Below are 228,151 nucleotides of genomic sequence, written 5' to 3'. Positions count from 1 at the left end.
GATCCTGCTGGACGAGCCGACGAACGACCTGGACGTCGAGACACTGGGCTCGCTGGAGAACGCTCTGGAGCAGTTCCCCGGCTGCGCCGTGGTCATCTCGCACGACCGGTGGTTCCTCGACCGCGTCGCCACGCACATCCTGGCGTGGGAGGGCACGGACGAGAACCCGTCGCAGTGGTACTGGTTCGAGGGCAACTTCGAGGGCTACGAGAAGAACAAGATCGAGCGTCTCGGTGCGGAGGCGGCGAGGCCGCACCGCGTCACCTACCGCAAGCTCACACGGGACTGAGAGCCGGGTACCTACATCGTGGCGGCGAGGGGCGAGGCGCAGCAGGCGGACGTCGAGGTGAGCACGCTGGTCGTGCCCGCCTGGCGGCTGCGTTGGCGGGCACCGGAGCTTGCTCTGGTGCTGGGCGAACGCGCCGTCGCGCTCGCCTCCACCCGCCGTGACGAGGTCGACCGGTTGCGCGCGGAGGCCCTGGTGGTCTTCGCGAGCAACCGGATGGGCCGGGGCGTCCGCATCGCGGACCGGGCGTTGGACGCCCTCAAGGCGGCCGAGGCCGCGTCCGAGCGGGAAACGGCCTGGCGGCTGCGGGTCGAGTTGGCCGACAGCGCCAGGTCGGTCGGCGCGCCCCTCACGGGGTTCGCCGCCGTCCGCCCGGTCCTGGAAGCCGACGACGTTCCGCCGGGTCTGCGGGCCACGGCCCTCGTCCAGGCCAGCGAGTGCCTGGTCTCGGTGGGCCGCGGCGCGGCACTGGCCCAGGCGTTGGACGAAGCGGACCGCCTCTACCAGGCGGATCCGCTGCTGGACCACGACACGACGCTGCTGCACCGCGGTCTGCTCCGCGCGTCCGCCGCGGGCCAGCACCGCCGGTGGGGCGACCTGCCTGCGGCGGTCGCGGCGGCACGCGACGGCCTGGCCGTGCTGGACCGGCTCAAGGAGGCCGAGTCCGACAACGGCCAGGTCCGGGGCCGGCTCACGGTCGAGCTGGTGTGCGCCCTGATGGACCTGAACAAGCCGGGCGAGGCCTCCGAGATCGGCACCCCGCTCCTGGAACGCCCGGTGCGCGCGCCGTCCGCTTCCACCACCGGCTGGCTCCGGCTGGCGCTGGCCACCAGGGTCCACCTGCCCGCCGGCCGCGTGGACCAGGCCCGCGACCTGCTCCGCGACGCCGCCGACAGCGCCGAGCGACACCAGTTGGACACCCTGCTGGCGGAAAGCCTCCTGGCGCTGGCACACGTCCACGAGGTCGCCGGCGACCTGGCCGAGGCACTGGCCAACCTCCGCTCCGCGCACGCCGCCGAACGCCGGCGTGCCAGAGCGGTCTACGCCGTGCGCGCCAGACTCGCCGCCGAGTTCTCCGGCGTCCACCGCAAGCCGGCAGGCGGCCTGCACGACGAACTGGCCGCCCTGCTCCGCACCGGAACGCCGGCCGCGATGCCACCCACCGACCCCGACCTCGCCACCGAGGCCAAGCAACAACTGCGCCAGTGGCGTCCGGTCCAGATGCACCGCAACGAGGGCGTCCGGGTCAAGCGCTCCCGCCGTGCTGCCGAAGACATGACGGTGGAAGGCATCTCAGCCGCAAGGGCCCACGCCGCCGACCGCTGGCGCCTGGTCCAACCGTTCGGTGAGGCGGAAGGCGACGACCCCCAACCGGGAGGCCGCCGCCGTGCGCCGGAACCGGAAACCCAACCACCTCCCACCCAGGGCCGCCCGGAACACGCGAGAAGCGGCCAAGCCAAGCCGACCCACACCCCTCCCACGGGCATCCCGACCCCGACCCTCCCCCCAAGCCATCCGGCCGGCGCACCCCTCTCACCCACCGCACCGCCCGGTGCCTCCGCAGGCAACGCAGGTGGGACGGGTCGTGCGGGCCTCGGCGACGCCTCGGTCAGCACACCGACCAGCACCGGCACGGCGGGAACCGGCTGGCCTGTGTCCAGCGGTGCCGGACAGGGCAGCACCTCGGGCAGTGCACCGGCGGGAACTCATGCGGGCGGTGCACGCGCGAGTGACGCCGTGCGCACCGGCGGGAGTGGCGACGCACCGGCGGGCAGCCATGCGTACGGCACGGGGACCGGTGAACCGAGGGGCGCCAGCGCCGCGCACGGCACCACGCCCGCTGCCGCGTCGGCCGCAAGCCACGCGGGCGGCATGGGGACTGGCCAGGCGATGTCCGGTGGTGCCGGGTTTGGTGGCGCCTCGGCCGCGAGCCGTGTGGGTGGCATGGGGTCTGGGCAGGCGATGTCCGGCGGCGTCGGAGTTGGCGGCGCGTCGGCGGGAAGTCACGCAAGTGGTGTTGGCGCGGGTGCGGCCGCGGCTGCGGGTGCTGAGGCGGCGGGCATTCATGCGCGCGGTGCAGGGGTCGGCGAGGCGAGGACAGGCGATGCCGCGGCTTCGGCCGGTAGCGGGGTTGGTGGTGCTGGGGTTGCTGGTGCTGGGGTTGGTGGCGCGTCGGATGGTTCTGGCGAAGGCCGTGTTGGCGGTGCGGGTGTCGCAGGGCTCCCCGGTCGGTCGGGTGGGGTTGGGGCATCGGCGGGAAGTGGTGTGGCCGGGGCGCGGCAGGGTGTTGGTGAGACCGGTGTTCGGCGGCCGGTCGGTGGTGCTGGGCTCGGTGGGGGTGGGTTCGGCATCGTGCAGCCCGAAGTTGGTGACGGCGGTAGTGCCGCGGCTGCGGTCGGCGATAGCAGTGGTGCTGGGGCTGCGGTTGGTGAGAGCGGTAGCGCCGGGGCTGTAGTCGGTGAGAGCAGTGGTGCCAGGGCGGTGGTTGGTGAGGGCGGTAGTGCCGAGGCTTCCTCTGGCGCTGGGCACGAGGGTGGCGAGCGGAGTGTGTCGGCGGCTGGGTTGATCGCCGCCGCGGGCGCGGTGCGCAGTGGTCGGCGGCGGGCTGCTCGTGAGGCCGCTGAGGAAGAGGGGGAGCGGGCTTCTGGTGACGCCGACCCGAGTGTGTTGGACACGCTGAAGGCCGCCGGGTTGCTCGACCCGCAGCGTGCCGGTGGTCGGCGGCGTGCTCCCGACGCTGACGAGGAGGCCACCGTGTCCGAGCCCGAGCCCACGCGACAGGCCGAACCCGAGCAGGTGCAGTGGCGGGTCGAACCGCCGCCGCGGCTGCGTGGTGAAGCACCGCCGCCGCCCGTGGACATGTTCGACTCACCGACGATGGTGCAGCCGGCCGTGCGCGACGACGTGCCGCCGGTCGGGCTCGGCGCGGCCTTCGTGAAGGGGCCGCTCATCCCCACCGCCCGGGTGCCCGACCCGCCCGACTACCCGCTGCCGCCCGTGCCCGACTTCGCGATGTCGGCGTCGCCCTCGGTGCCGGAGCAGGTCGTGAAGGCGGAGGAGCCGACGGTCGACGAGCTGAAGGCGGAGGAGTCGAAGGCGGACAAGTCGGAGGCGGAGGGGGCGAAGGTCGAGGTGCGGCCGGTCTTTCCGCCGATGGACGTGGTTTCGGTCGCGGAGGACTTGGCGACGCCGGTGTCGCGGCCCGAGCCGTGGCCCGTGTCGCAGCCTGGGGCGACGCCTGTGCGTCAGCAGCCTGAGTCGTTGCGCGCGCCCCAGCCCGAACCGACGCAACCGCCCGCCCAACCGCCCGCCCAACCGCCCGCGGCGCAGCCCGAGGCGACCCGACTGCCCGCGCCGCAGCCTGAGGTGACCCGGCTGCCCGTGCGAGAGCCCGAGCCGACGCCGGTGCCGCAGGTCGCGCCGCAACCTGCGCCGCGACCCGAACCGACGCCTGCACAGCAGCACGCGCCGCAGCCCGAGCCGGACCAGGTGCCCGGTGTGCCCGAACCAGACCAGGTGCCGCCGGCCCCGGTTCCCGAGCCGGTGCCGTCCGACCCGTTCCCCGACACGACGCCGCCGCCGGCGCAGTTCAGCCCGAGCGGGTTCCTCGGCGCGGCCGACGTCGAGCACGACGACACGCCCGCGACCAGCGAGAACCACGAGACAGTCGGCAAGACAGGCGACGCAACCGGCGTCGGAACAGGCGGGGAAGAGACCAAGGAGCCCTTCGTCACGGCCGTCGTGGTCGGCGGCAGGACGATCGACCTCCCGGCGATCGTCGTCGAACCGACGCCGCCCGCCCCCGACTCGCCCAGCGCCACCCGCGCCTCACGCCGCCACAAGAGCGACCTGAGCCTGGCCGAACTCCTCGCCGAGGCCCTCGTCGCGTACGAGGACGCCCGGCGCGAGGACGAAGCCGCCGGTCGCGTCGAGGTCGACGAGGACACCGTGCCGATCTCACCTGTCGGGACGCCGCCGCCCGAATCCGAGAACGAGACCACCGCTCCGATCCAGCGCGTCGACCCGCCGCGCCGCTTCGACACGTGGACGCTTCCCGAATCGTGAAATGATTTGAGCTTCTAATAAGGTTTCCCGCCGGTAACAAAGCGGGAAATAGGCCACGTCACAAGTGAATTCCCGGCTTTCCGGCAAGTTGTTCGATTCAGTGCGAGGGTTGCGGCGAACGGGTTCGCGCTCGTCTGGTTAAGTGGTGCGCACACCCGGTACACAGAGGTACCGGATACCTGGAGCCGCCTGAACATGACCTCGACTGGAGCCCCGTCCCGATCCGAGCACACCGCGCGCGACGTCGGCGCGGCTCGCCCGGCCAGTCCCGAACAGGCCCGTGACGAAGTGATCGAACGTGCCGCGGCCAACGCCCCCGAGCTGGCCGACCTGATCCGCCTCTACTACCGCCACGTCCCGGCCGAGGAAGTCAACGACGACGACCCGGTCGACCTGGTCGGCGCGGTGCGCTCGAACTACCAGCTCGCCGAGACCCGCGTGCCCGGCCGCCCGGTGGTGCGGATCCTCAACCCGACCCGCGCGCACGACGGCTGGACGTGTCCGGCCACGGTGGTGCAGGTGGTCACCGACGACATGCCGTACCTGGTCGACTCGGTGGCCTCCGAGCTGACCCGCGGCGGCGTGCAGGTGCAACGGGTGGTGCACCCGATCGTCGTGGTGCGCCGGGACCTGGTGACGGGCGCGCTCCAGGAGGTCCTGCCGACCGCGGACCCGGCCAACCCGCCGGGTGACGCGCTGGCCGAGTCGTGGATGTACGTCGAGGTGGACCTGCTCACCGACCCGGACCGGGCGCGTGAGCTGGAGACCAAGCTGCACACCGTGCTCAACGACGTCCGCGAGGTCGTCGAGGACACCGACAAGATGGCCGGCATGGCGGGGCACCTGGCCGAGCTGCTGGAGTCCGAACCGCCGCCGCTGCCCAGCCACGAGGTGCAGGACGGCGCGAACCTGCTGCGCTGGCTGGCCGACGACCACTTCACGTTCCTCGGCTACCGCCAGTACGAGCTGGTCCACGACGACCCGGCCACGGACGGCGAACCCGCGCTCAGGGCCGTGCTGGCGAGTGGTCTGGGTGTGCTCAGACAGGACAGCCTCGCGGCGCGCAGCCTGACCGCGGGCCCGGACGCGGGCGCCCAGGCACTGTCACCCGAACTGCTGGTCCTGACGCAGGCCAGCGCGCAGTCGAGCGTGCACCGGTCGGTGTACCCCTATTACGTCGGCGTGAAGACCTTCGACGCCGAGGGGAACGTGTCCGGCGAGCACCGGTTCCTGGGTGTCTTCTCGACCACGGCGCTGCACGAGGACGTGCTGGACATCCCGGCCATCGAGCGCCGGGTCCGCGACGTCATCCACCGCGCCGGTTTCCCGCTGCACTCGTACTCGGGCCAGCGGATGCTCGAAGTGATCCAGAACTACCCGCGCACCGAGCTGTTCTCGGTCGACACGGACACGCTCTACCAGACCGTGACGGGCGTGATCGCGCTCGCCGAACGCCGCCGGCTGCGCCTGTTCCTGCGCCGCGACCCGTACGGCCGCTTCTACTCCTGCCTGGTCTACCTGCCGCGCGACCGCTACACGACGACGTCGCGGCTGGCCATGCAGGAGGTGCTGATCGACCAGCTCGGCGGCGTGAACCTGGAGTACAGCGCCCGCGTCGGCGAGTCGGCGCTGGCCCGCGTGCACTTCACCGTGCACACCGACCCGAGCCGCCACGTCGAGCCGGACACGGGCTACATCCAGCAGTTGCTGGCCGAGGCCGTGCGCTCCTGGGACGACCGGATGGTCGAGGCGGTCCTGGAGGACCGCGGCACGACCCTGGGCACGGAGTCGTCGTCCGAGCAGGGCCAGCGGTTCGCGGCGGCGTTCCCCGAGGCCTACAAGGAGGACTTCACCGCGGCCGAGGGCCTCGCGGACTTCCGGCGCATCGAGGCGCTCCGACGCGGCGACCTGGACCTGGTGTTCTACACGCCGCGTGACGCGGAGCCGGGTGAACGGCGGTTCAAGCTGTTCCTGGTCGGCGCCCGGCTGACGCTGTCCGACGTGCTGCCGATGTTGCAGCGCATGGGCGTGGTCGTGGTGGACGAGCGGCCGTACGAGCTGTCCCGCGACGACGGCGTGGAGTGCTGGATCTACGACTTCGGCCTGCGCATCGACCAGGTCACGCTGGACAAGCTGTCCGGCGAGGACATCGAGTCGGTCCGCACCCGCTTCCAGGACGCGTTCGCCGCCGCCTGGCGCGGTGAGGCCGAGGTGGACGGCTTCAACACGCTCGTGCTCAAGGCGGGCGTCACGTGGCAGCAGGCCGCGATGCTGCGCGCCTACGCCAAGTACCTGCGCCAGGCGGGCACGCCGTACAGCCAGGACTACATCGAGGACGCCGTCCTGGCGCACACCGAGGTCGCCACGGCCCTGGTGGGGCTGTTCGAGGCGCGGTTCGACCCGGCCCTGTCCGACGAGCAGCGCGCCGGCCGCACCGAGCACCTGGTCGACGAGATCACCGCGATGATCGACGACGTGACCAGCCTGGACGCGGACCGCATCCTGCGCAGCCTGCTCACGCTGGTGCAGGCGACGCTGCGCACGAACTACTTCGTCCGCGACGTCGACGGCAACCCGCGCCCGTACCTGGCGGTCAAGCTGAACCCGCGCGCGATCCCGGACCTGCCGCAGCCGCGGCCGCGGTTCGAGATCTTCGTGTACTCGCCGCGGCTGGAGGGCGTGCACCTGCGGTTCGGCCCGGTGGCCCGCGGCGGGTTGCGCTGGTCCGACCGGCGTGAGGACTTCCGCACCGAGATCCTGGGCCTGGTGAAGGCGCAGGCGGTGAAGAACGCGGTGATCGTGCCGGTCGGCGCGAAGGGCGGCTTCGTGCTGAAGCGCCCGCCCGCGCCGACGGGCGACCCCGGTCACGACCGCGAGTCGCTGCTGGCCGAGGGCATCGCCTGCTACCGGCAGTTCATCTCCGGCCTGCTCGACCTGACCGACAACCTCAACTCCGGCACGGTGCTGCCCGCGCCGCAGGTCGTCCGGCACGACGGCGACGACTCGTACCTGGTGGTCGCGGCAGACAAGGGCACGGCGTCGTTCTCCGACATCGCCAACGAGGTGTCGAAGTCCTACGGCTTCTGGCTGGGTGACGCGTTCGCGTCCGGCGGTTCCGTCGGCTACGACCACAAGGCCATGGGCATCACGGCCAAGGGCGCGTGGGAGAGCGTGAAGCGGCACTTCCGCGAGCTGGGCACGGACACGCAGTCCGAGGAGTTCTCGGTCGTCGGCGTCGGCGACATGTCCGGTGACGTGTTCGGCAACGGCATGCTGCTGTCGGAGCACATCCGGCTGGTGGCCGCGTTCGACCACCGGCACATCTTCATCGACCCGGACCCGACCGCCGCGGCGAGCTTCGCCGAGCGCAAGCGGCTGTTCGAGCTGCCCCGCTCGTCGTGGGACGACTACGACCGCTCGCTGATCAGCGAGGGCGGCGGCGTGTGGCCGCGCACGGCCAAGTCGATCCCGGTCAGCGCGCAGGCACGGGAAGCCCTGGGGCTGCCCGAAGGCGTGGTGAAGCTGTCGCCGCAGGAGCTGATGAAGGCGATCCTGCTGGCGCCGGTCGACCTGCTGTGGAACGGCGGCATCGGCACGTACGTCAAGGCGGGCGCCGAGTCGCACGCCGAGGTCGGCGACAAGGCCAACGACGCGATCCGGGTCAACGGCGCGGACCTGCGGGTGAAGGTCGTCGGCGAGGGCGGCAACCTGGGCCTGACCCAGCGCGGCCGGATCGAGTTCGCCCGCAACGGCGGCAAGGTCAACACCGACGCGCTGGACAACTCGGCCGGTGTGGACTGCTCCGACCACGAGGTCAACATCAAGATCCTGCTGGACGAGCTGGTCCGCGACGGCAAGCTCGACCAGGGGCAGCGCAACGAGCTGCTGGGCCAGATGACCGACGAGGTCGGCGAGCTGGTGCTGGCCGACAACTACTCGCAGAACGCCGTCCTCGGCGTCTCCCGCGCCCACGCCGCGCCGATGCTGTCGGTGCACGCGCGCCTGGTCGCCGACCTCGAACAGCGCGGCGTGCTCGACCGCTCGCTCGAGGCACTGCCGAGCACGGCGGAGTTCAAGGCGCTGGAGAAGGCGGGCGACGGCCTCACCTCGCCGGAGCTGGCCACGCTGCTCGCGCACGTGAAGCTGGCGCTGAAGGAGGAGGTGCTGGCCAGCGACCTGCCGACGATCGACGTGCTGGCCCGCCGGCTGCCCGACTACTTCCCGAGCGAGCTGCGGGAACGGTTCGCCGACGCCATCGGCAGCCACCCGCTGTCCCGCGAGATCATCACGACCGTGCTGGTCAACGAGGTCGTGGACGGCGGCGGCGTGTCGTACGCGTTCCGGCTGGCCGAGGAGATCAGCGCGTCGGCGACGGACGCGGTGCGCGCGTACACCGTGGTGACCGCGATCTACGACCTGCCGTCGGTGTGGCGGGAGATCCGGGCGCTGGACAACGTCGTGCCGACCGACGTGCAGGACGACATGGTGCTGGAGACGCGCCGCCTGCTGGACCGCGCGTCGCGCTGGCTGCTCACCAACCGGCCGCAGCCGTTGGCGGTCGGGTCCACGATCAGCCGGTTCGCCCCCGTGGTCGCCGCGCTGGCGCCGCGCGCGCTCGACCTGCTCCAGGGCCACGAGAAGGAGTCCGTGATCGAGCACGTCGAGCGGCTGGTCGGCCACGGCGTGCCGGTCGGGTTGGCGCGGCGGATCGCCGGGCTGCTGTTCACCTACGGGCTGCTGGACGTCACCGAGGTCGCCGAACTCGCCGAGCGCGAGGAGGGCGAGGGCGCGACCGGCCAGGAGCGCACGCACGAGGAGACGGCGGAGGTGTACTTCGCGCTGTCGGAGCACTTGGACGTCGACCGGATGCTCAGCTCGGTGTCGAGCCTGGAACGCCTGAACCGCTGGCACTCGCTGGCGCGCCTGGCGTTGCGCGACGACTTCTACTCGTCGTTGCGGTCGATCACGATCGACGTGCTGCGGTCGGCGGACCCGGGCGACACCCCGGAGGAGAAGATCGAGAAGTGGGAGCAGGCCAACTCCTCGCGCCTGGGCAGGGCGCGGGCCGCGTTGGCGGAGATCAACCGGGTCAGCAAGCTGGATCTGGCCACGCTGTCCGTGGCCGCCCGCCAGGTGCGCAGCATGATCCGCTGACGTTCCGCCGCACAGGGCGCCGCAATCCCCGCGGCGCCCTTGCGGCGGTTCGCGTTCAGCCCAGGAGCCACGGCCCGGTGTAGTCCAGGTCGTACGGGGTGTCGACGGGCGCGCCCGCGGCGTTGAAGCAGCGGACGTTGATCCCGCTGCTCGGGTTCCAGTGGGCGACCTTGCAGAACTCGGCGGTCCACCCGGCGGCCACCACGTGCACGCTGCCCGTGCCGAGGTCGGCGTGGGCGAACCGCAGCGAGTAGTTGCCCGTGCCGGCGCGGGTCGCGGTCGCGCCGCCCGTCGGGACTTCGTGCTGGTACGAAGCGCTCGGCGAGTACGACGCGGCTGTGGGGTCGTTGGCCAGCGCGTAGCCGGACTGGTGGCCGTTCGGGTTGCAGCAGCCGTCGAGGCCGAGCGTGTTGGTGCGGTCGGTGAACGTCAGCACGAACCGGGAGTCGGCCCGTGTGCCCGCGGCCGTGAAGCACCGGACGTTGACCTTGATCGTCGTGGACGGCGACGTCCAGCCGAAGTTGACCACCTTGCACCGCTCGGCGGCCGAGCCGTAGGCGGTCACCAGGGCGTGCCCGCCGGTCACCGCGTGCCCGATGGCGGGCAGGAACGCGGAGTAGGCGCCGACGCCGACGCGGGAGACGGTGTTGACGCCGCCCATCGAGTTGTACTGGTAGTACGACGAGGGCGTGGAGTTCGGGCTGGTCGGGTCGCCGTGGTACAGGTAGGCGCCGGGGTACGTGCGGCCGTACTCCCAGCCGTTCCAGTACTTGTTGCTGGTGAAGCTCGCGGTGAACCGGGTGTCGACCGGCGCGCCGGCGAGGGTGTGGCAGCGGACGACGACGTTCTGGTCGTCGCCGGACGGCGACCAGCCCTCGATCTTGCACTGGTGGGTGTCGGCGCCGTACGCGGTGGCGTGGGCGACGCCGCCGCGGACACCGAGCCGCGTGAAGCGCACCGAGTACCGCCCGGTGGCCAGCCTGGTGATCGTGTTCCTCGTCGTGATGCCGACGCTGTTCATCTGGTAGGCGGGCGCCGGTGTGTACGACGCGGCGGTCGGGTTGTCCGCCCACACGTAGCCCGCGCCGCGCACCGGCCCGGTGTCGGCGCTCGCGGAGCCCGGCGTCACGACGCCCGCCGCCACCACTGCGATCACTAACGAGGTCCAGAGTCTTCGCACGTCGTCTCCCTTGCCCGGTGTTGCTGAACGGGACCTGAGAGTGCGGGCGGGCCGGGTCGGTGGCGAGTCGGCGGTCCGGCCGTCACCGGGTGTCCGCCGTTCGACCGGCACCTCGTCGGCAACCGTGGGCGTTCCCGCGCGTCGAACAGGGTGACAGCGACGGTATTGGGGGCGAGCATGCCGGACGGCTTCGTGCCGATCGAGGTGGGGCTGGTCGACGACCACTCCATGTACCGCGACGGTGCGGCGCTCTGGCTGGAGCACCAGCCGGGCAGGCGCATCAGCGTCGTCGCGGCGGTGCGGTCGGTGGCGGACCTGCCGGCCCCACCGCCCGCGGTGGTCCTGCTCGACCCGGCGCCCACCTCGGCGGCGGAGGACATCGCCGGCCTCCGCGCCGCCGGTGTCCGCGTCATCGTGCACAGCGCCGACGAGTCGCCGGACGTCGTGCGGGCCGCCTTGGAGGCGGGCGCGAAGGGCTACGTGTCCAAGCGCGCTCCGCTCTCCGACCTGGTGGAAGGCGTCGTGTCGGTGGCCGCCGGCGAGCACTACCTCACCCGGCGCCTGGCCCAGGACACCCTGCTCGCGGTTCCCGCCCGGCGACCGCTCCTGTCGCACCGCGAGGTCGAGGTGCTGCTCGGCATCGCGAAGGGTCGGACCCGGCGCGCGGTCGCCCGGTCGCCCGGTCGCTCGGCCTGTCGGAGGGCACGGTGAAGACCTACCTCGAACGCATCCGCGGCAAGTACCGGGCGGCGGGACGTGCCGCGGGGTCGGCGGTGGAGCTGTACCAACGCGCGCTGGAGGACGGCCTGGTCGGCACGCCCCTACCAGCGCAGGTCGCCGGTTTCGTCCTGGAACGTGCCCGTCGGACCGTCCGCGTCGAGAGTCGCCAGGCGCACGACGGTCCTCGCGCTCTCCTCGGGTGACCTCCCGCCGTCGAACGCCGCGGTCATGTCGGTGGCGGTGAAGCCGGGCTCGAGCGCGTTGAACTTGATGCCCGGCTCGGACTTGGCGTACTGGACCGTCAGCATGGTGGCCGCCGCCTTGGACGCCGAGTAGAGCGCGGCCCTCAGGTGGAACTCCGGCCGGTCGGGGTTGTTCACCGCCCAGAACGACCCGGCGCTGCTCGACACGGTGACCACCCTGGGGTTCGGGGAGTTGCGCAGCAGCGGGATCGCGGCCTCCGTGACGCGCACGATCCCCACCGCGTTGGTGTCGAAGACCCGCAGGGCCGTGGGACCGTCGACCACTCCGGTGTCGAGGATGCCCGCGTTGTGCACCAGGACGTCGAGCTTGCCCTCGTCCGAACCGATCGTCGCCAACGCGCTCTTCACCGATTCGTCGTCGGTGACGTCGAGTTGCACGAATCGTGCGCCCAACGCCGCCGCGGCCTTACCGCCCCGCTCGACGTCACGGGCGCCGATGTAGACGACGTGCCCCAGTTCCACCAGCTGTCGGGCCGTTTCGAAACCGATGCCCTTGTTGGCGCCGGTGACCAGTGCGACAGTCACGTTCGTCTCCCTCGAAATACCTGGTCCGAGTTGACCGTTGACCACGCTATGCACGGCTGCGAGCGTCACCCAGAGCCCTCTCGAGCCGGGGGTGTGACAGGACCCCCTCTGTCCGCCTCACCGAGTCCCGGGCCGGTCTCGTGAGCGGGACGAACGCCCTCGGCGCGTACCTGCGTGCTCGGCGGGAGCTCGTGACGCCCAAGCAGGCGGGCATCCCCGAGGTCGGCGTCCGGCGGGTGCCGGGGCTGCGGCGCGAGGAAGTCGCGCTGCTCGCCGGCATCAGCGCCGACTACTACCTGCGGTTGGAGCGGGGCCGCGACCGCAACCCGTCCGTGCAGGTGCTCGAGTCGATCGCGCGCGTGCTCCACCTGGACGACGACCACGTGGCCCACCTGATGACGTTGGTGTCGGAGGCGCCGCGGCAGCGCAGGCGCCGACGCGAGGAGGTCCCGCCGCCCGGCGCGCTCAAGCTGTTGGACTCCCTGGTCCAGCCCGCTTTCATCGAAGGCAGGTATTTCGACGTCCTGGCCTCGAACTCGCTCGCCCGAGCGCTTTCCCCCGGTCTCGTGGTGGGCGGGAATCAGCTGAGGGACATGTTCCTGGACCCGGCCGAGCAGGCGTTGTACCCGGATTGGGAAGCCGTCACGGAATGCTTCGTCGCGAACCTGCGGCAGTCCGTGGGAAACGACGTCGACGATCCCCGCTTCGTCGAGCTGACCGGGGAACTGTCCCGGGCGAGCCCCCGGTTCCGCCGGCTCTGGGCCCGCCACGAAGTGCGCGGGCAGCGCGGCACGCCGATCCGGATCAACCACCCGCAGGTCGGGGAGTTGACCCTCAACCGGGAACGGCTGGGCATCGGCGGCACGGAGGGCCTGATGCTCGTGGTGTACCACCCGGACGCCGGGTCCGGCGACGCGGACAAGTTGGCCCTGCTGGCTTCCGCCGACCTGCCGACCAAGCGCCCCGCCGAACAGCGCCGCATCCGGGTGAACTGATCGGGTCGGGCGGGGACGCCCATGCGGCACGCCCCCGCTCCGGCCGACCGTCGACCTAGTTGCGCCAGGTGTCCGAGAGCGTCACCGGTGACGTGGCGGACCGGTTGGTCCCGCTCTCCCACGTCACCGCGCCGTTGGACTCCTTGCGGATGTACTTGTACTGGAACGACGTCCCCGAGGGCAGCGTCACCGAGCCCCGCCACGTCGGGTAGGTGGCCGACGACAGCGCGATCGCCGAGGCCGGGTTCCACGCGCCGAGCGACGGGTGGTCGCCGACCACGAAGATGTTCTGCCCCAACGACGTCGTGGCGTTCACCGCGAACGACGCCGTCCCGGCCGGCGGGTTGCCGATCCCGGTCGCGCCGACGTGCAGCGCCAACGCCTCGCCCGCGCCCAACGTCGCGGTGAACTGGCCGTTCGACCCCACGGCGACCGCCACGCACCCGTCCTGCTGCACGTTGCAGTACGACCCGGCGGGCAGCGACGTCTGGAACGTCCGCGTCAGCGACGACGACTCGCGGTTGATCGCGACGAAGCCCTTGTTGCCCCGCCCGAACGCGATGGCGTCGCCGCCGTTGTCCCACCAGTTCACGACCGCCGTCCCGGCCACGGCGTTCCGGAACTGGACCATCGACGCGATCTGCGTCCACCGGTGCTGGCACTTCCACCCGGACGTGTAGCACTCCGAGCCGGACGGCGGCCCGGCGTCGTGGTTCGAGAACTCGTAGCCCGAGTACACGTTCGGCGAACCGTAGGGCCACGCCAGCATGAACACGTTCGCCAACGTGTAGGTAGACCCGTCCTTGTACGTCAGCGTCGACCCGTTGCGCTCGGTGTCCCAGTTGTCCACGAACGACCGCGCCTGGCCGCTCGGCAGGTAGCCCCACGACTGCCCGAACGTGCTCAGGTACGCCAGGTTCTCGTTGGTGAAGATCCGCTTGATGTCGTAGGCGTACCGGAACTCGTCGACGTCGCCCGACCCGGTGTACTCGCCGGGCTGCACGGCCTCACCGGCGCCGTAGATCACCTCGTGCACCCAGAACACGTTCGGGTTGCTCAACCGCGACTTGATCGCCGACAGGTCGGCCGCCGGCATGTGCTTGGCCGCGTCGATCCGGAACCCGTCGACACCCATCGCGATCAGCGAGTTCAGGTACGACGCGATCCGCCCGCGCACGTAGTCGCTGCCGGTGTTCAGGTCCGACAGCCCGACGAGTTCGCAGTTCTGCACGTTGTCGCGGTTGCGGTAGTCGCTGATGTGCGACCGGCACGAGTGGAAGTCCGGGTCGCTGTAGATGCCGGGGTAGTCGTACTTCGAGTACGACGAACCGCCGGTGCCCGTGCCCGACCCGGCGCTCATGTGGTTGATCACCGCGTCCGCGATGACCTTGACGCCCGCCGCGTGGCAGGTGTTCACCATGTTCCGGAACGCGGCCTCGTCACCGAGGCGTCCGGCGATGCGGTAGCTGACCGGCTGGTACGAGGTCCACCACTGGCCGCCCTGGATGTGCTCGGTGGCCGGTGACACCTCGACGAACCCGTAGCCGCGAGGCCCGAGCACGCTCGTGCACTCGGCGGCGACCCGCGCGAACGGCCACTGGAACAGGGTCGCGGTCACGTCCTTCGCGGACGGCGGCGCCGCAAAACTTTGCGGAACCGCCAAAAGGCTGAACAGGAGTACGACTATCGCGCCCAAGGCGCGTCGACTTGCGGAAACCACGTTGTCTCCTAGCTGGCAGGGATGTGCTCTAGGTCATACCAGCTGCCAGACTTGCTGAAAACACTTGCAAAGTATTTCATTGCCCTCCGGCGGAACCGATCCGGAAGGACACCCCATGACGCAGGACTGGTGGCGCGAGGCCGTCATCTACCAGGTCTACGTGCGCAGCTTCGCCGACTCGGACGGCGACGGCGTCGGTGACCTGCCCGGCATCCGCTCCCGGCTGCCCTACCTGGCCGACCTCGGGGTGGACGCGGTGTGGATCACGCCGTTCTACCGGTCGCCGATGGCCGACGGCGGCTACGACGTCGCCGACTACCGGACCGTCGACCCGCTGTTCGGCACGAACGACGACGCCGCGGCGCTCGTCCGGGACGCGCACGAGTTGGGCATCCGGGTGATCGTGGACCTGGTCCCGAACCACACCAGCGACCAGCACGCGTGGTTCCGGCAGGCACTGGAGTCCGCGCCGGGCTCCCCGGAACGCGCCCGCTACCACTTCCGCGACGGCCGCGACAGCGAGGACGGCCGCGGCGACCTGCCGCCCAACGACTGGGAGTCCGTCTTCGGCGGCCCCGCGTGGACCCGGGTCCCCGACGGCCAGTGGTACCTGCACCTGTTCGCGCCCGAGCAGCCGGACCTGAACTGGGACCAGCCGGAGGTGCGCGACGAGTTCCTCGACGTGCTGCGCTTCTGGCTCGACCTCGGCGTGGACGGCTTCCGCATCGACGTCGCGCACGGCATGGTCAAGGCCGACGGCCTGCCCGACGTCGGCACGCCCGGCCACCTCAAGCTGCTGGGCACGGAGGCGCTGCCGTTCTTCGACCAGGACGGCGTGCACGAGATCTACCGCGACTGGCGCAAGGTGCTCGACTCCTACCCGGGCAGCCGGATCGGCGTGGCCGAGGCGTGGACGCCGAGCCCCGAGCGCACCGCCCGCTACCTGCGCGCCGACGAGCTGCACCAGGCGTTCAACTTCCACTACCTGACCGCCGAGTGGACCGCGGCCGACGTCAAGCAGGTCATCGACGACTCGCTGGCCGCGATGAGGCCGGTCGACGCGCCGACGACGTGGGTGCTGTCCAACCACGACGTGCAGCGGCACGTGACGCGGTACGGCGGCGTGGCGCGGGCGCGTGCCGCCGCGCTGCTGATGCTGGCGCTGCCCGGCAGCGCGTACGTCTACCAGGGCGAGGAGCTGGGCCTGCCGGAGGTGCTGGACCTGCCCGAGGACGTGCTCCAGGACCCCGTGTGGGAGCGGTCGGGCCACACCGACCGCGGCCGTGACGGCTGCCGCGTGCCGATCCCGTGGACGGCGGACGGCCCGTCGTTCGGCTTCGGCGACGGCGGCTCGTGGCTGCCGCAGCCCTCCGACTGGGGCGGGCTCAGCGTGGCGAGCCAGCTCGGTGACCCGAACTCGGTGCTGGAGCTGTACCGCGGCGCGCTGCGCGTGCGACGGGAGCACCCGGACCTCGGCGCGGGCTCCGACGTGGAGTGGCTGGACGTGCCGGAAGGCGTGTTGTCGTTCCGCCGCGGCGGGTTCACGTGCGTGGTGAACTTCGGCCCGGACGTGGCACGGCTGCCCGCCGACGGCGAGGTGCTGCTCGCCTCCGGTGGCTGCGCGACCGAAGACGCGGACGTCCTCGTGCCGCCGGACACGACCGTGTGGCTCTCGCGCCCGTAGAGTCACCCGGTGTGACAGCGCGGCTCAGTGACATCGCGACCCAGGCAGGCGTGAGCGAGGCGACGGTCAGCCGAGTGGTCAACGGCAAGCCAGGCGTCTCGGCCGCGACCCGCCAGGCCGTGGTCGCCGCGATGGACGTGCTCGGCTACGAGCGCCCGCCCAGGCTCCGCCAGCGCAGCGCCGGGTTGATCGGGTTGATCACCCCCGAGTTGAACAACCCGATCTTCCCGGCGTTCGCACAGGTCATAGAGCAGGTGCTGACCCGCGACGGCTACACGCCGGTGCTGTGCACGCAGACGCCGGGCGGCTCCACCGAGGACCAGCTGACCGAGATGCTGGTCGACCGGGGCGTCACCGGGATCGTGTTCGTCTCCGGCCTGCACGCCGACACGACCGCCGACAAGGACCGGTACGTGAAGCTGGCCGGGCGCGGCGTGCCGTTCGTGATGATCAACGGCTACACCGACCAGGTGTCCGCGCCGTTCGTCTCGGTGGACAACCGGGCGGCCGTCCGGCTGGCGGTCACCCACCTGGTCGAACTCGGGCACGAGCTGATCGGCCTGGCCGTTGGCCCGCCGCGGTTCGTGCCCGCGCAGCGGATGGTGGAGGGCTTCACGCTCGTCCGCCCGCAGGCCTCCGACCTGGTCGAGCACTCCCTGTTCACGGTCGAGGGCGGCCAGGCGGCGGCGAACGCCCTGCTGGACCGCGGCTGCACGGCGATCGTGTGCGGCAGCGACCTGATGGCGTTCGGCGCGATCCGCGCGGCCCGCCAGCGGGGCCTGCACGTGCCGCGGGACGTCTCCGTCGTCGGCTTCGACGACTCGCCGCTCATCGTGTTCGCCGACCCGCCGTTGACGACGATCCGCCAGCCGGTCGAGGCGATGGGGCAGGCCGCCGTGCACGCGTTGCTGGAGGAGATCGGCGGCACGCCCGCGCCGCACGCGGAGTTCGTGTTCCAGCCGGAGTTGGTGGTGCGCGGCTCGACGGGCGCCCGTCCCAGATGACCGTGCTCGCCCAACGGATGCGAGCCCAGCGGCTCTCGCACCCGGCCGCCGACGTGGCCGACCTGTTCGCCTCCGTCTTCGCGTTGCAAGCCCAGGACGTCCCCGCGGCACGGCTCGCAGCGCGCGCCCGGGGCGTGAGGTCCCTCGACGGCCCTCTGGTGCGCACGTGGGCCATGCGCGGCACCCTCCACCTGCTCCACCGGGACGACCTGTGGGTCGTGCCCCTCCTCGGCCCGACGTTCATCGCCGCCGGACGACGTCGCCGCGCACAACTCGGCCTCACCGACGAACTGTGCGCGCGCACGCTCCCGGCGCTCCGCGAAGTCCTGACCGAGCCGCTGGAACGCGCCGAGCTGGTGCGCCGCCTGGCCGACGTCGGCATCGTCCTCGACCCGAAGTCCCAGGCGCCCGCGCACCTGCTGGCGTTCGCCGCGAACTCCGGCGTGCTGTGCCGGGGCATGGACGACACCTACCGGCTCTTGCGGATCGAGGCCGAACCCCGTGGCGTCGACGAGCTGTGGCGGCGCTACCGGCGTGCCTACGGACCGGCCACGCCCGACGACTTCGCGGCCTGGAGCGGCCTGCCCAAGCGGCAGCTCAAGGACCTGCCCGAGGTGACCGACGAACCGGCCGAGCCGACCGGCGCGGTCCGCCTGCTCGGCCACTTCGACCCGTACCTGCTCGGCTACCGCGACCGCTCCTTGGCGTTGGACCCCGACTACGCGCCGCTCGTGCAGACCGGCGGCGGTTTCCTCACCCCGCACGTCGTCGTGGACGGCCGGGTCGTCGCGGTCTGGCGGCGGGACGGCGGGCTGGTCACCGTGCGGCCGTTCGACGACTCGGCGGAGCGCCCGGACGTCGCGGCGGAGGTCGCCGACCTGGGGCGATTCCTCGACGTGGACGTGCGCTTAACCTGGGGATAGCACGTGGATAAGGTCACTGCCACGCATCGACCGCGGGAGGCGCGTTCAACTTGGGTGTGTTCGTCACGGGTGTGCGCCCGCGCTGGTCGGACATGGACGCGTTCGGCCACGTCAACCACGCCAACACGGTGACCCTGCTGGAAGAGGCGCGCATCGACCTGCTGTTCACCGAGGCCGCCAGGCACGGTGTGCCGGAGATGTCGCACGGCATGGTCGTCGCCCGGCTGGTGGTGGACTACCTCGCGCCGGTGGTGTTCACCGGTGGCGAGATCGTGGTGGAGCTGTCCGTGCGGGAACTGAAGTCCGCGTCGTTCACGTTGGACTACACGGTCCGCGGCGGTCGCCAGGAGGGCAGCGCCGTCGTCACGACGGCGGAAACCCTCATGGTGCCGTACAACCTGACGGCCGGACGCCCGCGCCGTCTTCTCGAAGCCGAGCGCGATTTCCTCGCGGGCTGGCGTGCCGGAGGTAATGGTGCCTGAGTTGGTCCTCGCCGACCCCGCCGAGCGGGACGACCTCGGCGCGTTCGTCGCGCGCGCCGTCCGGTTGGACGGCCAAGCCGTGGTGCGGCTGCGCAACCGCCCGTCCGGCGGCCTGGTCGACGCGTGGGTGGCGACCCCGTTCGACACGCTGGCCACCCGGACCGTGGCCGGGCAGATCGCGCCGGGCGACGTGACGGTGTCCGGCACCGACCTGCTCACCGGTCTGGCCGTGGTGCGCAGCGAGACCGTCGACCCCGGTCCGGCGCGGGACATGATGTGGCGCTCGGCGCTGCCGCCGGTGGCGGGCTGGCTGCCGGTGGACCGGCTGCCCGGCAGCGTGGTGTCGGAGCTGGCGGAGAAGGGCGTGGAGGTGGCGCGGGAGAACGCGGGCCCGCGCGGCACGCCGCCCGCCTCGCTGCTGGACCAGACCGTGATCACGGTGAGCGGTTCCGGGCTGGACGTGAAGGTGCCGATGCGGTGCCTGTTCGCGTTGTCCGGCATGGGTTTCCTGGGCGGTGACGACGTGCGCATCACGGCCACGGACTCGTGGCTGCGCATCGACGCACGGTTCGGCGCGGTGGTCCGCCGCCGCCACTCCATGCTGCCGCTGCTCGTCTGAGGCGGGGCCCGGCCCGTTCGGGCTGAACGAGGTCCGGTGTCGGACCCGCCGGCTACCCTGGTCGGGGGAGCAGGGGGTCCGGCGATGGAGTTCAGGGTGCTGGGGCCGGTGCGGGTCCGCGCCGGGGGCGGTCCGGTGGAGGTCGGGGGGCCGAAGCCGAGGACGCTGCTGGCGTTGCTCGCGGTCAACGCCGGCCGCGTGGTGTCCCTGGAGAAGCTGGTCGACGCGCTGTGGGGCGAGCGGCCACCCGGCGACTCCCGTTCGGCGATCTACACCTACGTCTCGACGCTGCGCCGCGCGTTGGGCGACGTGCTGGTCCGGTCCGGTGGCGGCTACCTGCTGTCGGTCCGGCCCGACCAGGTCGACCTGCACGTGTTCACCGCGGAGGTGGGCGAGGGCCGCCGCGCGCTGGCCGAGGGCGACCTCGAAGCCGCCGCCGCGTGGTTCGCCGCCGCTCTGGGCCACTGGCACGGCACCCCGTTGGGCGGCGCGCAGGGCTCGTGGGCGGAAGGTGAGCGGTCCCGGCTCGAGGAGCTGCGCGTCGGCGCGCTGGAGGACCGCTTCGACGCCGACCTGGCGCTGGGCCGGGGCGAGTCGCTGATCGCCGAGCTGAGCGTGGCCGTGGCGGAGAACCCGCTCCGGGAACGGTTGCGCAGCCAGCTCATGCTCGCGCTGGGCCAGGCGGGTCGGCGTGCCGAGGCGTTGGCCTGCTACCAGCAGGGCAGGCGCATCCTGCTGGACGAACTCGGCCTCGAACCGGGCTTGGCCCTGCGCGCGACGCACGAACGCGTCCTGCGCGGCGAGCCGGACCCACCGACCACCGCCGACCAACCACCGCGCCCGTCCGCCCCACCGCCCACTGCAGACCGACCGCCACACAGCTCCGGCCGACCACCCACATCCGGTCCGCCGACGCCGAGCCAGCTGCCGTGCGACATCGCCGACTTCACCGGCCGCGTGGCCGAGCAGGACCGCCTGGTGGCCTACCTGACCGGGCCGACGGGCGCGGTGCGGGTGTGCGCGATCTCCGGCCAGCCGGGCGCGGGCAAGTCGACGCTCGCCGCCCACGTGGCGCACGCCGTGCGCGACCACTTCACCGACGGCCAGCTGTACGCGACCCTGCGCGGCGACGGCGCCGTGCCCGCCGAGCCGGCCGAGGTGCTGGCCGGGTTCCTGCGCGCGCTCGGCACACCGGAGGAAGCCATCCCGGCCGATCCGGCCGAACGCGCCCAGCTCTACCGCACCCTGCTGGCCGACCGACGGGTGCTGATCGTGCTGGACGACGCCCGCGACGAGCGCCAGGTCCGGCCGCTGCTGCCCGGTGGCGCGACGTGCGCCGTGCTCACCACCAGCCGCGAACGGCTCGGCGCGCTCGGCGGCGCGGCCCAGCTCGACCTGAGCGTGCTGCCCGACCCCGAGGCGCTGGAACTGCTCGACCGCGTGGTCGGCGACGGCCGGGTGGCGGCCGAACCGGAGGCCGCCGAGGCCATCGTCCGGCTCTGCGGCCGGTTGCCGCTGGCCCTGCGCATCGCGGGCGCACGCCTGGCCGCCCGTCCGCAGTGGCGGCTCGCCCGCCTCGCCGAACGCCTCGGCGTGCAGCGGCGCGTGCTCCGCGAACTCACCCTCGGCGACCTGGAGGTGCGCGGCAGCCTCGCGTTGAGCTACGACGGCCTGGCCGAACGCGAACGCGCCGCGCTGCGAAGACTCGGGCTGCTCGGCGTCACGACGTTCGGCGGCTGGCTCGTCGCGCCGCTGCTCGACTGCGACCCCCGTGAGGCCGAGGAAGTGGTGGAACGCCTGGTCGACTCACGGCTGCTCGACCTCGCCACCACCGACGGCGGCACCGCCCTCCGCTACCGGATGCACGACCTGACCAGGGCGTTCGCCCACGAACGCGGTGAGGCCGAAGAACCGGAGGCCACCGTCAAGGCCGCGTGCGCACGTGCCGCCCGAGCCTGGCTGGCCCTGGTCGACCTCGCCGGCAGCCACATGCCGCACACGGCGTTCGACCGGGAGCGCACCGCGCCCGACCCGAGGTACCTGGACCGGGACACGGCGGCCGAGGTCGCCGCCGACCCCGAGGCGTGGTTCGACGCCGAGCAGGCGGGCCTGGTCGAGGTGGTGGAACGGGTCAGCGAACTCGACCTGACCGACGTGGCGACCAGGCTCGCCGCAGCCCTGTGCTCCTCGCGGTTCTCCGTCCGGAACCTGTTCGGCCAGTGGTGGCGCACGCACTCTGCGGCGTTGGACGCGGCCCGACGAGCACACGACCGGGCGGGCGAGGCGCGGCTGTTGTCGGGCCTCGGCTGGCTGCGGTACGAGCAGGACCGGTTCGAGGAGGCCGCGTCGTACTACGGGCAGGCGCTGGACGCCTACCGGCAGGGCGGCGACGCCAAGGGCGAGGCGTCGACCCGGCTGGCGCTGAGCACGGTGCTGCGCGAGCACGGCGAGCTGGCCCGGGCGCGGGAACTGCTCGACCTGGCCCTGCCCGTGCTGCGGGAGCTGGACGAGGAGCACCTGGTCGCGCAGGCGTCACACGGGCTGGGCCGGGTGCTCACCGAGCAGGGCGACCTGGACCTCGCGCTGGAGGTGTGCGAGCAGACCGTCCGGGCCTACCGCGCCGCCGGTGACCGCCGGGGTGAGGCGATCGCGCTGCGGTCGGTGAGCATGGTGCACCGCGCCGCCGGCCGCTGGGACGTGGCGGCCGAGCACGCCGCCCGTGCCGTCGAGCTGCTGCGGCCCCTCGGCGACCGGTTGATGTCCGCCTACGCGACCCAGGCGCTGGCCAAGGTCCGCCTCCGCCAGGGTCGCGGCGACGCCGTGCGCAGCGACCTGCTCGAATGCCTCGGCACGTGCAACGAGATGCAGGACGGCTTCGGCCAGGCCCTCGTGCTGCGCACGCTCGGCGAACTGGAGCTGGCCTGCCTGCGCCCCGAGGTGGCGCGCCGCTACCTGGAACGTTCACTGCACTGGTGGGAGGCGTTGTCCCTGCCGGTGTGGCGGGCCAGGACCCTGCGGGACCTGGCCGCCGCGCTGTCCGCGTCGGGCGATCCGGCCGCCGCCGAAGCGGCCCGCCGCGAAGCCGAGTCGATCTTCCGCGCCCACGGCTGCCGTGAAGCGGGCGAGCCGTCCCGGCCCCTGCCCCCGAACTCGCACGCCATCGCCTGACCGGCACTTTTGGTTTTCTTTGAGGCCCGGCCCCGAGGATGCCGCCCACGCGACAGCGGTGGTCGGAGGCGCGGTCGAGGGGTCCGCGCCTCCCCACATCAGCCGGGGATCAGACCAGCCAGACGGCCGTGTCGGGCGGCAGCTGGTTGCCGTCCATCGGACCGCTGGCGAGCAGGATCTCGCCGGGCGGCAGCGGCACCGGGCCGCCGGACGTGTTCAGCGCGCAGATCAGCCCGCCGCCCTTGCGCCGGAACGCGAAGCACCCGGGCGGGGCGCCGTACCACTCCAGCTCGTCGCCGTTGAACGCCGGCTGCGACTTCCGCAGTTCGAGCGCGTGCCGGTAGAACGACAGCATCGACTCGGGGTCTTCCAGCTGCGACTCGGCGGTCAGGCCGGCCCACTCGTTCGGCTGCGGCAGCCACGTGGTGACGCCCTGGGTGAAGCCGAACGGCGGGGTGTCGCCCTCCCACGGCACGGGCACCCGGCACCCGTCGCGACCGCGCAGGGTGTGCCCGGACCGCAGCCAGATCGGGTCCTGCAACGCCCACTCCGGCAGCTCCACGTCCGGCAGGCCCAGCTCTTCGCCGTTGTAGAGGTAGACCACACCCGGCAGGGCCAGCTCGACCAGCGTCATCGCCCGCGCCCGCCGCGCACCGAGGTCGCCGCCGCCGTACCGGGTCACGTGCCGCGGCACGTCGTGGTTGGACAGCGTCCAGGTCGCGGGCGCGCCCACGCTCCGGACGGCGCCCAACCCGTGCTCGACGGCCGAGCGGACGGCGTCCGCGTCGAACGGCGCCTGCAGCAGCCCGAAGCTGAAGCCGAGGTGCAGCTCGTCGGGCCGCAGGTACCGGGCGTACCGCTCGTCGTCCTTGACCCAGATCTCGCCGACGGCCATCCGGCCCGGGTACTCGTCGATGACCTTGCGGATCATCCGGTGGATCTCGTGCACCCCGTCGTTGTCGAACCGCGGGTCCAGCGCGTTGTCGTGCAGGATGCCCGAGCCCAGCTCGACCCGCGGATCGATGTTCGGCAACCCGTAGGGCTTGGCCATGCCGTGCGCCACGTCGATGCGGAACCCGTCGACCCCGCGGTCGAGCCAGAACCGCAGCGTGCGCGCCAGGTCGGCGGCGACCTCCGGGTTGTCCCAGTTCAGGTCGGGCTGCTCGGGCGCGAACAGGTGCAGGTACCACTGCCCGTCGGCCACCCGGGTCCACGCCGGCCCGCCGAACTGGCTCGACCAGTTGTTCGGCGGCACGGACCCGTCGAACCCGCCGCCGTCGCGGAAGACGAACCGGTCCCGCTCGACCGAGCCCGGCCCGGCCCGCAGCGCGGCCTGGAACCAGGCGTGCCGGTCGCTGGTGTGGTTCGGGACCAGGTCGATCGTGATCTTCAGGTTGTGCGCGTGCGCCTCGGTGACCAGCCGGTCGAACGCGGCCAGGTCGCCGAACAGCGGGTCGACGTCACGGGGGTCGGCCACGTCGTAGCCGTGGTCGGCCATGGGCGAGGTGAAGAACGGCGTGAGCCAGAGGGCGTCCACGCCGAGCAGTTCGAGGTAGCCGAGCCGGGAGCGGATACCGTCGAGGTCGCCCACGCCGTCACCGTTCGCGTCGGCGAAGGATCGGACGTAGACCTGGTAGAAGACGGCGTCACGCCACCAGGCGGACTCGTCGGCGATCTCTGGTTGTAGATCGGAGGATCGTCGCACGAGGAGTCATCCTGCCATTCGCGACCGACACCACGACCCCGTTCGAGTGATCAAGAATCACACCCAGGCGTTCATCATGCTGTTGGCGGCCATCTCCAGGTACGCCCAGAGCTGCTTGCGGTGTTCGGGGGAGAGGTCGACCGAGTCGACGCCGACCTTGATGCAGCGCAACCACGCGTCCCGCTCAACGGGACCGATCACGAACGGAGCGTGACGCATCCGCAACCGAGGATGACCCCGGTTGTCCGAATACGTGTGCGGACCGCCCCAGTACTGCATCAGGAACAGCCGGAACCGCTCTTCGGCGGGACCGAGGTCTTCTTCGGGGTACAGCGGACGCAGGACGGGATCGTCGGCCACTTCCTCGTAGAAGCGCGCGACGATCTTGTGGAACGTCTCGTACCCGCCCACTGCTTCGTAGAAGTTCTCCGGAGGAGTGGTCACCCCTCCATCCTGCCTCAGCCACCCGGGTGCGGCCGACGCCGACCCCGCCCAGCGCGGCGGCCGGCCGGGTTGGCGAACAGCTGGCGCATCGCGGCGGTTCGTGGTCACCGCGTCACGCGGCACCGCATCCTGGGCCCGACATCTCCTGTCACGAGGGAGAACACGACATGGGCGACGCCAACGAGGCGCTCTTGCACTGGTTCCGGCAGGGAGGGTGGACGCAGCTCGAACTGGCGCGGGCCGTCGGGCGGCTGGGCCGGGCACGTGGCTACAACGTCGCGCCGGACAGCTCGCGGGTGCGGCGGTGGCTGGAGGGCGAGCGGCCGCGGCACCCGGTCCCGGACCTGCTGGCGGCGCTGTTCGCCGAACGGACGGGTCGGCCGTGCACGCCGGCGGACCTCGGGCTGGCCACGGCGTCGCCGACCCGCGATGAGGTGTCGTGGGACCACCGGGCGCTGGTCGCCACGTTGCAGGACTTCACCAGGAGCGATCTGATGATCAAACGCAGGGATGTGCTCGGCGCGACCGCCGCCCTGGCCACGGGCGCGGTCCTGGAGGGCAGGCTGGCCGGGTGGCTCGACCCGGACGGCGACGCGCCACCGTCACCGGCCTTGGGACCGGGCCGCATCGGCACCGCGGAGATCGCCGAGATCGAGGCCGCGACCAGGACGTTCTGGGCCTGGGACGCCAAGCGCGGCGGCGGCCTCTACCGCGAGGCCGTGGTGGGGCAGCTCAAGGCGATGACCGACCTGCTCGACCACACCTACCCCGACGCGATCTCCCGCCGCCTGTTCCGCTCGACCGCGGACCTCGCCAGGCTGGCCGGCTGGATGTCGCACGACGTGGGCCTCCAGGCGACCGCGCAGCAGTACTTCACCCTGGCGCTGCACTGCGCCAAACGCGCCCGGGACACCGGGCTGGGCGTCGAGGTGCTGTCCCGGATGGCACGGCAGATGGTGCACGTCGGCAAGCCCCGCGAGGCGTTGTCCCTGGTCGCGCTGGCCAGGCGTGGCTCGGGGAGCAGGCTGGGGCCGATGGCGTCGGCCATGCTCGCGACCTGCGAGTCGTGGGCGCACGCGACCCTGGGCGACGTCCTGGCGGTGGACCGGGCGGTCGGCACGGCGGAGGCGCACTTCGCGCGCGCCGACCCGGACGAGACGCCCCCGTGGCTGTCCTACTTCGACCGGGCCGGGTTGGAGGGCATGGCGGCGCTGGCGTACCGGACCGCGGCCGACCACCGGCCCGGCGTCGAGCGGAAGGCGGAACCGCACCTCGCCGAGGCGCTGCGCCTGCGCCGTGACTCCTACCGGCGGTCGAACCTGTTCGACGTGATCTCCCTGGTGGGCGTCCGCGTGCTGCAGGGCGAGCACGCGGAAGCGAACCGCCTGGCGGCCGACCTGCTGAGCCCGGCCGGGCGCATCAGCTCGACCAGGACGTTCGACCGCATCAAGGTCGTCCGCGACCGGGCCGTGGCGGACTCCGCCAAGGCGAAGGAAGCGCGGCTGCTGGCCGACACGCTCACCACGGTGATCGCGGCCTGAGCGGCTGCCTGGTGGCCGGGCAGGAGCACCACAGGCCCCTGCCCGGTCGCCGTCAGGAGGACTTCAGCGAGATGCCGGCGTCGTCCAGCGCGGGCATCAGCTTGGCTCTCAGAGCGCGCTGGACGGCCCACTGGCGGCCCGGCCGGACCTTCACCGTCACCCGCATGGTGATGCCCTCCGGCGTGACCTTCTCCACGCCGAGCACCTGCGGCTTGTCGATGACGTCCTTGGCGAGCAGCTCCTCGCCCGTGGCGTCCTCCACGGCCTTGGTCAGCACCTCGCTGGCCGACGCCAGGTTCGCGCCGTACCCGAGCGGCAGGTCGACGACGGCCACCGCGAAGCCCTGCGAGGAGTTGCCGACCCGAAGGATCTCGCCGTTGCGGACGTACCAGACGGTGCCGTTGGTGTCGCGGATCGTGGTGATCCGCAACGCCACCGACTCGACCGTGCCGGTCGCGGGACCGAGGTCCACCACGTCGCCGACGCCGTACTGGTCCTCCAGCATCATGAACATGCCGGACAGGAAGTCCTTGACCAGGTTCTGCGCGCCGAAGCCGATGGCCACGCCGAGGATGCCCGCCGAAGTCAGGATCGGCGCGGGGTTCATGCCCAGCTCGGTGAGCACCTGGATGAACGCCACCCCGAACACGATGATCGTGACGAACGACTTGAGCACCGAGCCGATGGTCTTGGCCCGCTGCTCGCGCCGTTCGGAGACCAACGCGCCCAACGCTTGGGGGGCGCGCTCCCGCAGCGGCTTGAGCAACTTGGGCTTCCGGCCGCCGTTGCCCCGGGTCATCCGGTCGATCAGCCGGCGGAGCAGGAACCGGACGATGATGGCGATGATCAGCGTCAACGCGATGCGCAGCGCGCCCTCGGCGATCTTGGGCCCGTTGGTCACCCACCACTCGACGGCGAGGGTCGATTCCACGTTGAACAACGGTGATGGCGTCGGCTCCACGTCCTGCACCTGCTCAGCCCTCCACTCTCACAACTCCAGGCCGGTCGCCCAGGCCACAAAGGTCAACTGGTCCACGGCCAGGCCGACCGATCGGCTCACCGAACGGCCCGCGTGCCCCACCTCGGTCTCACGGCGGAGCAGCACCGGGTGCTTGGTCGGATCACTCGACGTCGCGTGCTGCAGTGCCGCGCACATCTTCCGGGCGTGGTTGGGGTCCACGCGGCTGTCCGACTCGAAGACCGTGAACAGGACCGAAGGGTACTCAACACCCGGCCGCACCCGGTGGTACGGGGAGTAGGCCAGCAGCCAGGCCAGCTCTTCGGGCACGGCCGCGGAGCCGTACTCCTCCGCCCAGAGCCGTCCCAGCAGGAAGTTCTCGTACCGCACCATGTCCAGCAGTGGCGCTGAGCACACCACCGCCGCGTACAGCTCCGGCCGCTGCGTCAACGCCGCGCCGACGAGCAGCCCGCCGTTCGACCCACCCATGATCGACAACTGCTGCGGCGTGGTCCACCCGTCGCGGATCAACCGCTCGGCCGCCGCGTGGAAGTCGTCGAACACGTTCTGCTTGCGCTCGCGCATCCCCGCCCGGTGCCATTCCTCCCCCTCCTCGTCGCCGCCGCGCAACGACGCGTGCGCCCACACGCCGCCCGCCTCGACCCACGCCAACGTGGTCGCGCTGTACCCCGGCCCGCGGCCCACCGCGAACCCGCCGTACCCGGTGAGCAACGTCGGCCGGGGCAGGTCCGGGTGCTGCTTGCCGGACACCACGAACATTCGCACGACCGTGCCGTCGGACGACGTGTACGAGACCTGTTGTGTGGACAACTCCGGCAGCGTCACCGTTCCGGGCGCCGCCGCGTCCAGCTCGGTCCGCCCGCCCGACAGCGAGTACCGGTACACCGACAAGGGCGTGGTGAAGTCCGACCAGCCGAACCACAGCACGTCCCGGTCCGCAAGGGTCAGGTCGTCGACTGTGGACAACCCGTGCAGCGAGCCCGTCCCGGGCAGCGGGATCTCCCGCAGGTGCTCGCCGGTCGCGGGGGAGTGCAGGTGCAGCTCCGACACCGCGTGCCTGGTCCGCAGCAGCACCAGCGACCCGTCCAGCCACGTCAGCGCGTCCAGCACCGAGTCGGGCTGCTCGCCGACCAGCTCGGTCCACTCGGTCGGCGCCGCCGGGTCGGCCACGCACACCCGGAACCGGGGCGCGTCCAGGCTGGTCCGCAGGTAGAGCCGCCCGTCCGGGGCGACCCACGCCGAGCACTGCACCCCGTCGGAGTCCCGCACGACCGGCGTCAGCTCGCCGGAGCCGTGCAGGTCGGCGATCCACACCGAGTCCCGCCGCACGGTGCCGGGCGCGCCGTTCACCACCAGCCACCGACCGTCCTCCGACAGCGACAGCCCGTAGTAGTACGTGTGGTCGAGCCCGTCGCCGTGCACGTTCACGTCGTCGGACGCGGGCGTGCCCACCCGGTGCCGCCACACCCGCCGGTGGAACTGCCGCTCGTCCTCGGGCACCAGCTCGGGGTCGATCCGCCGCACGTAGAAGAACTCCTCGCCACCGGGCAGCCAGCCGACCGGCGAGTACCGGCACCGGTCGATCGGCCCGTCCAGCAACTCGCCCGTGTCGACGTCCACGACGTGCAGCAACGAGTGCTCGTCACCGCCCACGGACACCTGGTAGGCCAGCCGCGTGCCCTCGCGGGACGGCGACCAGCGGTCGAGCGTGGTCCGCCCGGACGGGTCGAGCGCGGACACGTCCAGCAGCACCCGCTCCACGCCGTCCACCCGCACGTACAGCACCGGGTGGTCCTCATCCGGCCCGCGGCGGGTGTAGAACGCCCGCCCGGCCCGCCACACCGGCGTGCCGACGGACCCGGTCCGCATCAGCTCACCCAATCGGGCGGCGAGCGCGTCACGACCGGGCATGGCGTCGAGCCACGACCGCGCCACGCCGTCCTGCTCGGCGGACCACTCGGCGGTTCGGGGGTCCGCAGGGTCTTCGAGCCAGCGGTACGGGTCGGGGACCGCGTGTCCGTGCAGGTCGTCGACCAGGTCGAGCCGCGGCGCGGCGGGGTAGGTGATCGTCGCAGGCAGCGCTGCGCGGGAGGCATCGGTCACCTACCCGAGCGTAGCGCGGGTGATGAAAACCATCTCCGATAGGGGTCGATTCACCCAAGTTTCGCTCACGGCTTCGTGACACGTCACATATCACAGGTGATTTTTGGGGTCGATCTGTGGTCTGCTAGGGCTGAACCGGTGGAGGTGGTCGCGTGCCAGACCGACAACCCACCCCGATCGGCGCCCTGGTGAACGCCGGGATCGCGTCGTCGGTCCCGTCCGGCCAAAAGCAGCTCGCGCTGAACACCGTGCACGCTGTCGCCGACGGGCAGGGGGCCGGTCAGGCGCCCGTGGTGTTGCCTTGGGGAAGACGCAAGGTCCTGCTGCTCAACGCCACGTTCGAACCGCTCACCGCGCTGCCCCTGCGGCGCGCGGTGGTCCTCGTGGTGTGCGGCAAGGCCGAGGTCGTGCACGGTGACCCCGCGGGGGCCGTCGTCCACTCCTCGACGTCCGAGGTGGTCGTCCCGTCGGTGATCCGGCTGGCGAACTACGTGCGGGTGCCTTACCGCGGCCGTGTCCCGCTCACGCGGGCCGGGTTGATGCACCGGGACCGGTACCGCTGCGCGTACTGCGGCGGACGCGCCGAGACGATCGACCACGTGGTGCCGCGCAGCCGCGGCGGCCCCCACTCGTGGACCAACTGCGTCGCCTGTTGCGCGAAGTGCAACCACCGCAAGGCCGACAAGCTCCTCTCGGAGCTCGGCTGGCGCCTGCGCGTGGTGCCCAACGCGCCCCGCGGGCCGCACTGGCGGCTGCTGGCCGGCGTCACCGAGGCCGACCCGCTGTGGCTGCCCTACCTCGGCGAGCCCGCGGCTTAGCGACCGCTCCTCCTCACGCCGCCAGGACGTAGTCCTCGCGGTCGTCCGTGATGCGCACGGAATCCGACGTGATCCGGACCGAGCCGGCCATCGTGATGCGCACCGAATCCGCCGTGATGCGCACGGAGTCGGTGTCCGCTCCGGTGATCCGGACGGAGTCGGTGTCCGCACCGGTGATGCGAACGGAGTCGGACTCCGACGCGGTGATGCGAACGGAGTCGTCGGAGGTGATCCGGACGGAGTCCTCGGAGGTGATGCGCACCGACTCGGCGAGCACTGTCTGAGGCTGAACAGTGGTAACGCTCTGCTCCGATTGGGTGTACGACGAAAGAGTGAGGGCGGCGACCAGAACAAGGTTCATGGTGTACATGTCGTGTCCTCCGAGACTCATCGGGCGGGAATTGGTCTCCGGAATCGGATGCGCAAGACCCGTACAGGTGAAAAGCTAGAAGCCGAGTGGGCCCAGGACAAGACGCCAAACCGGCCGCCATTCGCCTCCGTCCGGGGGAAGGCCATCCGGGTGTACGCACTGCGACGATCGAGCACGAGAGCTAGTGCATCCGGCACCGATGGATACCCAGGGTGACGTCGTCGCAGGTAGGACGTCGGGTAGATCACAAGGGCCTATGCCAAGTGCCGGGGCCCATCCCGGTGACGACCACGTGCCCGCGGCCCGGTCCCGCGTCCCACGACGTGGTCACCGCCGTACGCGTGATCGCGGACGCCGCCGACGGGGCCGCGTTCACAGTTGGACGGGCCGCCGGACGGCCCCGCGCGCACCGCCGAACCCCCATCAGTGCGGAACAGGTGCCCTCACCCCGAGGTGACCAGGACGATCGGTTACCGTAACCGCCGTGACCATCGTGGAGACCGTGCTCGTCTTCGCGCTGATCCCGCTGGCCATCTACGGCGTGATCACGCTACTGACGCTGAGGCCGAAGGCCACCCGCATTCAGCGGTACCGCCCGGGCCAGGAGTGGAACTACGCCCCCGTCTGGTGGACGGCGAACCCCGCGGGCCTGCCCGGCGGCGCGCACCGGGCCGTCACGACGCCGGCCGAGGGCCGTACCGCCAAGGGAGGTGCCCGTGGCAACTGGTGAGCTGCTGAAGGCGGAGGTCGACCCGTCGACGCTGGAGGTCGGCGCGGTCGTGACCAACAGCGGCCGGGTGTCCGCCGCGAAGATGTACGAGCCGCACGCGCCGAGCCTGCCGTTCACGCCGGTGCAGCTGGCGAGCTTGGACGAGGCGTTGACGCTGGCCAGCCGCACCACCGGGCTGGACTTCAGCGTGTACCTCGGCGAGTTGGGCGCGGACGCGCGGGCGAAGGCCGAGGAGCTGCACGCCGCCACCACGCGCCCCACGCACGCCGTGCTGGTCGCGGTGTCGCCCGGTGAACGCCGGGTGGAGGTCGTGACGGGCGAGGAGTCCCACCGCCGCATCGCCGACCGCGGCGCGAAGCTCGCGGTGATGAGCATGGTCGCCTCCTTCAAGGAGGGCGACCTCTCCGGCGGCCTGGTGAGCGGTCTGCGGATGCTGACCGACCAGGCGGGCCCTGCCCCCAAGCACGTCTGACGACCCGCGACGAAGTGAAGGCCCCGGCATACCCCGCCGGGGCCTTCACGTTTCACCGGGACTTGAGCGCGTCCACGAACGCCCTCAGCCGGGCCGGGCTGACACCCAGCACGACGCCGGGGTTCTTGCTGTCCCGCACCGCGCCGAGGTGGTTCGCCACCTCGACGCATGAGCCGCTTTCGACGCTCTTGCTGGACTTCCTCCACCGCAGGGTCATGAGACTCCCGTCGTCCGCACCTCCTTCGCGATCAGCTCGAAGGATCGTTCCGGGCTCATCGCGACCTCCAGCAACCTTGGCACGGACGCCTCGAAGCCGGCTACCACCTCCGACTCCTGCACGAACACCGAGCTGATCGGGTTCTCCAGGTGTACGAACGAGGTCCCGTTGCACTTGAGCAGGTGGAAAGCGCCGTCCATGCCGGGGTGCCAACCAGTGGTCGACGGCACGATCCGGAGTTCGACGTTCTCGTGTGCGCTCATCATCAGCAGATGGTCGAACTGCTCGGCCATGACCTCGCTGCCGCCGATCGTCTGTTTCAGCACCGCCTCGCCGATCAGGGCCGTGAAGCGGACCGGGTTGCGGCGGGTGAGGACGTCACGCCGCCCCATCCGCACCGCGACGCGGGTCGCGACCTCGCCCTCGGGGATCCTGGCCGACTCCATGATCGAGCGGGTGTACGAGCTGACCTGGAGCAGGCCGGGGATGAGCTGCGGCGACCAGCTCACCACCTCGTGGGCCATCTGCTCGACCTCCACCAAGGCGGCGAGTTGTGCCCGGCGTTCGGGGAGTTCGATCACCGCAAGGGGTGATCCGCTGGGATCTTCGGTCATCTTCAGGATTTCTTCGCGATCCCGATCGGTGATGTCGAGCGGCTCGAGGATGCGGATGACCTCTGCCCGGGTCGGGACGCGCTGGCCGCTTTCGTTGCGCGAGAGCAACGAATGCACGACGCCAATCTTCTTCGCGAGTGCGCGTTGACTGAGTTTGTTGGCCACGCGAACGTTGCGCAAACGCGCTCCCAATGCGATGGATTTCGAGGTGTTGCGGTTCATGGAAATGCATCCTAGGGCGGGACCGGTGGTCAAGTCTCTCGCTCGAAAAGGGGATTGACCAGGTGTTGCGGGCCGGACAAAGTGTTGTGCACCAGAGCTTCCGGCCAGCCCGCACACTGGTCGGACATGCGCGGCGGGTGGTGCAGCGCGCGACGGGACTTCGCAGCGCACACCACCCGCCGTGCCCTTTGCATATGTGCGCTATAGGGGGTGTCATGGAGTCCGAAGAAAGGCCGTCCACGAGGTTGAGCACGGCTCGCAGCCGCGAATTGGGCGAGGAATTGCGCCGTGTGCGTCACCGTGCCCGGATGTCGTCGGCATTCGTCGCCGAGGCGTTGGGCTGGTCGTTGGGCAAGCTGTCGAAACTCGAAACCGGCAGTCGCGGCACGAGCCCGTGGGAAATCGGGACGCTGCTCGGCCGCTGCGGCGCCGACAAGCCGACCAGGGACCGGATCCTGGCGATCGCCAGCGAGGTCGACGCGGGCAACTTCCTGCGCCGGCACGAACCGTGGTCGGACACGCTCACCGCGGTGTCCCTGCACGAGCACGCGGCCCGCACCGTGACGACCTACGAGCCGCTGGTGGTGCCGAGCCTGGCGCAGACCGAGGACTACGCGTACGCGTTGACCAACGACCGGGACCTGACGGAGGCGCGCATGACGCGGCAGGACACGATGCGCAGGCCGGGCGGCCCGGAGACGGTGATCTACATCCACGAGGCGGCGCTCAGGGTCGTCGTCGGCGACGCGAAGGTCATGCGCGACCAGATGCTGCGCCTGACGTTGATGTGCGGCTGGTCGCGGATCAGCCCGCGGATCATCCCGATGAGCGCGCCGTCGCACGCCCACCTGCGCCACTCCGCGACCCTGCTGACGTTCTCGTCGCCGGTCAAGCCGCTGGCCTACGCGGAAACCGAATCGGCCACCGTCTTCCACGACGACCCGGCCGCCATCAGCGCCTACGAGGCCAAGATGCGCCAACTGGAACGCGTGGTCCTGAGCCCGGCCCACTCACGTGACGTGTTCGCCCGCTGGGCCGACGCCTACGACCGCGACCACCGCTCCGCGCCGGAAGCGAAACGGGGCAGCGCCTGAGCACTGCCCCGTCCACCTCGAAGCCATGACGCCCGCAGCGCTCCGACTCTGCGGGCACTGCGTGCTTCCACCACGTCTCGGATCACAGGTCGAGCACGGTGCGAAGAGCGGTGTCCACCTCGTTCATCTCGTGCAGTGACAACCTTCCGACCAGGTCGCCCAGGCGTTGCGGGTCGACGGCCGTGGTCTGCTCCACGAGCACTCGCGTGGGCTGCCCGTTCAGCTCGATCTCGGGCCGGAACGACGCCGGTCGGGCCGACGTGGACGTCGGCGCGACGAGCCACGTGCTCAACGGAAGCGCGTTCGACTGGACGACGACCGCGTAGCGACTGCCTTGCTGATCGTGCCCGGTGGCATTGCGCGGAGCACGAAGGCGGTAGACCTCACCACGCACGCAGTGGCTCCAAGTCCGCGAGCACGGCCCGTGCTTCCGCCACGTCGTCGGGGTCGGCCGCCAGTGCCAGCGCTTCCTGGCGCAACGCCTCGGCTTGCTGCACCTTCGCGGCCAGGAGCAGTGCTTCGCGGATCGCGGCTGAAGCGCTGCGGCCATCGGCCGTCAACCTCTCCAGCGCTTGTTCCGTCTCCCGGTCCGGGCGAAAAGTTATGGTGCCCATGTGGCGAGTGTACTACAAACCGTAAGACGTGCGGTGACACGATCGGGGCCACCGCACGTCTCACGTCGAACTCAGGACCGGTCGAACTCCTGGGCCGCCAGGGCGCGCACGATGCCCGCGCGGCCTTCCGACACCAGTCGCCGCAGGGCGGGCGGGCGTTCCTCGGCCAGCCACTCGTCGGCCGCCGTGACCGTCTCCTTCGAGATCGACCACGACGGGAACAGGCCGACGACCATCGACTGCGCCCGCTCGCTCGACCGGCGGTCCCACACGTCGGCCACGTCGGCGAAGTACCGCGCCACGAACGGCTGGAGCAGCGCCTTCTGACCGGGGTGCTGGATGCCCGCGATGATCGCCTCCGACACCGCGTTCGGCAGCTCGTCGTCGTTCACCGCGCGGTCCCACGCCTCGGTCTTCGCGTCGACCGTCGGCCGCAGCGCGCGTGCCGACTCGGCCTTGCGGCGGCCGGTGGCGGTCGGGTCGCGCTCCTCCTCGGCCTGGATCTCGTCCAGCCCGGCGGCGTCGTGCGCGACCAGCGCGTGCAGCAGCCGCCACCGCAGGTCGGTGTCCACGTCGAGGCCTTCGAGCACGTCCGTGCCCTCGAACCAGCCGCGCACGACCGCGAGCGTCTCCTCGTCCAGCACCGAACCGGCCAGCGCGTTCACGAACGCGAGCTGGTGGTCCGAACCGGCCTCGGCGGCACGGGCCAGCTCCAACGTCCGCGAGGTGAACTTGCGCCAGCCCTCGTCACGCCACGACACGTCCGCGTACGAGGAGAGCGCGGTCTGCGCCTGCAGCAGCAGCCGCTGCACCACGCCGACCTCGGTCTCCGCGTGCAGCCCGCCGAGCACCAGGTTCACGAAGTCGCGCGCCTTCAGCTCGGCCTCACGCGTCATCTCCCATGCCGCCGACCAGCACAAAGTGCGTGGCAGCGGCTCGGCGATGTCGGCGATGTGGTCGATCAGCGACGCCAGCGAGTCGGCGTCGAGCCGCATCGTGCAGTAGGTGAGGTCGTCGTCGTTGACCAGCACCAGCTTGCCGCGCGGCACGCCGACCAGCTCCGGCACCTCGGTGCGCTCGCCGGACACGTCCAGCTCCACCCGGTGCGTGCGCACGAGCTTGCCGTCGGCGTCGGAGTCGTACACGCCGATCGCCAACCGGTGCGTGCGCAGCTCGCCCGCGCCCGGTCGCGCACCGCCCTGGAGCACGGCGAACTCGGTGAACCGGCCCTCGGCGTCGATCGAGTACTTGGGTCGCAGCAGGTTCAGGCCGGTGGTCTCCAGCCACTGCGCGCTCCACCACGACAGGTCGCGCCCGGACGCCTCTTCGAGCGCGTTGAGCAGGTCGGCCAGCGTCGCGTTGCCCCAGGCGTGCTTGCTGAAGTACACCCGCAGGCCGGACAGGAAGTTGTCCAGCCCGACGTAGGACACCAGCTGCTTGAGCACCGAGGCGCCCTTGGCGTAGGTGATGCCGTCGAAGTTGACCTCGACCGCCTGCAGGTCGGGGATGTCGGCGGCCACGGGGTGCGTGGACGGCAGCTGGTCCTGCCGGTACGCCCACGACTTCTCGATCTTGGCGAACGTCGTCCACGCCTGCCGGTACTCGGTCGCCTCGGCCTGCGCCAGCACCGACGCCCAGGTGGCGAACGACTCGTTCAGCCACAGGTCGTCCCACCAGCGCATGGTCACCAGGTCGCCGAACCACATGTGCGCCATCTCGTGCAGCACGGTCTCGGCACGGCGTTCGTACAGGTAGCGGGTGACGCGGCTGCGGAAGACGTAGTCCTCCAGGAACGTGACGCAGCCCGCGTTCTCCATCGCGCCCGCGTTGAACTCGGGCACGAAGCACTGGTCGTACTTGCCGAACGGGTACTTCACCCCGAACGCCTTGTGGTAAAAGCCGAAACCCTGCTTGGTCTCGGTGAACAGCCGCTCGTGGTCCATGTGCGGCGCGAGCGACGCGCGGCAGTAGATGCCCAGCGGGATCGTCGTGTCGCCGTCGGTGAACTCGTCGCGCCACTCCGCGTACGGGCCCGCGACCAGCGCGACCAGGTACGTCGACATGGGCTTGGTGGTGGCGAAGACGTGCTTGTCCGCGCCGCCGACACCGTCCACAGTGGACTCGATCGCCGAGTTGGAGACGACCTTCCAGTGGTGCGGCGCGGTCACCGTGAGGTCGTAGACCGACTTCAGGTCGGGCTGGTCGAAGCAGGCGAACATGCGCTTGGCGTCCGCCGTCTCGAACTGCGAGTACAGGTAGACCTCGCCGTCGACCGGGTCGACGAACCGGTGCAGGCCCTCGCCGGTGTTCATGTACCGGCAGTCGGCCTCGATGGTCAGCTCGTTGACCTCGGCCAGGTCGGGCAGGTGGACGCCGTCCTCCTCGCGGTACTCGGAGACGTCCAGCTCGTGTCCGTTGAGCACGGCGCGGTGGACACTGGCGGCCACGATGTCGACCCACGAGGACGCGCCGGGCGTCCGGCTGCGGAAGGCAACCGTCGTGGTCGAGCGGAACGTGTCCGAGCCGGGCTTGCCGCCACCGTCGGTCAGGTCCAGCTCGATCCGGTAGGAGTCGACCTCCAGCAGCGCAGCCCGCTGCTGCGCCTGGTCGCGGGTGAGGTTGGGTGCCGCCACTGGTCACCTCGTCTGCCGCCGCCACGGGACCTCGGCGTCGGCGTCGTCGGAACGGGAAAGGGGTGTCGAGTCGGTGAACACGACAGTCGCATCCAATCACGTGGGACCCCCGGAAGTGGACTGGCGTCCGAGGGAAGACTGCGTACGGTCGGCTGGTTGAGCACGATGGAAGCACCGGACCTGGTGCACCCGCTCACGAACAGCCACGGAGGGAACACCGCATGTCGACAGAGGGACGCACGAAGGTCGACTTCTACTTCGACCCGATCTGCCCGTTCGCGTGGATCTCGTCCCGGTGGATCCTCGAGGTGGAGAAGCAGCGCGACCTCGACCTGAACTTCCGCGTGATGAGCCTCTCCGTGCTGAACGAGGGCCGCGACCTGCCCGCCGACTACCGCGACATGATGGACCGCGGCTGGGGTCCGGTGCGGGTCGCGATCGCGGCGGCCGAGCTCAAGGGCGACGGCGTGCTGCGCGACCTGTACACCGCGCTCGGCACCCGGATCCACAACGAGGGCCTGGGCAGCACGCGTGACTACGACCAGGCCATCAAGCTGGCGTTGGAGGACGTGGACCTGCCCGCGGAGCTGGCCGAGGCCGCGCACACCGACGCGCGTGACGAGGAGCTGCGGGCCAGCCACCACCGCGGCATGGACCCGGTGGGCATGGACGTCGGCACGCCCACGATCCACATCGACGGCGTGGCGTTCTTCGGGCCCGTGCTCACCAAGATCCCGCGTGGCGAGGACGCGGTGAAGGTGTTCGACGGCGCGCGGGCGTTGGCGAGCTTCCCGTACTTCTTCGAGCTCAAGCGCACCCGGACCGGGGGTCTGGACTTCTCCTGACGCGTTCGATGTGACACTCTGGGGCCGGTTTCGTTCTGGAGTGTCACATCGTTCTCGGGAGCCCGCAGTGATCGAGGTCGTCAACCCGACCACCGAAGAGGTCGTCGGCACGGTCCGCGCAGGCACGCCGGGTGACGTGGACGCCGCCGTGACCAGGGCTGTCGCCGCGTTCCCGGCGTGGTCGGCGATGTCGCCGGACTCCCGCCTCGCTCTCGTGCGGGCGATCGCGGACGCCGTCGAGGCGCGGGCCGAGGAGTTCGCCGCGACCATGACGGCGGAGATGGGCACGCCGATCACGTTCGCGTCGCGCGTGCAGGTGCCGAACCCGGTGGGCATCGCGCGCGGCGTGGCGGACGCGCTGGCCGCCGGGTACTTCGACGGCGCGGAGATCGGGAACTCGCTCGTGCTGCGGGAGCCGGTCGGCGTGGTCGCGGCCATCACGCCGTGGAACTTCCCGTTGCAGCAGATGGTGGCCAAGGTCGTGCCCGCGTTTGCGGCGGGCAACGTGGTCGTGCTCAAGCCGAGCGAGCTGGCCCCGCTGACGGCGGACCTGCTCGCTTCGGTGCTCTACGACGTCGGCGTGCCCGAAGGCGTGTTCTCCCTGGTCCACGGCACGGGGCCGGTGGTGGGCGAGGCGTTGGTGAGCCACCCGATGGTCGACATGGTGTCGTTCACGGGGTCGACGCGGGCCGGCCGTCGGGTGTCCGCGCTGGCCGCCGAGACCGTGAAGCGGGTGGCGTTGGAGCTGGGCGGGAAGTCGGCGAACCTCGTGCTGGACGACGCCGACCTGACGCGTGCGGTGAAGATCGGCGTGGGCAACGCGTACATGAACAACGGTCAGGCGTGCAGCGCGTGGACCCGCTTGCTGGTGCCCGCCTCCCGGCACGACGAGGCGTTGGAGATCGCGGTCGCCGCCGCGTCGAAGTACGAGCCCGCCGACCCGGCCCTCCCGTCCACCCGGATGGGTCCGGCGGTGTCGGCCGCGCAACGCGACCGCGTCGTCGGCTACGTCGAGCGCGGCATCTCGGAGGGGGCGAAGCTGGCGCTGGGCGGCCCGTCACGTCCGCTGGACCGCGGTTTCTTCGTCGCGCCGACCGTGTTCGGCGACGTCCGGCCGGACATGGCGATCGCGCAGGAGGAGATCTTCGGCCCGGTCCTGTCCGTGATGCCTTACGCGGACGAGGACGACGCCGTGCGGATCGCGAACTCCACCATCTACGGCCTGGGCGGCGCGGTGTTCTCCGCCGACCCTTCGCGCGCGCTCGCCGTGGCAAAGCGCCTGCGCACCGGCCAGGTGGACATCAACGGCGCCGCCTTCAACACCAGCGCCCCGTTCGGCGGCTACCGCCAGTCGGGCAACGGCCGCGAGTTCGGCCCCCACGGCCTGTCCGAGTTCACCGAACTGAAGTCCATCCAACTCTGACCCCGCGCGTGTCGAACCTCCAGACCGCGCGTGTCCTACGTTCGCGTCGCGCGTGTCCTACGTTCAGAACACCCGAGTTGAACGCTCAGAACAGTCGATCTTGTTCTGAGCGTTGAACTCGGGGTACGGGAACGTAGGACACGCGCGTTCTGAACGTAGGACACGCGGGACCTGAAGGTTCGACACGCGCGGGGTCAGGCGCGGAGGAGGCCGTTGGTCAGGCGGGGGACGGCGGTGCTCACGTTGACCTGAGAGGCGAGGGCCACGTCGCCGGCGTGGCCCGCGGCGATCAGTTCGCGGCCCGAGACGCACCCCGCCACCACGTCCTCCACCGAAGCCCACGCGTACATCTCCGCCGCCAAAGCCGCTTCCACCGAAGCCGATCCGTAGCCCAACAGGGACGACATGATCGCCCCCGCGCCGAGCAGGTCCTCCACCGCCGGCCGCAACGGTCCAGCGTCCGCGTCGTCCACCATGTTCACGCCCCACCGCTCACCACCCGGCACGACGCCGATCGGCCCACCCGCCGCCAACGCCCGAGCCGCCACGGCGACCGCCCGCGCGTTCCGCAGGCACCCCGCCAGCACGATCGCCCCCGTGGCCTCCGCCAACGAGCACAACGTCGCGCCGTTCGCCGAAGCCAACTCCAGCTCCGTCCCCGCCGGCACCGACACCAACGACGACGGCCGCAACGTCCACGACGGGTCCGCCGGACGTGCCGCCGAACCGCGCTCCGCCCACCGCACCGGCCGCACGGCCCCACCACGCGCCACGACGACGTCCACCGCCGTGGAGAACGACAACACGTCCACGATCACGAGCACCGCGCACTGCTCCCCGAGCGCGGCCACCCCCTCCGGACCCCACTCCAACCGCAACCGGCAACCCTCTTGTCCGAACACGCGGCCAAGGATGGCAGACTTGCTGACGTGCGCGTTTACCTGGGATCGGACCACGCGGGCTTCGAGCTGAAGACCCACCTCGTCAAGCACCTGACCGACGCGGGCCACGACGTGATCGACGTCGGACCGGCCGTCTACGACGCGGAGGACGACTACCCGCCGTTCTGCATCGAGGCCGCCCGCCGCGTGGTCGCGGACGAGGGCAGCCTGGGCATCGTCATCGGCGGCTCCGGCAACGGCGAGCAGATCGCCGCGAACAAGGTGCCGGGCGCCCGTGCCGCGCTCGCCTACAGCGTGGAGACGGCGAAGCTCGCCCGCGAGCACAACGACGCCCAGCTGATCGGCGTCGGCGGCCGGATGCACACCACCGAGGAGGCGTTCGCGATCGTCGAGGCGTTCCTCGCCACCCCGTTCTCCGGGCAGGAACGGCACGCGCGCCGCATCGACATCCTCCGCGAGTACGAGCGCACCGGCGAGGCGCCGGCCCTGCCCTGATGCCCGAAGGTCACACGCTCCACCGCCTGGCGAAGCTGCACCAACGCCGGTACGCGGGCTCGACGGTCCGGGTGTCGAGCCCGCAGGGCAAGTTCTCCGCGTCCTCTGTGGACGGTCGGTTGCTCGAACGCGCCGAGGCGCACGGCAAGCACCTGTTCCACGTCTACGGGCCGGACGCGACCGTGCACGTCCACCTCGGCCTCTACGGCACGTTCACCGAGTCGCCGCACCCGGTCACCCAACCGGTCGGCCAGGTGCGGATGCGGCTGTCCGGCCCCACCCACTGGACGGACCTGCGCGGCCCGAACCGGTGCGAGATCCTGACCGACGACGAGGTGGCCGCGCTGCGCGCCCGCCTGGGCCCGGACCCGCTGCGCCGTGACGCGAAACCCGACCTGGCGTTCGCGCGCATAGCCCGGTCCCGCCAGTCCATCGCCGTGCTGCTGATGGACCAGGGCGTGCTCGCGGGCGTCGGCAACGTCTACCGGGCCGAGGTGCTGTTCCGGCACGGCGTGCACCCGCTCGTGCCCGGCAACCAGGTCGACCGGGCGTTGTGGGACGACCTGTGGTTCGACCTGACCGTGCTGATGCGCGCGGGCGTGAAGATCGGGCGCATCGACACCGTGCGGCCGGAGCACCTGCCCGAGGTCACCGGCCGGGCGCCGCGGCAGGACCGGCACGGCGGCGAGGTCTACGTCTACCGCCGCACCGGCCAACCGTGCCTGGTCTGCGGCACGCCCGTCGCCGCCGCCTCGCTGGCCGCCCGCAACCTTTACTGGTGCCCGACCTGCCAGCCCGCCTGACCTCAGGCCTCTGACCTCGTAACGCCGACCTCAGAACCCGCCGAAGTCGCCGCCGCCGAAGTCGCCGCCCCCGTAGTCACCGCCGTAGTCGCCACCGCTGTCACCGCCGCCGTCACCACCGTCGCCGCCGTCCTCGGCGCCGCCGGGGTCCTCCGACGCCACGGCCGCCGGCACGCCGACCATGCCCGTGAACATCGCGCTGAACAGCATCATCGAGGCGAAGCCCCACGCGCCGGCCACCAGCGCGGGCTTCCACCACGGCTCGGAGTACCAGCCCTCCGGCACCGGGCGACCCGCCACCACACCGCCGGGGTAGTAGTGCGGCGTCTGCGAACCCGGCCGCGGCGAGGCGACGTACCGGTGACCCTTCACCGTGACGTCGCGCTCCTCGGACACCTTGCCCGCCCGACTCTGGCCGGTCAGGTCCGGTAGCTCGGGACCGGGGTCGAGGTCCATCGCGACGCGCGCGGCCCGCACGTAGTACAGGCCTTCCATCGCGGTCTGCGTGACCAGGCGGCACTGCTCCACCGTGCGCGCCTGCTCCATCTGCGACCCGGCCGCGGTGAACCGCTCGGACGCGTCGGCCATCGCCTGCTGCGAGGCCACGTCCGTGCCGGACAGGTTCATCACCTGGCCGCCCAACCGTTCCACCCACCGGCGCGCCTCGGCCTGCGCGTCCTCCAGCTCCCGGCGGCGCTTCTCGGCGGCGGAGCGGACGCCGTACCAGACCGCACCCGCCAGGACCAGCAGCACGAGCAACACGATCGTGGTGGTCATCGACCCTCCCGGTGCTTGTTGTCCGGAAAACGCCCCACGCAGGGCGGAGGTTCCCGAAACGGTCAGAACACCTCCGGGCAGTGAGGCTCCCGATCACCCAACAGGGCGTGCGACAAGGCGTTCAGCGCACCCTCCGTGACCTCACTCACCCGCTGGGCCCGCGCCATGGACGTCAACCTCGTCCCACCGAGGTACGCCGCACCCAAAGCCTGCACGTCCAGCAGCACGTCCGGGTCGTCGTCCACGCGCTGCACGGTCGCCGTGCCGTCCTTCACGGTGAACCGCCGGCGGCCCTCGTTCCACGGGCAGAAGTCGTCCGACAGCTCCAGCACCACGTCCACGTCGGAGAGGTAGCGGCGGAGGGTGAGCGCGCGGTCGACGTCCACGAGCCGCACCCACAGCGAGTCGGTCCGGCGGCGCAGCGCGAGTCGTGAGTCCTCCAGCAGGTGGACGCACGGGTCGTCGGAGGCGGTGAAGAACTTCAGCTCGCCGACCATGTCGAGGTCCAGCAGGTACCGGTAGAGCGCCGCGTAGGCCTCGTCGGTGCGCGCCCCGATCTCGCGGACGTGCAGCTCGTTGCGCGGGCCGCGTTCCCGCCAGTCCGGCTTGACCCGGTAGACCGCGTAGCCCTGCGGGTGCAGCACGTAGCGGTACGCGGTCAGCCCGTCGCGGTCGCGTTCCGTGTCGGCGAACTGGTGGTCCCACGCGGCGTCCGTGCGGCTCAGCCACCCCGTCCGGCTCGGCCGCAGGTCTTCGTACACGGCCTTCATGGCCGGCATGGCCTCGTCCCGCGACACCTCGCGCACCCGTTCGTCGCCGGTCGACACGCCGGGGCGGAACCGCGCGCCGCGCGGCACTTCGAGCTGGGCGAACTCGGCCGCGAGCCCGTAGCCGTACCGGGGGTAGATCCCGGCTTCCGACGCCCACAGCGCGGCGATCGCCTCGGTGCCTTCCTCGTGCATGCCGTGCAGCTGGGCGCGCATCACGCGGGTGAGCACGCCGCGGCGGCGATGGCCCGGTTTCACGCCGACCGCCGTGACCGCCGCGACCGGTTTCGGACCGGCGCCGGGCAGGGTGATCTCGCGGCTCTGGATACCGCCGCCGCCGATCAGCTCGTCGCCGTCGAACACGGCGTGGTGCCGTTCGGGCTCGAAGAGGCCACGCCACCGTTCGAGCTGGTCCTCGACGCTGTCGAACAGGAATGCCGAGTTGACGACCCGCTGGAACTCCCGGAGGTCGTCCGCGGTGAGGGTGCGGAGTGTGAGCGCCATGGCACGTTCATACGCCGGTCGTCCGACGTGCGCGATCCAATTGAGGGGTCGCACTGGGGCTGCCCGGTCCGCGATGCTGCGCCGATGGACGCCCACTCGTTGGCCAGTGCGCTTCGCGTCGAAGCGGCGGCGTTGGCGGTCGCGGCCGATCTGGCACCACCCGGTCGTGACGTGCCGGCGTGTCCCGGCATGACCGTCGGTGACCTCCTCGTGCACGTCGGCTCGATCCACCGGATGGTCACGCGCTGGATCACCCGCGGCGCGCGTCCGGTGGCGTGGGAGTGCTCGCCGGGTGACGCCGACCTGGTCGACTGGTACCGGGTCGGCGCGGCGTCCCTGATCGCCGTGCTTGACCCGGCACGCGCGGCTTTACCTGCGGCGACGTGGTGTCCGTGGGACCGGACGGTGGGGTTCTGGGTGCGGCGGATGGCGCACGAGACGGCCGTGCACCGGGTCGACGCGCAGGCCGCGATCGGCTTGGCGGCGCCGTTGGAGCCGGGCTTGGCGGCAGACGGCATCGACGAGGTGCTGCACCTGTGGCTGGGCTGCCACCAACCACCCGGGGTACACACGTCCGGGCTCGCCGTGACGCTGCGCGTCCCCGGCCGCGAGTGGACCGTGGCGCTGCACGAGGGGGTCGTCGACTACTGCCCCCAGGCCGACCCGGCGGCCGTCGTCAGCGGCTCGCCGTCCGCGGTGGACTTGTGGCTGTGGGGGCGGGTGGGGGAGGAGCACGTGTCGGTGGAGGGGGACGTGGCGGTGGTGCGCGCTCTCCGTGCCGCCGTTGCCGCCGCTACGGGCTGAGTCGCGGCCGTTCGGCAGGCACACTGTGCGCGTGACGAAGCTGCGCGTGATCCTGAGATGCCTGGTGACCTTCGCCATCGGTGTCCTCATGGTGGTGCTGGCGATCCGCTTCGGCGAGGCCTTGTGGCGGGCGATCACGTCTTAGGCGTGAGCCTTGACGAAGCAGAACTCGTTGCCCGCCGGGTCCAGCAGCACCTGGAAACTGCCCTGCTCGTCGGTCTGCACCACACCCTGCGGCGTCGCTCCGAGCGCAACGGCCTTCTCCGTCGCCTCGGCGATGTCGTCGACGTCGACATCCAGGTGAAGCCGATTCTTCACCGCCTTCACCTCGGCCACGGGCTGAAACGAGATCCGCGGCCACCCGGGCGGCACGACGTGCGCCCACCCGTGCTCCCGCTCCACCGGCTCCCCACCGAGCAACCCCGCCCAGAACCGCACCAGGCGTGCGGGCTCAAGACAATCCACCACGATCTGGTCCAAACGCATGGCCCTCATCATGCGCCAACCCCGCAAAAGTGTGGGTTGTGGGAAGCCGCCCTAGCCAGTGACCGCTCCCCACAACCACACGACGAGCCCGCACGTGCCTGGGGTTTGACAACAACTCGTCACGAAGAGCGTAAAACCGAACCGAAGCCAACCGCCAAACCAAACCCCACCTCAACAGCGTGAACCTGGCCGGCCACCACCCCACCGGGACCAACCAAACCCCCAAACCCACTGAATCACCGCAGGCCACCACCCGCCCAACCACACCACTTACCGCCCCACCGGTCACATCCCCGCCCCGCTGGCCTGCGCCGAACGCAGCAGCGGCGCAGCGACCACGAGATCGCCTCGGTCAACGGCCGGGGGTGATCCACCACATCGACGTCCACATAGGACGATCAGCAAGGCGACTGCCTGCGAAGAGAGCTGGAGCGGGTGACGGGAATCGAACCCGCATGACCAGCTTGGAAGGTCTGGCAGTGATCAAGCTCCTGACCACCTAACCCTCTGACCAGCACCTTCGCTCGCCATCTGACCGCCCGTGCCCCTGATCGACCGCTGTTGACCCTGAGATGGGGCACGCGAGGGGCACGGGCGGCGATGGCATGTCGCAGTCTTCATCGGGCACCACTCCGACACGCGGCCAACGTCTCGGTTGCCACGAGGTGGTGCCCGTTCGCGTGCCGTACGCCTAGCCCTCGTCGCTGAGTCGCCTACACCGATGGCAAGACGGCGAAGCCGTCGCGGCAGCCGATCGCCGTGCCCAGCCCGCTCAAGCCGCATGACCGCGCGATCGTCCCGACTGTCGAGCCGGTGAATCCGCGGTGACCTGAGCCCCCCAGCTGTAGCGCGCCGCTACCCGGCCACGTGCACCGACTCCGCGCACGGCCGACGGGCGAAGCGAAGCGGGAGCCCGGCGTGCCGGGATGCGGGGAGTCGGTGCCAACGTGAGCCGGTCTCAGCCGCGCGCTGCCGCAGGCGGCGCGCCTTGATCCTGTAGAGCCAAGTTCGGCAGGTAACACATAGCGTGACTTAGGCTATAAGCCCAACACCTACAGGTGTCCCCCGTTCAGGTGAGGAAGCTCCGCTATGGCGTCCGAGGCACAAAGGCGCGAGAAGGCGTTTGAGCAGGAGGTTACGCGTGTCGCTCGCTGGTTGTATCCCGATACAGAGGGTGACGGGGCGGTCATGTTCAATGGCCAAGAGCGTGACGGGGTCTTCATCAACGACGATGTGGCTGTAGCCATCGAGTCCACAGTAAGTCAAGCTAGAGGTAAGGCTCTAAGTGACGCGCGTAAGCTCGACGAGCTAAGTTTGCATTTGAAGGCCAAGTATCCTGGCAAGGAAGTAACAGGCTATCTGGTTACCAAGGGCGAGCCAACAGCTGAGCAGCGAACCGCCGTTCAAAGTATCGGAAACCAGCTTGTAAGTATTATTTCTTTTGAGGTTTTCAGAAACCGTCTGCTGAATGTTTCCGACTATCTGAGCCACAGGCGAGAATCTTCATTTGGTAGCGCTCGCGATTTGGTGAACGGATCATATAGGGACATTGGTGAGTATTTTCCGATGGACTTTGTTGACGTTCGGGATAACGCTCAAACCGTCTCATATCGGCGAGTAGTTGCGCAGGTAAAAGCGACGCAGCGAGTAGTAATCGTGGGCGACTACGGAGCTGGGAAAAGCATGACTTTGCGTCAAGCTTTTTTTGACCTTGCTGACAAGTATGGCATAGATGGCGAAACTCATTTTCCGATTCATATCAGTCTGCGCGATCATCATGGGCAGACCGATCCTATCGAAGCTCTAGAAAGGCACGCTCGTTCCATAGGTTTTAGGCGTGCTGACCACTTGGTGCGCGCGTGGCGCGCTGGATATGCGCATATACTGTTGGACGGATTTGATGAGATTGCGCCAGCGAATATTGGTGGTGGTTATTTCGAAAATGAGCGAAGTGCGCGATACTCAAGTGTCGAGCTAGTTCGCAGATTTGTCAGAGATACGCCTAATGCGGTGGGTGTCTTGATTGCAGGGCGGAAAAACCTGTTTTATAAAACTTCAGACCTGGAAGAAGCCCTGGGGCTCAATGAAACAACCGTGATTCTCAGCGCAACGGATTTCACTGACCAACAGGTTTCCGACTATCTCTCGCGGCAAGGCTGGGTAGCCGATATTCCTGCATGGTTGCCGTCGCGCCCTTTGCTGCTCGGCTATCTTGCGACTCAAAACATCCTAGAAGAGTTTGTCAAGAGAAGTGCGCTGGATGCCCCTGAAGGGTGGGATTTGCTCCTAAAAAGAACCTTCGAACGAGAATCTAACATTGAAGGTGGCGTATCAGGAGATCAGCTCCGATCCGTTTTCGAGAGACTGGCTACTAAAGCACGTGCAACTGGAAGTGGTGTAGGTCCGGTCTTTCTGGAAGATATCCGGCAGTCTTTTCGAGAAGTTGTAGGGTACCCGCCAGATATTCGTCAAGATATTTTGCTGCGGCGGCTGCCATGGCTGGTCATTGAGGATCCAAAGACAGAATCTCGGAAAATTATGGATTCTGTCCTAGCTGATGTCGCCCGTGCGGGCGATGTCGTCAAATATGTATACGATCCGTACAGTACTAATCTTCCTTCTGAAGATTGGCGTCAACTCCTTGAGGAGGTCGGCATAAGCTCGGCCGCTCACCGACTGGGTGTCGAAGAATCCGGCGCTGGTCTAGTCAGTACTGCACTTAGGTATGCGGTCAGTAGTCATGGTGCAGCACCGCCGCTAGCTGCTGACTTGTTGGCCATCGCACTGGAACTCAAGTCTGACATAGCCGGCCCTATCTACCTTCGGGAGCTAACAATAGCCGATTTTATGGTCCCTGCTGGCGTAAATTTGGCATCAGTGCAGTTTCAAGACTGTTTATTCGGTCGGCTCGAAATAGGAGGTGACCATCAAGCGTTGCCTCAATTCTATGCCTGTGCTTTTCTGCAGGTTGAAGGTGTTCGTCAGCAGGAGGACTTGCCATCTGACAAGTTCGTTAACTGTGAATTCGACGATTTTCTGATTTCTAGTGCTACTACGGATTCACTGCTCGAATTGCCGTATTCTCCGTCTGTGCTTGCCGGTTTGGTCATCCTTAAAAAGTTGTATGTGCAAGCTGGTGCCGGAAGAAAAGACAGTGCTCTGCGTCGTGGCATGCCACCGCAGTACTACCAAGTGGTCAATAATGTGATGGATGTTCTAGTGGCGACCGGCCTTGTGGTAAGCACTCGTAGAAATACCAGTAAAATTTGGGTTCCGATCCGTTCGCAATCAGGAAGAGTGGCCAGTGTCCTGGATGCAGCTGTTACGGGTGACTGGCCTAGCGATGAAGACCTGATTGAACGGCTTGCTGCCCTCGACTAAGGTTTACGGGTTCGCCCGCAGGCCATGCAGGCAGCTCGCTGGAACGTCGCTGGCTCGGATAGATTCCAGACGTGCTCGCAGCTCTCAGAGTAGGTCTCGAAGAAGTTGCCTGTGGAGAGGTTGTGTAGGGCTATGGCGCGTGCACTCTAGGAGCAGCAGGGCAGGAGGCCGGCGGTAGTGGACTGTCGCGGTGAGGTCTGGCTGCCTAGGGTGGGGCTGTGGATCTCGTCGCATGGGCCTACTCGGTCGCTGAAGACCGGCTTGCCGACTCGTTGCCACGACGGTGGGTGCACGTGCAGGGTGTTGCGACGCGGGCCGGGGTGGCTCGGCGGCTGTTCGTCGGGCAAGACCATGAGCTACTGACGGCGGCGGCTGTGCTGCACGATGTGGGGTACGCGCCTGATCTGGCGTTGACTGGGTTCCACCCGCTCGACGGTGCTCGTTACCTCGAACAGCAGGGCTTTCCGGAACGGCTGTGTGCGCTTGTGGCGCATCACTCGTGCGCGTGCAGAGAGGCTGAGTTGAGGGGGCTGTCAGCGGAGCTGGCTTCGTGGGAAGACGAGCAGTCCGCGGTGCGTGATGCGCTCTGGTGGGCGGATATGACGACCAGTCCGGACGGTGAAACAATGACCGTGGGTGATCGGCTCGGTGAGATCCACAAGCGCTATGGGCCGAAAGACGTCGTGACGGTCTTCATCAAGCAGGCTGAGCCTGAACTGAGAGCCGCAGTTGAGAGGACTGAGGATCGCCTGCGGGAGTTCGGGCGCGGTCACGTGGCGAAGTAGGGCTTCAGCCGGTTCTCGAAGCCGTGTTCGATCCGTAGTCGGATCGACGGGTGGATGTTGAGGGAGCTCAAGTCGCCGCGCTGGACCCAGTGGACCTCGCTGGACTCGCTGCTGGTGCGCAGCTCGCCGCCGACCAGGCGAGCGCGAAAGCAGATCGAGAATTCCTGGCGAACCTCGCCATCGGTGTACGAGATGACGTGTGCCGGGTCCGAGTAGATGCCGATGACGTCGGTCGGTTCGACATCGAACCCGGTCTCTTCCTTGACTTCGCGGACGACAGTGTGGCCGATGGTCTCGCCTACGTCCTGGGCTCCGCCGGGTATGGAGTACAGGTCGTTGTCGGTGCGGCGGATCATGAGTAGGCGGCCTTGGTCGTCCTGTACGAATGCGGTCACGGCTACGACGATGTTGGTCGCTTCGGGGGCGTTCGGGTCGTTGTAGTGGTCGGTGCGCGCCATGTGTCCCTGCCTACCACTTGGGTTGCTTGGCGTCGTCCCAGACGCTCTGGAAGCTCTCGGCGTAGGTCTCGAAGAGGTCCCCTCCGGAGAGTCGGCGCAGGTGGAGGACCGGGGCGTGGGCTGCCATGAAGCCGTGGACGTGGGTGTTGACGAGCATCTCGTCATCGAAGCGGTAGATCGAGTTGTAGAGCGTGGTGCGGTGGCAGCGGATCTCGGCGTGGCCGCTGTCGGCCAGTGGCTTGAAGAACGCGAGGGCGTTGCGGACCTTGGCGGCGAGGGTGCCCTTGCCGATGCCCTCCTCCTCGCTGCGGCGGGCGACCTCGCGGCTGGCCGGGTCACCCAGGAGTAGGCGGATCTTGACGCCTGCCTCGGCCTTCTGCCGGAAGGTCCTGATCAGGTTCGGGTTGTCGGTGAGGAACATGCCCGAGTAGACCAGGATCGAGATGTTCAGGCGGGCCTGGTCGACCAGGTGGCTCCACTGCTCCTGGGGGACGGAGTGGCGGTGCGGGTAGACCTGCACGACCTCCGATTGAGTGATCTCCTTTTTGGCATCCGGGGCGAGTGCGTTGGGCCAGAGGTAGGTCTCGGCCTCGCGGACCATGGCCGCGATGGTGCGCCGGTGACGGGGGTACGGGGTCCGGTCGAGGTTGATCCAGCGTTCGACCGTCTTGGGGTCCACGCCGGTGGCCTTGGCTACCTGGTTGGTGTCAAAGCCGTTGCGTAGCAATGAGTCTCGTAGGCGTTGGTTCGGCATGGTTCCCCCTGTGGAACGAGTTGGGACGTCTTCAAGCTACCAAGGACGTCTGTAGTTGTCCCGCTGTGCGGTGCTGCCGTCCCGTATTTCTGCCGAAAGTGGTTGGTGTCAAGGTGCTGGACAGAGGGTCCAGCCGACATCGACGTCAGGAGAACGGCTGTGGCGATCTCGGGTGGGAGCAGGCTCCCCACGTCGCACGACTTCGTGTTCCCTCGTGGCGCGCTGGTGATGGGTGTGGAACCGGTGCTCAAGTTCCAGTCGGCTGAGGAGCGGGCGAAGGGGTTGCCGGTTCAGCAGGAGACGGACAAGGAGTCCGGGTTGTTGGTGTGGTCGGTCTTGGTGATCGACCAGGCGGCGGAGCGCAAGGCCGAGGCTGCGGTGACGGTGAAGATCGCGGCTCCTCATCAGCCGGTTCCGCCAGAGGCGATTCCGGGCACCGATGTGCGACCGGTGGTCTTCGAAGGGCTGACGGTGACGCCGTGGATTGACGACAAGGCGTGCCGGGGGAGTCACGGCGGTGAGCGGCACCGGTGTCGGGCGAAGCTCGGGTACAGCCTGCGGGCCTCGGGCATGAAGCCGGTTGTCGTCAAGACCGCGTCCAAGGCGGCGTGACCGGATGCGCGCAGACATGGTTCGGCTTCATGTGACCGATGACCTGCCCATTCGGGCGTACCCGTTGGCGTTCGCGGACCGGGTGGAGATCCGCTTCGGCAACGCGTTCCCGGCGGTTCTGGTGGTTGACAGGGAGTCGATCAACAGGCTGCGTTCGGCCTTGCAGGACGGCGGAGTTGCGCTGGGTGTCGTGGGGGATGAGTGGGAGTGAACCCGTCGGAGGAATTGTGGTCGGCGGTGCGATCGGCGACGACGCTTCGGCATGCCCACGACGCGTTGGCGAAGGTGTTGCCCTCCCTCGAAGCCACCCAGGTGCAGTGGCTCGACTTCCACCAGCGGTCTGCCGAGACGTATCGGCGGATCGCGGAGAGGGATCGAGGCCGGCGGAAGGAGTCGCTGTTCCTCGCTGACTTGCACAGGGAGAAGGCGGAGAAGCTCGCGCACGCTCTCGTGTCGAACACCACTGTTCGTGCCGAGAGCCGGCGGGTCGCCGTGCTGTCCGGTCGGCCGCATGAGATCCGGCTCCGCGATGACATGTTCGCCAAGGCCATGCGTTTGGCGGGGTTTCGCTCGGACTACGCGGTGGCCAAGGCGATGGGGCTGCACCGGTCGACGGTCAAGCGTGCGCGTGCCGGTGAGCTGCGGCCCGGTGCCCGGTTCATCAGTGGGGCGTTGACCGCCCTCGCGCCGTTCGACTTCGAGGATCTGTTCGAGGTCGAGACGCAGGAGTGACGGGCGACCGGGTTAGCCGGTTCCGATCGACTGAGTGATCAGAATTGCTGGTTGGTGGGGTCGCCGGGAACAGGTTCGAGTCTTGGCGGGCTGAAGCTGTTTCCCGGCGACACACCGACCGGAACTTTCGCTTGTATTCGTTACCTCACAAGGGATTCCTGTCATGTCGAGGCTATCGGTACGTGGGGTGCGCGCGTCAAGTCGGCGCGGTGCTCCGACAGTGTGGAAGTTGTCCAACGGTCGCCCCTGTGGGGCGTGCAAGCGGTTCGGTGTCTTTGCCCCGAACCAGCTCGTGTGTTGCGGCTGCCTGGGCTGGCTGCCGCTGATTTTCGCCCCCGTGGGGCGTGCGCGATGAACGGCGGAAAGTGGGTCGACCCGGCTCCGTTCGAGGGTGTCCGGCCTCGGGTGCCGTGGTGGGTGCTCGTTCCCGGCAAGGCCAAGTGGGCTGCTGCACTGGTGGCGTTGGTGTGGTTGGTGGTTGTCGGGGCTGTGCGCCTGGTGCTCGTTGTCGTTCGGTATCCGGTGGTCACGTTGGTGCCGGTGTCGGCGGCCTGGTGCTGGTGGCGGTTCGGGCTCTCGCCGTTGGTGCTGGCGGTGTTGTCGCTGGTCGCGGCTCTGAGCATCTGGGCGGGTCTGGATCGTCGGTCGTTCCTGCGCCATGGCTGGTACCGGCTGGTGACCGAGTGGCGGCGGGCGACGGTCTACGTGCCGAAGTGGCGATCGGTGATGCGGCTGGCTGAGCTGGCCAAGCGGGACCGTGGGCGCGAGTACCGGCCCAGGCTTCGGCGGGTGCGGTCCGAGGGATGGAGGGACCGGGTCCGGGTGCGCATGGTTCCGGCACAGTCGCCTGAGGCGTGGGAGCTACGGCGCGATGGGCTGGCGCACTCGTTCGGTGCTCGCTCGTGTCGGGTGCGGGTCCTGCGGCCGAGCGTGATCGAGCTGGACTTCGTCCACCGTGACCCGCTGCTGCGCCCCCTGATCGTTCCCGCGCTGACGGATGCCGAGGTGGATCTCAAGCGCGTGGTCGTCGGCCGGACCGAGACGGGCAAGCCGTGGCGGCTACGTCTGCTCGGGTCGCAGGTGCTCGTGGTCGGTGTGCCCGGTGCGGGCAAGGGGTCGGTGTTGTGGTCGTTGGTGTGGCAGCTCGCCCCTGCGGTTCGGGCGGGCCTGGTGCGGCTGGTGGGGATCGACCCGAAGGGCGGGATGGAACTCGGGCAATGTCCGGATGCCTTCGACCGGGTCGTGTACGACAACGGGCCAGAAGCCGTTGCGCTGCTTGAAGAAATCGCCGCTGAGGTCAAGGAGCGGGCGACGCGGTACAGGGGTGTGCGGCGGTTGTGGGCGCGGTCAACCGGGGAGCCGTTCACGGTCCTGGTGGTTGATGAGTTGGCCGACCTGATCGCTTACCAGCCGGACAAGCAGCTCCGGGAACGAGCGGCGCGGGCTATCCAGACGATCACCTCGCAGGGACGTGCGCCCGGCTACGCGGTCGTGGGCCTGGTGCAGGACCCGCGTAAGGAGGTCGTGTCGTTCCGGCACCTGTTCAGCACTCGTGTGGCTCTGCGCCTGGACGAGCCACAACAGGTCGACATGGTGCTCGGCGACGGTGTCAGGCAGCGGGGCGCGGCAGCTCACGAGATCAGTGAGAACACGCCCGGTATCGCCTGGGTGAAGCAGGACGGGCAGCGGGAGCCGGAGCGGGCTCGGGCCTTCCACGTCACCGATGCCGACTTGGTCGAGCTGAATGTCTTCCTGGCCGATGCAGACGTGCATGACTTCCCGACTCGGCCGGAGGGCAGTGGGGAGGTCGCGGCGTGAGCGAGTACCTGACCCGTGCGGATCGGATGAAGCAGCCGGCGGCGCTGGACGTAGCTCGGGCGGTTGCTGAGGAGCACGGGGTGTGTGTCCGGCCACTGGCCAAGGAGCGGGTCGACCTGGACACCGGGCGGGTGGACATCGTGCCCGTGCCGTGCGGCTCGACCGTGGCGAGCGTGTGCCCGACGTGCGCGGAGAAGAACCGGCGGTTGCGGATGGCGCAGTGCCGCGAGGGGTGGCACCTGATTGAGGAACCCGACTTCACCCCGAACCCGCCCACCGACGACCAGCGGGCGTTGGCGGCCTTCCGGGCCGACCTGGTCAAGGCGTACCGGGTGGCGGTCGAGGAGGGCGACGAGATCGGCGCGGAGGAGGTGCGGGAGGAGGTCGCCGGGGTTGATGAGGAGCTGCGGCAGCTCGGAGTCCGCGGGAAACTCCCGGCTCTGGAGGTCCGGCCTCGGGCGGTGCGGAAGCGGTCGACCAGGCGGCGGCAGGATGCACCGAACCTGCCTCGGCGGCCGGTCGTCAAGCGCACGGTCGGACGGGTGTTCGGCGGCAAGTACCAGCCCTCGACGTTCCTCACGTTGACGCTGGACAGCTACGGCAAGGTGCGCTCGGACGGCACCCCTGTTGACCCGGCCCGGTACGACTACCGGCGTGCTGCTCGGGACGCGGTGCACTTCGCGGCCCTGCTTGACCGGTTCGTGCAGAACCTCCGGCGGTGCGTCGGCTGGGACGTGCAGTACTTCTCGACCGTCGAGCCTCAGCGGCGGCTGGCGCCGCACTGGCACGCTGCGATCCGGGGTTCGATCTCGCGGGCGGAGCTGCGGGCGGTCGCTGAGGCCACCTACCACCAGGTGTGGTGGCCCAACCACGATGAGATCAAGTACAGCGGCGACAACCGGCCGGTGTGGGACTCGCGGGCGAAAGGGTTCGTTGACCCGATCACCCGTGAACCTCTGCCGACGTGGGAGGAAGCTCTCGACCAGGTGGAGCGTCCAGCGCACGTGGCGCGGTTCGGGGTGCAGGTGCACTCCAAGGGCATCCTCGGCGGCACGGAGGAGGCCGGGCGGCACATCGGCTACCTGACGAAGTACCTGACCAAGAGCATCGGAGAGTGCTTCGACGCCCGGACCAGCCGCCAGGAGGACCACGCCGAACGGCTCTGCGCGGAGCTGGCCGTTACCCCTTGCTCGCCGCAGTGCCCGGTCTGGCTGCTCTACGGCGTCCAGCCTCGTGGGGCTCGGCCGTCGATGGAGCCGGGCAAGTGCAAGGGCAAGGCACACAAGCGCTCAACCCTCGGCGTCGCCGGTCGGCGGGTGCTGGTGTCGCGGAAGTGGTCGGGCAAGTCGCTCGCCGACCACAAGCATGACCGGGTGAAGTTTGTTCGGCAGCTCTTGGCCGACGTCGGGATCAAGCAGGACGACCAGCCGACTCGGGTCGTGTGGAACAACGTCCAGCCCGGTGACCCGAACGTGCCGCCGAGACCTCACCTGCTGCTGCGGGCGGTCGCGGAGCGGCGGCGGTGGAAGGCGGAGTACACGGCGGCGCTGCTTGCGTCAGCCGGTGGGCAAGAGAGTTCGGCAACTGACCAAGCGGCCTGATCTGGGGGGATCACCGATGCACGAGAAAGAGCACTTCAGCGTGCCCGAAGCGGCCGAGTACATGAGCACGACGGAGCGGTTCGTCCGCCGGTTGATCGCGGAGCGGCGCATCCCGTTCCACCGGCTTGGACGGTTGATCAGGTTCAAGCGGGCTGACCTCGATGCCTTCATCGAGGCCGGTCGGGTGGAGGCGTTCGACCCGGCTGCCGTTCGGCAACACCTGCGGAGGGCGTCGTGAGCGACAAGCGGCGGAGGTTCGGGCGGGTTCGCCAACTGCCCTCGGGGCGGTGGCAGGCGCGGTACCAGGGGCCGGACGACAGGCAGCACACCGCGCCGATGACGTTCGAACGCGAGAAGGACGCCGACCGGTGGCTTGCCGCCGTGGAAACGGACATTTCGCGCGACGACTGGACGAACCCGGACGCGGGCAAGATCAAACTTCGGGTCTACGCAGAGGCGTGGATCAAGGAGCGGGACCTGGCGGTGCGGACGGTCGAGCTGTACGACGGCCTGCTCCGCAACCACGTCGGTCCGAGGATCGGTGACGTGATGCTCGCCGATCTCACTCCGTCGCGGGTGCGGCGGTGGCGGAAGGAGATGCAGGACGACGGCGTGGGTGAGGTGACCGTCGCCAAGGCGTACCGGTTCCTGCGGGCGGTGCTCAACACAGCGGCGGCACCCGAGGAACGGCTCCTCAAGCACAACCCGTGCACGATCAAGGGCGGCGGCCAGGAGCGGAGTCCGGAGCGGCCTACGGCAAGCCTCCAGCAAGTGTTCAAGGCTGCTGACGCCATCGAGGAGCGGTATCGCCTGATGGTGTTGCTGGCGACGTTCGGCAGCCTGCGGTTCGCCGAGATGGTGGGTCTCAAGCGGCGCGACTTCTCGGTCGTCCATGACGGTGATCGCACGTTCTGCGTGGTCCAGGTCGAGCGGCAGACCGTGCAACCGGACTCCGGGCCGCTGTTCGAGGACGACCCCAAGGCCAAGAGCAAGCGGCCGGTCACGCTGCCGCCGTTCCTCGGCGAGGAGATCGAGGCACACCTCAGTCAGTTCGTGGACGGCGACGGAGACGCCTGGGTGTTCGTCGGGCCGAAGGGCGGGCGGCCGAAGCGGAACAACTTCTGGCACATCTGGGACCGGGCGAGGAAGGCTGCGGGAATGCCGGACGTCCACCTGCACGACCTCCGGCACACGGGCAACACGCTGGCGGCGGAGACCGGGGCGACGCTCCGCGAACTCATGGATCGGATGGGCCACAGCTCCACCCGTGCCGCCCTGATCTACCTCCACGCGAGGGAGGAGCGGGGCCGGAGCATCGCGGCTGGGATCGACGCGATGGTGAGCGCGACCAAGGGCACGGGAGGAGGGAAGGGGCACGCGAGGGGCACGGAAGATCCGCAGAAAGCAAAAGACCGTCCACGTGGGACGGTCCGTAAGGGCTCTACCAGCGAGAAGAGGCTGGAGCGGGTGACGGGAATCGAACCCGCATGACCAGCTTGGAAGGCTGGGGCTCTACCATTGAGCTACACCCGCGTTGCGCCTACCGGGGTGGGCGCGTGGTCAGCTTAGCTGGTCGCGATAGGCTGGGGTGGACCGGGGCGTGGCGCAGTTTGGTAGCGCACCCGCTTTGGGAGCGGGGGGTCGCAGGTTCAAATCCTGTCGCCCCGACGGTTGCCCTGGCCGGCCTTCTGGTTGGTCAGGGCTCTTCCTTCGGATCACCGGCCCACGGGTCAGGCGCCCAGTTCGTTGACGGCGGTGGAGATCGTGGCCGCTTGGCGTTCCAGGGCGTCGTCCGGTGAAGTCTCGTCGACGCCCCGGGCCAGCAGTTCGGTTCTGGAGAGCAGCAGCAGGGCGCCGCGGAAGCGGTCGGTGTCCAGGTCGTCCACCGGGACGACGGCCAGTCGGCCCTCGACCAGGACCAGGGTGGGGTCCGGCAGGTCGGACGTCAGCAGCTCTCGCAGGTCACTCGCCTTGACGGTCATGTGTCCGTGCTACCCGGCACTCGTCCCGCGAAACGCGGGCCGTTCTTGAGCACACCGCGCCCAGTGCTCAAGAACGGCTCCCCAGTGTCATGCCGGAGTCGCCACCTGCTCGCTGACCACCTGCGCCGCCGCCGACACCAGCGCCGTCACCGACGGGTTGGTGGAGTTGTCCTGGCGCCACGCGAACTGGGTGTACACCCGGAACGGCGGGACCCAGGGCAGTCGGCGGAGCCTGCCGTCGGCCAACTCCGCGGCGACCGTCACCTCGGGGACAAGTGAGATCCCCAGACCCGAGGCGACCGCCCGCTTGGCGGCGTCGATCGAGTCGAGCGCCAGCACCGGCGACTTCGACTCGGCTTCCTGCAGGCCCAACGCCTGCTCGAACTGCTCGTAGTAACTGGCGCCGTTCTCGGCCCGGATGAGCGTGCTCCCGCGCAGCTCGTCCTCGGTGATCACCGAACGCCTGGTCAAGGCGTGGGTGGGACCGGCGACCATGACCAACGGCTCCGGGCACAGCACCGTCGTCTCCAACCCCTCGCGGGGCTCGACGGAGCCGATGAAGAAGGTGCAGTCGAGCCGCCCCTCACGCACCGAGGTCAGGTTGGCCTGGGTGTTCCGCGAGTGGAGTGAGATCTGGACGCTCGGGTAGCGCCAGCACATGTACTCGATCAGTGGTAACAGACGGTAGTCGGTCAGACTCTGTGCGCTGCCGATGACCAGCTTGCCGTGCGGCTCGCCGTTCATCGTGATCGCTTTTCTGGCTTTGTCGGTCAGGGTGATGATGTTCCGAGCGAACGGCAATAGCTCGACACCGGCAGAGGTCATCTGGATGCCGCGCGGAAGCCGTCGGAACAGCGGCACGCCGAGGGTCTCTTCGAGCGCCTTGATCCGAGTGGTTATAGTGGGTTGCGAGCAATTCAGCGTGGCGGCTGCCTTGGTGAAACTGCCCGTTTGAACCACAGTTGTGAACGCCAAAAGCTGACGCGTCTCCATGGAGCTCCCCAACGGTGCGTGTACGTGGTCCACGATGAGGCCGGTGCGGGACGGCATCGTGATCTCTTTGCGTAGCGGCAGTTGACCTGGCTGCGCTTCTGCGTGCGCGTGGCCTGAGGTCGATCAACATCGCCGCGCTACCGCGAGGGGTGGTACGCGGTGGCCGGAAGGCGACCCCGGGGTCCGTCGGACCCCGAAGTGACAGCCGGCGCCCAGCAGCGGGCGTGAGTTAGTGTTCGGCAGCGGCGGAATGGATCTCATCGGGTCATCGGCACCTTGTCTGATAGGTGGTTAAAGAGCTCGATGACATTGTCTCGCTCGTTCCTGTCGGTCCCGGTTGCCGGTTGCGTCCGCTGCTGACCCCCCAGAACGTCCGGCAACGTGAATTATTGCTGGTCCAACGTGCGGATCCGGGCGTCACGCTACCTGAAACCCACACTAATGGACTACGGCGGTTGGAGTCATCTCGACAAGTGAAAGTTTTCTGCCGAGCACTACTCCAAACGGCCTCAATTCACTCGTTCTGGCGAACCTCCCCTCGCAGGCGGTTGCCGACTGTTAGTCGGCCCTACGACATACGTGTTACACGACTCCGTGGTGGCCACGCTCGGTGCTGACGCGCTCAGCCGTGCTCACGGCTCCCAGTGCCACTCGAATGGCCTAACGGATCAGCCTGTCCATCGACCGATGGGCCGCATAGGTGCGGCCGATCCACCTCTGGCGAGACCGCGAAAATGCGGTCTCGCAGTCGTTGTCACGTCCGCACGGCGTGCCGGCGGGGGATCCGGCTGGGACGGTGGCGGGTCGGGCGCGGTCCGGCGCGCGCGAAGGTGGAGTTAAGAACCACCGTTGTGATTTTCACCGCGCCTGGCGGACGGTCCAGTCGGGCGTCGGGGACTGCCCGCACGACGGCACCGAGGGTCGTCCGAACGGGCGGAATTCCACCGATACCCACGAATTCCGAAGGCATCTCCGCAAAGGGATTGCCCGCTAGTAGGTATTGCCTCGACCAATGGCCCGGTGGCCCCGCCGCGGCCGGTCGCGGCCGGTTGCGGCGCCTCGACCCGGGGTGCTAGCGCCACCGGGTCGGCCGACCGCCTAGACTCAGGCGGAATCCCGGCGCGCCCAGACGCGTTCACCGGGGTGTTCCGCACGTCATGCCCGTTACGAGGAGACCACGTTGAAGAGCACCGTCGAGCACCTGAGCCCGACGCGGGTCCGGATCAACGTCGAGGTGCCGTTCGACGAGCTCAAGTCGGACTTCGACCGCGCGTACCGCAAGCTGGCCAAGCAGGTCCGCATCCCCGGCTTCCGCCCCGGCAAGGCCCCCGCCCGAGTCCTGGAGAGCCGCATCGGCCGCGCGCCCGTGCTGGACGAGGTCGTCCAGGAGGCCATCCCGGCCAAGTACCTGGAGGCCGTCAACTCCGGTGAGCTGCGCACCCTCGGCCGCCCCGACTTCGAGGTGACCAAGATCGAGGACGGCGAGTCCCTGGCGTTCACCGCCGAGGTCGACGTCCGCCCCGAGATCACCGTCCCGGCGTTCGGCGAGCTGACCGTCAGCGTCGACGACCAGGAGGTCACCGACGAGGACGTGGACACCCAGCTCGACGAGCTGCGCGCCCGCTTCGCGACCCTGACCGGCGTCAAGCGCCCGGCCCAGACCGGCGACTTCGTCGTGGTCGACCTGTCCGCGACCGTGGACGGCGAGGAGGTCGAGGAGGCCAAGACCGCCGGCCTGTCCTACGAGATCGGCTCCGGCCAGCTCGTGGAGGGCATCGACGACGCCCTGGTCGGCGCCTCCGAGGGCGAGTCCACGAACTTCACCACGACGCTGGTCGCCGGTGACCACGCCGGCCGCGACGCCGAGGTCACCGTGGTGCTGAACTCCGTCAAGGAGCGCCAGCTCCCCGAGCTGGACGACGAGTTCGCCCAGCTGGCCAGCGAGTTCGACACGCTGGAGGAGCTGAAGGCCGACCTGCGCACCCGCCTGGGCCGCGTCAAGAAGATGCAGCAGGGCGTCCAGGCCCGGGACAAGGTGCTGGAGGCGCTGCTGTCCAGCGTCGAGGTGCCGCTGCCCGAGGCCGTCGTCCAGGGCGAGGTCGAGGCGCGGGCGCACGACGCCATCCACGCCCTCGACCACGACGAGGCGCGCTTCGCCGACTGGCTGGCCGAGCAGGGCCAGACCAAGGAGCAGTTCGACGCCGAGGTCCTGGAGGCCTCCCAGCAGGCGGTCAAGACCCAGCTCGTGCTGGACGCCATCGCCGACGCCGAGCAGCTCAACGTCACCGACGCCGAGCTGACCGAGCGGATCATCTACCAGGCGCAGCGGTTCGGCATCAGCCCGGACGAGTACGTCAAGCGGGCCCAGCAGTCGGGCCAGCTGGGCGCGATCTTCGCCGACGTGCGCCGCGGCAAGGCGCTGGCCTCGGTCGTGCGCCAGGCCACCGTCACGGATTCCGCGGGCAACGCCCTCGACCTGGACGAGCTCTTCGGCGAGACCAGGTCCACTGAGGAGCCGGAAACCGCGAACGCGGAGTGAAGCCCTGAGCGAACGCGGGCGGTGTCGGGACGTCGACGCCGCCCGCCTTCGTTAAGGTCGTTGCTACGAGACTCTTTTCGGCACAGCTAGTAGGCAAAGTTAGGCAGGCAGACGTGACGCAGCATTCCTTCCCGACGCCCGAGATGCGAGCGGCCACGGGGATGAACCTCAACGACTCGGTCTACGAGCGCCTGCTCCGCGAGCGGATCATCGTGCTGGGGTCGCAGGTCGAAGAGGGCATCGCCAACCAGATCACCGCCCAGCTCCTCCTCCTCGCCGCGGAGGACCCGGAGAAGGACATCACGCTCTACATCAACTCGCCCGGTGGCTCGGTGACCGCGGGCATGGCGATCTTCGACACGATGCAGCTCATCGAGCCCGATGTGGCGACGTACGCGATGGGCCTGGCCGCCTCGATGGGGCAGTTCCTGCTCTCGGCGGGCACGCCCGGCAAGCGGCACGCCCTCCCGCACGCCCGCATCCTCATGCACCAGCCCTCGGCCGGTGTCGGCGGCACGGCGGCGGACATCGCGATCCAGGCGGACATGCTCACGAAGACCAAGCTCGAGATGGCGGAGCTCATCGCGGAGCACACCGGCCAGCCGGTCGAGCGCATCATCGCCGACTCGGACCGCGACCGCTGGTTCACCGCCAAGGAAGCCGTCGAGTACGGCTTCGTGGACAAGGTGATCACCCGCGCCAGCCAGGCCACGACCAACTGACCGCGACCAGAGCACCAGCCACCAGGAGACCTGAAGTGAGCCAGTTCCACGCGCCGCAGTCCCGGTACGTGCTCCCGTCGTTCGTCGAGCGGACGAGCTACGGCATCAAGGAGTCCAACCCGTACAACAAGCTGTTCGAGGAGCGCATCATCTTCCTCGGCGTGCAGGTGGACGACGCGTCGGCCAACGACGTGATGGCCCAGCTGCTCGTGCTCGAGTCGGAGGACCCCGACCGCGACATCCTGATGTACATCAACTCGCCGGGTGGCTCGTTCACCTCGCTGATGGCCATCTACGACACCATGCAGTTCGTCCGCCCGGACATCCAGACCTACTGCCTGGGCCAGGCGGCCTCGGCGGCGGCCGTGCTGCTCGCGGCGGGCACCCCCGGCAAGCGGCACGCGCTGCCGAACGCCCGGATCCTGATCCACCAGCCGGCCACCGAGGGCGTCTACGGGCAGGTCTCCGACCTGGAGATCCAGTCCAACGAGATCCAGCGGGTGCGCAGGCTGCTGGAGACCACGCTCGCGCGGCACGCCAACCGCTCGCCCGAGCAGGTGCGCGAGGACATCGAGCGCGACAAGATCCTCACCGCCGACGAGGCCAAGGAGTACGGCCTCATCGACAGCGTCCTGCCCTACCGGAAGCTCTCGGCGAAGTAGTCCCGGCGTGGCGCCCGACACGCCGAGCTGACCAGGGGTCCTGCTCAGCCAGGCGTGTCGGGGGCACGCTGGTCCTCCCGCACAGCGGGGTAGGACAGGTACCGTCGAGGGGAACGGGCGGACCCCGCACCCAGCGGGCACTCGCCACATCAGCAGTCAGGCGCACCTCACCAGGTCGTGCGCCGGAGGGGACAGAGGTCAGCGGTCATGGCACGTATCGGTGACGGCGGCGACCTGCTGAAGTGCTCTTTCTGCGGCAAGAGCCAGAAGCAGGTGAAAAAACTCATCGCCGGACCGGGTGTCTACATCTGCGATGAGTGCATCGACCTCTGCAACGAGATCATCGAGGAAGAACTCGCGGAGGCCGGTGACGTCAAGCTCGACGAGCTGCCCAAGCCCGCCGAGATCCACGAGTTCCTCGACCAGTACGTGATCGGCCAGAACGAGGCCAAGCGCACGCTCTCGGTGGCGGTCTACAACCACTACAAGCGCATCCAGGCCGGTGACCGCGGGCGTGAGGGCCGCGACGACGGCGTGGAACTCGCCAAGTCGAACATCCTCATGCTCGGGCCGACCGGGTGCGGCAAGACCTACCTGGCCCAGACCCTCGCGAAGATGCTGAACGTGCCGTTCGCCATCGCGGACGCCACGGCGTTGACCGAGGCCGGCTACGTGGGCGAGGACGTCGAGAACATCCTCCTCAAGCTCATCCAGGCGGCTGATTACGACGTCAAGCGCGCCGAGACCGGCATCATCTACATCGACGAGGTCGACAAGATCGCTCGAAAGAGTGAAAATCCGTCGATCACGCGGGATGTGTCCGGCGAAGGCGTGCAGCAGGCGCTGCTGAAAATACTGGAGGGGACGACGGCGTCGGTGCCACCGCAGGGCGGTCGCAAGCACCCGCACCAGGAGTTCATCCAGATCGACACGACGAACGTGCTGTTCATCGTGGCGGGCGCGTTCGCGGGCCTCGACAAGATCATCCAGGACCGGGTGGGCAAGCGCGGTCTCGGGTTCGGCGCCGAGGTGCGGACCAAGGCCGAGGTCGACGCGGCGGACTACTACGCCGAGTCGATGCCCGAGGACCTGATCAAGTTCGGGCTGATCCCCGAGTTCATCGGCCGGTTGCCGATGGTCGCGAGCGTCACGAACCTGGACAAGGAATCGCTGGTCCGGATCCTCACCGAGCCGAAGAACGCGCTGGTCAAGCAGTACCAGAAGCTGTTCGAGATGGACGGGGTCGAACTGGAGTTCACCCGGACGGCGATGGAGGCGGTCGCGGACCAGGCGATCCTCCGCGGCACGGGCGCGCGCGGCTTGCGGGCGATCATGGAGGAAGTCCTGCTGCCGGTGATGTACGACATCCCGAGCCGCACGGACGTCGCCAAGGTCGTCATCACGGAGCAGACCGTGAAGGAGAACGTCAACCCGACGATCGTGGCCCGGCAGCCCTCGCGCCGGGAGCGTCGCGAGAAGTCGGCTTGAGTTGTCCCTCCCGCACACGCTGATCCTGCACGGCCTGGGTGGTTCCGGGCCGGAGCACTGGCAGAACTGGCTGGCAGGTGAACTGGCCCACCACGGTGGGTCGGTCGACCTGCCCCGGTTCAGCTCCCCGGACGAGCCGGAGCTGGCGGCGTGGCTGGACGAGCTCCGGGCGCACCTCGCCGCCATGCCCGCGGCCGGTTCCGCCGAACGGGTGGTCGTCGCGCACTCGCTGGCGGTGCTGCTGTGGCTGCACCACGCGTCCGGGGAGTTCGACGAGTCGTTGCGGGTCGACCGGGTGCTGCTGGTCGCGCCGCCCGCGCCCGACTTCGCAGGCGAGCCGTTGATCTCCGATTTCCTGCACCCCGTGCTCGATCCGACGGTGGTGCGGCGGGCGGCGGTGTCGACCCGGTTGGTGGTGGGCGAGGGCGACTCCTACTGCACGGTGGCGCAGGCCAAGGAGATGGCCGAGGCGCTGCGGGTCGAGATCGACGTCATCGTGGGTGGCGCGCACCTCAACGTGGACGCCGGCTACGGCGAGTGGGGTGCGGTGCTGAAGTGGGTGCGCAGTGGGCGCACCCCTCTCACGCCGCGCTGACCGTCACCCGGAAGAGGGTGAACGCGGCCAGGAACGGGCCGGTCGCGAGGTCCGCCAGCCAGGTGTCGGCGGCTCGGCGGGTGAGGCGGCCTGCCTCGACGGCCCGGTGCGCGTTGCGGGTGAGGCCCAGCAGCTCGTCGGCCGTGGTGAAGTCGTGCAGCAGTTGCACGTCCGCCTCGATCGAGGTGACGGTCAGGCCGACGTCGGCGGCGATCCTGGCCAGCTGCCTGCCGATGACGGGGTTGGGCACGATCCGGTCGCACACGAAGCGGTTGAACGCGAGGTTCGTGGCCACCGAGCCCGGGTCGACGGCGAGGGTCTCCCAGTCGGGTTGAGCCAGCACGGCACGTCCGGTGGGCCGCAGCACGCGGCGCAGCTCGGCCAGGGCGGCGGTCGGGTCGGCGACCAGGTGGAGCACCCGGTCGATCCTGGCGCGGTCCACGCTGTGGTCCTCCAGCGGCAGGGCGTGCACGTCCCCTTGGCGCACGTCCACCCGAAGGTGGGTGGTGCGCCGTTTCGCTTCTCCGACCAGGTCGGTGGTTGAGTCCGGCTCGATTTGACATGGGCCAAAGCCGGGCAGGCCTGGCGGGAAGAGCGTCCGCCAAGCCTGCCCGGCTTCGACCAGCCTAAGGCACCCGAACCCATGTCAAATCGGGCCTCTGCGGTGCGGTGGCGGGTCCGTTGTGCGGCCATTGGGTTGAGCGGCCTGGGTGGGAGGTTGCGGGTCCGTTGTGCCACGGTGGGAATGGTGTCCGTGGAGGTCGTCGGGTGGTCAGCCGGGGACGCGTTTGCCCAGGAACCGGATCACGTCCGGGACGACCTTGCGGTAGAGGGCGTCGTTGTGGCCGCCCGGGACGATGGAGGCGACGGCGGGCTTGGCGTCGGCGATGAACCGGCGGGTGCCCGTGATGAAGGTGTCCCGGTCACCCGCCCAGACGCCGACGGGGGCGTCGCCGAGCTTGTCGATGTTCTTGAGCGGGTCGAGCGAGGCCCACTGGTCGGGGCCCGTGAACGCGTTGCGCTTGGCCATCTCCGCCCAGTCGGTGAGCAGCGCCGGTGCGATCACGGCGACGGCTTTGGCCTGCTCACGGCGTTCTTGCCGCCTGCGGGCGTAGAGGAGGGCGCCGAAGCCGCCCATCGACACGCCGGTGCACGCGAACGGCGCGCCGTAGCCCCGTTCGGCCAGCCAGCGGGGCACTTCTTCGAGCAGCATGGCCATGGGGTCGTCGCCGGGGACGTTCTCGTGCCAGTAGTGGTCGCCGCCGTCCACGGCCACGAAGCCGAACGGGGGCACCTGGCCTCGGCTCACGGCGGCCACCAGGACCTCCGCCATGCCGCCCGGCGCCGCGGTGCGGGCGGCGCCGTGGCGGCCGTGCAGGAGGATCGACATGGGCAGGTTCCCGGTGGGCACGCCCGCGGGCGCCATCGTGAGCAGGTCGACGTCGCGGCCCCGGTAGCGGGAGTGGACGCGTTCGACGGTGATCACGGCGCGCTTGACGGCGGGCACGGGGCCGGCGACGCCCAGCGCGTGCCGGAGTGCCTCGCCCAGTGGGGCGTTGCCGTGCCACGCGGCCGTGACGCCGACGGTCGCCAGGGCGGTGCCACCCAGTGCGGTGAGCACCGTTCGCCTGCTGACCATGTGTTCTCCCCCAAAGCCCGATCCCCTCACCACATCGTCGTGAACCGCGCTCGCGTTTCCTCAGATCGCCGACTGCGCCCGAAGTTCCGCGACCTGCTCCGCCGAGTAGCCGAGCCCGTGCAGCACGTGGTCGGTGTGCTCGCCGAGGGCGGGCACGGGTGCGGGCGTCCAGTGCCAGGCGGTGGAGTCGACCGGCGGCCGCAGCGCGGTGATCTCCCCGTCGGGGACGGGGATCGTGGTCTGCCGGTCGCGTGCCGTGACCTGGGGGTGGTGGGGCAGGTCGGCGACGCTGCGGGTCAAGGCGGCGGGGACGTCGGCGGCGTCGAGCGCGTCGAGCAGGTCCGCGGTGGTCCAGGAGGTGAAGTCGAGTTCGGCGTGCAGGGCCGGTCGGTTGGCCACGCGGGACGTCACCGTGGTGAAGCGGGGGTCGTCGGCCAGGTCCGGCCGGTCGAGGAGGGCGCAGAGGCGGCGCCACTGGGGGTCGTTCTGGACGGCCAGGTGGACGGTGCCGTCGGCGCACGGGAACGGGCCGTAGGGCGCGATGCTCGGGTGGTGCGCGCCGGTGCGGGGCGCGGCCCGGCCGGTGCCGGCGGCGTAGAGCATCGGCTGGTGCATCCACTCGGCCAAGGCGTCGAAGAGCGAGAGGCTCAGCGTCGCGCCCTCACCGGTCCGGGCGCGGTGGAGGAGGGCGGCCAGGACGGCGGAGTGCAGTTGCGCGCCCGCGGCGATGTCGGCCACCGAGATGCCCGCCCGCGCGGTGACGTCGTCCTGGCCGGTGAGGTCGATGAGGCCGGTCTCGGACTGGATCAGGGCGTCGAAGGCCTTGCGGCCCGCGTACGGGCCCGACTCGCCGTAGCCGGAGAGCTCGCCGATCACCAGGTCGGGTTTCACCTGGCGGAGTGAGGAAGCGTCCACGTCCAGTCGACGCGCGGCGGCCGGGGAGAGGTTGCACAGGACCACGTCGGCGGTCGTGACCAGGTCGTGCAGGACTTGGCGGGCGGCCGGGTGCTTGAGGTCGAGGGTGACGGACTCCTTGCCCACGTTCGTCCAGGCGAAGTACGACGACACGGAGCCGCACGTGGTGTCGTAGTGGCGGGCGAAATCGCCTCCGCCGGGGCGTTCGACCTTGATCACGCGGGCGCCGAGGTCGGCGAGGAGGCGCGTCGCGTACGGGACGGCCACCGCCTGTTCGAGGCTGACGACGGTGACGCCGTCCAGTGGTCTCATGCGGTGATCCGGTCGTGGCCCGTGTAGACGTTCAGCGAGTCGCCGCGCACGAAGCCGACCAGGGTCAGGCCCTGCTCCTCGGCCAGGTCGGCGGCCAGGGAGGACGGCGCGGAGACGGCCGAGAGGACGGGGATGCCCGCCATGGCGGCTTTCTGGACGAGCTCGAACGAGGCCCGGCCGGAGACCATGAGCACGGTTCCCGCCAGCGGGACCTTGTCGTTGAGCACGGCCCAGCCGAGGACCTTGTCGACCGCGTTGTGCCTGCCCACGTCCTCGCGGACGATCAGCGCCTCGCCTGCGGTGGTGAAGAGGCCCGCCGCGTGGAGGCCGCCGGTGGCGGCGAAGACCTTCTGGCGCTTGCGCAGCTCGTCCGGCAGGGCCGAGAGGACGTCCACGTCGACCGTGCAGTCGTCGGCGGCGGGGGAGTGGCTGGTCTTCAGCTTGACCGCGTCCAGGGCCGCCTTGCCGCAGACGCCGCAGGACGACGTCGTGTAGAAGTTGCGCTCCACGCCCGGGTCGGGCGGCGGCACGCCCTCGGCGAGGGTCAGGTCGAGCACGTTGTAGGTGTTGAGGCCGTCGGGTCCGGTGCCTTCGCAGAAGCGGGCGACCGAGATGTCCTCCAGGCCGCGGATGACGCCTTCGCTGAGCAGGAAACCGTGCGCCAGCTCCACGTCGTGCCCCGGTGTGCGCATCGTCACGGTCAGTGCCTTGCCGCCTACCCGCAGCTCCAACGGCTCCTCGGCGGCCAGCGCGTCGACCCGTTTCCGGGACGTTCGTCGCGCATACGTGACCACTGGGCGACGCACGGTGACTCGCCCCATCGTGCAACTCCTTCTCTTGGCTAAGTTTTTTCGCAAGCCACTCACCAGGTTACGGAGGTGTCGGGCAGTGGGTTTCCTGGACCGCTCTCGCACGATCGCCCCACCGGGCTGGAACCGCTGGTTGATCCCGCCCGCCGCGTTGTCGGTGCACCTGGCCATCGGCCAGGCCTACGCGTGGAGCGTGTTCAAGCCGCCGTTGGAGGGCGCGCTGGACCTCACGGGGACGCAGAGTGCGCTGCCGTTCCAGCTGGGGATCGTGATGTTGGGGCTGTCGGCGGCGTTCGGCGGCACGCTGGTCGAGCGCAACGGGCCGCGGTGGGCCATGTTCGTGTCCGCCACCTGCTTCTCGTCGGGGTTCCTGATCTCGGCGGTGGGCGCCTGGACGCAGCAGTACTGGCTGGTGGTGCTGGGGTACGGGTTCGTCGGCGGCATCGGGTTGGGCATCGGGTACATCTCGCCGGTGTCGACGCTGATCAAGTGGTTCCCGGACCGGCCGGGGATGGCGACCGGCATCGCGATCATGGGTTTCGGCGGTGGGGCGTTGATCGCGTCGCCGTGGTCGGCGCAGATGCTGGAGTCGTTCGGGCGCGACAGCGGCGGGATCGCGCAGACGTTCCTGGTGCACGGGGTCGTGTACGCGGTCTTCATGTCGGTGGGCGTGCTGCTCGTGCGGGTGCCCGCGGAGGTCGAGGAGCGGAAGGTGGTGCGTTCGGCGGTCAACGTGTCGGCGCGCAACGCGTTGCGGACGCCGCAGTTCTGGTGCCTGTGGGTGGTGTTGTGCTTCAACGTCACGGCGGGCATCGGGATCCTGGAGAAGGCGTCGCCGATGATCCGCGACTTCTTCGCCGAGACGTCCACGCCGGTGGCGGCGGGCGCGGCGGCGGGGTTCGTGGCGTTGCTGTCGCTGGCGAACATGGTCGGCCGGATCGTGTGGTCGTCCACGTCGGACCTCGTGGGGCGCAAGAACGTCTACCGGCTGTACCTGGGTGTCGGCGCGGTGACGTACCTGGTGCTGGCGTTGGCGGGCAACGCGTCGAAGCCGTTGTTCGTGGTGTGCGCGATGTTGATCCTGTCGTTCTACGGCGGCGGGTTCGCCACGATCCCGGCTTACCTCAAGGACTTGTTCGGCACGTACCAGGTGGGCGCGATCCACGGGCGGTTGCTGACGGCGTGGTCGTTGGCGGGCGTGCTGGGGCCGTTGATCGTGAACGCGATCGCGGACGGGCAGAAGGCGGCGGGCAAGGCGGGGCCGGACCTGTACACGGCGTCGCTGTTCATCATGATGGCGTTGCTGGTGGTCGGGTTCGTGGCGAACGAACTGGTCCGGCCGGTCGCCGCGAAGTACCACGAGCCGACAGTGGAGGTGGTCCGATGAGCAGGCGTGGATTGGTCGTGTTCGCCTGGCTGTGGGTGGGTCTGCCGTTGGCCTACGGGTTGGTCGAGCTGATCCGCAAGGTGACGGCGTTGTTCACTGGTTAGAGTCGGCCGCGTGGATACCTACGACGTGGTGGTGGTCGGCGGCGGGCACAACGCGCTGGTGGCGGCTGCCTACCTGGCACGGGCGGGCCGCACGGTGCTGGTGCTGGAGAAGCTCGACCACGTCGGCGGCGCGGCGGTGAGCGAAGAGGCGTTCCCGGGCGTCCCGGCGCGGCTGTCGCGGTACTCGTACCTGGTCAGCCTGCTGCCGGACAAGGTCGTGGCGGACCTGGGGCTGCGGGTGGCGTTGCGGTCCCGGTCGGCGTCGTCGTACACCCCGGCGGGCGACCTGCTGGTCGAGCGCGAGCCGGGTGAGGCGACCGCGGCGTCGTTCCGGGCGTTGACCGGGTCGGACGCCGAGTGGGCGCGGTGGCGCCGCTGGTACGACGACCTGGAGGTGCTGGCCGAGGCGTTGTCGCCGACGATGCTGGAGCCCTTGCTGTCGCGGGAGCACGCCCGGCTGCGGGTCGACTCGGTGGCGCGGATGCGGCTGTGGGACCAGGTCGTGGAGTCGCCGTTGGGCGAGACGCTGGAGGAGTTGTTCGCGGACGACGTGGTGCGCGGTGTCGTGGCCACGGACGGGCTGATCGGCACGCACACGTCGTTGCACGACCTGAAGGCGAACCGGTGCTTCCTCTACCACGTGATCGGCAACGGCACGGGCGAGTGGAAGGTGCCCGTCGGCGGGATGGGCGCGGTGACCGGCGAACTCCTGCGGGTGGCGCGGGAGGCGGGTGCGGAGATCGTGACCAGGGCCGAGGTGACGCGCGTGGACGCGGACGGCGTGCGGGCCGAGGTCGAGTACGACGGGCGCACGGTGGGCGCCAGGTTCGTGCTGTCCGGCGCTGCTCCGTCCACTTTGGACCGCCTGCGCGGTCGACCGGCCGCGGCGGTGGCCGAGGGCTGCCAGATGAAGGTGAACATGCTGCTGGAACGGCTGCCGCGGTTCCGCGGCGGCGTCGACCCGCGGGTGGCGTTCGCCGGGACGTTGCACGTGGACGAGTCGTACGGGCAGCTGGAGACGGCGTACCGGGAGAGCGCGGCCGGGCAGGTGCCGTCGGTGCTGCCGGCGGAGCTGTACTGCCACACGTTGACCGACCCGTCGATCCTCGCGCCGGAGCTGGTCGAACGGGGCTGGCACACGTTGACGTTGTTCGGGCTGCACACGCCGGCGGCGTTGTTCGAGCAGGACAACGACAAGCTGCGGGACGAGCTGGTCGGCCGGTACCTGGCCGGGCTGAACGCCCACCTCGAAGAACCGATCGAGTCGTGCCTGGCCGAGGACGCCGACGGCCGCCCGTGCCTGGAGGCCCGCACACCGCTGGACCTGGAAGCGGACCTGGGCCTGCCGCGCGGCAACATCTTCCACGACGCACTGGCCTGGCCGTTCGCCGAGACCGAGGCCGAGGTCGGCCGCTGGGGCGTCGAGACCGACGTGGCGAACCTGTTCGTCTGCGGCGCGGGCGCCCGGCGTGGCGGCGGGGTGAGCGGGATCGGCGGCCACAACGCGGCGATGGCGGTGCTGGAGCGGTGACGTCGTGAGCGAGGTCCACAACGAGATCAGCGGCACGGTGTTCGGCCCGGTGCTCCAGGTCGGGCGGGTGGACTCGCTGACCGTGGTGCAGCCGGCCGCGCCGGTGACGCCGGCGAGCCTGCCGGTGGACGAGGGTTTCGTGGGCCGTGCCGCCGAGCTGGGTGTGCTGCGGGACTTCCTGTCACCCGGCGGCGAGCGGACCGCGTTGGCCGTGGTGGGGTTGGCCGGGGTGGGGAAGTCGGCGCTGGTGGTGCGGGCGGCGCACCTGGCGGTCGGCGCGGGGTGGTTCCCCGGTGGCGTGCTGTTCGTGGACGCCCAGGGGTACAACGAGGAGCAGCGGTTGGGCGCGGACGACGCGCTGGCCTCGTTGCTGCGCGCGCTCGGCGTGCCCGGTGAGGCGATCCCGCCCGACCGGGGTGATCGGGAGGCCCTCTACCGGTCCCAGCTCGCGGCGCGTCCGCCGGTGCTGGTCGTCGTGGACAACGCGTCGTCGGCCGATCAGGTGTTGCCGCTGCGGCCTGCGGTGCCGGCGCACCGGTTGGTGCTGACGAGCAGGGACAACCTGCCCGTGCCGAGGGCGCGGCGGGTCGAGCTGGACGTGATGAGCGCGGCGGAGGCCGTGGAGGTGCTGGAGGACGCGGTCCGGTCGGTCGACCCGGACGACGACCGGATCGCCGCTGATCCGGTGGCGGCGGGTGCGTTGGCCGAGACGTGCGGTTTCCTGCCGTTGGCGTTGCGCATCGTCGCCGAGGTGGTGGCGGATCGGCGGGGTGAGGACCTGAGCCGGTTCGCCGAGTCCATCGCCGCGGCGCACGACCGGTTGGGCGAGCTGGCCTACGACGATTCGATCGACGTGCGCACGGCGTTCAACGCCTCGTACGCCCGGTTGCCCGCCGACCAGGCGCGGGTGTTCCGCCTGGCCGCGCTCCACCCGGGCCGCACGGTCACCGCGGCGACCGCGGCGGCGTTGGCCGGCGTCACGCCGGACGAGGCGCGGGCGCTGCTGGTCCGGTTGCGCCGCGCGCACCTGCTCCAGGGCGGTGTGGTGGCCGACGAGTACCGGTTCCACGACCTGCTGCGGATCTACGCCGCCGAACGGTGCGCCGCGGTGGACGACGCGGAGGCCCGGCTGGTGGCGGAGCGCGCGCTCGTGAAGCACTACGTGTCACACGTCAAGGGCGTGCACAGCCACCTGGACCCCGGTGCGACCCGGCGGCAGGTGTTCCCCGACCGACTCACGGCCCTCGCCTGGTTCGACGACGAGCTGCACAACCTGCTGCCGGTGCTGGAGCTCGCGGCCCGCAACGGGTGGCACGAGGACGTCCGGGACGCGGGTGAGGCGGCGTTCCGGTACTTCAACCTGCGCCGGTCGGTGGAGTGGGTGCCGGTCGACCTGCTGGCGCTGGCGTCGGCACGGGCACTCGGCGACCGGGCGGGTGAGGGGAAGGTCCTCAACGGCCTGGGCAGCGCTCACCACCGGATGCGGCGGTTCGACCAGGCGCTGCACCACTTCCAGGCCGCGTGGGACCTGTTCCGCGACCTGGACTCGCCGCGGGACCAGGCCCATTCGTTGAACAACATCGCGTCGACCTACGCGCTGACCGGTCGCATCCCCGAGGCGATCCGGCACATGGAGCGCAGCGCCGAGGCGTACCGCCGCGCGGGCGACCGGGACGGCGAGGCGCGGTGCCTGGCCAACCTGGGCAAGGTGCACAACGACAGCGCCGCCTACGACCAGGCGGCCGGGTTCTACCGGCGTGCCCTGGACCTGCGCAGGCAGGTGGGAGACCGGGACGGCGAGGGCGACTGCCTCAACGGCCTGGGCATCGCCTCCGACAGCCTCGGGCGGCTGGACGAGGCCGAGGGCCACTACCGGGCCGCGCTCGCGGTGTACCGGGAAACGGGGAACCGCGTCTCCGAGGGGCACGCGCTGGGCAACATCGGCGGGATGCTGCGCCGCTCCGGTCGCGTCGCCGAGTCGCTGGACTACTTCGAGCGGGACCTGGCGATCAGCCGCGAGATCGGGGACCCGCACGGCGAGGGGATCTCGCTGTACAACGTCGGGCTGACGTACTGGTCCCTCGGCAGGCGGGAAGAGGCCCTCGACCTTCTCAGGGACGCGGCCGAGCGGTTGGACGAGACGAACGACCCCGGCATCGCCGAGGCGGCCCGTGACTCGATCCGGCAGATCGAGGCCGAAGGGCCGGTGCGACGGTGGTTCAAAGGGCGGCGAACAGGGCGTCGATGAGCCGCTGGGCCCGGTCGGCGGTCGCGCCGGAGGTCACGGTGACCTCGACCGTGCCCGCGCGGGCGGTGACGGTGGTGCGGACGACCTCGCCCGTGACGGTGGTGGCGCGGTAAGCCTCGTCGTGGAAGCCGGGCAGGTCGGTGATCCGGGCGTGCTCCGTGCGGCCCTCGGCGAAGGAGGCGGCGTCCGCGCCGGTCTCGAAGCGGACCTCGGTCGTGCCGCCGTCGTAGGTGCAGCGGACGACGTTGTCGGTGATCGTCTGGCGCGGGTGGTTGAGCCTCAGCTCCAGCGCCGCGCCGACCACGTCCGCCGGCGCGTCCTCGCAGTTCACGCCCGCCGAGTCGGTCGCGGTCGGTGACGGGGGATGCTCGGTGGTCGGCGTGCTCGGCGGCGTGCTCGTGCACGCGGCGGCGAGCGCGGCCACGGCGAGGAGCACGGTTCCCTTCACGTGGGTTGGTTCGCCCGAATGGCCGCCGGCGTTACCGGAAGCGTTTGCGCGCCCGTCCCGGCCGCCTCAGGCGTCGACCTTCTCCAGCCGCACCACGATCGACTTCGACGTGGGCGTGCCCGACACGGTGGCCGTGGAGTCCAGGGGCACCAGCGAGTTCGCCTCCGGGAAGTACGCCGCCGCACAGCCCTTCGCCGTCGGGTAGGCCACCACGCGGAAGCGCTCGGCACGCCGTTCGGTCACGCCGGTCGGGTCGTCCGGCCACTCGCTGACCAGGTCGACGTGCTGCCCGTCGAGCAGGTCGAGCGCGTCGAGGTCCTCCGGGCTGACGAACACCACCCGCCGGCCGTCCTTCACGCCCCGGTAGCGGTCGTCGAGGCCGTAGATCGTGGTGTTGTACTGGTCGTGGCTGCGCATGGTCTGCAGCAGCAGCCGACCCGGCGGCACCCGCAGGACGGTCAGGTCGTTCGCCGAGAAGTGCGCCTTGCCCGACCGGGTGCCGGTGAACTCACGGGCGTCGCGCGGCGCGTGCGGCAGCACGAAACCGTCCGGCAGGCGCACCCGCGCGTTGTAGTCGCCGCACCCCGGCACGACCCGCGCGATCCGGTCCCGGATCAGGTCGTAGTCCTTCTCGAACTCCTCCCACGGCACCGGGTGGTCCGGCCCCAGCACGGCCCGCGCCAGCCGGCACACGATCGACACCTCCGACAGCAGCCGGTCGCTCGCGGGCGCCAGCCGGCCGCGCGAGCGGTGCACGACCGACATCGAGTCCTCGACCGTGACGAACTGCTCGCCGGTGTGCTGGAGGTCGCTCTCCGTGCGCCCCAACGTGGGCAGGATCAACGCCGTGCGGCCGTGCACCACGTGCGACCGGTTCAGCTTGGTCGACACGTGCACGGTCAGGTCCAGCTTCCGCACGGCCGCCTCGGTCACCGCCGTGTCCGGGGTGGCCGCGACGAAGTTCCCGCCGACGGCGAAGAACACCTTCGCCGCGCCGTCGCGCATGGCCCGGATCGACGCCACCGTGTCGAAACCGTGCCGGCGCGGCACGTCGATGCCGAACTCGGACTCCAACGCGGACAGGAATTTCTCCGGCATCTTCTCCCAGATGCCCATGGTCCGGTCGCCTTGCACGTTCGAGTGGCCGCGCACGGGGCACAGGCCCGCGCCGGGCTTGCCGATCATGCCGCGCAGCAGCGCCACGTTCGCGATCTCGCGGATCGTCGGCACCGCGTGCTTGTGCTGCGTCAACCCCATGGCCCAGCAGAAGATCGTGCGCTGCGAGTCGGCCAGCATCCGGGCGAACAGCTCGACCTGGGCGCGCGGCAGGCCGGTGGCCGCGTCCACCGAGTCCCAGTCCAGCCGCCGCACGTGCTCGGCGTACTCGGCGAAACCCTCCGTGAAGCCGTCCACGAACTCGGAGTCGACCGCGTCCCACGACAGCAGCAGGTTGCCCGCCGCCTGGAACAACGCCTGGTCGCCGCCCAGCCGGATCTGCAGGAACTCGTCGGCCAGCTTCGTGCCCGCGCCGACCAGCCCGCGCAGGTTCTGCGGGTTCTTGAACCGCAGCAGCCCGGCCTCCGGCAACGGGTTCACCGCCACGATCTTCGCCCCGCCGCGCTTGGCCTCCTCCAACGCCGACAGCATCCGCGGGTGGTTCGTGCCCGGGTTCTGCCCCACCACCACGATCAGGTCGGCCCGGTTGAAGTCCTCGATGCTCACCGAGCCCTTGCCGATGCCGGTCGTCTCCGACAACGCCGCGCCGGACGACTCGTGGCACATGTTCGAGCAGTCCGGCAGGTTGTTCGTGCCGAACGAGCGCACCAGCAGCTGGTACAGGAACGCGGCCTCGTTGCTGGTGCGGCCCGACGTGTAGAACACGGCCTCGTCCGGGCTCGCCAAGCCGTTGAGCTGCGAGGCGATCAGCGAGAACGCGTCGTGCCACTCGATCGGCTCGTAGTGCGTCGCGCCCTCCCGCAACACCACCGGCTCGGTGATCCGGCCCTGCTGGCCCAGCCAGTAGTCGGTCTTGCCGGCGAGCTCGGCGATGGGGTGCTCGGCGAAGAACGCGGGCCCGACGCGCCGCCTGGTCGCCTCCTCGGCCACCGCCTTCGCGCCGTTCTCGCAGAACTCGGCCAGCTTGCGGTGCCCTTGCGGCTCCGGCCACGCGCAGCCCGGGCAGTCGAAGCCCTCGCGCTGGTTGAGCAGCCGCAGCGTGGTCGCCGTGCGGGCCACGCCCATCTGCTCGACACCGCGTTGCAGCGACACCGCGACACCGGGGATGCCCGCCGCCCACCGCTTGGGCTCGCTCACGTCGAGCTGCGACTCGTCGATGTCCTGCCGGGGCGGGTTGCGGTCCATGCCCCCCATTGTGCTGCCGCCGTGCCGCCGCGCGAACGGACCGGTGGTGTGCCGCCGGCGCGCCCCGCGCGAGCGCGCCGGCGGTCTGTCCGATCGCCGGTCGCGCCAGGGACGACGCGGGACCGCTGTCACGGGCCCCAAGGGGTTGTGAACGGCCCGTGCCTCCGGCGTCCTCACCTGCGCGGATCCCCGGTGATCACCATCAATTGTGATCGGCGCCACTGTGCCGCGAATCGTCCGATCGGGTGACCTCAGTCGGGGCAGCCGTCGGCCGGTGACGACGGCGCGCCGAGGTCGAAGTCGAGGCCCGGCGGCAAGGACGGCTCGGTGAACGCGGGCGCCAGGTAACCGCGCTTGGCGCTCGAACAGCCGATCGAGTGCAGCGAGCCCAGCGACGCGTCCGCCCACAGCCCCTCCACCCCGGGGCCACCGCCCGTGCGCACCGAGTACCGGACCTGGAACCGCGACAACGCCACCACGTCCAACGGCCCCCGCACCGCCTCCGGCCGGTCCGGCTCGAACGCGTAGGCGAACGTGTAGTCCGTCCGCACCACCAACTCGCCCTCCGGCCCCACCTCGGCAACCATCTCGCCACGCGCCTTCGGCTCCACCTCCGCCAACCGCGCACCCTTGTCCACCCGCGTCACCACCAACGCCGCCTCACCGTCGTTGCGGCCGTCGAACAACACCCGCAGCGACTCCCGCAGGTCGGGCGCGAACAACCCGAAGAACCCCTCCAGGTCGTGATCGACCACCACCCGCCGGTCCAGCCGTGCCGCGACCACCGCCTCCCGCACCCGCTGGTAGGCCGCCGCCACCTGCTCCGCCGAGTACGAGCCCACCTGCGCCGCCTCCGGCGCCACCACCCCGGCCGCACCGTCCGCCCACGCCGCCGCCGACGTGCCCGCGAACGGTTCGTCCAGGTCGACCGGGCGCACACCCGGCGCCGTCGACGGGCTCGACTCCGAGGCGATCACCGCCCACGCCAGCAGCACCGCCGCCACCGCGATCGCCGCACCGACCCAGAACCGCCGCCGAGGCCGCCGCGGCAACGACCTCAGCCGCCGCACCCTGGCCTCGCGCTCGGCCCGCTTCACGGCCTCCCGCGCCCACCCGGCGTCCTGCAGGTCGGGGTGGTCCTCGATCCGGTACTCGTCCACGTCGCTCCCACGCTCGCCAAGCCCTACCCAAGGCGTTACCAGGTGTCGGGTGCGTTGTCGATACGGATCGTCACCTCAGGCACGGCACGCCGTACGGCGCGGAGGCCGGCGGCGCGATCCGGCTCCGGTCCGCGTCACCACACGAACCGGTGACGTACGTGCTGTGCGCCTCGTCCACGTACACCGCTTCACCGCCCACCACGACGTACCTGACCTGGTGGATCGCCTTCGCCACGGCGTCCGCCGGGTTGCGCAGCGGCCGGTCGGTGTCGAACGCGTAGGCGAACGTGAACGACGTGTGCACGACCACCGAACCGGGCTCGGTCGCCGAGACCCGCATCGAACCCGACACCTTCGGCGGCACGCCCAGCAGCCGCTCACCGTCCGCGACCCGCGTCAGCACCGAACCGCCGTCCGCCGACGCCAGCCGCGCCCGCAGGTCGGCCCGCTGCCCCGGCGCGAGCATCGCCAACACCGGCTCCACGTCGCCGTCCCGCAGCACCCGCGGGTCCAGCCGCGCCGCGACCACCACCCGCCGCACCGACTCCAACGCCGCCACCTGCTGCTCCACCGGCACGACCCGCCCCTGCCAGTCCTCCACCACCGGCGCCACGATCCCGGCCTCGCCGTCGGCCCACCCGTCCTCCGGCATCCCGGCGAACGGGCGCTCCCGGTTCAGCGGGACCGTGGCGCCCTCCACGTCCGGGGGCGCCCCGAACACCGACGCGGGCACCGTCACCGCGGGCACGTCGTCGAACAGGACGTCGTCCAACCGGCCCGTCCGCCACAGCGCCACCACCGGCCCCAGCACGACCAGCACCGCCAACGCCCCGACCAGCTTGCCGTGGCGCGCGAACCACCGCTCCACCCGCGTCCGGAACCACTTCTCGTCGTCCGGCCCCAGCCGGTCCTCCCACGTGTCCTCGCCCGGCCCCAGGCGCTCGTCGGACCCGTTCATCCCCCACCACCCAAGACTCGTCGCGCCCCCCACGCGAAGCATCACACGCCGACCCCGGCCGCTAGCAGGTATCTGGTTAGAAGTCGATACCCGCGCCTCCGTAGACTTCGACCGTGACTGAGACCCCCACCGCACCGCAGCGCTCCGAACTCCCACCGGCCTGGAACCCGGCCGAGGTAGAGGCCGGGCTGTACGAGCGGTGGGTCGAGCGCGGCTACTTCACGGCCGACGCGACCAGCGACAAGCCGCCGTTCTCCATCGTGCTCCCGCCGCCGAACGTCAACGGCAGCCTGCACATGGGCCACGCGCTGAACCACAGCATCATGGACGCGCTCAGCCGCCGCCGCCGCATGCAGGGCTACGAGGTGCTCTGGCTGCCCGGCACCGACCACGCGGGCATCGCCACCCAGACCGCCGTCGAACGCGCGCTCGCCGGCGAGGGCAAGTCCCGCCACGACGTCGGCCGCGAGAAGTTCATCGAACGCGTCTGGGAGTGGCGCGACGAGGTCGGCGGCAAGATCCTCGGCCAGATGCGCCGCCTCGGCGAGGGCGTCGACTGGAGCCGCACCCGCTTCACCATGGACGAGGGCCTGTCCCGCGCCGTCCAGACCATCTTCAAGAAGCTCTTCGACGACGGCCTGATCTACCGCGCCGAACGCATCATCAACTGGTGCCCGCGCTGCCAGACCGCGCTCTCCGACATCGAGGTCGACCACTCCGAGGACGACGGCGAGCTCGTCTCCATCCGCTACGGCTCGGGCGAGCACTCGATCGTGGTCGCCACCACGCGCGCCGAGACGATGCTCGGCGACACCGCCGTGGCCGTCCACCCCGACGACGAGCGGTACCAGCACCTCATCGGCACCGAGGTCGAAGTGCCGCTGACCGGCCGTTACGTGCCCGTCGTCGCCGACGAGCACGTCGACCCGGCGTTCGGCACCGGCGCGGTCAAGGTCACCCCCGCGCACGACCCGAACGACTTCGAGATCGGCCAGCGCCACGAGCTGCCCGCGCTCACCGTCATGGACGGCCGCGGCGTGATCACCGCGCACGGCCCGTTCCAGGACATGGACCGCTTCGAGGCACGCCCCGCCGTCGTCGCCGCCCTGCGCGAACAAGGCCGCATCGTGGCCGAGAAGCGCCCCTACAAGCACTCCGTCGGCCACTGCTCGCGCTGCGACACCGTGATCGAGCCGCGCCTGTCCATGCAGTGGTGGGTCAAGGTCGCCCCGCTCGCCGAAGCGGCCTCCGCCGCCGTGCGCGACGGCCGCACCACCATCCACCCGGCCGAGCTGAACAAGCGCTACTTCGACTGGGTCGACAACCTCAACGACTGGTGCATCTCGCGCCAGCTGTGGTGGGGCCACCGCATCCCCGTCTGGTACGGCCCCAACGACAAGGTCATGTGCGTCGGCCCGGACGACGAGCCGCCCGGCGAGGGCTGGGTGCAGGACGAGGACGTGCTCGACACGTGGTTCTCGTCCGGCCTGTGGCCGTTCTCCACGCTCGGCTGGCCCACCCGGACCAGCGACCTGGCCAAGTTCTACCCGACCAGCGTGCTGTCCACCGGCTACGACATCCTGTTCTTCTGGGTCGTCCGGATGATGATGTTCGGCCTGTACGCGATGGACGGCAAGCAGCCGTTCGACCACGTGTTCCTGCACGGCCTCATCCGCGACCAGTACGGCAAGAAGATGTCGAAGTCGCGCGGCAACGGCATCGACCCCATCGACTGGATGGACGCCTACGGCGCCGACGCCACCCGGTTCACCCTGCTGCGCAGCGCCAACCCCGGCTCGGACATGGCGCTCGCCGACGAGTGGGCCGCCGGCTCGCGCAACTTCACCACCAAGCTGTGGAACGCCACCCGGTTCGCGTTGAGCAACGGCGCCACCGTCGACCGCCCGCTCCCGCCGCGCGAGGAGCTCACCGACGCCGACCGGTGGATCCTCGACCTGCTCGACGGGCTCGTGACCGAGGTCGACGGCCAGTTCGAGGGCTTCCAGTTCGCCAAGCTCAGCGAAGCGCTCTACCACTTCACCTGGGACGAGTTCTGCGACTGGTACCTGGAGCTGGCCAAGGTCCAGCTCGCCGAGGGCGGCGCGCGGGCCGAGGCCACCCAGTCCGTGCTCGGGCACGTGCTCGACGTCGTGCTGCGGCTGCTGCACCCGTTGACGCCGTTCATCACCGAGACGCTGTGGACCACGCTGACCGGCGGCGAGTCGGTGGTGATCGCGGACTGGCCCAAGCCGACCGGTGTCGCGCGCGACGAGGTCGCCGCCACCCGGATCGAAGGCCTGAAGAAGCTGGTCACCGAGATCCGCCGGTTCCGCTCCGACCAGGGCCTCAAGCCCGCGCAGAAGGTCGCGGGCAAGGTGCGCGGCGCGTGCTGCGTCGACCTGCTCGACCAGGTGCCCGCGGTGCGGTCGCTGACCCGGATGACCGAGCCCGGCGACGACTTCTCGGTCAGCGTCTCGCTGGACGTCGGCCTGCCCAACGGCACCGTGAAGGTCGAGCTGGACCTGTCCGGCACGGTCGACGTGGTCGCCGAGCGCAAGCGGCTGGCCAAGGACCTCGGCGTGGCCGAGAAGGAACGCGCCCAGTGCGAGGGCAAGCTGGGCAACGCCGCGTTCCTCGACAAGGCGCCCGCCGAGGTCGTGGCCAAGATCCAGGCCAGGCTCGCGGCGGCCAACGCCGAGATCGACCGCATCCACGCCCGGCTCGAGACCCTGCCGCAGGACAACTCGTGACCGGCTTCGAGACGGGCGCGCTGGAGGAGCTGCGGCAGGTCGAGTCGGAGCTGAACACCCGCTGGCCCGAGACCAAGATCGAGCCGAGCCTCGACCGGATCCGGGCGCTGGCCGACATCCTCGGCGACCCGCAGGGCTCGTACCCCGTGGTGCACGTCGGCGGCACGAACGGCAAGACGTCCACGTCGCGGATGATCGACTCGCTGCTCACCCGGATCGGCCTGCGCACGGGCCGCTACACCAGCCCGCACCTGCAGCTGGCGACCGAGCGGATCAGCGTCGACGGCGCGCCCATCAGCCCCGAGCGGTACGTCGAGATCTACCGCGACGTCGAGCCGTACCTGTCGATCGTGGACGCGCGCGGCGACGTGCCGATGAGCAAGTTCGAGGTGCTCACCGGCATGGCGTTCGCGGCGTTCGCGGACGCGCCCGTCGACGCCGCCGTGATCGAGGTCGGCATGGGCGGGTCCTGGGACGCGACGAACATCGCCGACGGCCGGATCGCCGTGATCACGCCGATCGGGATCGACCACGTCGAGTACCTCGGCGGCGACCTGGCCGGGATCGCGGAGGAGAAGGCCGGGATCATCAAGCCCGGCGCGGTCGCGGTGATGGCCAAGCAGGACCCCGCCGTCGAGCAGGTGCTGCTCAGGCGGTGCGCCGAGGTGGACGCCACGGTCGCGCGGCTGGGCTCCGAGTTCGGCGTGATCCAGCGCGACATCGCCGTCGGCGGCCAGATGCTGCGATTGCAAGGTCTCGCCGGCGAGTACGACGAGGTGTTCCTGCCGCTGCACGGCGCCCACCAGGCGGCGAACGCGGCGCTGGCGCTGGCCGCCGTGGAGGCGTTCTTCGGCGCGGGCCCCGACCGGCAACTCGACATCGAGGCCGTGCGCGAGGCGTTCGCCACCGCCACCTCGCCGGGCCGCCTGGAACGCGTCCGCACCGCGCCGACCGTGCTGGTCGACGCGGCGCACAACCCGCAGGGCGCGGAGGCGCTGGCCAAGGCGCTGGACGAGGAGTTCGGCTTCCGCAAGCTGGTGGCCGTGGTCGGCGTGATGCAGGAGAAGGACGCCGTCGGCATCCTCAGCGCGCTCGAGCCGGTCGTCCACGAGGTCGTCCTGACCTCGAACTCCTCGCCGCGGGCCATGGACCCCGACCTGCTCGCGGGCATCGCGATCCCGATCTTCGGCGACGACCGGATGGTCGTCCAGCCGCACCTCGACGACGCGATCGAGGAGGCCGTGCGGCTGGCCGAGGAGAGCGACGACGGCGACATCGTGTCCGGCGGCGGCGTCGTGGTGACCGGCTCGGTCGTCACGGCGGGCGACGCGCGTGCGCTGTTCGGCAAGGAGCCTTCGTGACCTCGCCCGCACCGGCGCCCAAGGGTGTTCCCGCACCCAAGAAGGACCCGATGAAGTCCTTCCGCGGCATCATGGCGGGCACGCTGATCCTCGAGGTGATCGTCGTCGCCCTGGCACTGCCGGTGGTGGCGAAGCTGAGCGGCGGGGTCGGCACGGGGGTCGGGTACCTGGTGCTCGGGCTGATCGTCGCGCTGATCGGGACGTGCGCGCTGCTGAAGCGCCCGTGGGCCGTGTACGTGATCGCGGCGATCCACGTGGTGATGGTGGCGTCGTGGTTCGCCCTGACCGCGCTCGGCGGCATCGGCGTCGTGTTCAGCCTGGTCTGGGTGTACCTCCTCTGGCTGCGGCGTGACGTGGCCAAGCGCATGGCCGAGGGTCGGCTGCCCAGCCAGCAGCAGTAGCCCCGTCTGGCAGCAGCTCGGACGGGCGGCGACTCGTGCCCTTTCGGCTGCCCCCGCGTGCCTTCCGCGCGGCCACGTCGCGTGACCACGCTGGGCCGGTGGACCGAATGCGCGCCGAGCCACTGGCCCAGCAGTCGACCCCATCCCACCGGCCGCGCGTGGCGGTCCCGGCGGGCGCGCTCGTGGCGCTCCAGCCCGCCGCGGGCAACGCCGCCGTGCAGCGGCTGCTGGCGCAGCGGTACCTGGACGACAGGCGTTTCAAGCACGATGCTCCGCCGAACTTCTTCCAGTTCCGCCGGGAGTTGGACAAGACGCACAAGCCGGTGGACAGCCTCACCTACCTCGACTACCGGGTCGGCAACGCGGCCCAGGCGTTCATCGTGCGGATCGGCGGTGACCGGAAGATCGGCCGGCAGGAGCTCACGCCGTACATGAGCGGCAACCCGGTGTCGGTGGTGGACGGCAAGCCGAAGTACCCGCCGCTGGGGAAGAAGAGGTCCAAGGACCGGCCGGACAACCGGTCGGCCTGCGCCGAGCTGCGAGTGGTGAGCGAGGTCCGCAGGACGCTGGCCGCGATGCTGCCGGACCAGCGCCCGGTCGTCTACCTCTACACCGAGCACCTGCCGTGCAAGCACTGCATCTCGGACATCGTGCAGCTGGTCAACGGGCACACGTGGGTCGACTTCGTGGTGCGCTGGCGCGAGTCGTTCGTCCAGGACGAAGCCGGCGCCGAGGAGTGGCTGGCCAAGCGGCGCAACGCCGCCGGCTGGTGCACGATGACCTTCCCGCACACCACCGAACCGCCGCCGCTGGCCGCCACCCACCCGAGCCCCGACCGGGCGGGCACTCGGCCGTGGGTCGACAAGCCGGAGAAGAAGCACGAGGCCGCGGCCGGCCGGAAGGCGAGGAAGGCCGACCGCGAACCGTTGCCCGATCTGGTCGAAGTCGGTGGGCCGGAGGAAGCCGTGGCGTTGGTCGGGCAGGCGCGGGATCGAGTGGCGTCGCGCGGGCAGGCAGGGGAGCGGGCGCCCGCCCACCCGGCCGGGCATCGTGACCAGGCACGACGGCGTGAGCGGTTGGCGGCGGAACTCGTCGTCCGCCAAGGCGAGCGGCAGTGGGTGAGCGTGCCGCGCTTGGTGGGGTTCCTCGTCGCTGTCGCCGCCGCGGCGGTCGTGGTCGAGGTGCTGCTCAGGGCGCTCGGCTACCGGTGACTCGGCGACCGGTGAGAGGTGGCGTCGGGTGCCCGGAGCAGCGCGGTCCTGGTCGAGCACGCACAGCAGGCGCAACGGGAGCTTGAAGAGGTCCGCCGTGCGCTGGGCCTGTGAGCGACGGTTCCCGTTCACCCGGAATTAGGCTTCACCGGTTACAAACCCGCGCATGAGCGATGGTGTGGTGAACCGGCGGACGCTGCTGCGCGCCGGTGCGATCGGCACGGCGGCGGCGTTCGTGCCCGGGACCCTGGCCGGCGGTGTGGCGCTGGCGCGCGGCGGCGACCGGCCCGTGCTCACGCACGGCGTGCAGTCCGGTGACGTGACGTTCGACGGCGGCCTGGTGTGGACGCGGGCCGACCGGCCGTCGCGGATGCTCGTGCAGGTGTCGTCGGACCCGTCGTTCCGGCACGCGCGGACCGTGCGCGGGCCGTTGCTGACGCCGGAGACCGGTGGCACGGGCCGGGTGCGGCTGCGCGGCCTGCCGGGCGGGCGCGAGGTGCACTACCGCGTGGTCGCCGAGGACCTGGACGGCCGCACGCGCAGCGAAGCGGTGGCGGGCAGCTTCCGCACCGCTCCGCTGGGCCGTGACGACGTGCGGTTCGTCTGGTCCGGTGACGTGGCCGGCCAGGGCTGGGGCAGCAACCCGGACCTGGGCGGCATGCCGATCTTCGGCGCGATGGCCGCCCGCCGTCCCGACTTCTTCATCAACAGCGGCGACACGGTGTACGCGGACGGTCCGCTGATGGAGTCGGTGACGCTGCCCGACGGGCGCGTGTGGCGCAACGTCGTCACGCCGGAGAAGCTGAAGGTCGCCGAGACGCTGGACGAGTACCGCGGCCAGTTCGCCTACAACCTGCTCGACCCGCAGTACCGGTCGTTCGCCTCGCGCGTGCCGATGATCGTGCAGTGGGACGACCACGAGGTGACCAACAACTGGTACCCGGGGGAGGTCCTGACCTCGCCGGCGTACACCGAGAAGCGGGTGGACGTGCTGGCCGCGCGGGCGTTCCAGGCGTTCCACGAGTGGCAGCCGATCGACCCGCGGCAGGCGGTGGACGGCCGGGTGTACCGGAAGTTCCGCCACGGCGCGCACGTCGAGGTGTTCGTGCTGGACATGCGGTCGTACAAGGACGCGAACACCTCCCCGCGCGACGGCGAGGGCGTCGTGCTCGGCGACCGGCAGGCCCGCTGGCTGGTGGACTCGCTCGACCGCAGCCGGGCCACCTGGAAGATCATCGCGGCGGACCTGCCGATCGGGCTGACCGTGCCGGACGGCACGGACATCGAGGGCGTCGCCAACGGTCTGCCGGGCGCGCCGGGCGGCCGTGAGCACGAGCTGGCGTGGGTGCTGGGCGAGCTGAAGCGGCGGCGCGTGCGCAACACCGTGTGGCTGACGGCGGACGTGCACTACACGGCCGCGCACCACTACTCGCCGGAGCGCGCGTCGTTCCAGGACTTCGACCCGTTCTGGGAGTTCGTGTCGGGTCCGCTGAACGCGGGCGCGTTCGGCCCGAACACGCTGGACCCGACGTTCGGCCCGGAAGCGGTGTTCGTCAACGCCCCACCGGCCGCGAACACCACCCCGTTGGACGGTTTCCAGCACTTCGGCGAGGTCGAGGTGTCGCGGGACGGCGAGCTGACGGTGTGGCTGCGCGACATCAAGGGCGCGTCGCTGTGGAGCAAGACCCTCCAGCCCCGCCGTTGACTCTCGGGTGACCCGAGACCTCACAGTGGTGGTGTGAAGGACGAGCTGATGACCATCGGGCGGTTCGCGCACCTCAGCGGGCTGACCGTGCACGCGCTGCGGCATTACGACGACGTCGGGCTGCTCACGCCCGACGTCGTCGACCCGGCGTCGGGCTACCGGCGCTACCGGCGCGAGCAGGTGCGCCGCGCCCGGCTGATCCTGGCGCTGCGCTGCCTGGACCTGCCGATCGAGGAGATCCGGCGGGTGGTCGACGGCGGTGACGTGGACGAGGTGCTGACCGGCCACCGCAAGCGGCTGGAACGGCAGCGCGACGTGCTCACCGCCCGGCTCGGGGACGTCGACCGCTACGTGGAGGAGGGGATCACCGTGTCCACACCCGGCACGGGCGTGCGCCCGGTGCAGATCAAGATCGCGGTGGACGACGCGGCCGCGGCCGTCGAGTTCTACCGGGCCGCGTTCGACCTGCGGTACGAGGTGACCAGGCGGGCCGAGGACGACGACTACTCGTCGTTCGTGTTCGGCGAGTACGGCCAGGACGGGTTCTTCCTGGTGCACCTGCTGGAGGACCGCGCGGACACCGACCGGCTCGGGCCGAGCACGTTCGGGCTGCTCGTGCCCGACCTGGACGCTTACCACGCGCGTGCCGTCGCGGCGGGCGGCGTGGAGGTCGTCGCACCGCGGGGCTCGGTCGGCATGCCGCGCAACTCGGCGGTGAAGGACCCGTCGGGCAACTGGATCTGGCTCTACCAGGAGTGATGCAAGGGCTGCAAGGACTTGCAGCCGTCTGGGCCTTGTCCGGCCGTGATTGTCGTGGTTTTGTGCACCTCGCCCCGGCTCCACCGCCGGGGTGTGGTTGCAAATTCTTGCGACAAGGAGGTCGCGATGCGTCGGGCCGTCGCCGCGCTCATCGCCCTGGCCGTTGTGCCGTTCGTGCCACCACCCACCGGCGCCGCGCCCGAAGTCCGGAGGCTCGCCGTCGGAGCCGTCACCGATCTCGCGCCCGGCGTCCGGGACGGTGACCGGGCGTTGGCCAAGGACGCGCTCCGGGCCGACCTGACCGGCGAGCGGTTCTACTTCGTGATGCCCGACCGGTTCGCCAACGGCGACCCGCGCAACGACCGCGGCGGCACGGCGGAGACCGACCGCCTCAAGACCGGCCACGACCCCGCCGACAAGGGCTTCTACCACGGCGGCGACCTCAAGGGCCTGCGCGACAAGATCGACTACCTGGACGACATGGGCGTCACCGCGATCTGGATGACGCCCATGTTCGCCAACCGGTGGGTGCAGGGCTCCGGCAACGACATCTCGGCCGGCTACCACGGGTACTGGACCACCGACTTCACCAAGCTCGACCCGCACTTCGGCACGACCAACGACATGCGGCGGCTCATCCAGGACGCGCACCGCCGCGGCATCAAGGTCTTCTTCGACATCGTCGCCAACCACACCGCCGACCTCATCGACTACGCCGAGGGCAGGCACGACTACGTCAGCACGGGCGCGCAGCCCTACCTGGACGAGCAGGGCAACCCGGTCGACATCGCCGAGATCGCGGGCCGTGAGGACTTCCCGAAGCTCACCGCGCCGTACACGCCGGTGGTCAAGGGTGAGAAGACACCGGCCTGGCTCAACGACCCGCAGCTCTACCACAACCGCGGCGACTCGACGTTCAGCGGCGAGTCCAACGAGTACGGCGACTTCTTCGGCCTGGACGACCTGATGACCGAACACCCCGCGGTCGTCAAGGGCATGAAGCGGATCTTCACCAGCTGGATCGACACGCTGGGCATCGACGGCTACCGCGTCGACACGGTCAAGCACGTCAACATGGAGTTCTGGCAGGCCCTCGCGCCGCACGTGAAGCAGTACGCGGCGATGCGCGGCAAGAAGGACTTCTTCGTCTTCGGCGAGGTGTTCGACGCGAACCCGGCGCTCACCTCCCGCTACACCACGACCGGCAAGATGCAGGCCACGCTGGACTTCCCGTTCCAGAGCGGCGCGGCCAGGTTCCTGTCCGGACAGGGCGCGGCCCGGCTCGGCGAAGTGCTCGTCGAGGACGACCGGTACACCGACGCCGACTCCAACGCGTCGTCGCTGCCGACGTTCCTCGGCAACCACGACATGGGCCGCATCGCGTGGATGGTCCGGGAAGGCCGTCCGGGCATCTCCGAGGCCGAGCTGCTGGACCGGCTCGAACTCGGCAACGCGCTGATGTACCTGTGGCGCGGCAACCCGGTCGTCTACTACGGCGACGAGCAGGGCTTCGCGGGCACCGGCGGCGACAAGCTCGCCCGCCAGGACATGTTCGCCTCGCGGACCCCCGAGTACGCCGCCGAGGACCTGGTCGGCAGCGACCGCACCGGCGCGGTGGACAACTTCCGCACCGACCACCCGCTGTACCAGCAGCTCAAGGGCCTGGCGAAGTTCGTGGACGCCGACCCCGTGTGGCGTGACGGCAACCAGGCGCTCCGGCTCGCCCAGGGTGACGTGATCGCGTTCAGCCGCACGGGCCGCACCGAGCAGGTCGAGCACGTGGTCGTGGCCAACGCGGGCACCGCGCCCGCGACCGTCGAGGTCCCCGTGTCGGGCAAGGGCTACCGCCCGGTCTGGCCCGCCGCCGGCTCGCAGGTCAACGCCGCTGGTGGCAAGGTCACCGTGACCGTGCCCGCGCTGTCCGCCCTGGTGCTCAGGTCGACCGGCAAGATCCCGTCCGCCGCGCCGACGCCCACGTTGGCCGTGCCGACGACCGGCACCGTGCTGGACGACCGGGTCGAGCTGCGCGCCGACGGCGTCACCTCGCCGTACGCGCAGGCCACGTTCGCCGCACGGGTCGAGGGCGAGCGCGACTGGCAGGTGCTCGGCACGGACGACGCCGCGCCGTACCGGGTGTTCGCCGACCTGGCGGCGCTGCCGGGAGCGGCCGTGGGCAAGAACGTCGAGCTCCGCGTGGTCGCCAAGGACGCCAAGGGCACGTTGGGCGCGGACGGCGCGAAGATCGGGCTGGTGGCCGCGCCCGCGGTCGAGCCGCCGACCGCCGTGACGTCCGACTGGCTGGTGGTGCACTACAACCGCCCGGCGGGCGACTACGACGGGTGGGGCCTGCACGCGTGGGGCGACGTCGAGAACGCGCCGACGTGGGACGCGCCGCTGCCGTTCGCGGGTGAGACGCCGTACGGCCGGTTCGCGTGGGTCAAGCTGAAGCCGGGCGCGCGATCGGTCGGCGTCATCGCCCACCGCGGCGACGAGAAGGACACCGACGCCGACCGGTTCATCGACCCGAGCGCGACGCCGCAGGTGTGGCTGAAGCAGGGCCAGACCGCGGTGCACGCCAGCGAGGTCGCGGCGACCGGACAGGCCGTGATCACGCACACCGGTGACGCCACGGGGCTCGTGGTGCGCGCGGGAGGCGTCGACCACCCGTTCAGCGGGGGAGTGGCGACCGTCCCGGCGACCGCGCCCGCCGACTTCTCAGTGGTCCGCAACGGCGTGGTCGAGGCTTCCGGCCGCACGGCGGGACGCGCGTGGGTGAACGGCGACAAGGTGTATGCCGGCCTCGCCGCCGCCCAGAACCGCGCGGTCATCCACTACAACCGGCCGGACGGCGACTACACCGACTGGACCCTCTACCACTGGACGGGATCGCTGGAGCCGAGCCCGGGCTGGAACCAGTCCCGCGTGCCGGACGGCGCCGACGGGTTCGGCGTGTACTGGTCGGTCGCGCTGGAACCGGGCGCGGCCGGGCTGAACAACATCATCCACCGCGGTGACGCGAAGGACCCCGGGCCCGACCAGTTCCTCGACGTCACCGGCACCGGCTACGAGGTCTGGTACGTCTCCGGCTCCACCAAGGCGGACGGGTCCATCTCGTACGTGCTGCCGCCGTCGGGCGGCGAGGGCGTGGACGACGACCTGACCAAGGCCAAGGCGATCTGGGTGTCGAAGGACCTGGTCGTGTGGGACGTGCCGGTGGTGCCGTCCGACGGCTACCGGTTGGAGCACGACGGCAGGGTGCTGCGGCTGGAGCCGTCGTCGGACGCCGTGCCCGCGCAGTTCCCGCACCTGCGGGGCAAGCCGGTGTTCCGGGTCCGTGACGGCGAACGGCTGGACGAGGCGTTGCGCGGCAAGCTGTCCGCCGTGCACGTCGACTCCGGCGGCGGCCTGCGGCACCGCACGGGCGTGCAGATCGCGGGCGTGCTGGACGACCGGTTCGCCGCCGCCGCGTCCGCGTTGACCTACGGGCCGACGTTCGACGGCGACCGAGTGACCGCCCGGTTGTGGGCGCCCACGGCGTCTTCGGTGAAGCTCCTGGTGTCCGACCAGCCCGGCGGCACGGCGACCTCGGTGCCGCTGGCGCGGGACGACGCGTCCGGCTCGTGGTCGGCGTCGGGGGCGTGGCGGGACAAGTTCTACCTGTTCGAGGTGACCGTCGCCGGGCGCACGGTGACCGTGACCGACCCGTACTCGGTGGCGTTGGCGGTGAACTCGACGCACTCGCAGTTCGCCGATCTCGGTGACGCGCGCACCATGCCCGCCGACTGGGCCGGGCACGTCGCCCGCGGCCTGGCCGGCGACCCGACCGAGCACGGCATCACCGAGCTGCACGTCCGGGACTTCTCGATCGGCGACACGTCCGTCCCGGAGTCCGATCGCGGCACGTACCAGGCGTTCACGCACTCGTCCTCGGTCGGCATGACGCACCTGCGCGAGCTGGCCGCGGCGGGGCTGGACACCGTGCACCTGCTGCCGACGTTCGACATCGCCACCATCCCGGAGAAGCGTTCGGACCAGCAGCGGCCGGCGTGCGACCTCGCGTCGTTGCCCGCGGACTCGTCGGCGCAGCAGTCCTGCCTGGCCGACGTCGCGGCGAAGGACGGCTTCAACTGGGGCTACGACCCGTACCACTACGACGTGCCCGAGGGCTCGTACGCCACGGACGACGCGCAGACCGGGTGGGCGCGCTCGAAGCAGTACCGCGAGATGGTGAAGTCGTTGCACGACAACGGGAACCGCGTCGTGGTGGACGTCGTCTACAACCACACGGCCGCTTCCGGTGACGCGGCGACGTCCGTGCTGGACAAGGTCGTGCCGGGGTACTACCAGCGGCTCAACCTCGACGGCACCGTCGCCAACTCCACGTGCTGCGCCAACACCGCGACCGAGAACGCCATGATGGGCAAGCTCGTCGTGGACTCCGTGGTGCGGTGGGCCCGCCTGTACAAGGTGGACGGGTTCCGGTTCGACCTGATGGGGCACCACCCGAAGGCGAACATCCTGGCCGTGCGGGCGGCGTTGGACGCGCTGACCGTGGCCGAGGACGGTGTCGACGGGCGGGCGATCCGGATCTACGGCGAGGGCTGGGACTTCGGCGAGGTCGCCGGCAACGCCCGGTTCGAGCAGGCCACCCAGGCGAACATGGCGGGCACGGGCATCGGCACGTTCAGCGACCGGCTGCGGGACGCGGTGCGCGGCGGCGGCCCGTTCGACGCCGACCCGCGCGTGCAGGGGCTGGCGTCCGGGCTCGCGGGCGACCCGAACGGCTCCCCGGCCAACGGCGACATCGCCGCGCGCTTGGCCAACTACACCGACCTGGTGAAGCTGGGCATGGCGGGCAACATGGCGGCGTACCGGTTCCAGTCCACCGGTGGTGGGGTGATCTCGGGCCGTGACGTGTCGTACAACGGCTCGCCCGCCGGGTACACGGGCGCGCCCGCCGACGTGATCACGTACGTCGACGCGCACGACAACGAGACGTTGTTCGACTCGCAGACGTTCAAGCTGCCCGTGACCACCTCCATGGCGGACCGCGTGCGGATGCAGAAGCTGGCCCTCGCACCGGTCCTCCTGGGCCAGGGCCAACCGTTCCTGCACGCCGGCGCCGAGTTCCTGCGCTCGAAGTCGTTGGACCGCAACAGCTACGACTCGGGCGACTGGTTCAACCGCTACGACCCGTCCCTGACGGACAACGGCTTCGGGCGCGGCCTGCCCCCGGCGGCGGACAACGAGGACAAGTGGCCCTATGCCGCCCCCTTGCTGGCCAACACCGCTCTGAAGCCGTCTTCGGACGACATGCGCGCCGCTCTCGACAACACGCTGGAACTGCTCCGCATCCGAGCGTCCTCACCGCTGTTCACGCTCAACGACGCGGCACTCGTGCAGCAGAAGCTGTCCTTCCCCACCGCCGAGCCCGGCCTCGTCGCTGCCCTCCTGGACGACACCGTCGGCCCCGACACCGACCCGTCCCTGAACGGCATCCTGGTGATCGTCAACCCCTACCCGACCACCAAGTCGGTCACCGCCGCGGGCCCCTGGCAGAACCACACCCTGTCCACCGACAAGGCCACCATCACCACCGACTCGATCACCGTCCCCGCCCGCTCAGTCGTAGTCCTGACCCGCTAGTGACCGGCCAACTCGACCCGTGACCGGACGTCCTCGGCGCGCAGGATGCGGAACCCCCGCTCCTGCGCGCCGAGCACCGGTTCGAGCGGAGTATTGGACGGAACCGCCCACACGGGGTCGAAGAGGTGATTCGTCTACAGGCGCAGACAGTTCGTCTCTGGTTCAGTGCTCAGTCGCTCAGGCCAGTGAACGCAGAGCTTCGAGCACACTCTTCGCCGCCATCGCCCACGTCCGCTTCACCGACATCTCCTCGCGTAGCGTCTTCGCCGCCGCGAAGGCGGGTTTCGGGTTGTTCAGCACTGCTGCCAGCGCGTCGCCCCAGCGCAGCGAATCCACCATCTCGTCATCGGTCACCGGGATCACCCGGTTTGAGAGTTCCACCGACAGGTCCGCCCGCTCCTCATCGAGGAGCGCGCCGAGTCCGCTTCGCTTGCTGACCAGCGTCGGCACACCGGTCGTGATGGCTTCCAAGCCAACCAGGCCGAAGCCCTCCGCGCGGGAAGGCATGACCACGACACCAGCTTGGTGCAGGTCCTGGACGAGGGTCGCCGCGTTGGGTGAGTAGGGACGGGGAACGACCCGCAGCGATGGCTTGCGCGCCCATTCCCGCACCGCGTTCGCCAGGGCTTCGCCCTCCTTCGCCCCGACGCCTCGGAGGACCAGTTCCACTTCCGGATCGTTCGGACCGCGTTGCGTCAACGCGTGACCCAGAGCGCGGGCGATCAGGTCGACGCCTTTCACACGTGCCTCGCGGAGGCTGAGACGACCGACCAGCAGGACTCGCACGGTGTCGCTCGGCGGCGGGAGTTCCGCGTGGTGCCACCCGGAGTCGAAACCCGGGTCCATTCGGATCGGTTCCCTGCTCATGGAGCCGCGGAGCCGGTCGCGAAGGTAGTGGTGCAGCACAGGCCCGACACCTACCGCGAGGTTGGCGCGGGCCGCTATGGCGAACTCGTCTTGAAACCGCTGATCGGCTTCCGCTACCGGGTCGTCGTCGATGTCGTGACCCTTCACGAACTCGACGCGGTCAGAGATGACGTGGAAGAAGTGCAGCAGCTTCGCCTCGCGGAAGTGGTCTTCCACCAGCCACATGGCGGCCTCACCGGTCTTGCGGCCGTGGCCGACGACCACGTCCGGCACCACTCCCGGAGGCAGCCCTGGAGGACGGGACAGGGCACTCTCGGGCGGTCCCAGCGCCGGTGGGGGGTGGACTAGGTGGACACCGACGGCCTCGGCGTCACGGCGTTCCTCCTCCGTTGCATATGGCGTCGAGCAGTAGACCTCCACGTCCTGTGCGGCAAGTGCCTTGCACAACTCCCGGTTCAGCGTGCTCTGGCCACCGTTCCTCGAAGACCACTCGGTGTTCACGGCCAACAGGCGCAGTGGCCTCGGGGTCGACACCCGGACGGGCGACGATTGACCAGACCTCCGCTCTATCCGCTGTGACAAAACCTCTGCGGCGCGCTCAGCGCGCAATCGCTCCACGTCATCGATGGCACCGGCTTCCTCGAACAGGGCGATGGCCGCCGCGCGGTGGGCGTCTGCCTCGACCGTCCTGCCCGCAGCAGCCGCAGCCAGACTGGCACCTTCGAAGGCCACCGCCTCCTCCTTGGGCGCCTCTCCTGAACGGGCGCGGAGGACCGCTTCGTGGAAGCGGTCAGCGGCCTCCTCCACCTTGCCCAAGCGCAGTTCCGCTTCACCCAGGTGTGACAGGAGTTGGGCGATGTCGCCGTCTCGGAACTCCAGGTCGACGAAGTCCTCGAGCACCTGTCGAAAGTTCTTCTCGGCCTCTTCGAGCGAGCCGAGCCGCAACTGGCACCGGGCGATGAGGTCCAAGGCGATCGCGGCGTTGAACCTCAGTCCCCGGTCCCAGTAGAACTGCCAAGCCGTCCTACCCAGCTTGAGTGCAGCGTCGTAAGCCTCGCCGTCGTGAGCCAGCCAAGACTGGTTGGCCACGACATTGGCCTCGCCGAAGGGGTCGTCCGCTTTGACGAACTCCTCGCGCGCCTGGGAGTAGAGGCGCATCGCCTCGTCACGCTCGTCGAGCCGGCTGCGTGCCAAGCCGAGCCCGTTCAGCGTGACGCCCACCGCCCGGTGGTTGCCGGTGCGCGTGGCTGACTTCAGCGCCTGGGTGAAGCAGGCGATCATCAGCTCCCACTGCTTGGTGGCGTAGAAGTACTCGCGCAGGTAGTAGGCGAACTGCCAGCACTCGGTGTCGTGACCGGTGCCGGCCATCTCCTGCACCAAGAGCAGGAAGTTGTCGACTTCGGAGTCCATCCACCTCTTGCCGGCCCCGTCAGAGGAAAAGTCGGGGCTGGTCACGGCGGTCGACGGCGGTTGCAGCGGTATGCGGTAACGGTGCTCGTTCGCCCGCGTGTTCGCCACCGCAGCGGTGTGCAGGAAGTAGTCGAACAACCGGCGACGACCTGCGGCCGCCTCGGCTTCGGCGAGGATGCTGGTCTCCGGACGGCGCAAATGGTCGCGCAACAGGTCGTGCAGGCGATAGGCGTTGTGCGAGTGCTGTTCCAGCATCCCCGCCCGGATCAGTTCGTCCAAGAGGTCCTCGGCCGCCCCTGGTGAGATGCCCGCCAGGGCGGCGGCCGCGTACGCGTCCACGCGCGGTCCGGGGTGCAGCGCCACCAGCGCCAGCATGGCCTGTTGGGCATCGGACAACGTCGCGAACGATGCCGCGAACACCGCGGTCACGCTTCGCACCCCGTCGTCGAACTCGCGCGGGCGCATGGCTTGGTCAGCCAAGCGCGCCGCGACGTCCTCCAGTCTGCGGACCGGGTTGTCGCGGAACCTGGAAGCCACGATGCACAGCGCGAGCGGAAGTTCGTAACACATGCGGGTGATTTCGGTGATCATGGACGGATCGCCGCGGTCGTTGGAGCTCGGGGGCAGTTCGGCGACCTGACGAAACAGTTCCCCGGCATCCGCCGGAGCCAGCGCCCCGATGGGTCGGCTGAACACGCCGCCCAAGGCAGTCAGTGGCTGGCGGCTCGTCACGATGACCGCCGAAAGGCCATTCGGTGGCAGCAGGCAAACCACCTGCTGGGCACTTCGCACGCTGTCGAGGATCAGAAGGACGCGTCGGTTCACGAGTTTTTGGCGCAGGAGTGCCCCGCGGTCGTCGGTACTCCTCGGCACCAGTTCGCCCGGCACCCCCAGGCGACGCAGGACGCGATCCAGGGCTTCATCCTCCGTGACGGGGCGGATGTCCGGGTTGTACCCCTGCATGTCGAGGTAGAACCGACCGTCCGGGTATTCGTTCCGCAATGTTTCCGCGACCCATAACGCTATAGCGGTCTTCCCTACTCCTGGCATGCCGTGCAGAACGCACATCCGGGCGACTTGCCGGTCCCGCAGGTGTCTTACCAACGCTTCGGTTTCGGGTTCTCGGCCGATCAGCCTGCGCGGACCTGCCGGCAGGTCGAACTTGGGTTCGCCCGCCGTCCTCCGGGTGCTTACGGCCCGACTGGCGGCGGCACGGGCGAGTTCGTCCCCGGTGCCGAAGACGCGGTCACAGGCGGCGGCGAAAGTTGTCGTCGGCGGGGAAACTCCCTGCTCAACCCTGCTGACCTGTGCCTTGCTGTAGTGGATGAGATCGCCGAGGGCCTTGGTGGACAGGCCCGCGGCCGTCCGCAGTTCCAGGATCCTGACACCGAATGGCGTCCCGTCATCCACGGTTCCTCCTCCGCTCGTGCGCGCCTGCTCCGCCACGCCCGAGTGCGATGATCCAGCACCGACACCCAGAGTGACAGGCCGGCGGCACCGGCAGGCGTTACAAGTCTCAGAGGGAACGATGTAACGGTGCGGTGTGCGGCGGCCGGTCGATACTAGTGGCATCCTTGCTTGGAGGTTACTGGATGACGGCGTGCACGCAGGTCGTCAGTCCGAGAGGATCCGACGACTTGCTGGAACCGATGTACGACGTGTTCTTGTCGTTCTCGGGCGCGGACCGCGAATCCGGTCGCGCGCTCGCGGTCGAACTACGCGCACTGGGCTCACGCGTATTCCTCGACGAGGACAGCATCGAATGCTTCTCTGGTATTACGGACAGCATCCTTAATGGGCTGCGGGCATCCAAGATGCTCGTAGCTTACTACTCGGCGGACTACGCGGTGCGCGCCGCGTGCCAGCACGAACTCATGCTGGCATTCCTGGCCGGGCAGAGGGACGGTGACGCCTGTTCCAGGATCATGGTGGTCAACCCAGAAGCGGACACCGATCACGTGCGTCCGATCGAACTCGCCGACGCCAAGTTCGTGCTGCCGAGCACCGATGTCCACACTCTGGCGCAGCAACTGGCGAAGCACGCCGCAGCGGTGGACCGGTCGATCGGCGAAGTCCGGCCGGTCGAACGGCCGCGCTGGTCGGTGCGCCGGTCTGGTCACGTGCGGAAGTTCGTCGGCAGGTACCGCGAATTGTGGGACCTGCACAGCGCGCTGCACGCCATCGACTTCCCACTGGTCAACGAGGCCGCGTGCGGTCCAATCGCAGCAGTCTGCGGACTGCCGGGCGCAGGGAAGAGCGCCTTGGTGGCCGCCTACGCGTGGCGGTTCGCGGCGGCGTTTCCCGGCGGTGTCGACTGGGTGAGTCTGGCGGGCACAGCCCCTGAACCGAACGCGTTGCTTGAGCGGTACACGAGCGAACTCGACCGCATCGCAGCGAGAGGGAACGCCGGCCTCTACAGGGTTCCCGCGGAACAGTCCGCCGATTCGGCGAACCAGGCCGCCCCGAGAACCCGCCTGCTGGTCGTCGATGACATCCCCCCTGGCGTGGGGGCCGACGTCCTCGACGTGTTGCCGTTGCCCACCGACAGCGCGGTGCGGATCATCGTAATCAGCGAAGACGACGTCTTCCGCACCGTCCTCCCCGTCGTGCGGGTCGGACCACTGCCCGCGCATGACGCCGCTGAACTTCTTGACGCCTACCGGCGGCCCGATGACGAGACCGACCGCGTCGCACGCGACGACCTCGTGATCGGCTTGGGTGCCAACACGGGCGCGCTGGTTGCGGTGGGCGATCATCTGCGCGATCGACACGGCCTGTCGTCCTACCGGTCGTCCAACAACGAACTCGACCGGACAGAACACTTGGCGAACGCGGTCTTTTCCCGCGTTCGCCAAGTGCTGGATCGCATGACACCGACCGAGTTGGCGCTCCTGAAGTTCGCGGACGACTCGGGGAGCACGGTGCTCTCGACCTCGGTGCTGCGAGCGCTGCCCGATATCGACCTGGTCGAGGTGGGCACCGCTCTGAAGTCGCTTTTGCACCGCTCCGCAGCTACCCGCGTTGGCACGTCATGGCAGCTGGACCCGTACGTTGTGCGCGCTGCCCGTGATCAGCAGCGGTCGCGCGCCGCCACCGCTGCGCCTCAGGGCTGATGTGATCGGGTGGCGTGTCGGCGCAGTGGCCCGCCGGTGTTCCGGCTCGGCTGCTCCTGCTGCGGTGACTGCGCCCAGGGGTTCATGGCCCACGAGACCCGTCGTGCCGACGAATGCTGCGGTCATCGCCCGGCGTGAAGGCTTGGCGGTGGTCACGGCGGGCACTATCGCAGCTCCGGCTACCCTGGACCGAGTTGCACAATCCCGTACGAAGGAGTACTGACCGCCGTGAGCGAGCGCACCCTGGTCCTGGTCAAGCCCGACGGCGTCAGCCGAGGCCTGGTCGGCGAGGTCATCTCCCGCATCGAGCGCAAGGGCCTGAAGCTGGCCGCCCTGGAGCTGCGCGTCGTTGACCGCGCGACGGCCGAGCAGCACTACGCCGAGCACGACGGCAAGAGCTTCTACAACGACCTGGTCGACTTCATCACCGGCGGCCCGCTGGTCGCGCTGGTCGTGGAGGGCTCCCGCGCCATCTCCGCGTTCCGCCAGCTGGCCGGCGGCACCGACCCGGTCGAGAAGGCCACCCCCGGCACGATCCGCGGCGACTTCGGCCTGGAGGTCCAGTTCAACCTGGTCCACGGCTCGGACTCGCCGGAGTCGGCCGAGCGCGAGATCAAGCTCTGGTTCCCGAACCTCTGAACCGCTGAGCGGACGGCCCGGGCACCCCACGGTGTCCGGGCCGTCGACGTACCGGACGGTCAGGGCTGCGACGGCAGGTCGAACGGCACCTTCCAGTGCTGGATTCGCTGAGGCCGGCTGGTCGTGACCACGTCGATGAGCCACCAGGTGACTTGCGAAGCGCCGACCGTCACCGCCTGGTTCCTGTGCTGCACAGGGCGGATGACCACCACCGTGCTCGCCTTGCTGTCGGCCTCCTGGTCGTCGTTTGTGACCGGCTCGAGCACCCACCGCGCGGCATCGCTCTCACTGCACACGGCCAGCTTCACCCGGGTTCGATTCGGGAGCTGGTCGCGGTGCCAGCACAGGTTTTCGTCAGGCAGGTAGATCGAGTAGGTCTTGTCCTGCCGGTCGTACTCGAAAGCCCAGTTGACGGTTTTGTCGTGGTCCGTGTGCTGGCCGGCGGCGAGGAGGTTCACCTCCGCGTTCACCGCGCTGACGTTGGATATGGTCGCCAGTCGGCCGCCGTTGGCGACGCTGTAGATCAAGCCTTCCCTGGGAGGTGCCGCCACCGCTGACGTCGACGTCAACGTCGCCGTCAGGGCGACGCACGAGGCCAGTGCCACAAGGCGCGGGTGCTTTCGCATGATCGGGTCCTTCCGCGTGAACAGGACTGGCTCCGGAGTCCGGAAGACCCGGCGCGGAGCACAGGCATCGGGAGTAGTACCCCTGGTCTCCGCGTTGAGCGGCGGACCACCCTGCTGTGTTCGCGAACTCACCCGTACACGCGACAGGAAATGCCCTGGGCCGGTGGCCCGTCACACACCTGTCACCGAACGTGCGCACTTCACACGACGACCTCCCCACCACGGGCTCACCAGGGAATGTCGATCTCCGATCGCCTAACGGCCGACGGAAGAACGCGCGGGGGACGAGCCCAGACCGCCCGGGGCCGAGCCGTGCAGCACGACGCCCTCGCGGTGGCCCAACGGCAGGTACATGCGCACGTCGTCGAACCGGACGTCGCCCACCGCGATCACGTTCGGCAGGCGGCCCCACTCGCGGAAGCCCAGGGTTTCGTACAGCTGGATCGCGCCGTGGTTGTTGCCGCGCACGCCGAGCGTCAGCATCTCCAACCCGGCCGCACGGGAGTGCTCGATGACCGCGCGCACCAGTCGCGAACCCAGCCCGAGCCCGCGTGCCGCCGGGTGCGCCGTGACCCGACGCACCTCGGCCATGTGCTCGAACACCTCGCTCTCGGACCGCCGCCACGTCGCCGTGCCGCGCAGCACACCGTCCACACGCGCCACGACGAGCGCGCCGTCCGCGGGCGAAGCGAGCACGCTGTCCAGCCACGCGTCCGTCTCCGCACGCCCCGGCGGTTTCTGCCAGCCGATCGCGCCGCCGGCGGCCACGACGGCGTGCAGCACCTCGTGCACCTCGGCCCGAAGTCGTTCGTCGGCCACGGTCGGCCAACTCAGGTCGATCTCCACGGCGCCACCCTAAAACGGTTCCGAGAATGTCGGACCCCGCCGCTAACGTGACGAACGTGACCCCCACCCTCGTCCACGCCAAGGGCCTGACCAAGCACTTCGGCTCGTTCGAAGCCGTCCGGGGCATCGACGTCGAGGTGAGCAAGGGCGAGGCGTTCGGCTTCCTCGGCCCCAACGGCGCGGGCAAGTCCTCGACCATGCGGATGGTGTCGTGCGTGTCACCGCGCACCGGCGGCGAACTGCGGGTGCTGGGCATGGACCCGGAGACCGACGGCCCGAAGATCCGCGCCCGCATCGGCGTGGTGCCGCAGCAGGACAACCTCGACACCGAGCTGACCGTCCGGCAGAACCTGCAGGTCTACGGCCGCTACTTCGGCCTGTCCCGGTCGGCGGTGCGGGCCAAGGCCACGGAGCTGATGGAGTTCGCCCAGCTCACCGAACGCGCCGACGCCGAGGTGGAGCCGCTGTCGGGCGGCATGAAGCGGCGGCTCACCATCGCCCGCTCCCTGGTCAACGACCCCGACCTGCTGCTGCTCGACGAGCCGACCACGGGCCTCGACCCGCAGGCGCGCCACCTGCTGTGGGACCGGCTGTTCCGGCTCAAGCAGTCGGGCGTCACGCTGATCATCACCACGCACTACATGGACGAGGCCGAGCAGCTGTGCGACCGGCTGGTGGTGATGGACGGCGGTCGGATCGCGGCCGAGGGCTCGCCGTCGGAGCTGATCCGCCGCTACTCGACCAAGGAGGTGCTGGAGCTGCGCTTCCCGCCGGGCGAGCAGAGCGGCGACGAGGTGCGCGACCTGGCCGAACGCGTCGAGGTGCTGCCCGACCGGGTGTTGCTCTACACCGCGGACGGCGACGCGGCGCTGGCCGCGGTCCACGCGCGGGGCGTGCGGCCGGTGTCCAGCCTGGTGCGCCGCAGCACGTTGGAGGACGTGTTCCTGCGCCTGACCGGCCGGACGTTGGTGGACTGAGATGAGCACGCACGTCGTCGGCCCGTGGCGCGCCGCGCTGATCGCGGTGGAGAACCACTGGACCTGGTACCGCCGCAACTGGCGGGCCACGGTGATCTCGAACTTCCTGCAGCCCGTGCTGTTCCTGCTGGCCATGGGCGTCGGCTTCGGCTCGCAGGTGCGGGAGGGCGCGGCCACCGGCGGTCACCCGTACCTGGTGTACCTCGCGCCGGCGCTGCTGGTCATCACCGCCGTGCAGAACGCCGTGTTCGAGTCGACGTGGGTCGTGTTCTCGGCGTTCAAGTGGCAGCGCACGTACCTGGCGGTGGTGTCCACCCCGGTCACGCCCGCGCAGGTGCTCTACGGCCAGCTCCTGTGGATCGCGCTGCGCCTGGCGGCGGGCATCACCGTGTTCCTGGCCATCGCCTTCGCGCTGGGCGCGATCACCAGCCCGTGGGCGGTGCTGGCCGTGCCGTTCGCCACGCTGGCGGGCATGGCGTTCAGCGCGCCCGTGGTGGCCTTCGCCGCCACCAGGGAGAAGCCGGACGCGTTCAACGCGATCTTCCGGTTCCTGGTGATGCCGATGACCCTGTTCACCGGCGGTTTCTTCCCGCTGAGCCAGCTGCCGGGCTGGCTGCACCCGCTGGCCTGGCTCACCCCCGTCTGGCACGGCATCGAGCTGGCCCGCGGCGCGACGTTCGGCACGCTGGGCGTGCTGCCCGCGCTGGGCCACGTCGCCTACCTGTCCGCCCTGGTCGCGCTCGGCGTGGTCCTGGGCCGCCGCTACTTCCGCCGGAGGCTGGCCGTATGACCAACGAGACCTCCACCGACCTGCCGGCGCCCAGCCCGCCGGTCACACCGCGCCACGGCGCCGGCCTGCTGCTCCGGGTCGTCCCGCCGGGCCTGTACGCGGGCCGCGCGCACGTCCTGGTCGAACGGTCGTACCTGGTCAGCAGGCGTGGCTGGATGTCGGTGATCTCCGGGTTCTTCGAGCCGCTGTTCTTCCTGTTCTCCCTCGGCTACGGCCTCGGCCAACTGGTCACCACCGTCGAGGGCCCCGGCGGGCCGGTGCCGTACGCCGTGTTCGTCGCGCCCGCCCTGCTGGCCGCCTCGGCGATGAACGGAGCGGTGTTCGAGGCGACGTTCAACCTGTTCTTCAAGTTCAAGTACGCCAAGACCTACGACGCGGTGCTGGCCACCCCGCTCGGCCCGGTCGACATCGCCCTCGGCGAGGCCGCCTGGTGCCTGATCCGCGGCGGCCTGTACTCGGCCGGCTTCATCGCGGTCATGCTCGGGTTCGGGCTCATCAGCTCGCCGTGGGCGCTGCTGGCGCTGCCCGCGTGCCTGCTGGTCGCGCTGGCGTTCGCGGCGGTCGGCATGGCCGCGGCCACGTTCATGCGCTCGTGGCAGGACTTCGACCTGGTGCAGCTGGCCGTGATGCCGCTGTTCCTGTTCTCGACGACGTTCTACCCGCTGTCGGTGTACCCGGGCTGGTTGCAGGCCGTGGTCCAGTGGACGCCCCTCTACCACGCGATCGAGCTGATGAGGGCGCTGACCACGGGTTACGTCGGCTGGGGCGCGTTGACGCACGTCGCGTACTTCGCGGTGATGGTGGTCATCGGGGTGGTCGTCGCGGCGCGCAGGCTCGGCAAGTTGCTGTTGACCTGAGCTGGTTGAACACTGGACGAACCCCGAGCACCGGAGGTCGTCATGGACGTCATCGCACTCATCGGCCGGATCCTGTTCGTCTTCCTGTTCTTCGGCTCGGCGATGGGCCACCTCACGCAGACCGCGGCCATGGCCGGGTACGCCGAGTCGAAGGGCGTCCCGTCGGCGAAAGCCGCCACGTTCGGCAGCGGCGTGCTCATGGTCATCGGCGGGTTGATGCTGCTCCTGGGCGTGTGGGCGGATCTGGGCGCGCTGCTGCTGGTGCTGTTCCTGCTGCCGACGGCGTTCCTCATGCACAACTTTTGGAAGGAGACCGACGCGCAGGCCAAGCAGATGGAGATGATCCAGTTCAACAAGGACGTGGGCCTCGCGGGCGGCGCGCTGATGTTCTTCGGCCTGTACGCGGGCCCGGGTTCCGAACTCGGCCTGACCATCACGGGACCGTTGTTCTGACGCGTGCCGGCGCTGCCGTTACCCTGGTCGACGTGAGTGTCGAGTCGGTCTTCCCCGCCCTGGAACCCCTGCTGCCGAGGGTGTCCAAGCCGGTGCAGTACGTCGGCGGGGAACTCAACGCCACCGTCAAGGACTGGGACGCCGCCGCGGTGCGGTGGGCGCTGATGTACCCGGACGCCTACGAGGTCGGGCTGCCCAACCAGGGCGTCATGATCCTGTACGAGGTCCTCAACGAGCAGCCGGACGTGCTGGCCGAGCGGACCTACGCGGTGTGGCCCGACCTCGAGAAGCTGATGCGCGAGCACGGCGTGCCGCAGTTCACCGTGGACGGGCACCGGCCCGTCGGCGCGTTCGACCTGCTCGGGGTCAGCTTCGCGACCGAGCTGGGCTACACGAACCTGCTCAGCGCGCTCGACCTGGCCGGCATCCCGCTCCACGCCGCCGACCGCACCGAGGACCACCCCATCGTGGTGGCGGGCGGGCACGCGGCGTTCAACCCGGAGCCGATCTCGCCGTTCATCGACGCGGCCGTGCTCGGTGACGGCGAGGAAGCCGTCCTGGAGATCACCGACATCGTCCGCGCGTGGAAGGCCGAGGGCCGTCCCGGCGGTCGGGACGAGATCCTGACCAGGCTCGCCGAGACCGGCGGCGTGTACGTGCCCCGGTTCTACGACGTCGAGTACCTGCCCGACGGCCGCATCCAGCGCGTGGTGCCCAACCGCGAACGGGTGCCGTACCGGGTGTTCAAGCGGACCACGATGGATCTCGACGCGTGGCCGTACCCGAAGCAGCCGCTGGTGCCGCTCGCGGAGAGCGTGCACGAGCGGATGAGCGTGGAGATCTTCCGCGGCTGCACGCGCGGCTGCCGGTTCTGCCAGGCGGGCATGATCACCCGCCCGGTGCGCGAGCGGTCCATCGAGGGCATCGGCGCGATGGTGCAGCGCGGCCTGGAGGCGACCGGGTTCGAGGAGGTCGGCCTGCTGTCGCTGTCCAGCGCGGACCACTCGGAGATCGCCGAGATCACCAAGGGCCTCGCCGACCGCTACGAGGGCACGAACACCAGCCTGTCGCTGCCGTCGACCCGCGTCGACGCGTTCAACATCGACCTGGCCAACGAGCTGTCCCGCAACGGCCGCCGCTCAGGCCTCACGTTCGCCCCGGAGGGCGGCAGCGAGCGCCTCCGGCGCGTGATCAACAAGATGGTGTCGGAGGAAGACCTGATCCGCACGGTCAGCGCGGCGTTCGGCGCGGGCTGGCGGCAGGTGAAGCTGTACTTCATGTGCGGCCTGCCCACCGAGACCGACGACGACGTGGTCCAGATCGCCGAGATGGCCAAGAACGTCATCCGCGCGGGCCGCGAGGTGTCCGGCCGCAAGGACGTCCGCTGCACGATCTCCATCGGCGGGTTCGTGCCCAAGCCGCACACGCCGTTCCAGTGGGCCGCGCAGTGCGACCCGGAGACCGTGGACAACAGGCTTCGCCTGCTGCGCGAGGCGGTGAACTCCGACCGCTCGCTGGGCCGCAACATCGGCATGCGCTACCACGACGGCAAGCCGTCGCTGATCGAAGGCCTGCTCTCACGCGGCGACCGGCGCATCGGCCTGGTGATCGAACGGGTGTGGCGCGAGGGCGGCCGGTTCGACGGCTGGTCCGAGCACTTCTCCTACGACCGCTGGGTGCAGGCCGCCGAAGCCGAGCTGACGCCGTTGGGCGTGGACCTGGCCTGGTTCACCACGCGTGAGCGCGAGGAGCTGGAAGTCCTGCCCTGGGACCACCTGGACTCGGGCCTGGACAAGGAGTGGCTCTGGGCGGACTGGCAGGACGCGCTGGACGAGCGCGAGCAGGACGACTGCCGCTGGACGCCGTGCTTCGACTGCGGTGTGTGCCCGGCGATGGGCACCGACATCGAGGTCGGGCCGACCGGGCGGACGCTGCTGCCGATCTCGCCGGTGGGCAAGGGCTCGCCGGTGCGCAACCCGGGGCTGACGGTCCCGAGCTGACGCTTCAGGGCCGGCGTCCCGGCCTGACCGGGCCTCGCCAGCGGTGTGAAGGCCTGCGGTTTCACGGGTGGGCGTCGGCCGCGTCGACCCGGATCGCGCGCATCGGGCACACCCGTGCCGCCGCGCGCACCTGCGGCGCCTGGTCGGCGTCGGGGTTGCGCGCGTAGCGCAGCCGACCGTCGTCCAGCACCCGGAACACCCTGGGCGCCTGCGCCTGGCACAACGCGTAGTGCCGGCACCGCTCGTGGTCGACCGCGACCCGGACGCCGGTCGGCCCTTCCTGGACCGGCGGCGGTGGCGGCTCGGCCTCGATCACGCCCACCCGCACGAGCAGGTGCGGCGGCAGGAACCGCAGCACGGTCAGCGTGATCGCGGGCATCAGCACGGTGATGCCGCCCAGCCACACCACGGCGACGTGCCCGCTCGCGGAGGCGCCCAGCCACGCGTGCATCGCGCCGAGCCACACGCCCACGTACGCGAGCCGGTGCAGGCGCAGCCAGTCGCGGTAGAACGTGCGCTGCAACGCGGCCGTCACCGACGCGGCCAGCATGAGTTCGAGCCCGACCACGCTGAGCGCGTGCCGCACCTCCCCGCCGCCGACGAGCGGCAGCACGAGTTGGTAGGCGGCCAGGGAGCCGTTGTCCAGCAACAGGAACGACACCGCGTGCGCCACCGCCATGACCATGGCGAACGTCGCCAGCGCCTGGTGCGTGGCGCGCAACGCGGACCGGCCGGTGATCCGGCGGATCCAGCCGGTGGCGGTGAGCACGCCCCAGCACGCGGCGAGGCACATCGCCACGTACGCCAGCCGGCCGGACAGCGTGGCGACGTCCCACACCCCGACGTCGTGTTCCGAGACCGCGAGCACCACGTGCCACCCCCTGTTAATGGCGTGAGTCACCCTCTGAGAGGAACTACGAACGTCGGGTGCGACGGTTCGATGGAAGGTTCAATTAAGATGTGTGATCTACATCACATGATAAGCCGCAGGGAGTGTCGGCGGTGATCCCGAGTTGTAGTACGTTCGCGGAAGTGTCATTCGCCCCGCCGCGCGCGAACTCCGGGAGGTCGATTGCCCCATGAATTCAGCGGGCGGTGTCGGAATGAGTGGCGAGCGGTCCGGGGAAGAACTCGTCACCACGCTGTACGAGCAGTTCAAGGGCGGTTTGTACGCCCACGTGCTCGGCCTGACCAACCGCGATCGGCAGTGGGCCGAGGACGTGGTCCAGGAGACGTTGATCCGTGCGTGGCAGAACGCCGAGACGCTGGTCCGCGACCCGCGGATGCTGCGCGGCTGGCTGCTCACCGTGGCCAGGAGGATCGTCATCGACGGGTGGCGCACGAGGCGGGCCAGGCCTCACGAAGTAGAGCTGACCAGCCCGGACTCGGTCGAGGTCGAGGACGGGACCGAGCAGCGGCTGTCCATCATGGTGCTCAACGACGTCATCGGCAGGCTCGGCGAGGAGCACCGCGCCGCGATCTACGAGACCTACGTGCGCGGTCGCACGGTGCGTGAGGCGGCGATTGTGCTCGGCATCCCGGAGGGCACCGTGAAGTCGCGGGTCTACACCGCGATGAAGATCCTGCGCCGGGCGTTGCGGGAGTGGCACTGAAAAGGCCGCCGTCGGTCGACCGGAAAGTTATGCCCGGCCGGGCGCGCGCATTGTTCGCGAGGCCGGCGAATCGGCTCGCGGAAGTCGGTCCCGATTCTGGTCGAGGACCGGCGTCGCGTCTCTACGGTGGGCACCGAAGGAAATTCCGCGACCGCCATCGCGATCCTTCGGTACCGAAGGGACTGGACAGGTGTCCTACCGTGGTGGTCGGCGATCCACCGCCCCGGCTGCGCCGCAGCAGATCGGAGCTTTCCGGTGACGGCATCGAACCCGACATTGTCCGGCCGGGACCGCGAACTGCGCGCCGCCCGCTCGGTGCTGCACCGCGTGCTCGCGGCCCGGACCACGACCCTGCTGGTCACCGGTGAGATCGGCATCGGCAAGTCGGCCCTGCTGACCGCCGTCGCCGACCACGCCCGCGACCTCGGCTTCACGGTGGCGACCGCGACCGGGGCGCGGCTGGAGAGCGACCTGCGCGGCGGCGTGGTCACCAGGCTGGCGCAAGGCCTGCGCGACGGGCCGGCCGAGCCGCTGGACTGGTTCCACCGCGTGGTCCTCTCCGCGCTGGACCGCGGGCCCCTCCTGCTGGCCGTCGACGACGTCGACCTGGCCGACAGCTGGTCCCTGCGCAGCCTGGCCTACGTGCTGCGCCGGGTCGCCGACCGGCCGTTGGCGGTCGTGCTCGCCGCCACCACCGGTCAGTCGCCGGTCGGCGAGGTGACGTTGCCCGAACTGGTCGGCGCGCACCACGAGCACGTCGAGCTGACCGGCCTGGACGTGGACGCGGTGTCCGCCCTGGTGGGTGACGCGCCCGCGGCGGCCTGCCGTGACGTGACCAGGGGCAACCCCAAGTTGCTCGGCGCGCTGGCCGACCAGCTCCGCCCGGGCATGACCGCGGCCGACGTGCACGCGTTGGGCTCGGCGGACATCGGCGCGGCGTTACGGGTGCGGCTGCGCCGTGCCGAGGGCGCGGCGGAGGTGGTGCGCGCGGCGGCCGTGCTGGGCGAGGACGCGACCGCGGACCGGCTGGCCGCGTTGGCGGACGTCGAACCACGGCGCGCGCTGCGGCTCATCGACGGTCTGGTGCGGCTGCGTGTGTTCCGCGACGACTACCCCCTCGGCTTCGCCCACACGTACCTGCGCAACGCGGTGCTGGCCGATCTGCCGGTCGCCACCAGGGCCGCCGACCACGCGCGCGCCGCCGTGCTGCTGCGGGACGCGGGCGCGCCCGACGAACGGATCGCCGAACACCTGCGCGGAGCGCGCGCCGTGCCGCTCCCGTGGGGCGTGGAGATCCTGCGCCGCGCGGCGCGCAAGGCGACCCACGACGACCGCCTCGACGCCGCACAGGACTACCTGGAACGCGCGCTGGAGGAACGGCTGTCCTCCGACGAACGCCTCGCCGTCCAGCTCGAACTCGTGCACATCACGTTCCTCGTCGACCCCGCCGCGGGCATGGACCGGCTCCGGGACGCCCTGGCCCACGCCGACGACGCCCGCTCCGCCGCCGGACAGGCCGTCACCATGCTGCTGCGGCTGTGCAGCGGCCCGGAAGCGCGCCTGGCCGTGTCCATCGGTCTGCAACTGGTGTCCCGCCTCACGTCGCAGGAGCACGACGAGTCGTGGGAGCTGCGGGTCCTGTCGTACCTGGCGAGCGCGGGCAACAACGTCGGCCTCGCGTTGCGCGCCAGCATGTTCACCGACGAGCTGGAGTCGGAGGTGCCGCGCGCGCCGAGGCTGCGGCAGGTCCACTCCGCGTTGCTGTCCCTCGGGCACGCGTTGCGCGGCGAGTCGGCCGAGGACGCCGTCCGGTACGCCGCCGAGGCGTTGGAGGGCGAGCGGGTCGACGTGTTCGTCCAGCCGTTCGTGTTCACCGTCAGCACGTGCTTCATGGCCGACGCGCCCGACCTGGCCGAGCGGTTCCGCCGCATGATCGGCAGCGAGGCCGAGCCGCACGACTACCACCTGCGCAAGGGCACGGTCGTGTCGATGGCGCACGGCATGGACTTCCTCGCCCGCGGCGAACTGGTGCGCGCCAAGACGTTCCTCAAGTGGCAGCTGCGGCTGTTCGACGAGCTCGGCGCGGTCGCGGTGTGCCCCATGGCGATCCTGTGCGCGGCCAGGCTGGCGGAGGTGCTGGTCGACCTGGGCCGGTTCGAGGAGGCGCGCGACCTGCTGGCGCGCCACGGTTTCGCCGACGAGCTGCCGGAGCTGTTCCAGCACAACGTGACGCTGTTCGCGCGGGGCAGGCTCAAGCTCGCCACCGGCGACCCGGCGGGCGCGCTCGCGGACCTGCTCGAGTGCGGGCGAAGACTCACCGCGTCCAAAATAGACAGTCCGGCGGTGCTGCCCTGGCGGGCGTCGGCCGTCCGGGCGCACCTCGCGCTGGGCCGCCGCGAGGCCGCCGCCCAGCTGGCCGCCGAAGACCTGGCCCGCGCCAAGCGCTGGGGCACACCCCGCGCCATGGGCACCGCGCTGGTCTCCGTCGGCCTCACCACCGACGACGAAGCCGCGACCCGCGCGCTGCTCAAGGCGGTGGACTACCTGACCGGATCCGTCGCCCGCCTCCTGCACGCCGAGGCGTTGCTGGAACTGGGCGCCCAACTGCGCCGCCGCGGCCAGGCCGAACGCGCCATCCCGCACCTGCGGCAGGCCGTCGAGCTCAGCGCCCGGTGCGAGTCCAAGCCGCTGATCCGCCGCGCCGCGGAGGAACTGCGCGCGTGCGAGCCGGCCACCGCGCACGGCACCGTGCACGGGCTGACCAAGCAGGAGACCCGCGTCGCGGGCATGGCCGCGCGTGGCCTGACCAACCGGCAGATCGCCGAAGCCCTGTTCCTCACCCGCCGCACGGTCGAGCTGCACCTGTCCGGCGCCTACCGCAAGCTCGGCATCGCCGGCCGCGCGGACCTCGCGGGCGCGTTGCGCCGCCACCAGGACCAGTACTCCGCCTGACCTACTCCCGCACGGCGGCGAGCGCGTCGACCATGCCGTGGCCGTAGAAGCCGTTGTACTCGGAGTGGCCCGTGCAGAACGCGTCCTGCACACCCGTGCCGTTGAGGTCGTAGTCCGCCGGGCACGCCAGCGTCTCCGCCTGCGCGTTGAGCATCTTCGACAGGTCCAGCGCGCTGGCGCCGGGGTGCGTGGACGCCAGCAGCGCCGCCACCCCGGACACGTGCGGCGCGGCCATCGACGTGCCGCACGAGTAGTCGTAACCGGCGGACGGCACGGTCGACAGCACGCACCCGCCCCGCCCGTCGTCCGGCGCCTGCCTGCGGTCGCCGCCCGGCGCGGTCACGTCCACCGCGCCGAGGCCGTAGGAGCTGTACCCGGCCTTCACCCTGTCCGCGCCGATCGACGACACCGCCACCACGTTGCGCAGCTGCGCCGGCAGCACGAGGCACGTGGTGTCCACCGGCCGCGGCCGGACGTCCTCCGGCGCGGCGTTGGTCGGGCTCAGCGCGTCCCGGCCCGGCTTGGTCAGGTCGGCCGCCGCGTTGCCCGCCGCCGCCACCGTCAGCACGCCCCGCCCGGACGCGTGCTCGACCGCCCGCCGCACCGCCTCGTACACCACGGACTGGCCCTGCTCGTCCTGGCAGGTGAACACCCACGGGTCGATGAAGTAGCTGTTGTTGGTGATGGTCATGCCCCGTTCGGCGGCCCACATGAACCCGCACACCGCGTACTCGGGGTAGATGAACCCGGCGTCGTCCACGACCTTCACCGACGCGATCCGCACGCCCGGCGCGACCCCCGTCGTGCCGAGGCCGTCGTCGGCCGCCGCGATCGTGCCCGCGACGTGCGTGCCGTGCCCGGACGTCGTCGGCGCCCACGCGGCCGGGGACGGGTCCGCGACGCCGGTCGTGCAGCCGGCGGACAGCGCCGGGTCCAGCGCGCCGACCAGGTCGGGGTGCGTCGGGTCGATGCCCGAGTCGAGCACGCCCACCACCACGTCCCGGCTGCCCGTGCTCACCGCGTGCGCCTCGGCCGCCCGGATCAGGTCCATGTCCCACTGCTCGGCCGTGCGGTCCGCCGTGCCGCCCGCGGCGCGCGCACCGGTCGTCTCGTCGTCCTTCTTCTTCTGCCTGGCCGGCGCCCCGTTGCGCTTGGACAGGCCGTCGGCCTGCGCGCTGTACGCCCGGTCCGGGCCGATGTGCTGCCCGAAGCGCGGGTCCGGCGACACGGCGACGGCCACCGCGATCTGCGGGTAGTAGTGGGCGGTCGTGCCGCACGCCGCGGTGATCTGCGCGTCGGCCAGCGGCGCGCTGGTGCCGGGGGGGAACACGACCAGGTAGCGCAGCGTCGGACCGGGCTGCACGCAGTCCACCGCGGGCGCCGGCGCCTCGGGCTCGGCCGCGGACGCGGTCACCGAGAGGCAGCCGGTCGCGAGCAGCGCCGCGCTGACCGCGACCGCTTGGACGCGGCGGTGCAGAGGCACGGGGGACCTCCAGGGCTGGACCGGTGACGGGGGAGCCGTCGAGCCGACGTCAGGGGCGAACCGTCGATCGGACTGCTGCTGCCGGACCGTAGCCAGACGGGGCGGAGCAGACAAGCGCAACGGTGCCGAACAGGTCCAAGGTACCGTCCTCGTGGAGTAGGAGCGTGGACCGTTGGGGTGCTCACCCCGTCGCGGGCCACCCGGCACCCAAGGGGAGTAGCTCTGAGCCGCCAGCAGCAGCCCAACCCGTCGGCCGCACCTGTGCAGAAGCTGCGACTGCGCTACGCCAAGCGCGGTCGGCTGCGGTTCACGTCACATCGTGACATCGCGCGCACGTTCGAGCGCGCGTTGCGTCGGGCAGGCGTCCCCATGGCCTATTCCCAGGGCTTCAGCCCTCACCCGAAGGTGTCATGGGTGGGTGCGGCGCCCACGGGCGTGGCGAGCGAGGCCGAGTACGTCGAGGTGTCCGTCGTCGACCGGGTCGACCCGGAGGCGCTGCGGACCGCCCTGGACGCCGTGCTGCCGCCCGGGCTCGACGTGCTGGAGGTCGTCCAGTCGGCCGGCGGCACGCTGCCCGAGCGGATCGAGGCCAGCGCGTGGCGGGTGGAGTTGCCCGGCGTGTCGCCCGAAGAGCTGACCGAAGCCGTGGCGGCGCTGATGGGCGCCGGGTCCGTCGAGGTCGAGCGCCTGACCAAGGACGGGAAGAAGATCGTGGACGTCCGGCCGGCGATCGTGTCGGCCCAGGTGGAGGCACCGGCAGGGGTGCATTCGAGCGACGCCGGACACGATGCACGAGATTTGTCACAGCCGTGTGGGATACTCATGACGGTCGTACGGCAGACAACCCCTACCGTGAGGCCCGACGACGTGCTGAGTGCGCTCCGAGTCGTCGCCGACCTGGTTCCGCCGGTCCCCGCGAAGGCGACCCGGATGGCGCAGGGGCGGCTGGACGATGAAGGCGGCCTGGTCGACCCGCTTGCCCTGGACAGGGCGGCGGAGGTCTGACCGGGCGGTGATCGGAGCGGCGCTGACGGCGTCGTCGAAAGTGTTATAGGACCTGCTGTGCCGCGTGCCCCACGGGTGGGCGCCACAGCGCGAGGCAAGGATTCCCGCCGCCAGCCGCGGCGGTGAGTGGACAAGAGAGGCCCCTGCGCGGCCGCGTCGGTTGGGACGCGCCCGGGGGCGGAGGAGCTGCATTGTCGAACACGGAAAAGCCTGCCGGAGCCGCCGGCGGGGGTAACGCCACACCCGCACACCCGGATCTGGCGGACTTGCCCGCCAAGCTGCGGGTGCACGCGCTGGCCAAGCTGCTCGGCGCGAGCAGCAAGGACGTGGTGGCCGCCCTCGCCGACCTCGGTGAGACGGTGAAGGGCGCGCAGTCGAGCGTGAGCCGGGATCTCGCGCTCAAGGTCGCCGAGAGCCTCCTGGCCTGGGACGACATCGTCACCGGCGAGGTGGACGAGCAGACCGAGGAACCGGTGCGGGTGACCCGTGAGGTCGCGCCGCTGGTGCCGCTGTTCGCGCCGCCGTCCGCGGTGTTCCTGCCGCCGACCCCGGTGGTCAAGGAGGTCCCGGCGAGCCGGGACGACGACCTCGACGACACCGAGGACGACACCGACGAGCACGCGTCCGCCGACGACGCCGGTGACGAGGGCGAAGGCCGCCGCCGCCGTCGTCGTGGCCGGCGTGGCCGCGGTCGCGGCAAGGGCGTCGGCGACGAGAACGGCGACGACGAGAACGGCGAGGAGCAGGCCGAGGCCGCCGAAGCCGAGGCCGAGACCGCCGACGAGGCGTCGGCCGACGACGAGGGCCCGGGCAGCCGGCGCCGTCGGCGCCGCCGCCGCCGCAAGACCGGCGCCGAGGAAGAGGCCGCGCCGAGCGAGGACGACCCGCCGAACACGGTCGTCCACGTCCGCGAGCCCAGCCGCGACGCCCGCGACGACAAGGCCGACTCCGAGGCCGCGCAGAGCGAGGTGCGCAGCGTCCGCGGGTCGACCCGGCTGGAGGCCAAGCGCCAGCGCCGCCGTGACGGCCGCGAGGCCGGTCGCCGCCGTGCCCCGGTGCTGTCCGAGGCCGAGTTCCTGGCCCGCCGCGAGGCCGTGGAGCGCACGATGGTGGTGCGCGAGCGCGGCGACCGCACGCAGATCGGCGTGCTGGAGGACGGCGTCCTGGTGGAGCACTTCGTGACCTCGTCGGGCAGCGGTTCGCTGGTCGGCAACGTCTACCTCGGCCGGGTGCAGAACGTGCTGCCCTCGATGGAGGCGGCGTTCATCGACATCGGCCGCGGCCGCAACGCGGTGCTGTACGCGGGCGAGGTCGACTGGGACGCGGCCGGCCTGGAGGGCAAGGCCCGCAAGATCGAGCAGGCCCTGTCGACCGGCGACAGCGTGCTGGTGCAGGTCACCAAGGACCCGGTGGGCCACAAGGGCGCCCGGCTGACCACCCAGATCAGCCTGCCCGGCCGCTTCCTGGTCTACGTGCCCGGCGGCGGCGCGACCGGCATCAGCCGCAAGCTGCCCGACAACGAGCGCAAGCGCCTCAAGGACATCCTCAAGCGCGTCGTCCCCGAGGACGCGGGCGTCATCATCCGCACCGCCTCGGAGGGCATCGCCGAGGAGGAGCTGGCCCGCGACGTCACCCGCCTGCAGGCGCAGTGGCAGGTCATCAAGGACAAGGCCGACACGCCCAAGGCCCAGGCCCCGCAGCTGCTGTACGAAGAGCCGGACCTGCTGGTGAAGGTCGTGCGCGACCTGTTCACCGAGGACTTCGCCCAGCTCGTCGTCCAGGGCGCGGACGCGTGGGAGACCATCGACGGCTACGTCCGGCACGTCGCGCCCGACCTGCAGGAACGGCTGCGCAAGCACGTGGGCAACAGCGACGCGTTCACCGAGTACCGCATCGACGAGCAGCTGCTCAAGGCGCTGGACCGCAAGGTCTGGCTGCCGTCGGGCGGCTACCTGGTCATCGACCGCACCGAGGCGATGACGGTCATCGACGTCAACACCGGCAAGTTCACCGGATCGGGTGGAAACCTCGAGGAGACGGTGACCCGGAACAACCTGGAGGCGGCGGAGGAGATCGTCCGCCAGCTCAGGTTGCGCGACATCGGCGGCATCATCGTGATCGACTTCATCGACATGGTGCTGGAGTCGAACCGCGACCTGGTGCTGCGCCGGCTGACCGAGTGCCTCGGCCGTGACCGCACCCGCCACCAGGTGGCGGAGGTGACGTCGCTGGGTCTGGTGCAGATGACGCGCAAGCGGGTCGGCACCGGCCTGCTGGAGGCGTTCTCGACGACCTGCGAGCACTGCCGCGGGCGCGGCCTGGTCGTGACGACCGAGCCGATGCACGCGCACGGCAACGGCGGTGGCAACGGCGCCGCCCAGCAGCCCGCGCAGCAGCAACAGCAGCAGGGCGGTGGCCGCAAGTCGCGCCGGGCCAAGTACGCGGACACCCCGGAGCCCGTGGCCGAGCAGACCGTGGAGCCGACCGAGGAGCCCGAGGCGATCGCGGAGCAGCCGACGTCGGTCGAGCCCGTGTCCGCCCTGGTGGAGGAGGAGGCCGCGCCGGAGACCCCGAAGCGCGACCGCCGCCAACGCCGCCGGGCCCGCCGCGAAGCCGGTGCGGTCATCAAGCACGGCGACGAGGAGCCCGAGCTGTCGACGGCGCCCGAGCCGTCCGCGCCGGAACAGCCCGGGCCGCGGCAACCCGCCGCTGTCGAGCAGCCGGTCGCCGAGCCGGTTGCCGAGCAGCCGGTCGTGGAGCAGGCCGTCGCCGAGCAGCCCGCTCACGCGCTGGCCGCGGACACGGCGGAGCAGGCCGTCGAGGCACCCTCGACGCCCGTTGCCGAGCCCGTCAAGACCGGGCGGACCCGTCGGCGGGTGACCAAGCCCGCCATGGTGCCCGAGCCCGTCACCCCGCCCGTCGCGGTGACGCCGGTCGCGGTCACGCCGGTGGAGGTGCCGCCCGCCGCCCAGGCGAGCCCCCAGGCACCGGTCGCCGAGCAGTCGGTCAACGGCCACGTCGAGCCGAGCGCGCCCGCGGTGACCACGCGTCGCCGCACGGCTCGCCGGGCCGCCTCCCGGCCCGCCGGCCCCCCGCTGGACGGGGTCAAGGAGAGCTGATCCACCGCCACGCCGGAACCGCTGCCCAGCCCGTCTGAGCAGCGGTTCCGGCGTGTCAGGACCGGTTCGCCGACCCCGGTTTGACCACGCCGTCCACCGCCACGTAACCTGATGCACGGCCCGCCGTCCGGTGGGCCCTGTCGCGTGAAGCCCAGCTCGCTCGTTCTCAGTGCGGCCGAGGCGCGCGCGATCCCGTCCCGTCGAGTAGCAGGAGACTTCCGTCCCGATGTACGCGATCGTCAAGACCGGCGGCAAGCAGTACAAGGTGGCTGTCGGCGACGTCATCGAGGTCGAGAAGCTCGAAGGCGAGCCGGACACCGAGATCACCTTCGCGGCGCCGCTCCTCGTTGTGGACGGCGATGACGTCACCTCCGCGGCGGACGCCCTGGCGAAGTTCTCGGTGACCGGCAAGGTCGTCGAGCAGACCAAGGGCCCCAAGATCCGCATCCACAAGTTCAAGAACAAGACCGGCTACCACAAGCGCCAGGGTCACCGCCAGAAGTTGACCCGCGTCGAGGTCACCGGCATCACCGGTAAGTGAGGATCTGACTAGCCATGGCACACAAGAAGGGCGCCTCCAGCTCCCGCAACGGCCGTGACTCCAACGCCCAGTACCTCGGCGTCAAGCGGTTCGGCGGTCAGGTCGTCAAGGCCGGTGAGATCCTGATCCGCCAGCGCGGCACCAAGTTCCACCCCGGTGTCAACGTCGGTCGCGGCAAGGACGACACGCTGTTCGCGTTGACTCCCGGTGCGGTCGAGTTCGGCACCAAGCGCGGTCGCAAGACCGTGAACATCGTCCCGGTCGAGGCTGCTGCTTAAGCGCCTCGGGCGACGACGGAACGACCTCCGACGAGGGGCGGGACCGGTGCATTCCGGCTCCCGCCCCTCGTTGCTTCTTTAGGAAAGGAAGTCCCCGTGTCCCGCTTCGTCGACCGGGTCGTCATCCACGTCGCCGCAGGTGACGGGGGCAACGGGGTCGCGTCCGTGCACCGCGAGAAGTTCAAGCCGCTCGGTGGCCCCGACGGCGGCAACGGCGGCAAGGGCGGCGACGTCGTGCTGGTCGTGGACTCGCAGGTCCACACGCTGCTCGACTTCCACTTCCGCCCCAACGCCGCCGCCGGCAGCGGCAAGGGCGGCCAGGGCGGCAACCGCGACGGCGCGCACGGCGCGGACCTCGAACTGCGCGTGCCCGACGGCACGGTCGTCATGACGCCCGAGGGCGAGGTGGTCGCGGACCTCGTCGGCGAGGGCACCCGGCTGATCGCGGCCCAGGGCGGCCGCGGCGGCCTCGGCAACGCCTCGCTGGCGTCCAAGGCCCGCAAGGCCCCCGGTTTCGCCCTGCTGGGTGAACCGGGGGAGCAGCACGACCTCGTGCTGGAGCTGAAGTCCGTCGCGGACGTCGGCCTGCTCGGCTTCCCGTCGGCGGGCAAGTCGTCGCTGATCTCGGTGCTGTCCGCGGCCAAGCCGAAGATCGCCGACTACCCGTTCACCACGCTGGTGCCGAACCTGGGGGTGATCACCGGCGGCGAGACCATCTTCACCATGGCGGACGTGCCCGGCCTGATCCCCGGCGCGTCCGAGGGCAAGGGTCTCGGCCTGGACTTCCTGCGGCACATCGAGCGCTGCGCGGTGCTGGTGCACGTCGTGGACTGCGCGACGTACGAGCCGGACCGCGACCCGCTGTCGGACATCGACGCGCTGGAGGAGGAGCTGGCGAAGTACACCCCCTCCCTGGCCGACGACCTGGCCGAACGCCCGCGCGTCGTGGTCCTGAACAAGATCGACGTCCCCGAGGCGCGTGACCTGGCCGAGCTGGTGCGCCCGGACATCGAGGCACGCGGCCTGCCGGTGTTCGAGGTGTCCACCGCCAGCCGCGAGGGCCTGCGCGAGCTGACGTTCGCGTTGGCGCGCGTGGTGGAGGAGTACCGGGCGGCGAAGCCGAAGCAGGAGTCGACCCGGATCGTGCTGCGGCCCAAGGCCGTGGACGACCAGGGCTTCACCGTGGTGGAGGACCCGCTGAGCGAGGGCGGCTTCATCGTGCGCGGCGAGCGGCCCGAGCGGTGGATCCGGCAGACCGACTTCAACAACGACGAGGCCGTCGGCTACCTCGCCGACCGGCTCGCGCGCCTCGGTGTCGAGGACGCGCTGGTCAAGATGGGCGCCGAGCCGGGCTGCCAGGTCACCATCGGCGACCTGGTGTTCGACTGGGAGCCGACGACGCCCTCGGGCATCGCGATGACCATGAGCGGTCGCGGCACGGACGCGCGGCTGGAGGTTAGCAACCGCGTCGGCGCGTCCGACCGGTTGGCGGCGAAGAAGGCCCGTCGCATCCCCGGCGAGTACGACGAGTTCGAAGAGGACGACGACGAGTGATCGGTTCGGTGGCGGCGTCGCAGGCCCGACAGGCGGTGTCCGCGGCGTCCCGGGTCGTGGTGAAGGTCGGGTCGTCGTCGTTGACCACCGCCGCGGGCGGGCTGGACCGGTCGCGGCTGGACGGCCTGGTGGACGCGGTCGCGGCACGGTGTGCGGCGGGCAGCCAGGTGGTGCTGGTGTCGTCGGGCGCGATCGCGGCCGGTCTCGCGCCGCTGGGCGTGACGCGGCGGCCCCGTGACCTGGCCACGCAGCAGGCGGCGGCGAGCGTCGGCCAGTTGGCGTTGGCGCACGCGTACGCGAACTCGTTCGGGCGGTTCTCGCTGACCGTGGGGCAGGTGCTGCTGACCGCGGACGACGTCGTGCGGCGGTCGCACTACCGCAACGCGCAGCGCACGTTCTCGCGGCTGTTGGCGTTGGGCGCGGTGCCGGTGGTGAACGAGAACGACACGGTGGCCACCGAGGAGATCCGGTTCGGCGACAACGACCGGTTGGCCGCGCTGGTGGCGCACCTGGTCGGTGCGGACGCGTTGTTCCTGCTCTCCGACGTCGACGCGCTCTACGACGGCGATCCCCGGCAGCCGGGCGCGCAACGCGTCACCGAGGTGGCCGGCGCGTCCGATGTGGACGGTGTGCGGGCCGGTTCGGTCGGTGCGTCGGGGCTGGGCACGGGCGGCATGGCGTCGAAGCTGGCCGCGGCCAGGCTGGCGGCGTCGGCGGGCATCCCCGTGCTGCTGGCGGGCGCGGCGGACGCGTCGCGGGCGTTGAGCACGGCGGACGTCGGCACGGCGTTCGCGGTGACCGGCCCGAGGCTGTCCGCGCGTCGCTTCTGGCTCGGGCACGCGGCCGACGCGACCGGCAGGCTGGTGCTGGACGACGGCGCCGTGGCCGCGGTCGTCGGCCGCAGGCGTTCGCTGCTGGCGGCGGGCATCACCGGGGTGGAAGGCGCGTTCGAGGCCGGTGACGTGGTCGAGCTGGTCGACCTGTCCGGGCACGTGGTGGCCCGTGGCGTGGTCGGGTTCGACGCCGCCGAGCTGCCCGCCCTGATCGGCCGCAAGACCGGCGAGCTCCCGGCCGAGCAGCGCCGAGAGGTCGTGCACGCCGACGACCTGGTGCCGTTGCGCGCCTGAGTTTCAGGCTCGGTCGCGCAGCCACCGTTCCGCCGCGTGCCAGATGAGGTGCGGGTCGACATCCTCGGTGTGCCACGTGGTGGCGCGGGTCGTCCCGAGATCCCGGTACTTCCGCATGATCGCCACGTGCGCGGGCAGGCCGACGAAGCCGCGCAGGCCCGCGTGGTCGCGCCACATCGACACCGAGCCCAGCCGCTTGCGCAGCGGTTCGGCCCACAGCCACAAGCCGACCGCGCCGTTCAACCGCGGCCACTCGCGGCTGAGCGCGAAGCCCGCCCGGTAGGCGCCGGGTGTCCGCCGGAGACCGTCGAGGGTGAACTCCGTGACGCTGACCAGCACCGGTCCCGCGAAGTCCGCGTCCGGGCCGGTGATCCACTTGCTCCTGAGCACGTCCACTCCGCGGTGTCCGACAATTCGTCTCAACTCAAGATAGTTGGAAACTGAGACGATTTGCGGTGACTACCATCACGGGCATGGTCGAGGAGGAGCGGCAGGACCTCGCCGCGCTGCTGCACCGGCTGACCAAGGCGCTCGTCGCCGCGGAACTGCCGCTGCTGGAGCGGCACGGGCTGGGCATGTGGGCCTACGTGGTGCTCACCGAGCTGTCCCACGGCCCCGCACCGACCCAGTTGGCGCTGGCCAGGGCAGTCGACGTGGACAAGACCAAGATGGTCGGCATCATCGACGGCCTGGAGGCGGAAGGGCTGGTCTCCCGGCGACCCGACCCGGACGACCGGCGGGCACGGATCATCGAGCCGACCGCGGAGGGGCGCAAACGGTTGCGCGCCGCCCGTGCCGCGATCCGGCGCATGGAGGACGACTTCCTGGCCGAGCTGCCCGCGGCCCGGCGTGCCACGATGCTGGAGGCCTTGCGCGACCTGTCCGGCGAGCCGTTGACCCGGTTGACCGCGACCTCCTGAGCCGCGGCGTTATCGCAGGGTTTCGCCCTTCGTCTCGGGCATCGTGAGGATCACGACGAACGCGATGGCCGCGCCGGCCGCGACGTAGAAGAAGAACGTGCTGCCCGGCAGCCACTGGATGACCAGCGGCGCGGTGCCGCCGAACAACGCCACGGTCAGGTTGTACCAGGAGCCGATGCCCAGGGCGCGCAGCTCGGTCGGGAACAGCTCGCTCATCACGGCGGGCGCGATCGACGTCATGGCCGTGTAGAGGCCGAGGCCGACGCAGAACACCAGCAGCAGGTTGCCCACGCCCGGCCCGATCAACGTCGACAGCGGCACGACCAGCACCGCCGTCGCGGCCGACCACGCCAGCAGTTGCGGCTTGCGGCCGACGCGGTCCGACAGCGCGCCCATGGGGTACTGCAGGACGATGAACAGGGCCGTCGCGATCGACAGGGCGAGGAACACGTCCCCCGCGTCCGCGCCCCGCTTGGCCACCGCGAACGGCGTCAGCGCGCTGAAGAACGTGTAGTAGCACAGCGTCGACAGCATGGTGAAGCCCACGAGCCGCGCGACCGCCTTCGGGTGCTCGCGCAGCGTCATCAGCAGCGGGTGCTTGAGCTCCCGCGCCTTGGCCTTGTTGTGCTCGAACTGCTCGGTCTCCTCCAGGCTGCGCCGCAGCCACAGGCCCACCAGCCCCAGCACCCCGCCGACCAGGAACGGGATGCGCAAGCCGTACGACGCCAACTGGGCGGCGTCGAGCGAGCGGGACAGCGCGTACCCGAGCAGCGACGCCACCAGCACGGCGGTGCCGGTGGAGATGTAGAAGAACGCCGAGTACCGCCCCCTCCGGCGCGGCGGCGCGATCTCCGCCAGGTACGCCGAGGCGTTGGAGACCTCACCGCCCAGCGACAGCCCCTGCGCGACGCGGGCCAACAGCAACAGGACGGGCGCCAGCCACCCCACCTGGGCGTAGGTCGGCAGCAGGCCGATCGCGACCGAACCGCCGGCCATCAGGACGATGGTCAGCAGCATCGCCGTCCGCCGCCCGCGCAGGTCGGCGAACCGTCCGAGCAGATAGCCGCCCAACGGCCGGAAGAAGAACGCGATCGCGTACGCCGCGAGCGTGTTGATCAGCGCGAGCCGCGGGTTGTCCTTGGGGAAGATCTGAGTGGCGAAGTAGATCGAGAACGTCGCGTAGATCGTCCAGTCGTACCACTCGATGGCGTTTCCGATGCTCGCCGCGACGAGCTTGCGGATGGGCAGGCGGTGCTGGGGCTCGATCTCCAGGGCAGCCATGGGTTGGACACAACCACAAAGCCGCTGAAGTCGGTAGATCCTTCACCGAACCCCGTCGTGCTCACCCCCGCGAGTCGACCGCCGCGCGCCACTCGGTGGCCAGCAGGCCGAACAGCAGGTCGTCCGTCCACTCTCCTTTCGCCCACGTGGCCGACACCCGGTGCCCCTCCTGCCGGAACCCGAGCCTGGCCAGCAACCGCGCCGACCTCACGTTGCGGGCGTCGCACTCGGCTGCCACCCGGTGCAGCCCGCGCACCTCGAACAGGTACGCCAACACCCGTCCCACGGCCTCGGCCGCGTACCCGCGCCCCTGGTGGGCCGTCGCCAGCGTGTACCCGATGTCGGCCTGCATCCGGTTCTCGTGCAGACCCACCCCGACGTCCCCGACGAGCACCCCGCCCGCCTCGACCGCGAACTGGTACCAGCCCGGTGCGGTCGGGTCTGCCACGGCGACCTCCCGCACGAACTCCTCGGCCTGCGCCAAGGAGAACGGCGCCTCCCAACCCTGGTACCTGGCCACGTCCGGGTCCGACCGGTACTCGGCGAACGCCGGCGCGTCGGCGGCCGTGAAAGGCCGCAACACCAACCGTTCCGTCGTCAATCTCACTCCGTCTCCCTCACCCCCCTCGTCACGCCGTCACGGCCAACGCGAACGGCAGCACCGCCGTCGCACCCGCCCGGCGCAGCAGCCGCGCGGCGACCGTCATCGTCCACCCGGTGTCCACCTGGTCGTCCACCAGCAGGACCGGACCGTCCACACCGGACAGATCGGGCACGTCGGTTTCGCGCACCAGCCCCGCCAACCGCTGCGCGCTGTTGGCCCGGCGCGCCGCCTCGCCCAGCCACACCTGCCCGAGCAGCGGCAGCCGCCCGACCGCCGAGATCCGCTGCCCGAAGCTGCCCACGAGCGCGGGCCTGGTCCGCGACCCGACCGTCACCACGCCCACCGGCCGCTCCGCCCAGCTCCACGCGGACAACACCTTCACGCACGCGGCGAACACGTCCTCGGGGATCTCCTGGTCGGCCGCGGCGAACAGCGACCGCAACCGGTTGCCCCAGCCGATGTCGGTCAACCGCCCCAACGCCCGCCCCGTCGCCGCGATCTCGCCCGGCGGGATCTTCCCGGACAGCGACACCCCGGCCGCCGCCATCCCGGTGGGCCACATCTTGCGCGGCTCCACCTCGACGCCGGGCCGCAGCAGCCGTTCCCGCGCCGCCGACGCCGCCGCGTCCGACACCTCCGCCGACGGCCGCTGCCCCGTGCAGTTGTCGCACCGCCCGCACGGCGCCGCGTGCGGGTCGTCCAACTGCCGCAACAGGAACTCCATGCGGCAGCCGTCGGTGGCCAGGTAGTCCAGCACCGCCTGCCGCTCCACCTGCCGCGCCGCCTCGATCCGCTCGTACCGCTCGGCGTCGTAGGACCACGGCTGCCCCGTCGACACCCACCCGCCGCGCACCCGCCGCACGGCGCCGTCCACGTCGAGCACCTTCAACACCACTTCCAGCCGGGTGCGCGACAGCTCCACCATCGGCTCCAGCGCCGCCGTCGACATCGCCCGGTCCGCCGGCAGCACGTCGAGCACCTGCCGCACCACGTGTTCCGGCGGGAACGCCAGCGACGCGAAGTACGCCCAGATGTCCTTGTCCTCCGGGCCGGGCAGCAACAGCACCTCGGCCCGCTCCACCCCACGGCCCGCACGGCCGATCTGCTGGTAGTAGGCGATGGGGGAGGGCGGCGCGCCCAAGTGCACCACGAACCCCAGGTCCGGCTTGTCGAACCCCATGCCCAGCGCCGACGTCGCCACCAGCGCCTTGACCCGGTTCGCCAGCAGGTCCTCCTCGGCCCGTTGGCGCTCGCCCGGGTCGGTGCGGCCCGAGTATGCCGTCACCTCGTAGCCGCGTTCGCGCAGGAACGCCGCCACGTCGTCCGCCGCCGCCACCGTGAGCGTGTAGATGATCCCCGAGCCGGGCAGCTGCTCCAGCCGCTCGGCCAGCCACCCCAGCCTGGCCTCGGCGGTGGGCAGCCGAACCGCGGACAGCCGCAGGCTCTCCCGGTCCAACGGCCCGCGCAGCACCAACGTGTCCGTGCCCGAGCCCAGCCCCAACTGGTCGGCCACGTCCCGCACCACCCGGTCGTTGGCCGTGGCCGTGGTGGCGAGCACCGGCACGCCCGCCGGCAGTTCGGTCAGCAACGTGCGCAGCCGCCGGTAGTCCGGCCGGAAGTCGTGGCCCCAGTCGGAGATGCAGTGCGCCTCGTCCACCACCAGCAGCCCCGCCGACGCGGTCAGCGACGGCAGCACCGTGTCCCGGAAGTCGGGGTTGTTCAGCCGCTCCGGCGACACCAGCAGGACGTCCACCTCACCGGACGCCACCCGGTCCTGCACGTCCTGCCACTGGTCGGTGTTGGCCGAGTTGATCGTCGCCGCGTGCACGCCCGCCCGCGCGGCGGCGTCGACCTGGTTGCGCATCAGCGCCAGCAACGGCGACACGATCACCGTCGGCCCCTCGCCCAGGGACCGCAGCAACGCCGTGGCGATGAAGTACACGGCGGACTTGCCCCACCCCGTGCGCTGCACCACCAGCGCCCGCCGCCGTTCGGACACCAGCGCGTGGATCGCCGTCCACTGGTCGTCACGGAGGACCGCCTGAGGGCCCGCCAGAGCCCTCAGCCGTTCCTCGGCCAGTTCCCGCAATGCGCTGTCGTCCATGGCGCCCACAGTGGCAGACGCCCCCGACAGGACGGACACCTGTGCGACGGTCCGGACCCCAGCTTCACCTGATCGTGCACGCCCGTCCGATCCTCGGGAACCTCGGCGACAGCCACCACCGGGTGACCGTAGGCTTGACGACGTGACTGATGACCTGCGCGAACAGGTGCACGCCGCGGCCCGGCGCGCCCGTGTCGCCGCCAACGAGCTCGTCCTCGCCACCCGTGAGAGCAAGGACGCCACACTGCACGAGATGGCCGCCGCCCTGCGCACGCGCGCCGCCGAGGTGCTGGAGGCCAACGCCAAGGACCTCGAAGCCGGCCGCGCCGCGGGCCTCAACCAGGGCCTGCTGGACCGCCTCGCGCTCACCGAGGCACGCATCGACGGCGTGGCCCAGGGCCTGGAGACGGTGGCCGGCCTCGCGGACCCGATCGGCGAGGTGCTGCGCGGCTCGATCCTGCCGAACGGCCTGGAGCTCAAGCAGGTCCGCGTCCCGATGGGCGTGGTCGGCATGGTGTACGAAGCCCGCCCGAACGTCACCGTGGACGCGGCCGGCTTGGCGCTGAAGTCCGGCAACGCGGCCCTGCTGCGCGGCTCGTCCACCGCCGAGCACTCGAACACCGCGCTGGTCGCGATCCTGCGCGACGCGCTGGAGACCGCCGGCCTGCCCGCCGACGCCGTGCAGCTGCTGCCGTGCCACGACCGCGCCTCGGTCACCCACCTGATCACCGCGCGCGGCCTCGTCGACCTGGTGATCCCGCGCGGCGGCGCGGGACTGATCAACGCCGTCGTGCAGCAGGCCACCGTGCCCACCATCGAGACCGGCGTGGGCAACGTGCACGTGTACGTGGACGCGAGCGCCGACCTCGACATGGCGCTGCGCATCGTGCTCAACTCCAAGACCCGCCGCACGAGCGTGTGCAACGCGGCCGAGTCGCTGCTGGTGCACGCCTCGATCGCGGACGAGTTCGTGCCCCGCGTCACCGACGCCCTGACCGCGCAGAACGTCACCATCCACGGCGACGAGCGGTTCGCCCGCGACTCCAGGGTGCAGGCCGCCACCGACGAGGACTGGGACACCGAGTACCTGTCGCTGGACATCGCCGCCCGCGTGGTGGACTCGCTCGACGAGGCCATCGGGCACATCGCCGAGCACGGCTCCGGCCACACCGAGGCCATCGTGACCAGCGACCTCAACGCGGCCCGCCGGTTCACCACCCGGGTCGACGCGGCGGCGGTCATGGTCAACGCGTCCACCGCGTTCACCGACGGCGGCGAGTTCGGCATGGGCGCGGAGATCGGCATCTCCACCCAGAAGCTGCACGCCCGCGGCCCGATGGGGTTGACCGAGCTGACCTCGTCGAAGTGGGTGGTCTGGGGCGAGGGGCACGTCCGGCCGACGTCGTGAGCAGGCCCCGTGACGCCGCCGCGACCAAGGCGGCGTTGCTGGACGCCGCGACGAAGCTGTTCGGCGAGCGCGGGTTCGACCGCACCACGGTGCGTGACATCGCGAGCCTCGCGGGCGTGAACCAGGCGTTGCTGTTCCGCTACTACGGCAGCAAGGACGCCCTGTTCGCGACCGTGCTGGCCACGCAGAGCCGTGAGCTGCTGGAGGACTCGCCCGCCGAGCACCTGTTGCGCAACGTGCTGCTGAGGATGATGGAGGAGAAGCCGAGGCGCGAGGACCACCCGTTGTACGCGGTGCTGCGGTCCTCGCACCACGACTCGGCGGCGGAGGTCGTGCGGCGGCAGTTGGGCGAGGAGTACGCGCGCGCTCTGGCGTCACTCACGGACGCGGAGGACGCGGAGTTGCGCGCGGACCTCGTCCTGGCGTGGGTCGTGGGTATCGGTGTGCTGCGGACGGTGTTCGGCAAACAACCCCTCGCGAACGCGGACGCCGCGACCGTCGCGTCGCTGGTGACGCAAGCCGCCTCCGTCCTGTTGGAACACACCGAACCCGGTTGACGGTAGGTAACGACCTGCCTACTGTCGGATGTAAGCGAATGCTTACATGGGGGTAGACGATGGAGACCAGGTCCTATCCGTTCGCCGAGCTCGACCAGCTCGAGATCAATCCCACCTACTTCGAGCTGCAACGGGACGAGCCGGTGGCCAGGGTGCGGCTGCCCTACGGCGGCGAGGGCTGGCTGGCCACCCGCTACGAGGACGTCAAGACCGTGCTGGCGGACGCGAGGTTCAGCCGCGCGGCGGTGATGGAGCCGGGCGCCGACGTGCCGCGCACCCTGCCGACGATGCCGACCGACACCAACATCCTGAGCATGGACCCGCCGGACCACACGCGGCTGCGCAAGCTGGTCGCGAAGGCGTTCACGGCGCGGCGCACCGAGCAGCTGCGCGAGCGCGCCCAGGGGATCGTGGACGGCCTGCTGGACGCCATGGAGGAGCAGGGTCCGCCCGCGAACCTCGTCGAGGCGCTGGCCATGCCGCTGCCCATCACGATCATCTGCGAGATGCTCGGCGTGCCGATCGAGGACCGCGACCAGTTCCGCGCCTGGTCGGAGGGCGCGGTGGCGATCACCGCGTTCACCCCCGAGGAGATCATGGCGGCCGGTCAGGCGCTGCGGGGCTACATCGCCGGGCTGGTGGAGCGCAAGCGCGCCGAGCCCGCCGACGACATGCTCTCCGTGCTGATCGCCGCGCGCGACAACGAGGATCGGCTCAGCGAGCCGGAGCTGGTCTCGTTCGGGGTGACGCTGCTGGTGGCGGGGCACGAGACCACCGCGAACCAGATCGGCAACTTCGTGTTCCACCTGCTGCGCAGGCCGGACCGGCTCGCCGAGCTGAGGTCCGACCCGTCGCTGCTGCCCGCCGCGATCGAGGAGCTGCTGCGGTTCACCGCGCTGGGCGGCTCCGCGGGCTTCCCCCGGATCGCGACCGCGGAGGTCGAGCTGTCCGGCGTGACGATCAAGCCCGGTGAGGCGGTGTTCGTCAACAACGTCACGGCGAACCGCGACCCGTCGGTGTTCGCCAACCCGCACGAGCTGGACTTCCACCGCGAGCACAACCCGCACATCATGTTCGGCCACGGCGCCCACCACTGCATCGGCGCGCCCCTGGCCCGGATGGAGCTGCAGGTCGCGATCGGCACCCTGCTCAAGCGGTTCCCGCGGCTCAGCCTGGACGGCGACGTGACGTTCAAGAGGGGCCGGCTCATCCGCGGTCCGCAGGCGCTGCCGGTGAGGTGGTAGTCCGATGAGCGAGTGGACGATCGAAGTCGACCGGGGCGCGTGCCTCGGGACGGGCATGTGCACGTCGATCGCGCCCGACCACTTCCGGCTGGACGGTGGCACGTCCACGCCGGTGAAGTCGCCGGTCGACCCGGACGACGCGGTGGTGGACGCGGCGGAGTCGTGCCCGATGGAGGCCATCCTGGTGCGTTCGGCGGACGGCGCGGTGCTCGCGCCGCAGCCCTAGCGGACAGGGCTCCGCAGCGCCGCCGGTGAAAGCCGTAGCGGCGTCGCGGAGCACGTCCCGCGTGATCGGCGGGGTACCTACTGTCGGGGGCAAGTGATCACCGGCAGTGGGGGTTTTGCGATGGCGGCCAGGCCCTACCCGTTCCCCGAGCCGGACGACCTCGTCGTCCACGAGACGTACCTGGAGCTCCAGCGGGACGAGCCGGTGGCACGGGTGCGCCTGCCGTACGGCCGCGAAGCCTGGCTGGCCACCCGTTACGCCGACGCCAAGGTCGTGCTGGCCGACCCGAGGTTCCGCCGCGCGCCGGTGATGGACGCCGACTACGACCCGCCGCGGACCATGCCCGAGGTGCCGCACATCACCACGATCCTGAGCATGGACCCGCCCGAGCACACCAGGCTGCGCCGGATCCTGGCCAAGGCGTTCACCGCCCGTCGCACCGGGCAGTTGCGCGAACGCGCCCAGCAGATCGTGGACGGCCTGCTGGACGACATCGAGGCGCAGGGACCGCCCGCCGACCTGGTGGACGGCCTGGCCATGCCCGTGGCGATCACGCTCATCAGCGAGATGCTCGGCGTGCCGGCGCTGGACCGGGCCAAGTTCCGCGAGTGGTCGGACGCGGCGGTGGCGATCACCGCGTTCACCGTGCCCGAGATCGAGGCTGCGGCGGCGTCGCTGCGCGCGTACATCCGCGACCTGGTCGAGGACAAGCGCGAGCACCCCGCCGACGACATGCTCACCGTGCTGGTCCACGCGCACGACAACGACGACCGGCTCACCGAGGAGGAGCTGGTGTCGTTCGGCGTCACGCTGCTCATCGCGGGCCACGAGACGACCGGCAGCGAGATCGGCAACTTCGTCTACCAGCTGCTCACCCACCCCGAGCGGCTGGCCGAACTGCGCGCCGACCCGTCGCTGGTGCCCGCCGCCGTGGAGGAGCTGCTGCGGATCACGAAGCTGTCCGGCTCGCCCGGCTTCCCCCGGATCGCCACCGCCGACGTCGAGCTGTCGGGCGTGACGATCCGCGCGGGCGAGGCGGTGTTCGTGGACGGTCTCGTGGCCAACCGCGACCCCGCGGTCTTCCCCAACCCCCATGAGCTGGACTTCCACCGCGAGCACAACCCGCACTTCGCGTTCGGCCACGGCGTGCACCACTGCATCGGCGCGCCCTTGGCAAGGATGGAGTTGCAGGTCTCCATCTCGACCTTGCTCAATAGGTTCCCGCGCCTGGAACTGGCCGACGAGGTGAAGTTCAAGAAGGGCAGACTGGTGCGAGGACCCGAACGCCTACTGGTGAGGTGGTAGACCGATGAGCGAGTGGACGATCGAAGTCGACCGGGGCGCCTGCCTCGGCACGGGCATGTGCACGTCGATCGCGCCCGACCACTTCCGGCTCGAAGGCGGCACGTCCACGCCGGTGAAGGCGGGGGTCGACCCGGACGACGCGGTGGTCGACGCGGCGGAGTCGTGCCCGATGGAGGCCATCCTGGTGCGTTCGGCGGACGGCACGGTGCTCGCGCCGCAGCTCTAGAAAAAAGTTCGGCCGATCGCGTCATAGCCGCGTGACGTGCGCGTTCCTCCGTCGTGCGGCTCTGATTCGGGGTGGGCCGCGCGATCCGCGGATGCGGCCTACTCCCCCAGGGCCGCGACCGGGAGTCGAGTGCGCGGGCGGCCTTTCGGGGAGCGACCGGCCGCCCGCGCACCACCCGAACTAGGCTCACGTCCCATGTCGAACCGGCGGATCGGCGTCATGGGTGGCACCTTCGACCCGGTGCACCACGGCCACCTGGTCGCGGCCAGCGAGGTCCAGGCCCGCTTCGACCTCGACGAAGTCGTCTTCGTGCCGACGGGCCAGCCCTGGCAGAAGACGGAACGCGAGGTCAGCGCCGCCGAGGACCGGTACCTGATGACGGTCATCGCCACCGCGTCCAACCCCCGGTTCTCGGTCAGCCGGGTGGACATCGACCGGCCAGGGCCGACGTACACCGTCGACACCCTCACCGACCTCAAGGTCAGGTACCCGGACGGAGACCTGTTCTTCATCACCGGCGCGGACGCGCTGGAGCAGATCCTGTCCTGGCGGCGCGCGGACGACGTGTTCGACCTCGCCCACTTCATCGGGGTCACCCGACCGGGTTACGAACTGGTCGACACGCACCTGCCGCCGGGCGCGGTGTCGCTGGTGGAGGTGCCCGCGATGGCCATCTCCTCGACCGCCGTGCGCGCCCGGACGGCGTCCGGACTGCCCGTCTGGTACCTCGTGCCGGATGGTGTCGTTCAGTACATCTCCAAGCGCCGGCTTTACTCGATGCCGGACTGAGCCGGGACGCCGGTACCCTCATTGACTCGTGCGGGCGTATAGGCGTCCGCCGGTGTGATGAGGAGTGACGTGGCAGCCACCGACGAGGCACGACGGTTGGCGCTGGTCGCCGCGAGCGCGGCGTCCGACAAGAAAGCGCACGACGTGATCGTGCTCGACGTGTCCGACCAACTGGTGATCACGGACTGCTTCGTGATCGCCTCCGCTCCGAACGAGCGGCAGGTCGGCGCGATCGTGGACAGCGTTGAGGAGAAGTTGCGCGAGGCCGGCCGCAAGGCGGTCCGCCGTGAAGGCGCGCGCGAAGGTCGTTGGGTCCTGCTGGACTTCGTGGACGTGGTCGTGCACGTCCAGCACGTCGAGGAGCGCACCTTCTACGGCCTGGAGCGGCTGTGGAAGGACTGCCCGCGGATCGAGTTCGACGCCGGTCCACCGGCCGACGAGGTCGCCGAGGCATGACCCTGAACCGGCTCGTGCTGTGGCGGCACGGTGAGACCGACTACAACGCGACCGGCCGCATGCAGGGCCACCTGGACTCGTCGCTGACCGAGACCGGGTGGAACCAGGCGCGGTTCGCGGTGCCGGTGCTCGCCGGGTTCGAGCCCGAGCTGGTGGTCGCCTCCGACCTGCACCGCGCCAGGGACACCGCCACGGTGTTCACCGACGCGACCGGCGTCGCCCTGCGCGTGGACGAACGGCTGCGCGAGACGCACCTGGGCAAGTGGCAGGGGCTGACCTCGACGGAGATCGAGGCGGAGTGGCCGGGCGCGCTGGAGCTGTGGCGTGCCGACGGCACCCTGGCGCCGCCGGACGGCGAGACGCGCGTGGAGGTCGCCGAGCGCGCGCTCGCCGTGGTGGCGGAGGTGGACGCGGAGTTCTCCGGCACGGTGATGCTGTGCGCGCACGGAGGCCTGATCAGCGCGTTGACCGGGCGGTTGCTGGAGCTGCCGGTCGACCGGTGGGGGCTGCTGGGCGGCATCGGCAACTGCCACTGGACGGTGTTCAACCGCCGTCCGCACGGCGACGGCAGGTGGCGGCTGTCGTCGTACAACGCCGGAATCACCCGGTGAGACTGCTCGTCCTCGGCGATTCGCTCTCGTTCCACGGTCCGCAGGGCCCGTTGCCCGCCGATCACCCTCGCTTGTGGCCGAACGTCGCGGCGTCGGCGTTGGGCGGGCACGCGGAGCTGGCGGCGGGGTTCGGCTGGACGGCCCGGGACGCCTGGTGGTCGTTGACCGGCGATCCGCGGGTGTGGTCGTTGCTGCCGCGCACGGACGTGTTGGTGCTGGCAGTGGGGCACATGGACACGTTGCCGTCGCCGTTGCCGACCTACCTGCGGCAGGGCCTGCGCTACCTGCGGCCGGACGGGCTGCGGCGGCGGGCGCGGGCCGGGTACCGGACGTTGCAGCCGGTGCTGTCGCGGGCGTTCTGCGGGTACCCGGTGGCGCTGCCGCCTCGCCTGACCGTGCGGTACCTGGACGACTCGGTGTGCGCGGTGCGTGCTCTTCAGCCGGGTATCAGGGTGGTCGGGATGACACCCTCAGTGCACTGTTCGGCTGCTTACGCCGGTGTGCACAGTGGACGTGCGGCGGGGGAGCGCGCGCTGCGCGAGTGGGCGGACGGGGCGGGCGTGCCGCTGCTGGACGTGCCGCCGCTCGTGGGCGACCACGTTCGGTCACGGCTCGGCAACCCGGACGGCATGCACTGGGGCTGGGAAGGGCACGAGCTGGTCGGGCAGGCCATGGCGGAACTGATCAGGTCCGTGGCGGTCGGCCACTCGGGTGCGGCGGAGCCGTAGTCTCGGCACTCGTGTCCACCACGATCGTCACCGACTCCACGGCGTACCTGCCCGAGGGGTTCGCCGAGCGGCACGGCGTCCGGGTCGTGCCGCTGCACGTGACCGTGGACGGTCGCGGCAGGCTGGACGGGGTGGACTTCGGTCCGGCCGAGCTGGCCGCCGCGTTGGGGGAGCACCGCCGGGTGACCACGTCCCGGCCGACGCCGGGCGAGCTGGCCGACGTGTACCGGTCCGCGCTGGCCGAAGGTGCGGAGGCGATCGTGTCCGTGCACCTGTCCCGTGACCTTTCGGGCACGTGGGAGGCCGCGCGGTTGGCCGCGGAGGAGGTCGACCCGAGCCGGATCAGGGTGGTCGACTCGCGGGCCACGGGCATGGGGCTGGGGTTCGCCGCGCTGGCCGCGTGCGCCGCGGGTGGTGACGCGGAGTGCGCGGAGGAAGCCGCGGTGGCCGCCGCCGCCCGGGTCAAGATGTTCTTCTGCGTGGAGACGCTCGACCACCTGCGGCGGGGTGGGCGGATCGGCGCCGCGGCCGCGTTGGTGGGCACCGCGCTGGCGGTGAAGCCGCTGCTGCACGTGGACGACGGTCGGATCGTGCCGTTGGAGAAGGTGCGGACGATGGGGCGGGCGATCGCCAGGCTGGTCGACCTGGCCGCGTCGGCGTCGGGTTCCGGGCCGGTCGGCCTGGCTGTCCACCACCTGGCCGCGCCGGAACGCGCGGCGGAGCTGGCGACGTTGCTGGACGAACGCGTGCCCGGCTCGACCGGATGCCTGATTTCCGAGGTCGGAGCCGTGATCGGCGCGCACACGGGTCCCGGTGTGCTGGGTGTGGTGGTGTTGCCCGGAGGGGTGTCCTAGGCCGCGTTATCCATCATTCGGCCACTTATCCACAGATCCACAACACCCGCTCCACCCCCTGCTCCATCCGGCCTAACGTCGACCTCATGTTCGACAAGAACCCGGAAACCACGACCGCCCGGCTGAAGGCCCTCGTCTCCCAGGAGCGGGGCAGACACCGCGCGTCGGACGCCGAGACGCTGGTCTTCGTCTCGTCGGACGGCGGCCCGGACCCGCACACCCCTCTGCGTCGCCTGCTGCGCCGCTGGCTGCCCGAACCCGTCGTGCCGCACCGCCGCAGAATCCTGCTCGCGGGCGTGCTGGCCGGGGTGGCGCTGGTGGTCGCGCTGGCCCTGTGGTGGGAGCGTCCCGTGCCGGAGAGCCCACCTGACCTCCCGGTGGCCGAGGCCGCCGCGGTCACCCGTGTCGAGGAGCAACTCGTCGTCAACGTGGTGGGTCTGGTGCCCAGCCCCGGCCTGGTGACGGTCCCGAACGGCGCCAGGGTGGCCGACGCCCTGCAAGCCGCGGGCGGTGCCAACCCCGGTGCCGACCTGACCCCGTTGAACCTCGCCCGCAAGGTTGCCGACGGCGAGCAGATCGCCGTGGGCATCGCCGGCCCGCAATCGGCCGACACGACGACCGAGCCGCTGAACCTGAACACCGCGACCAAGGACCAACTGGACACCCTGCCGGGCGTGGGTCCGGTGACAGCGCAACGAATCGTCGACCGCCGGCAGAAGCGCGGCCCGTTCACGTCCCTGGACCAGTTGGGCGAGATCGAGGGCATCGGCGACGCGAAGCTGGCCAAACTCCGCGACCTGGTCCGCCTCTAGGCCCCGACACCACCCGGAGACCACCGTGCACCAACGCCCATCCATTCCCGCCTCACCCACTCCCAGCCCGCCCCGTCCTACCCCGCCCCGTCGCATCCACTCCGGCCATCCCCGCACGCGCCAACTGCTGAACCGCCTCCGCCGCGCCATCCGCACCCTCAACTCCCGCCTGACCACCCTGTCGAGGTCCCGCTGGGTGGGCTCATGAACCGCGCCCGGCCCGGCGCAGCGCCGAAGCGCGCCGTACCGCAAGATCGACGCCCCGTTCCGACGGCACACCAGATCCGTTCTCGGTGGCTCAGCATGAGCTTCGGGCACGGTCGCCTATCTCATCCACCTGATCCCGGCCGCACAAAGGGCCCGGGCTCCAAGCGCTCATCGATCCGTTCTTCGTGTCGTGGGAGGCGCGTGCGGTCGGTCTGACCGTCCTCGTCGTCGTTCTCAGTGGTCTACATCTGGGGTGAGGTCGTGAGTCCTCGTGCGTATCTGGTCCCTGCCGCGCTGGCGGTGTGGGCGACGGCCTTGGCCGGGCTGCTGTGGGCGTGGTGGGCCGCGCTCGTGGTCGGTCTGGTCGCGGCCGTGATCGGCGGCCTGGCCTTGCGCCCGTGGCGACCGGCAGCGGTGGCGGTGGCTGTTGCGGGTCCGGTGGCGGCGTGCTGGATCGGCGCGCAGGTGCACGGTGCGGCCCACCACCCGTTGCGGGAATCGGCGGAGCGGGGCACGCCCGCCACTGTCCACTTCGAACTCGACAACCGGCCGCACGGCTTGCGCACCAGTGGTTTCGGCTCGCGGGCGGGCGGGGTCGACCTGGTGCTCGTGCGCGGAACGCTGGACGACGGTGGTCGGATCGCCGTGCTGGCGCCGGCCGCGCGGTGGCGGGATCTCCTGCCCGGCCAACGGGTCACCGCGCGCGGCACCCTCGCCCTTCCTCGCGGAGGCGAGCTGACGGTCGCGGTGCTGCGGGTTCGCGGTCCTCCGCGGGACGTGACCGAAGCACCGGTGTGGCAGCGGGTCGCCGAAGACCTGCGTGCCGGACTGCGGGACGCGAGCACCGCGCTCGACCCCGAACCGGCCGGGCTGCTGCCCGCCCTCGTCGTCGGCGACACCTCCCGCCTCCCACCCAGAGTGGTGGAGGAGTTCCGCACGGCGGGTCTCGCCCACGTGCTCGCCGTCAGCGGTGCGAACTTGGCGATCGTCTGCGGCGCGGTCCTGTTGCTGCTGAGGCTGTTGCGGGTCGGTCCGCGTGGTTGCGCGGCGGGTGCGATGGCGGCGCTGGTCGGGTTCGTGGTGCTGGCCGGGCCGGAGCCGAGTGTATTGCGGGCCGCCGTGATGGGCGCGGTGGCGTTGCTCGCGCTGGTGCTGGGTCGGGAGCGGTCGGCGTTGCCGGCGCTCGCGGCCGCGGTGGTGGCCCTGGTGCTCTACGACCCGGAGCTGGCCACCGAGCCGGGGTTCGGGCTGTCGGTGGTGGCGACGGCGGCGTTGGTGCTGCTCGCGCCGAGGTGGGCCGCCGCCATGAAGGAGCGCGGCGTCCCGGTGGGCTTCGCCGAGGCGTTGGCGGTGCCGGTGGCCGCGAACCTGGCGACCGCGCCGCTGGTCGCCGGGCTCTCCGGCCACGTGAGCCTGGTCGCGGTGGTGGCGAACCTGCTGGTCGCGCCGGTCGTGGCGCCGGCCACCGTGCTCGGTGTGCTCGCCGCCGTGCTGGCGCAGGTGCACGAACCGACCGCCCGGCTGGTCGTCGAGGTGGCCGGTCCGGCGGTGAGCTGGCTGATCGCGGTCGGCAGGCACGCGGCGGCCGTGCCCGGCGCGGCGGTCGGGTGGCCCAGCGGCTGGGTCGGCGGGCTGCTGCTGGCCGGGGTGCTGGTGCTCGGCTACGCGATCACCAGGCTGCGCCGGGTGCGGACGCTGGTCGTGGCGGCCGTCGTCGGCGCGGTGGTGGTGGTCGTGCCGCTGAACGTGGTCTCGCCCGGTTGGCCGGTGCCCGGCTGGTCGGTCGTGGCCTGTGACGTGGGCCAGGGCGACGCGGTGGTTCTCGCCACCGCCGAGCGCGACCGGGCGGTGCTGGTCGACACGGGGCCGGATCCGGTGCCGGTGCTGTCGTGCCTGCGCCGGCTGGGAGTGCGGCGCATCCCGTTGGTGGTGCTCAGCCACCTGCACGCCGATCACGTCGGCGGGTTGGCCGCGGTGCTGGCCGAGCGGGGTGTGGGCGCGGTGGCGGTGGGGCCGTCGCGGCAGCCGGAGTGGGCGTGGGAGGAGGTGAGGGAACGGGCGCGGGCGGCCGGGGTCCGCGTGGTCGAGCTGGGTGCCGGACAGCGGCTGAGCTGGCCGGGCCTGCTGCTCGACGTGCTGGGCCCGCGCGCGGACCCGGTGAGCGGGACGGACACGAACACGGCGGTCAACGACGCGTCGCTGGTGCTGCGGGCCTCCACCGCGGCCGGACGGGTGCTGTTGACCGGCGACATCGAGCTGGCCGGGCAGGCGGACCTGCTCGGCGGGCACGTGGACCTGCGGGCCGACGTGCTCAAGGTGCCGCACCACGGGTCGCGGTACTCGTCACCGGCGTTCCTCGCGGCGGTCCGGCCGCGGATCGCGCTGGTGAGCGTCGGCGCGGGCAACCGCTACGGCCACCCCAGCGGCGTGCTGGTCGACGCGTTGACGAGCCGAGGCGCGCTGGTGCTGCGCACCGACCGGGACGGCGACACGGCCGTCCTGGCAAGCCCGGACGGGCCGCGGGTCGCCCGCAGGAGCGGCGGCCAACCCGACAACGGACAAGGGGAGAACGATGAGGAACGACGTCTGGATCCGATTGCACTCCGGCTGGTCGCCGCAAGGCGGCAACCGGGCCGTGGCGTGGGCGCTGTGGCAGCCCGGCTACACGGCCGAACCGTGGCCACGCGACGAGCTGCGGCCCGCGTTCACCTACTACGTGTGCGAGGACCTGCCCGGTGGCGATCGCGGCATCGTCGCCAGGGCCACCGCCACCGGCGTGATCCGCCTGGCGCAGGTCCCGTCGGCGGACACCGCCTATCGCCTGATCGCCGACGCCCTGTTCGACGCCGACCTCGCCATACCACCGGAGGACTGGCACGCCGAGCGCTACAACCAGGAGAAGGCGAAACGACCCTGGCCGCAGATGCTCACCGCTTGGCGCGTGGTCACCGAACCGGTCGGCCCGCACGTCCTGCCCGAGCTGACGGCCTTCCCGCGAACCGGCTGGCTCCGCTCTTCCAGGATTTCGCTGTGACGGCCACGGCAGCCGGCCGGCGATGTCGGGCACTACCGCCGGCGCGCGAGCCAGCCGCTCAGGAGCCGGCCGACCGCCGCCGAACTGAGGTTGGCCTGCTCGCGTGGGTCGGCCGAAGTCGTGGTCGGGCCGACCCACGCGGAGGCGGTCAGTCCTGGAGGGCCTTCAGGACGGCCTCGGCCGACGGCGGGACGTTGGCGCGAGGGCCGACGCGGTCGCCGAGGGCGTCCAGGGTCTTGAGTCCGTCGCCGGTGATCAGGAGCACGGTCTCGCCGTCGGGGTCCAGTTGGCCGCTCTCGATGAGCTTCTTCGCGGTCGCGACGGTGACGCCGCCGGCGGTCTCGGCGAAGATGCCTTCGGTCCGGGCCAGCAGGCGGATGCCCTCGACGACCTCGTCGTCGGTGACGTCCTCGATCGCGCCGTTGGTGCGGCGGACGGCGTCCAGCACGTAGGGGCCGTCGGCGGGGGCGCCGATCGCCAGCGACCTGGCGATGGTGTCCGGGCGGACCGGGGTGACCACGTCGTGGCCCGCCTTGTAAGCGGCCGAGACGGGGGAGCAGCCGGTGGCCTGCGCGCCGAACACGCGGTACGGGGTCTGCTCGACCAGGTCGAGGTCGCCCAGCTCGCGGAAGGCCTTGTCGACCTTGGTCAGCTGGGAGCCGGACGCGATGGGCACCACGATCTGGTCGGGCAGCCGCCAGCCGAGCTGTTCGGCGACCTCGTACCCGAGCGTCTTGGAGCCCTCGGCGTAGTAGGGGCGGACGTTGACGTTGACGAACGCCCAGTCCTCGTGCTCGGCGGCCAGTTCCTGCGCCAGCCGGTTCACGTCGTCGTAGTTGCCGTCGACGGTGATCAGGTTGCCGCCGTAGACGGCGGTCATGAGGATCTTCGCCCCCTCCAGGGAGGAGGGAACCAGCACCACCGACTGCCAACCCGCGCGGGCCGCGGCGGCGGCGACGGCGTTGGCCAGGTTGCCGGTGGACGGGCAGGCCAGGACCTTGAAGCCGAGCTCGCGGGCGGCGGCGAGGGCGACGCCGACCACGCGGTCCTTGAACGAGTGGGTCGGGTTGCCGGTGTCGTCCTTCACCCACACCTTGCGCACGCCTAGGGCCTTGGCGAGGCGGTCGGCCTCGACCAGGCGGGTGCCGCCGGGGTTGGTGTTGGGGTGCGACTCGACGGTGGTCGGCACGGGGAGCAGGCCGCGGTAGCGCCAGATCGACCGGGGGCCCGCCTCGATGTCCTCGCGACGGATCCGACCGAAGTCGTAGGCCACTTCCAGCGGCCCGAAACACTCGAGACAGGCGTATTCGGCGGCGAGCGGCGTCTCGTGGCCGCATTCGCGACACGACAGCGCGCGGGCAGGACCGAGGTCGAAGGAGGTGGTGGCCGAGGGCACACTGACAGCAGTCATCGCGAGGTATCTCCTCATCTTTCCCGCGCACCGCGGGTCGGAATTGGCACCGTGGTCGCCAGCGGACGCTGTGCGACGGGTTGCCGGGGCTTCTTCGGGCCGATCCCTCTGCCCCTCTGGATGAGCGGTATTCAGTTGTGGGTTTCAACTTACGTCACGATCCCGACCCTCAGCCAGAGACGTCCACCATCCGGACGTCTGCCGCCCGTGGGAGGATCGCGCCGTGAGTGCGCCCGCTGACACGCCCGACGCCGTGCACCTGATCCTCGGCGAGGAGGAGTTGCTGGTCGAGCGCGCGGTGCGCGGTGCGTTGGCGGCGGCGCGGAAAGCCGATCCGCAGGCCGACCTGACCCGCGTGCGCGTGACCGATCTCACCCCGCCTGAGCTGGCGGAACTGGTGAGTCCGTCGCTGTTCGCCGAGGGGCGGGTGGTCGCGCTGGAGGCCGCGCAGGAGTGCGGCAAGGAGATCGCCGACGCGGTCATCGGCTACGCCAAGGCCCCGGCGGACGGGGTGACGGTGGTGGTCGTCCACAGTGGCGGCGGGCGCAGCAAGGTGGCCAAGGACCTGCCCGCGGCGCTGCGCAAGGCCGGTGCCAGGGTGACCGAGTGCCCCAAGATCACCAAGGCGGCGGACCGGGAAGCGTTCGTGCGCAACGAGATCCGCGCGGCGGGCGGCGGCAAGGCCGACCCGGAGGCCGTGGCGGCGCTGATCGAGGCGGTGGGGTCGGACCTGCGCGAGTTGGCGGCGGCGGCCTCGCAGCTCGTCGCCGACACCGGCGGCAAGGTCGACGCCGAGGCGGTCCGCCGCTACCACCGCGGCCGGGCCGAGGTGACCGGGTTCGCGGTGGCGGAGAAGGCCGTGATGGGTGACCGGGCCGGCGCGCTGGAGGCGTTGCGGTGGGCGATCCAGCTCGGCGTGCCGCACGTGCTGGTCGCCGACGCGCTGGCCGACGCGGTGCGCACGATCGCGCGGGTGTCCGCGGTGGGCCGGGGCGACCCGTTCAAGCTGGCGGGCGAACTGGGCATGCCGCCGTGGAAGGTGAAGAAGGCCCAAGGCCAGTCGCGGGGCTGGGAGGACCGGGGGCTCGCGGCGGCGATGACGGTGGTCGCCGACCTGAACGCGGACGTCAAGGGCGTCGCCGCCGACTCGGGCTACGCCCTGGAACGCGCGGTCCTGAAAATCGTCGCCGCCCGCGCCCGCCGCTGAGCGCGAGGTCACCTGCCAAGCGACTGCCACCTGCCGGAGGCCGCTGACCGAGGCTGCTGACCGCGAGGCTGGCCGGCGGTGATGCCGCCGGCTGAGACTGCTGGCGGCGAGGCTGCTGGCGTGATGCCGCGAGCCGGGGCGGGAGCTGGGGGCTGAGGGCGAGGTTTGCCGGTCGAGGCGTTGGTGGCCCAAATGGCCGGGGAACGAAAAGCGCCGCCCACCCCGCGCAGGGGTGGGCGGCGCCTCAGCGTGAAGACCAGATCAGATCTGGTTGGCGCGCCGCGCCAGCGCCGACTTCTTGTTGGCGGCCTGGTTGGCGTGGATCACGCCCTTGGAGACGGCCTTGTCGAGCTTGCGGGACGCGTCCTGCGCCAGCACGACAGCCTTCTCCTTGTCACCGGCCTCGGCGGCCTCACGGAACTTGCGGATGGCGGTCTTGAGGGACGACTTGACGGCCTTGTTGCGCAGGCGCGCCTTCTCGTTCGTCTTGATCCGCTTCATCTGGGACTTGATGTTCGCCACGCGAAAGCCACCTTTTCCTCGGTCTCGGAGTCGCACCGCGCTTGTCACCGGCTCCGCCCCCGAAGGGGCGGTTTTCCTCCACAGCGGAATGCCGCGCGGGTACGGCCGAGAAGGATATCAGGGCAGCTCACCGCACCGTGAATCGAGCCCTCCCGTCGCCGACCACGACCTCGTAGGCGCCCCTGGCGACCTCCGGCTTGCCCGCGCCGTCCATGTCGCCCGCCGTCACGGCGAGCCGCCGCACGTCGAACGTCACCTCGACCGCCCGCTCCTCGCCGGCCTTCAACGCCACCCGGGTGAAGCCGACCAGGCGCTGCTGCGGCGTGAGCACCTTGCTCACGGGCTGGTGCACGTACACCGGCACCACGAGAGTGCCGTCACGCGAACCGGTGTTGGCCACGGTCACCGACACCTTGACCTGGTCGTCCCGCCGCACCTCCGCCGACTTCAGCGTCGGCGCGGACGTGGTGAACGTCGTGTACGACAGGCCGTGCCCGAACGCGAACGCCGGGTCGTACGCCGAGCTGGGCGAGGTGTTCGCGCCACGCACCTGGTCGTACGAGAACGGCTGGTCGCCGATCGTCTTCGGCCACGACACCGGCAGCTTGCCGCTCGGGTTCACCGCGCCGAACAGCACGTCGGCGATCGCGCCGCCGCCCTCGGAGCCCGGCAGCCAGCCCGCGACCAGCGCCGGGGCGTCCGCCACCGTGCCGAGCACCTGCGGACGGCCGGTCAGCAGCACCACCACGACCGGCTTGCCGGTCGCCCGCACCGCGTCGACCAGGCCCTGCTGCGCAGCGGTCAGCACGGGCTCCTCGGTGTCCGACTCGCCCTCCGCGCCCGGGTCCTCGCCGAGCACCACGACCACCGCGTCGGCGTCACCGGCCTGCGCCACCGCGTCGGCCTGCGTGGCCGCGTTGACGACGTTCGCGGACGGCACGGCGGCCTTGATGCCCTGCAACACCGTCACCGTCGGCGGCATCGGCGACGAGGCGGGCACGCCCTGCCAGCCGACCGTCCAGCCGCCGAGCTGCCGGGCCGCGGAGTCGGCCGCGTCACCGGTCACCACGAGCTTGCCCACGCCGGTGGACAGGGGCAGCACGCCTTCGTTGCGCAGCACCACGGTGCTCTCCGCCGCCGCCTGACGGGCCAGCGCCCGGTCCGCGCCGTTCACGATCGCGTCGGCCTTCGCCACGTCCACGAACGGCTTCTCGAACAGCCCCAGGTCGAACTTGAGCTTCAGGATCCGCCGCACGGCCTGGTCGATCCGCTTGCCGGGGATCGCGCCGCTCCGCACGCCCGCCAGCAGCCCGGCGGTGAACCCGGCCGCGTCCGACGGCTCCATCGCCATGTCGACGCCCGCGTTCACGGCCATCGCGATGGCCTCCTCGTAGTTCGCCGCCACGTGGTAGCGGTCCACCAGGAACCGGATGTCCTCCCAGTCGGTGATCGCCACGCCCCGGAAGCCCATCTGGTCGCGCAACTGCGTGGTCAGCAGGTACTTCGACGCGTGCGCGGGCACACCGTTCACCGCACCGGAATTGATCATCACGGTGCCGACGCCCGCGTCGAACTGCGGCTGGAACGCCGGCAGCACGGTGTCCTGCAGGTACCGGATCGGCAGCTGGGCGGGCGCGCGGTCGTGGCCGTTGAACGGCTCCGAGTAGCCCGCGAAGTGCTTGGCGGTCGCGGTGAGCCTCGCCGTGCCGTCGGTCGGGTCGGACTGCTGCCCGCGCACGTTCGCCGCCGCCAGCGCGCCGGCCAGCACCGGGTCCTCGCTGTAGGTCTCGTAGTACCGGCCCCAGCGGGTGTCGCGCGCGATGTCGGACACGGGCGCGAAGTTCCAGAACACGCCGGTGGCGCGCATGGCCCGGCCGGTGGACTTGCCGAGCTGCTCCTGCAGCTCCGGGTTCCACGTCGCGCCCAGGCCGATCTGGTGCGGGAACATGGTGGCGCTGAGCACGTTCGAGTGGCCGTGCACGCCGTCCGCGCCGTAGATCAGCGGGATCCGCAGCCTGCTGTGGTCCAGCGCGTACTTCTGGATGGCGTTGGTCATCTCCGCCCACGCGCGCGGCGTGTTCGGGTTCGGCGCGTCGCCGCCGCCGGAGAGGATCGAGCCGACCTTCGCGTCCTCCAGGACGGCCTTCATGCAGTCCTCGACGAGCGGGCCGGGGTTCCACTCGCAGTTCCCGCGCAGCTTGCCCAGCCTGATCTGGGTCATCTGGCCGACCTTCTCCTCCAGCGTCATGCGCCTGAGGAGGTTCTCGACGCGGCGGTCGACCGGCGCCCGCGCGTCCTGGTAGTCCTGTCCGGCAGGCTCGATGATGCCGCTGGCCTGCGCTCCGGTGACCAGCAAGGCCAAGGTGACCAGCGCGGCCACCGTGGTCCGCTTGCGGGATCTCAACACCGAGAAACCTCCTGCGTGGATCGATTGAACGTGCCAGGTCACCCTTTCCCGCGTGACCTGGCACACAACAGGGCTGAATGGCCTATTTGGGAGCGTTCCCACGCCGACGACCAGCGGTGGGAGCCGTGCCGGGAAAAAGCAGTACAAGCGTCCGATTAGGCTGGGCGGGTGACCGCCGCACTCGACTGGCCCGGTTTCGGGCACGTCTCGCTCGCCGCCCTGCTGTTCCTCTGCCTGGCCGCCGTCGTCGCCGGCGCGGTCGACGCGGTGGTGGGCGGTGGCGGGCTGATCCAGCTGCCCGCGCTGCTGCTGATCGCGCCCGGTGGCCAGCCGCTGTACGCGCTGGCCACCAACAAGATCGCGTCCGTGGTCGGCACGGCGGCCGCGGTGCGCACCTACTCCCGGCAGGCCGCGATCGACTGGTCGTCGGCGTTGCCGATGGCGGTGGCGGCGTTCGCGGGCGCGGTGGGCGGCGCGGCGTTCGCGGGCGCGTTGGCGCCGGGTGTCCTCAACGGCGTGGTGCTCGTCGCGCTGGTCGGCGTCGGCCTCTACACGTGGCGCAAGCCGGAGCTGGGTGTGGCCGAGACGTCGAGGTTCACGCGCTTCGCGCAGATCGCCGTGATGGCCGTCGGCGGCGCGGTGATCGGCTTCTACGACGGCCTGGCGGGGCCGGGCACGGGCGCTTTCCTGGTGTTCCTGCTCGTGGGCCTGGTGGGGTTCGCGTTCCTGCGCGCCTCGGCCACGGCCAAGGTCGTCAACGTGGCCACCAACCTGGGTGCCCTGCTGTACTTCATCCCGGCCGGGAAAGTGCTGTGGGGCTTGGGTTTGGTGCTCGCGCTGTGCAACCTGACCGGCGCGGTGTTCGGCGCGCGGCTGGCGGTGCGGCGCGGATCGGCGTTCGTGCGCCGGGTGTTCCTCACCGTCGTGGTGGCGCTGGTGGTCAGTCTGGGGTGGAAGGCGGCGGTTGGATGAGCCGGAACGTCGCGCCCATCGGGTCGCCGGCTGTGGTGAACCGGCCGAACCGCGACTCGACCACGTCGCCGACCGTGACGCCGCCCAGCTCCTCCACCCGGCGGGCCGCCGCGTCGGCGTCGGTCACCGCGAAGTAGGTCATCCAGTGCGGCGGGATCTCGGCGGGGATCTCGTTGGCCATCCCGAACACGCCCGCCACCGCACGGCCTTCGACCCGCAGCTGCGTGTACGGGAAGTCCGGCAACGGGTCGAGCCCCACGTCGAACACCTGCTGGTAGAACTCCGCCGCGCCGAACGGGTCGCGGGTGGCCAGCTCGTTCCACACCACCGAGCCGGGCTCGTTCACCACGTACGCGCCGATGTGCGTGCCCGCCTCCCACAGCCCGAACGCCGCGCCGTACGGGTCCACCGCGATGGCGCCGCGACCCGGCCCGCCGGTGTCGAACTCCGGCACGAGCACCTTGCCGCCGTTGGCGTTCAGCTTCTCCAGCGACTCGTCCAGGTCGTCGGTGGCCAGGTAGGTCGTCCACACGACGGGGAACATCACGTCCGACGGCATCTCGCCGAACCCCGCCACGGGCAGGCCGCGCACCAGCGCCATCGTGTAGTGCCCGGTCTCCGGGCCGCCGATCTCGAAGTCCCAACCGAACAGGCCACCGTAGAACTCCATGGTGGCGTCGCGGTCGGTGGTCATCATGTCCACCCACGCGGGTGTGCCCGGCGCGTACGGGGAGTTCAGCTCGCTCACCCCGCCAACAGTCGCACCGGCCACGTCACTCCGCGAGTCGATCACTCGAACGGCTGCGACGCGGAGGACGCCGGCGGGTGGTGCGCCGCCGACGTCCGTCCCGGATCTCGAACGGAGAGGACCGCTAGTCCTGCTCCCGTTCCGCGTCTTCCTTGTCCTGCTTGCGCGGCCGGCCGCGCCTGGGTTGGTCGGCCGTGCCGGTGGGCAGCCTGCCTGCTTCGGCGAGCGCGCGGCGCAGCAGGAACTCGATCTGCGCGTTCGTGCTGCGCAGCTCGTCGTTCGCCCACCTCGTCAGCGCGTCGTGCACCGCCGGGTCGAGGCGCAGCAGGACGCTCTTGCGCTCGGCCACGTCAGGTGTACAACGACCCGGCGTTGACCACTGGCTGGGTGGATCGGTCGCCGCAGAGCACGACCAGCAGGTTCGACACCATCGCGGCCTTGCGCTCCTCGTCCAGTTCCACCACGTCCTCCTCGGCGAGCCTGGCCAGCGCGAGCTGGACCATGCCGACCGCGCCCTCCACGATCCGCGACCGCGCCGCGACCACCGCGCCCGCCTGCTGGCGCTGCAGCATCGCCTGCGCGATCTCCGGAGCGTAGGCCAGGTGCGTGAGCCGGGATTCGATCACCTTCACGCCGGCCGCCTGCACCCGTGCCGCGATCTCCACCGACAGCGTCTCGGTGATCTCGTCCGCGTTCTCCCGCAGCGACAGCCCGGTCTCCTCGTGGTTGTCGTACGGGTAGCTGGTCGCGATGTGCCGCACCGCGGTCTCGGTCTGGATGCCGACGAACCGCACGAAGTCGTCCACCTCGAACTTCGCCCGCGCGGTGTCCTCGACCTGCCACACCACCACGGCGGCGATCTCGATCGGGTTGCCGTCGGCGTCGTTGACCTTCAGCGTCGCGGTCTCGTGGTTGCGGATCCGGGTCGACACCCGCACCTTCGTGGTGAACGGGTTCGCCCACCGCAGGCCGTCCTGGCGGACGGTGCCGGTGTAGCGGCCGGCGAACTGGAGCACGCGCGACTCGCCCGGCGCGACGGTGAACAACCCGGCGCCCGCGAGGCCGCTGCCCGCCATCATCAGCGCGCCGCCGACGATCGCCGGGACGCTCGGCCCGTCGTCGCCCGGGATCGAGCCGAGGACGAGCACCGCCGCGCCCAGCAGCAGCACGACCACCGCGCCGCCGAACACGCCCCACCCGGAGACCGCCCGCGCCTCCCGCTCCCGGACCACCGGAGTCGGCATCCGCACCGCCACGTCCGTCATCGCGTCCATGTTCCACCCCTCGTTCGCATATCGCGTGCCTAGCAAAGTGATATCACTTTTTCGAGACGCCGGGCAAGTCGAGGTCGATACGAGGACAGGAGTTGACCGCAATCGGATCTACCGTGGGCGCATGACCCCGGTACTGAGCCGTCGCGCCCTCGGGCGAGCCACCCTGGCCCGCCAGTTCCTGCTCGCCCGCACCGAGGCGACCGTGCCCGAGGTCGTCACGCACCTGGTCGGGTTGCAGGCCCAGACGCCGCACACCTGGTACACGGGCCTGTGGACGCGGATCGCCGACTTCACCCCCGACCGGGCCGCGGACCTGCTCGTGGACCGCGAACTGGTGCGCATCGCCGTGATGCGGTCGACGATCCACCTGGTCACCGCCGCGGACGCGCTCGCGCTGCGCCCGGTGGTCCAGCCCGTGCTCGACCGGGACCTGTTCCGCAACCACACCCACGGCCGGGACATGCGAGGGCTGGACGTCGACGCGGTGGTGGCCGCCGGCCGCGCGTTGCTCGCCGAGAAGCCGCGCACCAACAAGGAGCTGGGCACGCTGCTGCACGAGCAGTGGCCCGACCGCGCGCCCGCCTCGCTGGCCTACGCGATCCGCTGCCTGGTGCCGTTGGTGCAGGTGCCGCCGCGCGGGGTGTGGGGCCGCAGCGGCACGATCGCGCACACCAGCGCGGAGACGTGGCTCGGCGCTTCCGTGGCGGACAAGCCCTCGGTGGACGACGTGGTGCTGCGCTACCTGGCCGCGTTCGGGCCCGCGACGGTGAAGGACGTGCAGACGTGGTCCGGCCTCACCCGGCTGCGCGAGGTGGTCGAAGGGCTGCCCCTGCTGCGGCTGCGCGACGAGGACGGCCAGGAGCTGTTCGACCTGCCCGACGCGCCCCGGCCGGACGAGGACGTGCCCGCGCCGCCGAGGTTCCTGTACGACTTCGACAACGTCCTGCTCTCGCACGCCGACCGGCGTCGGGTGGTCACCGACGACGTGCGTGCCCAGAACTACGACCCGCACGGCCCCGTGCCGCAGTTCTTCCTGGTCGACGGTGTCACGGCGGGCGACTGGAAGCTGCACCGCACCAAGGAGGTCGCCACGCTGGAGCTGCGGCCGTTCCACCGCCTGCCCGCGGTGGAGGAGGTGGAGCGGGAAGGGGAGCGGCTGCTGGCGTTCCTCGCGCCGGACGTGCCGAAGCACGAGATCCGGACAACCTCGCCGGCGGCGGCACGTCCCTGAGTGCATGGGGACGATCACCGTGCGTTCACCGCGCGCCGACGACCTGGCGCCTCTCGTCGAGGTGTACATCGCGGCGCGGCGCAGCTACTACGACGGGCACCTGCCCGAGGCGGAACTGGCCGAGTGGGAGCGGTCGGCACGGGCCCTCGGTGACGACATCTTCGACAAACCGGGCCGGGTGTGGCTGTGCGCCGACCTCGACCACGAGTTCGCCGGGTTCGCGCAGGTCGGGCCGGACGGTGAGCTGGGGCTGCTGCACGTCGCCCCCGCGCGGTGGGGCAACGGCGTCGGCCACGCGTTGCACGACGCGGCTCTGGACGCGCTGCGTGACCTCGGCATCACCACCGCGCGCCTGGACGTGTTCGTGGAGAACCACCGGGCGCAGCGCTTCTACCTCGCCCACGGCTGGCGTGAGACCGGCCGCGACGAGACGCACGTGCGAATGGCGCTGGACCTGGACGTGTGATCGCCTGAGCGGCGTGGAGATCCTGAGCAGCCGCGTCCTCGTCCGCTCGTGCGAGCCGGAGCGCGCCCGGGCGTTCTACCGGGACGTGCTCGGCCTGGCCGTGCACCGGGAGTTCCCCGGCGGCACCGTGTTCTTCCTCGGCCAGGGGTTCCTGGAGGTCTCCGGCGCCTCGGCCGAGGACCCCACGGACGCCACGCAGCTGTGGCTCCAGGTGCGTGACCTGCGGCGGGCCGCCGAACAGCTCGCCGAGCACGTCGTCCGGCCCGCCCGGCGCGAACCGTGGGGCCTGGACGAGCTGTGGATCGCCGACCCGGACGGCAGGCGCATCGTGCTGGTCGAGGTGCCCGCCGACCACCCGCTACGCCGGGACCGCCGCCAGTAGCTGCACCGCGGGCCCGACCACGCCGCCGTACTGGTGCAGCGACGTGCGCACCCCGGTGAACCCCGCCGCCTCGGCCTCCTGGATCAGGTCGTACTCGGAGGTGTCCAACGCCCTCCGGTGCACCGAGACGACCAGCCTGCCGCCGGGCCGCAGCACCCGGAACAGCTCGTGGAACGCGGCCGGCCGGTTGCCCCACAGCTGGAGGTTGTTCACCGAGACCACCACGTCGACCGAGTCCTCGGGCTGGCCGGTCCGCGTCGCCGCGCCCTCGCGCAGCTCCACGCGACCCGCCACGATCAGCTCCGCGCACCGTTCGCGCGCCTCGTCCAGCATGACCTGCGACGGGTCGACGCCGATCGCCTTGAGCGCACGTTCACCGGCGAGCTTAAGCCCGACCCCCGGACCGGGGCCGAGCACCAGCACGACCTCCTCGGACGTCGGCGCGGCCACCTCGGTGACGTGCTCCTCGACCTTCGCGTTGAGCACGGCCATGACCCGGCCGCCCAGCTCGCCCACCTTGCCGCGGGGGTGCCCGAACGCCGCGTCCAACGCCTTCATCAGGTTGTTCGCCATGGCTCCAGCGTCGTCGCGGCGCGCTCGGACCGCATCGGGGACCGCCCCGAGACCGGCCCGGAGATGCCGCCGGGGATGTTTCCGGGGTGTTTCCATCCTGAACTTCCCGTGGTCGGGGTAGTGCTTTCCGGGCGTTCACGTAGTCAGGATGTGGACCATGACGCGAAGCCGAGCACGCACGTCAGGACTGCGCCGCACCCCGGCCCGCGCCGTCGCGCGCCTCGGAGAGCTGTTCGACGGCTACCTGGACCCCGCCCGCCCGCACGCCGACGCGTACGACGAGATGTTCGGCGAGGACTCCTCGGTCCGCAGCGCGTACCGGGCGCTGTACGACTCGATCGCGCCGTCGCAGGTCGCCGAGCTGACCGCGCGGTCCGAGGCGCTGGACCGGGCGTTCGTCGACCAGGGCATCACGTTCTCGCTGTCCGGCCAGGAACGGCCGTTCCCGCTGGACCTCATTCCCAGGGTGCTCACCGCGGCGGAGTGGTCGAAGCTGGAGCGCGGCATCGTGCAGCGGGTCCGGGCGCTGGAGCTGTTCCTGGCCGACATCTACGGCGACGCCCAGATCGTGCGCGACGGCGTGCTGCCGCGTCGGCTGATCACCTCGTGCGAGCACTTCCACCGGGAAGCCACGCTGCTCAAGCCGCCCAACGGCGTGCGCCTGCACGTCTCCGGCGTCGACCTGGTGCGTGACGAGTCGGGCACGTTCCGCGTCCTCGAGGACAACCTCCGCTGCCCGTCGGGCGTGTCGTACGTGATGGAGAACCGGCGCACGATGGCGCGGGTCTTCCCGGACCTGTTCGCCCGGCACCGGGTCCGGTCCGTCGGCGACTACGCCGTGCACCTGCTGCGCGCGCTGCGCAACGCCGCCGCGCCCAACGCCGCCGACCCGAACGTCGTCGTGCTCACGCCGGGCGTGGCGAACTCCGCCTACTTCGAGCACTCCCTGCTGGCCAGGCAGATGGGCGTGGAACTGGTCGAGGGCCGGGACCTGTTCTGCCGCGACAACGTCGTCTACCTGCGCACCACCGAGGGCGAGCGGCAGGTCGACGTCATCTACCGGCGCATCGACGACGACTTCCTCGACCCCGTGCACTTCCGCCCGGACTCCGTGCTCGGCGTGGCCGGGCTGCTCAACGCGGCCCGCGCGGGCAACGTCGTCATCGCCAACGCGGTCGGCAACGGCGTGGCCGACGACAAGCTCGTCTACACCTACCTGCCCGAGATCGTGCAGTACTACCTGGGCGAGAAGCCGCTGCTGCCCAACGTCGACACGTTCCGCTGCTGGCTGCCCGAGGAACGCGCGCACGTGCTCGACCACCTGGACGAGCTGGTGGTCAAGCCGGTGGAGGGCTCCGGCGGCTACGGCATCGTGTTCGGCCCGCAGGCGTCGACGCGCGAGCTGAACGCCCTGCGCCGGACGATCCGGGCCAACCCGAGGGGTTGGATCGCGCAGCCGGTGGTGCAGCTGTCCACCGTGCCGACCAAGGTCGGCGACCGGCTGGCTCCCCGGCACGTCGACCTGCGGCCGTTCGCGGTCAACGACGGCAACTCGATCTTCGTGCTGCCCGGCGGCCTGACCCGCGTCGCGCTGCCGGAGGGCAGCCTGATCGTGAACTCCTCGCAGGGCGGCGGGTCCAAGGACACGTGGGTGCTCGCCGCCCGCTCCTCCACCGTGGACCGTGAGCTGGCCGAACCGGGCCTGGCGACGTCGGCGGTGGAGTCGCCCGCCGCCGAGCAGGGACCGGAGCTGACCACGTCCCAACAGCAGCAACAACAGCAGCAGGAAAAGGGGGCGTGATGCTGGCTCGCAACGCGGAGTCCCTGTACTGGATCGGCCGGTACGTCGAACGCGCCGACGACACGGCGCGCATCCTCGACGTCTCGGTGCACCAACTGCTGGAGGACGCCACCGTCGACCCCGACGCCACCAGCCGCCAACTGCTCGCCGTGCTCGGCATCGACGCGCCGGGCGACGCCTCGTTCGACGTGTGGTCGCTCACCGAACTGGTGGCCTACTCGTCCGACCACGCGGGGTCGATCGTGGCGTCGATCAACAGCGCCCGGGAGAACACGCGTGGCGCGCGCGAGGTCGTCTCCACCGAGATGTGGGAGTGCCTCAACGCGATGTACAACGCGGTGCGGGAACGGCAGGCGTACGCGCGGGTGATGGGGCCGCACGCGTTCTTCGCGTTCGTGGAGGAGCGTGCGGCGATGTTCGCCGGGCTGGCCGACTCCACGATGAGCCGCGACGACGGCTGGCGGTTCCTGGTCCTCGGCCGGTCGGTCGAGCGGGTGGACATGATCGTGCGGCTGCTGCTGTCCCGCGTGGCCGACAAGGCGTCCTCGCCCGGCTGGGTGACGGTGCTGCGGTCGGCGGGGGCCCACGACACCTACCTGCGCACGTACCGGGGCGCGATGGACGCCTCACGGGTGGTGCAGTTCCTGCTGCTCGACCGGCTGTTCCCGCGTTCGGTGTTCCACGCGCTGAGGCAGGCCGAGGCGTGCCTGGAGCAGCTCGACCACCAGCCCACCGTGCGCGTCGGCGCGCGGGCCGAGGCGTTGCGGCTGCTCGGCCGGGCGCGCAGCGACCTGGAGTTCCTGCGCCCGCACGACCTGCTCGACGACCTGCCGCGCCGGCTCAAGGCGCTGCAGGCCACCGTGCGCGACGTCGGCGAGGCCGTGTCGAAGCAGTACTTCCACACCGCGCCCTGGGTCGCCTGGACGAACGCCGAGGTGGTCTGACATGTCGTGGCGGGTGCGGGTCGTGCACACCACCGGGTACCGGTACGCGCTGCCGGTGACGCAGTCGTACAACGAGGCGCGGATGACACCGCGGGCCGACCGGCGGCAGAACGTGGTGGTCAGCCGGGTGGAGACGACGCCCGCCACGCGTGCCTACCGGTACACCGACTACTGGGGCACCGAGGTCACGTCGTTCGACCTGCACGCGCCGCACGCGGAGCTGAAGGTCGTGGCGTCCTCGGTGGTGGAGACGGGCGCGGAGGAGGAGCCCGTGCGCACCGGCACGTGGGCCGACCTGCGGGCGGACGCGCTGGTCGACCGGTACACCGAGTTCCTGGACTGGACGGCGTACGTGCCGCGGGACCGCGAGCTGGCCGCCGTGGCGCGCGAGCTGAAGCGGGGTGCCGGTCTGAGCGACGCGGTGCTGGCCGCGTCGCACTGGGTGCACGAGCAGCTGACGTACCGGTCCGGCGCCACCGGCGTGCACAGCTCGGCCACCGACGCGTGGCAGGCCCGTGAGGGCGTCTGCCAGGACTTCGCGCACCTCACGCTCGTGCTGCTGCGCGCGATGGGCATCCCGGCCCGGTACGTGTCCGGCTACCTGCACACGAAGCCGGACGGCGAGATCCGCGAGACGGTGCGCGGCGAGAGCCACGCGTGGATCGAGGCGTGGACCGGCGGCTGGTGGGGCTACGACCCGACCAACGCCATCCCGGTCGGGCCACGCCACATCTGGGTCGCGCACGGCCGTGACTACGCCGACGTCGCGCCGCTCAAGGGCATCTACTCGGGCGGTGCGTCGTCGGCGCTGGAGGTCACGGTGGACGTCACCAGGCTGGCCTAGGGCACCTGCCTCAGCGCCAGCCCAGCCGGCGCAACGCGTCCACGACCAGCGAGAACCGCTCCGGCTCCAGCACCGAGCCCTCGCGGCGGATGTCGTCCTCGTCCAGCTCGAACACCCGGTCCAACCGCAGGTAGGAATGCCTGCCGTCGCGGTCCCAGCGGCCCGAGCCCAGGTCGAGGCAGTCGTCCAGCTCGTGCCGGTCGGGGGTCTTGCTGGTCAGCATCAGGCCGAGCAGCGCCCGGCGGTGGCGGCCCACGACCAGCAGCGGCCGGTCCTTGCCGCGGCTCGGGTCCTCCTCGAAGGGCACCCAGGCCCACACCACCTCGCCCGGATCGGCCAGACCGTCCAGGTCAGGGGTGTACTCCAGGGTCGCCGCCACCGCGGCCGTGTGGACCTCGCGCACCGCGCCCCTCGAAGGGCGGGCGTCTTCACCGTTCGCACGCACGGCGGGCAGCTTATGGCCTCGGTCACGCACGCGTGGAACGCCACGACGGCGTGACATGAGATGCTGTGCCTAAGTTGAAATGGGCAGATCCCGTCCTTCGTGTGCGAGGAACCTGAGTGACCACGTTCGCCGACCAGACGTTCACGCCTCCGGACCTGATCCGGAACTTCTGCATCATCGCGCACATCGACCACGGCAAGTCGACCCTGGCCGATCGCATGCTGCAGCTCACCGGCGTCGTCGACGCGCGGGCGATGCGCGCGCAGTACCTCGACCGGATGGACATCGAACGCGAACGCGGCATCACCATCAAGGCGCAGAACGTGCGGCTGCCGTGGCAGGTCGACGGCCAGGACCACGTGCTGCACATGATCGACACGCCGGGTCACGTCGACTTCACCTACGAGGTCTCCCGCGCCCTGGAGGCGTGCGAGGGGACCGTGCTGCTGGTCGACGCCGCGCAGGGCATCGAGGCGCAGACGCTGGCCAACCTGTACCTGGCGATGGAGAACGACCTCACCATCATCCCGGTGCTGAACAAGATCGACCTGCCCGCGGCGGACCCGGACAAGTACGCCAAGGAGCTCGCGCACATCGTCGGCTGCGAGCCCGAGGAGGTGCTGCGCGTCTCGGCCAAGACCGGCCTCGGCGTCGGCGCGCTGCTGGACGAGGTCGTCAAGCGCGTGCCCGCGCCGGTCGGCGACGCCGACGCGCCACCCCGCGCGATGATCTTCGACTCGGTGTACGACACCTACCGCGGCGTGGTCACCTACATCCGCGTGGTCGACGGCAAGATCACCCCGCGCCAGCGGATCCGGATGATGTCGACCAACGCGACCCACGAGCTGCTGGAAGTGGGCATCATCTCGCCCGAGCCGAAGCCGAGCGTCGGCCTGGGCGTCGGCGAGGTGGGCTACCTCATCACCGGCGTGAAGGACGTGCGCCAGTCGAAGGTCGGCGACACCGTCACGGCGGAGAAGAACGGCGCCACGCAGCCGCTGGCCGGCTACCGCGAGCCGCGCCCGATGGTCTACTCCGGCCTGTACCCGGTGGACGGCTCGGACTACCCGATCCTGCGCGAGGCGCTGGAGAAGCTGCAGCTCAACGACGCCGCGCTGACGTTCGAGCCGGAGACGTCGGCCGCCCTGGGCTTCGGCTTCCGGTGCGGCTTCCTCGGCCTGCTGCACCTGGAGATCACCCGCGACCGGCTGGAGCGCGAGTTCGGCCTCGACCTGATCTCCACCGCGCCCAACGTCGTCTACCGCGTCGTCATGGACGACGGCACCGAGCACGTGGTGACCAACCCGTCCGACTGGCCGGACGGCAAGCGCGCCGAGGTGTACGAGCCGGTCACCAGGTGCACGATCATCGCGCCGAGCGAGTACATCGGCGCGATCATGGAGCTGTGCCAGGCCAAGCGCGGCCAGCTGGGCGGCATGGACTACCTGTCCGAGGACCGCGTCGAGCTGCGCTACACCATGCCGCTCGGCGAGATCATCTTCGACTTCTTCGACGCCCTGAAGTCGCGCACGCGCGGTTACGCGTCGTTGGACTACGAGGAGTCGGGCGAGCAGGACGCCGAGCTGGTGAAGGTCGACATCCTGTTGCAGGGCGAGCCGGTGGACGCGTTCAGCGCGATCGTGCACAAGGACTACGCCTACGCCTACGGCACCAGGATGGCCTCGAAGCTGCGCGAGCTGATCCCGCGGCAGCAGTTCGAGGTGCCCATTCAGGCGGCCGTCGGCGCCCGGGTGATCGCCCGCGAAACGATCCGCGCCATCCGCAAGGACGTGCTCGCGAAGTGCTACGGCGGCGACATCACGCGTAAGCGCAAGCTGCTGGAGAAGCAGAAGGAAGGCAAGAAGCGGATGAAGATGGTGGGCCGCGTCGAGGTCCCCCAGGAAGCCTTCGTCGCCGCGCTGTCCACCGACGACTCCGGCGGCAAGGACAAGGGCAAGAAGTAGTACCACCGGCCAAATCCGCGCCGACCGGAACATCTTCGGGTGACTGGTCGGCGCGGATCGCTGTTTTCGGGGATCCCCTCCGCCATGGTTGGCGCACCAACCGGAAGGAGGGGACCATGACGGTCATGGCTCATGACCAAGGCGGACGTCCCTACACGGTCGAGGACCTTGGAGGGATGCCAGATGATGGCCGGCGTTATGAGCTCATCGACGGGATGCTGCTCGTGAGTCCAGCTCCCGGCGCTCGGCACCAGAAGGTCGTCTTGAGGCTCGGCATGTTCATGGAGCTGCGATGCCCGGACGACTTGCACGTGTTTTCCGCACCCTTCTCAGTGCGGACGTCCGAGTCGATTGAGCTGCAGCCCGACCTTCTCGTGGCCAGGGATGCGGATCTGACCGACAAGCTGCTGCCTGTCGCACCGCTACTTGCGGTGGAGGTGCTGTCGCCGAGTACCGCGCTGAACGACCTCAACACCAAGAAAGCGGCCTACGAGCGGATGGGGGTGCGCAGCTACTGGATCATCGATCCGCAGGACCCCAAGCTCACCGTGTTCGAACTCGACGCCGATGGTTGCTACGGACAGGTGGCCGATGTGAAAGGGGAGGACCCGTTCGACGCGACGCTGCCGTTCCCGGTGCGGATTGTGCCTGCGCAACTGCTCGGCACCCTGTACAACCGGCCCGTGGAATGACGGAAGGGCCTTCAGAACGTCCCTGTTCTGAAGGCCCTCGAAGGGGTGTGGCTGCTCAGCTGTGGTTGCGGAGCATGCCGCTGAGCGCGTGGCGGCGGAGGATCGCTTCGATCTCACGCGCCTCGTGGCTCGAGTGCCGGGCGAGGATGGCTTCCATGTCCATCCGGGCGCTCGGGGTGTCGTAGGCGGCCAGTTCGCGGGTCAGGTCCGCTTCGCGCTTGCGGAGCTGCCGCCGGGTGGCGAGGTACGTGCGAACGGTCTTCAGAGGGTTGGTCATGTCGCCTTTCGGTCGTCTCTCTGTATCGGTTCACCTACTATCTTGCCGCACGTCAGGGCCCTGCGCCGCCAAATCGGGCGTGATCTCCGCCGCAACTGTCACGGCCACGTCAACGCCCGCGTGAGCACCCCGCCGGAGACGTCGGCCGGGTAACGGCGCAGGCAACTCCACCTCACCGCCCGAGGATGTCGAGGGCCTTCGAGTACTTCGCCCGCAGCCGGTCCTGGGTGGCCGGGTCGAGCAGCGCGAGGCGGGGCGGTGACGTGTTGTCGGCGATGTCGGCCCGCTTCACCTCCACCGCGACCGGGTCGGCCAGCACCCGCGCCAGGTAGTCCTCCTGCGCCTCGCCGTCACGGTGGCTCAGCGCGAGCACGGTCGCGACCACCTCCGGCGGGCACCCGGCGGCCAGCAGGTCGTCGGCGGTGACGGCGGTGTCCTCGACGACGTCGTGCAGCACGGCCGCCATGCGCGCGTGCTCGCCGGACACCCGCCCCATCACCCGCAGCGGGTGGCTGATGTACGGCTGGCCGGACTTGTCGACCTGCCCCTCGTGGGCCGCTCGCGCGATGCGGATCGCGTCATCAACGGTGAACGTCATCGGATCATTGTTCACACCCTTGACAAGCACCAGTGGTCTAGTCCATTTTTCGAGTGGCCCACGTCACCTGTGCTGGGCTTTGGCCGCCGACGAGAACGTGGAGGTGGACGTGGTTTCGAGGACGAGACGCGCACTGGGCGCGGTGCTGGCGGGTGTGCTGGCCATCGCGGGCCTGACCCTGGTCGTGGTGGGCAGCGCGTCGGCCGCCAACCTGGTCGCCAACCCAGGTTTCGAGGGCGGCACGGGCGGGTGGACCTGCAGTGCCGCGGCGACGGCGGCGACCACGACCAAGCGCAGCGGCACGCACGCCATGGCGGGCGCCCCCGCGGGCCAGGACAACGCGCGCTGCTCGCAGACGATCTCCGTGCAGGCCAACACCGCCTACAAGCTGTCCGCGTGGGTGCAGGGCAGCTACGTGTACCTCGGCGTGACCGGCACCGGCAGCGGCGACAAGAGCACGTGGACGCCCGGCTCGGCGGGCTTCAGCCAGCTCTCGATCGACTTCACCACGGGCGCGAGCAGCAGCGTCACCATCTACCTGCACGGCTGGTACGGCCAGCCCACCTTCTACGCCGACGACGTGAGCCTCGACGGCCCGGGCACCCCGCCGACGAGCACGACGACCACCACCAGCACCACCACGACGAGCACCACCACGACCACGACGACGCCCGGCAACCCGGACCCGTCGCTGCCCAAGCACGCGCTCACCGGCTACTGGCACAACTTCGACAACGGCTCGCGCCTGCTCAAGCTCGCCGACGTGCCCACCACGTACGACATCGTGGCCATCGCGTTCGCCGACGCCACCACCACGCCGGGCGCGGTGGCGTTCAACCTCGACCCGACGTTGTCGAGCAAGCTCGGCGGCTACACCGACGCGCAGTTCAAGGCCGACGTCCGCACGCTGAAGGCGCGCGGCCAGAAGGTGATCATCTCCGTCGGTGGCGAGAAGGGCACGATCAGCGTCGGCAACTCCACCGCGGCGACCAACTTCGCCAACAGCGTCAAGACCCTGATCGCGAACTACGGGTTCGACGGCGTGGACATCGACCTGGAGAACGGCGTCAACGCCACCTACATGGCGCAGGCGTTGCGCGCGATCCACGCGGGCGGCGGCAAGGTCATCGCGATGGCGCCGCAGACCATCGACATGCAGTCCACCGGCGCGGAGTACTTCAAGCTGGCGCTGGCGGTGAAGGACATCCTCACCGTGGTCAACATGCAGTACTACAACTCCGGCACGATGCTCGGCTGCGACCAGAAGGTCTACGCCCAGGGCACCGTGGACTTCCTGGTCGCGCTGGCCTGCATCCAGCTGCAGAACGGCCTGCGCCCCGACCAGGTCGGCCTCGGCCTGCCCGCCTCGCCGTCCGGCGCGGGCGGCGGCTACCAGTCGCCCGCCAACGTGAACCGGGCGCTCGACTGCCTGGCCAAGGGCACGAACTGCGGTGCGTTCAAGCCGGCGCAGACCTGGCCGGGCATCCGCGGCGCGATGACGTGGTCGATCAACTGGGACGCCTCCAACAACTGGCAGTTCGCCAACGCGGTGGCGCCGCACCTGGACACGCTGCCGTAGCGCGGCGGACGCCGTCCCTCCCGTCGCGCCACGGGAGGGACGGCGCCGGCGCTACCCGACGCGTTGCGCGCCGGACGGCACGGTCACCGTCTTCGCCAGTGCGGCCGGGCTGTCGGAGCTGGTCCGGTCGGCCAGGAAGTACCAGTTCATCCGCACGTGCTCGCGCCGCACGTCCAGCACGGTGTAGCCGTGCGAGTCCAGCTCCACCCACTTCAGGTGCCGGTTAAGCCCGACCAGCGCGGCCTCGATCGCCAACGACGTGGTGCGCGGCGGCGAGCCGGTGAGCTCGTCGATGTTGTCCGAGGTGACCGACGGGACGACCAGCTCGGTGGCGACGGTCTTCGTCGGCGGGTACAGCGCCTCGTCCACCGGCACGTCGAACGCCCACGAGCTGTGCACGTCACCGGTGAGGAACACGGTGTCGCGCACGTCGTGCTCGGCCAGCAGCGCGATCACCGCGTCGCGGTCGTGCGGGTAGCCGTCCCACTGGTCGTTGTTGATCGTCGGCCCGACCAGCTGCGCCACGGCGCCCGCCTGCGGCACCGGCGGGATGAGCAGCGGCGAGAAGATCACCGGGTTGCCGATCAGCTTCCACTGGACGTCGGTGTGCAGCAGGCCGTCGCGCAGGAACGCCAGCTGGTCCGGACCGGTGAGCGTGCGGCCGGGGTCGTCCACCTGGCTCGGGTCGACCTGCCTGCTGCGGTAGCTGCGCAGGTCCAGCATGGTCAGCTCGGCGAGCGTGCCGAAGCGGAGCCGGCGGTAGACCCGGTCGCCGTCGAGCCGCACGGGCATCCACTCGTGGTAGGCGCGCATGGCCGCGGCACGGCGGCCCGCCCACGTGCCCTCGGTGGTCTCGTCGTGGTCGGGTGATCCGCCGGACCAGGCGTTCTCCGCCCACTCGTGGTCGTCCCACGTGATGATCCACGGGTAGGTGGCGTGCAGGTGCTGGAGGTCGGGGTCGGTCTTGTACTGGGCGTGGCGGACCCGGTAGTCGGTCAGCGACACCGCCTCGCCCGGCGGCTCGTGGGTGCGGGACCGCGTGCCGATGTAGTCCTCGTACAGGTAGTCGCCCAGGTGCACGACGGCGTCGAGGTCGCCGCGCTCGGCGAGGTGCCGGTAGGCGGCGAAGCGGCCCGCGACCCAGCTGGAGCAGGAGACGACGCCGAACCGCAGCTCGTCGACCTCGGCGTGGTGGGCGGGCGCGGTGCGGGTGCGGCCCACGGGGGAGTGGCCGCCGTCGAAGCTGAAGCGGTAGAAGTACCAGCAGCCGGGCCGCAGGCCGCCGACGTCCAGCTTGACCGTGTGGTCGCGGTCGGGGCCGGTGACGACCTCGCCGCGCCGGACGACTTGGCGGAACTGGGCGTCCTTGGCCACTTCGTAGCCGACAACCACGGTCGGACCCGCGCCGGAACCGGGCGTGCTGTCCGCGGTGGGCGTGACGCGGGTCCACAGGACGACCCGTTCCGGCAGCGGATCACCGGACGCGACGCCGTGCCGGAAGTGCGGGGTCGAGGCTTCGGCGGACGACGCGGGCAGCGCGGGCGCGAGCAGCGCGACGCCGGCGAACGCGCCGAGCCGCAACGCGTCCCGCCGCGGGTGGGTGTTGGGCATGTCCTTACGACGGTGTGGTGGCCGCGGAGGTTGCCGGTTGTCCCGCCCGGCGGGCACGGACATCGCCGTTTTGCGTGAGAACGTCGTCGACCTGCCGATACGTGACCACAGCGGTGGCGCGGGTTAGGGTCGGCGCCATGTTGGACCGACTCGAAGTGCCCGTCATCGCCGCACCGATGGCCGGTGGGGCGTCCACACCCGCGCTCGTGGCCGAGGTCGGCCGGGCGGGCGGCCTCGGGTTCCTGGCCGCCGGCTACCTGTCCGTCGAGGCGGTCGCCGAGCAGATCACCGCGACCACCGCGCTGACCGACCGGCCGTTCGGGGTGAACCTGTTCGTGCCCGGTCCCCGGTCCACCACCGACCTGTCCGGCTACCGCGACCGCGTCAAGGCGCAGTCGCCGACCGAGCCGGGCGAACCGCGGTGGGACGACGATTCCTACGCCGCCAAGCTCGAACTCGTGATGGCGCTGCGCGTTCCGGTGGTCTCGTTCACGTTCGGCTTGCCGAACCGCGAGGACGTGCACCGGCTGCACGCGGCCGGCTCCACGGTCGTCGTCACGGTCACCACACCGCACGAAGCCGCGCAGGCGGCGCAGATCGGCGCGGACGCGTTGTGCGTGCAGGGGAGTGAGGCGGGCGGCCACCGCGGCACGTTCGCCGACGACGGCGTCTCGCCCGGCGGCGGCGAGCTGTTCGGGGTGCTGGCCGCGCTGCGGCTGGTCCGCGCCAAGGTGGACCTGCCGCTGATCGCCGCCGGCGGCCTGGTGCACGGCGCGGACGTGGCCGCGGTGATCACCGCGGGCGCGGTCGCGGCGCAGCTCGGCACCGCGTTCCTGGCCACGCCGGAGGCGGGCACGTCCGCCGCACACCGCCAGGCCCTCGCCGAAGGCACCCGGCGCACCGCGTTGACCAGGGCGTTCAGCGGACGTCCGGCGCGGGGCCTGGTGAACAGGTTCCTGGTGGAGAACCAGGAGCAGGCGCCCGCCGCGTACCCGGAGGTGCACCACCTGACCCGGCCGGTGCGCGCGACCGGCGACCCGGAGCTGATGTCGTTGTGGGCCGGGCAGACCTACGCGCTGGTCCGACCGGCCCCGGCCGCCGACGTGGTGGCCAGGCTGGTCGCCGAGGCGCGCCAAGCCCTTTCCGTCGCGATCACGCGCATTTCACCGGTGTAGCACCACAGAATGGCGACGTGACCACCGCGCGCGAGCTCGCCGACGAGATGCTGACCCTGGTCCTGGACGCCGATCCCGTCATGGCGACGCTGCTCGGCATCCCGGGCTGGGACGACCGGCTGCCGGATCCGAGCACCGAGGGCGGACGCGTGCTGCGCGCTCGCGCCGAGGACGTGGCGCGGCGGGCGCGCGCGGTGGACGACGACCCGGTGACGCGTGCGGTGGTCGTGCAGCAGGCGTGGGGCCTGGTGCACCGGCTGGACGCGAACCTGGTCGAGCACACCCACGCCGAAGGGCTCACCGCGCCGTTGGCGGTCCTGCTCGGGGCGTTGCCGCTGGTCCGCCCGACGGACGACCGGGCACGGCAGGCGTACCTGACCCGGCTGTCGTCGCTGCCCGGCTACCTGGACGCGCTCACCCGAAGACAGCGCGACTCGACCCGACGTCCGCTGAGACACCTGGTGGAAGCCGCCATCGACCGCGTCGACCGCTACCTGGCCGATGGCGACGACCCGCTCGGCACGCCGTTGCACGACAGCCCGTACGCCGCGGTGTGCGCACGACTGCTGCACGAGACCGTGCGCCCCGCGGTCACCCGCTACCGCGACTTCCTGCGCGCCGAGGTGGTCGACCGCGGTCGCGGCGAGGACCGGCCCGGCCTGTGCTGGCTGCCCGACGGCGACCTGATCTACGCGGACCTGGTCCGCATGTACACCACGACCGGCCACACGCCCGAGGAGCTGCACCGGATCGGCCTGAACCTCATCGAGGAGCTCGACCGGGAGTACGAGGAGGTCGGCGGCCGGGTTTTCGGCCCGACCACGGCCGCCGGCGTGCGCGCCCGCCTGCTCGCCGACCCGGAGCTGCGGTGGAGCGGCGCCGAGGACATGGTGGCGTTGGCCTCGGCGTGTATCGCGCGTGCCGAGGAGGTCTCGGGCGACTGGTTCGGCACGGTGCCGCAGGCGCGGTGCGAGGTCGACGTGGTGCCGGAGGCGGAAGCCCCGAACGCGCCGCTGGCCTACTACATGGACCCGGCGATGGACGGCTCCCGGCCGGGCACCTACTTCGTCAACACCCACCAGTCCGAGCTGCGCGAGCGGTTCAGCGCCGAGTCGACCGCGTTCCACGAGGGCGTGCCGGGCCACCACTTCCAGATCGCGCTGGCCCAGCGGCTCGACGACCTGCCGCTGCTGCGCCGGTTCGCGTCCATCGAGGCGTACTTGGAGGGCTGGGCGCTCTACGCCGAACGGCTGGCCGACGAGATGGGCCTCTACAGCGACGACGTGGCGCGGCTCGGGATGCTGTCGGGCGACTCGCTGCGCGCCGCGCGCCTGGTGGTGGACACCGGTCTGCACGCGTTGCGCTGGACGCGGCAGCAGGCCGTGGACTACCTGCGCGCCAACGCCGTCATGCCGGACGTCGACATCTTCTCGGAGGTCGACCGGTACATCGAGAACCCCGCGCAGGCGCTGTCCTACATGGTGGGGCGGCTGGAGATCCAGCGCCTGCGCGGTGAGGCGGAGCGGAGGCTGGGCGACCGCTTCGACATCAAGGCGTTCCACGACCTCGTGCTGAGCGGCGGGCCGCTGCCGATGGCCGTGCTCGCCGACGTGGTCGACGAGTGGTGCGGCTCAGTCCTCGGTGTTCGAGGGGTTGTTGAGCACTGACCTGCGCCTGCTGTAGGCGAAGTACACGACCAGCCCGATGCCGAACCAGACGGCGAAGCGCAGCCAGGTCTCCGGCGCCAGGAACGTGATCAGCCACAGCGAGAACACCACGCCGATGATCGGCACGACCGGCATGCCCGGCGTCTTGAACGTGCGCGGCAGGTCGGGCTGCTTGTACCGCAGCACGATCACCGCGACGCAGACCACCACGAACGCCAGCAGGATGCCGATGTTGGTCAGCTCGGCGGCCTCGGCGATGGGCAGGAAGCCCGCGATGACGGCGGACGCGACACCGAGCACCCACGTCGTGCGCGTCGGCACGTGCTTGACCGGGTGCGTCTTGGCGAACCACTTCGGCAGCAGGCCGTCACGCGACATCGAGTAGCCGACCCGCGCCGCGCCCATGAGGAACGTGAACAGCACGGTCGTGATGCCCAGCACCGCGCCGACCGAGATGATGATGCCCAACGCCGGCAGGCCGATGTCGCTGAACGCCGAGGCGAACGCGCTCTCCGCGTCCACGTCCTTGAAGTTCACCATGCCGGTGAGCACGAGGCAGGCCAGCACGTACAGCACCATCGAGATGGCCAGCGAGTAGATGATCGCCTTCGGCATGTGCTTCTGGGAGTCCTTGGACTCCTCGGCGGCCGTGCTCATCGCGTCGTAGCCGAACACCGCGAAGAACACCGTGGCCGCGCCGGTGAGCGCGCCGGAGATGCCGAACGGGAAGAACGGGTTGTAGTTGCCGGTGTCGATGTGGAACGCGCCGACCACGATCACCAGCAGCACCACGGCGACCTTCAAGTACACCAGGGTCGTCTCGAAGCGGGCCGCGTTCTTCATGCCCATGTTGAGCACGAACGCGATCAGCAGGCACAGCAGCACGGCGAACAGGTTGACCTTGTAGCTGCCCGCCGCGACGTCACCGGTCTCGGTGCCGGGCGCGCCGAGCATCCACACCGGCAGGTCGATGCCGAGCAGGTTCAGCAACTCGTTGAAGTAGCCGCTGATGCCGATCGCCACCACGGCCACGATCGCGGTGTACTCCAGCAGGAGGTCCCAGCCGATGAACCAGCCGACGATCTCGCCGAGCACGGCGTAGCCGTAGGTGTAGGCGGAGCCCGCCTTGGGGATCAGCCCCGCGAACTCCGCGTAGGAGAACGCGGCGGCGGCGCTCGCGATGCCCGCCACCAGGAACGAGATCAGCACGGCGGGGCCCGCGGTCTTGTTCGCCACGGCGCCGGCCAGCGAGAAGATGCCCGCTCCGATGATGCCGCCGATGCCGATCGCGGTGAGTTGCCAGAGCCCCAATGTCCGGGTCAGCGCCGTTTTCTCGTCGCTGATCTGCTCGATCGGCTTGCGGCGGAACACGCCGCTGCCACGGCCGAATCCGTCCTGCACCGTCATTCGCCCAGCTCCCTCGGTGGATTGGTGTGCGGCGAACCTACGCCGGTCAACTGTCACCGGGTTTGTTCGATCACACCATTCGAGGCCGGATTTTTTGTCCGGATGGACGGTTGGGCTTCGGAGCTCAGCTTCGGGTGAAGACGATCTTGCCCGCGGTCTCGCCGTCGAGCATCGCGCGCAAACCCTCCTCGACCCGTTCGAACGGCAGCTGGGCGCCGATCTGCGGGCGCAGGCCCGTCAGGTCGCAGAACGCCAGCAGGTCGGCCAGCTCCGCGCGCGTGCCCATGGTCGAGCCGACCACCCGCAGCTGCAGGAAGAACAACCGCGGCAGCTCGGCCACCGACGCGTCACCGCTGGTCGCCCCCGAGATGACCACCGTGCCGCCCGGCTTCAGCGCCTTCATCGAGTGCGACCAAGTGGCCTTGCCGACGGTCTCGAACACCGCGTCCACGCGTTCCGGCAGCCGCGCGCCGGACTCGAACACCTGGTGCGCGCCCAGACTGGAGGCCAACGCGCGCTTCTCCTCGCTGCGGCCGGTCACCCAGACCCGGAAGCCCGCCGCACGGCCCAGCTGCACCAACGCCGTCGAGACACCGCCGGACGCGCCCTGCACCAGCATCGTCTGGCCCGGCCGCAGCCCCGAGTTCACGAACAGCATCCGGTACGCGGTCAGCCACGCCGTGCCCATGCACGCCGCCTCGGCGAAGCTCAGCCCCGACGGCTTCGGCAGCACGTTGCGCTTCGGGACGACGACGTGCTCCGCGAACGTGCCCTGGTGCTTCTCGGTGAGCAGCGTGCGGCGCGGGTCCAGCGTCTCGTCGCCGGACCAGTCCGGGTCGCCGATCACCGAGTGCAGCACGACCTCCGTGCCGTCCTCCAGCACGCCCGCGCCGTCGCAGCCCAGGATCATCGGGAACAGCTCCGGCTTGATCCCCACGCCGCGCAGCGTCCACAGGTCGTGCATGTTCAGGCTCGCCGCCCGGACGGCCACCTTCACCCAGCCCTCCGGCACCTCGGGTTCCGGCCGCTCGCCCACGCGCAGGGCGGCGATCGGGTCTGACGGGCTCGGCTCGGCTGCGTAGACGGCGAACATGCGGGCAACTTACCGAGTGGTAGAGATCCGTGTGCGGTGAAGCACGTCACGGGACTAGGCTCGCCGGTGTGGTTGACGCGTTCGAGCAGTGGTGGGACGGGGTCGAGCTGTGGCTGGCGCAGCTGGCGTTCCCGTTCCAGTTCGCGCTGCTCATGTGCGTGCTGCTGCCGTCGTGCCTGGGCTTGGCCCGGTTGATCGACCGCGTCGTGGACAACGCCTCGACCAGGTTCAACCCGGTGCCCAAGGTCGACCGGCCAGGTGACGCGGACGAGCCCCGGAAGGTGGACGCGGGCAAGCCTTCGTAGGCTCTGCGAGCGTGACTCCCGCCCGGCGGCTCTCCGTCGCACTGCTCGGCCTGATCGCGCTGGTCGTGGTCGGCTACTTCGTCAAGGACCTCACCGGCACGTCGTCGGACCCGGCCCCGCCGTCGGCCTCCGCCACGGTGCCCGGCGCGGACTCGGGGCTGCCGGTCGAGCCGCTGTCGAGCCTGCCCGCGCAGGTCAAGACCACGTGGGAGCTGATCGGCCGGGGCGGGCCGTTCCCGCACCCGCGCAACGACGGCGTGACGTTCCAGAACCGCGAGAAGCTGCTGCCCGCCAAACCCGCCGACTACTACCGGGAGTACACCGTGCCGACACCGGGCAGCGACGACCGCGGCGCGCGCCGGCTCGTGACCGGGTCGTCCGACGAGGTGTACTACACGGCTGACCACTACGAGTCGTTCGTCGTCGTGGACGTGACCGGATGACCTACCGGCACGTGGTGCGCCGGGGTGCGCGCTCGAAGAAGGCGGCCATCGGGGCCATCGCGGACGCGTTGAGCTTCCCCGACTGGTTCGGGCACAACCTGGACGCGCTGTACGACTGCCTGACCGACCTGTCGTGGCTGCCCGAGGGCGAGCACGTGCTGGAGTGGGAAGGCGGCGACGCCGACGTGCAGGCCGTGCTGGCCGACGCGGCAGCACGCACCGCCGAACTGGGCGACCGCGTGCTGACCGTCGTCTACACCGACTAGTCCTGTTCGGGAACCCACGACGGCTTGCGCTTGCCCACGAACGCGGCGATGCCCTCCTGGCCCTCGGGACCGCCGAAGTGCCGTGCGGACAGGGCCAGCATGTCGGCGAACACTTGGCCCAGGTCGCTGGAGCGAGGCTCCTGGAGCATCCGCTTGGTGGCCGCCAGGGCGTTCGGCGCGCCCAGCGCGAGCATGTCGGTGTAGCGGGTGACCTCGGCGTCGAGGTCGTCGGCGGGCACGGCCGAGTTGATCAGGCCGATGGCGACGGCCCTCGGCGCGGCGAACGTCTCGCCGGTCAGGAACAGCTCGTGCGCGGCACGGGGCAGCAGGCGGGGCAGCACGGTCACCGAGATGACGGCGGGCACCACGCCGATGCGGACCTCGCTGAACGCGAACGTGGCCGTGTCCACCGCGACCGCGATGTCGCACGCCGCGACCAGGCCGACGCCGCCCGCGCGTGCCGGGCCGGCCAGCCGGGCGACCACGGGCTTCGGGCTGGTCCACAGCTGTTCCAGGATCGCCGGGAACTCGTTGACCCCCTGCTGGTCGGCGCTCGCGCCGCCCGCCTCCTTGAGGTCCATGCCCGAGCAGAACACCGGTCCGGTGTGGCTCAGCACGATCACGCGCACGGCGTCGTCGGCCGTGGCGGTCCGGAGGTGCCCGGTCAGCTCGGCGCGCAGGCGCGCGGACAGGGCGTTGCGGTTGTGGGGTGAGTCCAGCGTGATCGTCGCGATGCCACGCCGCACCTCGTAGTGGACCAGCTCGTCTGCCATGGGTCGCACTCTACGATCCGCGTTGTTTGACAGTGTGCTGTCAAAATGACAGGATACTGTCATGACGACGAAGACGGTTCACCTCGCCCTCTACGACACGCTGGCCGACTGGGAGTTCGGGTACGCGACCGCGCAGATCAACACGCCGCAGTTCCAGAAGGTGCCCGGTCGGTACCGGGTGCGGACCGTCGGCGCGACGCTCGACCCGGTGACGTCCATCGGCGGCCTGCGGATCACGCCCGACCTGGCGCTCGCCGACGTCGACCCGGCGGACAGCGCGATGCTGATCCTGCCCGGCGCGGACACGTGGGAGAGCGGCGACAACGCGGTGTTCGCGGCGGCGGCGCGGCGTTGGCTGGACGCGGGCGTGCCGGTGGCGGCGATCTGCGGCGCGACGATCGGCCTGGCCGCCGAGGGCCTGCTGAACTCGCGTGCGCACGGCGGCAACGCGGTCGAGCAGCTCGCGTCCGTGCCGGGGTACACCGGTTCGGAGTTCTTCAGCTCCGAGCGCGCGGTGCGGGCCGACGGCCTGATCACGGCCGGTGCGGCGTCGGCGCTGGAGTTCGCGCGGGAGATCTTCGTGGAGCTGGACCTGTACGAGCCCGCCGTGCTGGACGCGTGGTACGGGCTGTACCGGACGGGCGACCCGGCGTGGTTCGGCAAGCTCGTCGCTGCGGTGTCGTGAGCGAGGTCGAGCCCCGCACGGAGGCGGGGGACGTCCTGACCGAGGTCATCATGCGCACGTTCCGCCTCTACGGCGGTTTCCTGGAGGCGGCGGAGGTGATGACGAAGCCGGTCGGCCTGACCGCCGCGTGGTGGCAGGTGCTGGGCGCCGTGCTGCGGCAGCCGTTGCCGGTGTCGGGCATCGCCCGGGAGATGAGCCTGACGAGGCAGAGCGTGCAGCGCATCGCCGACCTGCTGGTGGCGAAGGGGCTGGCCGAGTACCTGCCCAACCCGGCGCACAAGCGCGCCAAGCTGTTCCGCCCCACGGAGGCGGGCTACGCGGCCGTGTCCAGCCTGGCCCAGGCCCAGCACGCCTTCACCAACCGCATCTCGGCCCAGGTGGACCCGGACGACCTGCGCACCACGCTCAAGGTGATGGAACGCCTGGTCGAGGCGCTGGACGCGGACGAGTGGCCCACGGGCGACGCCTGACCGGACGTCACGCCGGCCTGCCCGCGCCGGTGCGACGCCCTACCGTGAGGACATGGATCTCGGCGAGACGTTCGAGTGGGAAGGGCGGCGCATCGCCTGGGGCCGTGCGGGCTCGGGACCCGCGGTGGTGTTCTGCCACGGGACGCCGTGGTCGTCGTGGCTGTGGCGGCCGTTCGCCGAGGCGTTGAGCGGCGACTTCACCGTGCACCTGTGGGACATGCCCGGCTACGGCCGTTCGTCGAAGGACGCCGGGCACGCCGTGGACTTCGGGGTCCAGGCGGAGGCGTTCACAGCGCTGCTCGCGCACTGGGAGCTGGACCGGCCGCACGTCGTCGCGCACGACTACGGCGGCGCGGTCTCGCTGCGCGCCCACCTGGTGCACGAGGTGCCGTTCGCGTCGCTCCTGCTGGCCGACGTCGTGGCGATCCCGCCGTCCGGCTCGCCGTTCTTCCGGCTCGTGCAGGAGCACCCGGACGTGCTCGCGCGCGTGCCGCCGTACATCCACGAGGCGTTGGTCAGGGCGTACATCGGCAACGCGAGCCACCGCGGGCTGCACGAGGACGACCTGGCCGACCTCACCGCGCCCTGGCTCGGCGAGGTCGGCCAGCCGGCGTTCTACCGCCAGATCGCCGCGTACGACGAGCGCTACCTCGTGGAGAACGAGGCACTGCTGGACCGCGTCGACATCCCGGTGACCGTCCTGTGGGGCGTCGAGGACACCTGGATCCCGTTGGCCACCGGGGAACGGCTCGCCGCCGGCATTCCCGGCGCCGCCCTCACCCGCGTCGACCGGGCGGGGCACCTGATCCAGCTCGACGCACCGGTGGCGGTGGCGTCGGAGCTGCGTTCCTGGCTGACCCGGGTCGCGGGCTGACGGCGGCTCACGACGTTCTGAGCGTTGAACTCGGGTGTCCTGAACGTAGGACACGCGCGTTCTGAACGTAGGACTCGCGCGACCTGAGCGTAGGACTCTCGCGGGGTCAGGCGGTTTGGGCCAGGGGCGAGGTGAGGGCCGAGTGGTAGCGGTGGAGGATCAGTTCGGCCACTTCAGGGTCCGGGCCCAGGGGTGGGGCGATGAGGGCGTCCGGGCCGGCCAGGCGGGTCACGCGGTCCGGGAGGAAGCCCGGGGCCAGGAACCACGACGCCACGGCGATGCGGCGGGCGCCCTGCGCGCGCAGGCGGGCCACCGCGGTGGGCACGTCGGGCGTGGCGGCGGAGGCGAAGGCGGCCTCGACGCCCGCCCAGCCGGACCCGGCGGCCCAGCGGGCGGCGATGGAGGACACCAGGGCGTTCGCCGGGGCGTGGGACGAGCCGGCGCCGGCCAGGATCACGCCGAGCGTGCGGTCGCGGGAGCGGACGCCGACCGAGGCCAGGCGACGCAGGGCCGCCGACTCCAGGCGGGGGTCCGGGCCGAGCACGTCGGCGATCGTCACGTCCAAGCCGGGCAGCCGGGCGTCCGCGACGGCGCTCGGCACGTCCACCCGCGCGTGGAAAGCCTTGCCCAGCAACAACGGCACCACCACGGCCGAACGGTGGCCGTCCGCGTACGCACCGCGCAGCACATCACCCAGCAGCGGCACGGAAAGGTCCAAAAAGGACCCGCGCACGTCCACCGACGGCGCCAACGCCCGCACCACGTCCAACAACTCGTGCACCACGGCCGCCGAACGCGGATCACGACTGCCGTGCGCCACGGCCACCAACGCGGTCACAGGGCGCCCGTCAATCCGCGCGCGCGCAACACCGCCCGCTCCAACGGCCGGAACACCAGCAGCTCGATGCCCACACCGACCAGCAGGATCAGGAAGATCGCCGCGATCACCATCGAGATGTCGTTCAACGCCGACCCGTTGTGCAGGTACTGCCCCAGCCCCTCGCCGAGCTGCGGCGACGTGGCGATGATCTCCGCCGCCATCAGCGACCGCCACGAGAACGCCCACCCCTGCTTCAACCCGGCCAGGTAACCCGGCAGCGCGGCGGGCAGCAGGATGTGCCGGGCCGCCGCCATCCGACCGGCGCCCAGCGCCTGGCCGACGCGCGGCAGCAGCGGCGGGATCTGGTCGACGCCCGACACCAGGCCGTTCGCGATCGACGGCACCGAACCCATCAGCACGACGAAGTAGATGGTCGCGGGCGTCGCGCCGAACCACAGGATGCCCGCGGGCACCCACGCCACCGACGGCAGCGACTGCAGACCGGTCAGCAACGACCCGATGGCCGCCCGCACCACCCGAACCTTGGCGATCAGCAGGCCCAGCGGCGTGGCGATCACCACGGCGGTGAGGAACCCGAGCACCGCGCGGCTGACCGAGGTCCACAGCACCTCGAACGCCCGACCGGTCTCGACCGCCTCGACCACCGCCGCCCACACCGAGCCGGGCGACGGCAGCTGGTACTCCGGCCAGAACGCCAGCGCCCACAACGCCTGCCACACGCCGAGCAGCAGGGCGAAGGCGATCAGCGGCGGCACGGCGGTGCGCACGAACCGCTTGCGCAACGACGGCCGCCGCTCCTCCGACGGCGCGTCGAGCGCGTCCAGCCCGGCGCCGACCGCCGCGAGGTCCGTGTCAAGCTGCGGCATGTCCGCTGATCACCTCTCGCAGGTGGGTCGTGATGTCCTCGATCACGGCGGGCTCGTCGCAGTCCACGGTGGACCACTCGCGCACCACCCGGCCGGGACGGGAGGACAGCAGCACGACCCGCTGGCCCAGCCGCACGGCCTCGCGCACGTCGTGCGTGACGAACAGGATCGCCGTCGACGTCTCCCGCCACACCCGCACCAGCTCCGCCTGGAGCACGTCGCGGGTGATGGCGTCCAGCGCGGCGAACGGCTCGTCCATCAGCAGCAGGCCGGGCGTGCCGTCCTCGGCGCTGCCCAGCGTGGACGCCAGGGCCCGCGCCAGGGCCACGCGCTGCCGCATGCCGCCGGACAGCTCGTGCGGGCGCTTGTGGCCCGCGCCGACCAGCCGCACCAGCGACAGCAGCTCGCTGGCCTTCTCCCGCCGCGGTCCCCGCTTCAGCCCCGCCAGCCGCAACGGCAGCTCGACGTTGCGCGCCGCGGTCAGCCACGGCATGAGCGCGGCCTCCTGGAACATCACGGCGGGCCGCGACGTGGTCAGCTCGATGTGGCCCGAGGTGGGCGCGTCCAGCCCGGCGACCAGGTTCAGCAAGGTCGACTTGCCGCAGCCGGACGCGCCGAGCAGGCACACGAACTCGCCCGGGGCGACCGACAGGTCGACGCCGTCGAGCGCGACGACGCCGGCCGGACCGTGGCCGAAGACCTTCCGCACCCCGGACAAGGTCACCGCGGCGTCCACGTCGGACACGGCCGCTGGGGTCTCAAGCGTGGCGGTCATGGTGTGCCTGCCTTCCTCGAGTTACTTCTTGTCCAGCCCGGCGGTGTCCACGGTCGGCTTGCCCGCCGCCGAGAGCACCTTGTTCAGCAGGGTGAAATCGGCGAGACCGGCCACGTTCGCGGCCTCCTTGGTCACGCCGGCGGTCACCGCGTCCTGCGCCAACCGCGGGAAGCTCTTGGCCTGCGGGTCCAGCGTCAGCTCGATGTTGTCGAACGCCCGGTCCAGCACCGGGTCGCCCAGCGCCTTGCCGGTGAGCTGCTTCAACGCGTTGTTGACGACCTGCTTGGCCTCGACCTTGTCGTTGAGCGCGAAGTCCGTGGCCGCGAGGTGGCCGCGCAGCAGCGCCTCGACCGTCTGCGGGTGCTCCTTCAGGAACTTCGCCCGCACGAGGATCACCGTGGTCGGGAACTTCCCGCCCTCCCACAGGGACTCCTCGTCCAGCAGCACCTTCGCGCCCGCGTCCAGCACCAGCCGCGACGACCACGGCTCGGGCGCCCACGCGCCCTGGATGTCGCCGCGCTTGAACAGGTCCAGCGACTGCGAGTTCTCGACGTTGGTCACCTGCACGTCGAGCTTCTCGTCGGCCAGCCACTTCTTCAGCGCGACGTCCTGCGTGTTGCCCAGCTGCGGGGTGGTGAGGACCTTGCCGTTCAGGTCGGCCGGCGAGGTGATCTCGGGCTTGACCACGAGCTGCGCGCCGCCCGACGTGGCGCCGGAGACCAGCCGAACCGCCTCGCCGTTGGACTTGGCGTAGGCGTTGATGGCCGGGCCGGAGCCGATGAACGTCACGTCCAGCGAGCTGCCGAGCAGCGCGTTGACCGCGTCGGGGCCGGCGTTGAACGTCTGGGTGGTGAGCTTGGTGGAGCCGAGTTCCTTGGCGAAGAAGCCCTTGTCCACGCCGATCAGCGCGGCGGCGTGGGTGACGTTGGGGAAGTAGCCGAGGCGGACCTCCGCCGCGGCGCCCTGGTCCTGGGCGCCGGCGGCGGTCTCGTCACCGCGGTCCACGCGGGAGCACCCCGCGAGTGCCGTGAGTGCGGTCAGTACTGCCAGTGAGGTGGTCAGGAAGCGGCGTTGGGTGCTCACGATCGCGAGACCTTTCAGGGGCCGGGGGACACGAGGGCGTGGCTGTCGGGCTGGGCGGCGTCGCCGCCCTCGGTACAGCTGTCCACGCCGTCCACCTCCGGCAGCGGCGCGCCCACGAGCCCGGCGGCGAGCGTGCTGCCGTCGGCCGCGTCGATGACCAGGAACGCCCCCGTGCGGCGGTCCTTCGTGTAGTCGTCCACCGGGATCGGCTCGGCGGTGCGCACCGAGACCTGGCCGATCTCGTTGAGGGACAAGGATTCCGGCGCGTCGGTGCTGCCGAGCTTCTGCTCGTCGAACCGCGTGCGCAGCTCGGTGACGATCGCCTGCACCGTCCGCGTGCCGTGCTTGACCAGCACGCGCGCGCCTGGCGTCAACGCCTTCTCCGACAGCCAGCACACCGTGGCGTCGAACTCGTCGGTCACCTTCGGCGGCTGCCCCGCGGTGGCGATCAGGTCGCCGCGCGAGATGTCCAGGTCGTGCGCCAGCAACAGGGTCACCGAGTGGCCCGCGGCGGCCTCCTGCAACGGGCCGTCCGCGGTGTCGATGCCGGTAACCGTGGACCGCAGACCGGCCGGCAGCACGGCGATCTCGTCACCGACCCGCACGGTGCCCGCCGCCACCTGGCCCGCGTAGCCGCGGTAGTCCGGGTGCTCGGGGGTGCGCGGGCGGATCACGTACTGCACGGGGAAGCGGAACGGCGCGTCGTGCGCGTCCGGCTCGACCGGCACCGACTCCAGGTGCTCCAGCAGCGTCGGGCCGTCGTACCAGGGCGTCCGCGCCGAGCGCTCCACCACGTTGTCGCCGGCCAGCGCGGACACCGGGATCTCCACCACGGCGTCCTCGGCGTACCCGAGGGCCGTGGCGTGCGCGGTGAACTCCTTGGCGATGCGGGCGAACGTGACCTCGTCGAAGTCGACGAGGTCGATCTTGTTGACGGCCAGCACCAGGCGCGGCACGCCCAGCAGCGCCAGCACGGCCGCGTGCCGCCGGGTCTGCTCGATGACGCCCTTGCGCGCGTCGACCAGCAGCACGCCGAGCTGCGCGGTGGACGCGCCGGTCACCGTGTTGCGGGTGTACTGCACGTGGCCGGGAGTGTCGGCCAGCACGAACGAGCGCTTCGGCGTGGCGAAGTAGCGGTAGGCCACGTCGATGGTGATGCCCTGCTCGCGCTCCGAGCGCAGGCCGTCCACCAGCAGCGACAGGTCCGGCGTGGTCAGGCCGCGGTCGGCGCTGGCGCGGTGCACCGCGTCCAGCGTGTCGGCCAGCACCGACTTGGTGTCGTACAGCAACCTGCCGACCAGCGTGGACTTGCCGTCGTCCACGCTGCCCGCCGTCGCCAACCTCAACAGGTCGCTCATCTAGAAGTAGCCCTCCCGCTTGCGGTCTTCCATGGCGGCCTCGGACAGCCGGTCGTCCGCGCGGGTCGCGCCGCGCTCGGTGAGCCTGCTGGCCGCCACCTCGGCGATGACGGCCTCGATGTCGGCGGCGTCGGACTCGACCGCGCCGGTGCACGACCCGTCGCCGACGGTCCGGTAGCGGACGGTCTTCTCGAGCTTCTCCTCGCCGTCGCGAGGACCGCCCCACGGGCCTTCCGCCAGCCACATCCCGTCGCGCAGGTACACCTCGCGCCGGTGCGCGTAGTAGATGGACGGCAGCTCGATGCCCTCGCGGGCGATGTAGTGCCACACGTCCAGCTCGGTCCAGTTGGACAGCGGGAACACCCGGACGTGCTCGCCGGGGCGGTGCCGGCCGTTGTAGAGGTTCCACAGCTCCGGGCGCTGCCGGCGCGGCTCCCACTGGCCGAAGGAGTTGCGCAGGCTGAAGATCCGCTCCTTGGCGCGGGCCCGCTCCTCGTCCCGGCGACCGCCGCCGAACACCGCGTCGAACTTGTGGCCGGTGATCGCGTCCAGCAGCGGCACGGTCTGCAACGGGTTGCGCGTGCCGTCGGGGCGCTCGGCCAGCCGGCCGTCGTCGATGTAGTCCTGCACCTTGGCGACTTCCAGCCGCAGCCCGTGCTGGGCCACGACCTTGTCGCGGAACTCGATGACCTCGTCGAAGTTGTGCCCGGTGTCCACGTGCAGCAGCGGGAACGGCACCGGCGCGGGCCAGAACGCCTTGACCGCCAGGTGCAGCAGCAGGGTGGAGTCCTTGCCGCCGGAGAACAGGATCACCGGCCGGTCGAACTCGCCCGCCACCTCGCGGAAGATGTGGATCGCCTCGGACTCCAGGCGGCCCAACGTGTCCAGAGCTGTCGCGGTGGTCATCCGTGCAACCCGCATTCGGTCTTGGACTGGCCCGCCCACCGGCCGCTGCGGGCGTCGGCGCCCGGCAACGGCTTCGCGGTGCACGGCGCGCAGCCGATGGAGGGGTAACCCGCCTGCACGAGCGGGTTCTCCAGGATCCCGTGCTCGGCGATGTAGGCGTTGAACTGCTCGTCGGACCAGGGGGCGATCGGGTTGACCTTCACCAGCCCGTTGCGCTCGTCCCACGTCACGATCGGCGTGTTCGCCCGGGTCGGCGCGTCCACGCGGCGCACGCCGGTGACCCACGCGTCGTAGTTCTTCAGCGTGCGCTGCAACGGGATGACCTTGCGCAGCTGGCAGCACCGGTTCGGGTCGGTCTGGTTCAGCAGGCCGAACCGGGCCTCCTGATCGGCCACCGACTGCTCGGCCGCGGCGTTGACGATGTGCACGCCGGGGTAGACCAGGTCGACGGCGTCCCGCGTGCCGATGGTCTCGGCGAAGTGGTAGCCGGTCTCCAGGAACAGCACTTCCACGTCCGGCTTGACCTTGGTCGCCAGGTCGATCAGGACGGCGTCCTGCATGTTCGACGCGACGATCCAGCTCTCGCCGAACGTGCGGGCGGTCCACGCGAGCGCCTCTTCGGCACTGGCATCAGCCAGCTCGACCGAAGCGGCCTCCGCGATCACCTTCAGTTCCTCGACCCTGGTGGGGGCGGTCATCGCTGCACCTCCTGAGGAAGGTTGAGACCAACGAACTTCACGGTGAACACGCGGCGACAGGCGGCGCAGAGCCACGAGTGGCTGGGCTCCTCCTCCGGACGGAGGCCCTCGTCGCCGCAGTACGGGCAGTAGAAGGGAGTGGCCCTCTCGGTGCTCATTTCAAGTCACCCTCGTCGGCGCGGGCGACCCACTGCGGGAACCGCTCGTCCGGCTCCCGCTTGGCCACGAAGTTGCGCACCACGCGCTCGACGTAGTCCGACAGCTCGGCGGCGGTGACCTTGTGGCCGCGCAGCTTGCGGCCGAACCCGGCGTCCAGGCCGAGCCCGCCGCCCAGGTGCACCTGGAAGCCCTCGACCTGCCTGCCGTCGGCGTCGGTGACGATCTGACCCTTGAGCCCGATGTCCGCGGTCTGGATCCGGGCGCACGAGTTCGGGCAGCCGTTGATGTGCACGGAGATCGGCTCGGTGACGCCGGCCACGACGTCGGCCAGCCGGGTCTCCAGCGTCGACACCAGGTCCACCGCGCGTGCCTTGGTCTCGACGATCGCGAGCTTGCAGAACTCGATGCCGGTGCAGGCCATCACGCCCCGCCGCCACGGCGACGGCTCGGTCTGCAACCCCAGCTTCGCCAGGTCCGCCTGCAGGTTCTTGACCTCGGCCTCGGGCACGTCCAGCACGACCAGCTTCTGCTGCGGCGTCAGCCGGACCCGGCCCGAACCCGCCCGCTCCACCACCTTGGCCACCTCGACCAGCGTGGAACCGGACACCCGGCCCGCGATCGGGGCCGCGCCGACGTAGAACAGGCCGTCCTTCTGCCGGTGCACGCCGATGTGGTCGCGCGGGATCGCGGGGTTCTCCGGCGCGGGGCCGTCGATCATCTTGCGCTTGAGGTACTCGTTCTCCAGAACGTCCCGGAACTTCTCCGGACCCCAGTCCGCGACCAGGAACTTGATCCGCGCGCGGTGCCGCAGCCTGCGGTAGCCGTAGTCGCGGAAGACGCTGATCACGCCCTCCCACACGTCCGGCACCTCGTCCACGGGCACCCACGCGCCGAGCCGCTTGCCGATCATCGGGTTGGTGGACAGGCCGCCGCCGACCCACAGGTCGAAGCCGGGGCCGTGCTCCGGGTGGTCCACGCCGACGAACGCCACGTCGTGGATCTCGTGCGCCACGTCCGGCAGGCCCGAGATCGCCGTCTTGAACTTGCGCGGCAGGTTCGAGAAGCGCGGGTCGCCGATGTAGCGGCGCAGGATCTCGTCGATCGCGGGCGTGCCGTCGACCACCTCGTCCTCGGCGATGCCCGCCACCGGCGAGCCGAGCACCACGCGCGGGCTGTCGCCGCAGGCCTCCATCGTGGTCAGGCCCGCGTCCTCCAGCTTCTGCCAGATCGTCGGGACGTCCTCGATGCGGATCCAGTGGTACTGCACGTTCTGCCGGTCGGTGATGTCGGCCGTGTCCCGCGCGTAGGTCTGGGACAGCTCGCCGATCAGCGCGAGCTGCTGCGTGGTGAGCCGGCCGCCGTCGATGCGGACGCGCAGCATGAAGTACTCGTCGTCCAGCTCCTCCGGCTCCAACGTGGCCGTGCGGCCGCCGTCGATGCCGGGCTTGCGCTGGGTGTAGAGGCCGTACCAGCGGAAACGGCCGCGCAGGTCGGCCGGGTCGATCGAGTCGAAGCCACCGTGGGCGTAGATGTTCTCGATCCGCGACCGGACGTTGAGCGGGTTGTCGTCCTTCTTGCTCCGCTCGTTCGGGTTCAGCGGCTCGCGGTAGCCCAGCGCCCACTGCCCCTCACCTCGGCGCTGCTTGGTGCGCTGAGGCGTCGTCGTCGGGGGGACCATCCTCGTCCTCCGGGGATTCGGGGCGCTGGTGCGCGTGCGAGTCCCGGTGGAGCTGTGGTGGGGGTCTCGTCAGCGCACCCGGCGCCGACGGGAACAAAAAGGCAGGCGCGGGTTATGCCGAACGACGGCACATCGCGCTGGAGACACGACGGAAGTCGACGTGGCGGCGGACCACCAGGCGGACTCCGGTCGATGTCATGTGCCTCAGCGTGCCACGCGTCCATCTCGTGGTCCACCGTCATCCGCATCGTGGGACGGGGTTGCGCTGCTGGTAGATGGGACAATGGGGACCATGCCCTCCGCTCTGCCGATCGGTGACCCCGCGCCGCCCGACGGCTCACTGCCCCCCTCCGCGCTCACCGGTCTGGGTGACCGCCCGTTCGGGGTGTACGTGCACGTCCCGTTCTGCGCGACCCGGTGCGGCTACTGCGACTTCAACACCTACACCGCCGGTGAGCTGGGAACTTCCGCGTCACCGGCGTCCTGGCTGGAAGGGCTGCGCCGGGAACTGGACCTCGCCGCGACCGTGTTGGGTGTCCCGCCGGCGGTCGACACGGTGTTCGTCGGCGGTGGCACACCGTCGCTGCTCGGCGCAGCGGGGCTGGGCCAGGTGCTCGACGCGGTGCGGTCCTCGTTCGGCGTCGCGCCGGGCGCGGAGGTCACCACGGAGTCCAACCCGGAGTCCACGTCGCCCGAGTTCTTCTCAGCCATTCGTGACGCTGGTTACACCCGCGTCTCGCTCGGCATGCAGTCGGCCGCCCGGCACGTGCTGGCCGTACTCGACCGCGTCCACACTCCGGGCCGCCCGGTCGCCGCCGCCCAGGAGGCCCGTGCGGCGGGCTTCGAGCACGTGAACCTCGACCTGATCTACGGCACGCCGGGCGAGACCGTCGCCGACCTCCGGTCGTCCCTCGACGCCGTCCGCGAAGCGGGTGTGGACCACGTGTCCGCGTACGCGCTGATCGTCGAGGAGGGCACCGCCCTGGCCCGCCGGGTGCGTCGCGGCGAGCTGCCGATGCCCGACGACGACGTGCTCGCGGACAAGTACGAGCTGATCGACGCGGCCATGACCGCACAGGGCCTGACCTGGTACGAGGTGTCGAACTGGGCCGCATCGGCGGACGCCGCGTGCCGGCACAACCTGCTGTACTGGCAGGGCGCCGACTGGTGGGGCGCCGGCCCGGGCGCGCACAGCCACGTCGGCGGCGTGCGCTGGTGGAACGTCAAGCACCCGGCGAAGTACGCCGAACTGCTGGCCACCGGCACGTCACCGGCCGCGGGTCGCGAGATCCTCGCCGACGACGACCGCCGGGTGGAACGCGTGCTGCTGGAACTGCGCCTGGCCACCGGCCTCCCACTGGACGTCCTCGACCCCGAGGGCCAAGCCGAGGCCAAGACCGCCGCCGCCGACGGCCTGCTCGACCAACCCGCCCTCGACCGCGGCCACTGCGTCCTCACCGACCGGGGCCGCCTGCTCGCCGACGCCGTCGTCCGCCGCCTCACGTGACCACTCCCGCTGTCGGACCTCGTCGGTAGAATTACGACAAGGGTTCCCCTTGGCGGGGACCTGGGCGAAGCGGTTCCGTGAGCGTGACCGACGCCTGATCTGGCGCTCGGAGACTTCGCGGCGCGCGGGACCTCGACCACTGCTGCCGTTTGTTTCGTCCCGCCTTCCTCCGCCAGTTCGAGGAACATGGTGTTGTGCAGTCATCGGTCGAGGTTGTGATAACCGGGCATCACGCCCGATTCGGTTACCGGGCGTCCGTGCCTCGATAACCTGTGGTGCGGCTCAGGTCGTTTGCTCGAAGCACCCGCCGGCGTTGCGAGCGAAAGGGTTTGTCGGCGTACGCCCGTCGGGTGTCGTCGAGCCTCTTGTACTGCACCATGATCATGCTCTGGGCTTGTTCGTGGTAGTAGATGAGGTCGACGCCGAAGAGTCCTTCGAGTGGATCGGCGTTGATGTTCGTGATCTCGATCTTCCGCTGGCCGTAGGCGAAGGTCCGGACGTGGTGCTCGTACACGTTGTCGATCCGCCAACCTGGGCGTGTGAGGCGTCGTGGTCGATCAAGTGCGACTCGTTGGACCTTCGCTTGAGCCTCGCCAGTGTCGGCTCGACACCTGTGACACCAGCCAGGAACCGTCGCCCCTCATCCGGTTGGCGCCGCTCTTCGCGTCGGCGGACGACGGAAGAGCCTTGACGAGCGCATTGAGCAGGGCGTTGGTCGTACCTTCTTCGTGAAGGATGCGAGCTCACGTGGGGAACCCGGAAATACGACGAGATAGGCCACAACAGGTGACCTAAAGGACGAGGGAACGGCTCGCTGACGCCCTCCTGCGCCGGCTCACGTGATCACTTCAGGGTTACCGACGCCGAGTGGCCGATCGTCCGGTAGCCCAACGGCCCGTAGAGGCGGTCCACCTTGCCGTCCGGCTCGGTCTCCAGGAACGGTGTGCAGCCCGAGTCGAACACCCGCGCGGTGAGGTCGGCGCACACCGCCGACGCGATCCCGCGGCCCCGGAACGGCGTCGGCACCGCGATGCCCGCCACCTGCGACAGCCCGTGCCGGGGCGCGGTGTACGCGCCCGCGCCCGCCGGTTCGCCGTGCAGCCTGGCCAGCACGATCACCCCGTCGTCGCGCAAGAGCGACCGCTGCCGCGCCACGTCCTCCGCACCGACCACCCCGCCGACCCCGAACGCCGTGTTCTGCACCACCGACACCGCGAACAAGTCGTCGTCCGAGGTCACCGCCTCGACGGTCAGCCCGGCGGGCGACGGCGGCGTGACCAGCTCGTCGATCGCCATCATCGGCAGCAGGTGGTCGACGGTGAACCCCGCCGCCTCCAGCGCCGCGTCCACCACCGGCGACGGCCGCAGGTACTCCAGCCTCGGCGTGCGCGATCGCGACCGGAACGCCGCCACCAGCGCCGCCACGTCACCCCGCGTCGGCGCCGCGCCCTCGTCGGGCACGGCGTAGTTCATGAACAGGTTGTCGCTGTGCGCGTCGAAGCGGATCAGGAACGGTCCGACGCGCTCGGCGTCGGCCCTGATCACGTCGCGCAGGGCGGCCTGGATGCGGGTGAGCACACCCGAAGCTATCCACCGCACCGAAGGCCGGCGAGCGGGTTTTCCGATCCGGGCCCGAACCTCCGTAAACTCAAGGTGAAGGACCCTGTCCGTACCTGGAGGTGACGCGCGTGAACGCCGATGAGCGCCGGTTCGAAGTGCTGCGCGCGATCGTCGCCGACTACGTGTCCAACCAGGAGCCGGTCGGCTCGAAAGCCCTGGTGGAACGGCACAACCTGGGTGTGTCGAGCGCGACCGTGCGCAACGACATGGCGACGCTGGAAGAGGACGGGTACATCACCCAGCCGCACACCAGCGCCGGCCGCGTGCCCACCGACAAGGGCTACCGGCTGTTCGTGGACCGGCTCAGCGAGGTCAAGCCGCTGTCCACGCCCGAGCGCCGGGCCATCCAGAACTTCCTCGAAGGCGCCTACGACCTGGACGACGTGCTGCGCCGCAGCGTGCGGCTGCTGGCCCAGCTGACCCGCCAGGTCGCCGTCATCCAGTACCCGACGCTCAGCCGCTCGACCGTCCGGCACATCGAAGTGCTCGCCATCACACCGGCGCGCCTGATGCTGGTGCTGATCACCGATACCGGCCGCGTCGACCAGCGCTCGGTCGACCTCGGCGACGTGATCACCGAGGACAACGTGGCCCGCATCCGGTCGATGCTCAACGGCGCCATGGTCGGCAAGCGCCTGTCCGACGCCTCCGCCGAGGTCGCGAAGCTGCCCGACGAGTCACCGGGCGACCTGCGCGACATCGTGCTGCGGGTGAGCACCGTGCTCATCGAATCGCTGGTCGAGCACCCCGAGGAACGCCTGGTCCTGGGTGGCACGGCGAACCTCACCCGCAACGTGGCAGACTTCCCCGGTTCGCTGCGCCAGGTGCTCGAGGCGCTGGAGGAGCAGGTCGTGGTGCTCAAGCTGCTCGCCGCGGCCCGCGACCCGGGCCGGATCCTGGTGCACATCGGCGAGGAGAACGAAGCGGCCGAGATGCGCAGCACCTCGGTCGTGTCCATCGGCTACGGCAGCCGGGACAACCTGCTCGGTGGCATGGGAGTGGTGGGGCCCACCCGCATGGACTACCCCGGCACGATGGCGGCGGTGCGAGCGGTCGCCAACTACGTGGGGGAGATCTTGACCGGACGGTGACGGCGGGGGAACACCGCGGTCCCGCAGGACGTTTCGCAAGCGAGCGGACGCGTGTCGAAGCGCGTTCGCAGGAGGAAACACGGTGGCGAGGGACTACTACGGCACGCTCGGGGTCGCCAAGAACGCGACTCCCGACGAGATCAAGCGCGCCTACCGCAAGCTCGCGCGGCAGCTGCACCCCGACGTCAACCCCAACGAGGAAGCGCGCTTCAAGGAGGTGACCGCCGCCTACGAGGTCCTGTCGGACCCGAAGAAGCGGCAGGTCGTCGACCTGGGCGGCGACCCGTTGGAGCCGGGCGGCGGTGGCGGCGGCATGCGCGACCCGTTCGCGGGATTCGGTCTCGGCGACATCATGGACGCCTTCTTCGGCGCGGGCGGCGGTGGCGGACGCGGTCCGCGCAGCCGGGTGCAACCCGGCTCCGACGCGCTGATCCGGCTCTCGATGACGCTGGAGGAGTGCGCGGCGGGCGCTTCGCGCGAACTGACCGTCGACACGGCGATCCTGTGCGACCGGTGCGTGGGCAGCGGCTGCGCGGACGGCTCGTCCCCGGTGCGCTGCGACACGTGCGGCGGGCGGGGCGAGGTGCAGTCGGTGCAGCGCTCGTTCCTCGGCCAGGTCGTCACGGCGCGGCCGTGCCCGGTGTGCCGCGGTCTCGGCGAGGTCATCCCCGACCCGTGCCAGCAGTGCGCGGGCGAGGGCCGGGTGCGCTCGCGGCGCACCATCTCCGTGCAGATCCCGGCCGGTGTGGCCGAGGGCATGCGGGTGCGGCTCGCGGGCCAGGGCGAGGTCGGCCCCGGCGGCGGACCGGCGGGCGACCTGTACGTCGAGGTCGAGGAGGTGCCGCACGAGGTCTTCGAGCGTGACGGCGCGAACCTGCACTGCTCCGTGCGCATCCCGATGACGACCGCCGCCCTCGGCGCGGTGCTGCCGCTGCAGACGCTGGACGGCGAGGAGGAGCTGGAGATCGAGCCCGGCACCCAGCCGAACACCGAGCTGGTGCTCACCGGGCGCGGCATGCCCCGGCTGCGGTCCAGCGGCCGCATCGACGGCCGCGGCGACCTGCACGTGCACCTGGAGGTCGTCACGCCGACCAAGCTGGACGCCCGGCAGGCCGAACTGCTGCGCGAGCTCGCCGTGTCACGCGGTGAGGACGAGCCGACGCTCGCGCACAACGGCAAGGGCGGCGGCGGGCTCTTCTCGCGGCTGCGGTCCGGCCGCACCCACCGGTGACCCTGCCGGTCTTCCTGGTCGCCGCGCTGCCGCCCGGTGACGAGGCCGTCCTGGACGGCCCCGAGGGGCGGCACGCGGCCACCGTGCGCCGGTTGCGCGCGGGGGAGGAGCTGGTGCTCTCCGACGGCACGGGCGCCCAGGTGCGGTGCGTGGTGGCGGAGGCGTTCAAGGAATCCCTGCGGCTGCGCGTCGTCGAGCGGTGGGTCGTGCCGGAGCCGTCCGTGCGCGTGGTGGTGGCGCAGGCGCTGGTGAAGGGCGACCGGGGCGAGCTGGCCGTCGAGCTGGCCACCGAGGCGGGCGTGGACGGCGTCGTGCCGTGGCGCGCCTCGCGCTGCGTGACGAAGTGGGAGGACGGCCCGCGCGGGGCGAAGGCCCTCGAACGCTGGCGCAGCACCGCGCGTGAGGCGGCCAAGCAGGCACGCCGGGCGCGCGTGCCGTCGGTCGCGGAACCCGTTTCCACGTCGGGGCTGGCGCGGTTGGCGTCCTCGTCGGCGGTCACTTTGGTTTTGCACGAATCCGCTTCCGTTGGCATCGGATCGGTTCAGCTGCCCGCGTCGGGTGATGTGCTGCTGGTCGTCGGACCGGAAGGTGGCATCACCGACGAGGAATTGTCCACGTTGACCGGTGTGGGCGCGCACGTAGTGCGACTGGGACCCACCGTTCTGCGAGCGTCCACCGCGGCGGCGGTCGCTTTGGGTGCGCTGGGTGTGCTGACCGATCGCTGGCGGTAATTGGTGTTGCCCTCTTCTGGCGAACGCCTGACATAGGGGTTACGCTCATGGCAGAGGGGCTGCATTGGTCTAACCATGATCGGTCCCTCGGCCAGACTCGCCGGACACCTCCCCCCTCGGTCCGGCGTCGCCGCGTCGCGGTGGGACGACCCCCAGGTCCCACCGCGACGCGGCCTCTTTTTTGCGTCCAAGGGGTTTCGATTGCGCATCGTCTACGGGCCGCACCCGAGCCAGTTCGGTGAGTTTTCCTCACCGTCCGGTGAATCGTTTCCGGTGATCGTGGTAATCCATGGTGGTTTTTGGCATCAGCGTCATGGATTGGAACTCGGCCGGCCGCTGGCCGCTGACCTGGTCATTCACGGCGTGGCCGCGTACAACGTCGAGTACCGGCGGGTAACCGGCGGCGGCGGTTGGCCCGCCACGGGCGACGACGTGCTCGCCGCGATCGACGCCCTCGACCCGGCGCTCGGGCCGGTGGTCACGCTGGGTCACTCCGCGGGCGGGCACCTGGCGGTGTGGGCCGCCGCCCGCCACCCCCGCGTGGTCGGCGCCGTGGCGCAGGCGGGCGTCCTCGACTTCCTCCAGCACCCGGAGATCACCCGCCGTGCCGCTGAACTGCTGGGCGGCACACCGGCCGAAGTCCCGGCGCTCTACGCCGACGCCTCGCCGGCCGCCCAACTCCCCATCCGCAAACCCCTGATCCTCGTCCACGGCGAGGACGACGAGGACGTGCCGTTCGCCCAGAGCGAGGCGTTCGCGCGGGCCTCGGGCGCCGACCTGATCGCCCTGCCGTCCACCGGCCACATGGACCTGATCACCCCGGGCACCCCCGCCTGGACCGCCTGCCGCCGCGCCGCCCTCCACCTGGCCCGCCCCTGACCCGCGAGAGTCCTACGTTCAGGTCGCGCGTGTCCTACGTTCGGACCGCGCGTGTCCTACGTTCGGAACACCTGAATTCAACGCTCAGGACGGCGTGACGGGCCCGAGTCGGTAGCCTGCGGAGCCATGTCCGACTGCCTGTTCTGCCGCATCGTCGCCCGCGAGATCCCGGCGACCGTGGTGCACGAGACCGACACCACGCTGGCGTTCCGCGACATCTCCCCCCAAGCTCCGACGCACGTCGTGCTGGTGCCGAAGGTGCACGCCGCGGACGCCGTGGCGCTCGCCGCCGCCGCGCCCACCGTGCTGGACGACCTGTTCCTGGCCGCCGGCGAGGTGGCGAAGGCCGAGGGCGTCGCCGACAGCGGCTACCGGCTGCTGTTCAACACCGGGGTGGACGCGGGCCAGACCGTCATCCACGCCCACCTGCACGTCCTCGGCGGACGGCGCCTCGGCCCGCTCGCCTGAGCTAACCGAGGGCCTGCATCACCGGCGCGTACAGCCGCGCCCGGTCGCCGCTGAACGCGCCGCGCACCATCAGGTCCACCGTGAACCGCGGCACCACCCCGTGCGCCTCCAGCCACGCGCCCAACGCCGGATCCCGCACGTCCACCCGCACGGTCGCGCCCACCGCCACGTCCGCGACCAACTCCGCCGCACGCTCCGCCGACGGCGCCACCACGGGCCCCACCATGGTCACGGCACCGTTGAGCCAGGTCGCCACGAACCCGTCGTCGGCCACCCTGACCTGCGACGCGAACCCGAACAGCTGGTCCAGCAGCGCCGACCGGTCGGCGCCGAACACCTCGGCGTCGACCGCGGCCAGCTTCGCCCGGTCCGCCTCCACCGCCGGCCGCGACGTGCCCGAAGCCGTGCCGCCGAACGCGCCGACGTGCGCCGTCACCAGCCCCACCGACCGGAACCCCAACTTCTCGTACAGCGGCTTGCCGTACGAAGTCGCGTGCAGCGACGCGACCGGAGTGCCCGCGAACTCCAGCGCGTGCTCCACCAACCGCCGCCCGAGCCCGCGCCCGCCGTGGCTCGACGCCACCAGCACCATGCTGACCGCCGCGTGCTCGTCACCGAATCGGGTGACGATGGTGGTGCCGACCAGCTCATCGCCGTCGAACAGGCCGAATCCGGTGCCGACCCGCAGCAGGAACGCCCACTTGGCGGCCTCCTCCGGCCACCCCCGGTCCGCGGCGAGGCGGGCGCAGGCGGGCAGGTCGTCAGGGGTGAGCACGCGCAACTCCATCACGTCTGTGAGTACACACGCCGTGTCCAACCCGTTCCTTACTCCGGTGCGGAGTGTCGGTGGTGGCGGCTAGCATCGGAACCGGTAGGTCGAATTCACCCGAGTACGGCGCGAACGCGCAGGAAGAGGGCCCAAAGCCACGTGGCCGGTACCGACGACAACACGCCGCAGGCAGCCCCCACCGCGGCCGACGCCCAATCCAAGTTCGCCGTGCCCGACGGCGCGGTGCTCGCCCTGCTCGGCTCGCGTGACGAGAACCTCCGGCTCGCCGAGGAACTGCTGGTCGCCGACGTGCACGTGCGCGGCAACGAGATCACGCTCTCCGGCCAGCCCGCCGACGTGGCGTTCGCCGAGCGCGTGTTCGCCGAGCTGGTCACGCTCGCCAGCCGCGGTCAGCAGGTCGGCCAGGACACGGTCCGCCGCACGGTCGCGATGCTGTCCGCGGGCACCACGGAGTCCCCGGCCGAGGTGCTGAGCCTCGACATCATCTCCCGGCGCGGCCGCACCATCCGGCCCAAGACGCTGAACCAGAAGCACTACGTGGACGCGATCGACCAGAACACCGTGGTGTTCGGCATCGGTCCCGCGGGCACCGGCAAGACCTACCTGGCCATGGCGAAGGCCGTGCAGGCGCTGCAGGCCAAGCAGGTCAACCGCATCATCCTGACCCGCCCGGCGGTCGAGGCGGGCGAGCGGCTCGGCTACCTGCCCGGCACGCTGTACGAGAAGATCGACCCGTACCTGCGCCCCCTGTACGACGCGCTGCACGACATGGTCGACCCGGAGTCGATCCCGCGCCTCACCCAGGCGGGCACGATCGAGGTCGCCCCACTGGCCTACATGCGTGGCCGGGCACAGCCGGTGTTCACGAACGTGCTGACGCCCGAGGGCTTCCGGCCCATCGGCAGCCTCCAGGTCGGCGACCTGGTCATCGGCTCGAACGGCGAGCCAACCCCTGTCCTCGGCGTCTTCCCGCAGGGCGTGAAGGACGTCTACCGGGTCACGGCCCAGGACGGCGCCTCGACGCTGGCCTGCGGTGATCACCTGTGGACGGTGCGCACCAGGTCCGACCGCCGGCGCAACAAGCCGTGGCGGGTCCTGAAGACCACGGAGATGATCGGCGACCTCCGTGCCGCTCACGCGCGTCGCTACGAGTTGCCGCTGCTCAGCGCTCCGACTTGCCACCCGGCGCGCGAGGTCCCGATGGACCCGTACGCTCTGGGCCTGCTGCTCGGTGACGGCTGCCTGACCGGATCCACCACGCCGTCGTTCGCGACGGACGACCCCGAGTTGGCGGTCGCGCTCCAGTCCGCGCTGCCCGGGGTGGCGGTGAACTGGAAGGACCGGGTGAACTACACCCTCAACCGGGTGAAGTCGCCCGGTGATGTCGTGACGCTGGAGAACCCCGTCACCGGGGCGCTCCGGGCGCTGAGCCTGCTCGGCACCCGTTCGAACACGAAGTTCGTCCCGGAGGTCTACCTCGCCAACACGGCCGAGGTCAGGCTGGCGCTGCTGCAGGGTCTGCTGGACTCCGACGGCGGGCCGGTCACGCAGTCCGGGCGCACCTGCCGCATCCAGTACACGACCACGTCCACCCAGCTCAGGAACGATGTGATCGGCCTGGTCCAGTCGCTGGGCGGCGTGGCCTACTCGCGCACCCGCGTGGCGGAAGGGAGACGGCCGGGCTTCGCGAACGGCCGGGCGGTTCCCTACGTCCACGACGCGCACGTCGTCGAGATCCGGTTGCCCGAGGGCGTCGAGCCCTTCCGGCTCGCCCGCAAGCGGGAGAAGTACCTCGCGGCCGGTGGAGGTGGGCAGCCCATGCGGTTCATCGACAGCATCGAACCTGCGGGCCGCGCCGAGGCTGTGTGCATCCAGGTGGCCGCGGCGGACTCGCTGTACGTCACCGAGGACTACCTGCTGACCCACAACACGCTCAACGACGCGTTCATCATCCTGGACGAGGCGCAGAACACGACGCCCGAACAGATGAAGATGTTCCTCACCCGATTGGGTTTCGGCTCGAAGATCGTGGTGACCGGTGACATCACGCAGATCGACCTGCCCGGCGGGCAGCGCAGTGGTCTGAAGGTCGTCAAGGACATCCTCGAAGGCGTGGACGACGTCCACTTCTCCATCCTGACCAGCAACGACGTGGTCCGCCACCGCCTGGTCGCGGACATCGTGGACGCCTACGAGAAGTGGCAGGTCGAGCAGGACGAAGGCGACGCGGCCGACCGGCACCAGCACCACGCCGGACCCGGTGCGCGGTCGCGCGGGCAACGCCGGGGACGATAGGCGCCGTGAGCATCGAGATCGCGAACGAGTCGGGCGTGAACGTGGACGAGCCGTCCATCGTCGCCGCCGCCCGGTTCGCCCTGGACCGAATGGGCGTCAGCCCGTTGGCCGAGCTGTCCGTCCTGCTGGTCGAGCTGGACGTGATGGCGGACCTGCACCAGCGCTGGATGGACCTGCCCGGCCCGACGGACGTGATGGCGTTCCCGATGGACGAGCTGGACTCGGCGCGCCGACCGGACGCGGCGGGTCTCGGCCCGGCGCTGCTCGGCGACATCGTGCTGTGCCCGGACTTCGCCAAGGACCAGGCGAAGAAGGCGGGCCACAGCCTGCTGGACGAGCTGCACCTGCTGACCGTGCACGGCGTACTGCACCTGCTCGGCTACGACCACGCGGAGCCTGCCGAGGAGCGGGAGATGTTCACGCTGCAGAACCGCATCCTGGGCGACTTCCGCACCGCGGCGGCCGAGGCGGAGCGCAAGTCGGCGCAGCGCGAGGCCGACTCGAAGCTCCTCGGGGCGGTCGGCCTGGAAGACGCGGACCGGCCCGACCCGACAGCCTGAGGCGGTCGAGCTGATGGGCGGTTCCGCCGGCTTGCTGGTGCTGGCCGTGGTGTTGGTGTTGTCGGCGGGCGCGTTCGCGGGCGTGGACGCGGCGCTGGGCACGGTGTCGCGGGCACGCGTCGAGGCGTTGCAGCGGCAGGGCCGGGCGGGCACGGGGCACCTGATCCAGCTGCTGGCCGACCGGCCGCGGCACGTGAACCTGCTGCTGTTGCTGCGCCTGGGCTGCGAGCTGGCGGCGACGGTGCTGGTGACCGTGGTGTGCCTCGGCCTCATCGCCACCGACTGGGTGGCGATGCTGGTCGCCGGGCTGAGCATGCTCGTGGTGTCGTACGTGCTGGTCGGCGTGGGCCCGCGGACGCTCGGCAGGCAGCACCCGTACGCGGTGAGCCTGCTCGCGGCCGGCCCGATCCGGGTGCTCGGCCGCGTGCTCGGCCCGTTGAGCAAGCTGCTGATCCTGGTCGGCAACGCGATCACGCCCGGCAAGGGTTTCCGCGAGGGCCCGTTCTCGTCCGAGGTCGAGCTGCGCGAGCTGGTCGACATGGCGCAGGAACGCGGCGTCGTGGACGAGGGCGAGCGGGAGATGATCCACTCGGTCTTCGAGCTGGGTGACACGATCGCGCGTGAGGTGATGGTGCCGCGCACCGAGATCGTGTGGATCGAGCAGACCAAGTCGATCCGCCAGGCATTGGCCCTGTCGCTGCGCACCGGGTACACGCGGGTGCCGGTGATCGGGGAGAGCGTGGACGACATCGTCGGCGTGGTGAACCTGAAGGACCTGGTGCGGCTGACGTTGGCCGAGGAGCCGAACGGCACGTCGGTGGCGGACGTGATGAAGCCGGCGTCGTTCATCCCGGACTCGAAGCCGATCGCGGACCTGCTGCGGGAGATGCAGCTGTCGCGCAACCACCTGGCGGTCGTGGTGGACGAGTACGGCGGCACGGCCGGCCTGCTCACCATCGAGGACATCCTGGAGGAGATCGTCGGCGAGATCACCGACGAGTCCGACACCGACGACCGGCCGCCGGTCGAGCACCTCACCGACGGTTCGGTGCGGGTCAGCGCGCGGCTGCCGGTGGACGACCTGGACGCGTTGTTCGGCACGGAGCTGGACGACCACGAGGTGGAGACGGTCGGCGGCCTGCTGGCGCAGCGCCTGGGCCGCGTGCCGCTGCCGGGCACGGAAGCCGAGATCGCGGGCCTGCGGATGCGGGCCGAGGGCGGCAAGGATGAACGCGGGCGGATGCGCATCACGACGGTGCTCGTGCGCCCGGTGAACAACGGCGACAACAGCGAGGGGACCACCGGTGAGTGACCTCGACCCCGAGGACCAGAAGATCGTCACGCTGGCGCGCTCGGCGCGGGCTCGCACGGGTGCGGCGGAGGGCGCGGCGGTGCGTGACACCGACGGCCGGACCTACGCGGCGACCACGGTCGCGTTGCCGTCGCTCCAGCTCACCGCCCTCCAGGCCGCCGTCGCCGCGGCCGTGTCGAGCGGCGCGGAGGGCTTGGAAGCCGCAGCCGTCGTCACCGCTTCGACCGAGGTGGACGCCGACTCCGTGGCGGCGGTCCGCGACCTGACCGCCGGCGCGCCGGTGCTGCGCGCCGACGCGTCCGGCGCCGTGCAGGAGACCGTGGTGGGTTGACCCGGGTCGACCGGGTTCAGGCGGGTGGTTCGGCCAGGCCGAGCTGCGACAACATGCCCAGGGTGTCGCCGTAGCTGTGGAACTCGGTGATCTTGCCGTTGCGCGCCCGGAAGAAGGACGAGCCGCGCATGGTGATCTTCCGGCCGGTCGCGGGGGCGCGGTTGCCGCCGCCGAGGTCCAGTTCGCCGGTGTTGGTGCCGGTGAACTCCTGTTCGGCTGCCACCGAGTCGTCGCCGACGACCACGTTGGTCTCGCGTATCCGCATGTCCGGGAACGCGGTCAGCCAGCCCTGCATGTACCGGCGTGCGGTGTCGCGGTCGCGGATCGGTTCCGGCGCGGCGTCGTCGATCCACACGAAGTCGTCCGCCATCGAGTCGAGGAAGGCGTCCGCGTCCCGTCGGTTGAACGACTCGACCAGCTCGTCGTTCAGGCGCATGAGGTCTTCCCTGCTAGTGCCGGCCTCCTCGCGAGCGGGACCGTCGATTACGCCGAGCTGGGCCATCATGCCCATGGCGTCGGGGTGGGTGTGGAACTCCCTGATCTTGCCGTTCTCGGTCCGGATGAACACCGTGGCCCGGCTTGAGATCTTCCGGCCGGTCGGGGGGATCTGCCGGTCGCCGACGGTCAGCGGGCCCCGGTTGGTGCCGGTCAACTCGACCTCCGAGGCGATCGAGTCGTCGCCGATGATCCGGTTGGTCTCGCGCAGGTGCAGGTCCGGGAACGCGGTGAACCACGACCGGGAGTACCGCAGCGCCTCGTCGCGGCTGTGCATCGGCGCGGGCTGGGTGTCGTCCACCCATTCGAAGCTGTCGGCGAACAGGTCGACGAACGCGTCGGCGTCGTGCCGGTCCCAGGACGCGATGCCCGCGTCGTCCAAGCGTGCGAGTTCTTCCTTCGTCGTCATCTTCCACCTCCAACGGTCGTGCTCGGGCGGGCTCCCTCGTCACGCCGAGTCGTGCCGCATCCTTCGAATGGGTTAGCGCATAGCCCCAGAAGGGTGCATCACGTCGTCCATGAGCACCGTCCGAACCTGCCGGTCGTCCGGCCACCGGGCACCGTCGTCCGCGCCGCCCCACGAGCGGTTCGACGGGGGTCGACCACGACTGACTAGGGCTGACGCGGCGCGGCCGGCGGGTGCGGGGACAATGGACGGATGGATGGTTACCGTTCCGGGTTCGCGTGCTTCGTCGGCCGCCCCAACGCAGGCAAGTCGACGTTGACCAACGCGCTGGTCGGGACCAAGGTCGCGATCACGTCGAGCAAGCCGCAGACCACCCGGCACACCATCCGGGGCATCGTGCACCGCGAGGACGGCCAGCTGGTCCTCGTGGACACCCCCGGCCTGCACCGGCCGCGCACGCTGCTCGGCCAGCGCCTCAACGACCTGGTGCGCGAGACGTGGACCGAGGTGGACGTCGTCGGGTTCTGCGTGCCCGCCGACCAGAAGGTCGGCCCCGGCGACAAGTTCATCGCCGCCGAGCTGGAGAAGATCGCCAAGCGCACCCCGGTGATCGGCATCGTCACCAAGACCGACCTGGTCGGCCAGCAGCAGGTGGCCGAGCAGCTGCTCGCGCTGCAGAAGGTGATGGACTTCGCCGACCTGATCCCGGTGTCCGCGGTGAACGGCTACCAGGTCGACGCCCTCGCCGACCTGGTGCTGGGCAAGCTCCCCGAGGGCCCGCCGCTGTACCCGGACGGCGAGCTGACCGACGAGCCGGAGCTGACCCTGGTCGCCGAGCTGATCCGGGAGGCCGCGCTGGAGGGCGTGCGGGACGAGCTGCCGCACTCGATCGCGGTCGTCGTCGAGGAGATGCTGCCCCGCGAGGGGCGTGACGACCTGGTGGACATCCACGCCAACGTGTTCGTGGAACGGCCGAGCCAGAAGGCGATCATCCTGGGCCACCGCGGCGAACGCCTCAAACAGGTCGGCATCACGTCCCGCAGGCACATCGAGAAGCTGCTCGGCACCCGCGTGTACCTCGACCTGCACATCAAGATCGCCAAGGACTGGCAGCGCGACCCGAAGCAGCTGCGCAGACTGGGCTTCTAGGGACTGGCGAAGGTGGCGAACCTCTACCGCGACACCGGCGTGGTCCTGCGGGTGCAGAAGCTCGGCGAGGCCGACCGGATCATCACGCTGCTCACCCAGAGGCACGGCAAGGTGCGCGCGGTGGCCAAGGGCGTGCGCCGCACGTCGTCGCGGTTCGGCGCGCGGCTGGAGCCGTTCGGGCACGTCGACGTGCAGTTCTACCCCGGCCGGTCGCTGGACGTGATCACGCAGGTGGAGACGCTGGACGCGTTCGGCGTGGTGCTGGTGGACGACTACCAGCGCTACACGGCGGGGTGCGCGGTGCTGGAGACCGCCGACCGGCTCACCGCCGAGGAAGGCGAACCCGCCCTGCGGCTGTACCTGCTGGTCGCGGGCGCGTTGCGGGCGCTGGCGGCCAAGGAGCGGGACGCCTCGCTCATCCTCGACGCCTTCCTGATGCGGGCGATGGCGTTCGCGGGCTGGGCCCCCGCGGTCGACGAGTGCGCCCGCTGCGCCGACCCCGGCCCGCACAAGGCGTTCAACGTGCACGCGGGCGGCATGGTGTGCCCGCGGTGCCGCCCGCCGGGCAGCGCCACGCCGTCCACCGACACGTTGCGCCTGCTCGCCGCGCTGCTGCACGGCCGGTGGGACGAGGTGGACGGCATCCCCACCGGCGCCCGGCGCGACGCGAGCGGCCTGGTCGCCGCGCACCTGCAGTGGCACCTGGAGCGGCAGCTGCGCTCGCTGCCGTTGGTCGAGAGAAAGGCGCAGCCGACCGAAGGTTAGAGTCCGCCCTGCCGCACGAGAACCTCCCGAAACCCCCTCCGCAGCACATCCCCTGAGAGGACAGCCATGCTCCGCCGACGGCGGGTTGAGCGCGTCCAGCGCGTTCCCCGACCCCCGGAACCGCACCCCACCGGCGCGACGCCGCCGGTGCTGCCCACCGACCTCGTGCCGCGGCACATCGCGATCGTGATGGACGGCAACGGCCGGTGGGCCAACCAGCGCGGCCTGTCCCGGATCGAGGGGCACAAGCGCGGCGAGGCCGTCGTGGTGGAGGCGGCCAAGGGTGCGATCGAGATGGGCGTGAAGTGGCTGTCGCTGTACGCGTTCTCCACCGAGAACTGGCGGCGCAGCCCGGAGGAGGTCCGCTTCCTCATGGGCTTCAGCCGTGACGTGATCCACCACCGCACCGACGAGCTGGACGAACTCGGTGTGCGGGTGCGGTGGGCGGGACGCCGGCCGAGGCTGTGGCGCAGCGTCATCAAGGAGCTCGAGGTCGCCGAGGAGCGCACGAAGGACAACACCGTGCTGAACCTGGCGATGTGCATCAACTACGGCGGGCGGGCCGAGGTCGGCGACGCGGCGCGGGAGATCGCCCGGCTGGTCGCGGCCGGCAAGATCAACCCGGAGAAGGTCGACGAGCGCACCCTCGCCAAGCACATGTACCAGCCCGACATGCCGGACGTGGACCTGTTCATCCGGCCGTCGGGGGAGCAGCGCACGTCGAACTTCCTGCTGTGGCAGTCGGCGTACGCGGAGCTGGTGTTCCAGGACATCCTGTGGCCGGACTTCGACCGGCTGGACCTGTGGCGCGCCTGCGAGGCGTACGCCATGCGCGACCGGCGCTTCGGAGGCGCCGTTGACAAGCCCGACGTGGAGGATTCTTAAGTGACCGACGAGGACGCCAAGGTGACCGCGGAGCTGCTCACCGCGGCCCGTGAGGCGTTGGAGATGTTCCACGAGGTGCACGTCGACGACGACGGCGCGCTGAGCTTCCAGCACGCCGAGGTGCCGTGCGCGGTGCAGGCGATGCGGCTGGCCGAGGGCCTGACCGTGCTCAGCCTGACCTGCGTGGTGGCGTGGGACCTGCCGGAAGACCGCGACCTCGCCGTGTCCGCCGCGGAACGCGCCGGTCAGGGCCTGTTCGGCACGCTCGGCGTGGTGCACACCGAGCGCGGGATGGATGTGACGTTGCGCTACGCGTTCCCGGCCGAAGGGCTGAAGCCGGAGCCGTTGAGCACGCTGCTGATGTTGGTCGTGTCCACTGCTTCGCAGCTGCGCAACGAGCTGCTGGCCGGAACCGGGGACGGTGCCTGATGGCTGGGGTGATCGTGTACGAGCCCGATGATGACACGGACGTGGAGGGCCTGCCGTGGGCCATCACGTTCGAGGCGTCGGCGGGGGAGGAGTGGGCGTCGTTCGTGTGCGGGCCTTACGAGCGTGACGACGCCGTGCGGCTGGCCGAGGAGGTGCTGGCCGCGAGCCGCGGCGTGACCGCCGTGGTCGAGCCGCTGCTGCCGGTGACGGAGGCGGCGGACGTGCTGGCGACGATCGCCGAGCTGCGTGACGAAGAGGAAGCGTCGGAGTAGGGACCCGAAATTGTCGGACCCCGCCGGCAGAATAAAAGCAGGGGTCCCCTTGGCGGGGACTCCTGCGAAGCCTGGCGGGGACGCTGCGTAGCGTCGGCGGGGTGGAGGGCGTGCTGCCCTCTGCCCCGTCAGTCGTAGGTGTCCCCGAAGAAGGTGAACATGCTCCCCCGCCGGCAGCGGCCGTGGGGGCGCAGCGGCTCCCGGCGGTCGACGAGGTCGAGCTGGGCAACATCCCGGCCTCGAACCCCAGGACCATCCAGCCGCGTGGGTGTGGGTTCTCTGAGCTTCGTCGTGCTGGTCTCGCCACACGGCGATCGTGGTGCCGTGACCCTGGAGAGCGTTCGGGAGGCGACGCGGGCAGCCGTGGTCGCGGCCGCTCGCGCCGGGGCGACCGGTGTCGCAATTCCCCTGCTCGCCACGGGTGCACTCGGCCTTTCCGCGGAGGAGGTCTCCGCGGTCGCCGTGCCGGCGGTGGTGGAGGCGCTGCGATCGCCCGTTCGGCGGCAGTTGCGCCGGGTCGTGCTGTTCGGCCGGCACGCCGACACCGTCGAGGCGGTCGAGCGCCGGTGGCTCGAGGGCGGTCATCCCGGGGTCGAACCCGCGAGGCGGGCGCCGCACGCGGAGATCGGGGAGTCGAGCGACGGCGAGCCGGGTGGCGCGGAAGAGGCGTGGTCCGACGAGTTGGCCGGTGGGGTGTCCAGCGACCTGGTCGACCCGGCGAAGCCCATCCCGCTGGAACGCGACCGGCTCGGCGTGGGCACGTACGTGTCGATGCTGGGTGCACCTGCTCCTGGCGATGGATCTGTTCGTCGTGGTGGTCGGCGTCGACCCGCGCTGGCTCGTGGGTTCCCTGCGCAGCCACTACGCGGGGGTCCTGCACGACGCCGACAGCGCCGCGTCACCGTGGCGGGTCCTGCCGGAGGACTACCTCGAGAAGATCATCAACATTCCCTTCACGCTGCCCGGCATGGCCAAGGGCCACCTGGGCTCGGTCCTGCGGTCCATGGTCGAGAGCGAGGCGCCGGTGGCCAGGCCGGCACCCGCGCCGTCACCCGCGTCGGACGATCGAGTGCCGTCCGAGGGACTGGCCGTCGAACCGGGGGCACAGCTGGACACCCCACGTGCCGCGACACCGGCCCGACCGCTGACCGGGCCGGAGCTGGAGTTCCTGGACGCGCTCGGCCCGCTGGTCGACACCCCGCGTGCGGCGAAGCGGCTGCTCAACGTCTACCGGATGATCCGCGCGACCCGGGACCTCGGCGACCAGGACCGGCCGGGCGAGTTCCAGGCGGTGGTCGTGCTGCTCGGGATCACCGCCGCGGCGCCCTCGCCGGCAGCGGACGTGCTCGACGCGCCACGGGGAGCCGATGTCCGAGGCGGACTCGCGCACCACGACCTGGTCACGCTGCTGAACCTCGCCGTCTTCCAGGCGTGGGTGCCGCACGTGCGGCGGTTCTCCTACGTCAGCCGCTGATCGCCGAGGCGATCGTCGGTCAGTCGTCGGGGTTCCCGACGAACGTGAACATGCGCGCGCCCACGGCCAGTGGTCGTGGGGTGGCGTGGAAGCGGTGGGCGCCGACGCCGAAGCCAGCGTCAGGGGCGGACAGCCAGTGGCGGGTGAAGCCGCGGTCCTCGAACCAGTCGCAGATCAGCGGCACGAGGTCAGGGGCGCCGCGGTGGCGGGTCCAGATGACGGTGCCGCCCGTCCGGCACAGTTGGGCGCAGTGGTCGACGGTCCGCTCGACGTCCTCGTCGCTGATGTTGCCGAACACGCCGCAGACCAGCACGAGGTCCGCCGGGGCCAGGTCGCGGTAGTGGTCGGTGAGCGAGGCGTCGGCCGTCAGCACCTCCACCCCGGTCAGGCCGGCCGCCCGAGACGTCGCCTCGGCGATCGCCGCGTTGCGCGGGTCCAGCTCGACGAGACGCGCGCGGACGTCGTGGCGGCGGGGGTGGTCGACGAGCACTTCCAGCAGGTCACGGCCCTGGCCGGCGCACAGGCTGAGCACCCGCAGCGGCCCGGGCGGGCGGTCGTCCAACGCGGCCCGGACCTGCGCCTGGACGGCCCGCAGCCTTCGCGCGAGCCCCGAGTCCGGGCGGTCGTAGTCGGCGTGCCACCCGTGCCAGTCCACGCCCGCGAACCTACCGTCCGTGACGGTCGCGTGGCCGGCGGTTGAAGACCCGACGTAGGTGGGTGAGCCGCGGGCGGTGGTTCTGGCATCATCTCGAAAGTGACAATCACTGGCGAGATCCGGGGCGCCGGCCCGCGCCGTCCGCCGCCGCGCTGGAAGATCACTTCGCTGGAAGTGCTCTGCGTGCTGCTCGTGGCGGCGCTGCTGCTGCAGGACTGGCTGGTCACCGTGCTCGACGTGCCGGTGCTGCGCACGGCGTCCACGGTGTTCGTCGCGGTGTGCGTGCAGGCGCTGCCGTTCCTCGTCCTCGGTGTGCTGATCAGCGGCGCGATCGCGGCGTTCATCCCGGCCAACGTCCTGCGCCGCGCGTTGCCGAGGAGGACCGCGCTGGCCGTGCCCGTCGCCGGGGTCGCCGGGGTGGCCCTGCCCGGCTGCGAGTGCGCGGCCGTGCCCGTCTCCCGCCGCCTGATGCAGCAGGGCGTGGCGCCCGCCGTGGCGCTGACGTTCCTGCTCGCGGCGCCCGCCGTGAACCCGATCGTGCTCGTGTCCACGGCCGTGGCGTTCCCCAACGCGCCGATGATGGTGCCCGCGCGGTTCGTCGGCGCGCTGCTCACCGCCGTCGTCATGGGCTGGCTGTGGACCCGGTTCGGCAAGGCCGAGTGGATCGCCGAACGCGCGCTGCGCCGCCTGCCCGACCACGACGGCACGTCCCGCTGGCTGGTGTTCGCCGAGACCGCGCGGCACGACCTGGTCGACGCGGGCGGGTTCCTGGTGCTCGGCGGCGTGTTCGCGGCGGCGTTCAACGTCCTCGTGCCGCAGGCCTGGCTGGAGACGCTGGGCGGTCAGATCGTGCTGGCCGTGGTGGTGCTGTCGCTGCTGGCCGTGGTGCTGGCGCTGTGCAGCGAGGCCGACGCGTTCGTCGCGGCCTCCATGTCGGCGCTGCCGCTGCTGCCGCGGCTCGTGTTCCTGGTGGTCGGCCCGGCGGTCGACGTCAAGCTCATCGCGCTGCAGGCGGGCGCGTTCGGCAAGTCCTTCGCGGCGCGCTTCGCACCCGCTACGTTCGTGGTGGCGATAGCGTCGGCCCTGGCGGCGGGAGCGGTGTTCCTGTGAGGCGTGAGAACCCATGAGGCGTGAGACGCAGAACATCCTGCTGGTCCTGCTCGGCGGCGCGCTGCTGAAGCTCGCGCTGACCGGCACGTACCTGCGGTACGTCAAGGAGTCGTTGCAGCCGTGGCTGGTCGTGACCGGCGGCGTCATGGTGGTGCTGGCCCTGGTGTCGATCGTGCGTGACATCCGCGGCGGCCAGGCGCAAGCCGGCGCGATCGAGCACGCCGGGCACGAGCACGGCACGTCGCGCAGCCCCTGGATGCTGCTGCTGCCCGTGTTCGCGGTGTTCCTGATCAGCCCGCCGGCGCTGGGCGCGGACACGGTCAACCGGTCCGACCGCAACGCCGCCCAGGAGGCCAAGGCGTCGAGCGGGTTCGCGCCGCTGCCGTCCGACGACGTCGTCCCGCTCACCATCTCCGAGTTCGTCACCCGCACCGCGTGGGACGACTCCGGCTCGCTGGACGACCGCACGGTCAAGCTCACCGGGTTCGTGGTCCGCAAGAACGCCGACGTGTTCATCGCCCGGCTGACCATCTCGTGCTGCGCCGCGGACGCCTCGCCGGTCAAGGCGAAGATGGCGGGTCAGGACTTCGCCGCGCTGCCGACCGACCAGTGGGTCGAGGCCACCGGTCGGGTGGTGCCCGGCTCGGCGACCAAGGAGAGCGCGTTCGTGCCGACGTTCACCGTGTCGCAGATCGTGCCGATCACCGCGCCCGAGGACACCTACGAAGGCTGAGCTACGACGGCTGGGCCGGGGCACGACCTTCGGCACAGCAGTCGTGGCACGTGCCGAAGATCTCCACGGTGTGGCTGACCTCGACGAACCCGTTCTCCGCCGCGACCCGGTCGGCCCACTTCTCCACCGCCGGGCCCTCGACCTCCACGGTGCGGCCGCAGCCGCGGCACACCAGGTGGTGATGGTGGTGCTGGGAGCAGCGGCGGTAGATCGCCTCACCGGAGTCGGTGCGCAGCACGTCGACCTCGCCGGCGTCGGCCAGGGACTGCAACGTGCGGTAGACCGTGGTCAGGCCGATGCCCTCGCCGCGTTTGCGCAGCTCCTCGTGCAGTTCCTGGGCCGAGCGGAACTCGCCGAGCGAGTCCAGCAGCTTGGACACGGCCGTGCGCTGCTTGGTCGAACGCAGCCCGGGCACCGCGGTGGTCGGGCGCTCGCTAGTGGTCACATCTCCTCCGTCCGGGGAGTCCGGTCGGTCTGGTTGATACCACGCGGCGGCCCCTCGTCCACATGGGTCACCGCGTCCACCACGATGTGCGCGAGGTGCTCGTCGACGAGCCGGTACACGACCTCGCGGCCGTGCCGCTCGCCGTGCACCACACCCGCGGCCTTGAGCACCCGCAGGTGCTGGCTGATCAACGGCTGGGCCACGCCCAGCGCCTCGACCAGCTCGTGCACGCACCGGTCGGCCTCGCGCAGTTGCAGCACGATCGCGATCCGCACCGGCGCGGCGAGCGCCCGCAGCAGCTCGCCGGCCGCGGACAGGGTCCGGGTGGGCTGCCGCGGCGCCGGTGGGGGCACACGGCGTTCCGGGGAGTGCACGTGCTCGCCCCGCACTCCGACCGTCACGGCGCCTCCCACGTGGTATGGATTTTCACCACCGATACTACGGCGCTAGAGCACGGACACCGTGATGAGCACCAGCACGGTGAGAACGAGCAGTCTCAATACGCGTGCGCTCGGGGTGAGCAGGGGCCACGTCGTGGCGAGCAGGACCGCCACGCCGAGCGCCAGCACGCCGAGCAGCAGCGCACCCACCGTGCCCTGAATCCACACACCTGCCACGAACAACGCCAAGACCAGCAAGAACGCCGCCGGCGCGGGCACCCGCGAGAGCGGTCCGGCACCGGGGATCAGGGTCCGCTTCGAGTCACCAGCCACCGTGGCATCCTTGCACCGTGCTGCTCGTGTGCCGCTTCACCGTGGCGGAAACCGGAGTCGAAGCGTTCACCGAGCGTGTCGACCGGGCGTTGGCCCTGCTCACCGCCCAGCCGGGCTGCCGACGCGCCCAGCTGTCGCGGTCGACCGACGAGGCGGACCGCTTCGTGCTGACGGTCGAGTTCGACTCCGTGGTGGCCTACCGGCGGGCGCTGTCGCCGTTCGAGGTGCGCGAGCACGTCATCCCGCTGCTGTCCGAGGCGAGCACCGACGAGCCCGCCGCCTACGAGCCGCTGCTGGTGGCCGCCGACGGCGCGGTCCGCCGCGAGGTGAGCCTGCTGGCGCGCGACGCGGGCACCGTCCGCCTCGGCGAAGCCGCCGGTCCGGCCACCCCGCGCTGAACGGCGCCGTCACCGGAACGCGTGCACGGGTGTGGCCCGGTCGCCCGAGGGCTGCCCGACGGCAAGGACTACCCTGGCAAGCCCCGTTTCCGTCCCTTTCTGCATCTCCCGATGGAGTGTCCGTGGCAGCCGATCGCATCGAGACCGTCGTCAGCCTGTGCAAGCGTCGCGGGTTCGTCTACCCGTGCGGCGAGATCTACGGCGGCACCAGGTCGGCCTGGGACTACGGTCCGCTCGGTGTCGAGCTGAAGGACAACATCAAGCGCCAGTGGTGGAACTTCATGGTGCGCGGGCGCGAGGACGTCGTGGGCCTCGACTCGTCGGTGATCCTGCCGCGCGAGGTGTGGGCGGCGTCCGGGCACGTCGAGGCGTTCGTCGACCCGCTGATCGAGTGCAACTCGTGCCACAAGCGGTTCCGGCAGGACACGCTGGTCGAGGAGTACGCCGAGCGCACCGGCAAGCAGGTCGCCGAGGGCGACGTCTCCGACGTGCCGTGCCCGAACTGCGGCACCCGCGGCCAGTACACCGAGCCGAAGATGTTCAACGGCCTGCTCAAGACCCACCTCGGCCCGGTCGAGACCGACGAGGGCCTGCACTACCTGCGCCCGGAGACCGCGCAGGGCATCTTCACGAACTTCCTGAACGTGCAGACCACGTCGCGTCGCAAGCCGCCGTTCGGCATCGGCCAGATCGGCAAGAGCTTCCGCAACGAGATCACGCCGGGCAACTTCATCTTCCGCACGCGCGAGTTCGAGCAGATGGAGATGGAGTTCTTCGTCGAGCCGGGCACGGACGAGGAATGGCACCAGTACTGGATCGACGAGCGCACGCGTTGGTACAACGAGCTGGGCATCTCCAAGGAGAACCTGCGGCACTACGAGCACCCGCAGGAAAAGCTGTCGCACTACTCGAAGCGCACCGTCGACATCGAGTACCGGTTCCAGTTCGGCGGCCAGGAGTGGGGTGAGCTGGAAGGCATCGCCAACCGCACCGACTTCGACCTGAACACCCACTCGGAGCACTCGGGCGTCGACCTGTCGTACTTCGACCAGGCCACCAACTCCCGCTACCGGCCGTTCGTGATCGAGCCCGCCGCGGGCGTCGGCCGGCCGATGATGGCGTTCCTGCTGGAGGCCTACACCGAGGACGAGGCGCCGAACGCCAAGGGTGGCGTGGACAAGCGGGTCGTGCTGCGCCTGGACCGCAGGCTGGCGCCGGTGAAGGCCGCCGTGCTGCCGCTCTCGCGCAACGCCGACCTGTCGCCGAAGGCGAAGGACCTGGCCAACGCCCTGCGCAAGCACTGGAACATCGAGTTCGACGACGCGGGCGCCATCGGCCGCCGCTACCGCAGGCAGGACGAGATCGGCACGCCGTTCTGCGTGACGGTCGACTTCGACACCCTCACCGACCACGCCGTGACGGTGCGGGAACGCGACACCATGTCGCAGGAGCGCGTCTCGATGGACCAGTTGGAGGGGTACCTCGCCGCCCGCCTGATCGGCGCCTGACCCTCACGCGTGGGCGCGGTGTTCGGACGGGCTCACGCCGCGTTCCCGTTTGAACGCCGTGCTCAGCGCGAACGGGGTGCTGTAGCCGACCTGGCGGGCCACCGCGGCGACCGTCGCGGACGGTTCGCGCAGCAGGTCTGCGGCCAGGGTGAGGCGCCAGTCCGTCAGGTAGGCCATCGGCGGTTCGCCGACCAGTTCGGTGAACCGCCTGGCCAGCGCCGCCCGTGACACGCCGACCGCGTCGGCCAGCGTGCCCACTGTCCACGGCCGCGCCGGGTCGCCGTGCAGCAGGCGCAGCGCGCGTCCCACCACGGGGTCGGCGTGCGCCGAGTACCAGGTCGGCGTCTCCGCCTCCGGACGGCAGAACCACGACCGCAGCACGGAGATCAGCAGCAGGTCGAGCAGGCGGTCCAGCACCGCCTCCTGACCCGGCTCGTCACGGGTGATCTCGTCGGCCAGCAGCGGCACCAGGGGCAGTTCCGCGCGCGGCACCACGAGGAACGGCGGCAGCACCGACAGCAGTCGCCTGCTCACCTCGCCGTCCAACTGGTAGGTGCCGCTGAGCATCACCACCGACCCGTCGGGGTTCGCGCCCCACGTGCGCACGCCGAGGCCCCACTGCTCGCACAGCGCGGCGCCGTCCGGCGTGGTGGTGATCTCGCCGGGGTGGACCACCGCCTGCACGGGCGTGCCCGGGTCGTCGGCCAACGCGTACGGGTCCGGCCCGCGCAGCACCGCCACGTCACCGGCGCCCAGCCGCACGGGCTCGCCGTCGTGCGGCAGCAGCCACCCGTCGCCGCGCACCATCGCGACCACGGTCAACGGCGCGCGGTCCTCGATGCGCAGCGACCACGGCGGGTCCAGGACGGTGCGCATGAGGAACGCGCCACGGGCGCGCGGCCCGTCCAACAACCCGGCGAGAACGTCCACGCGCGCAAGCTTAAGACGCTCGCGTATGCGATCGAGGCGTCCAGCGATGGAAAGTCCAGGACCCGTCGACTTGACTGGGCACCATGTTCCCCACGGTGACGATCATCGCGGCCCTCGGCTGCGGGATGATGGCTGGAGTCTTCTTCGCGTTCTCCGCGATGGTCATGCCCGGTCTGCGGCGGGCCGAGCCTGCGGTCGGCCTCGCCGCCATGCGGGCGATCAACCTCGCCGTGGTGAACCCCGCGTTCATCGGCGTCTTCCTCGGCACGGCGGTCGTCGGCGTGGTCGCGGCGTTCGAGGGCGACCCGTTGGCGTGGGCGGGCGCGGCCCTCTACGGCCTCGGCGGGATCGTGCTCACGGGCGCCTTCCACATCCCGCGCAACGACCAGCTGGAACGGCGCGGCACGACCGAGTACTGGACCCGCTACCTCCGCGAGTGGGTGCCCATGAACCACCTCCGGGCGCTGCTCTCGCTCGCCGCCGCCGCGTCGTTCACCCTGGCGGCCCTCAACTAGCGCCGCGGCCCGTTCACCGGCCCGGACGGCCGCAGCACTTCTTGTACTTGACGGCCGAGCCGCACCAGCAGGGCGCGTTGCGGGCGGGCGGCCAGTCGATCGTGCCGCCCTCCGCGACGATCTCGTTCAGGCACGCCATGCGGGTGCCCTCGTCGGCGGGATCGCCACCCGTCCTGGCCGCGAAGTCGGAGAGCCGGGCGACGGTCAGGGGCACCATGGTGATCCGGGCGACGCCGGACTCGGACAGCTCGCGGTTGGCGGCCTCGCGGTCGGCGATGGCGACGTCCACGTCGGCGTGCTGCACCACCTGCGGCCAGGTGTCGTGCGCGCGGGCGATCTCGTCGCGAGGCCAGAACAGCACCCGCGCCTCCTGCGGCGACGCCGGTGGCGTCAGGGCGCGGGCGAAGTCCTCCGCGTGGTCTTCCAGGGACTCGACCGACTCGTCCAGCTCGTCCGGGGGCATCGCCAGGGCTCGGCGCACGCGTCGCCGGCCGGCCAGGACGTTGTTGGCGTAGGAGACGAACCCGAACTCGCCCTCCCGCTGCGCCAGCTCCTCCTCGGTCAACCGGGACACGGCCATGTTGAACCAGGTCAGCGCCTCGTCGAGGGCGCCGCGTTCCTCCAGCAGCTCGGCCGCCAGGTGGTACGGCGCCGGTGCCGACGGCCGCTCGCGCCGAAGGGTGTCGAGCTGGGCCTGGGCCTGCTCGACCCGGTCGAGGTCGAACAGCACGTCGGCCAGCGCCACGCGGGCCTCGTCGGCGTCCTCACCGCCCTCGGCGACGACCTGCTCCAGCAGCGCGATGGCGCGGTCGTCGTCGCCGGCTCGGCGCCACGCGTCGGCTGCCTCCATCAAGATCTGCGCCCGCTCGTCCGGGTACTGCGCCAGATCGGCTTCCAGTTGTGCGGCGATGTCCGAGGCCGTTCCCGTCTCCACCCGACGCAGGATATTCTGATCACTCAGAGTGATCGGAATCGCCGGTGAATGACCTGCGTCACGAACCATCGAGTGAATATCGGTGCGGAGTGCGGGATGGCGGTTCGGGATTAACCGTCACGTCACCCGGCTTCGTGAGACTTGATCACGGGCGCGACTCATCGGGGGGTGTCATGGCGCGTGTTGTTGTCGTCGCAATCGCTTTGGCGCTCGTCGCCGTGCTCGCCCCGTCGCCGTTCGGCCACGTCGGCGTCGTGCAGGCCGTCCCGGTCGGCCACGTCGTGGCCGGCTCCGAGGAAGAACCCGTCCGCGAGTGCCGCAAAGGCCCCGAGCCGCGATCTTCGTCCACCCGATCGTGGCCGGCCAGACCCGCTGCGCCGTCGTGCCGCGAGATCCCCCGCACGACCCGCCGCCCCACCCCGGGCACCGGCCCGCCCGTAGGACGAGGCCGCGAAGAACACCTCAGATCCTGGACGACACCGTCGGCTCTCCAGGTGTTCCGGAACTGATCGTCACCCCACCGCCAGTAGATCGCATCGTCCGACCACCGACGAGTGGGGTAAATCGAATGGAATTCCGTCAACGGCTCCGGCATGCCCGCACGCGGTCACCTCGCGATTCCCAGGAAATGGGACGAGGGCCCGCCGACGAGCCGCTATCCGTCATGCGCACGAACTCACGCACGGTGAACGTCCCGGCGGGTGACGCGTGAGCACCCGGACCGAACGACCGACCCAACCGACCTTCTGGCCCGACGTCGGCGCGTCGCTGGTGGTGTTCCTGGTGGCGCTCCCGCTGTGCGTGGGCATCGCCGTCGCCTCCGGCGTGCCCGCGGAACTGGGCATCATCACCGGCGTGGTGGGCGGCCTCGTGGTCGGCCTGCTGCCCGGCAGCACCATGCAGGTCAGCGGCCCGGCGGCGGGCCTGACCGTGCTGGTCGCGGACACCGTCGCCGAGCACGGCCTGGGCGCGCTCGGCCTCATCGTGCTCGGCGCGGGCCTGCTCCAGGTGGCGATGGGCCTGCTGCGGCTGGGCCGCTGGTTCCGCGCCATCTCGCCCGCCGTGGTCCAGGGCATGCTCGCGGGCATTGGCCTGGTGCTGGTGCTGAGTCAGCTCTACCCGTTCGCCGGGCAGGACCAGCCCGGCACGACCGGCGCGAAGTTCGCCGGCCTGGCCGACCTGGCCCGGACCGCGCTGACGACGGCGGTCGGGTTGAGCGGCTTGGCCGTCGGCGTGCTGACCCTGGTCGTGGCGTGGCTGTGGAAGCGCACGCCGTGGCGCGCCGTGCCGGGGATGCTGGTGGCCGTCGTGGTCGCCTCGGCGGTGGGCGTGCTGCTCCCGTTGCCGCGCATCTCGGTCGGTCCGCTGACCGACGTGGTGTCCCTGGTCGACTTCTCCCTGCTGGACGCCGGCGTGCTGGGCGCGATGTTGACGTTCGCGCTCGTGGCGTCGGCGGAGAGCCTGTTCAGCGCGGCGGCCGTGGACCGGATGCACAGCGGGCCGCGCACGAGGTACAACCGGGAGCTGGTCGCGCAGGGCGTCGGCAACGCGGTGTGCGGTGTGCTCGGCGCGTTGCCGATGACCGCCGTGATCGTGCGCAGCGCGTCCAATGTGGACGCGGGCGCCCGCACCCGGCTGTCCCGCGTGCTGCACGGGGTGTGGTTGCTGGTGTTCGTCGTGCTGCTGCCGGGCGTGCTGTCGTACGTGCCGTTGGCGGTCCTGGCCGCGCTGCTGGTGCAGGCGGGCTGGAAGCTCCTGGCGCCCAAGCAGGTCCTGGCCCTGGCCCGCGCGGACCGGGCGGAAGCCGGCGTCCTGGTGCTCACCGCGGGTCTGATCGTGCTGACGGACCTGCTCACCGGAACCCTCGTCGGCCTGCTGGCGGCGGTGGTCAAGACGGCCTGGGACATGTCCCGCCTGACCGTCACGGTGACCGCGCACGGCGAGGACCACCACCACGTGGCGGTGCGCGGCAACGCGACGTTCCTCAAGCTGCCGGGCCTGCTGGAAACCCTGGAGGCCGTGCCGGACAGCAAGCACGTCCGCGTGGACCTGACCGGCGTCCGCCACCTCGACCAGGCGTGCGGCCAGGCGATCGACCACTGGGCCGCGCGACGCGGCAGCGTGGAGCTGATCCACCCGGTGTTCGACTGAGCAGACCCCCGGCGCGGCGACCCCGCGCCGGGGGCCTCACCCCGCGGTCCGCCGGGCGTGGTTGGCGTGCTTGCGCGCCGCGAACTCGTGCGCCTCGGCGAGCAAGGCCTGGACGTCGTCGAACGTCGTCCTGATCGGCGACACCACGCAAACCCAGTGCTGGGACGCGTAGACAGGGTGCGGCATCAACCGATCCGACTCCGTGTAGTCGAACCCGGTGTCGAACACCCCGTGCTCGTCGCGCCGGGTCGGCACGGCGCCGAACCGGGCGGTGTAGGTCGCCTTCGTCAGCCCGACGTTGAGCCGGTAGACCCCCGGCCTGCCCAGGTCGGAGACCTGCTCGTAGTTGTCACTGCTGACGATCGTGGCGAAGGGCAGCTGCCGTTCGGGCGGGAGGTCGCCGTCCGGGTCGTAGAGGAAGAACGTGTCGCCGTACGCCTCCATCACCCGGGTGCCGGCGAAGGTCGAGCTGATGAGTCCGGTCAATTCCTCGGCGTTCACATCTTCAAGCGTATCGTTGAAGTGCTAATACAAACTTCGGTGGAGATTCGCCTGATCGCTTGCGCAAAACCTTCAAGTCCGGGTCAAGCCCGCAGGCGGAACATGGAGAGGTCGTAGCCGTTGAGGCTGCCGGTGATCTGCTTGTCGCCGGCGGTGTACTGGAGTGACGTGAGAAGTTCTTTGGACAGGAACGCACCCTCCACGGGATAGGTCGCGCCTCTCTCGCTGATGCGGCGGGACAGCTGGCCGGCCAGGTATTGGGCCAAGCTGTTGTGCTTGCCGACGCCGCTGCCGCCGATTTCGACCTTGAGCTCGTCGGCCACATCGGGGTAGGCGGCGTCCAGCTTGATCGCCAGCTGGTAGGCGGTGATGAACGGGCGGCCGAAGTGGTGGCCGGACGGGTTCACGATGGGAACGGCGCCGAGCACCGCGCGGACCTTGTCGAGAACGCCGAGCCTGACCCAGACGCTCATCTGTTCGCACCTCCGTGGGAGTGGGGTCGGTCGGGTGTTCATCTGCTCCTGGGACGAGGCGTTACACCGCGATCATGGCAATCGGCACGCTCCTCTGGTTTGCGGTGGATGCCGGTGCTGATCGCCGTTCGGCCGGCTCGGTGGGGTTGATGCGACCGCAGTCCGGCTGGTTCAGCCGGACTGATCGGTGAGCGCGGCGACCAGCGTGCTCGTGACCGCCGTCAGCAAGTCCTTCGCGGCCTGTTCGGCGACACCCGGCTGGATCGACAGGGCGGCCACGGCGTAGCGGTCCGCGACGACGCCCGCGCTGTGCAGGTGGAAGTCCGCCGGCAGGTACCACATCCAGCCCTGCTTGGCGTACGCGTCGGTGCCCGGCGCGAGCAGGCCGTACGCCTGGTCGAAGCCGTCCGCGGCGGTGGGGGAGGCGGCGGACAGGGCGCTCACGATGAAGTCGCGGTGGGCGGCCGGGAGGTCGGTCACGATGTGGCGGTAGAGCGAGGTGACGTCGCCCGCCGACATCTCCACGTCGCCCCACTGGGAGGCGTCCGCGGGAGCGCGGGTGGCGGTCAGGCCGACCTGGGCGGCCACCCGGTCGACCGCGCCCATGCCGTCGTGCCACGTCCACAACGCGTTCATCGCCTCGTCGTCGCTGAGGCTGAGCGCGCGGCGCAGGCGGTCGAGGTCGGCGGCGGGCGCCTCGCCGGACGTGAGCATGTCCACGGCCACCACCAGCTTGCTCAACGACGCCGAGGGGAACGGGACGTCGGCGTGGTGGCCGGCCGCCGCACCCGTCTCCAGGTCGACGACCGCCAGCCCGAGGTCGACGCCGCCGGCGACCTCGACCGCCCGCGCCACCGCCGCCGAGAGGTCCGGGGCAGGTGCCTCGGCGGCACGTGGCGCGGCCGGACGCGGGGTTTCCGCCGAGGTGCTCGCGGCGCTCGGCGGCGCGGCCGATGACTGCGCGGCGCACTCCGTGTCGCTCTGGCCCACCGACGCGACCACGCCCGCGATCACCGCGACCGCGACCACCCACCAGCGTCTTCCCACACCTCAACAGTCCGTTTCACAACCGCCTGACGTCGAGCGATTCCTCCTGTGCGGTTCCTGAAGATTCGTCACGTCGCACCACGTACGCGCCGCCGTTGCGCCGTTCGGACACCGCCTCCACGAGTTCGGCGCCGTGGTAGACGAGCCCGGCGCCGTCGTCGGTGCAGTGCGTCACCGGCAGCACGCCCGCCGCCACCGCCGCGTGGATCGTCGGCCGCCGCGCCGCCTCGCTGTCGTAGTGCACGCCGTTGCCGTACGGCAGGAAGCCGAGACCGTTGGTGATCACGCGCAGCTCCGGCCCGAACGAGTCCGTCGAACCGCCCAGGAACCAGCAGATCGACCCGGCGGACACGCCACCGAGCACGACGCCGTCCAGCCACGCGGCCCGCAGCGCCGACCCCAGGTCGTGCACCTCCCACACGGCCAGCAGGTTCGCCACCGAGCCACCGCCCACCCACACGACGTCGTGCGCGCCGAGGAAGCCCGCGACGTCGGTGGTCGGCGGCATGGTGAACAGGTTCAGGTGCGACACCTCCCAGCCCGCCAGCTGCCCGGCTTCGGAGATGTCCGCGTTGAACCACCGCTGGTCGCCCGAGGCCGTGCCGACGTGGCACAGCCGCGGCTTGCGGCCGTGCACCCCGGACAGGTCGACGGCGTGGTGGACGAGTCGGTGGAACTCCAGGTTGGTGCGCCGCCCGGCGCGGAATCCGCCTGAGGTCGCCACGATCGTCGGCTGGTCTGCTGCCATGCGTGCGATCCTGGCAGCGCTCACGCCCGAGCGGGTGTGGAATCATCCCCCGCGTGACGTTCCTGCCGAGACTCCGCAGGCTTGCCACGCGCGTCGTCCTCGGCGGCCTCGTGATCGGGCTCCTCGTCGTCGGCGGCACGGCGTTCCGCGTGTGGCAGGTGGCCCGCGAGGACGACCGCGCCCACGCCGACATGGCCGTGGTCCTCGGCGCGGCCCAGTTCAACGGCGTGCCGTCCGACGTCCTGGAGGCACGGCTGGAGCACGCGCGCCGGCTGTACGAGCAGGGCGTGGTCAACTACATCGCCACCACCGGCGGCAGGCAGCCCGGCGACAACTTCACCGAGGGCGAGGCCGGCCGGATGTGGCTGGAGGCGCACGACGTGCCCGCCGACCGGATCCTCGAAGTCGGCGAGGGCACCGACACGCTGGGCAGCATCCGGGCGCTCGCCGCCGCCGCCCGCGCCAAGTCCCTCACCACCGCCGTGATCGTCAGCGACCCGTGGCACTCCCTGCGCGCCCGCACGATGGCCGAGGACGAGGGCCTGTCCGCGTGGACGTCGCCGACCCGCAGCGGGCCGAACGTGCAGACCCGCCAGACCCAGCTGTTCTACATCCGCCGCGAGACCGGCGCGCTGCTCTACTACCACCTGATGAAGGCGCCGGCCGGCGCGTTCGACGGCATCCTGCTGTAGACCACTTACCCTGGGCCGATGAGTCAGGGCTACACCGGGCACGACTCCGCGCGGCTGCTCCCCGAGCAGCCCAAGACAGCGGTGCTGCCCGGAGCGCGCACCGAGCGCCGCTCGCCGTTCTCCCGCGACCGGGCCCGCGTCCTGCACTCGGCGGCGCTGCGCCGGCTCGCGGGCAAGACCCAGGTCGTCGGCCCCGGCGAGGGCGCGGAGGTGACCGGCGTGCCGCGCACCCGGCTCACCCACTCGCTGGAGGTCGCCCAGATCGGCCGGGGCATCGGCGAGGAGCTCGGCTGCGACCCGGACGTGGTCGACACCGCCGGCCTCGCCCACGACATCGGGCACCCGCCGTTCGGCCACAACGGGGAACGCGCGCTCGACGAGCTGGCCGGGCCGTGCGGCGGCTTCGAGGGCAACGCCCAGACCCTGCGCATCCTCACCCGGCTGGAACCCAAGACCGCCAAGGGCCTCAACCTGACCCGCGCGTGCCTCGACGCGGCCACCAAGTACCCGTGGACCCGCCGTCCCGGGATGGTGAAGTTCGGCGCCTACGACGACGACCTCGACGTGTTCACGTGGGTCCGCGAGGGCGCGCCCGAGGGGAAGCGGTGCCTGGAGGCGCAGGTCATGGACTGGGCCGACGACGTCGCCTACTCCGTGCACGACGTGGAGGACGGCGTGCTGGCGCACCGGATCAGCCTGGCCGCCCTCGGCGACCCGGAGGAGCGCGCCGCCATCGCGGGTCTGGCCGCCAAGCACTTCTCCGACGAGCCGACGTCCGTGCTCGAAGGCGTCGCCACCGACCTGCTCGGCCTGCCCGTGATCGCCGAGCTGGCCGAGTACGACGGCTCGCTGCGCGCCCAGGTGGCGTTGAAGCGGCTCACCAGCGAGCTGGTCGGCCGGTTCGCGTCCGCCGCCGTGGGCGCGACCCGCGAGGTGCACGGCGACGGCCCGCTGAGCCGCTACCAGGCCGACCTGGTCGTGCCGCCCCGGGTCGCGGCCGAGGTGGCGCTGCTCAAGGCGGTCGCGGTCCGGTACGTGATGAGCGACCCGTCGCGGCTGGCCATGCAGGCGCTGCAACGCGAACTGGTCGCCGAGCTGGTCCACCTCCTGCTGGTGCGCGCACCGGACACCCTCGACCCCGCGTTCCACCCCGCGTGGGCCGCCGCCGGCACGGACGCCGAACGGCTGCGCGTCGTGGTCGACCAGGTCGCCTCGCTCACCGACGCCCAGGCCGTGGCGTGGCGGCGGGCGCTCGCCGACAGCGCCCCCGAACCCCTGTGACCGGTGGCACACTCGACGCCATGGCCGATGAGTCCAGAAGACCGCCAGGCCGTCCTTGGCCGTGGCGCAGACCGACCCGCGACCCGGTGCACGTCGGTGCCGAGTTCCCGTACGACGGGTGGGACGACGAGCCCGGCGACGACGGCTCCGCCGGGGTGCGCGAACCACGCCACCCCCAGCCGCTCGGACCCACGAGCGGCGCGGGCGAACGTCCGATCCCGGACGAGCCCATAGCGCTTAAGGAGACCCAGTGCCTGATCGAGCGCACCTGACGTTCGCCCTCACCCTCCACGACGCCGTCGCGCCCGACCGCACGCGCAACGCCTGCTGGTCGCCGTACTCGGTGGCCAGCGCGCTCGGCATGACGGCGCAGGCGGCCCGTGGCGAGACGGAGGCCGAACTGGTCGCGCTGCTCGGCGCGGACCACGCCAAGGTGCTCAAGGGCGCGGTGGTGGGCGACGACGCCGAGTTCGCCGTGGCCAACACGCTGTGGGCGTGGGACGAGCTGCCGCTCAACGAGGGCTTCCTCACCGACCTGGCCGGGTGGCCGGGCGCGAAAGCCCGCTCCGCGCCGTTCGCCGGTGACCCGGAAGGCGCCCGCAAGCTCATCAACGCCGACGTGGCCGAGACGACCCGGGGGCTGATCCCCGAGCTGCTGGCCGCCGGCGCGATCACGTCCGACACGGTCGCGACGCTGGTCAACGCGCTGTACCTGAAGTGCGCGTGGAGCGAGGAGTTCCCCGAGCACGACACGGCCGACCTGCCGTTCCGCGGCGCGGGGACCGTCGCCACCATGCGCCGCGAGGGCAACATGCGGTATGCGCAACGTGACGGGTGGCAGGCCGTGGCGCTGCCCGCGCGCGGCGGTGTCGAGGCGGTCGTGCTGCTGCCGGACGGCGACCTCGGCGGCACCGAAGGCGTGCCCGAGGTGCTGGAGGCGTTGGACCACGACCGGATCGAGCTGTTCCTGCCCAAGCTGAAGCTGTCCGTGAACGTCTCGCTCGCCGAGTCGTTGCAGCAGGTCGGCGTGCGCACGATGTTCGGCCGGAACGCCGACCTCACCGGGCTGAGCCCCGACCCGCGGCTCTACGTGGACGACGTGGTGCACGAGGCCGTGCTCAGGCTGGACGAGCAGGGCTTCGAGGGCGCCGCCGCGACCGCCGTGGTGATGCGCATGACCTCGTTCATCCCGGCCGAACCCGCCCGCACGGTCCGCGTCGACCGGCCGTACCTGCTGCTGGTCCGGCACGCCGACACGGGCGCGATCTTCTTCCTCGCCCAAGTCGCCAAGCCGTGAGTTGGCGAGGTGCAATAGATTCAAGCAGCACAGGTCCGGGTTCAGCCCGGGAGCGACAGTTTCCCTTGATAGGTCCTCACCCGTTCGGCAAACCGGGGGCACTGCGCCGCAATGAGCTGGCCCGCCAAGTCGGCACGGGTGCTCCGCTGAATCCAGTACATCGTTTGCTCGCGGGTCACGAGCTGCACCAGGGCTGGCGCGCTGTCGTCGACCAACACGAAAAAGTCGTCAGGTTTGTAAGCCTCATAGGGCATCGAGTCCGGCTCTCGGCCGGAGATGGTGAAACCGCTGTCGGCGGTCAGGACGATATCCGCCCGGCAGGCCACGGCCGCAGCGTGCACGTGCCGGTCGTCGCCGTCCCCACCAGGGAACGAGTCGTCAACGGAGAAGTCCTCGACCCTGCCTCCCTCGAAAGTACCGGCGATTCGATCGCGTATTGAGGTGATCTTCGCGCCGTTCCATTCCGGATGGTTTCGACGTAGCCGGTAGATCGTCTCCGCAAGCACGTCCTCCGTCCAGTAGACGGTATAAACCTCCCCGGATGAACTCAATTGCAACAGTGCGAGCCAGTCTCGCAGAGTGCGGGAGTACAGCACATTCGCATCGACGAAGACTCTCGTGGGTGCCACCGCGAGAGGCTAACTGTCGACCAGGTCCTCGGTGTGGCCGGGGCAACAGTTCGCAAGGCGAGTGTCATTCGTCTTCCAGGGCTCGTAGTTCATTGAATGCGGCCAACTGGCGTTGCCGGCGCGCATGTCGCTCCTGCAGGACGTCGGCCGTTCGCAAGCGGGTGTGCGAGCCGACCTTGTGCGAGGGAATCTCACCGGCGTCGATCTTGCGCATCAAGGTCGGGCGCGAGATGCCCAGTAGTTGGGCCGCGGCGGTGGTCGTCAGTTCCTCCGGCATCGCGCTGACGGTGACGACGTGCCCCTGCGCCACGGCCTGGACGACCTGGGCGATGATCGCCGACAACTCGTCCGGCACCGGGACGGCTTCGCCTCGCGCCTCGGTCAAGGCGGTGAATCGAGCACCGCGGGAGGGGAGCTGGGTCATCAGCGCCTGTGCTTGCCGCTGGTCGCGTTCGTCCGCCAGCACGACATCACGATCAGCCGTGGCCACTACCGTCGACACTGCCACCACTCCCTCAGTAAGGGCTGCACTTACAACCGATCGTCGTTGCACTTATATGTGCAACATGTCTTCATCGAACCACGCCCGTTGTGTGGATGCAACCTCGTTCATCCCGGCCGAACCCGCCCGCACGGTCCGCGTCGACCGGCCGTACCTGCTACTGGTCCGGCACGCCGACACGGGCGCGATCTTCTTCCTCGCCCAAGTCGCCAAGCCGTAGCTGTCACGTCTCGGCGGCCCTCCTCGTCCACCGGGTGAAGACCCGAAACGAGGAGGGGACATGGCACCCAGGATCCCGGTCGTCACGACCAAGCAGGCCAACCCGCTGGTGAAGTTCGCCTACCGGTTCGCCAAGAAGCGGTTCGGCGCGGTGCCGGAGCCGTTCACGGTGGCCGCGCACCACCAGCGGCTGTTCGTCGCGAGCGCACGGCACGAGATGGCCGTGGAGAAGGCCGCCAAGACGCTGCCCGTGTCGTTGCGCGAGCTGGTGGTCTACCTGACCGCGGTGAAGCTCGGCTGCTCGTGGTGCGTCGACTTCGGCACCATGCTGATCAAGCACGAGGGCCTGGACATCGACCGGCTCAAGGAGATCCACGACTACCGGACCTCGGACAAGTACACCGAGCTGGAGAAGCTGGCCCTCGCCTACGCCGACGCGATGACCGAGACCCCGACCGCCGTCACCGACGAGCAGGTCGCCGAACTCGACCGGCGGCTGGGCCACCAGGGGCTGGTCGAGCTGACCTACCTGATCGCGCTGGAGAACCAGCGCGGCCGGTTCAACTCGGCGTTCGGCATCACCGACCAGGGCTTCACCTCGGGTGACGCCTGCCGGGTGCCGCTGCCGTAGGCGGTGTCAGGAACCAGCGGGGAACGGCACGTGGCCGAGCTTGTCCGGGTTCGACATGTCGTACACGCCGGCCACCTTGCCGTCCCGCACCACGACCGCCTCGACCCTCGGCGTGAGCTCGCCCTGGGCGCCGAACACCAGCCCGACGTCGCCGTTGACCAGCGCGGGCCGCCCCTCGACCGCGCCGTACCGGCGCAGCAGGCCGAGGACGAAGCGCGCCACCTTGTCCGCGCCGCTGATGACGCGGGCCGCGGTCTTGGCCTTGCCGCCGCCGTCGCCGACGAGCACCACGTCCGGGTGCAGCAGGCCGATCACCGCGTCGACGTCGCCGGTGGCCAGGGCCCGGAGGAACCGCTCGAGCACCTCGCGCTGCTCCTCCAGCGCCACCCGCGGCGGCGGATCGGCGTCGGCCGCCGCCTTGCGCCCACGTGAGGCGTGCTGACGGGCCGTCGCGACCGTGCAGCCCAGGGCGTCGGCGATCTCCGCGAACGGCACGCCGAACGCGTCGTGCAGCACGAACGCCACCCGCTGCTCGGGCGTGAGCCGGTCGAGCACCACCAACGCCGCCAACCGCACGCCGTCGTCGCGCACCACCGCGTCCAGCGGGTCGTCCTCGCCCGAGGTGACCAGCGGCTCGGGCAGCCACTGCCCGACGTACCGCTCCCGCCGCACCGCCGCCGACCGCAGCCGGTCCAGGCAGATCCGGCCCACCACGGTCGTCAGCCAACCGCGCAGGTCCCGGATCTCGGCACGGGCCTGCTCGCCCAGACCGGCCAGCCGCAGCCACGCCTCCTGCACCGCGTCCTCGGCGTCCGAGACGCTGCCGGTGAGCCGGTAGGCCACGCCCACCAGGTGGGAGCGGTGGCCGGTGAAGGTCGAGGCCAGGGTCTGCTCGCCGGTGGTCACGGGCACCAGTCTGCCAGCACTAGACTCGCTCGACGTGGCAGGACGCATCCGGGAGAGCGACGTCGCATTGGTGCGTGACCGGAGCCGGATCGACGAGGTCGTGGGTGACCACGTCTCCCTGCGCGGAGCCGGCGCCGGCGCGTTGAAGGGCCTGTGCCCGTTCCACGACGAGAAGTCGCCGTCGTTCAACGTCCGCCCCTCGCACGGCACGTTCCACTGCTTCGGCTGCGGCGAGGGCGGCGACGTCATCGCGTTCGTGATGAAGATCGAGCACCTCGGGTTCGTGGAAGCCGTCGAACGGCTGGCCGACCGGGCGGGCATCCAGCTCACCTACGAGGGCGGCGGCGCGACCGTCCAGCGCGACCGGGGCACCCGCAGCAGGCTCATCGAGGCGCACCGGGTCGCCGCCGAGTTCTACGCCGAGCAGCTGGCCACGCCGGACGCGCTGGCCGCACGGGAGTTCCTGGCGCAACGCGGTTTCGACGAGGCGGCGGCACGGCAGTTCGGCTGCGGTTTCGCGCCCGGCGGCTGGGACAAGCTCACCAAGCACCTCCTCGGGCGCGGGTTCGAGCTCACCGAGCTGATCAAGGCCCAGCTGACCAAGGAGGGCAGGCAGGGCCCGATCGACCGGTTCCACCGCAGGCTGCTGTGGCCGATCCGGGACATGGGCGGCGAGGTCGTCGGCTTCGGCGCCCGCCGGATCTTCGACGACGACCCGATCCAGGCCAAGTACCTCAACACCAGCGAGAGCCCGATCTACAAGAAGTCGCAGGTGCTGTTCGGGCTGGACCTGGCCAAGCGGGAGATCGCCAAGCGCAGGCAGGCCGTGGTGGTCGAGGGCTACACCGACGTGATGGCCATGCACCTGGCGGGCGTGCCCACGGCGGTCGCGTCCTGCGGCACGGCGTTCGGCGCGGACCACATGAACGTGCTGCGCCGGCTGCTCATCGACGACTCGATGAACGGCGAGGTGATCTTCACCTTCGACGGCGACGCGGCCGGGCAGAAGGCGGCGCTGAAGGCGTTCGAGGGCGAGCAGGCGTTCTCCGCGCAGACCTACATCGCGATCGCGCCGGACGGCATGGACCCGTGCGAGCTGCGGCAGGACAAGGGCGACGTGGCCGTGCGCGACCTGGTGGCCCGCCGCACGCCGCTGTTCGAGTTCGCCATCAAGACGCGGCTGAAGGACTACGACCTCGACTCGGTGGACGGCCGGGTCGAGGCGCTGAAGGTCATGGTGCCGTTCGTGGCCCAGATCAAGGACCGGGCCAAGCGGGACGGTTACGCGACCCGGCTGGCCTGGTGGGTCGGCTGGGAGGACGAGGCGGCGGTGGTGCGCCGGGTGCGCGAGACGGCGACCGGCCGTGCGCCCGCGCCGGCACGGCGTGCCGCGCCCGTCGACCCGAACCAGGGCGCGCTGGCCGTGGACGTGGACGGGCCGACGCGCCCCGACCCGCGCGACCCGGCGCTGTGGGCGCAGCGGGAGGCGTTGAAGGCGGCGTTGCAGCTGCCCGAGATGGCCGGGCCGTACTACGACTCGCTGCCCGACGAGGCGTTCACGCACCCCGCGTACCTGGCGTTGCACCAGGCGATCCGGGAGGCGGGCGGCGCGTCGTCCGGGCTGTCGGGCCCGGCGTTCCTGGACGCGGTGTCGCAGGCGTGCAAGCAGCAGGCGGTGCGGTCGGTGCTGACCGAGCTGTCCGTCGAGCAGCTGCGGGTCAAGGCGGACGACGAGTACCGGTACGTGCAGGGCGTGCTGGCGCGGTTGCAGCAGATCCTGGTCGCCGGGCAGATCACCGAGATCAAGTCCCGGCTGCGGCGGGTGTCGCCGGTGGAGGAGCCCGACGAGTACCGGGCCCTGTTCGGCGACCTCATCGCGCTGGAGGACTACCACAAGGCGTTGGGCCAACAAGCGGCAGGCGGGCTGTGATGAAGCTGTTCCGGAGGATCTTCGGCTCGGGCGCGCCCGAGGGGTTCACCGGTGCGTTGGAGGCCGACGAGGTCGTGCTGGCGTCCGCGCCGGTCGGCTCCGAGTGGCTCGTGGCGACGTCGCACGGGCTGTGGGTGCCGGGCGCGGAGGAGCCCGGTCCGCGTCGGGTCGGGTGGCACCTGATCAGCAAGGCGACGTGGTCCGGCAACGCGCTGGCGGTGATCGAGGCCGTCGAGGAGGGCACGGCGGGCGAGGCCGTGCTGCTGCGCGACCTGGCGCCGCGGCGGTTCCCGCTGGAGACGCCGGGCAAGGTGCCCGAGGTCGTGCACGAGCGCGTGACCGGGTCGATCAAGTCGCGGGAGCACAACGCGACGGTCGGCGCGTGGTTCGTGCAGCGGAAGGTCACCGGGCGGGACGGCGTGGTGCTCCAGGTGCGTCCCGATCCCGGCGTCGACGTGGAGCGGGTCCGCGAGGTCGCCGCGTCGGTGGCGGCGAAGATCGCCAAGCTGCGCGGGTGACCGTTCCCGGCGTACGGTAGCAGTACGTTCGTACTGTTACTGGGGGTGCGCACATGTGGGATCCGGGCAAGTACCTCGCGTTCGCCGACCACCGGTCGCGGCCGTTCCACGAGCTGGTCGCACGGGTCGGCGCCACGTCGCCGCGGCGGGTCGTCGACCTGGGCTGCGGCCCGGGGAACCTGACCGCGTCGCTGGCCGAGCGCTGGCCGTCGGCCGTGGTGGAGGCGCTGGACTCGTCACCGGAGATGGTCTCGGCCGCGCGGGCGCGCGGAGTGGACGCGCGGGTCGGCGACGTGGCGACGTGGGCGCCCGAGCCGGACACCGACGTGGTGGTGACCAACGCGGTGCTGCAGTGGGTGCCGGGGCACGAGGACCTGCTCCGGACGTGGGTGCGCGCGCTGCCGTCCGGCGCGTGGCTCGCGATGCAGGTGCCGGGCAACTTCTCCGGGCCGTCGCACGAGCTGGTGCGCTCGCTGGTCGCCGAGGCGTGGCCCGCGTTGCACGGGCTGCTGCGGCCGTCGCCGGTGCTCGATCCGCAGGGGTACGCCGAGGTGCTCGACGGCTGTGCGGTGGACGCGTGGGAGACGACGTACCTGCAGCGGCTGGAAGGGGAGGACGCCGTGCTGGAGTGGATCACCGGGACGGCGCTGCGGCCGATCCGGGCGGCGCTGGACGACCGCGACTGGGCGGCGTTCCGCGGTCAGCTGGCGCCGCTGCTGCGTGAGGCGTACCCGCGGCGATCGGACGGCACGACCTGGTTCCCGTTCCGCCGGGTCTTCGCCGTGGCCCGGGTGCCGTAGCCGGGGCCGCCCCCTCGTGACGAGGGCGACTCCGGCGTCCGTGCGTCAGTTGGCGCGCGGGATGACGGGGTCGCGCCGGTGGCCGTTGGCGTGGGGCTGGTGCCGGCCGAAGCCGGTCTTCTCGCCCACCTTGGCGCGCACGATGCCCGCCGCTCCCTGGACGGCCGGGTGGTCGGCCAAGGAGCGGTAGGCGCGCACGATCTGGTCGTAGCGCTGGCGTCCGGCGCGCGCCCCTAGGACGTAGCCGACGGCGGCGCCGAGCAGGATGCCCTTCATGAGGTGGTCCTCTCCTGGAGATCGTGCCTGGTCACACCCCTTCCTACCGCACGAGGAGGGGGGTGTGCGCGAGCACTGTTCCTGATGCGCTAGAGTTACGTGCTGTCGGGCCGAGAGGCCCGGCCTACAACAGAACATTCCCCCTTAGCTCAACGGCAGAGCATTCGACTGTTAATCGAAGGGTTACTGGTTCGAATCCAGTAGGGGGAGCGCGATGGCAGCCCCAGGTCCACCGGCCTGGGGTTTTGTCGTCTCATGGTGGCCGGGTACCCCCGAGTCACCCGATTGTCACACCGTCCGGGCCGGTTTCTTGGGGCAGGCTGAGCCGCATGGCCGACCGCTTCGCCAACCGCCGCCGGATCACGTCGCTCGACCCGGAACGGGACCACGTCGAGATCATGCGCGTCTCGTCCGGGTACGAGTTCCCGTGGGACTACGTGCGGTCGCTGGAGTTCGCCTTGTTCCGGACCTACTGCGTGCCGTCGATCTCGGCGTTGCTGGCGAAGACGGGCGAGTTCGAGCGCCGGCCGCAGCGGCGGTACGACGACACGGCGTTGCTGATGGCCGAGATGGTGGAGCACGGCTACGACTCGCCGCGGGGCCGTGAAGCACTGCGCGTGGTCAACCGGCTGCACGGCCGGTACGAGATCTCGAACGACGACATGCGGTACGTGCTGTCGACGTTCATCTTCGACCCGATCGAGTGGATCACCCGGTACGGCTGGCGGCCCCTGACCGACCACGAGCGGCTGGCCGCGTTCCACTTCTACTCCGCCGTGGGCGTCCGGATGGGCATCAAGGAGCTGCCACCCACCTACTCCGCTTACCTGGCGTTCAAGCGCGAGTACGAGGAGCAGCACTTCACCTACAGCGACACCAACCGCGCCATCGGCCAGTACACGCTGGACCTGTTCTGCTCCTGGTACCCGGCGCCACCTGCGCTGACGTCCCGCGCGGTGCTGGCGATGCTCGACGGGCCGATGCTCACCGCCTTCGGCTTCCCTGCACAGCCGGCGTGGCTCACCAGAGCCGCGCGAACGGCCCTGCGCGCCCGCGCCACCACCGTCCGCCTCCTCCCGCCTCGCAGGACACCCCGCCTGACCAACGACCCGAAGAACCGCAGCTACCCGGGCTACCCGACGGGCTACCGCCCAGCCGACCTCGGAGCCCCGTAGTCCGCCAGTGCACAGCTTGGTCACGCCGCCCGGGTTGTCGAGACGCCGGGCAACCACCCTCTGTACCCTCCGGAACCGCACGTCAGGGGGGCGGTAGCTCAGCCGGTCAGAGCAGCGGACTCATAATCCGTCAGGTCGTGGGTTCGAACCCCACCCGCCCCACTGTTCGAGCTGGTCAGAGGGGTGGCGTTGAATCGGAGCATGATCAACGCCACCCTTTTGCCCCACTTTACGGGCGGAACCCCTTAACCGCCTCCAGCGCGTCGGCCGCCTTGCGGCTGGTCACCCTGCGCGCCATGTAGACGTCCTGGGTCGTGCTGACCTTGGAGTGTCCGAGCTGGTCAGCGATCTGCCGACCGGTCAGCCCCGCCTCGTCCAAGATCGTCGCCACCGATTTCCGGAAGGTCCGGAAAGTCACCCACGGGTAGCCCGCTCGTTCCCGGAACTCACGCCAGCGGGCAAGCGTGTTGTGCTTGTCGCGGAGGCCGCCGAGCGAGTTCGGGAACACCGGTCCGGCCAGGTCCTTCTCCGCGACCCCGAAGCGTTCGGCGAGCCTGGCGCGCCGCTCACGCAGGACGGCAGCCAGCCATCCGGGCAGCGGCAACGCGCGTTCCGACACGTCCGTCTTGCCCTGGTTGATCCGCTGGCCCTGGCCCTTGACGCGGATCAGGCTGCCGCCCCAGTCGACCGTCCCGGCTTCCAGGTCGAGGTGGTGCCACTGCACCGCCAGTCCTTCCCCGGTCCGTTCCCCAGTGCCCGCGTACCAGCGCGCCAGGTCCGGCAGGTCGTGACGAACGGCGGTCTCGTCGGTGTCCAGCTTGGCCAGGAGGTCGGCCAGCTCGTCCAGCGACAACGCCCGAGCCCGCACCTTCCGGCCCTCCAGGCGTTCTACGTCTCGCACCGGGTTGACCGGAAGGGCGCCGTGCCGGACGGCCAGGCCGCAGACGCCGGACAGGATCGTGCGGACCGTCTTGGCGGTGGCCGAGCTGTGCAGATCCTGCGCCGCAGCCACCACCCTGCCCAGCCGAGGCACCGTCAGCTCACGAACCCGAAGGTCACCGATCGCGGGCAGCACCAGGCCGTTGAGCCTGTTCTCGTAGGTCTCCTTCGATGTGGACGACCGCTTGCCCGCGTCAACGGCCCGTTGGAACTCCCTCAACCACAGCTCAGCGGCCGTGCGAAACCGCATGTCCGGCGTAATGCCCTCCGAGTCGACCGGGGTCGTGCGCTCTGCGAGTGCCTTCTTCAGCGCCCGAATCGCCGCCGCTTGTGTCCTGCCCCGGCGTTCCACCGGCCGGGTGACCCCGTCGAAGTCGCGGAAGTTCGTTCTCGCACGCCAACCCGCCGAGTCCTGATAAGTGCGGATCGTGCCGTAGGTGCCGAGCGGCAGCGGTTGACGTGCCATCACGCGATCCCGTCCGGCAGCGACTCGAACCACGCCTTGACCTGGTCGGGCACGAAGCGCACGTACTTGCCGACGCGCTTGCCAGGTGGCCCGTAGTTCTTGCTGCGCCACTGGTAGAGGGTGTTGACCGGGACGCCCAGGAAGTCGGCGACCTCTTTCATCCCCCAGAGCTTGCTCATGCTGCTACCTCCTGTTCGTACCGTTGTTTGCGCTGTTCGCGGGTTCGTTCCGCGATGGCCAGGGCCAGTTCGCGTTCGGCATCGTCGGCGTAGCCGGTGCCGGTGTAGGTCCAGTCGTTGACCAGCAGGACCGAGCCGGGGTCGTGGCCGAGCTGGTCGAGCATTTCGGTGGTGCGGAACGCGCGGCGTTCGCCCCGGATGGCTTTGAAGGTGGTGGAGTAGGCGCGGGACTTGCTCAGGAAGTGGCCGCGGAAGGCGAGCATGTGTGCCCAGCGCCGCAGGTTGAGCTTGGCCAGGTACTCCAGGTCGCCGAGGTCCCAGGCGGTCTGGATGATCCGGCGGTGGTGGGCGTGCACCCGCAGGTGGTCGATGTCGAGCTGGGAGCGGATCGGCCGGTCGGCGGCCTCGCTCTTGCCGGTGCCCTTGGTGGCGTACTTCGCGACGTAGCCCGCCAGGCGGGACTCGCTGATCTCGCCGTCCGCTTCGACCTCGTGGGCGCTGGTCGGGCGGATGCGCCGCACGTCGACCTGCGAGCCCCAGCGCAGTGTGGTCACGGTGCCGTCCGGCAGCGCCTGGTCCAGGGCGACGGCACGAGCGGCGCCGGTGATGGCCGCCTCCAGCAGCTCCGCCGACGCCCATTGCGGTGTCGGGTCGGTGGGTCCGTCCGGGCCGTCCAGGCGGACGACGGCGTGGAAGTGGACCAGGCCGCGTCGCTGGTACTCGGCGACCTTGGCGTACGAGAGCCGCGCGTGGTCCTTGAACTCGCGCACCGGCAGACCGGCCGCCTTCATCAGCTCACGCTTGAGCGTGGTGACGAACCGGTGCCACAGTTCCCCGGCGTTGGCCTGCCACAGCACCGAGCCGACGTAGTCGTAGGTGTCGGGATCCAGCGGCGTGCCGATGGCGGGGTCGTCGGGGTGGTGCCAGGTGCCGCACGCGCACGGCAGCGTCTTACCGCGGCTTGTGGTGCGCCGGTTGTGGACCGGCCCGAACGACGGCGCGGTCAGGGTGGCGAACACGCGCGGCTTCTCCGTGACCGAGGTCGGGACGCCCTTGGAGCCACCGGCCAGGCCCGCGTGCATGAGGTGGTAGGCGTCGGCGGCGTACCGGTCGGAGCACGAGGGACACACGGACTCACGGCGGTTGCCGCAGGGGATGAACACGTCCCCGCCGTGCCAGTCCAGTAGTGCCCCGGTGGCCTGGTCCTGGACCTGCCAGCCACCGGTCATCCGGATCGGTTGGGCGCAACCACCGGTCGCGGTGACCTTGTCGCGCCAGGTGCGGTAGTCGACGCGGCGCAGCCGGTCGGCGATGCGGTCTTCCATGGTCAGCACAGACGACACCTCCTTTCAGTGGTTACAGGTGGTGACGAACGCCAGCTGGCGTCGGTAGACGGAGCGTGACGAGAAACGGGGCACGGCCAGGGGAGTGGCCGTGCCCCGCTCATGAGGGCAGGTAGGGGTTCCTGCCGTGGATCAGGTGAAGGCGTGCCCGTTGTGGGCCGCGACTTCGGCGACGATGCGGTCCGCGAGATCGGCCGGGACGCGCACCGCCTGGCGGACGTCGTCGGCGGTCAGCACGCGACCTTCGGCGGCGACCTGGTCGACCTTGGCCTTGACCGCGTCACGGATCGGGTCCGGCAGCTTGAGCCGGGTACCGGTGGCCAACGCCGCCTGGACCGGCCGTGCCGCAGCCGCGGTGGGCGCCGGTGCGGGTCGGGGCGTGGTGGTGTTGGCGGCGCGGTAGGCGTCGGTGATGGCCTGGTTCATGCGTTGCTGGATCACGGGCATGACCTCGGCGACGCCGAACACCACGACCGGCACCATGACGTGGATGGCGAGGTTGCCGACCTCGAACCGCTCACCGGCCCGCACCGCGATCGTGGGGTAGACGTTCATGAACAGCGTCGAGCCGAGCAGGACGCGCTTGAGCCAGTCCACCCACTTGGAGTCGACCGGCACGCCCCGGTGCAGCACCTCGGACTCGAACACCAACAACATGATCAGAATCCCGGCGAGCATCGGTTCGGCCAGCCACGCCGCCCACCACAGCGGGTCGGTGACCGAGCGGTGACCGGCGAGGAAGTCCTGGACCCCGGCGGTGGTGAAGCCGAGGCCCAGGGCGAGGAAGAACCACATGCCGCGCGTGATCAACCGGCGTTGCGACTCGATCCGCACCGCCACCATGTCGGGGTCGTCCACCAGGCCGCGCAGTTGCGCCGACTCGGCCTTCTTGCGGCGCAGGCCCACGACCCGTTTCGTGACCCCCGCCTGAACGTCGATCCCGTCGGAGTCGTCGGCCCGCACCGGTGTCACCTCGTCGGGTTGAGCCGCGCGAACAGCTCGCGACCGGCGGGTGTGATCTCCAGGTGGTCGGCGTTGAACGGTTCGCCGGACTCGTCCTTCAGCACGCGGGTCTGTCCCGCGATCAGACAGCCGTGCTCCTCCAACAGGGCGATCACCTCCGACTCGTCGTAGGTGGCCTGTCGCGCCTGCTCCGCGTGGTCGTAGAACCATCCCGACGGCCCACCCGGGCTGCCCAGACGGGTGTAGAGCCGGTCAGCGATCGCTGCGCGCAGCATCTTGACCACATCGTCCTTGATCCAGTCCGGCGGATCGGTCTTCTTCCAGTCCGGCAGCGGCGGCATGTTCCCCGTCTCGGGCATCAGATGTTTCCTTCCCATTCGGTGTTGTGTGGACGAGCGGGTTGCCCGACGGCGGATCAGCCATCGGTGCGCAGGCGCTCGATCAACATCTCGTAGCCGTCGCGGCCGTTGTCGGTCAGTGACACAAGGTCGACTGCCATCGGTTCGCACTCGTCGTCGAAACCCAGGTGATGCGGCTCCAGCCACAACATGCCGCGCGACTCCAGCCACTCCACGACCGCGCCGTGATCAGGGCTGAGGCGATACGACGACTCGCGGGACCAGCAGCACCAGGCCGTCGACGACACGGCGTTGGACTGGATGTACAGGGCCCCGCCGCGGGCCAGGTCCATCACCTCCACCATCAGCAGCACCAGGTCATGAGGAAGTTCGTCGACGATGCGGGAGGAACTTCCGAGGTTCGGACCCGTCATCGGCGTGGCGTTCCTTCCCTGTGTTCCATGGACAGTCGGCGGTAGTGGTCCGCCTCCCAGGACAGCTCCACGTAGATCTTGTGGGCGAGTTCGGCCGCCTCGACCGCCTTGCCGTCGGGCAGCACGCCGTTGTCGTCGGCGTAGCGACGCACCAGGTCGTCGTACTCGGCCGCCCACCCGGCGACCAGCCGCAGGTTCGACAGCTCGGCCAGCACAGCCGCAGCAGTACGGGTGGGCTGCTTCAGGTCGAAGGTGAAGCGGTCGGCGTGGCTCATCCGGCACCCCGCAGGTTCGACCAGCGGGCACGCATGGCGTGGCCGGAGTTCGTCAGAGCCAGCACGTAGGCGTTCTTGCGGATCACGCCATGCAGTTGAGTGGTGAACTCGCCTTGGGCCGCGTAGCGCTGCTTGATCAGCGACTCCACCACCGTGGCGACGTCGTCATCGGCATGGCGGCAGTGCCCGTCACCATCGAGCACCACCACCCTGCCGGACGGGTCGAGCTGTCCGACCAAACCGGCCGTGATGTCGGCGAGCACCTGCGGCACCAGGTCCGGAGTACCGCCGAACCCCGCCACCGCCACCGGCTTCTGCCCGGACGTGGCAGCGGACCGCTTCCAGTCATCGGCGAACAGATCGGCCTGACCGGGGTCGATCCCGCCGCGCGGTCGAGGAGCACGGGTTGCGCCACGGGCGCGGATCCGGGCCATCACAGCCGCCCGCGTCGGTGCTCGACCTCACGGCGGACGAAGTCCCGCAGGATGTAGAACACCGCCACCACACCGGACAGGGCGAGCACGAGCGTCCACACGAAGAAGGCGCCGGTGCCGTTGACCTGGTAGACGACGAACAGCACCCCGCCCACGACGGCGAGGAACAGCGCGAACCGCCACGCTGCCCACAGCCGGATACCCAGGTTCCACATGGTTGTTCCTCCACTTCGGATCACGTGATGTGCTTGCGCGGCAACGGGAACTGCCGCAAGAGACGTGTGAGAGGTCAGGCGACCGCGTGCAGGCGCGGACGACCCGAGGTGACGAACGCGACCAGGTCGCGGATGTCCTGGTCGGTCTGGAAGGAGGCGCGCACACGCAGCGGGTTGCGGGAGCCCTGCTCCACCACGAACCCGATCCCGGCGTGCGCGGGGTCCAGCGGGATCTCGTCAGCCAGCGCACCGCGCAGCCGCATCCCGTCACCCAGGACCATGTCCACCTGGCTCTGCGAGGTCACCGACAGGCACACCCGCGCGGTGAACAGCTCCCGGACCGGGACCGTGTCCTTCGTCGGCTCCTGCACGTAGCCGCACACACCGAAGCCCGCCGCCCGACCCTGCGTCATGATCTCCGAGAGCAGCTTGAGCACACCGCGCACCTCGGACGCCGGACCGTAGGACGTCATCATGCCCAGCTCATCGATCTGCAACAGCCGCAACGGCGTCTCCACCGACGGCGTGAACTTCCGCCTACCCTGCTCCCGCAGCACCGCCTGCCGCGCCTTCAACTCGTCGCGGAACGACTCGACCACCGACACCGCATCGGCCCACTCGATCGCCCGGCGGTGGAACAACGGAGCACCGATCTCGGTCTCCATGCCCTCCTTCAGGTCGATCACGTCCGGCAGCACCACACGGTCCCGCAGCAGCGGAGCCATGCCCCGCAACGGCGACCACAACAGCGAGCCCTTGCCCGAGCCCGTGGCACCGGCGACGAACAGGTGCTGGCCGAGGAGCGACTGGGTCCAGGCCGTGCCGTACTCCGTGTCGCCCAGCTCGATCGCGCCCAGGTCGACCTCGTCGGCCGCGTGCGGCAGGTCGATCGCCGGGATCGGGTCGGAGCCGAACGGGTTCTCCCGCTCGATCACCAGGCCGATCACCTGCGGCTTGATCTTCACCACCGCGACCCGCTGCGCCAGCAGAGCGTGCGCCAAGGCGTCCGCGCGCTCCTCGAACAACGACGGCGTCTGCCCGCGGTTGAGCCGCACGTGCAGCGTGTCGATCGACGGCGACGCCGACCGCACCCGCAGGATCCGGGGCACCACCATCGCGTCGGTACGGCGGTTGACCGTGACCAGTCGCAGTCCATCAGGATGTCCGCCCACCGGCGCCCCACGTAGGTCAGCCACCGACGACGCAACGCCCGCAGCCACGGCGCGGCCACCTGGTCGAACGACGCCGGATGACCCCGATACCAACCCGCCACGCCCAGCAGCGCGCCGCCGACGAGACCGCCCGTGGTCGGCAACCCCAACTCCACCGCGCTCTTCGCGACCGCAGCGGCCAGACCCGGCGGGACCGTCGCCATACCGGGGTGCTGGAAACCCCACTTGATCGCGCGGAACTCCAACCCCGGCCTACGCGTCGGTTTCGGCATGACAGTCACCCCATTTCACTAGATCCTGGAAACCAGGGACCCGACCAGCCACACTCGGCGTGATCGGGCCCCTGGCAAGAAATCGCACCGCCGGACGGCGGTCTAGACATCCTTCAAATACGGCTTCACGTCCTGCATCGCGACCGCCAAGTCCGCGACCGCACGGGTCACCGCCTTGTGCTGACCGGTGAAGCGGAACCGCGCGAACGGCATCCCGTCCACCGCCTCCTTGAGCTGGTTCATCGCCTGGTCGATCGCGTCGACCGCCTGATCCGCGCCGTAACGAGCCGCCATGATCAGACCCTCCAGTTCCGCGAGACCAGCTCCGCCTCGTACTTCTTCGCGTCCTTCGTGAACTCCTCGATCTCACGGACCGCCTTGTCGCACAACGACTTCAGCTCATCCGCGTCCGGCACCGCCCACGCGTCCGCCGGGATGTCCGCGTCCTCCGCCTTCGCGATGAACCCCCGCACGTGCTCGTCCACGGTCTCCTGCAACAACACGATCGCGGCCCGGAACGTTGCGTAGTTCTCCTGCGCCGCCTTGTTCACGATCTCCACCACATCCACCTCCCGTTAATCGCTTCCAATCGGCCGTCTGATGTGAATCGGCCGGCCTTCCTTACGAGACAGCGCACCCGACGCCACCACCGACGGCACGTCAGCCGCGATGTTGTCGAACTCCTTCCACTCGACAACCGTGGACAACTGCTCATCCGTCGCGAAACACGTCAGCGACACCTCCACCCCCTCGGGGCGCACCGTCAAAGCTACAATCGTCTGACGATCATCTCCGTACCAAAACGGTGTCGCATCCTCGGACAACGCGCGGATCTCATCGCGCGTCATCTCATGCTTGTCCGAACCACCCATCACAACTCCCCTCGCTCACAACACCCGAAGAGACCACGCCCACCACGTACATCACGTGGCAAGATCCCCTTCATGGAGGAACACGAACGGACCGACCTCATCCGGATCAAACTCGCCCCATGGACGGGCCTCGATGGGACGAACAAAGAGAGGCCGTCAAAGAAACGGGAGCAATCTTTCAGAAAAGTGCCGGAACGTGGATCATCGAAACCGACAGGGACGCTCTCCCCGTCGACACGGTAAACCGGCTCTATGAGATAGCCGCCGAATACGGCACTCAAGTCCACGTCATCATCGGCAAGGACTAACGCCCGCGAGCCGCACGGCAGGTGCCAGGGCATCCACATTCCTGGCACCGCCGAACATCTCGGCACATTATGCCGAATTTCGGCATGGATCTATCCACTGTGGAATTCTCAAGGAACAAACGGAACTCCCGCTCGCGGCAGCACGGCCTACTCCGACGAAGCGGTGCGGTTCACGTGGCCACAGGAGCCCGATTCTCGAAACGGACAGGCAAGCGCAGGACAGATCAGCCGAGCGGCTTCAAGCCCGCTGCGCGCCACGCCAGACCGGACACGGTCTCGCCCTTGCCGTTCTTGAAGCTGTACGGCGACACCGTCGCGCCCACCAGCTCCACCAACGTGCCGTCCTCGAAACCCGGACCCGGGTCCGTCCCGAGGGTCACGCGGATCTCCTCACCCTTCTGCCCCTTGGACTTCGCGAACACCGACACCACGAACTGGGACACGCCGTCCCGGTCCGTCACGATCTCCGAGGTGCCGTCCACCTCACGCGTCTTCAGCGCGGGCTCCTCCGTCACCATCAACCGCCAACCGCTCAACACCACCGGGATGTCTCGCACGTCTGCCTCCATTGATCGCGGAGCACGGGGTACTCCTCTAGACAACTCCATCATGCCTAGACGTCTAGAGGAGTCCAACGGCAGAGATCCGTTGCTTTTGCGAAGGGTCAGCGGGCCGGGAAGTCGTATTCGAGCAGGTAGGCAGGTGCCACCTTCACCGTGTCACAGACCTCTACCGCGACTCCGTCGGTGTCATAGGCGGTCCGGAGCACGAGCAGGACAGGCACGCCGTCGCCGATCTCCAGCGTCCGCCGTTCATCAGGCGTCGGCATCCGCGCGCCGACTTCCTCGGTGAACTTGTCCAGCACGTAGCCTTGCTCCTCAAGGCGGGCATAGATCCCACCAGGCCCCGAGTCAGGTTCTTCGATCCGCGTTCCGGTCGCCATCGCTGCGGGGATGTAGGAAACGGCCGTCTCCACCGGCCGGCCATCGGCCAGGTACCGTCGTGCCCGGATCACGACCTCTGCGTCTGGCTCGAGCCTCAGCCGTTCGGCCACGCCACGCGGCGGGATCCCTCGCGTCACCGAGATTTGATCTACGCCAGGCTGGTAGCCGACCTTGTCCGCCTCCACGAGGAACGCGGCTTTGCCGTCCTTGCGGTGCTTGCGTGCGAACCGATCCGAGGCCATGCGTCGAACCGGCGGCATCGGGCGAACGAACGTGCCTTTGCCGTGCTCAGCCATCACCAAGCCCTCGTTGCGCAGCTCCTGAAGGGCGTTCCGCACGGTCATCCGAGCTACCCCGAAGTGCTCGATGAGCTGGGCTTCGGAGGGCAGTTGCTCGCCCGGCGCCAGCGCACCCGAGCGCACGGCCTCTCTGAGCATCGCGGCGATCTGCTTCGCAGGCGACTGATCAAGGCCGCGGTCGACCTGGCCCAGCTGTAGCATCCGCTCGCTCCTCGCAGCTTGTCTAGATGTGTTCTAGTCTTTCACATGCCGAGCGAAGGGCAGTGGTGTTGATGACTGGCACGCCGAAGCACTCTGTGAGCGTCGCGGGCATCGTGGTGGACGACAGTGACCGCGTGCTCGTGATTCGTCGCCGAGACAACGGACACTGGGAAGCTCCAGGCGGAGTCCTGGAGTTGGCCGAGTCCTTTGAGGACGGCGTCCGGCGTGAGATCGCGGAAGAGAGCGGCATCACGGTCGAGGTCGAACGACTCACCGGCGTCTACAAGAACATCACACGCGGCGTTGTTGCTCTCGTTTTCCGTTGTCGCCCGTTGACGATGAACACCACGACGACGGATGAAGCGAGCGCCGTTCGCTGGATGACCCGCGACGAGGTCCGCGAGCATCTTGACCCGGCGTACGCCATCCGCGTATTCGACGCCTTCGAGCAGCAGACCCAGCACCGCGTCCACGACGGCGTGAACCTTCTGCCGGCCTGACCTGCCGCCGTCGCGCGCGTGTTCAGAGTTTCTTTTCTTCATCAAGGCGGCCCCTGGCGGGGCCGCTCGGCCGCGCTCTGTCCTCCCCGCTCGCCAGGTCCTTTTCGGCCCCGTCCTTGTGTCGCTCGGGCAAGCGGGCGGGGCCCGGCCTTCGGCCACCCACCCGCGCCCGGCGACGGGAGGTAGGGCCGGACCGGGCGAGCGGGACAGCGGCCGACCGACCCCGCCAGGGTCCGCAAACCCGAAAGATCATGTCCTCGCCGGACGGGCAGGCCAGCAGGATGACCGAGACCGCCGTGACAGCTCGCGAACCAGCGGGGACCGGGTTTCGTGTCATCCCGCCCACCTCCACGAGGGCAACCACACGTGTCAAGGGGGCAGGCCCAGCCCAACAGTCCAGAATGGACGGAAGGTGTGCCCCCTTGACACCAATGCCGTTTAGTTAGGCGGTGTTGGTGAAGATGTGCAGGTGGGGCGGGCCGGCATGGCGGACTGTGACGTGGTGGGGGCGTTTGAGGAGTTTCGCG

The 228,151-nt window shown here is 70.7% G+C and carries 220 protein-coding genes, 5 tRNA genes, 4 pseudogenes and 1 riboswitch (1 of these 230 cut by a window edge); of the genes and pseudogenes, 132 read left to right on the top strand and 97 right to left on the bottom strand.

From position 1 onward, the window contains the following. The 3 genes from ettA to ADK67_RS45895 all read left to right on the top strand — a co-directional run. On the top strand, positions 1-289 hold the final stretch of the coding sequence (gene ettA / locus ADK67_RS45920) for an energy-dependent translational throttle protein EttA (RefSeq protein WP_053722910.1). It extends 1,388 nt beyond the left edge of the window; only the last 289 of its 1,677 coding nucleotides appear in the window; the start codon falls outside the window, past its left edge; its stop codon occupies positions 287-289. Positions 290-307: 18 nt separating this feature from the next. Beyond that, complete coding sequence (locus ADK67_RS50205) at positions 308-4,351, top strand: hypothetical protein (RefSeq protein ID WP_082404837.1); 4,044 nt, start codon at positions 308-310, stop codon at positions 4,349-4,351. A 195-nt stretch (positions 4,352-4,546) separates the two neighbouring features. Then, entirely contained in the window at positions 4,547-9,505 is a 4,959-nt protein-coding gene (locus ADK67_RS45895) for an NAD-glutamate dehydrogenase (protein WP_053722905.1), read from the top strand. Between the two features lie 55 nt (positions 9,506-9,560). Here the strand turns inward: ADK67_RS45895 and ADK67_RS45890 are convergent, their stop codons facing one another. Next, on the bottom strand, positions 9,561-10,685 hold the full coding sequence (locus ADK67_RS45890; RefSeq protein WP_157621613.1) for a hypothetical protein: 1,125 nt from the start codon (positions 10,683-10,685) through the stop codon (positions 9,561-9,563). Between the two features lie 177 nt (positions 10,686-10,862). On the opposite strand from ADK67_RS45890, the gene ADK67_RS45885 reads away from it, so the two are divergent. Next, positions 10,863-11,396: a response regulator transcription factor gene (locus ADK67_RS45885; RefSeq protein ID WP_053722903.1), complete on the top strand. Its 534-nt coding sequence runs from the start codon at positions 10,863-10,865 to the stop codon at positions 11,394-11,396. A 110-nt stretch (positions 11,397-11,506) separates the two neighbouring features. On the opposite strand, the gene ADK67_RS45880 is transcribed toward ADK67_RS45885, so the two are convergent. Continuing rightward, positions 11,507-12,193, bottom strand: coding sequence for an SDR family NAD(P)-dependent oxidoreductase (locus ADK67_RS45880; protein WP_053722902.1), 687 nt, complete (start codon positions 12,191-12,193; stop codon positions 11,507-11,509). A gap of 140 nt (positions 12,194-12,333) precedes the next feature. Between ADK67_RS45880 and ADK67_RS45875 the strand changes: the two genes are divergently transcribed. Beyond that, entirely contained in the window at positions 12,334-13,188 is an 855-nt protein-coding gene (locus ADK67_RS45875; protein ID WP_053722901.1) for a helix-turn-helix transcriptional regulator, read from the top strand. 55 nt (positions 13,189-13,243) lie between these two features. Here ADK67_RS45875 and ADK67_RS45870 read toward each other — a convergent pair whose 3' ends face one another. Then, entirely contained in the window at positions 13,244-14,806 is a 1,563-nt protein-coding gene (locus ADK67_RS45870; protein WP_231648695.1) for a carbohydrate-binding module family 20 domain-containing protein, read from the bottom strand. Between the two features lie 217 nt (positions 14,807-15,023). Between ADK67_RS45870 and ADK67_RS45865 the strand changes: the two genes are divergently transcribed. From ADK67_RS45865 to ADK67_RS45840, 6 genes are all read left to right on the top strand, one after another. After that, positions 15,024-16,592: a glycoside hydrolase family 13 protein gene (locus ADK67_RS45865; protein ID WP_082404835.1), complete on the top strand. Its 1,569-nt coding sequence runs from the start codon at positions 15,024-15,026 to the stop codon at positions 16,590-16,592. 11 nt (positions 16,593-16,603) lie between these two features. Further along, positions 16,604-17,596, top strand: coding sequence for a LacI family DNA-binding transcriptional regulator (locus ADK67_RS45860; RefSeq protein ID WP_197289928.1), 993 nt, complete (start codon positions 16,604-16,606; stop codon positions 17,594-17,596). Continuing rightward, on the top strand, positions 17,593-18,519 hold the full coding sequence (locus ADK67_RS45855; protein ID WP_053722897.1) for a DNA glycosylase AlkZ-like family protein: 927 nt from the start codon (positions 17,593-17,595) through the stop codon (positions 18,517-18,519). The genes ADK67_RS45860 and ADK67_RS45855 overlap by 4 nt, the downstream gene beginning before the upstream one ends. A 50-nt stretch (positions 18,520-18,569) precedes the next feature. Then, the gene (locus ADK67_RS45850) at positions 18,570-19,001 is read left to right on the top strand and encodes an acyl-CoA thioesterase (protein ID WP_053722896.1); all 432 of its coding nucleotides are present in this window, start codon (positions 18,570-18,572) and stop codon (positions 18,999-19,001) included. Continuing rightward, entirely contained in the window at positions 18,994-19,620 is a 627-nt protein-coding gene (locus ADK67_RS45845; protein WP_053723001.1) for a hypothetical protein, read from the top strand. Before ADK67_RS45850 ends, ADK67_RS45845 begins: the two co-directional genes overlap by 8 nt. Before the next feature lie 84 nt (positions 19,621-19,704). Beyond that, positions 19,705-22,788, top strand: a complete 3,084-nt coding sequence (locus ADK67_RS45840) for an AfsR/SARP family transcriptional regulator (protein WP_053722895.1) — start codon at positions 19,705-19,707, stop codon at positions 22,786-22,788. 109 nt (positions 22,789-22,897) lie between these two features. Here ADK67_RS45840 and ADK67_RS45835 read toward each other — a convergent pair whose 3' ends face one another. Then, complete coding sequence (locus ADK67_RS45835; RefSeq protein WP_082404833.1) at positions 22,898-24,493, bottom strand: glycoside hydrolase family 13 protein; 1,596 nt, start codon at positions 24,491-24,493, stop codon at positions 22,898-22,900. 57 nt (positions 24,494-24,550) lie between these two features. Next, positions 24,551-24,937, bottom strand: a complete 387-nt coding sequence (locus ADK67_RS45830) for a globin (RefSeq protein WP_053722894.1) — start codon at positions 24,935-24,937, stop codon at positions 24,551-24,553. 167 nt (positions 24,938-25,104) lie between these two features. Between ADK67_RS45830 and ADK67_RS45825 the strand changes: the two genes are divergently transcribed. Next, complete coding sequence (locus ADK67_RS45825; RefSeq protein WP_053722893.1) at positions 25,105-26,478, top strand: hypothetical protein; 1,374 nt, start codon at positions 25,105-25,107, stop codon at positions 26,476-26,478. A 52-nt stretch (positions 26,479-26,530) separates the two neighbouring features. On the opposite strand, the gene ADK67_RS45820 is transcribed toward ADK67_RS45825, so the two are convergent. Together ADK67_RS45820 and ADK67_RS45815 are read right to left on the bottom strand one after the other, a co-directional pair. After that, the gene (locus ADK67_RS45820; RefSeq protein WP_442974258.1) at positions 26,531-27,409 is read right to left on the bottom strand and encodes a mechanosensitive ion channel family protein; all 879 of its coding nucleotides are present in this window, start codon (positions 27,407-27,409) and stop codon (positions 26,531-26,533) included. 57 nt (positions 27,410-27,466) lie between these two features. Further along, the gene (locus ADK67_RS45815) at positions 27,467-29,560 is read right to left on the bottom strand and encodes a prolyl oligopeptidase family serine peptidase (protein ID WP_053722892.1); all 2,094 of its coding nucleotides are present in this window, start codon (positions 29,558-29,560) and stop codon (positions 27,467-27,469) included. A gap of 152 nt (positions 29,561-29,712) precedes the next feature. Here ADK67_RS45815 and ADK67_RS45810 point away from each other — a divergent pair, with 152 nt between their 5' ends. Next, positions 29,713-30,378: an HNH endonuclease gene (locus ADK67_RS45810; RefSeq protein WP_231648694.1), complete on the top strand. Its 666-nt coding sequence runs from the start codon at positions 29,713-29,715 to the stop codon at positions 30,376-30,378. Positions 30,379-30,391: 13 nt separating this feature from the next. Here ADK67_RS45810 and ADK67_RS45805 read toward each other — a convergent pair whose 3' ends face one another. Continuing rightward, complete coding sequence (locus ADK67_RS45805) at positions 30,392-30,655, bottom strand: hypothetical protein (protein WP_053722891.1); 264 nt, start codon at positions 30,653-30,655, stop codon at positions 30,392-30,394. 577 nt (positions 30,656-31,232) lie between these two features. On the opposite strand from ADK67_RS45805, the gene ctaJ reads away from it, so the two are divergent. Together ctaJ and ADK67_RS45795 are read left to right on the top strand one after the other, a co-directional pair. Continuing rightward, a complete protein-coding gene (gene ctaJ / locus ADK67_RS45800; protein WP_053722890.1) occupies positions 31,233-31,478 on the top strand; it encodes an aa3-type cytochrome oxidase subunit CtaJ in 246 nt (81 codons plus the stop codon). Beyond that, the gene (locus ADK67_RS45795) at positions 31,465-31,950 is read left to right on the top strand and encodes a DUF5130 family protein (protein ID WP_053722889.1); all 486 of its coding nucleotides are present in this window, start codon (positions 31,465-31,467) and stop codon (positions 31,948-31,950) included. The genes ctaJ and ADK67_RS45795 overlap by 14 nt, the downstream gene beginning before the upstream one ends. 52 nt (positions 31,951-32,002) lie before the next feature. On the opposite strand, the gene ADK67_RS50200 is transcribed toward ADK67_RS45795, so the two are convergent. Both ADK67_RS50200 and ADK67_RS45790 read right to left on the bottom strand, forming a co-directional pair. Next, a complete protein-coding gene (locus ADK67_RS50200; RefSeq protein ID WP_082404831.1) occupies positions 32,003-32,167 on the bottom strand; it encodes a DUF397 domain-containing protein in 165 nt (54 codons plus the stop codon). After that, positions 32,164-33,003: a helix-turn-helix domain-containing protein gene (locus ADK67_RS45790; RefSeq protein WP_063797939.1), complete on the bottom strand. Its 840-nt coding sequence runs from the start codon at positions 33,001-33,003 to the stop codon at positions 32,164-32,166. The genes ADK67_RS50200 and ADK67_RS45790 overlap by 4 nt, the downstream gene beginning before the upstream one ends. Between ADK67_RS45790 and ADK67_RS45785 the strand changes: the two genes are divergently transcribed. Next, a complete protein-coding gene (locus ADK67_RS45785; protein WP_082404861.1) occupies positions 32,973-34,097 on the top strand; it encodes a helix-turn-helix domain-containing protein in 1,125 nt (374 codons plus the stop codon). The two genes, ADK67_RS45790 and ADK67_RS45785, sit on opposite strands and share 31 nt — an antisense overlap. Before the next feature lie 82 nt (positions 34,098-34,179). On the opposite strand, the gene ADK67_RS45780 is transcribed toward ADK67_RS45785, so the two are convergent. The 3 genes from ADK67_RS45780 to pepN all read right to left on the bottom strand — a co-directional run bounded on the left by ADK67_RS45780 (position 34,180) and on the right by pepN (position 37,344). Beyond that, positions 34,180-34,491, bottom strand: coding sequence for a type II toxin-antitoxin system PemK/MazF family toxin (locus ADK67_RS45780; protein ID WP_053722886.1), 312 nt, complete (start codon positions 34,489-34,491; stop codon positions 34,180-34,182). Continuing rightward, the gene (locus tag ADK67_RS45775) at positions 34,481-34,711 is read right to left on the bottom strand and encodes a hypothetical protein (protein WP_053722885.1); all 231 of its coding nucleotides are present in this window, start codon (positions 34,709-34,711) and stop codon (positions 34,481-34,483) included. The genes ADK67_RS45780 and ADK67_RS45775 overlap by 11 nt, the downstream gene beginning before the upstream one ends. A gap of 71 nt (positions 34,712-34,782) precedes the next feature. Beyond that, positions 34,783-37,344 (bottom strand): aminopeptidase N, encoded by a 2,562-nt coding sequence (gene pepN, locus ADK67_RS45770; RefSeq protein WP_053722884.1) that lies wholly within the window; start codon positions 37,342-37,344, stop codon positions 34,783-34,785. A gap of 221 nt (positions 37,345-37,565) precedes the next feature. On the opposite strand from pepN, the gene ADK67_RS45765 reads away from it, so the two are divergent. Then, positions 37,566-38,189, top strand: a complete 624-nt coding sequence (locus tag ADK67_RS45765) for a mycothiol-dependent nitroreductase Rv2466c family protein (RefSeq protein ID WP_053722883.1) — start codon at positions 37,566-37,568, stop codon at positions 38,187-38,189. Between the two features lie 67 nt (positions 38,190-38,256). Then, the gene (locus ADK67_RS45760) at positions 38,257-39,612 is read left to right on the top strand and encodes an aldehyde dehydrogenase family protein (protein ID WP_082404829.1); all 1,356 of its coding nucleotides are present in this window, start codon (positions 38,257-38,259) and stop codon (positions 39,610-39,612) included. A 194-nt stretch (positions 39,613-39,806) separates the two neighbouring features. On the opposite strand, the gene ADK67_RS45755 is transcribed toward ADK67_RS45760, so the two are convergent. Next, positions 39,807-40,514 (bottom strand): 2-phosphosulfolactate phosphatase, encoded by a 708-nt coding sequence (locus ADK67_RS45755; RefSeq protein ID WP_053722881.1) that lies wholly within the window; start codon positions 40,512-40,514, stop codon positions 39,807-39,809. Positions 40,515-40,541: 27 nt separating this feature from the next. On the opposite strand from ADK67_RS45755, the gene ADK67_RS45750 reads away from it, so the two are divergent. Together ADK67_RS45750 and ADK67_RS45745 are read left to right on the top strand one after the other, a co-directional pair. Next, on the top strand, positions 40,542-41,009 hold the full coding sequence (locus ADK67_RS45750; RefSeq protein WP_053722880.1) for a ribose-5-phosphate isomerase: 468 nt from the start codon (positions 40,542-40,544) through the stop codon (positions 41,007-41,009). After that, positions 41,009-41,812: an Fpg/Nei family DNA glycosylase gene (locus ADK67_RS45745; RefSeq protein WP_053722879.1), complete on the top strand. Its 804-nt coding sequence runs from the start codon at positions 41,009-41,011 to the stop codon at positions 41,810-41,812. Before ADK67_RS45750 ends, ADK67_RS45745 begins: the two co-directional genes overlap by 1 nt. Before the next feature lie 30 nt (positions 41,813-41,842). Here ADK67_RS45745 and ADK67_RS45740 read toward each other — a convergent pair whose 3' ends face one another. Beyond that, the gene (locus tag ADK67_RS45740; RefSeq protein ID WP_053722878.1) at positions 41,843-42,589 is read right to left on the bottom strand and encodes a hypothetical protein; all 747 of its coding nucleotides are present in this window, start codon (positions 42,587-42,589) and stop codon (positions 41,843-41,845) included. Between the two features lie 62 nt (positions 42,590-42,651). Next, complete coding sequence (locus ADK67_RS45735; protein WP_053722877.1) at positions 42,652-43,860, bottom strand: GNAT family N-acetyltransferase; 1,209 nt, start codon at positions 43,858-43,860, stop codon at positions 42,652-42,654. A gap of 84 nt (positions 43,861-43,944) precedes the next feature. Here ADK67_RS45735 and ADK67_RS45730 point away from each other — a divergent pair, with 84 nt between their 5' ends. Continuing rightward, on the top strand, positions 43,945-44,664 hold the full coding sequence (locus tag ADK67_RS45730; protein WP_053722876.1) for a maleylpyruvate isomerase family mycothiol-dependent enzyme: 720 nt from the start codon (positions 43,945-43,947) through the stop codon (positions 44,662-44,664). A 141-nt stretch (positions 44,665-44,805) separates the two neighbouring features. Here the strand turns inward: ADK67_RS45730 and ADK67_RS45725 are convergent, their stop codons facing one another. Next, a complete protein-coding gene (locus tag ADK67_RS45725) occupies positions 44,806-45,150 on the bottom strand; it encodes a VOC family protein (RefSeq protein WP_197289925.1) in 345 nt (114 codons plus the stop codon). Between the two features lie 427 nt (positions 45,151-45,577). After that, a tRNA-Gly gene (locus tag ADK67_RS51925) sits at positions 45,578-45,678 on the bottom strand. A 561-nt stretch (positions 45,679-46,239) separates the two neighbouring features. Here ADK67_RS51925 and ADK67_RS51920 point away from each other — a divergent pair. Both ADK67_RS51920 and ADK67_RS45720 read left to right on the top strand, forming a co-directional pair. Then, positions 46,240-48,531 carry an NACHT domain-containing protein gene (locus tag ADK67_RS51920; RefSeq protein ID WP_157621612.1) on the top strand — a complete coding sequence of 764 codons (2,292 nt, stop codon included), beginning with the start codon at positions 46,240-46,242 and terminating at the stop codon, positions 48,529-48,531. A gap of 218 nt (positions 48,532-48,749) precedes the next feature. Next, positions 48,750-49,316 (top strand): HD domain-containing protein, encoded by a 567-nt coding sequence (locus ADK67_RS45720; RefSeq protein WP_082404827.1) that lies wholly within the window; start codon positions 48,750-48,752, stop codon positions 49,314-49,316. Here ADK67_RS45720 and ADK67_RS45715 read toward each other — a convergent pair. Continuing rightward, the gene (locus ADK67_RS45715; protein ID WP_053722875.1) at positions 49,301-49,774 is read right to left on the bottom strand and encodes an NUDIX hydrolase; all 474 of its coding nucleotides are present in this window, start codon (positions 49,772-49,774) and stop codon (positions 49,301-49,303) included. The genes ADK67_RS45720 and ADK67_RS45715 overlap by 16 nt on opposite strands. A 10-nt stretch (positions 49,775-49,784) precedes the next feature. Beyond that, positions 49,785-50,528 carry a DUF5919 domain-containing protein gene (locus ADK67_RS45710; RefSeq protein WP_053722874.1) on the bottom strand — a complete coding sequence of 248 codons (744 nt, stop codon included), beginning with the start codon at positions 50,526-50,528 and terminating at the stop codon, positions 49,785-49,787. A 228-nt stretch (positions 50,529-50,756) separates the two neighbouring features. Between ADK67_RS45710 and ADK67_RS45705 the strand changes: the two genes are divergently transcribed. The 7 genes from ADK67_RS45705 to ADK67_RS50195 all read left to right on the top strand — a co-directional run bounded on the left by ADK67_RS45705 (position 50,757) and on the right by ADK67_RS50195 (position 56,782). Beyond that, positions 50,757-51,140, top strand: a complete 384-nt coding sequence (locus ADK67_RS45705) for a plasmid replication, integration and excision activator (RefSeq protein WP_442974259.1) — start codon at positions 50,757-50,759, stop codon at positions 51,138-51,140. Between the two features lie 31 nt (positions 51,141-51,171). Further along, the gene (locus tag ADK67_RS45700; RefSeq protein ID WP_231648693.1) at positions 51,172-51,351 is read left to right on the top strand and encodes a hypothetical protein; all 180 of its coding nucleotides are present in this window, start codon (positions 51,172-51,174) and stop codon (positions 51,349-51,351) included. After that, positions 51,348-51,872 carry an AMED_5909 family protein gene (locus tag ADK67_RS55220; RefSeq protein ID WP_331459431.1) on the top strand — a complete coding sequence of 175 codons (525 nt, stop codon included), beginning with the start codon at positions 51,348-51,350 and terminating at the stop codon, positions 51,870-51,872. Before ADK67_RS45700 ends, ADK67_RS55220 begins: the two co-directional genes overlap by 4 nt. 351 nt (positions 51,873-52,223) lie before the next feature. Next, entirely contained in the window at positions 52,224-53,690 is a 1,467-nt protein-coding gene (locus ADK67_RS45690) for an FtsK/SpoIIIE domain-containing protein (protein WP_053722872.1), read from the top strand. Positions 53,691-53,716: 26 nt separating this feature from the next. Beyond that, positions 53,717-55,291: a replication initiator gene (locus tag ADK67_RS45685; protein ID WP_157621621.1), complete on the top strand. Its 1,575-nt coding sequence runs from the start codon at positions 53,717-53,719 to the stop codon at positions 55,289-55,291. A gap of 16 nt (positions 55,292-55,307) precedes the next feature. Continuing rightward, positions 55,308-55,529, top strand: coding sequence for a helix-turn-helix domain-containing protein (locus ADK67_RS45680; protein ID WP_053722870.1), 222 nt, complete (start codon positions 55,308-55,310; stop codon positions 55,527-55,529). Beyond that, entirely contained in the window at positions 55,526-56,782 is a 1,257-nt protein-coding gene (locus ADK67_RS50195) for a tyrosine-type recombinase/integrase (protein ID WP_082404825.1), read from the top strand. The genes ADK67_RS45680 and ADK67_RS50195 overlap by 4 nt, the downstream gene beginning before the upstream one ends. On the opposite strand, the gene ADK67_RS45670 is transcribed toward ADK67_RS50195, so the two are convergent. Continuing rightward, positions 56,751-56,824, bottom strand: a tRNA-Gly gene (locus tag ADK67_RS45670). The genes ADK67_RS50195 and ADK67_RS45670 overlap by 32 nt on opposite strands. Before the next feature lie 61 nt (positions 56,825-56,885). Here ADK67_RS45670 and ADK67_RS45665 point away from each other — a divergent pair. After that, positions 56,886-56,959: transfer RNA gene (locus ADK67_RS45665), tRNA-Pro, on the top strand. A 62-nt stretch (positions 56,960-57,021) separates the two neighbouring features. Here the strand turns inward: ADK67_RS45665 and ADK67_RS45660 are convergent. Both ADK67_RS45660 and ADK67_RS45655 read right to left on the bottom strand, forming a co-directional pair. Continuing rightward, positions 57,022-57,273, bottom strand: coding sequence for a hypothetical protein (locus ADK67_RS45660; RefSeq protein WP_053722868.1), 252 nt, complete (start codon positions 57,271-57,273; stop codon positions 57,022-57,024). 87 nt (positions 57,274-57,360) lie between these two features. After that, positions 57,361-58,266, bottom strand: a complete 906-nt coding sequence (locus ADK67_RS45655; RefSeq protein ID WP_053722993.1) for a LysR family transcriptional regulator — start codon at positions 58,264-58,266, stop codon at positions 57,361-57,363. A gap of 1,180 nt (positions 58,267-59,446) precedes the next feature. On the opposite strand from ADK67_RS45655, the gene tig reads away from it, so the two are divergent. The 5 genes from tig (at position 59,447) to ADK67_RS45630 (ending at position 64,272) form a co-directional block, all read left to right on the top strand. Continuing rightward, positions 59,447-60,805, top strand: coding sequence for a trigger factor (tig, locus tag ADK67_RS45650; protein ID WP_053722867.1), 1,359 nt, complete (start codon positions 59,447-59,449; stop codon positions 60,803-60,805). Between the two features lie 143 nt (positions 60,806-60,948). Continuing rightward, positions 60,949-61,527 (top strand): ATP-dependent Clp protease proteolytic subunit, encoded by a 579-nt coding sequence (locus ADK67_RS45645; protein WP_053722866.1) that lies wholly within the window; start codon positions 60,949-60,951, stop codon positions 61,525-61,527. 35 nt (positions 61,528-61,562) lie between these two features. Further along, complete coding sequence (locus tag ADK67_RS45640) at positions 61,563-62,189, top strand: ATP-dependent Clp protease proteolytic subunit (RefSeq protein ID WP_053722865.1); 627 nt, start codon at positions 61,563-61,565, stop codon at positions 62,187-62,189. 207 nt (positions 62,190-62,396) lie between these two features. Beyond that, positions 62,397-63,677, top strand: coding sequence for an ATP-dependent Clp protease ATP-binding subunit ClpX (gene clpX / locus ADK67_RS45635; RefSeq protein WP_053722864.1), 1,281 nt, complete (start codon positions 62,397-62,399; stop codon positions 63,675-63,677). A 1-nt stretch (position 63,678) separates the two neighbouring features. Continuing rightward, a complete protein-coding gene (locus ADK67_RS45630) occupies positions 63,679-64,272 on the top strand; it encodes an RBBP9/YdeN family alpha/beta hydrolase (protein WP_053722863.1) in 594 nt (197 codons plus the stop codon). Here the strand turns inward: ADK67_RS45630 and ADK67_RS45625 are convergent. The 4 genes from ADK67_RS45625 to fdhD all read right to left on the bottom strand — a co-directional run bounded on the left by ADK67_RS45625 (position 64,259) and on the right by fdhD (position 67,959). Next, positions 64,259-64,828 carry a methyltransferase domain-containing protein gene (locus ADK67_RS45625; protein ID WP_269436184.1) on the bottom strand — a complete coding sequence of 190 codons (570 nt, stop codon included), beginning with the start codon at positions 64,826-64,828 and terminating at the stop codon, positions 64,259-64,261. The two genes, ADK67_RS45630 and ADK67_RS45625, sit on opposite strands and share 14 nt — an antisense overlap. Before the next feature lie 216 nt (positions 64,829-65,044). Then, positions 65,045-65,911: an alpha/beta hydrolase gene (locus ADK67_RS45620; RefSeq protein WP_053722861.1), complete on the bottom strand. Its 867-nt coding sequence runs from the start codon at positions 65,909-65,911 to the stop codon at positions 65,045-65,047. 60 nt (positions 65,912-65,971) lie between these two features. Next, positions 65,972-67,138, bottom strand: a complete 1,167-nt coding sequence (locus ADK67_RS45615; RefSeq protein WP_053722860.1) for a CaiB/BaiF CoA transferase family protein — start codon at positions 67,136-67,138, stop codon at positions 65,972-65,974. Then, entirely contained in the window at positions 67,135-67,959 is an 825-nt protein-coding gene (fdhD, locus tag ADK67_RS45610; protein WP_053722859.1) for a formate dehydrogenase accessory sulfurtransferase FdhD, read from the bottom strand. Before fdhD ends, ADK67_RS45615 begins: the two co-directional genes overlap by 4 nt. Before the next feature lie 67 nt (positions 67,960-68,026). Between fdhD and ADK67_RS45605 the strand changes: the two genes are divergently transcribed. The 4 genes from ADK67_RS45605 to ADK67_RS45595 are packed head-to-tail and all read left to right on the top strand — an operon-like array spanning position 68,027 to position 73,217. Next, positions 68,027-69,334, top strand: coding sequence for an OFA family MFS transporter (locus ADK67_RS45605; RefSeq protein WP_053722858.1), 1,308 nt, complete (start codon positions 68,027-68,029; stop codon positions 69,332-69,334). Beyond that, on the top strand, positions 69,331-69,438 hold the full coding sequence (locus ADK67_RS55585) for an MFS transporter small subunit (RefSeq protein WP_442974256.1): 108 nt from the start codon (positions 69,331-69,333) through the stop codon (positions 69,436-69,438). Before ADK67_RS45605 ends, ADK67_RS55585 begins: the two co-directional genes overlap by 4 nt. 10 nt (positions 69,439-69,448) lie before the next feature. Next, a complete protein-coding gene (locus tag ADK67_RS45600) occupies positions 69,449-70,969 on the top strand; it encodes a phytoene desaturase family protein (RefSeq protein WP_053722857.1) in 1,521 nt (506 codons plus the stop codon). Positions 70,970-70,973: 4 nt separating this feature from the next. Then, on the top strand, positions 70,974-73,217 hold the full coding sequence (locus ADK67_RS45595; RefSeq protein WP_053722856.1) for a tetratricopeptide repeat protein: 2,244 nt from the start codon (positions 70,974-70,976) through the stop codon (positions 73,215-73,217). Here ADK67_RS45595 and ADK67_RS45590 read toward each other — a convergent pair. The 4 genes from ADK67_RS45590 to ADK67_RS45575 all read right to left on the bottom strand — a co-directional run bounded on the left by ADK67_RS45590 (position 73,189) and on the right by ADK67_RS45575 (position 78,144). After that, positions 73,189-73,665: a hypothetical protein gene (locus tag ADK67_RS45590; protein ID WP_053722855.1), complete on the bottom strand. Its 477-nt coding sequence runs from the start codon at positions 73,663-73,665 to the stop codon at positions 73,189-73,191. The two genes, ADK67_RS45595 and ADK67_RS45590, sit on opposite strands and share 29 nt — an antisense overlap. A gap of 66 nt (positions 73,666-73,731) precedes the next feature. Then, positions 73,732-76,026, bottom strand: coding sequence for an FdhF/YdeP family oxidoreductase (locus ADK67_RS45585; RefSeq protein ID WP_053722854.1), 2,295 nt, complete (start codon positions 76,024-76,026; stop codon positions 73,732-73,734). A 251-nt stretch (positions 76,027-76,277) separates the two neighbouring features. Then, positions 76,278-77,186 (bottom strand): hypothetical protein, encoded by a 909-nt coding sequence (locus ADK67_RS54965; RefSeq protein WP_053722853.1) that lies wholly within the window; start codon positions 77,184-77,186, stop codon positions 76,278-76,280. A gap of 70 nt (positions 77,187-77,256) precedes the next feature. Further along, complete coding sequence (locus tag ADK67_RS45575) at positions 77,257-78,144, bottom strand: hypothetical protein (protein WP_053722852.1); 888 nt, start codon at positions 78,142-78,144, stop codon at positions 77,257-77,259. A 113-nt stretch (positions 78,145-78,257) separates the two neighbouring features. Here ADK67_RS45575 and ADK67_RS45570 point away from each other — a divergent pair, with 113 nt between their 5' ends. The 7 genes from ADK67_RS45570 to pulA all read left to right on the top strand — a co-directional run bounded on the left by ADK67_RS45570 (position 78,258) and on the right by pulA (position 91,977). After that, the gene (locus ADK67_RS45570; protein ID WP_053722851.1) at positions 78,258-80,894 is read left to right on the top strand and encodes a valine--tRNA ligase; all 2,637 of its coding nucleotides are present in this window, start codon (positions 78,258-78,260) and stop codon (positions 80,892-80,894) included. After that, positions 80,891-82,255, top strand: coding sequence for a bifunctional tetrahydrofolate synthase/dihydrofolate synthase (gene folC, locus ADK67_RS45565; protein WP_053722850.1), 1,365 nt, complete (start codon positions 80,891-80,893; stop codon positions 82,253-82,255). The genes ADK67_RS45570 and folC overlap by 4 nt, the downstream gene beginning before the upstream one ends. Then, the gene (locus ADK67_RS45560) at positions 82,252-82,656 is read left to right on the top strand and encodes a DUF4233 domain-containing protein (protein WP_053722849.1); all 405 of its coding nucleotides are present in this window, start codon (positions 82,252-82,254) and stop codon (positions 82,654-82,656) included. The genes folC and ADK67_RS45560 overlap by 4 nt, the downstream gene beginning before the upstream one ends. 98 nt (positions 82,657-82,754) lie before the next feature. Then, positions 82,755-83,867 (top strand): hypothetical protein, encoded by a 1,113-nt coding sequence (locus ADK67_RS45555; protein WP_157621611.1) that lies wholly within the window; start codon positions 82,755-82,757, stop codon positions 83,865-83,867. Positions 83,868-84,033: 166 nt separating this feature from the next. After that, positions 84,034-85,572, top strand: coding sequence for an alkaline phosphatase D family protein (locus ADK67_RS45550; RefSeq protein ID WP_053722847.1), 1,539 nt, complete (start codon positions 84,034-84,036; stop codon positions 85,570-85,572). Positions 85,573-85,605: 33 nt separating this feature from the next. Then, complete coding sequence (locus tag ADK67_RS45545; RefSeq protein ID WP_053722846.1) at positions 85,606-86,331, top strand: MerR family transcriptional regulator; 726 nt, start codon at positions 85,606-85,608, stop codon at positions 86,329-86,331. A 126-nt stretch (positions 86,332-86,457) separates the two neighbouring features. Then, positions 86,458-91,977, top strand: coding sequence for a pullulanase-type alpha-1,6-glucosidase (gene pulA / locus ADK67_RS50190; protein ID WP_082404819.1), 5,520 nt, complete (start codon positions 86,458-86,460; stop codon positions 91,975-91,977). Between the two features lie 177 nt (positions 91,978-92,154). On the opposite strand, the gene ADK67_RS45535 is transcribed toward pulA, so the two are convergent. Continuing rightward, on the bottom strand, positions 92,155-95,664 hold the full coding sequence (locus tag ADK67_RS45535; protein ID WP_053722845.1) for a glycosyltransferase: 3,510 nt from the start codon (positions 95,662-95,664) through the stop codon (positions 92,155-92,157). 239 nt (positions 95,665-95,903) lie between these two features. Between ADK67_RS45535 and ADK67_RS45530 the strand changes: the two genes are divergently transcribed. After that, positions 95,904-97,367, top strand: coding sequence for a toll/interleukin-1 receptor domain-containing protein (locus ADK67_RS45530; protein ID WP_231648692.1), 1,464 nt, complete (start codon positions 95,904-95,906; stop codon positions 97,365-97,367). A gap of 228 nt (positions 97,368-97,595) precedes the next feature. Further along, positions 97,596-98,006, top strand: coding sequence for a nucleoside-diphosphate kinase (gene ndk, locus ADK67_RS45525; protein WP_053722844.1), 411 nt, complete (start codon positions 97,596-97,598; stop codon positions 98,004-98,006). Positions 98,007-98,065: 59 nt separating this feature from the next. On the opposite strand, the gene ADK67_RS45520 is transcribed toward ndk, so the two are convergent. Together ADK67_RS45520 and ADK67_RS45515 are read right to left on the bottom strand one after the other, a co-directional pair. Next, entirely contained in the window at positions 98,066-98,632 is a 567-nt protein-coding gene (locus ADK67_RS45520; RefSeq protein WP_157621610.1) for a hypothetical protein, read from the bottom strand. A gap of 255 nt (positions 98,633-98,887) precedes the next feature. Next, positions 98,888-99,478, bottom strand: coding sequence for a GNAT family N-acetyltransferase (locus ADK67_RS45515; RefSeq protein WP_053722842.1), 591 nt, complete (start codon positions 99,476-99,478; stop codon positions 98,888-98,890). Positions 99,479-99,534: 56 nt separating this feature from the next. Between ADK67_RS45515 and ADK67_RS45510 the strand changes: the two genes are divergently transcribed. From ADK67_RS45510 to ADK67_RS45490, 5 genes are read left to right on the top strand one after another with little or no spacing between them, the layout of a single operon-like run. Next, positions 99,535-100,455, top strand: coding sequence for an ATP-binding cassette domain-containing protein (locus ADK67_RS45510; RefSeq protein WP_231648691.1), 921 nt, complete (start codon positions 99,535-99,537; stop codon positions 100,453-100,455). A gap of 1 nt (position 100,456) precedes the next feature. After that, entirely contained in the window at positions 100,457-101,245 is a 789-nt protein-coding gene (locus tag ADK67_RS45505; protein ID WP_053722840.1) for an ABC transporter permease, read from the top strand. Further along, positions 101,242-102,102, top strand: coding sequence for an ABC transporter permease (locus ADK67_RS45500; RefSeq protein WP_053722839.1), 861 nt, complete (start codon positions 101,242-101,244; stop codon positions 102,100-102,102). The genes ADK67_RS45505 and ADK67_RS45500 overlap by 4 nt, the downstream gene beginning before the upstream one ends. 42 nt (positions 102,103-102,144) lie before the next feature. Beyond that, positions 102,145-102,555 (top strand): DoxX family protein, encoded by a 411-nt coding sequence (locus ADK67_RS45495; RefSeq protein WP_053722838.1) that lies wholly within the window; start codon positions 102,145-102,147, stop codon positions 102,553-102,555. Between the two features lie 32 nt (positions 102,556-102,587). Continuing rightward, complete coding sequence (locus ADK67_RS45490) at positions 102,588-104,555, top strand: TIGR03960 family B12-binding radical SAM protein (RefSeq protein ID WP_053722837.1); 1,968 nt, start codon at positions 102,588-102,590, stop codon at positions 104,553-104,555. A 61-nt stretch (positions 104,556-104,616) separates the two neighbouring features. Here ADK67_RS45490 and ADK67_RS45485 read toward each other — a convergent pair whose 3' ends face one another. After that, a complete protein-coding gene (locus tag ADK67_RS45485; RefSeq protein ID WP_231648690.1) occupies positions 104,617-105,423 on the bottom strand; it encodes a ferredoxin in 807 nt (268 codons plus the stop codon). 235 nt (positions 105,424-105,658) lie between these two features. Between ADK67_RS45485 and ADK67_RS45480 the strand changes: the two genes are divergently transcribed. Further along, a complete protein-coding gene (locus ADK67_RS45480) occupies positions 105,659-106,168 on the top strand; it encodes a sigma-70 family RNA polymerase sigma factor (RefSeq protein WP_231648689.1) in 510 nt (169 codons plus the stop codon). A 255-nt stretch (positions 106,169-106,423) separates the two neighbouring features. Continuing rightward, positions 106,424-109,120, top strand: a complete 2,697-nt coding sequence (locus tag ADK67_RS45475; protein WP_157621609.1) for a LuxR C-terminal-related transcriptional regulator — start codon at positions 106,424-106,426, stop codon at positions 109,118-109,120. Position 109,121: 1 nt separating this feature from the next. Here ADK67_RS45475 and ADK67_RS45470 read toward each other — a convergent pair whose 3' ends face one another. Next, on the bottom strand, positions 109,122-110,603 hold the full coding sequence (locus tag ADK67_RS45470; RefSeq protein WP_053722833.1) for a S8 family peptidase: 1,482 nt from the start codon (positions 110,601-110,603) through the stop codon (positions 109,122-109,124). A gap of 261 nt (positions 110,604-110,864) precedes the next feature. Between ADK67_RS45470 and ADK67_RS45465 the strand changes: the two genes are divergently transcribed. From ADK67_RS45465 to proB, 6 genes are all read left to right on the top strand, one after another. After that, positions 110,865-111,608 carry a TIGR03936 family radical SAM-associated protein gene (locus ADK67_RS45465; protein WP_053722832.1) on the top strand — a complete coding sequence of 248 codons (744 nt, stop codon included), beginning with the start codon at positions 110,865-110,867 and terminating at the stop codon, positions 111,606-111,608. A 191-nt stretch (positions 111,609-111,799) separates the two neighbouring features. Then, positions 111,800-114,727, top strand: a complete 2,928-nt coding sequence (locus ADK67_RS45460; RefSeq protein ID WP_053722831.1) for a translation initiation factor IF-2 N-terminal domain-containing protein — start codon at positions 111,800-111,802, stop codon at positions 114,725-114,727. Between the two features lie 226 nt (positions 114,728-114,953). Beyond that, complete coding sequence (gene rplU / locus ADK67_RS45455; RefSeq protein ID WP_053722830.1) at positions 114,954-115,268, top strand: 50S ribosomal protein L21; 315 nt, start codon at positions 114,954-114,956, stop codon at positions 115,266-115,268. 14 nt (positions 115,269-115,282) lie between these two features. After that, positions 115,283-115,546, top strand: coding sequence for a 50S ribosomal protein L27 (gene rpmA, locus ADK67_RS45450; protein ID WP_053722829.1), 264 nt, complete (start codon positions 115,283-115,285; stop codon positions 115,544-115,546). A gap of 96 nt (positions 115,547-115,642) precedes the next feature. Then, positions 115,643-117,100 carry a GTPase ObgE gene (obgE, locus tag ADK67_RS45445; RefSeq protein WP_053722828.1) on the top strand — a complete coding sequence of 486 codons (1,458 nt, stop codon included), beginning with the start codon at positions 115,643-115,645 and terminating at the stop codon, positions 117,098-117,100. After that, positions 117,097-118,227 (top strand): glutamate 5-kinase, encoded by a 1,131-nt coding sequence (proB, locus tag ADK67_RS45440; protein WP_082404811.1) that lies wholly within the window; start codon positions 117,097-117,099, stop codon positions 118,225-118,227. Before obgE ends, proB begins: the two co-directional genes overlap by 4 nt. 3 nt (positions 118,228-118,230) lie before the next feature. Here the strand turns inward: proB and ADK67_RS45435 are convergent, their stop codons facing one another. Further along, on the bottom strand, positions 118,231-118,617 hold the full coding sequence (locus ADK67_RS45435; RefSeq protein ID WP_053722990.1) for a hypothetical protein: 387 nt from the start codon (positions 118,615-118,617) through the stop codon (positions 118,231-118,233). Between the two features lie 65 nt (positions 118,618-118,682). Here ADK67_RS45435 and ADK67_RS45430 point away from each other — a divergent pair, with 65 nt between their 5' ends. Beyond that, positions 118,683-119,147, top strand: a complete 465-nt coding sequence (locus ADK67_RS45430) for a MarR family winged helix-turn-helix transcriptional regulator (protein ID WP_231648688.1) — start codon at positions 118,683-118,685, stop codon at positions 119,145-119,147. A 9-nt stretch (positions 119,148-119,156) separates the two neighbouring features. On the opposite strand, the gene ADK67_RS45425 is transcribed toward ADK67_RS45430, so the two are convergent. The 3 genes from ADK67_RS45425 to ADK67_RS45415 all read right to left on the bottom strand — a co-directional run bounded on the left by ADK67_RS45425 (position 119,157) and on the right by ADK67_RS45415 (position 123,136). After that, the gene (locus tag ADK67_RS45425; RefSeq protein WP_053722826.1) at positions 119,157-120,428 is read right to left on the bottom strand and encodes an MFS transporter; all 1,272 of its coding nucleotides are present in this window, start codon (positions 120,426-120,428) and stop codon (positions 119,157-119,159) included. A gap of 61 nt (positions 120,429-120,489) precedes the next feature. Continuing rightward, positions 120,490-121,035, bottom strand: coding sequence for a GNAT family N-acetyltransferase (locus tag ADK67_RS45420; RefSeq protein ID WP_053722825.1), 546 nt, complete (start codon positions 121,033-121,035; stop codon positions 120,490-120,492). Between the two features lie 22 nt (positions 121,036-121,057). Further along, positions 121,058-123,136, bottom strand: a complete 2,079-nt coding sequence (locus tag ADK67_RS45415) for a RecQ family ATP-dependent DNA helicase (RefSeq protein ID WP_053722989.1) — start codon at positions 123,134-123,136, stop codon at positions 121,058-121,060. 142 nt (positions 123,137-123,278) lie between these two features. Between ADK67_RS45415 and ADK67_RS45410 the strand changes: the two genes are divergently transcribed. The 13 genes and pseudogenes from ADK67_RS45410 to ADK67_RS50185 all read left to right on the top strand — a co-directional run. After that, on the top strand, positions 123,279-124,544 hold the full coding sequence (locus ADK67_RS45410; RefSeq protein ID WP_053722824.1) for a glutamate-5-semialdehyde dehydrogenase: 1,266 nt from the start codon (positions 123,279-123,281) through the stop codon (positions 124,542-124,544). Beyond that, complete coding sequence (locus tag ADK67_RS45405) at positions 124,541-125,101, top strand: TetR/AcrR family transcriptional regulator (RefSeq protein ID WP_053722823.1); 561 nt, start codon at positions 124,541-124,543, stop codon at positions 125,099-125,101. The genes ADK67_RS45410 and ADK67_RS45405 overlap by 4 nt, the downstream gene beginning before the upstream one ends. Positions 125,102-125,160: 59 nt before the next feature. After that, a complete protein-coding gene (locus tag ADK67_RS45400) occupies positions 125,161-126,345 on the top strand; it encodes a cytochrome P450 (RefSeq protein WP_053722822.1) in 1,185 nt (394 codons plus the stop codon). A gap of 4 nt (positions 126,346-126,349) precedes the next feature. Then, positions 126,350-126,571 carry a ferredoxin gene (locus ADK67_RS45395; RefSeq protein WP_053722821.1) on the top strand — a complete coding sequence of 74 codons (222 nt, stop codon included), beginning with the start codon at positions 126,350-126,352 and terminating at the stop codon, positions 126,569-126,571. A gap of 120 nt (positions 126,572-126,691) precedes the next feature. Beyond that, the gene (locus ADK67_RS45390; protein WP_053722820.1) at positions 126,692-127,876 is read left to right on the top strand and encodes a cytochrome P450; all 1,185 of its coding nucleotides are present in this window, start codon (positions 126,692-126,694) and stop codon (positions 127,874-127,876) included. Between the two features lie 4 nt (positions 127,877-127,880). Then, positions 127,881-128,102 (top strand): ferredoxin, encoded by a 222-nt coding sequence (locus tag ADK67_RS45385; RefSeq protein ID WP_053722819.1) that lies wholly within the window; start codon positions 127,881-127,883, stop codon positions 128,100-128,102. A 195-nt stretch (positions 128,103-128,297) separates the two neighbouring features. After that, positions 128,298-128,891: a nicotinate-nucleotide adenylyltransferase gene (gene nadD, locus ADK67_RS45380; protein ID WP_053722818.1), complete on the top strand. Its 594-nt coding sequence runs from the start codon at positions 128,298-128,300 to the stop codon at positions 128,889-128,891. A 69-nt stretch (positions 128,892-128,960) separates the two neighbouring features. After that, positions 128,961-129,347 (top strand): ribosome silencing factor, encoded by a 387-nt coding sequence (rsfS, locus tag ADK67_RS45375; protein WP_053722817.1) that lies wholly within the window; start codon positions 128,961-128,963, stop codon positions 129,345-129,347. Beyond that, the gene (locus ADK67_RS45370) at positions 129,344-129,958 is read left to right on the top strand and encodes a histidine phosphatase family protein (RefSeq protein WP_053722816.1); all 615 of its coding nucleotides are present in this window, start codon (positions 129,344-129,346) and stop codon (positions 129,956-129,958) included. Before rsfS ends, ADK67_RS45370 begins: the two co-directional genes overlap by 4 nt. Next, positions 129,955-130,686, top strand: a complete 732-nt coding sequence (gene octT, locus ADK67_RS45365; RefSeq protein WP_082404806.1) for a diglucosylglycerate octanoyltransferase — start codon at positions 129,955-129,957, stop codon at positions 130,684-130,686. The genes ADK67_RS45370 and octT overlap by 4 nt, the downstream gene beginning before the upstream one ends. An 11-nt stretch (positions 130,687-130,697) precedes the next feature. Beyond that, positions 130,698-131,540, top strand: a complete 843-nt coding sequence (locus tag ADK67_RS45360; protein WP_053722814.1) for a DegV family protein — start codon at positions 130,698-130,700, stop codon at positions 131,538-131,540. Between the two features lie 86 nt (positions 131,541-131,626). Next, the gene (locus ADK67_RS45355) at positions 131,627-132,352 is read left to right on the top strand and encodes a ComEA family DNA-binding protein (RefSeq protein WP_082404804.1); all 726 of its coding nucleotides are present in this window, start codon (positions 131,627-131,629) and stop codon (positions 132,350-132,352) included. A 468-nt stretch (positions 132,353-132,820) separates the two neighbouring features. Beyond that, positions 132,821-135,109 (top strand): annotated as a pseudogene (locus ADK67_RS50185) (DNA internalization-related competence protein ComEC/Rec2); the annotation flags it as partial. A gap of 632 nt (positions 135,110-135,741) precedes the next feature. On the opposite strand, the gene thrC reads toward ADK67_RS50185, so the two are convergent. Next, positions 135,742-137,004: a threonine synthase gene (gene thrC, locus ADK67_RS45325; protein WP_053722808.1), complete on the bottom strand. Its 1,263-nt coding sequence runs from the start codon at positions 137,002-137,004 to the stop codon at positions 135,742-135,744. Between the two features lie 11 nt (positions 137,005-137,015). Beyond that, a riboswitch (SAM riboswitch) is annotated at positions 137,016-137,131 on the bottom strand. Positions 137,132-137,227: 96 nt separating this feature from the next. Between thrC and holA the strand changes: the two genes are divergently transcribed. Further along, positions 137,228-138,211, top strand: coding sequence for a DNA polymerase III subunit delta (holA, locus tag ADK67_RS45320; protein WP_053722807.1), 984 nt, complete (start codon positions 137,228-137,230; stop codon positions 138,209-138,211). A gap of 261 nt (positions 138,212-138,472) precedes the next feature. Here holA and rpsT read toward each other — a convergent pair whose 3' ends face one another. Then, positions 138,473-138,733: a 30S ribosomal protein S20 gene (rpsT, locus tag ADK67_RS45315; protein WP_053722806.1), complete on the bottom strand. Its 261-nt coding sequence runs from the start codon at positions 138,731-138,733 to the stop codon at positions 138,473-138,475. 127 nt (positions 138,734-138,860) lie between these two features. After that, positions 138,861-141,140, bottom strand: a complete 2,280-nt coding sequence (locus tag ADK67_RS45310; RefSeq protein WP_053722805.1) for a glycoside hydrolase family 3 N-terminal domain-containing protein — start codon at positions 141,138-141,140, stop codon at positions 138,861-138,863. A 168-nt stretch (positions 141,141-141,308) separates the two neighbouring features. Here ADK67_RS45310 and ADK67_RS45305 point away from each other — a divergent pair, with 168 nt between their 5' ends. Continuing rightward, complete coding sequence (locus tag ADK67_RS45305; protein ID WP_053722804.1) at positions 141,309-142,112, top strand: sulfite exporter TauE/SafE family protein; 804 nt, start codon at positions 141,309-141,311, stop codon at positions 142,110-142,112. Here ADK67_RS45305 and ADK67_RS45300 read toward each other — a convergent pair. The 3 genes from ADK67_RS45300 to ADK67_RS45290 all read right to left on the bottom strand — a co-directional run bounded on the left by ADK67_RS45300 (position 142,081) and on the right by ADK67_RS45290 (position 144,134). Then, positions 142,081-142,860 carry a VOC family protein gene (locus tag ADK67_RS45300; RefSeq protein ID WP_053722803.1) on the bottom strand — a complete coding sequence of 260 codons (780 nt, stop codon included), beginning with the start codon at positions 142,858-142,860 and terminating at the stop codon, positions 142,081-142,083. The two genes, ADK67_RS45305 and ADK67_RS45300, sit on opposite strands and share 32 nt — an antisense overlap. Positions 142,861-142,984: 124 nt before the next feature. Beyond that, positions 142,985-143,209 carry a hypothetical protein gene (locus ADK67_RS45295; RefSeq protein WP_053722802.1) on the bottom strand — a complete coding sequence of 75 codons (225 nt, stop codon included), beginning with the start codon at positions 143,207-143,209 and terminating at the stop codon, positions 142,985-142,987. Between the two features lies 1 nt (position 143,210). Next, positions 143,211-144,134 (bottom strand): SPFH domain-containing protein, encoded by a 924-nt coding sequence (locus ADK67_RS45290; RefSeq protein ID WP_053722801.1) that lies wholly within the window; start codon positions 144,132-144,134, stop codon positions 143,211-143,213. 121 nt (positions 144,135-144,255) lie between these two features. On the opposite strand from ADK67_RS45290, the gene ADK67_RS45285 reads away from it, so the two are divergent. The 3 genes from ADK67_RS45285 to ADK67_RS45275 are packed head-to-tail and all read left to right on the top strand — an operon-like array spanning position 144,256 to position 146,213. Next, the gene (locus tag ADK67_RS45285) at positions 144,256-145,365 is read left to right on the top strand and encodes a winged helix DNA-binding domain-containing protein (protein WP_053722800.1); all 1,110 of its coding nucleotides are present in this window, start codon (positions 144,256-144,258) and stop codon (positions 145,363-145,365) included. A gap of 4 nt (positions 145,366-145,369) precedes the next feature. After that, positions 145,370-145,831, top strand: a complete 462-nt coding sequence (locus tag ADK67_RS45280) for a GNAT family N-acetyltransferase (protein ID WP_053722799.1) — start codon at positions 145,370-145,372, stop codon at positions 145,829-145,831. 13 nt (positions 145,832-145,844) lie between these two features. Continuing rightward, complete coding sequence (locus ADK67_RS45275; protein ID WP_053722798.1) at positions 145,845-146,213, top strand: VOC family protein; 369 nt, start codon at positions 145,845-145,847, stop codon at positions 146,211-146,213. Here ADK67_RS45275 and ADK67_RS45270 read toward each other — a convergent pair. Beyond that, entirely contained in the window at positions 146,190-146,786 is a 597-nt protein-coding gene (locus ADK67_RS45270; protein WP_053722797.1) for a class I SAM-dependent methyltransferase, read from the bottom strand. The genes ADK67_RS45275 and ADK67_RS45270 overlap by 24 nt on opposite strands. 157 nt (positions 146,787-146,943) lie before the next feature. Between ADK67_RS45270 and ADK67_RS45265 the strand changes: the two genes are divergently transcribed. The 3 genes from ADK67_RS45265 to ADK67_RS45255 are packed head-to-tail and all read left to right on the top strand — an operon-like array spanning position 146,944 to position 150,375. After that, positions 146,944-148,587 (top strand): circularly permuted type 2 ATP-grasp protein, encoded by a 1,644-nt coding sequence (locus ADK67_RS45265; protein ID WP_053722796.1) that lies wholly within the window; start codon positions 146,944-146,946, stop codon positions 148,585-148,587. After that, positions 148,587-149,531 carry an alpha-E domain-containing protein gene (locus tag ADK67_RS45260; RefSeq protein WP_053722987.1) on the top strand — a complete coding sequence of 315 codons (945 nt, stop codon included), beginning with the start codon at positions 148,587-148,589 and terminating at the stop codon, positions 149,529-149,531. The genes ADK67_RS45265 and ADK67_RS45260 overlap by 1 nt, the downstream gene beginning before the upstream one ends. A 1-nt stretch (position 149,532) precedes the next feature. After that, positions 149,533-150,375 (top strand): transglutaminase family protein, encoded by an 843-nt coding sequence (locus ADK67_RS45255; protein WP_053722795.1) that lies wholly within the window; start codon positions 149,533-149,535, stop codon positions 150,373-150,375. A gap of 10 nt (positions 150,376-150,385) precedes the next feature. Here ADK67_RS45255 and ADK67_RS45250 read toward each other — a convergent pair whose 3' ends face one another. Then, positions 150,386-150,820 (bottom strand): type II toxin-antitoxin system PemK/MazF family toxin, encoded by a 435-nt coding sequence (locus ADK67_RS45250; protein ID WP_053722794.1) that lies wholly within the window; start codon positions 150,818-150,820, stop codon positions 150,386-150,388. A 116-nt stretch (positions 150,821-150,936) separates the two neighbouring features. Between ADK67_RS45250 and lepA the strand changes: the two genes are divergently transcribed. Together lepA and ADK67_RS45240 are read left to right on the top strand one after the other, a co-directional pair. Continuing rightward, on the top strand, positions 150,937-152,784 hold the full coding sequence (gene lepA, locus ADK67_RS45245; RefSeq protein WP_053722793.1) for a translation elongation factor 4: 1,848 nt from the start codon (positions 150,937-150,939) through the stop codon (positions 152,782-152,784). A 116-nt stretch (positions 152,785-152,900) separates the two neighbouring features. Next, positions 152,901-153,476: a Uma2 family endonuclease gene (locus ADK67_RS45240; RefSeq protein ID WP_053722792.1), complete on the top strand. Its 576-nt coding sequence runs from the start codon at positions 152,901-152,903 to the stop codon at positions 153,474-153,476. Between the two features lie 55 nt (positions 153,477-153,531). Here ADK67_RS45240 and ADK67_RS45235 read toward each other — a convergent pair whose 3' ends face one another. Together ADK67_RS45235 and ADK67_RS45230 are read right to left on the bottom strand one after the other, a co-directional pair. Further along, positions 153,532-153,753 carry a hypothetical protein gene (locus tag ADK67_RS45235; RefSeq protein WP_053722791.1) on the bottom strand — a complete coding sequence of 74 codons (222 nt, stop codon included), beginning with the start codon at positions 153,751-153,753 and terminating at the stop codon, positions 153,532-153,534. 172 nt (positions 153,754-153,925) lie between these two features. Then, positions 153,926-154,351, bottom strand: coding sequence for an HD domain-containing protein (locus ADK67_RS45230; protein ID WP_053722790.1), 426 nt, complete (start codon positions 154,349-154,351; stop codon positions 153,926-153,928). A 109-nt stretch (positions 154,352-154,460) separates the two neighbouring features. Here ADK67_RS45230 and ADK67_RS45225 point away from each other — a divergent pair, with 109 nt between their 5' ends. Then, entirely contained in the window at positions 154,461-155,930 is a 1,470-nt protein-coding gene (locus tag ADK67_RS45225) for a chitinase (protein ID WP_053722986.1), read from the top strand. Between the two features lie 51 nt (positions 155,931-155,981). On the opposite strand, the gene ADK67_RS45220 is transcribed toward ADK67_RS45225, so the two are convergent. Beyond that, complete coding sequence (locus ADK67_RS45220) at positions 155,982-157,541, bottom strand: alkaline phosphatase D family protein (RefSeq protein WP_053722789.1); 1,560 nt, start codon at positions 157,539-157,541, stop codon at positions 155,982-155,984. 137 nt (positions 157,542-157,678) lie between these two features. Here ADK67_RS45220 and ADK67_RS45215 point away from each other — a divergent pair, with 137 nt between their 5' ends. Then, positions 157,679-158,716, top strand: coding sequence for an NAD(P)H-dependent flavin oxidoreductase (locus ADK67_RS45215; protein ID WP_053722788.1), 1,038 nt, complete (start codon positions 157,679-157,681; stop codon positions 158,714-158,716). Positions 158,717-158,733: 17 nt separating this feature from the next. Beyond that, on the top strand, positions 158,734-160,383 hold the full coding sequence (locus ADK67_RS45210; RefSeq protein WP_053722787.1) for a DUF885 domain-containing protein: 1,650 nt from the start codon (positions 158,734-158,736) through the stop codon (positions 160,381-160,383). Here the strand turns inward: ADK67_RS45210 and ADK67_RS45205 are convergent. Both ADK67_RS45205 and ADK67_RS45200 read right to left on the bottom strand, forming a co-directional pair. Continuing rightward, entirely contained in the window at positions 160,348-161,790 is a 1,443-nt protein-coding gene (locus tag ADK67_RS45205) for an amino acid permease (RefSeq protein ID WP_053722786.1), read from the bottom strand. The two genes, ADK67_RS45210 and ADK67_RS45205, sit on opposite strands and share 36 nt — an antisense overlap. Positions 161,791-161,914: 124 nt before the next feature. Further along, the gene (locus ADK67_RS45200) at positions 161,915-162,883 is read right to left on the bottom strand and encodes a zinc-binding dehydrogenase (RefSeq protein WP_053722785.1); all 969 of its coding nucleotides are present in this window, start codon (positions 162,881-162,883) and stop codon (positions 161,915-161,917) included. A gap of 68 nt (positions 162,884-162,951) precedes the next feature. Here ADK67_RS45200 and ADK67_RS45195 point away from each other — a divergent pair, with 68 nt between their 5' ends. Genes ADK67_RS45195 through ADK67_RS45185 form a run of 3 tightly spaced genes read left to right on the top strand, consistent with a single transcriptional unit; the run spans position 162,952 to position 163,897 of the window. Continuing rightward, positions 162,952-163,188 carry a hypothetical protein gene (locus ADK67_RS45195; protein ID WP_053722784.1) on the top strand — a complete coding sequence of 79 codons (237 nt, stop codon included), beginning with the start codon at positions 162,952-162,954 and terminating at the stop codon, positions 163,186-163,188. Between the two features lie 11 nt (positions 163,189-163,199). Beyond that, positions 163,200-163,631: a ribonuclease domain-containing protein gene (locus tag ADK67_RS45190; RefSeq protein WP_053722783.1), complete on the top strand. Its 432-nt coding sequence runs from the start codon at positions 163,200-163,202 to the stop codon at positions 163,629-163,631. After that, complete coding sequence (locus tag ADK67_RS45185; protein WP_053722782.1) at positions 163,628-163,897, top strand: barstar family protein; 270 nt, start codon at positions 163,628-163,630, stop codon at positions 163,895-163,897. The genes ADK67_RS45190 and ADK67_RS45185 overlap by 4 nt, the downstream gene beginning before the upstream one ends. On the opposite strand, the gene ADK67_RS45180 is transcribed toward ADK67_RS45185, so the two are convergent. After that, positions 163,894-164,670, bottom strand: a complete 777-nt coding sequence (locus ADK67_RS45180) for an enoyl-CoA hydratase-related protein (RefSeq protein WP_053722781.1) — start codon at positions 164,668-164,670, stop codon at positions 163,894-163,896. The two genes, ADK67_RS45185 and ADK67_RS45180, sit on opposite strands and share 4 nt — an antisense overlap. A 61-nt stretch (positions 164,671-164,731) precedes the next feature. Here ADK67_RS45180 and ADK67_RS45175 point away from each other — a divergent pair, with 61 nt between their 5' ends. From ADK67_RS45175 to ADK67_RS45165, 3 genes are read left to right on the top strand one after another with little or no spacing between them, the layout of a single operon-like run. Beyond that, on the top strand, positions 164,732-165,355 hold the full coding sequence (locus ADK67_RS45175; protein ID WP_053722780.1) for a DJ-1/PfpI family protein: 624 nt from the start codon (positions 164,732-164,734) through the stop codon (positions 165,353-165,355). Then, a complete protein-coding gene (locus ADK67_RS45170; protein WP_231648687.1) occupies positions 165,352-165,825 on the top strand; it encodes a MarR family winged helix-turn-helix transcriptional regulator in 474 nt (157 codons plus the stop codon). Before ADK67_RS45175 ends, ADK67_RS45170 begins: the two co-directional genes overlap by 4 nt. A 52-nt stretch (positions 165,826-165,877) precedes the next feature. Further along, the gene (locus tag ADK67_RS45165) at positions 165,878-166,699 is read left to right on the top strand and encodes an alpha/beta fold hydrolase (RefSeq protein ID WP_053722779.1); all 822 of its coding nucleotides are present in this window, start codon (positions 165,878-165,880) and stop codon (positions 166,697-166,699) included. 106 nt (positions 166,700-166,805) lie between these two features. Here the strand turns inward: ADK67_RS45165 and ADK67_RS45160 are convergent, their stop codons facing one another. The 10 genes from ADK67_RS45160 to ADK67_RS55580 all read right to left on the bottom strand — a co-directional run bounded on the left by ADK67_RS45160 (position 166,806) and on the right by ADK67_RS55580 (position 175,262). Beyond that, on the bottom strand, positions 166,806-167,537 hold the full coding sequence (locus ADK67_RS45160; RefSeq protein WP_053722778.1) for a sirohydrochlorin chelatase: 732 nt from the start codon (positions 167,535-167,537) through the stop codon (positions 166,806-166,808). Then, positions 167,534-168,406 carry an ABC transporter permease gene (locus tag ADK67_RS45155; RefSeq protein WP_053722777.1) on the bottom strand — a complete coding sequence of 291 codons (873 nt, stop codon included), beginning with the start codon at positions 168,404-168,406 and terminating at the stop codon, positions 167,534-167,536. The genes ADK67_RS45160 and ADK67_RS45155 overlap by 4 nt, the downstream gene beginning before the upstream one ends. Next, entirely contained in the window at positions 168,393-169,181 is a 789-nt protein-coding gene (locus ADK67_RS45150; RefSeq protein ID WP_053722776.1) for an ABC transporter ATP-binding protein, read from the bottom strand. Before ADK67_RS45150 ends, ADK67_RS45155 begins: the two co-directional genes overlap by 14 nt. A gap of 21 nt (positions 169,182-169,202) precedes the next feature. Beyond that, positions 169,203-170,264, bottom strand: a complete 1,062-nt coding sequence (locus tag ADK67_RS45145) for an ABC transporter substrate-binding protein (RefSeq protein WP_053722775.1) — start codon at positions 170,262-170,264, stop codon at positions 169,203-169,205. A gap of 14 nt (positions 170,265-170,278) precedes the next feature. Next, positions 170,279-171,622: a sulfate adenylyltransferase subunit 1 gene (locus ADK67_RS45140; RefSeq protein WP_053722774.1), complete on the bottom strand. Its 1,344-nt coding sequence runs from the start codon at positions 171,620-171,622 to the stop codon at positions 170,279-170,281. After that, positions 171,623-172,528, bottom strand: a complete 906-nt coding sequence (cysD, locus tag ADK67_RS45135) for a sulfate adenylyltransferase subunit CysD (protein WP_231648686.1) — start codon at positions 172,526-172,528, stop codon at positions 171,623-171,625. Further along, a complete protein-coding gene (locus ADK67_RS45130) occupies positions 172,525-173,226 on the bottom strand; it encodes a phosphoadenylyl-sulfate reductase (RefSeq protein ID WP_053722772.1) in 702 nt (233 codons plus the stop codon). Before ADK67_RS45130 ends, cysD begins: the two co-directional genes overlap by 4 nt. Next, positions 173,223-173,384 (bottom strand): hypothetical protein, encoded by a 162-nt coding sequence (locus tag ADK67_RS54440; RefSeq protein ID WP_053722771.1) that lies wholly within the window; start codon positions 173,382-173,384, stop codon positions 173,223-173,225. The genes ADK67_RS45130 and ADK67_RS54440 overlap by 4 nt, the downstream gene beginning before the upstream one ends. Beyond that, on the bottom strand, positions 173,381-175,063 hold the full coding sequence (locus ADK67_RS45120; protein WP_053722770.1) for a nitrite/sulfite reductase: 1,683 nt from the start codon (positions 175,061-175,063) through the stop codon (positions 173,381-173,383). The genes ADK67_RS54440 and ADK67_RS45120 overlap by 4 nt, the downstream gene beginning before the upstream one ends. A gap of 112 nt (positions 175,064-175,175) precedes the next feature. Next, positions 175,176-175,262: a putative leader peptide gene (locus ADK67_RS55580; protein ID WP_360453279.1), complete on the bottom strand. Its 87-nt coding sequence runs from the start codon at positions 175,260-175,262 to the stop codon at positions 175,176-175,178. Between the two features lie 93 nt (positions 175,263-175,355). Here ADK67_RS55580 and hemW point away from each other — a divergent pair, with 93 nt between their 5' ends. Continuing rightward, the gene (hemW, locus tag ADK67_RS45115) at positions 175,356-176,570 is read left to right on the top strand and encodes a radical SAM family heme chaperone HemW (RefSeq protein WP_053722984.1); all 1,215 of its coding nucleotides are present in this window, start codon (positions 175,356-175,358) and stop codon (positions 176,568-176,570) included. Between the two features lie 244 nt (positions 176,571-176,814). On the opposite strand, the gene ADK67_RS45110 is transcribed toward hemW, so the two are convergent. Continuing rightward, on the bottom strand, positions 176,815-177,084 hold the full coding sequence (locus ADK67_RS45110; RefSeq protein ID WP_053722769.1) for a hypothetical protein: 270 nt from the start codon (positions 177,082-177,084) through the stop codon (positions 176,815-176,817). A 329-nt stretch (positions 177,085-177,413) separates the two neighbouring features. Continuing rightward, positions 177,414-178,148, bottom strand: a complete 735-nt coding sequence (locus ADK67_RS54960) for a GNAT family N-acetyltransferase (protein WP_053722768.1) — start codon at positions 178,146-178,148, stop codon at positions 177,414-177,416. 110 nt (positions 178,149-178,258) lie between these two features. Here ADK67_RS54960 and hrcA point away from each other — a divergent pair, with 110 nt between their 5' ends. From hrcA to ADK67_RS45080, 5 genes are all read left to right on the top strand, one after another. Next, complete coding sequence (hrcA, locus tag ADK67_RS45100) at positions 178,259-179,281, top strand: heat-inducible transcriptional repressor HrcA (protein ID WP_053722983.1); 1,023 nt, start codon at positions 178,259-178,261, stop codon at positions 179,279-179,281. A gap of 82 nt (positions 179,282-179,363) precedes the next feature. After that, a complete protein-coding gene (gene dnaJ / locus ADK67_RS45095) occupies positions 179,364-180,512 on the top strand; it encodes a molecular chaperone DnaJ (protein ID WP_053722767.1) in 1,149 nt (382 codons plus the stop codon). Beyond that, on the top strand, positions 180,509-181,243 hold the full coding sequence (locus ADK67_RS45090) for a 16S rRNA (uracil(1498)-N(3))-methyltransferase (RefSeq protein WP_053722766.1): 735 nt from the start codon (positions 180,509-180,511) through the stop codon (positions 181,241-181,243). Before dnaJ ends, ADK67_RS45090 begins: the two co-directional genes overlap by 4 nt. Before the next feature lie 201 nt (positions 181,244-181,444). After that, positions 181,445-182,122 (top strand): alpha/beta hydrolase family protein, encoded by a 678-nt coding sequence (locus ADK67_RS45085; protein ID WP_053722765.1) that lies wholly within the window; start codon positions 181,445-181,447, stop codon positions 182,120-182,122. Positions 182,123-182,248: 126 nt separating this feature from the next. After that, positions 182,249-182,590 (top strand): histidine triad nucleotide-binding protein, encoded by a 342-nt coding sequence (locus ADK67_RS45080; protein ID WP_053722764.1) that lies wholly within the window; start codon positions 182,249-182,251, stop codon positions 182,588-182,590. 1 nt (position 182,591) lies between these two features. On the opposite strand, the gene ADK67_RS45075 is transcribed toward ADK67_RS45080, so the two are convergent. Beyond that, on the bottom strand, positions 182,592-183,377 hold the full coding sequence (locus ADK67_RS45075; RefSeq protein WP_053722763.1) for a GNAT family N-acetyltransferase: 786 nt from the start codon (positions 183,375-183,377) through the stop codon (positions 182,592-182,594). A 141-nt stretch (positions 183,378-183,518) separates the two neighbouring features. On the opposite strand from ADK67_RS45075, the pseudogene ADK67_RS54430 reads away from it, so the two are divergent. From ADK67_RS54430 to ADK67_RS45055, 6 genes and pseudogenes are all read left to right on the top strand, one after another. Next, a pseudogene (locus ADK67_RS54430) lies at positions 183,519-184,229 on the top strand (PhoH family protein); the annotation flags it as partial. Then, positions 184,218-185,000: pseudogene (locus ADK67_RS55215) on the top strand (LAGLIDADG family homing endonuclease); the annotation flags it as partial. The pseudogenes ADK67_RS54430 and ADK67_RS55215, both read left to right, overlap by 12 nt. A gap of 309 nt (positions 185,001-185,309) precedes the next feature. Next, positions 185,310-185,675, top strand: a pseudogene (locus tag ADK67_RS54420) (PhoH family protein); the annotation flags it as partial. Positions 185,676-185,680: 5 nt separating this feature from the next. Beyond that, positions 185,681-186,235, top strand: a complete 555-nt coding sequence (gene ybeY / locus ADK67_RS45065) for an rRNA maturation RNase YbeY (protein ID WP_053722761.1) — start codon at positions 185,681-185,683, stop codon at positions 186,233-186,235. Positions 186,236-186,248: 13 nt separating this feature from the next. Continuing rightward, positions 186,249-187,547: a hemolysin family protein gene (locus ADK67_RS45060; protein WP_053722760.1), complete on the top strand. Its 1,299-nt coding sequence runs from the start codon at positions 186,249-186,251 to the stop codon at positions 187,545-187,547. Next, positions 187,540-187,878, top strand: a complete 339-nt coding sequence (locus ADK67_RS45055; RefSeq protein ID WP_053722759.1) for a hypothetical protein — start codon at positions 187,540-187,542, stop codon at positions 187,876-187,878. The genes ADK67_RS45060 and ADK67_RS45055 overlap by 8 nt, the downstream gene beginning before the upstream one ends. 16 nt (positions 187,879-187,894) lie before the next feature. On the opposite strand, the gene ADK67_RS45050 is transcribed toward ADK67_RS45055, so the two are convergent. Next, positions 187,895-188,782: an ester cyclase gene (locus tag ADK67_RS45050; RefSeq protein WP_053722758.1), complete on the bottom strand. Its 888-nt coding sequence runs from the start codon at positions 188,780-188,782 to the stop codon at positions 187,895-187,897. Positions 188,783-189,031: 249 nt separating this feature from the next. Here ADK67_RS45050 and era point away from each other — a divergent pair, with 249 nt between their 5' ends. The 6 genes from era to ADK67_RS45020 all read left to right on the top strand — a co-directional run bounded on the left by era (position 189,032) and on the right by ADK67_RS45020 (position 193,753). Further along, positions 189,032-189,928, top strand: a complete 897-nt coding sequence (era, locus tag ADK67_RS45045; protein WP_053722757.1) for a GTPase Era — start codon at positions 189,032-189,034, stop codon at positions 189,926-189,928. A gap of 12 nt (positions 189,929-189,940) precedes the next feature. Then, on the top strand, positions 189,941-190,693 hold the full coding sequence (recO, locus tag ADK67_RS45040) for a DNA repair protein RecO (RefSeq protein WP_053722756.1): 753 nt from the start codon (positions 189,941-189,943) through the stop codon (positions 190,691-190,693). A 66-nt stretch (positions 190,694-190,759) separates the two neighbouring features. Further along, positions 190,760-191,578: an isoprenyl transferase gene (locus ADK67_RS45035; protein WP_053722755.1), complete on the top strand. Its 819-nt coding sequence runs from the start codon at positions 190,760-190,762 to the stop codon at positions 191,576-191,578. After that, complete coding sequence (locus ADK67_RS45030; protein WP_157621607.1) at positions 191,579-192,007, top strand: YbjN domain-containing protein; 429 nt, start codon at positions 191,579-191,581, stop codon at positions 192,005-192,007. Next, the gene (locus tag ADK67_RS45025; protein ID WP_053722754.1) at positions 192,007-192,279 is read left to right on the top strand and encodes a hypothetical protein; all 273 of its coding nucleotides are present in this window, start codon (positions 192,007-192,009) and stop codon (positions 192,277-192,279) included. Before ADK67_RS45030 ends, ADK67_RS45025 begins: the two co-directional genes overlap by 1 nt. A gap of 778 nt (positions 192,280-193,057) precedes the next feature. Beyond that, positions 193,058-193,753, top strand: coding sequence for a hypothetical protein (locus ADK67_RS45020; protein WP_053722753.1), 696 nt, complete (start codon positions 193,058-193,060; stop codon positions 193,751-193,753). Between the two features lie 19 nt (positions 193,754-193,772). Here the strand turns inward: ADK67_RS45020 and ADK67_RS45015 are convergent, their stop codons facing one another. Continuing rightward, positions 193,773-194,408, bottom strand: a complete 636-nt coding sequence (locus tag ADK67_RS45015; protein WP_053722752.1) for a class I SAM-dependent methyltransferase — start codon at positions 194,406-194,408, stop codon at positions 193,773-193,775. Between the two features lie 99 nt (positions 194,409-194,507). Here ADK67_RS45015 and ADK67_RS45010 point away from each other — a divergent pair, with 99 nt between their 5' ends. Beyond that, on the top strand, positions 194,508-195,518 hold the full coding sequence (locus ADK67_RS45010; protein WP_053722751.1) for a permease: 1,011 nt from the start codon (positions 194,508-194,510) through the stop codon (positions 195,516-195,518). Positions 195,519-195,531: 13 nt separating this feature from the next. Next, positions 195,532-196,251, top strand: a complete 720-nt coding sequence (locus ADK67_RS45005) for a TIGR03943 family putative permease subunit (RefSeq protein ID WP_053722750.1) — start codon at positions 195,532-195,534, stop codon at positions 196,249-196,251. 1 nt (position 196,252) lies between these two features. Here the strand turns inward: ADK67_RS45005 and ADK67_RS45000 are convergent, their stop codons facing one another. From ADK67_RS45000 to ADK67_RS44990, 3 genes are read right to left on the bottom strand one after another with little or no spacing between them, the layout of a single operon-like run. Continuing rightward, entirely contained in the window at positions 196,253-196,696 is a 444-nt protein-coding gene (locus ADK67_RS45000) for a Fur family transcriptional regulator (RefSeq protein WP_053722749.1), read from the bottom strand. Next, a complete protein-coding gene (locus ADK67_RS44995; RefSeq protein WP_053722748.1) occupies positions 196,693-197,097 on the bottom strand; it encodes an ArsR/SmtB family transcription factor in 405 nt (134 codons plus the stop codon). The genes ADK67_RS45000 and ADK67_RS44995 overlap by 4 nt, the downstream gene beginning before the upstream one ends. Positions 197,098-197,142: 45 nt before the next feature. Next, positions 197,143-197,409 carry a DUF6703 family protein gene (locus ADK67_RS44990; RefSeq protein WP_082404796.1) on the bottom strand — a complete coding sequence of 89 codons (267 nt, stop codon included), beginning with the start codon at positions 197,407-197,409 and terminating at the stop codon, positions 197,143-197,145. 17 nt (positions 197,410-197,426) lie between these two features. Here ADK67_RS44990 and ADK67_RS44985 point away from each other — a divergent pair, with 17 nt between their 5' ends. Together ADK67_RS44985 and ADK67_RS44980 are read left to right on the top strand one after the other, a co-directional pair. Further along, complete coding sequence (locus ADK67_RS44985; RefSeq protein ID WP_053722747.1) at positions 197,427-197,807, top strand: antibiotic biosynthesis monooxygenase family protein; 381 nt, start codon at positions 197,427-197,429, stop codon at positions 197,805-197,807. Positions 197,808-197,929: 122 nt separating this feature from the next. Then, complete coding sequence (locus ADK67_RS44980) at positions 197,930-199,315, top strand: glycine--tRNA ligase (RefSeq protein WP_053722746.1); 1,386 nt, start codon at positions 197,930-197,932, stop codon at positions 199,313-199,315. A 3-nt stretch (positions 199,316-199,318) separates the two neighbouring features. Here ADK67_RS44980 and ADK67_RS44975 read toward each other — a convergent pair whose 3' ends face one another. Continuing rightward, complete coding sequence (locus ADK67_RS44975; protein ID WP_053722745.1) at positions 199,319-200,245, bottom strand: AraC family transcriptional regulator; 927 nt, start codon at positions 200,243-200,245, stop codon at positions 199,319-199,321. Positions 200,246-200,340: 95 nt separating this feature from the next. Here ADK67_RS44975 and ADK67_RS44970 point away from each other — a divergent pair, with 95 nt between their 5' ends. Next, positions 200,341-200,760 (top strand): anthrone oxygenase family protein, encoded by a 420-nt coding sequence (locus ADK67_RS44970; protein ID WP_231648684.1) that lies wholly within the window; start codon positions 200,341-200,343, stop codon positions 200,758-200,760. A gap of 13 nt (positions 200,761-200,773) precedes the next feature. Here ADK67_RS44970 and ADK67_RS44965 read toward each other — a convergent pair whose 3' ends face one another. Then, the gene (locus ADK67_RS44965; protein WP_053722743.1) at positions 200,774-201,694 is read right to left on the bottom strand and encodes an SEC-C metal-binding domain-containing protein; all 921 of its coding nucleotides are present in this window, start codon (positions 201,692-201,694) and stop codon (positions 200,774-200,776) included. Between the two features lie 708 nt (positions 201,695-202,402). Between ADK67_RS44965 and ADK67_RS44960 the strand changes: the two genes are divergently transcribed. Next, entirely contained in the window at positions 202,403-203,845 is a 1,443-nt protein-coding gene (locus ADK67_RS44960) for a SulP family inorganic anion transporter (RefSeq protein WP_053722742.1), read from the top strand. A gap of 36 nt (positions 203,846-203,881) precedes the next feature. On the opposite strand, the gene ADK67_RS44955 is transcribed toward ADK67_RS44960, so the two are convergent. The 4 genes from ADK67_RS44955 to ADK67_RS44940 form a co-directional block, all read right to left on the bottom strand. Continuing rightward, the gene (locus ADK67_RS44955) at positions 203,882-204,346 is read right to left on the bottom strand and encodes a DUF6194 family protein (RefSeq protein WP_053722741.1); all 465 of its coding nucleotides are present in this window, start codon (positions 204,344-204,346) and stop codon (positions 203,882-203,884) included. A gap of 83 nt (positions 204,347-204,429) precedes the next feature. Further along, entirely contained in the window at positions 204,430-204,819 is a 390-nt protein-coding gene (locus ADK67_RS44950) for a hypothetical protein (protein ID WP_053722740.1), read from the bottom strand. Between the two features lie 171 nt (positions 204,820-204,990). Then, positions 204,991-205,866 carry a serine hydrolase gene (locus ADK67_RS44945; protein ID WP_157621605.1) on the bottom strand — a complete coding sequence of 292 codons (876 nt, stop codon included), beginning with the start codon at positions 205,864-205,866 and terminating at the stop codon, positions 204,991-204,993. 16 nt (positions 205,867-205,882) lie between these two features. Further along, a complete protein-coding gene (locus tag ADK67_RS44940; RefSeq protein WP_053722738.1) occupies positions 205,883-206,614 on the bottom strand; it encodes a peptidase E in 732 nt (243 codons plus the stop codon). Positions 206,615-206,667: 53 nt separating this feature from the next. Between ADK67_RS44940 and ADK67_RS44935 the strand changes: the two genes are divergently transcribed. From ADK67_RS44935 to ADK67_RS44920, 4 genes are read left to right on the top strand one after another with little or no spacing between them, the layout of a single operon-like run. Next, entirely contained in the window at positions 206,668-207,306 is a 639-nt protein-coding gene (locus ADK67_RS44935) for a YdcF family protein (protein WP_082404792.1), read from the top strand. Between the two features lie 18 nt (positions 207,307-207,324). Next, positions 207,325-208,587, top strand: a complete 1,263-nt coding sequence (locus tag ADK67_RS44930) for a deoxyguanosinetriphosphate triphosphohydrolase (RefSeq protein WP_053722737.1) — start codon at positions 207,325-207,327, stop codon at positions 208,585-208,587. Positions 208,588-208,607: 20 nt separating this feature from the next. After that, the gene (locus tag ADK67_RS44925; protein ID WP_157621604.1) at positions 208,608-208,859 is read left to right on the top strand and encodes a hypothetical protein; all 252 of its coding nucleotides are present in this window, start codon (positions 208,608-208,610) and stop codon (positions 208,857-208,859) included. Continuing rightward, the gene (locus tag ADK67_RS44920; protein WP_053722735.1) at positions 208,838-209,884 is read left to right on the top strand and encodes a serpin family protein; all 1,047 of its coding nucleotides are present in this window, start codon (positions 208,838-208,840) and stop codon (positions 209,882-209,884) included. The genes ADK67_RS44925 and ADK67_RS44920 overlap by 22 nt, the downstream gene beginning before the upstream one ends. 41 nt (positions 209,885-209,925) lie before the next feature. On the opposite strand, the gene ADK67_RS44915 is transcribed toward ADK67_RS44920, so the two are convergent. Then, on the bottom strand, positions 209,926-210,513 hold the full coding sequence (locus tag ADK67_RS44915; RefSeq protein WP_053722734.1) for a PIN domain-containing protein: 588 nt from the start codon (positions 210,511-210,513) through the stop codon (positions 209,926-209,928). Positions 210,514-210,577: 64 nt separating this feature from the next. After that, on the bottom strand, positions 210,578-211,015 hold the full coding sequence (locus tag ADK67_RS44910) for a helix-turn-helix domain-containing protein (RefSeq protein WP_231648683.1): 438 nt from the start codon (positions 211,013-211,015) through the stop codon (positions 210,578-210,580). A 91-nt stretch (positions 211,016-211,106) separates the two neighbouring features. On the opposite strand from ADK67_RS44910, the gene ADK67_RS54955 reads away from it, so the two are divergent. Further along, positions 211,107-211,235, top strand: a complete 129-nt coding sequence (locus ADK67_RS54955) for a serpin family protein (protein ID WP_269436181.1) — start codon at positions 211,107-211,109, stop codon at positions 211,233-211,235. A gap of 60 nt (positions 211,236-211,295) precedes the next feature. Next, positions 211,296-211,865, top strand: coding sequence for a carboxymuconolactone decarboxylase family protein (locus ADK67_RS44905; RefSeq protein WP_053722733.1), 570 nt, complete (start codon positions 211,296-211,298; stop codon positions 211,863-211,865). Positions 211,866-211,871: 6 nt separating this feature from the next. Here the strand turns inward: ADK67_RS44905 and ADK67_RS44900 are convergent, their stop codons facing one another. Next, positions 211,872-212,819, bottom strand: coding sequence for a sigma-70 family RNA polymerase sigma factor (locus tag ADK67_RS44900; RefSeq protein ID WP_053722732.1), 948 nt, complete (start codon positions 212,817-212,819; stop codon positions 211,872-211,874). Between ADK67_RS44900 and dnaG the strand changes: the two genes are divergently transcribed. From dnaG to ADK67_RS44885, 3 genes are read left to right on the top strand one after another with little or no spacing between them, the layout of a single operon-like run. Then, a complete protein-coding gene (gene dnaG / locus ADK67_RS44895) occupies positions 212,806-214,701 on the top strand; it encodes a DNA primase (RefSeq protein WP_053722731.1) in 1,896 nt (631 codons plus the stop codon). The genes ADK67_RS44900 and dnaG overlap by 14 nt on opposite strands. Continuing rightward, positions 214,701-215,219 (top strand): hypothetical protein, encoded by a 519-nt coding sequence (locus tag ADK67_RS44890; RefSeq protein WP_053722730.1) that lies wholly within the window; start codon positions 214,701-214,703, stop codon positions 215,217-215,219. The genes dnaG and ADK67_RS44890 overlap by 1 nt, the downstream gene beginning before the upstream one ends. Before the next feature lie 53 nt (positions 215,220-215,272). Continuing rightward, complete coding sequence (locus tag ADK67_RS44885; RefSeq protein WP_053722729.1) at positions 215,273-216,019, top strand: trans-aconitate 2-methyltransferase; 747 nt, start codon at positions 215,273-215,275, stop codon at positions 216,017-216,019. Between the two features lie 45 nt (positions 216,020-216,064). Here the strand turns inward: ADK67_RS44885 and ADK67_RS44880 are convergent, their stop codons facing one another. Then, a complete protein-coding gene (locus tag ADK67_RS44880; RefSeq protein WP_053722728.1) occupies positions 216,065-216,295 on the bottom strand; it encodes a hypothetical protein in 231 nt (76 codons plus the stop codon). 138 nt (positions 216,296-216,433) lie between these two features. Here ADK67_RS44880 and ADK67_RS44875 point away from each other — a divergent pair. The 3 genes from ADK67_RS44875 (at position 216,434) to ADK67_RS44865 (ending at position 217,632) form a co-directional block, all read left to right on the top strand. Next, positions 216,434-216,505 (top strand) — tRNA-Asn (locus ADK67_RS44875). Positions 216,506-216,624: 119 nt separating this feature from the next. Further along, a complete protein-coding gene (locus ADK67_RS44870) occupies positions 216,625-217,470 on the top strand; it encodes an oxygenase MpaB family protein (RefSeq protein ID WP_053722727.1) in 846 nt (281 codons plus the stop codon). Positions 217,471-217,557: 87 nt separating this feature from the next. Beyond that, a tRNA-Ile gene (locus ADK67_RS44865) sits at positions 217,558-217,632 on the top strand. Between the two features lie 67 nt (positions 217,633-217,699). Here the strand turns inward: ADK67_RS44865 and ADK67_RS44860 are convergent. The 15 genes from ADK67_RS44860 to ADK67_RS44790 all read right to left on the bottom strand — a co-directional run bounded on the left by ADK67_RS44860 (position 217,700) and on the right by ADK67_RS44790 (position 227,124). Continuing rightward, complete coding sequence (locus ADK67_RS44860) at positions 217,700-218,875, bottom strand: site-specific integrase (RefSeq protein WP_053722726.1); 1,176 nt, start codon at positions 218,873-218,875, stop codon at positions 217,700-217,702. Next, positions 218,875-219,054 (bottom strand): helix-turn-helix transcriptional regulator, encoded by a 180-nt coding sequence (locus tag ADK67_RS44855; RefSeq protein WP_053722725.1) that lies wholly within the window; start codon positions 219,052-219,054, stop codon positions 218,875-218,877. The genes ADK67_RS44860 and ADK67_RS44855 overlap by 1 nt, the downstream gene beginning before the upstream one ends. Further along, on the bottom strand, positions 219,051-220,388 hold the full coding sequence (locus ADK67_RS44850; protein ID WP_053722724.1) for a replication initiator: 1,338 nt from the start codon (positions 220,386-220,388) through the stop codon (positions 219,051-219,053). The genes ADK67_RS44855 and ADK67_RS44850 overlap by 4 nt, the downstream gene beginning before the upstream one ends. Before the next feature lie 141 nt (positions 220,389-220,529). Further along, on the bottom strand, positions 220,530-221,360 hold the full coding sequence (locus ADK67_RS44845; protein ID WP_231648681.1) for a hypothetical protein: 831 nt from the start codon (positions 221,358-221,360) through the stop codon (positions 220,530-220,532). A 5-nt stretch (positions 221,361-221,365) separates the two neighbouring features. Beyond that, positions 221,366-221,719 (bottom strand): hypothetical protein, encoded by a 354-nt coding sequence (locus tag ADK67_RS44840; RefSeq protein ID WP_053722722.1) that lies wholly within the window; start codon positions 221,717-221,719, stop codon positions 221,366-221,368. A gap of 56 nt (positions 221,720-221,775) precedes the next feature. After that, a complete protein-coding gene (locus tag ADK67_RS44835) occupies positions 221,776-222,132 on the bottom strand; it encodes a hypothetical protein (protein WP_157621603.1) in 357 nt (118 codons plus the stop codon). Further along, on the bottom strand, positions 222,129-222,407 hold the full coding sequence (locus ADK67_RS44830; RefSeq protein ID WP_053722720.1) for a hypothetical protein: 279 nt from the start codon (positions 222,405-222,407) through the stop codon (positions 222,129-222,131). The genes ADK67_RS44835 and ADK67_RS44830 overlap by 4 nt, the downstream gene beginning before the upstream one ends. Beyond that, complete coding sequence (locus ADK67_RS44825; RefSeq protein ID WP_157621602.1) at positions 222,404-222,844, bottom strand: hypothetical protein; 441 nt, start codon at positions 222,842-222,844, stop codon at positions 222,404-222,406. Before ADK67_RS44825 ends, ADK67_RS44830 begins: the two co-directional genes overlap by 4 nt. Then, positions 222,841-223,056: a hypothetical protein gene (locus tag ADK67_RS44820; protein WP_053722718.1), complete on the bottom strand. Its 216-nt coding sequence runs from the start codon at positions 223,054-223,056 to the stop codon at positions 222,841-222,843. Before ADK67_RS44820 ends, ADK67_RS44825 begins: the two co-directional genes overlap by 4 nt. 74 nt (positions 223,057-223,130) lie before the next feature. Further along, positions 223,131-224,168 (bottom strand): cell division protein FtsK, encoded by a 1,038-nt coding sequence (locus tag ADK67_RS44815; protein WP_231648680.1) that lies wholly within the window; start codon positions 224,166-224,168, stop codon positions 223,131-223,133. Positions 224,169-224,602: 434 nt separating this feature from the next. Continuing rightward, positions 224,603-224,794 carry a hypothetical protein gene (locus tag ADK67_RS44810; protein ID WP_053722716.1) on the bottom strand — a complete coding sequence of 64 codons (192 nt, stop codon included), beginning with the start codon at positions 224,792-224,794 and terminating at the stop codon, positions 224,603-224,605. A gap of 2 nt (positions 224,795-224,796) precedes the next feature. Further along, positions 224,797-225,060 (bottom strand): hypothetical protein, encoded by a 264-nt coding sequence (locus ADK67_RS44805; RefSeq protein ID WP_157621601.1) that lies wholly within the window; start codon positions 225,058-225,060, stop codon positions 224,797-224,799. A 15-nt stretch (positions 225,061-225,075) separates the two neighbouring features. Further along, positions 225,076-225,372 carry a hypothetical protein gene (locus ADK67_RS44800; protein WP_157621600.1) on the bottom strand — a complete coding sequence of 99 codons (297 nt, stop codon included), beginning with the start codon at positions 225,370-225,372 and terminating at the stop codon, positions 225,076-225,078. Between the two features lie 532 nt (positions 225,373-225,904). Next, positions 225,905-226,237: a hypothetical protein gene (locus tag ADK67_RS44795; protein WP_053722978.1), complete on the bottom strand. Its 333-nt coding sequence runs from the start codon at positions 226,235-226,237 to the stop codon at positions 225,905-225,907. 107 nt (positions 226,238-226,344) lie between these two features. Next, positions 226,345-227,124 (bottom strand): GntR family transcriptional regulator, encoded by a 780-nt coding sequence (locus ADK67_RS44790; protein WP_053722713.1) that lies wholly within the window; start codon positions 227,122-227,124, stop codon positions 226,345-226,347. A 71-nt stretch (positions 227,125-227,195) separates the two neighbouring features. Between ADK67_RS44790 and ADK67_RS44785 the strand changes: the two genes are divergently transcribed. Then, positions 227,196-227,624: an NUDIX hydrolase gene (locus ADK67_RS44785; RefSeq protein ID WP_053722977.1), complete on the top strand. Its 429-nt coding sequence runs from the start codon at positions 227,196-227,198 to the stop codon at positions 227,622-227,624. Positions 227,625-228,151 lie beyond the last annotated feature (527 nt).

The organism is Saccharothrix sp. NRRL B-16348 (assembly GCF_001280085.1).
Lineage (GTDB): Bacteria > Actinomycetota > Actinomycetes > Mycobacteriales > Pseudonocardiaceae > Actinosynnema.
The sequence above is the reverse complement of the archived record's forward strand: the minus strand, read 5'-3'. Positions and strand labels throughout refer to the sequence as shown.

Excerpts from the sequence above, each read along its gene's own strand:
- ADK67_RS45895 (WP_053722905.1), top strand. The coding sequence starts at position 4,547 with ATGACCTCGACTGGAGCCCCGTCCCGATCCGAGCACACCGCGCGCGAC.
- ADK67_RS45885 (WP_053722903.1), top strand. The coding sequence starts at position 10,863 with ATGCCGGACGGCTTCGTGCCGATCGAGGTGGGGCTGGTCGACGACCAC.
- ADK67_RS45865 (WP_082404835.1), top strand. The coding sequence starts at position 15,024 with ATGACGCAGGACTGGTGGCGCGAGGCCGTCATCTACCAGGTCTACGTG.
- ADK67_RS45855 (WP_053722897.1), top strand. The coding sequence starts at position 17,593 with ATGACCGTGCTCGCCCAACGGATGCGAGCCCAGCGGCTCTCGCACCCG.
- ADK67_RS45840 (WP_053722895.1), top strand. The coding sequence starts at position 19,705 with ATGGAGTTCAGGGTGCTGGGGCCGGTGCGGGTCCGCGCCGGGGGCGGT.
- ADK67_RS45825 (WP_053722893.1), top strand. The coding sequence starts at position 25,105 with ATGGGCGACGCCAACGAGGCGCTCTTGCACTGGTTCCGGCAGGGAGGG.
- ADK67_RS50200 (WP_082404831.1), bottom strand. The coding sequence starts at position 32,167 with ATGACCCTGCGGTGGAGGAAGTCCAGCAAGAGCGTCGAAAGCGGCTCA.
- ADK67_RS45785 (WP_082404861.1), top strand. The coding sequence starts at position 32,973 with ATGCGATGGATTTCGAGGTGTTGCGGTTCATGGAAATGCATCCTAGGG.
- ADK67_RS45790 (WP_063797939.1), bottom strand. The coding sequence starts at position 33,003 with ATGAACCGCAACACCTCGAAATCCATCGCATTGGGAGCGCGTTTGCGC.
- ADK67_RS45775 (WP_053722885.1), bottom strand. The coding sequence starts at position 34,711 with ATGGGCACCATAACTTTTCGCCCGGACCGGGAGACGGAACAAGCGCTG.
- ADK67_RS45765 (WP_053722883.1), top strand. The coding sequence starts at position 37,566 with ATGTCGACAGAGGGACGCACGAAGGTCGACTTCTACTTCGACCCGATC.
- ADK67_RS45745 (WP_053722879.1), top strand. The coding sequence starts at position 41,009 with ATGCCCGAAGGTCACACGCTCCACCGCCTGGCGAAGCTGCACCAACGC.
- ADK67_RS45740 (WP_053722878.1), bottom strand. The coding sequence starts at position 42,589 with ATGACCACCACGATCGTGTTGCTCGTGCTGCTGGTCCTGGCGGGTGCG.
- ADK67_RS45735 (WP_053722877.1), bottom strand. The coding sequence starts at position 43,860 with ATGGCGCTCACACTCCGCACCCTCACCGCGGACGACCTCCGGGAGTTC.
- ADK67_RS45730 (WP_053722876.1), top strand. The coding sequence starts at position 43,945 with ATGGACGCCCACTCGTTGGCCAGTGCGCTTCGCGTCGAAGCGGCGGCG.
- ADK67_RS45725 (WP_197289925.1), bottom strand. The coding sequence starts at position 45,150 with ATGCGTTTGGACCAGATCGTGGTGGATTGTCTTGAGCCCGCACGCCTG.
- ADK67_RS51920 (WP_157621612.1), top strand. The coding sequence starts at position 46,240 with ATGGCGTCCGAGGCACAAAGGCGCGAGAAGGCGTTTGAGCAGGAGGTT.
- ADK67_RS45715 (WP_053722875.1), bottom strand. The coding sequence starts at position 49,774 with ATGGCGCGCACCGACCACTACAACGACCCGAACGCCCCCGAAGCGACC.
- ADK67_RS45710 (WP_053722874.1), bottom strand. The coding sequence starts at position 50,528 with ATGCCGAACCAACGCCTACGAGACTCATTGCTACGCAACGGCTTTGAC.
- ADK67_RS45705 (WP_442974259.1), top strand. The coding sequence starts at position 50,757 with ATGGGTGTGGAACCGGTGCTCAAGTTCCAGTCGGCTGAGGAGCGGGCG.
- ADK67_RS45690 (WP_053722872.1), top strand. The coding sequence starts at position 52,224 with ATGAACGGCGGAAAGTGGGTCGACCCGGCTCCGTTCGAGGGTGTCCGG.
- ADK67_RS45685 (WP_157621621.1), top strand. The coding sequence starts at position 53,717 with ATGAAGCAGCCGGCGGCGCTGGACGTAGCTCGGGCGGTTGCTGAGGAG.
- ADK67_RS45680 (WP_053722870.1), top strand. The coding sequence starts at position 55,308 with ATGCACGAGAAAGAGCACTTCAGCGTGCCCGAAGCGGCCGAGTACATG.
- ADK67_RS45660 (WP_053722868.1), bottom strand. The coding sequence starts at position 57,273 with ATGACCGTCAAGGCGAGTGACCTGCGAGAGCTGCTGACGTCCGACCTG.
- ADK67_RS45655 (WP_053722993.1), bottom strand. The coding sequence starts at position 58,266 with ATGGAGACGCGTCAGCTTTTGGCGTTCACAACTGTGGTTCAAACGGGC.
- ADK67_RS45645 (WP_053722866.1), top strand. The coding sequence starts at position 60,949 with ATGCGAGCGGCCACGGGGATGAACCTCAACGACTCGGTCTACGAGCGC.
- clpX (WP_053722864.1), top strand. The coding sequence starts at position 62,397 with ATGGCACGTATCGGTGACGGCGGCGACCTGCTGAAGTGCTCTTTCTGC.
- ADK67_RS45620 (WP_053722861.1), bottom strand. The coding sequence starts at position 65,911 with ATGGTCAGCAGGCGAACGGTGCTCACCGCACTGGGTGGCACCGCCCTG.
- ADK67_RS45615 (WP_053722860.1), bottom strand. The coding sequence starts at position 67,138 with ATGAGACCACTGGACGGCGTCACCGTCGTCAGCCTCGAACAGGCGGTG.
- fdhD (WP_053722859.1), bottom strand. The coding sequence starts at position 67,959 with ATGGGGCGAGTCACCGTGCGTCGCCCAGTGGTCACGTATGCGCGACGA.
- ADK67_RS55585 (WP_442974256.1), top strand. The coding sequence starts at position 69,331 with ATGAGCAGGCGTGGATTGGTCGTGTTCGCCTGGCTGTGGGTGGGTCTG.
- ADK67_RS45585 (WP_053722854.1), bottom strand. The coding sequence starts at position 76,026 with ATGGACCGCAACCCGCCCCGGCAGGACATCGACGAGTCGCAGCTCGAC.
- ADK67_RS45575 (WP_053722852.1), bottom strand. The coding sequence starts at position 78,144 with ATGAACGGGTCCGACGAGCGCCTGGGGCCGGGCGAGGACACGTGGGAG.
- ADK67_RS45550 (WP_053722847.1), top strand. The coding sequence starts at position 84,034 with ATGAGCGATGGTGTGGTGAACCGGCGGACGCTGCTGCGCGCCGGTGCG.
- pulA (WP_082404819.1), top strand. The coding sequence starts at position 86,458 with ATGCGTCGGGCCGTCGCCGCGCTCATCGCCCTGGCCGTTGTGCCGTTC.
- ADK67_RS45530 (WP_231648692.1), top strand. The coding sequence starts at position 95,904 with ATGTACGACGTGTTCTTGTCGTTCTCGGGCGCGGACCGCGAATCCGGT.
- ADK67_RS45520 (WP_157621610.1), bottom strand. The coding sequence starts at position 98,632 with ATGCGAAAGCACCCGCGCCTTGTGGCACTGGCCTCGTGCGTCGCCCTG.
- ADK67_RS45505 (WP_053722840.1), top strand. The coding sequence starts at position 100,457 with ATGAGCACGCACGTCGTCGGCCCGTGGCGCGCCGCGCTGATCGCGGTG.
- ADK67_RS45500 (WP_053722839.1), top strand. The coding sequence starts at position 101,242 with ATGACCAACGAGACCTCCACCGACCTGCCGGCGCCCAGCCCGCCGGTC.
- ADK67_RS45495 (WP_053722838.1), top strand. The coding sequence starts at position 102,145 with ATGGACGTCATCGCACTCATCGGCCGGATCCTGTTCGTCTTCCTGTTC.
- ADK67_RS45480 (WP_231648689.1), top strand. The coding sequence starts at position 105,659 with ATGAGTGGCGAGCGGTCCGGGGAAGAACTCGTCACCACGCTGTACGAG.
- rplU (WP_053722830.1), top strand. The coding sequence starts at position 114,954 with ATGTACGCGATCGTCAAGACCGGCGGCAAGCAGTACAAGGTGGCTGTC.
- rpmA (WP_053722829.1), top strand. The coding sequence starts at position 115,283 with ATGGCACACAAGAAGGGCGCCTCCAGCTCCCGCAACGGCCGTGACTCC.
- ADK67_RS45425 (WP_053722826.1), bottom strand. The coding sequence starts at position 120,428 with ATGGCTGCCCTGGAGATCGAGCCCCAGCACCGCCTGCCCATCCGCAAG.
- ADK67_RS45415 (WP_053722989.1), bottom strand. The coding sequence starts at position 123,136 with ATGGACGACAGCGCATTGCGGGAACTGGCCGAGGAACGGCTGAGGGCT.
- ADK67_RS45400 (WP_053722822.1), top strand. The coding sequence starts at position 125,161 with ATGGAGACCAGGTCCTATCCGTTCGCCGAGCTCGACCAGCTCGAGATC.
- ADK67_RS45395 (WP_053722821.1), top strand. The coding sequence starts at position 126,350 with ATGAGCGAGTGGACGATCGAAGTCGACCGGGGCGCGTGCCTCGGGACG.
- ADK67_RS45390 (WP_053722820.1), top strand. The coding sequence starts at position 126,692 with ATGGCGGCCAGGCCCTACCCGTTCCCCGAGCCGGACGACCTCGTCGTC.
- ADK67_RS45385 (WP_053722819.1), top strand. The coding sequence starts at position 127,881 with ATGAGCGAGTGGACGATCGAAGTCGACCGGGGCGCCTGCCTCGGCACG.
- nadD (WP_053722818.1), top strand. The coding sequence starts at position 128,298 with ATGTCGAACCGGCGGATCGGCGTCATGGGTGGCACCTTCGACCCGGTG.
- ADK67_RS45370 (WP_053722816.1), top strand. The coding sequence starts at position 129,344 with ATGACCCTGAACCGGCTCGTGCTGTGGCGGCACGGTGAGACCGACTAC.
- ADK67_RS45355 (WP_082404804.1), top strand. The coding sequence starts at position 131,627 with ATGTTCGACAAGAACCCGGAAACCACGACCGCCCGGCTGAAGGCCCTC.
- thrC (WP_053722808.1), bottom strand. The coding sequence starts at position 137,004 with ATGACTGCTGTCAGTGTGCCCTCGGCCACCACCTCCTTCGACCTCGGT.
- ADK67_RS45290 (WP_053722801.1), bottom strand. The coding sequence starts at position 144,134 with ATGGACGCGATGACGGACGTGGCGGTGCGGATGCCGACTCCGGTGGTC.
- ADK67_RS45285 (WP_053722800.1), top strand. The coding sequence starts at position 144,256 with ATGACCCCGGTACTGAGCCGTCGCGCCCTCGGGCGAGCCACCCTGGCC.
- ADK67_RS45280 (WP_053722799.1), top strand. The coding sequence starts at position 145,370 with ATGGGGACGATCACCGTGCGTTCACCGCGCGCCGACGACCTGGCGCCT.
- ADK67_RS45270 (WP_053722797.1), bottom strand. The coding sequence starts at position 146,786 with ATGGCGAACAACCTGATGAAGGCGTTGGACGCGGCGTTCGGGCACCCC.
- ADK67_RS45265 (WP_053722796.1), top strand. The coding sequence starts at position 146,944 with ATGACGCGAAGCCGAGCACGCACGTCAGGACTGCGCCGCACCCCGGCC.
- ADK67_RS45260 (WP_053722987.1), top strand. The coding sequence starts at position 148,587 with ATGCTGGCTCGCAACGCGGAGTCCCTGTACTGGATCGGCCGGTACGTC.
- ADK67_RS45255 (WP_053722795.1), top strand. The coding sequence starts at position 149,533 with ATGTCGTGGCGGGTGCGGGTCGTGCACACCACCGGGTACCGGTACGCG.
- ADK67_RS45240 (WP_053722792.1), top strand. The coding sequence starts at position 152,901 with ATGACGGTCATGGCTCATGACCAAGGCGGACGTCCCTACACGGTCGAG.
- ADK67_RS45235 (WP_053722791.1), bottom strand. The coding sequence starts at position 153,753 with ATGACCAACCCTCTGAAGACCGTTCGCACGTACCTCGCCACCCGGCGG.
- ADK67_RS45230 (WP_053722790.1), bottom strand. The coding sequence starts at position 154,351 with ATGACGTTCACCGTTGATGACGCGATCCGCATCGCGCGAGCGGCCCAC.
- ADK67_RS45220 (WP_053722789.1), bottom strand. The coding sequence starts at position 157,541 with ATGCCCAACACCCACCCGCGGCGGGACGCGTTGCGGCTCGGCGCGTTC.
- ADK67_RS45215 (WP_053722788.1), top strand. The coding sequence starts at position 157,679 with ATGTTGGACCGACTCGAAGTGCCCGTCATCGCCGCACCGATGGCCGGT.
- ADK67_RS45205 (WP_053722786.1), bottom strand. The coding sequence starts at position 161,790 with ATGACGGTGCAGGACGGATTCGGCCGTGGCAGCGGCGTGTTCCGCCGC.
- ADK67_RS45200 (WP_053722785.1), bottom strand. The coding sequence starts at position 162,883 with ATGTTCGCCGTCTACGCAGCCGAGCCGAGCCCGTCAGACCCGATCGCC.
- ADK67_RS45185 (WP_053722782.1), top strand. The coding sequence starts at position 163,628 with ATGACCTACCGGCACGTGGTGCGCCGGGGTGCGCGCTCGAAGAAGGCG.
- ADK67_RS45180 (WP_053722781.1), bottom strand. The coding sequence starts at position 164,670 with ATGGCAGACGAGCTGGTCCACTACGAGGTGCGGCGTGGCATCGCGACG.
- ADK67_RS45175 (WP_053722780.1), top strand. The coding sequence starts at position 164,732 with ATGACGACGAAGACGGTTCACCTCGCCCTCTACGACACGCTGGCCGAC.
- ADK67_RS45165 (WP_053722779.1), top strand. The coding sequence starts at position 165,878 with ATGGATCTCGGCGAGACGTTCGAGTGGGAAGGGCGGCGCATCGCCTGG.
- ADK67_RS45155 (WP_053722777.1), bottom strand. The coding sequence starts at position 168,406 with ATGCCGCAGCTTGACACGGACCTCGCGGCGGTCGGCGCCGGGCTGGAC.
- ADK67_RS45150 (WP_053722776.1), bottom strand. The coding sequence starts at position 169,181 with ATGACCGCCACGCTTGAGACCCCAGCGGCCGTGTCCGACGTGGACGCC.
- ADK67_RS45140 (WP_053722774.1), bottom strand. The coding sequence starts at position 171,622 with ATGAGCGACCTGTTGAGGTTGGCGACGGCGGGCAGCGTGGACGACGGC.
- cysD (WP_231648686.1), bottom strand. The coding sequence starts at position 172,528 with ATGACCACCGCGACAGCTCTGGACACGTTGGGCCGCCTGGAGTCCGAG.
- ADK67_RS45130 (WP_053722772.1), bottom strand. The coding sequence starts at position 173,226 with ATGACCGCCCCCACCAGGGTCGAGGAACTGAAGGTGATCGCGGAGGCC.
- ADK67_RS54440 (WP_053722771.1), bottom strand. The coding sequence starts at position 173,384 with ATGAGCACCGAGAGGGCCACTCCCTTCTACTGCCCGTACTGCGGCGAC.
- ADK67_RS45120 (WP_053722770.1), bottom strand. The coding sequence starts at position 175,063 with ATGGTCCCCCCGACGACGACGCCTCAGCGCACCAAGCAGCGCCGAGGT.
- ADK67_RS55580 (WP_360453279.1), bottom strand. The coding sequence starts at position 175,262 with ATGACATCGACCGGAGTCCGCCTGGTGGTCCGCCGCCACGTCGACTTC.
- hemW (WP_053722984.1), top strand. The coding sequence starts at position 175,356 with ATGCCCTCCGCTCTGCCGATCGGTGACCCCGCGCCGCCCGACGGCTCA.
- ADK67_RS45080 (WP_053722764.1), top strand. The coding sequence starts at position 182,249 with ATGTCCGACTGCCTGTTCTGCCGCATCGTCGCCCGCGAGATCCCGGCG.
- ADK67_RS45075 (WP_053722763.1), bottom strand. The coding sequence starts at position 183,377 with ATGGAGTTGCGCGTGCTCACCCCTGACGACCTGCCCGCCTGCGCCCGC.
- ADK67_RS45060 (WP_053722760.1), top strand. The coding sequence starts at position 186,249 with ATGGGCGGTTCCGCCGGCTTGCTGGTGCTGGCCGTGGTGTTGGTGTTG.
- ADK67_RS45050 (WP_053722758.1), bottom strand. The coding sequence starts at position 188,782 with ATGACGACGAAGGAAGAACTCGCACGCTTGGACGACGCGGGCATCGCG.
- era (WP_053722757.1), top strand. The coding sequence starts at position 189,032 with ATGGATGGTTACCGTTCCGGGTTCGCGTGCTTCGTCGGCCGCCCCAAC.
- ADK67_RS45035 (WP_053722755.1), top strand. The coding sequence starts at position 190,760 with ATGCTCCGCCGACGGCGGGTTGAGCGCGTCCAGCGCGTTCCCCGACCC.
- ADK67_RS45025 (WP_053722754.1), top strand. The coding sequence starts at position 192,007 with ATGGCTGGGGTGATCGTGTACGAGCCCGATGATGACACGGACGTGGAG.
- ADK67_RS45005 (WP_053722750.1), top strand. The coding sequence starts at position 195,532 with ATGAGGCGTGAGACGCAGAACATCCTGCTGGTCCTGCTCGGCGGCGCG.
- ADK67_RS44950 (WP_053722740.1), bottom strand. The coding sequence starts at position 204,819 with ATGAGCGTCTGGGTCAGGCTCGGCGTTCTCGACAAGGTCCGCGCGGTG.
- ADK67_RS44940 (WP_053722738.1), bottom strand. The coding sequence starts at position 206,614 with ATGGCAGCAGACCAGCCGACGATCGTGGCGACCTCAGGCGGATTCCGC.
- ADK67_RS44930 (WP_053722737.1), top strand. The coding sequence starts at position 207,325 with ATGAGTCAGGGCTACACCGGGCACGACTCCGCGCGGCTGCTCCCCGAG.
- ADK67_RS44925 (WP_157621604.1), top strand. The coding sequence starts at position 208,608 with ATGGCCGATGAGTCCAGAAGACCGCCAGGCCGTCCTTGGCCGTGGCGC.
- ADK67_RS44905 (WP_053722733.1), top strand. The coding sequence starts at position 211,296 with ATGGCACCCAGGATCCCGGTCGTCACGACCAAGCAGGCCAACCCGCTG.
- ADK67_RS44900 (WP_053722732.1), bottom strand. The coding sequence starts at position 212,819 with ATGCGTCCTGCCACGTCGAGCGAGTCTAGTGCTGGCAGACTGGTGCCC.
- ADK67_RS44890 (WP_053722730.1), top strand. The coding sequence starts at position 214,701 with ATGAAGCTGTTCCGGAGGATCTTCGGCTCGGGCGCGCCCGAGGGGTTC.
- ADK67_RS44885 (WP_053722729.1), top strand. The coding sequence starts at position 215,273 with ATGTGGGATCCGGGCAAGTACCTCGCGTTCGCCGACCACCGGTCGCGG.
- ADK67_RS44880 (WP_053722728.1), bottom strand. The coding sequence starts at position 216,295 with ATGAAGGGCATCCTGCTCGGCGCCGCCGTCGGCTACGTCCTAGGGGCG.
- ADK67_RS44870 (WP_053722727.1), top strand. The coding sequence starts at position 216,625 with ATGGCCGACCGCTTCGCCAACCGCCGCCGGATCACGTCGCTCGACCCG.
- ADK67_RS44860 (WP_053722726.1), bottom strand. The coding sequence starts at position 218,875 with ATGGCACGTCAACCGCTGCCGCTCGGCACCTACGGCACGATCCGCACT.
- ADK67_RS44855 (WP_053722725.1), bottom strand. The coding sequence starts at position 219,054 with ATGAGCAAGCTCTGGGGGATGAAAGAGGTCGCCGACTTCCTGGGCGTC.
- ADK67_RS44840 (WP_053722722.1), bottom strand. The coding sequence starts at position 221,719 with ATGCCCGAGACGGGGAACATGCCGCCGCTGCCGGACTGGAAGAAGACC.
- ADK67_RS44835 (WP_157621603.1), bottom strand. The coding sequence starts at position 222,132 with ATGACGGGTCCGAACCTCGGAAGTTCCTCCCGCATCGTCGACGAACTT.
- ADK67_RS44830 (WP_053722720.1), bottom strand. The coding sequence starts at position 222,407 with ATGAGCCACGCCGACCGCTTCACCTTCGACCTGAAGCAGCCCACCCGT.
- ADK67_RS44820 (WP_053722718.1), bottom strand. The coding sequence starts at position 223,056 with ATGTGGAACCTGGGTATCCGGCTGTGGGCAGCGTGGCGGTTCGCGCTG.
- ADK67_RS44810 (WP_053722716.1), bottom strand. The coding sequence starts at position 224,794 with ATGGCGGCTCGTTACGGCGCGGATCAGGCGGTCGACGCGATCGACCAG.
- ADK67_RS44800 (WP_157621600.1), bottom strand. The coding sequence starts at position 225,372 with ATGGGTGGTTCGGACAAGCATGAGATGACGCGCGATGAGATCCGCGCG.
- ADK67_RS44790 (WP_053722713.1), bottom strand. The coding sequence starts at position 227,124 with ATGCTACAGCTGGGCCAGGTCGACCGCGGCCTTGATCAGTCGCCTGCG.
- ADK67_RS44785 (WP_053722977.1), top strand. The coding sequence starts at position 227,196 with ATGACTGGCACGCCGAAGCACTCTGTGAGCGTCGCGGGCATCGTGGTG.